The following is a 225,369-nucleotide window of genomic DNA, read 5'->3' as shown; positions in this document are numbered from 1 at the left end:
GGCGCCCAGGCCGATGGCAAGAAAGTCCTGGCGTTCTTTCCCAGCCTCGACCCTCGCAGTTGGCAAGTGCGCCACTTGTTCATCGCCCTGGCCACCCTGGCACCCGCTCCGGCAAGCCCGACGCAGACGACGTACTTTTCCGTTTCGCCCTACAAGTTCGGCACAGCCAACGCCAAATTCCGCGTCGCGCCAGACCCGCAAAGCTGCCCCGAATACACGCTGCCCAAACAGAACCAGGACCTGCCGAACTTCCTGCGCAGCGCCCTGAGCCAGCAACTGTCCACCGACCGTATGCCAGCATGTTTCGTGTTGCAGATTCAGCGGCAGAACCCGCAGAAGTTCATGCCGATCGAAGACACCAGCATTGAATGGAAGGAGAACGATGCGCCCTATGAAAGCGTGGCCAAGGTGCGGATCCCGGCACAGGACTTCGATACTCCGGAACTGAACCTGGCCTGCGACAACCAGTCGTTCAACCCGTGGTTCGGAGTGGAAGAGCACCGCCCCATCGGCGGCATCAACCGCTTGCGCAAAGCGGTCTACGAGGCGGTCAGCGACTACCGCCACAGCCGTAACGCGCCGTAACGAGTGCGTAACAACAGGCCCGACGCCGTCAGGATTACGTCGGGTCCATTGAGACGTTTTCGCGCGGCCTCTACGGCCGAATATTCTGATATGGCCACTCGAATGCACGCTGTCCTCTTGACTGACCTGCTGTTAAAAAATCTTGATAAGCAGTCATCGATCCCAATGCAAAAACAGATGTATGACACCATCCGATTTGCAGTGCTGGACCACACGCTGGTTGCGGGGCAGAAGCTTCCCTCGTCCCGCGCTTTGGCCGCTGACCTTGAGATTTCCCGGATCACCATCTCCCTGACTTACGACCGGCTGATCGCGGAGAACTATCTGGTTACCCGTGCCGGAAATGGGACATACGTGGCCCCGACCCTCACGCAGCCACTGGGTGCTGCGCCCGAAAGCGTACACACGCAGCATTCCATGCACCTTTCCAGGCGTGGTGCTCAATTGAGCTGTTTGCCGGGCGGCATGGGCACTACCACGGGAGCATTTGTGCCTGGGATTGCCGACTCACAGGCCTTCCCGTTTCACATCTGGAAGCGGCTTGTTGCCAGACATCTTTGCAAAGGCAATCTGGCGCTCTCTGGCTATGCGGACCATGGCGGATTACGTCAACTTCGGGAGGCGATAGCGGGCTATCTGAAAATTTCACGATCAGTCAATTGTGATCCCGGCCAGATCATTATCACGACCGGTACACACCAGGCCGTTGACCTCTGTGCGAGATTGCTTGCAGACGCAGGCGATACAGTGATCGTCGAAAATCCTTGCCACTGGGCCTTCCCTACCGTCTTTGCAGCGTCGGGACTGGACGTGGCAGCGGGTGAGGTCAACGAACAGGGTTTGGATCTCGCGAACAGTGACGTCCCGCCACGGACAAAGATCGTCGTCGTGAGCCCGTCGCATCAATATCCGACGGGCGTCGTGATGCCGTTGTCCAGGCGCCTGGAGTTGCTTCAAAGCGCCCGAGCACAAAATCTATGGGTCCTGGAAGACGACTACGACAGCGAGTTCAGATACGACGGCGCCCCGCTGCCTTCGCTCCAGGGTTTGGACAATGATGGGCGCGTCATCTACATAGGCACCTTCAGCAAGGCGATGTTCGCAGGGATACGCATGGGCTTTCTGGTGGTTCCACATCACCTTTCAGAAGCCTTTGCCAAAGCCAGTACCAAGCTTTTCAGACCGGGGGCTTTGCATCTCCAGGCAGCGCTGGCTGACTTCATTCATGAAGGGCATTTTGCTCAGCATATTCGCAGGATGCGTACCGAGTATTCATCCCGGCAGAACCTCTTGAGATCATCTCTTGAAAAGTCGCTGGGTGACATGGTGAGCCTTTCCAGCGCGCGCGCGGGCCTTCATGTTTTTGCCGAGTGTTCTTCACTGGTGAATTATCAGAGCATGATTAATGAATCCAGACGCGAAGGGATTTTCCTTGGAACGCCCTGTTTCGTAAAAAATGTCCCCAGCCTGGAAAACAGGTGCTTCGTTCTTGGTTTCGGCGCCGTACCACTGGAGAAAATTGAGGCCGGCGTGCAGTCGTTAACAACGGCAATGAGTCGTAGCCTCTACTGATTCACAAACGCTCCAACGCCCCCGCTGCGGCCATCAACAATTGTTGCGCGTGAGCCTCATTGAACGTCAGCATTGGGCGAATCTTCAGCACATTTCCACGTGGGCCGGTTGCGCTTATCAATACGCCACGCTGGCGCATGCCGTTCACGATCTGGTTGGCCACCCCTTTGGCGGGAGCCTTGGTCTTGCGATCGACCACAAGCTCCACGCCAATAAATAGTCCATCACCTCTGACATCGCCAATCAGCTCAAATTTTTCGGCAAGTTTCCAAAAACCAGTACGAATCAGCCCGCCAATGTGAGCCGCGTTGCCCTGCAGCTTATCGTTCTGGATCACTTGAAGCGTCGCCATCGCGGCGGCGCAGGAAACCGGGTTGCCGCCAAACGTATTGAAGTAGCGGGCTTCATCCCCAAACGCTTGAAGTACCTCAGGCCTGGCCACCAGGCCCGCGATGGGATGACCATTGCCCATGGGCTTGCCGAGCGTCACGATATCGGGGATGAGTCCATGCCGCTGAAAGCCCCACATGGCCGATCCGGTTCGCGCAAAGCCGGATTGCACCTCGTCGGCAATATAGAGGCCTCCCTCGGCGCGTATCAAATCCACCGCTTCTTTCAGAAACCCCTTTGGGTCGCAGTACACGCCGTCGCTGGAAAAAATAGAATCGACGATTAACGCGGCGGGTTTGATCCCATGTCGCTTGAGGTCAGCGATGGCCTCTCCTACCGCTTTCGCGAAGCGAGCACCAATATCTTCGTCGCTGAAGAGATACGTATCTGGAGCTTCCACCGTCCGTACGTGCTGCCCCAGTGGAACGCCGACGCCGAGCGAAGGTGAGATATCTGCGACCGAAGCCGTCACACCGTGATACGCGAGTTGAGTCACGATGACGCCGGTGCCGCCTGTAAAACGCTTGGCGATACGCAGTGCCAGATCGTTCGCCTCGCTGCCGGTGCAGGTAAACATCACCTGTGACAGCTCTGCCGGAAACGTACCGACCAACCGCTCTGCATAATCAATAACTAGCTCGTGGAGGTAGCGGGTATGGGTATTCAGAAGTGAAGCCTGGCGGGTAATCGCTTCAACCACTTCCGGGCGACTGTGGCCAATAGACGCTACGTTGTTATACGCATCAAGATAGGGTCGTCCGTCCTGATCAAACAAGTAAACGCCCTCTCCTCGGACAATATGGAGTGGTTCCTCATAAAACAGACGGTAAGCCGGACCGAGTACCTTGTTGCGCCGTTTGATCATGTCGGCTTCGCGTAAAGGCAAGTCCCCCATGCGCGTGGCGTCAAACGAATTGAGCATGCTGGAATCTTTTTTCATACGATCATCCCCGCTTCTTGGATTTTTTCTAAAATAAAGGTCTGTGCCTGGCCCGTCCCAAATGCCTCAAGGCGCCGCAGCCCAGCCCATGCAGACGGATTGTTGCGAAGTATGTATTCGCTGTTTTCAGGATGTTCTCTGGATCGCCACTCGGTAATCAGCACTGTGGCCAGCAAGCGGGCTTCGATCAAGTTGGGGAGCAGATGGAGTTCGGATTGCGTGAGCGGGCTGACAGCGTGGTAGGCCTTTATGCACTCCACGGCATGGCTCAATACGTTGTCATCCTCTGACAACTGATAGGCGCAGAGCACTGCAAGGTCCTGTACTCGTGGGGCCGAAACCATATCGCCAAGGTCCAGGATCGCAGTGAGCCTGGTCCCACTCTCATCATCGACCATGATGTTGTACGGGTTCATGTCGTTATGAATGACTTGCTTTGGCAAAAGCTTGAGTGCGGGTTCAGTTTCGGTCCCATAACGCTTCAAGCCTTCGAGAACTCGCTTACGTTTTTCATCGTCGTCGATGTAACTCGTCAGTGCGCTCAACGCTTTCAGGTGCTGGATGTCCCACAGAAGTTTGTGATTCATCTGGGGATGATTAAAACCTTTGAGCGCAATATCCAGATGCGCCATTGCCGCGCCTAGTGATTCAAGTAGCCTGGTGCTGCGCTGCACCTTGTAGAGTGGCGAGCCTGGTATGAAATCGATGACTCTGATGGCTTGGCTCTGTTCGGACCCAGGAATAGTGCGGCGATGCACATACTCACCGTCAAGCGTCGGCCTCAACCTTGGGACAGGAACATCTGGCCCCTTGTTCATGATGTGTAATTGAGCCTGGGTCTGGAAGTCGGTTACGCCGGGATCTTCAGATGGATGGGTTGCCTTCAACACAAAATCACGCCCCTGGTCGGTCGAGATCTTAAAGTTCTGATCGCGCTCACTGGTCAGTACCGACGCCTGGCCGTCAATGCCGAACACCGAACGGGCCAGGTACTGAGCTTGAATGGCAGATAAGCCTGAGAAATGTGTGCTGAACAGATCATTGGTCGTCACTTCGTCTTCACGCGCCGACCCGCTGGAGCGCTCTTGCTGTTCGTGCTGAGCGTGTGGATTGTGCATGAGATACCCCTGATATCTACCAGGGGAAAACGTAGACGGTATCGGCCCTACCTGAAATATCCAATCTGAAGAATCTCATAAGGCCACTGCGGCAGGTCCGACCCGTGTGACGTCAAGCAGTCATGCCGTCGAAGAATCGTGAGGCATTTTCATCCAGCGTGGCGATGTCATAACCGCCCTCCTGCACCACCACACAAGGAATCCCCAGGGCCTTGATCCGCTGCCCCAGTAAACGGAAGCCCTCATGGCTGACGGATACTTTGGACTGGGGATCGTTTTCGTAAATATCGAAGCCCAGCGAGAGCACCAACACATCCGGGCCGAACGTGCGCAATGCAGAAGCGGCCTGATCCATACAGTTGAAAAAATCGACCTCGCTGGCACCGTGGGCCATCGGTAAGTTCAGGTTGAAGCCCTCACCGGCCCCCGTTCCGGTTTCATCGTCAAAACCGGCGACCACCGGGTAGAAGTTGGTCGGATCACCATGGATCGACACATACATCACGTCATCCCTATCGTAGAAAATCTCCTGTATGCCCTGACCGTGGTGCATGTCGGTGTCGAGCACAGCGATTTTGGAAAACCTGCCCCTCAGTACCTGAGCGGCGATTGCAGCGTTGTTGAGAAAGCAGAAGCCGCCTGCCGCTTCGGCACGGGCGTGGTGCCCCGGTGGACGGCAAAGTGCGTAGGCGAACGGGTCACCGTCGATAACCGCGTGGGCGGCAGCCACTGCACTCTGTGCCGACCAGTAGGCGGACTGCCAGGTGTGCTCGCCGATCGGGCAGCTGCCATCAGCCAGGTAGCGGGCAGTCTTGCCCAGAATCCCGCGCAGGGGGTTGCCTTCGCGGATATAGATATTGGACATGACTTCATCGCCCCAGTCTTCCGGCACTTCGTGCCACTGCTGGTAAGCGCTGCTCAGGTAGTCCAGGTAGGCCGCGCTGTGTACGGCGGCCAACGGTGCCTGACCATAGTCGTGAGGTACCAACAGGGGGTACCCCAGTTTTTCGGCCATCGCCAGCAGCGGGTCAATACGTGCGGGCAATTCCTGTGGCTGACGCATCTGGCCGCGCGACAGGTAGGAACGGGGATGGTGAAGGCGCTGCGCCGGGTGGAAAAATGTTTTCATTGCGGACCTCTCTCAAAACACATGCGGTCAATAACCCAGTTCAGGATTGACCCGATTGTTCAGTGCAAGCCCTTGGGCCAATCGCTGCACGTTGTCGGCGACTTGCCGGGCGATACACAGGTCGGAGGCGGCAGACGCCATGTGCGGCGTCACCCAGACCTCCGGCGTGCGCCACAACAGTGAGTCGGCGGGCAAAGGCTCCTGCTCGAAGACATCCAGTAAGGCTCCGCGCAGTTGCCCGCTCGCCAGTGCCTGTTGCAGGTCATCGGCGTTCAGATGTTGGCCACGGCCGCAATTGATCAAGGCGCTGCCTTTGGCCATGCACTGGAAGACCTCATCGCACAACACGCCCTGGGTCGCGGGGGTAAGGGGCAGCAGGTTGATCAGCACATCCAAGCTATCGAGAAACTCGCGTCGCGCATCGGCACCGCTGAAGGTTGTCACGCCGTCGATCTCACGCGGCGTGCGGGCCCAGCCGCGCACGTCGTAGCCCGCCGCCGCCAGTCTGAGCGCCACCGGCGTACCAATCGCGCCCAAGCCCATCACGCCGACCCTGAAATCTTCAGCTTTTCGCTGCACCGGCCGCTGCCAGTGCTGCACAAGATTGCCGACGATCACCTGATCGAAGCCTCGGTGAAAGTGCAGTACGCCCCAGTGCACGTACTCGCTCATACCCAGGCTGTGATCAGGGTCGACCACGCGGCAGACCGGCACCGCCGTATCGCGAGAGCCGTCCTGAGCCAAATGGTCGATACCCGAGCCGATCGAATGCACGAGGCGCAGGCGTGGCAAGCGCCCCAGGCTGCCGGGCGGTGGGAACCAGCACACCGCGACCTCGGCGAACGGCGCCTGCCCATCGTCTGGCCGCAGTACATTCAGGTGCGGCGCATGCTCGGCGAAAAGCGCTGCCAGCCAATCGGTCAGCGCAGGGTCCTGACAAAGCAAAACGATACAGGTCATGGTCAGCTGCACCAGTCGGTGCGCTGCTCGTCGATCAGACTGAGCGCGGCCTGCCAGGCCAGGTCGATAATGCCGTCGATGCCGTCACGGCCAAACTGCGCCGCCGTGTGCTGGCATACGGCTTCACTGGGAATATTCAACGCGACACCGGCCGACATCGCCTGGATCTGCGCCTGGCAGGCCCGCTCCAGAAAATAGATCTCGTGGAACGCCGCCGCTACACCCGCACCGGCCGCCAGCAAACCGTGGTTACGCAAAATCATCGCCTTGTGCGACCCCAGATCGGCGACCAGACGCTGGCGCTCGTCCAGTGACAACGCGATGCCTTCATAGGTGTGATACGCCAGGTTGCCGTAGAACTTCAGCGCATGCTGGGTCAGCGGCAGCAACCCATCGCGCTGGGCCGCCACCGCCATACCGCTGGCGGTATGGGTGTGAATGATGCAATGAAGGTCCGGGCGCGCCTCGTGGATGGCCGAGTGGATGACGAACCCTGCGGCGTTGACCTTGCCAGCGTTGCAGTTGCTACCGACCACGTTGCCTTGCAGATCGATCAGGATCAGATCGCTGGCGCGCATTCTCTCGAACGCCACCCCATAGCGGTTGATCAGAAAATGCGGCGCCTGCCCCGGTACCCGCAAAGTGATGTGGGTATCGATCAGGTCGGTCATGCGGTAGTAGGCGATCAAGCGGTACAGCGCCGCCAGCTCACAGCGCGCTTGCCATTCGACCTCTGACATCGCGACAGGCTTGCTCATCATGCGACTCCTTGGGAAGTGGATAGCGTGACCGGGTTGGCGTTGGCACTGCGCAGATGCCCCAGCCCCAGTACTCCGGTCAGTGACATCAGGGCCAGCACGCTGAAGAACAGCGCCAACGGCATCCATTGCCCGGCGAACTGAGCGGCGATGAAGGTGCCGATCATGGGGGTCAGGCCTCCGGTCAAGCCACTCCCGAGTTGATAAGCGATCGAAATGCCCGAATATCGCACTCGTGCCGGGAAAGCTTCAGCCATGTAGCCGGCGATCACTGCGTAAAGTGCGGCCAGCAGGATCACCGCCAGGGCAATGCCGGCGGTCATGTAGAACAGATTGCCGGTCTGTACCAGCAGGAACATCGGATACGGCACCACGATACATAGCGACGCCACCCACTTGAGAAACCGTCCTTCACCCAGCCGCTCCGCCAGCAATGCCGAACAGGGTTGCGAAAGGAACTGCAGGATGGTGACCACAAACAGGCAATCCAGAATCGTGGTCTTGTCGATGCCCTGATACTGAGTGACGTAGGTGATCATGAACGTATTGGTGAAGAAGAAGCCGCCCGAACCGATGGTGACGGCCAGTGCAGCGAACAAAATGTTCTTCCAGCCCGTGCGCAGCACTTCCATCACCGGGTTATCAGAGGTCTGGTCGCTCTCCTTGACCTCCGCGAATTCCGGCGATTCCGGCACGCCGAAACGAATGACCAGGCCGACGATCATCAGCACCCCGCTCATCAGAAACGGAATGCGCCAGCCCCAACTCATCAGGGCGTCCTGATCCATTTCACTGATCAAACGGAAGGCGATCAGCGCCAGCAACAGGCCTGCCGGGCTGCCCCATTGAGCGAATGAAGCGAAAAACACCTTGCGGCCTTTGGGTGCGTGTTCGCTGGCCATCAGTACCGCGCCGCCCCATTCGCCGCCGACTGAGATGCCTTGCAGCAACCGCAGCACCACAAGGCCGATAGGCGCCCATATACCTGCCTGGGCGTAAGTCGGCAGCAGACCTATCGCGGTCGTCGCGACGCCCATCAGCACAATGGTCACCAGCAGCATTTTTTTGCGGCCCAGCCGATCACCTAGATGGCCAAATACCATCCCGGCGAACGGCCGAGCAATGAAGCCTACAGCGAAGCTACCAAACGCAGCCATGGTGCTGAGGGCCGGGTTTTCACTGGGAAAGAACAGCTGTCCCAACACCAGTGCCGCGGCAAATGCATAGATGTAGTAGTCATAGAATTCGATGGTGGTGCCGATAAATGCGGCGGCTGCGGCACGACGCGGCGTGGAGGTTCTGCTCGTCATCTGAGGCTCCCGGGAATCATTGTTATAGGCAGGAGATAAGGTCATGCGTGAGCATGAAAGTCGCACTCTCACGGTGCATTGATCGATGGTGCGCCAAGCCCTATGCTAGGAAAAGCTTCTAATCTAAATACTTAAGTATAAGCCTGGAAAATAATGACTATTTCAGCGTCTGGTTTTCAGAGGGACCCCGAGGCAAAGCGATTTCTCAATGACCGCCTGGACTGGAACCTGTTGCGTACCTTCCTGGTTATTGGTCAGGAGGGCAGCATCAGCAGGGCCGCCGCCCGCCTGCACTTGAGTCAACCGGCAATCAGTCAGGCGCTCAAAAGACTGGAGGAGCAACTATCAAGTGAGCTAGTCGTGCGGCGCGGGCCTCGCATTACCCTGTCCAAGGCTGGCGAGGAAGTCATGCAGATCGCCGCAGAGATTTATGGCACGGTCTCCCGTTTAGGACCTGCGCTGGATGCGCCTGCGGAGTCGGTAACGGGTAAAATCAGGCTGCTGTCCATCAGCCGTATCCAATCTCGCGGCTACGATGAGTTCCTGGCGCAATTCCACAATGAGTTCCCTCAAGTGGAATTGGAAGTTGATGTACTGCGCAGCTCGGATGTGATCAGCGCGCTGCTGCAAAAGACCGCGTCTTTCGGTTTGAGCCTGTGCCGTACACCGCAGCCCCGCCTCGAACAGCGGGTCATGCTTGAACAGCGCTATGCGTTTTTCTGTGGGAAGCGCCATCGGCTGTTTGGTCGCAAGAACCTGACCTTGTCAGACCTGCAAAGCGAAAATTTCGTGAGTTTCACCAGTGACCAGATCGGCGGCAATTTATCGCCGCTGACCGTGTTCAGGGATCAACAAGGCTTCACTGGACGCATTGTCGCGTCTTCACCCAGCCTGGATGAGATCTTGCGTTTGGTCGCGGCCGGATATGGCATTGGCTGCCTGCCCGAACACATTGTCGCCGCCGATGTGCAAGCCGATGAAATCTGGCGCCTGCCGCCCTGGGAGGGTGTCAGCGATGTGAACGTTTATTTGCTGTGGAATCGCGAACAAAAGATGACCCGCGCCGAGTCGGTCTTTCTGGAGCGCTTCCAGCAGATGCTTATGACGACGGACGTGACTGGCCGGTTTTAGGTCGACATTCAAATCGATATTGTTGGCCACCAGCACACGTGCAGCCTCTCTCCACTGCCGAGCCTCCTTGAGACTCGAACCCGTCGTGGGCACTTGCAGAGATAATCCCACAGTTAACGTATAAGGCTGGCGGGCTTGGCTTGCTTGATCGCTGTATCTGTCAGAGCCATCAGACACCTCCTTCTGCATCTAGGAGGGGGACTACAACCAAGCGGTAGACGGACCAATACGAAAATTGATGCACATGGAATCGTAAAAAGGCTGCGCCAGCGGTGTACTTAAAAATGGGTACTTGAAAACCGTGGCTGGAGATGGATCTGAATGGAATTCAGAAAACGAAAAAAGCGGCACAAGGCCGCTATTTCCGTGGCTTCCAGGCGTTCAGTGGGCCTTAATGGAAGCAAATATGGCGCAGCGGACGGGACTCGAACCCGCGACCCCCGGCGTGACAGGCCGGTATTCTAACCGACTGAACTACCGCTGCGCGTAACACTTGAAGCGAATGGTGGGTGATGACGGGATCGAACCGCCGACCCTCTGCTTGTAAGGCAGATGCTCTCCCAGCTGAGCTAATCACCCTTCGTTTCGGTGTGGGCGCATCATACACCAAAAAATCGTAATGTCTTGATTTAAATGCACTTTATCTAAAAAAAGTTTCCTGCACGTTTTTTTGCCATATTTCGGACAGAAAAAAGCCCGCTCGATGAGCGGGCTTTCTGTGGTGACCTGGCGTTCAGCGTTCCAGGTTACCGAATATGGCGCAGCGGACGGGACTCGAACCCGCGACCCCCGGCGTGACAGGCCGGTATTCTAACCGACTGAACTACCGCTGCGCGTAACACATGAAGCGAATGGTGGGTGATGACGGGATCGAACCGCCGACCCTCTGCTTGTAAGGCAGATGCTCTCCCAGCTGAGCTAATCACCCTTCGTCTCGGTGTGGCGCGCATTCTACGGAGCGACCCAGGGTCTGGCAAGCACTTTCTTAAATCTTTTTTTTGAGGCCTTCCAATGGCTTAGGCAGGGTTGGCCTGGGGCGATATCAAGAGAATAATGCCCCCCTTTGTATAAAGGAGAGACTCACCCCATGTGGTTCAAGAACCTGCTTATCTATCGCCTGACCCAAGATCTGCCTGTTGATGCCGAGGCGTTGGAAACTGCAATGGCCACCAAACTGGCGCGCCCTTGTGCAAGCCAGGAGTTGACCACCTACGGTTTCGTCGCACCTTTTGGTAAAGGTGAAGATGCTCCCCTGGTACACGTCAGCGGTGACTTCCTGCTGATCGCCGCGCGCAAGGAAGAACGCATCCTGCCGGGCAGCGTGGTGCGTGACGCACTTAAAGAGAAAGTCGAAGAGATCGAGGCCGAGCAAATGCGCAAGGTCTATAAGAAGGAACGTGACCAGATCAAGGATGAAATCATCCAGGCCTTCCTGCCGCGCGCGTTTATCCGTCGTTCGTCGACCTTCGCCGCCATCGCGCCAAAACAGGGCCTGATCCTGGTCAACTCGGCCAGCCCGAAACGCGCCGAAGACTTGCTCTCGACCCTGCGTGAAGTGATCGGCACCCTGCCGGTACGGCCACTGACCGTGAAGACCGCGCCGACGGCGATCATGACCGACTGGGTTACCACCCAAAAACCGGCCGATGACTTTTTCGTCCTCGACGAATGCGAACTGCGCGACACACACGAAGACGGCGGCATTGTGCGCTGCAAGCGCCAGGACCTGACCGGCGAAGAAATCCAACTGCACCTGACCACCGGCAAAGTCGTGACTCAACTGTCACTGGCCTGGCAGGACAAGCTGTCCTTCATGCTCGACGACAAAATGACCGTCAAGCGCCTGAAATTCGAAGACCTGCTGCAGGATCAGGCGGAACAGGATGGCGGCGACGAGGCCCTGGGCCAGTTGGACGCCAGCTTTACCCTGATGATGCTGACGTTTGGCGAGTTCCTGCCGGCGCTGGTGGAAGCACTGGGCGGTGAAGAGACGCCACAAGGCATCTGACCCGACCGACCCCAAGTGAGCACGATCAGTGTGGCAGGCCTGTTTCCACACTGATCGGATCGCCACATCCAGCACGCTAATAACAAGGACATCCCCATGCGAGCACTCGCCGCCTTGAGCCGCTTCGTCGGCAATACCTTCGCCTACTGGGTGTTGATTTTCGCCGTCCTGGCCTTCCTCGAACCCAGCTGGTTCATTGGCCTTAAAAGCGCCATTGTGCCGCTGCTGGGCCTGGTGATGTTCGGCATGGGGCTGACCCTTAAACTCGATGACTTCGCCGAAGTCGCACGCCACCCCTGGCGTGTGGCGCTCGGCGTGGTTGCGCACTTTGTGATCATGCCGGGCGTGGCCTGGCTGTTGTGCCAGGTGTTTCACCTGCCGCCGGAAATTGCCGTCGGTGTGATCCTGGTCGGTTGCTGCCCAAGCGGCACTTCGTCCAACGTGATGACCTGGCTGGCCCGGGGTGACCTGGCGCTGTCGGTGGCCATTGCGGCCGTCACCACCCTCCTCGCCCCGTTGCTCACGCCGGCGCTGATCTGGCTGCTGGCCTCGGCCTGGCTGCCGGTGTCGTTCATGGAGCTGTTCTGGTCGATCCTGCAAGTGGTGCTGCTGCCGATCGTGCTCGGCGTGGTCGCACAACGCCTGCTCGGTGAGCGGGTGCGCCATGCGGTGGAGGTGTTGCCACTGGTGTCGGTGATCAGCATCGTGATCATCGTCGCAGCCGTGGTTGCCGCCAGCCAGGCGAAGATTGCCGAATCGGGCTTGCTGATCATGGCAGTGGTGATGCTGCACAACAGCTTCGGTTACGTGCTGGGCTACTTCACCGGCCGCGTGTTCAAGTTGCCCTTGGCGCAACGCAAGTCGCTGGCGCTGGAGGTGGGTATGCAGAACTCCGGGCTGGGCGCCGCGCTGGCCAGTGCGCACTTCTCGCCACTGGCGGCGGTGCCGAGTGCGCTGTTCAGCGTCTGGCACAATATTTCCGGGGCATTGCTGTCGACCTATTTCCGCCGAATGAGCGAAAAGGAAGACCGTCGAGCGGCGCAGAACACCGCGCAAACTTGATCGCCTGGTCCGTTTTCGGCACCCTACCGGCTTCGCGGGGACGACCTCGCGGCGCCAACGTGCGTTGAATCCGGGGACGACCCCGCCTGAAAAAGCGAGGTCATCATGTCCTGGATCATTCTGTTTTTCGCGGGGTTATTTGAAGTCGGTTGGGCCGTAGGCCTTAAGTACACCGACGGTTTCAGCAAGCCACTGCCCACCGCCCTGACGATTGTCGCCATGGCCATCAGCCTCGGGCTGCTGGGGCTTGCAGTCAAAGAGCTGCCACTGGGTACCGCCTATGCCGTATGGACTGGCGTAGGCGCCGTGGGCACGGTGATTGCCGGGATTATCCTGTTTGGCGAATCCATGGCGTTGTTTCGGTTGGCCAGCGTGGCACTGATCATTTGCGGGCTCATTGGCCTCAAGATCAGCACTTAAGCCACTGCCGTTTTCGCTTGCAAGCCCGCCCTCGCACCCGGCCGCATGACAACTCGGTCAAATGTGAGCGCGGGCTTGCTTGCAAAGCGTCCCTGGTAACCGGCAAGAAACTACCTGATACCCCCTCGCAATGCCCCGACGCGCACCTGTAACTGCTCAGGCGTCGCCGCGTCTGCCACCACCGGCTCACCCGCCACCAACACCACCCGCGACCAGATTCGATGGAAGAACCCCTTGTTCGGATCGCGACTGAAGAAACTCCCCCACAGCCCCTGCAACGCCATCGGAATCACCGGCACCGGCGTCTCTTCCAGAATCCGCGTCACGCCGCCGCGAAATTCGTTCATCTCGCCATCGGCGGTCAACTTGCCTTCCGGGAAGATGCATACCAACTCGCCTTCCTTCAGATACTGCGCAATGCGTGTGAAGGCTTTTTCGTAGATCTGGATGTCTTCATTGCGCCCGGCAATCGGAATCGTCCCGGCGGTGCGGAAAATGAAATTGAGCACCGGCAGGCGGTAGATCTTGTAGTACATGACAAAGCGAATCGGCCGCCGCACTGCGCCGCCAATCAACAGTGCATCGACGAACGACACGTGGTTGCACACCAGCAACGCCGCGCCTTCATCAGGAATGGCCTGCAGGTTGCGGTGCTCCACGCGGTACATGGAATGGCTGAGCAGCCAGATCATGAAACGCATGGTGAACTCGGGGACGATTTTGAAGATGTAGGTGTTGACCGCGACGTTGAGCAGCGACACCACCAGGAACAGCTCGGGGATCGACAGTTTGGCCACGCTCAGCAACAGGATCGACACTATCGCCGACACCACCATGAACAGCGCGTTGAGGATGTTGTTGGCGGCAATCACCCGTGCGCGCTCGTTCTCGGCGGTACGCGACTGGATCAGCGCATACAGCGGCACGATATAGAAACCGCCGAACACCCCCAGACCGAGAATATCGAACAACACCCACCACGCCTGGCCGACACTGAGCACCGCCAGCCAGTCGTTGGCCTGGACGTTCTGCGGGAAGCCGCCGGAATGCCACCACAACAATAGGCCGAACACCGTCAGGCCGAATGAACCGAAGGGCACCAGGCCGATTTCCACCTTACGCCCGGAGAGTTTCTCGCAGAGCATCGAACCGAGGGCGATACCCACCGAGAACACGGTGAGGATCAACGTCACCACGGTTTCGTCGCCGTACAACCACTCTTTGGCGTACGCCGGAATCTGCGTCAGGTAGATCGCCCCGACAAACCAGAACCATGAGTTGCCGACGATCGAGCGCGACACCGCCGGCGTCTGTCCCAGGCCCATGCGCAAAGTGGCCCACGACTGGGTGAAGATGTTCCAGTCCAGGCGCAACTGCGGGGTCGACGCCGCCGCACGGGGAATGCTGCGGCTGGCCAGATACCCCAGCAGCGCCACGCCGACAATCGCCACCGACACCACGGGCGCATAGTGCACGGACGACATCATGACGCCTGCGCCGATGGTGCCGGCCAGAATTGCCAGGAAGGTGCCCATTTCCACCAGGCCATTGCCGCCCACCAACTCGTCGTCATGCAGGGCCTGGGGCATGATCGAATACTTGACCGGGCCGAACAGCGCCGAGTGCGTGCCCATGGCAAACAGCGCCAACAGCATCAACTCCAGGTGGTTAGTCAGAAAGCCGGTGGCGCCCACGGCCATGATCACGATCTCGCCGATCTTGATCGCGCGGATCAGTGCGTCCTTGTTGAATTTCTCGCCAAACTGCCCGGCCAACGCCGAGAACAGAAAGAACGGCAGGATAAACAGCAGGGCACAGAGGTTGACCCAGATAGAGCGGTCACCATCGATAGTGAGCTTGTAGAGAATGGCCAGGATCAACGATTGCTTGAAGATGTTGTCGTTGAACGCGCCCAGCAACTGGGTAATGAAGAACGGCAAAAAGCGCCGCGTGCGCAGCAAGGTGAATTGCGAGGGGTGGCTCATCGTCCGTGTTCCTGCGTGGCCTTTATTTATCAGGCCACGACTTTACCTAATCGCGCTTACTTATTCCCTAATCCTGCAATACACGGTGAAACAAAAAGCTCACCTTTGTAGGCGCCTTGCACGGTGCGCTTGGCCACCACCCACCACATCAGCGCCAAGGCGACCACCAACACACTGCCAGCTACGCTGAAGAACCCCAGGTGCAGCACGGCGGCCAGTTTCAGCGTGGCCAGGGCATACACCCCCAAGGGGAAGGTAAATCCCCACCAACCGAGGTTGAACGGAATACCGGCGCGCAAGTAACGCAGGGTAATCAGCACCGCGATCAGCATCCACCACAGGCCGAAGCCCCACAACGTGATGCCCGCGATCAGGCCAAGGCCGCTGGCGATTTCACCGACGCCGGGCAGGCCATTGGCGGCAAAGATCGCAGGAGCATCGCCCCCCAGCAACAACATGCCGAGGGCCCCCGTACCAATGGGACCCAGCGCCAGCCAACTCGACGCGGCCATATTGGCGTGGGGCAGCTTATGCAGGGCCATGCGCAGCATGAGGATGGTCAGGATGCTGAACGCCACTGGCAGGGAAAACGCCCACAGCACGTAACTGGTCACCAGCATCACCAGTTGCCCATGGGCGTCGACCAGATGCGGCGCGAGCAAGCCACCACTGGCCGCGGCGACTTCGGCGGCGACCACCGGCAACAGCCACACGGCGGTCATCTGGTCGATGCTGTGTTCCTGGCGGGTGAACATCATGAACGGGATCAGCACACCGCAGGCCAGGGCCATGGCCACGTCCAGCCACCACAGGGCTTCAGCCAGGGGAATTACATCAGCCCCCCAACGTGGCAGGCCGAACACCAGCAAGCCGTTGAGAATGGTCGCCAGTCCCATGGGGATGGTGCCGAAAAACATCGACACCGTGGAGTGACCGAAGATTCGGCGTGCTTCGTGGAAAAACATCACCCAGCGCGCGCCGTACAACACGCTGAACAGAGCGAACAGGCCGATGGTAAACAGCCACAACCCTTCAGCGACCGCCCGCACCCCCGGCAGGCTCACTGGAAACTGGTCCAAGGCCAGCGCCAGCACGCCGGTGCCCATGGTCGCGGCAAACCAGTTCGGGGTGAATTGGCGGATCACTTCCCGCGGACGGGTCAGGTGACTGAAGGGCTTGTAACTAAATGTATTGGAGCAGGTCATGATGAACATCCTCTTCCTCGCATGAGGTTGAGACCATGGTAGAACCTGATCGAATATCTATATAACGGGTAATATCTCTAACTGTTATCTGTTTTACCAATAAGCGCTAGACACTGCCCTCGCCTTCTATCACCAGAATCCGCGCCGGGCCCTGGGGATGCGCCACATGCTCGGTGCCGACGCTGGCGTAGAAAATGTCTCCCACGGCCAACTCCGCCACCTGCTCAAACCCCTTGTCGCGGTAGTGCATGTTCACCCGCCCATCCAACACCACGAACACTTCTTCACCGTCGTTGATGTGCCAGCGATAGGGCTGATCGGTCCAATGCAAACGGGTGGTGATGCCGTTCATGTTGGCGATATCCAATGCTTCCCAGGCACGGCTGCCGGTGAAGTCCTTGCTGCGGATGATCTTCATACTTGAATCTCACGGCTTTGGGTGTCGCCGATTATTACCGGATCAGCGGTTGGATGTCGCCCTGGCCCTGTAGGAATCCTGCACCAGCAGCGCGATCAAGGCGCTGAGTGCCAGCACGATCAACAACACGCCATAGGCGTCGGTGGTCACAACCAAGCCAAACCGGCGGATCAAGTTACCCGCCAACAGCGACGGCACGCAGAAGGCCAGGTAACTGAGCACATAAAACGCCGACATCAACCCCGCCCGCTCGTAGGGCAACGCCAGCGGCACCACGCTGCGTACAGCGCCCAGGAACCCGGCGCCGAAACCGCTGCCGGCAATCAACGTCGCGGCGAAAAACAACGCCACGCTCCCCGCGTGCACAGCGCTCAGGATCAGCGCCACGCCCACCGCCAGCAACCCCGCCCCCAGGCGCAGAACCCTGTCGGCCGGGCGACTGCGCAGGCGGTAAATCATCACGGCACCGCTCAATGTGAGCACCGCCACCAACCCGCCACCGATCAGGTTTGACGTCGACCCGGTCGCGGCCCGCACCAGCGACGGCGCCAGGGACAGATAAAAACCACCCATGGCCCACACCGCGACATCCACCGGCAAGGCAATCCACAACGCGCGGCGCGCCTGGGCCGGCACATGCAAGGTGGGCCACAGGGAAGCCATCGCGCCGGGCATTGGGCTGACGGTTTCCGGCAGGCGCCATACATACAGCGCTTGCAGGAGCATCAAGCTAAGCAGCACCCAATAGATCAAGGTGGTCGGCAACGGCGCGTACTCCACCAGCAGGCTGCAGCCCATCGCCCCACACGCCATCCCCAACAACGGCGCCACGCTGTTGACCAGCGGCCCCTGTTGGCGATCGGTGTCGAGCAACGCCGCCCCCAGCACCGCGGTGGCCATGCCGGTGGCAAAGCCCTGTAACGTACGGGCGGCGATCAGCCAAGCCACGCTGCTTTCATTGATAAACAGCAACATCGCCAACATGTTCAGAACCAGCGCGGCAAAAATCACCGGCCTGCGCCCCAGGTGGTCCGACAGCGAACCCACAGTCAGCAGCGCCGCCAGCAGGCTCAAGGCGTAGACGCCAAAGATCAGCGTGAGCGTGCCCGCCGAAAAATGCAGGCCTTCTTGATACAGGTGGTACAACGGCGTCGGCGCGCTGGAAGCGGCCAGAAACGTCAGCAACGTGATCGCGAGGAATACCAGGCTGGAACGGTGAGAAGTCAGGCTAGTCATGGGCACGCTCCGCTAAAGCTAATATTTTGCTTTTGTGGAGTGTGCGACTGACCAGCGCTTAAAGCAAATTCTTTGTGTTAAGGTCGCAAACATGGCGATCAAAGAAGGCCTCCGCCCGGGGGGCCGTAGTGCCCGGGTACAAGAATCCGTTCATTCGGCAGTGCGCGAACTGTTGGAGACCCATGAACGCACGAGCGTGACCGTGCCCCTGATTGCCGCACGCGCAGGCGTCACGCCGTCGACCATCTACCGGCGCTGGGGCGAGCTGTCCGCGCTGCTGGCCGATGTGGCCGTTGCGCGCATGCGCCCGGACAGCGAACCAGCCAATACCGGCAGCCTGCGCGGGGACCTGCAAGCCTGGGCCGAGCAATACCTGGATGAAATGAGTTCGGAGCTTGGGCGCAATATGATGCGCGACGTGCAGTGCAGCCTGACGCCGGGCCAGTGCGTGAGCATCTTGAGTCGGCAGTTGCAGACAATCGTCGACCGCTACCCGCAAGACACACCGCCGAGTGTCGACCGGTTGATCAATCTGATCGCGGCGCCGACAGTGTTTCGTATTTTGTTCTCAACGTCGCCGCTGGCTGTTGAAGAGTTGCACGCGCTGATTGATCTGGCGCTGAAAAACTAAAGCCTGCACTTAAACAACATGTGGGAGGGGCAATCCCCCTCCCACATTTTTTGGCCGCCGTTAAGTCAGCATTTAAGTGCGCATCCCCCGACCACTCACCAGCAACCGCGCGCAACCGATGTACAACACCACCGTGGCCACGATCATGAAAGTGATCGCCACGCTGATCTTGATATCCGACACGCCCAGGATGCCGTAGCGGAAGGCGTTGACCATGTGCAGCACCGGGTTGGCCAGCGACACCGTCTGCCAGAATGGCGGCAACAAGGTGATGGAATAGAACACTCCGCCCAGGTAAGTCAGCGGCGTCAGCACGAAAGTCGGGATGATCGAAATGTCATCGAAATTGCGTGCGAATACAGCGTTGATGAACCCCAGCAGCGAGAAGATCGTCGCCGTCAGCACCACCACCAGAATGGTCAAGCCCAGGTGATGCACCTGCAGGTGGGTAAAGAACAGCGACAGCAGTGTCACGATCACACCGACCATCAAACCGCGCAGTACGCCGCCCAGGGTGTAGCCGATCAGAATGGTGTGCGGCGACACCGGCGACACCATCAGCTCTTCGATGGAGCGCTGGAACTTGCTGCCGAAGAAACTCGACACCACGTTGCCGTAGGAGTTGGTGATCACCGACATCATGATCAAGCCCGGTACGATGTACTCCATGTAGGTAAAACCACCCATGTCGCCGATCTGCCGACCGATCAGGTTACCGAAGATCACGAAGTACAAAACCATGGTGATCGCCGGCGGCAGCAAGGTCTGCGGCCAGATCCGGGTAAAGCGCTTCACTTCGCGGTAGACGATGGTTTGCAGGGCAACAAGGTTGGGTTGCAGTTCCGAACTCATACCGCCACCTTCGTCAGATTTTTCTCCACCAGGGACACGAACAACTCCTCAAGGCGATTGGTTTTATTACGCAGGCTCAGCACCTCAATGTTCTGGGTCGCCAACTGAGTGAACAGCGCGGTGATGCCCATGGCCTTGTCCACCTGGACTTCCAGGGTGTGGCTGTCCACCAGGCGACTCGGGTAGCCGAGCAGTTGCGGCGCCACCGACAGGTTGTTCTTCAGGTCCAGCAGGAAGGTTTCCACATGCAACTGTCCCAGCAGATTACGCATGCTGGTGTTCTCGACGATGGTGCCGTGGTCGATGATGCCGATGTTGCGGCACAGTTGCTCAGCCTCCTCCAGGTAATGGGTGGTGAGGATGATGGTAATGCCCTTCTCGTTCAGTTCAGTGAGGAAGGTCCACATCGAACGACGCAGCTCGATGTCCACGCCAGCGGTGGGTTCGTCGAGGATCAGCAGACGCGGTTCATGCACCAGCGCACGGGCGATCATCAGGCGCCGCTTCATACCGCCGGAGAGCGAGCGCGACGGCACGTCGCGTTTGTCCCACAGGCCCAGTTGGGTCAGGTATTGCTCGGCGCGCTCCTTGGCGATTTTCGCCGGGATGCCGTAGTAGCCGGCCTGGGTCACGACGATGTCGAAGGTCTTTTCAAACTGGTTGAAATTGAATTCCTGGGGCACAACGCCGATGGAGCGCTTGAGCGCCGCCGGGGATTTGTCCAGGTCGTGACCGAAGATATTCACCGTGCCGCTGGTCTTGTTGACCAGGGTGGAGAGGATACCGATGGTGGTGGATTTACCGGCACCGTTGGGGCCGAGCAAGGCGAAGAAGTCACCTTCGGCAACGTCCAGATCGATACCACTCAGGGCCTGGAAACCGTTGCCGTAGGTTTTGGTTAGCTGCCGGATGGACAGAGCGGAACTCATATCGGAATACGCACCAAAGAAGGGAATAGAAAGAATAGATGAGGGCGCAGCGCAGGTAGTTCAACCCGGGATGCATGGCGGGCATGGTGCGTGCCCGCGCAGCACAAGTACAGTCACCCGTATTAATAGTGGGTATTAAGTCAACGCAGTCATCACCGCTTTGCGGTAGGCCGGGCGTTGTTGCAGGCGCGCATACCAGGCCTCTAGATGCGGCATTGCAGGGCGTTCGATGGGCATCTCGAACCAGGCGTAGATAAAGCAGCCCAGGGGGATGTCACCCATACCGAACGTATCGCCCGACAGGTAAGGGTGGTCGGCCAGTGCCTGGTCGACGGTCGCGAGAGCATCGATACATGCTTGGCGCCCGGCGTTGATGCTGTCCCAGTTCTGTTTGTCCGCCGGGGTGCGCACGATGCCCCAGAACACGGCTTTGAACGGCTCGGCCAGGGTCGAGGTGGTCCAGTCCATCCATTTTTCGGCGTTGGCCCGGGCTTGCAGATCACTCGGGTAAAACGCCGACGCGTGTTTGGCGCAGAGGTAACGCACGATGGTGTTGGATTCCCACAACACAAAATCACCATCCTGGATCACTGGCACCCGGCCATTGGGGTTCATCTCCCGGTACTGCGGGGTGTCCACCACACCAAAAGCCCCGCCTGCATCAATGGCTTCATACTCCAGACCGAGTTCCTCGGCGCACCACAGTGCTTTACGGACGTTTGATGAATTTTTACGACCCCAGATCTTCAGCATGACCGCGCCTTATCGTTGATGAACATGGCTTGATGAACGCAGCAGCATACGCCGGTTCATTCGCGGCTCAAATCGCTCTGCATGTCGCCCAGCAGGCTTGGCAGGTGTTCCTCAAACAGGTGCGGGTAGCATTTCTGAATATGGCCGAAGAACAACTCTTCAGGCACATCGGCAAATTGGCCGTGGTCCACGACGTACTCCATCGAGCGCTGGCCCTGGCGGTTGAACGCATGAAACACGCTGTCGTTGAGCCCATCGAAGGGTAACGGCGGCACATCGAACACCTCACACAGTTGCGCATTGAACGCCGGCGTGGCCTTGACCCAGGCGCCGTTCAGGTACAACTCGGTGTAGCCGTGCATGGCGAACACGTCACTCTTGAGCAGCGCGAGCAAGCGCGGCGTCGACAAGTGATTGCGCACATCCGCCAGGCCGATGCGCGCCGGGATGCCGCAGTGACGTGCGCAGGCCGCCAGCAAGGTGGCCTTGGGCACGCAGTAGCTCTCACGGGTGGCCAACGCAAAGCTGGCATTCAAGGTGCCTGGATCACGGCTGAAGGTATACGGGTTGTAGCGCACGGCCTCACGTACGGCGTAGTACAGACTGACTGCCTGGTCACGCAGATCCGCGCTGGAACCGCGATGTTTTTCGGCGAACTCCACCACCGCAGGGTGGTCACTATCGATGAAGCGGCTGGGCCTCAGGTACGTTTCCATGCGCGTTATCTCCGAAGGAAGCCTGGAGTTTAACGACAGGCCTGCCACAGAGATAACGACGATTCGGCCAAATGTCGGCGCCTGTTGATCGGTGCCTTCAGTACAACTCGTAACACCCTGACTGCCGCGCTTTCTCGGATGCCGACTAAGCTCCTTGGTGGTTTCGCCCCTGGTTTCACGGAGGATTGAATATGCTGTTGTTGTGGATACTGGTTCTGGTGGTCGGCGTTGCCTACCTGGCACACCGCCGCACCGCGCCCCTGCCCGCCCTGGGCGTGGTCGCCGTTTACCTGTTGGCGATGGGCGCCTGGAGCCATGCACCGGGTTGGCTGCTGCTGATTTTCTGGGTCTTGATCGCTGTAATCGCAGCGCCGTTGTTGCTACCGGACCTGCGCCGCCAATACTTCACCAAGCCGCTGTTCAGTTGGTTTCAGAAAGTGTTGCCGCCGATGTCCGAAACCGAACGCGACGCCATCGATGCCGGCACTGTGTGGTGGGATGGTGAGTTGTTCAGCGGTCGCCCCGACTGGGACAAGTTGCTGGCCTACCCCAAAGTCCGACTGACCGAAGAAGAACAGGCCTTCATTGATGGCCCCACGGAAGAACTCTGTGCCATGGTCAGCGACTGGGACATTGGCCAGGCCATGGACCTGCCCCCGGCCGCCTGGGCGCACATCAAGACCCATGGCTTTTTCGCCCTGATCATTCCCAAGGAATACGGCGGCAAAGGGTTCTCCGCCTATGCCCATTCCCAGGTCGCGATGAAACTCGCCACCCGCAGCGGCGACCTGGCCTCTACCGTGATGGTGCCCAACTCCCTCGGTCCAGCCGAGTTGTTGCTGCACTACGGCACCGAAGAACAACGTAACCACTACCTGCCACGTCTGGCACGCGGCGACGATATCCCGTGCTTTGCCCTAACCGGCCCGCTGGCCGGCTCCGACGCCGGCGCCATGCCCGACACCGGCGTGATCTGCAAAGGTGAATGGGAAGGCCAGGAAACCCTCGGCCTGCGCCTGAACTGGGAAAAACGCTACATCACCCTCGGCCCCGTCGCGACGCTGCTCGGGCTGGCCTTCAAGGCCTATGACCCAGACCATCTGCTGGGCGACGAGGAAGATCTGGGCATCAGCCTGGCGCTCATTCCCACCGATACCCCCGGCGTAGAGATCGGTCGCCGTCACCTGCCCCTGGGCGCCGCTTTCATGAACGGCCCCAATTCCGGCAAGGACGTATTCATCCCCCTGAGCTACCTGATCGGCGGCCAGGAAATGCTCGGCAAGGGCTGGATGATGCTGATGAACTGCCTGTCGGTGGGCCGCTCCATTTCCCTGCCGGCCGTCGGTACTGGCGCGGCCAAGTTCACCAGCCTGGTGACCGGCCAATATGCCCAAGTGCGCGAGCAGTTCAACGTGCCGCTGTCGGCCTTCGAAGGTATCCAGGAAGCCTTGGCGCGGATTGGCGGTAACGCCTGGCTGATGGACAGCGCACGCATGCTCACCGCCAATGCGGTTGACCTGGGCGAGAAACCCTCGGTGCTGTCGGCGATCCTCAAGTACCACCTCACCGAGCGCGGTCGCGAGTGCATCAGCCACGCGATGGATGTGCACGGCGGCAAGGGCATCATCATGGGCCCGAATAACTACCTGGGCCGCAGTTGGCAAGGCGCGCCCATTTTCATCACGGTGGAAGGCGCGAATATCCTCTCGCGCAACCTGATGATCTTCGGCCAGGGCGCGATCCGATGCCATCCGTTCGTGCTCAAGGAGATGGCCCTGGCCGGGCGTGAGGACCGCGACCAGGCGCTGAAGGAATTCGACGGCCTGCTGATGCAACACATCGGGTTTGCCGTGAGCAACGCCGCCAGTACCCTGGTGCTGAACCTCGGCCTCGGCCATTTCGAAAAAGCCCCCGGCAACCGCCTCAGCCAGGGTTATTTCCGCGCGCTCAATCGTCAGGCCGCCGCATTCGCCCTGCTCGCCGACCTGAGCATGATGCTGTTGGGCGGCGAATTGAAACGTCGCGAGCGCCTGTCGGCGCGTCTGGGCGATGTGCTGAGCCACATGTACCTGGCGTCGGCGGCGCTCAAGCGTTATCACGACCTGGATTCGCCGGACCATATGGAACCGCTGTTCGCCTGGGCCATGGAAGAAAGCCTCGGTGAATCGGAACGCGCACTGGATGAACTGCTGAGCAACTTCCCCAGCAAGGTGCTTGGCTGTCTGCTGCGGGTGATCGTGTTCCCGTTCGGCCGCCGCCATACCGGGCCGTCGGATGCACTGGATGCCCAGGTAGCCGCAGTGATCGGCCGTGCCAAAGGTGACCCGACCCTGGAAGAATTGCTGGCCGGCTGCTACCGCCCGCAATCGGCGGACGATCCGGTGGGCGCGCTGCAACAGGCTTACGATCTGCTCGGTGCCAGCCATCCGCTGCAGAAAAAACTCCATACCGCGCTGAAAAGCGGCCAGTTCAAACCGACTGCCGGCGAGCATGCCATCGATGCCGCCCTGAATACCGGCGTGTTGCAGCCGGCCGAAGCGCAGACCCTGCGTGACGCCGAAACAGCGCGACGCAAGGTGATCGACGTGGATGATTTCAACAAGGAAGAACTGACCCAGGCCGAAGGCAAAGTGCGCTGAGTCCAGCGGTCATATAAATACGGGCACGAGGGCTATATACTCTCGCGCCCGTTTTTGCTTTAGAGGACTTATCTCGTGTCCAACGTCGTTGCCGATCATCTCGTCTTGCTCGACCACTTGCGCAGCATCCTGGTTGCCGTCGGCGAAGCCGAACAAGTGCCCGAGGAGAGCCACACCCTGTTCCTGGAGCGCTTTGACGAACTGCGCGCCCTGTTGCCGATCGACCCGATCGAAAGCCAGTACCTGGGCCAGGACCTGATGAGCCAGGTCATCCTGCGTTACCCGCAAATTGCCCATCTGGTGCCGCGCGACCTGCTGTGGTTCTTTGGCGGCGATTGCCTGCACTTCATGCCCGACGAAGAACTGGACCTGTACCAGGCCCTGGAAGAACGTCGCCATGAAGCCGAGCTGAACGACGAACCGTTCGACTGGAACCAGGAGAAGCAGCTGCTGGCCATGCCCCAGGATCAAAGCAAACACTGACGTGGGAAGCGCCCTTCTCCGGGCGCCGACTTGCCTGCGATGGTATTGCCTCGGCCCAACTGACGGACCTTGTCGCCCACATCGCAGCCAAGCGGGCTCCCTCGCCTACCTGCGATGCAATGTCGGCTCCTTCGCCATGCACGCCACCAGGTAATCGATGAACACCCGCAACTTCGGCGGCAGGTAGCGCGTAGGCGAATGCAGCAGCCAAGCCTGACCATGGTAGGACGCAATAAACTCCCACTCCGGCAACACCTGCACCAAGTGCCCCGCCTCCAAGGCATGGCGCGCCGTAAAGTACGGCAGACTGCCAATCCCGACATCCTGCAACACCGCTTCCAGCCGAACGCCAGTATGGTTCGCTGCATAACGCCCACGCACGCCGACGGTCACGGTCTTACCGCCCTGGCGGAACTTCCAGCGTGAGTCCGCCGGGGTTTCACCCAGGTAAATGCAACTGTGCTTCAGCAAGTCATGGGGATGTCCAGGCGTGCCATGTTCAGCCAAATACTGCGGCGTCGCACAGAGCAAATGTTCGATCGGCAATAACTGGCGCCCCACCAGGCCCGGCGGGGGGCTGTCGGTGATGCGGATGCTCAAGTCGACATTGTCATCGATCAGGTCCACGTGCCGGTCCTCAAGGATCAACTGCACGTCCACCTTGGGGTAACGCCGCAGAAACGCCGGCATGTGCGGATGCACCACAAACCGCCCCACCGCCTTGGGCACACTGACCCGCACCAGGCCCTCGGCTTCGTGGGTGAACTGGCCGCTGATTTCCATCACCGAATGCGCCGCATTGACCATCTCCTGACAGCGCTTGAACACCTCTTCACCGCCCTCGCTCAGGCGCAATTTGCGCGTGGTGCGTTGCAGCAGACGGGTGGCCAGGGCCTTTTCCAGGCGTGAAATGCTGCGGCTCACCGCCGACGGCGAAACGCTCAATTGCCGCGCCGCTTCAGAAAAGCTGCCGGTCTCCACCACTTTGACGAAAATCGCCATTTCGCCCAGCAGCGGCAAAGGAAGATTAATGCTCATGAAGCACAGGTCCATTGATAATTGGGCGGATTATCACCCATATGCGCACTATTTATACTGCCCGCAGAACCCTGATGCGGATGTAGACCATGACCGAACGCCTGTTTTTTACCCACGACCACCTGACTGCTGAGCTGGAAGTGATCAGTTGCACCCCTCACGAAGGGCAGTTCGCGGTGATCCTGCAATCGACGATCTTCCACCCCCAGGGCGGCGGGCAGCCCTTCGACACTGGCCGACTCGGCGAAAGCAACGTCGTGCGCGTGACCCAAGAGGCCGATCGCGTGGTGCATTATCTGGACCGTGCCATAGCCCCAGGCCCCATCAGCGCGTGGGTCGATGCAGACCGCCGCACCCTGCATACCCGCCTGCATTCGGCCGGGCATTTGATCGGCAATGCCGGTGAAACCCTGGGCTGGATGCCAATCAAGGCGCACCACTGGCCGGGCGAAGGCAAGATCACGTTCATTCGTGGCGAGACCGCACAGACCATGGACGCAGAGGTGCTGCAACGACAGATCAACCAATGGATCGCTGCGGACTATTCGCGCCATATGGCCCTGGAAGATGGCACCCGCGAAGTGGGCTTCGGTGAACTGCCCAGCTACGCCTGCGGCGGAACTCATGTGCAAACCCTGGGCGAGTTGGGCAAGGTGACGATCCTGGCGTTGTCGGAGAAAAAAGGGGCGCTGTCGGTGCGCTATACCCTCGACTGAACACTCTCCGCTCGCCCCGGCTTCACGGCGAATAACGTCAACGCCCCTACCCTGGCCAGCCTTGACCATGGCCACCTCAGTAGTGGTAGTGTGTGGAAATATTTCTGACAGATTGATCAGAAACCTCCCACCCCACGTTGCAAAGGAATGCTTTCAACCATGCACTTTCCACTCAAGCAATGGGCGGCTGCCAGCCTGTTCGCCGCCAGCTTTTCGGCACTGAGCGCGCCTGCTTTCGCCAACATCACCCCGCAACAAAGCGCGGCGATTCTCAAGCAGTTCAACGAGACTTCCGTCACCAATTTCCGCAGTTTTCTCGGCACTCTAACGAAAGGCGGCTTGGGCAAAACCGCTGACGTCGGCGCGGCGCTAAACGCCTTTCTCGACAACAAAACCTTGAGTGCCGAGCAGCAAAACGAGATCCACCGGCTGCTGGGCATTTACACCCGCGTGAAATACGGCAAGGCCGCCTTGCAAACCCTACGCGAGCTGGTGGAAATTCCGACGTTCAATGTGGACGGTGTACCGCAGTACAAGAACCCGGAGTTTCTCAAGATTGCCGACAAAATCCAGGCCCTGGCGAAAGCCTTTAACCTGAACTTCCGTAACGTCGACAACCGCGTGTATGAGATCTCTCTGGAAGGCAGCGGCGAGGACGTGGTTGGCATACACGCCCACGCGGACGTTGTGCCGGTGACGCCGGAAAATTGGGTGCTCAAGGACGGCACCAGGCTCGACCCGTTCAAGGTCACGCTGATCGGCGACCGCATGTACGGTCGTGGTACCGAGGACGACAAAAACGGCATCGTCGTGGCGATGTATGCGATGAAGGTGATCAAGGAGGAGAAGCTGCCACTGGCGCGCAATTTCAAGTTGCTGGTGGACACCACCGAGGAAACCTCCGGCGACGCGATCCCCTACTACTTCGAGCACAACCCGACCCCGCAGTACAACCTGGCGCTGGATGGCGGCTATCCGGTGGTGATTGCCGAGAAAGGCTACGGCACGGTCATGGCCACCTTCCCGCGCCGCAAGGGCGAAGGCACAGGTGCAGAAATCATCGCGATGACCGGCGGCATGGCCACCAACCAGATTCCATCGGCCTCGGTCGCGACGTTTATCAGCGATAAGCCTGCCGAACTAGCGGCCAGCTTGCAGAAAGCCGGTACGGAATACGCTAAGCGCAATGGGGATGATTTTGAGGTCAATGCCAAAGTCGACGGCAAGCACGTCAAGCTGACCGTTACCGGTGTATCTGCCCACTCTTCCGAGCCCGAATCCGGCATCAACCCGGTGGCGCGCATGCTGGAGCTGATCCATAGCGTCGACGGTACGATCGCCCTTAAGCAAAACCACATCACCGACGCCGCGCGGTATGCGTCCGACAACTGGGGCCTGGATTACCTGGGCGGAAAATTGGGCGTGGGCTTCTCCGATGACTTCATGGGCCCGCTTACCACCTCGCTGACTTTTGTCGGCCTGGATGACAACGCGTTCAAGCTGGCGGTGAACCTGCGGGTGCCGAAGGGCAAGTCTCCAGAAACGCTCAAGGCTGAAATCGCCGAGAAGCTGAGCGCCTGGGACACGCGAACCAAGGTCAACGTGGATTTCACCTACTCCATTGCCGAACCGATGTTCCGCAACCCCGAAGGCGAGTGGGTCAAGGCTTTGCTCGCCGTGGCCAGTGAAAACCTGGGCATGAAGCACACGTTCGGCACCTCCGCCGGCGCGACCTCGGTGCATGAGCTGCCGAACGGCGTGCAGTTCGGCCTGGCGCGCCCGGAAGTGAAATACACCGGGCATACCGACAATGAGTTCAAGACGGTCGACCAGTTCTTGCTGGACCTGCAGATCGTCACAGAAATGATGGGCCGTATCGGGCAATTGCCTAAGCTCTGAGCTGCGCCAGCACAGCAAAACCACCAAGAGCCTGTGCCGCTCAAATCGCAGGCAAAAAAAAGCCACTCTATTGAGTGGCTTTTTCTTGAATATGGAGCGGGAAACGAGACTCGAACTCGCGACCCCGACCTTGGCAAGGTCGTGCTCTACCAACTGAGCTATTCCCGCAAATGGCGTCCCCTAGGGGACTCGAACCCCTGTTACCGCCGTGAAAGGGCGGTGTCCTAGGCCACTAGACGAAGGGGACACGCTACTGAAATACATGGTGCGTATTTCAGTGCCCAGAGACCGCATCCGAAGACATGGTCCTGGTTTCACTCAATGCCGCCCGAAGGCAGCACTGCTTAAAAATGGAGCGGGAAACGAGACTCGAACTCGCGACCCCGACCTTGGCAAGGTCGTGCTCTACCAACTGAGCTATTCCCGCAAATGGCGTCCCCTAGGGGACTCGAACCCCTGTTACCGCCGTGAAAGGGCGGTGTCCTAGGCCACTAGACGAAGGGGACACGCTACTGAAATACATGGTGTGTATTTCAGTGCCCAGAGGCCGCATCCGAAGACGTGGTCCTGGTTTCACTCAATGCCGCCCGAGAGCCACACTGCTTAAACTTGGAGCGGGAAACGAGACTCGAACTCGCGACCCCGACCTTGGCAAGGTCGTGCTCTACCAACTGAGCTATTCCCGCATATGGCGTCCCCTAGGGGACTCGAACCCCTGTTACCGCCGTGAAAGGGCGGTGTCCTAGGCCACTAGACGAAGGGGACACACGTACAACATTCACTACTCAAGGCGTTTCGCTGTGTGCTTTACGCTTTAAGTGGCGCGCATTCTATGGATGGATTGGGACATCGTCAACCCCCAAGGATAAATTTATTAAAATCAATGACTTCCCCCGGGTTTACTGGCCTGCCTGGGCATTCTGCACGCCCAGGCCCTGGCGCCTATATTCTGGCGCCCGACAAGACGCTATAGTTCGCCCCGGCAAATGATGGCAATGTGCATCTACGCAGGGATCGCCTACTAATATAGAAGAAACTACCTGGGCAACTGGTCGATCGGTCCTATCCGATCGCCGGTCCAGTCACTACACTCCACTGTAAACCCTACAAAGAGGTCACACCGGTGACACCACTCATGATCACCCTGCTGGTAATAGCCGGGATTGCAATACTGATCGCCATTGGCTACATGAACCACGTGGTGGAAAATAACAAGCTGGAAAAGCAGCGCACTCAGATCGAACTCCATGATCGGATGCGTCGTTGCGGTGAAATCACCGAGACCTTTCCAGGCCAGTTGATGACGCCGGCACTCAAATTGTTGCTGACCCGCCTGGAGCTCAACGTCAACCAGCGCTTATTGAACCTCAACAAAAACAGCGCGCCGCTCAAGGCACGGATCACTGAGCTCAATACGCTGGTGGCTCAGGGCGAATCCATTCCGGTGAACAACCCGCCGGCGCCGATTCAGACCGAAGCCAAGGCCAAGGACGTGCGCTTCCTGCTCGAAGCCTTGCACGGCCAGGTCACCCGCGCTGCCCAGGACGGCTTCCTGCCCTCCAACGAAGCCAAGCATTGGATCAAGGAAATTCGCCATATCCTGGTCCTGCTGCACATCGAGTTCTTCAACAACCTCGGCCAGCATGCCCTGCAAGAAGGCCAGCCGGGCCAGGCGCGCCTCGCTTTTGAACGTGGCGTACAGTACCTGCGCAAACAAACCGAGCCGGTGCTGTACAGTGCACAACTGCAGTTGCTCGAAGGCCAACTGGCCCGCGCCAACTCCACGGTTCTGGCCAACAGCAAACAGGCAGTCGAAGAGGTCAGCGAACTGACCGAGGGCATGAAGGCCGCTGACGCCGACGCCGAGTGGAAAAAGAAAGTCATCTACGACTGATCAGCACCCCTCCTCTGGCGAACGCTGTTCGCCAGATGCCATCACTTTGCACCTATCCCCCCGCCCGCGACTCGCGTAAAAAAGTGCCCTCACTCCGTGAAGTTAGAGGCTTGCCATGCCTGTCGTCATGATTGATGGACAACCGCTGCATTACGTCGACCAGGGCACCGGCCCGGCCGTCCTCCTAGGCTCCAGCTACCTGTGGAGCCGCGATATGTGGGCGCCTCAGATTGAAGCCCTGGCGCAACAGTACCGTGTGATCGTGCCCGAGTTGTGGGGCCATGGCGAATCAGGCCCGTTGCCCTCGCAAACCCGCTCCCTCGACGACCTTGCACGCCAGGCACTGGCCCTGCTGGACCAACTGGACATCGCGCAAATCAATCTGGTGGGGCTCTCGGTCGGCGGCATGTGGGGCGCACGCCTGGCGCTGCTGGCGCCTGAGCGGGTCAACAGCCTGGTGCTGATGGACACCTACCTCGGGGCCGAGCCCGACGAGACGCGCCACTACTATTTCTCACTGTTCAAGACTATCGAAGACGCCGGCGCCATCCCCGAGGCATTGCTGGACGTGATCGCGCCGATCTTCTTCCGCCCCGGCATAGACCGCGAATCGGCGCTGTATCAGGATTTTCGCCGGTCCTTGCAGGGCTTTCCCCGAGACCGCCTGCTCGACAGCATCGTGCCATTGGGCCGATTGATCTTCAGTCGCGAGGATGTACGGGAGCAACTGCCGCGCCTGGACACCGATACCACATTGGTGATGTGCGGCGAGCAGGATAAACCCCGCCCACCGGCCGAGTCGCAGGAGATGGCCAACTTGATTGGCTGCGCACTGACGCTGATCCCGGACGCGGGGCACATCTCAAGCCAGGAAAACCCGGACTTCGTCAACGAAGCCTTGCTGACGTTCCTCGCCAACCACGCCTGACCGCCCTCCCCTGTGATCGCCGCGCCTTCGCGGCCGTCACAGGCGGAAGTGCCCCACCATGCCCTTGAGCTCTGCTCCCAACTGCGCCAACTGGATGCTCGACGCGGCATTGCCCTGCATGCTCAACGCCGACTGATCGGCGCTGGCACGGATACTGGTGACGCTGCGGTTGATTTCCTCAGCCACCGAGCTTTGCTCCTCGGCAGCGGCGGCGATCTGCTGATTCATCTGCTGGATCAACGACACTGCCGCGGCGATGCTGCCCAACGCACTTTCGGTTTCCAGCGCATCACTGACCGCCAGCTTCACCAACTCGCCACTTTGTTGGATCTGCTGCACCGACGACTGCGCCGCGCTGCGCAAAGTGCTGACCAGCCGTTCGATTTCTTCGGTCGATTGTTGAGTACGCTTGGCCAGTGCCCGCACTTCATCGGCGACCACAGCAAAACCACGGCCCTGCTCACCGGCACGGGCGGCTTCGATGGCGGCGTTCAGCGCCAATAGGTTGGTCTGTTCGGCCACGCTTTTGATCACGCCCAACACGGTGCCGATGTTCTGGATCTCGGCGCTGAGGCTCTCGATGCTCGCACTGGCACTGCTGCTGGAATTGGCCAGCAACTCAATGCGCTGCAAGCTCTGGCGCACCACCTGCTGGCCGCTGTCGACCTTGTCGTCCGCCGTCTGCGCGGCCTGCGCGGCTTGTTCGGCGTTGCGCGCCACGTCGTGCACGGTGGCGGTCATCTGGTTCATCGCCGTGGCCACCTGCTCGGTTTCTTCCTTTTGGCTGCTGACCTCGACATTGGTCTGTTCGGTGACGCTGGACAGCGAATGCGCCGAGCTGGCCAGTTGCTCGATACCGGCTTGCAGCCCGCTGACCATCTGGCTCAAGCCGTTGCCCATCTGCTGCATCGCGTGCATCAACTGGCCGATTTCATCAGTGCGACTGACCTCCATGCGTCCGCTCAGGTCACCGGCGGCAATGTGCTGCGCGACCGCGATCACGCTGCGTAGCGGCGCAACGATCAGACGTGTAATCACCCAGGCCGCCATCAGCCCAACCAGGAGTGCCAAGGCCGACGACCCGATGATCAACATCGCACTTTTTTTCAGTTGCGCCTGCATCGACAGGTCTTCAGCCTCATAGGCCTGACTGACCCGACTGACCACCTGCTCCGCCCGGTCATGCAATTGCTTGTAGACCACTTTCTCTTGCGCCAACAGGCCGGTGTATTCCCCCAGTTTCTCGCCGAAGGCGGCGATATGCCCCGAGACTTCGTTGAGCACCGTCTGGTAGCCAGGATCCTTCACCGCCGTCTTCAACTGCTCGACCTGCGCCAGCGCCTGGTCGGCCTGCTCGATCTTGCCTTGCTCGGCCTCTTGCGCATCTGCCCTGCGGCTCTGGTCCAGACGCACATGGGCCTCGTTCATGGCCTGCAACATCAAGCGTGAGACCTGGCTGACCTGCCCCGCTTGCTCGATAAACTCAGCGCCTTCCTTGCCCTGGCTCTCCTTGAGGCCATAGATGCCATCATCCGCCAGCCCAGCCTGCAACACGTCGAGGTTATTGGCCACGCTGGACACCGACCAACTGGCCATTTCCAGCGCCAGGTCCTTGGTCTGGCTCAACTCCACAAACTCATCGAACGCCTTGCGGTACGCAGCCAGGGCCTGTTCGACCTCGGCCATCACCGGGCCATTCGCAGCAGACTGGACCTTGAGACTGGCTGCCTGGGCCGCCAGGGCGTCGACGCTTTCATGCAGCGCATCGACCGCCTTGGGGTCGGCATGCAACGCATAGTCCTGCTCGATCAGGCGCACCTTCATCAAGCCGCTGCTGAGAGCGGACATGGCCTTGAGGCCTTCGAAGCGCTGACCAACGGTTTGCAGGGACCACACGCCGATCGCCGCGACCAAGGCCGTCAACAGCAGCACCAAGGTGAAGCCCAAGCCCAGTTTTTTTGCCATACCGAGGTTGGCAAAACGTCGTTGCACGCCCGAAATCATTGCACTTGACCCCTCTTGCAATGGCAGATGCCATCAAGCCCGATAGACAAGACACGAGATTCGCAACGACCAGCCCCTGAGCACAAGGCGTTGACGCCACAATAATGGCAAAAAGCTACACGCTCGTCGTTTTCAGAATGGTCGAGGTCGATCTGGCGGGTCCCATGGTCCGGAACAGTTCCAAGGCCCGCTGATCAGTAGCATAGGCCACATTGATGCGCAGCCACTGGCTGGGTTCGCCGGTCGGACTGAATAACGCCCCAGGCGATAACAACACCCCCAGCCGCCGGGCACACGCTTGTAGCCGCGAAAGCTCGCCCCCAGGGGGTCGCGCCCACACCAGCATGCCGCCGGCCGGTACAGCAAAGACCTCCCACTCTTCGTCATCGAGCACCTGCAAGGTAGCAGCCATGTCCGTACGCAGCCGTTTACGCAGGCGCTGCACCCATTTGCGGTACGTGCCATTGGCCAGCAGCGTGGCGACCACCGCCTCGGCAAACCGCGAGGTACCGAAGCCGGTCAAGGTCTTGAGGCTGACCAATTGGGTGATAATCGCCGTGCTCGCGCAGAGATAGCCGACGCGCAAGGCACTGCTCAGGGTCTTGGAAAAACTCGCGATATAGATCACACGATCGTCCTGGGCCAGCGCCGACAGCCGCGTGCAACTGGCGTGCTGCAAATCACCGTAGACGTCCTCTTCAATGATCAGGAAGTTATCGCGACGCGCCAGCTCCAGCAAACGCTCAGCGACCGCGCGACACAGGCTGGTCCCGGTGGGGTTGTGATAAAGGCTGTGGATGAACAGACATTTGGGCCGATGCTGCTGCAACAGTGCCTCCAGCACCGACAGGTCCGGCCCGCCTCGGGTGCGCGGCACTGACAAGAGGTGCACGCCCTGGAACGTCAGTTGCCGATAGAGGTTGCCATAGCCCGGGGTTTCAACCACCACGCTGTCACCCGCTCTGAGTAACGTACGTATCAGCAGGTCCTGAGCATGGCTGGCACCTGCGGTGGTGAGGATGCGGTCCAGGCTGGTGGCGATGTGAATCCGGGTCAGGTGCTTGAGCAGTTGCTCGCGCAGCACCGGCAGACCCAGGGGGGTGCTGTAGTTGAACAGCCCAGCGGTGTCGGAACGGGCCACTTCACGGATGGCGTAGCGGATGTCATCGCTTTCATGCCAGGCATCCGGCAACCAGCCGCAGCCAAGTTTCAACTCTCCCAACGGGTTATCGGCAAAGGCGCCCCACTCCCGTTCCGCGCCTTCGTACCAGTGGCCCTCGGTCTGGACCGACGGTTGGGCCACCACAAACCCCGCCCCCGGCCGCGGAGCCAGCATCCCCTGGGCAACCATCCGTTCAAATGCCTCGATCACGCTGGATTGACTGAGCAGGTTATCCAGCGCCAACTGCCGGATGGACGGCAAGCGAGTGCCGGGGCTCACCCCGTCCTTGCGAATCCACTCCGCCACTGCACTGACGATTTGCTGCACCACCGGTACAAGGGCTTGTCGATCAATCCCTAAATCCATGAGCCACTCACTTCAACTGTCTGATTTCAACCCGAAGAGTTAAGCACAGAAGCCCGTGGAGACCGCTGGTGAAAACTTATTAAATTATTGATTTTATTGAGTTATTTACCTGGTGATACACATTCGATCGCAGCGTTTTGCCAGCTTTGGAAACGCCCCACAGCACGCCAATCCTTTTCGAATGGTGTGGGGCGCAAGGTCCTAGATCGCCGTCGCACCACCGTCCACCGCCAGGGCATGCCCAGTGGTAAACGCGGCCCCGTCGCTGCACAGATACAGCACGGCACTGGCGATTTCCTCGACCTTGCCGATCCGCCCAACCGGGTGCATGGCTGCGGCGAACTCGGCCTTGCGCGGGTCCGCTTCATAGGCGCGGCGGAACATATCCGTGTCGATCACCGCCGGGCAGACGGCGTTCACGCGGATCTTCTTCTTTGCGTACTCGATAGCCGCCGACTTGGTCAGGCCGATCACTGCGTGCTTGGAGGCCGCATAAATACTCATCTTCGGCGCAGCCCCCAGGCCGGCCACCGACGCCGTGTTGACGATGGCACCGCCGCCTTGGGCGAGCAGCAGCGGCAGTTGGTACTTCATGCACAACCACACCCCCTTGACGTTGACGCCCATGATCGCGTCGAACTCATCCAGGCTGCCGTCCGCCAGCTTGCCCTTCTCGATTTCTATCCCCGCGTTATTGAACGCGTAGTCCAGGCGACCGTAGGCACTGAGCGTCTGAGCCATCATTTGTTGCACATCCGCCTCCAGGGTGACGTTGCAGCGCACAAACAGCGCCTCGCCACCGGTTTGCTGGATCATTGCGACGGTGCCTTCGCCCCCCGCCACATCCAGATCAGCAACCACGACCTTCAGGCCTTCAGCGGCGAACGCCAACGCAGTGGCGCGGCCAATACCGGCAGCAGCGCCAGTCACCAGGGCGACCTGGCCGGAAAACGTCATGCTCATGGGGGATGTCCTATGGAGGAAAGTGCGGTGGATCGAGTCTAGCCAACGTCGGGACGCGCGCGTCAGCACTATCAAAAGGCCAGTTAGCGTTGTATGAATGGGAGTGATAAGGCTACCCGCCTCACTATCAACGGGGCCTATCGACCAGCATTCGCCCCTTGCACTGACCTTGCTCAGCGCTCCGTGAAGGTCTATCACTCATGACTCATTTCTAAAGAGTCGCTGCCATGACCGCCCAGACCAACCGCCAATTCCTGCTCGCCAAACGCCCGGTCGGCGCGGCCACACGGGATACCTTCACCTACCAGGAAGTGCCGGTCGGCACGCCACAGGATGGGCAGGTGCTGGTACGCAACGAATATCTGTCACTCGACCCGGCCATGCGCGGCTGGATGAATGAGGGCAAGTCCTACATCCCGCCTGTCGGCCTTGGCGACGTGATGCGTGCGCTGGGGGTAGGCCAAGTGATTGCCTCCAACAACCCGGCATTCGCGGTCGGCGACTACGTCAACGGCGCCCTCGGGGTGCAGGATTACTTCGTGGGTGAGCCGCGCGGTTTCTACAAGGTCGACCCGAAACTGGCGCCTCTGCCGCGCTACCTGTCGGCATTGGGGATGACCGGCATGACCGCCTACTTCGCGCTGCTGGAAACCGGCGCACCCAAAGCCGGCGAAACGGTGGTGATTTCCGGCGCGGCCGGAGCCGTCGGCAGCATTGCCGGGCAAATCGCCAAGCTCAAGGGCTGCCGCGTGGTCGGCATTGCCGGTGGTGCGGACAAGTGCAAGTTCCTGGTCGATGAACTGGGCTTCGACGCAGCCATCGATTACAAGAGCGAAGACGTGCCCGCCGCCCTCAAGCGCGAATGCCCTAAAGGGGTGGACGTGTATTTCGATAACGTCGGTGGCGACATTCTCGACGCCGTGCTCAGCCGTCTGGCGTTGAAGGCACGGGTGGTGATTTGCGGTGCCATCAGCCAGTACAACAACAAAGAAGCAGTGAAAGGCCCGGCCAACTATTTGTCACTGCTGGTGAACCGTGCGCGGATGGAAGGCTTCGTGGTGATGGACCACGCGGCGAACTTTGCCGCTGCCGGGCAGGAAATGGCCGGCTGGATGGCGCAAGGCAAGCTCAAGAGCAAGGAAGATATCGTGGAGGGGCTGGAGACGTTCCCGGAGACGTTGATGAAGTTGTTCAACGGCGAGAACTTTGGGAAGTTGGTGCTGAAGGTCAGCTAAACACAGCCAATGTGGGAGCGGACTCCCACATTGTGCTTGATCAGGCGATCTCGGCCACGACTGCCGCCAACGCCTTCGCCGGATCCGCTGCCTGGCTGATCGGACGGCCGATCACCAGGTAGTCCGAGCCTGCGTCCAATGCCTGGCGCGGGGTCAGAATACGGCGCTGATCATCCTGGGCGCTGCCCGCCGGACGGATCCCCGGCGTCACCAGTTGCAGCGATGGATGGGCGGTTTTCAACGCCTGCGCTTCCAACGCCGAACACACCAGGCCATCCAGGCCGGCTTTTTGCGCCAGGGCCGCCAAGCGCAGCACCTGCTCCTGGGGTTCGATGTCCAGGCCGATGGCGGCCAGGTCTTCGCGCTCCATGCTGGTCAGCACGGTCACACCAATCAGCAGGGGCTTGGGGCCGCTGCGCTGTTCCAGCACTTCGCGGCAGGCAGTCATCATGCGCAGGCCGCCGGAGCAGTGCACGTTGACCATCCACACGCCCATCTCGGCGGCCGCCTTGACCGCCATCGCGGTGGTGTTGGGGATATCGTGGAATTTGAGGTCGAGGAACACCTCGAAGCCTTTGTCACGCAGGGTGCCGACGATTTCCGCGGCACAACTGGTGAACAGTTCCTTGCCGACCTTGACCCGGCAAAGCTTGGGGTCCAACTGGTCAGCCAGCTTCAGTGCGGCGTCACGGGTGGGGTAATCCAGGGCGACGATGATAGGAGTCTGGCAGACGGACATTGGAATGGGCTCTCAGGCAAGTCGAAATCGGCGCGGATTGTAGCGCAAGCGGCGCCGTTGCGGGATCCGATGATCGGTAAATACTGACCAACCGCCATCAGGCCTGTATTTATAACAATTATTTCAAAGCCGATACATTCACGACATCCCCCCAACACGCACGAACGCTAGCCTCCCTGGCACGACCCACCGACCAGCACTTCCAGCCATGGGGCTGGGCGCCTATGCTGACCGCAACAACCAGGCAGATGATCGCACTATGCAGACCCCTCTTGTCCCAGTGAAAGACGAGCAAAAAGGCGCGGTAATCGCCGATGACAAACGCTGGAACACCCGTGCGCTGATCGTCGATGACGATGTGCCGATCCGCGAACTGCTGATCGACTACCTGGCCCGCTTCAATATTTTTGCCACGGGCGTGACCGACGGCGCCGCGATGCGCCTGGCCATGCAAGCCGACACTTTTGATGTCGTGGTACTCGACCTGATGCTGCCGGGCGAAGACGGCCTGTCGATATGCCGCTGGCTGCGCGCGGAGTCGGACATTCCAATCCTGATGCTCACCGCCCGCTGCGAGCCCACCGACCGCATCATCGGCCTGGAGCTGGGCGCCGACGACTACATGTCCAAGCCGTTCGAACCGCGCGAGCTGGTGGCACGCATCCAGACCATCCTGCGCCGCGTGCGCGATGACCGCACCGAGCAACGCGCCAACATCCGCTTCGATAATTGGCGCCTCAACAGCGTGCTGCGCCAGCTGGTGGCCGACGATGGCCTGGTGGTGCCACTGTCCAACGCCGAATTTCGCCTGTTGTGGGTGTTTATCGAGCGCCCGCGCCGGGTATTGAGCCGTGAACAATTGCTCGATGCGGCCCGTGGTCGTTCCATCGAAGCCTTTGATCGCAGCATCGACCTGCTGGTCTCGCGCCTGCGCCAAAAACTGGGGGATGACCCCAAGGCCCCGCAGTTGATCAAGACCGTGCGCGGTGAGGGCTACCTGTTCGACGCGCGGGATATCGGTTGATGCGGGCCCCCTTCAACACACTGTTCGGTCGGCTGTTTGGCGTGTTGCTGGTGGCGATTGTGCTGGCCCATGCATTGGCGTTCTTCTGGTTTCACCATTACGGGCACCCGCCTCCGCCGCCGCCCCCCGAGCGGTTTATCGAGCTGCCGGACGGAAGCATGGCGCCGATGCGCGAGAAGCATTCACGGCCCTGGTTCGGCGGGCCGGTGGTGCCCCTGACGTTTCAATTCGTCTCACTGATCATCGCAGCCTGGTACGGCGCCAAACTGCTGAGCCGGCCGATCCAACGCCTCAGCGAGGCGGCGGAGCGTTTAAGCCTCGACCTCAACAGCCCGCCCCTTGATGAGTCGGGCCCGCGGGAGGCGCGGCAGGCGGCCTCGACTTTCAACCTGATGCAAAAGCGCATTCGCGAACAGGTCAGTCAGCGCGCGCGCATGCTCGGCGCCGTGTCCCACGACCTGCGCACCCCGCTGTCACGCCTCAAGCTGCGCCTGGAACAGATCGAGGACACCAAGCTACAGGGCCAGATGCGCCAGGACCTCGACGACATGATCGGCATGCTCGATGCCACCCTGAGCTATTTGCACGAACAGCGCACCAGCGAAACCCGGCACTGGCTGGACGTGCAGGCGCTGGTGGAGTCGATGAGTGAAAATGCCCAGGACCAGGGCTCGGACGTGCAGGTGGCCGGCACCTGCGTGCCCTTGCAGGTACAACCGATGGCACTACGTTCATGTTTGAACAACCTGATCGACAACGCCCTGCGCTACGCCGGCATGGCACGGATCGAACTTACGGATAGCCGCGAAGCCCTGGTTATCCGCGTGATCGACCACGGCCCCGGGATTGCCGCCGACCAGCGCGAGGCGGTGTTCGAACCCTTCTTCCGCCTGGAAGGCTCGCGCAATCGCAATTCCGGCGGCGTCGGCCTGGGCATGACCATTGCCAAAGATGCCGTGGAACGCCTGGGCGGCCGCCTGAGTTTGGAAGAGACCCCAGGCGGCGGTCTGACGGCGGTGATGTGGCTGCCGAGGGCTTAAAGGGTTTTATCTTCCCGGCGGCCCTGGGCATGGGTGGCACTCCAATCCGTCAGCAGGCTGTAGGCCACCGCCAGTAGGGTTGGGCCAATAAACAGGCCGATAAAGCCAAAGGCGATCAAACCGCCGAACACCCCGAGCAACACGATCACCAGCGGCAGGTTGCCGCCACGGCTGATCAGGTACGGTTTAAGCACGTTGTCCACGCCGCTGATGATGAAGGTGCCCCACACCCCCAGGAACACCGCGTAGGTGTAATCGCCCTTCCACGCCAGCCAGGCCGTAGCCGGGATCCACACCAGCGGCGGCCCCATGGGGATCAGGCTGAGCAGGAAGGTCACGATCCCCAGCACCAGCGCGCCCGGCACGCCGGCGATCAGAAAGCCGATCAGCGCAAGCACGGCCTGGGCGGCGGCGGTGCCGATCACACCGTTGACCACCCGCTGTACGGTCCCGGCCACCAGTTCGATGTAGTAACCGGCGCGGTCACCGATCAGGCGCTCCAGCAGACGGTGGACGAACATCGCCAAACGCGGTCCATCGCGATAGAAAAAGAACACGAACACCAGGCTCAGGGTCAGCTCGAGGATGCCGCCACCGATCTGCGCACTGCGCGCCAGCAACCAATTGCCCACCTGGCCCAGGTACGGTTTGAGGCTGATCATCAATGCCGCGCCCTGCTGGTCGATGCTGTCCCACATGCCGACCAGGCGCTCCCCGACAAAGGGGATCGAGCCCAGCCAGGTCGGTGCCTCGGGCAGGCCGTCGACCTGAATGTCCTTGATCAACGCCACGACGTCACGCACGTGGTCCGCCAGGTTGAACCCCAGCCATACCAACGGCAACGCCACCAATAACATCCAGCCCAGGGTGAGGATGCCGGCGGCCAGGGACTCACGGCCGCCCAGCCAACGTGTCAGCAACACCATCAGCGGCCAACTGGCAAACGCCAGTACCGCGCCCCAGAACAGCGCCGACCAGAACGGCGCCATCACCCAGACGCTGGCACCAAAAAGCACCAGCAGCAGGATTTGCACCAGCAGGCGATCGTTATTGAGCATGGGGTTTCTCGAGAAGAAGGCTGTAGGAAGATAGCTTAGGCGAACGGCACGGGTCCGTTCGCCTTGCAGGGGTCAGCGTATCAGATGCAGGTGCAGACCTTTGGTTTCAGCGCTGCCGGTTTCCAGACGCGCAGCGCGCACGCCGCTGTCGACCAGGGCCTGGCGCCAGGCTTCGGCCGTCGGGCCGGTCAAGCTGATGCGAGAGGTGGTGTCGAGGTTCAAGCCACGGGAAATCAAGGTGACCCAGGTCGCATCAGGCTCGCCGCCCAACGCGGGAAAGTCCAGCTCGCCCGTGCTTTTCAACTCGCGCAATAGGGTTGCCGAGGTGGGGAGCAGGTCGCCCAGCGGCGCGCTGGCATCCAATTGCTCCACATGCAGGTAGGCACGGCGGTTGCCGCGGGTGATGCCGTACAGCGCGATCAGGGAATTGTCCTGCGGTGCGGCCAGACGCAGCAGCAGGTATTCCTGCTGACCGTCGGCACCGACCAGTTTGGCATTGCCGAAAATCTCGTTGGCCCACAGGCTGCTTTCGCCACAGTCACGGGCCTTGCACCAGAACAACAGTTGCGCACCTTTGGCCTGCAACGCTTCGCGGGTGGCGGTAAACGCCGCCTCGGAGCTGTGCTCGGAGGGCATCTCGTAGGTGATCGCCGTGGTTTGGCCGCGCGCGGTGGCTTGGCCTTCATAGCGCAGTTGGCCGCTGATCTTGCGAATCGCGCCCATGGGGTAGATGCGTTCTTTTTCTTCGGCGGGGCGGTAATCGACGATTTGTGCGTCGATCTGACGGGCCACGGAGGGCAGGTCCTGACTACCCGGTACGTCGGCAGCGAAGACCAATGGGCTGAGAAGGCTCAGCCCGAGGATACGGATACATCCATTGCGCACGCTCATAAGCTCAACGCGCCCTGGCCATTGGAGGTCACGGCAGCGTTGAGCGCGTGGTTGAGATTGTTCATGGTTGACTCCCTTTCAATCCGCCCAGCCTCGGCAGTTGACCGCCCCAAGTCAAGGCGCGCAGAAGAACCGATTGAAACAGTCTGCAACAAGCACGGCGCCGGGCTCATCATTGAGGTGTAAATGATGGCCGCCTGGCAGCGTCGCGACGGTAAAGGGTAGTTGGGAAAGCAATTCGGGATGTTTCGCCAACATGCCATCGGCCGCCACCACCAACTGCGTAGGGCACGCGACACGCCGCACGAAAGCCATGGCTTGTTCGTCGGTCAAACGCACCGGCGAAGCCAGGGTCAGACGGCTATCGGTACGCCAGGTATACCCCTCCGGCACCGGCATCAAACCGCGTTGGGCCAGCAGTTCGGCGGCTTCACGACTGACGGCCACCAAGCCTTTCATGCGTGCTTCAACCGCGCGATCCAGGGTGTTGTAGACCGGCTTATGCTTGCCTTGCAGGTTCAATTGCGCCTGCAGCGCCATGCCCAGACGCTCCGCCGCGTTCTCGCCGCTGGCCGTCGGGGGGATGACACCGTCGATCAAACCGAGGTGCGTCACCCGTTCCGGCATGGCGCCGGCCAGCACCAGGGAAACGATGGCGCCAAGGGAATGACCAAGTAATGCAAAACGTTTCCAACCCAGTTGTTCAGCCACTTGAAGCACATCAAAGACATAATCCCACAAGGCATAACCGGCTCCCGCAGGACGATGCGCCGAATGCCCGTGCCCCGCCATGTCCAATGCCACGATGCGCAGGCCCCGCAGCTTCGGCGCCAGACGCGCAAAGCTGTTGGCGTTGTCCAGCCAGCCATGCAGGGCAATCACCGGCAAACCGTCTTCGGGGCCGAACAGATGCGCGGCCAATTCGATGTGAGGCAGGCTCAGGCGGACTTCTTCTACCGGCGTGCTCATGCGCAACTGCGCTCACGGAGTTGCCAGCGGGCGAACAGGTTCTTGATCAACGCGGCGGTGTCCTGAGGGCGCTCGAGAGGGAACATGTGCCCGCCCGGCATGGTGAGCATTTCGCCCATGGGCAGGCGGTCCACGCCGCTGGCATGGTGACGCATCACCACACGGCTCTGGCGCCCGCGCACCACCGCCAGCGGCACCTTCAACTGGCGCACCTGGCCCGGGCTGGTATGGGGTACACCCCGGTAGATACTGATTTCGGTGGCCGGATCGAAGCGCAACCGCAGGCGATCGCCCGCCTGGTAAAGACCATGTTGCAGGTAGGCCTCGAAGCATTCCGGGTCGAAGCCACGGAACAGGGTCTTGCCGGCAAAATAACTGCGTGCGGCGTCAAGGTCACTGAACTCCTCACGACGGCCCAGGGTGCGTCCGGCCGGGGTGAGACGATCGATAAAACCGAAGCGTTTGGCGGCGCGGATCACCCAGCGATCGGCGCGGGTCAGCACGGGTGAATCAAGCATCACCACCCCGCGATACAACTGCGGGCAGCGCAACGCCGCATGCAGATGCAACACGCCTCCCAGGGAGTGACCCACGCCCCACACCGGTTCTGGCTGTTGCTCCAGATGGTGGATCAACTCATCCACCAGGTTCTGCCAGTTGTCGTCCACTGGAAACCTGGGGTCGTGACCGTGCTGCGGCAGGTGAGCCACTGCGTATTCCGGAGCCAGGGCGGCAAACAACTTGCCGTACGTGGCCGAAGGGAAGCCATTGGCGTGAGCAAAAAACACGTGCTGCGACATACCGGACCCATCTGCAAAAACAAAAGTGGATTGTCACCAGGCCTGGCCAACCCGGCAATGACTGTAACTGCCAGGAATGATGACACTCACGCCGCGCCTATCGCGCCGGCGGGTTCTCGCCCAGCGGCACCACCGCCATGGTCAGGCGCGACACGCAGTTGGTCTTGCCATCCTCGGTGGTCAAGCGAATGTCCCACACCTGCGTGGTACGGCCGATATGAATCGCCTTGGCCACCGCCGTCACCCGCCCGCTGCGCACACCACGCAGGTGATTGGCATTCACCTCCAGCCCCACGCAATAGAACTTGCTGGCATCAATGCACAGGTAAGCGGCCGTGGAGCCGACACTCTCGGCCAGCACCACCGAGGCGCCACCATGCAACAGGCCGTAGGGCTGATGGGTGCGGTGATCGACCACCATGCTGGCGGTCAGGGAATCGTCGTCGAAGCTTTCAAAGCGGATATCCAGCAGTTCACCGATGGTGTTTTTCTGGGCCGCGTTTAGCTGTTCGATATTCGGTTGGGTGCGCCACAGGCTCATACGATTGTCCTTGTCGGTTTTATGATGAGCCTAATCCTGCCACACAACGGTCTCGGAACGCTCGCTCCACACCGGCAATTGTGCGCCGTAAGTCGACTCGATGATGGCGCGCCTGATTTTCAGGGTCGGCGTCAGAAAGCCGTTTTCCACCGCCCAATTGTCCTTGACCACCACCAACTGGCGCAGACGTTCGTGTTTATCCAGCCCTTGGTTGACCTGTTCCAGCCAGCGTTCAAGGCTGTTGCGTAAGGCTTGTCGGTCATCGCCGCCCACCGTCGCCAGCACGCACAACGCGATGGGCGCGACAAGGCCATCGCCCACCACGCACACCTGCTCAATGTGCGCGTGCTCGGCCAGGCGGTTCTCGATCGGTGCCGGGGCGACGTATTTGCCCTTGCTGGTCTTGAAGATTTCCTTGAGGCGTCCCGTCAGGCGCAAGCGGCCGTCGGCGTCCTGCTCGCCTTTGTCGCCCGTACGCAGGAAGCCATCGGCAGTGAGTGTTTCGGCGGTTTTCTCCGGGTCCTTGAAGTAGCCAAGCATGGTCGCACCGCTGCGCACCTGCACTTCGCCCGACGCGTCGATCCGCACCTCGACGCCTGGGCACGGCATGCCGATCCAACCGATTTTCTGCTGGCCGGGCCGGCACACGTGGGAGTAGCCGCAACTCTCGGTCATCCCGTACACCTCCAGCACATCCAGGCCCAGGCGCAGGTACCAACGCAGCAGCGCTTCGGGAACCGGTGCCGCGCCCGACAGCGCAATGCGCAACGCGTCCAGCCCCAGACCGGCCAGCACCTTATGGCCCACGCGCTTGCCGATAAACGGCAAGCGCAGCAGGGTATCGAGGCGTTTCTGCGGGATCCTGGCGTACACGCCCAGCTGGAATTTGGTCCAGATGCGCGGCACGCCGAACAATGCTGTCGGCCGCGCCCTGCGCAAGTCCGTCAGAAAGGTCTCCAGGCTCTCGGCGAAAAACACGGTTTGCCCGGTATAGATCGAGGCCATCTCCACAAACATCCGCTCCGCCACGTGGCACAGCGGCAAGTACGACAGCAGCCGGTCACCCTCCCCCAGGCCAAACAGCTCAGTGCCATAGGTGGCGGCAAAACCCAGGGCGCCGAAGCTGTGCATGACACCTTTGGGCAAGCCGGTGGTGCCGGAGGTGTAGATGATGGTGGCAAGGTCGCCAGTGTCAGGTGCGGGGTTGTCGTTGATCGGCGCGCAGGCTTGCAGATCGGTCCAGCTGAAGTCGAACGCGCCTGGCGGACACAGCGGCAAGCCTATCGTAGGTAATCCGTGCGGTACGCCAGGGGCCATGGCCGGCCAGTCATCAAGTTTGCCGACGAGCACCAGCGCCGCTTCGGAATGATTGAGTACGTGAGCGACGGATTCAGCGGTGAGGTTGGGATAGAGCGGAACCGAGACATGCCCGGCCATCCAGATCGCCAGGTCAGCAATGATCCAGTGCGCGCAGTTTTTCGAGATAAGGGCAATGTGCGAGCCCTGGGGCAACGCCTGGGCGCGCAGCCAGTGCGCGGCGCAACGGGCCTGGTGCGCTGCATCCCCCCAGGAAAGCGTCTGCACTTGGCCGCCGCCAATGGGCTGCACCAGAAAAGGCTGGCGCGGATGTCGCGCCTCACGTTCGAAGAAAACCTGCAACGGCAAACGAACTGCGACAGACATGGGGCGCGCTCCTTTGTGGTCCACCATAGCCAACCAAGCACTTGCTTGGTTGACTATATAGCACACACAACGCCGCGCGCACGCCTATGGGTTCTTCACACTCACCAGGCTCATCAGCCCCGCCAGCGGGAAGTCGCCCTCCAGTTCCGCCAGGCTGGCAGTGAACATCGGTTGCGGCTGGCGCTGATGACCATGCTGCAAAAAGCTGATCAGGCTGCCGACCAAGGGTTGATGACTGACCAGCAGCACAGTGTCGTCGGTGTCGAGCTGTTGCAGCACCTGCAGCGGGTTGCCGTCGGGCGTGAGCCACGCCACCGTGCGGATCTCAGGTTCAAACCCCAGCGCCTCGCGCACCAGTTGCGCGGTCTGCTGCGCCCGCACATACGGGCTGGCAATGATGGCGCTCAGGGGTTGACCGATCAGGTGCGCGGCACTGCGCAACACCTCGCCACGGCCATGCTCGGTCAGGTTGCGCTCGGCGTCGGTACGGGCATGCCCTTCGGCCTCACCGTGGCGCAAGATCCACAGTTTCACAGTTTCGGCTCTTCATCACGCACCGGGTGCGGCGCCGGCGGTACGCTGTGGGCGGGCTCGCCCTCGGGCGCGCGCGGGGTTGGCCAGTCGGCGAACGGCCAAGGCTTTTGCTCGCTATGAAAACTGCCGAAGCGTCCGATCTGAGCAAGAAACTGGCTGAGGCTGTCGCCAACGTTCATCAGGCCCAGGTTCGGTGCCCCGTAGACCAGACGGTAGATCAACTGCACCACAACCAGTGCACCGAGCAGGAACTGCGCGACTTGCCACACCAGGGCAAACACCAGCATCCACAGAATGCGCAGCACAATGGATTCGTACTTGGGGGCTGCTTTGGGGTCGTTCATGACGCGTTCCTCAGTTGAAACCACTGGTGGAAATAAAGTCGACATCGGTTTTCGGTTCGGCGCGCATCAGCAGCTCGATGACCTGATTCAACGTGCGCCCTTCAAACAGGATCGCGTGCAGCCCGGCGACCAGCGGCATGTACACCCCCACTTCCTGGGCCTTGGCCTTGAGCACTTTGAGGGTGTTGACCCCCTCGGCCACTTCGCCCAGACGCGTCACCGCGTCTTCAAGGCTCAAGCCTTGGCCGAGTGCGAACCCCACCTGATAGTTGCGGCTTTTCGGCGACGAGCAGGTGACGATCAGGTCGCCCACGCCCGCCAGCCCCAGGAAGGTCATCGGGTTGGCACCCTGGTTCACCGCGAAACGGGTCATTTCTGCCAGCGCGCGGGTAATCAGCATACTTTTGGTGTTTTCGCCCATGCCCAGGGCCACCGCCATCCCGGCGATGATCGCGTAGACATTCTTGAGCGCCCCACCCAGCTCGACGCCGAAACGATCGCCACTGGCATAGACGCGAAACGTGCGGCCATGCAGCACGGCTTGAACGCGCTCGCACAAGGCTTCGTCTTCGCTGGCGACCACCGTGGCGGTGAGCGCATGCTCAGCCACTTCCCGCGCCAGGTTCGGCCCCGACAGCACGCCAATGCGCGCCTTGGGGGCGATTTCTTCAAGAATTTCACTCATCAGCTTGAAGGTCTGTGCCTCGATGCCCTTGGTCAGGCTGACCAGCATTTTGCCCGCCAGGCGGTCGGCGTGAGGCGCCAGCACCGAACGCAACGCACTGGACGGCAGCGCGACAAAGCACAGGTCGCTGGCAGTCAACGTGGCCTGCAGGTCGGTCACCGGCTCGACCGCCGGATGAATCTTGATGCCTTTCAGGTAACGCGGGTTCTCCCGATGCACGCGAATGGCCTCGGCCTGCTCGGGATCTCGCATCCACTGGCGCACCACATGGCCATTCTCGGCCAGCAGGTTAGCCACGGCGGTACCAAAACTTCCGCCTCCCAGGACCGCAATAGGGCGCTGTTCAGTCATATGCAATCCGTTAATCCATACCAGTGGCGATGGCGGCATTATACGGGCCGACCCGCTTGCGGCCAGCCCCCGTGTCAATTCGTGCGTCTGTCGGAAAATGCCATGCCTGTGTGAAGTAATTGCAAGGGCGGCGACTGGCAAATGGCCGCGCCTCAGTTAACATGGGCGGCTATTCGTCATTATCAAGGCCGTGTCGTGCATCTGGGCCCTCCTCCCCGTTCATCTCTGTTGCTGATGCTGCTGTGCAGTGGTGCCGTGCTGGCCGACGACCTGTTCCTCGACGCCCAGCCACTGCCGCAGGTATTGACCGCCACGCGGCTCAAGCAATCGGCGGCCGCCGTGCCCGGCAGCATGACCGTGATCGACAGCGAGCTGATCAAGGCCAGCGGCGCTCGGGACATCAGCGAACTGCTGCGCCTGGTGCCGGGCATGATGGTCGGCTACACCACCGGCAACCAGGCGGCGGTGAACTACCACGGCACCAGCGCCAGCGACGCACGACGCATGCAGGTGTTGATCGACGGTCGCTCGGTGTACCGCGCAGGCCTGGCCACCGTCGACTGGAGCGACATTCCAGTGGCCATGGAAGATATCGAGCGCATCGAAGTCTTTCGCGGCCCCAACACCGTCAGCTACGGCGCCAATGCCTTGATGGCGGTGGTGAATATTCTCACGCGTTCCCCGGCTAACAGCCACGGCTCTCGGGTAAAGGTCATTCGCGGCGAACGCGGGATCAACGACTTTTATGCCAGCCAGGGCGTGGGTTGGGACACCGGTGATTTGCGCCTGTCGCTGTCCGGGCAACAAGACGACGGTTTTGACAGCGATGCCGCCGGTGCCGACCGTCGTGACGGCCGGCGCCTCAACCGCTTCAGCCTGGCGGTGAGCCAGACACTGAACACGCAGCAGAGCATCGACGTGCAACTGGACGCCAAGGAAGGTACCAACCAGCGCCCGTATACCTACACGCCGGTTTTCGCCGGGATTACCGAAGGCGGCAACAACTCAGACGTCAGTGCCAAAGACTACGCGGGCTCGCTGCGCTGGAACTTCGACTTCAACCCCGAACACAGCCTGTATATCCAGGGTTCAGCGCAACAGTGGGACCGCCGGCAGATCTGGAAAGCCTGCGACGCCAAGGTGTCGTTCAGCCCCGAGCTGACTCAGTTGTGGCAAATCAACCCCAACTACGCCGAATTGCTCGCCCGGCATATGGACACCTACAGCCAGGGCACGGCGCCGCCGGGCAGCGCTGCCGAACAGGCGCTGGCCAACCAGGTGCTTGACCAATGGCGCAATGGCGCCAACCAGAGCGTGTGCGGCGACATCGACCAGAGCACCCGTGAAAGTCGCTACGACCTGGAAATCCAGGACACCCTCAGCCTGTCCGACAGCCTGCGCCTGGTCAGCGGCATGAACTACCGCTACGACCGCGCCGACTCGGACACCTACTTCAACGGCACCCTGGACGACACCACCTGGCGCCTGTTCGGCCAACTGGAATGGCGCGCCAGCGAGCATTGGTTGCTGCAAGGCGGCGCCATGTTCGAGGACACGCACCTGAGCGGCCCCTCGCTGACACCACGGGTGGCGGTCAACTACCTGATCAACCCGCGCCACGGCCTGCGCGCGGTGTACTCCGAGGCGATCCGTTCGCCGGACATGTTCGAGAACAATGTCAACTGGAGCTACCGCGTCACCAACCTCAGCTCCCCCGCCTACGGACAGGGCTCCGGGCAGTACTTCGTAAAGACCCGCGGCCCGGGCAACCTCGACAAAGAACTGATGCGCTCGCGGGAATTAGGCTACAACGGGTTCTTTGCCGACATCGGATTGAACATGGACGTGAAGCTGTTCTACGACGAAATCACCGACATGATCAGCTCGCCGCTGCGCAACAATCAGTACATTGCCAGCAACGCCAGCAGCGCGCGGTTCACCGGGGCCGAGTCGCAGTTCGACTGGCGCGTGAGCAACGCCGACCGCCTGCGCCTGACCTACGCTTATGTCGACGCCACCTCCAGCAACCCGCGGGACAAAGCGCAAACCGCACGCAACAGTGGCTCGGCCGGCTGGCTGCGTGAATGGGGTCAGGGCTGGTCAAGTGCGCTCTTCTACTATGGCGACGACGCGCTCAATCAATATCGCTTCGAACGGGTCGACCTGCGGGTGGCCAAGCGCATTGCCTTGGGCAAAGCCAACGTGGAGCTGGCCGGCATGTTGCAACAACGTCTGGACAATCAGCCCACCACATGGGCCGATAACAATTACGACCATCGCCATGTGCTCTACTTCAGCGCGGAGTTAGAGTTCTGACATGGACACCCCGTCACGGATGACCTTCGTCCTTATCCATACGCTCTGGCGACGCGCCGTGGTGCTCGCGTGCCTGCTGCTGGCGACACCGGCATGGAGTGCCGACATCCTGCTCACCGCCGCCGAAGACGGTGCCGGGGTGCAGGCCTTTACCCGCGCCCTGGCCGAACAACGCCCCGAAGACCGCATCGCGTTCAAGCCCCTCAGCGACTTGCCCTCCCCCAACGGATTGCCGGCCCAAACGCGCCTGATCTTGCTGGACCTGCCGGGACTCGACTGGCGACTGCGAGATCCCCTGGGCCCACCGACCCTGGTGCTGCGGATCAGCCGGCTGCAGGCCCACCAGCGCCCAGGGGCTTTGCAGCATGCGCGCATCAGCCTGTTATGGAGCGACCCTCCCCTGGCGCGCCAACTGCAACTGATCAACCGCATCCTGCCTCAGGCGCGGCGCGTCGGTGTGCTCTATGGCGCAGAAAGTGAATTCCTGCTGCCCGAGCTGCGCCAGCATGCAGCCGCGTTGCAACTGGAAATCGTGCCCCAGCGCTGGGACAACACCAATGACAGTCGTGCGCTGCAAACCCTGTTCAGGAACAGCGACGTTTTGCTCGGCCTGGACGACCCGCAACTGTACAACCCGAAAACCGCGAAAAACCTGCTGCTCAGCAGCTACGCCCAGCAATTGCCGCTGGTGGGGCCCAACGCCGGTTTTGTGAAGGCCGGCAGCCTGGCCAGCACCTACAGCGACCAGTCTGACTGGCTGGCGGTACTCGACCGTCTGCTGGACCACCCGCCGGCCACTTGGCCACGGGCGCTGTACCCCGAGCACTTCAAAGTCGTGGGCAACCCGCAAGTCGCGCGCTCACTGGGCATTGAAGAGGTCGACGAAGCCAGCGTCGCCGCCCGATTGGCCGAAGGAGAAAAACGCCCATGACCTTGCGCCGTCGCTGGGATATCAACACCCGCACGCAGCTCATTACCTTGGGCCCGGCACTGTTGCTGACGTTGCTGTTGATCAGCTTCTTTACGTTCGTGCGTATCCAGGACCTGCGCCAGGAACTGGACCATACCGGTCAGTTGATCGCCAACCAGTTGGCCCCCGCCACCGAGTATGGGGTGATTTCCGGCAACAACGACGTCCTCGAGAGCCTGCTGCGCGCCACCCTGGCCACGCCCCATGTGCGTTTCCTGGAGATTCAGGACGCCACCGAAAACATCCTGGTCTACGTCGAACAGCCATCGGAAAAACACGATAGATCGCTGTCGGTAAAAGTATTCCAGGCCCCGATTCGCTTGCAGCATATCCAGCTGGGCAATGACTTTTTCCAGGACAACCTCAACGAACCCAAGGCACCCCGCGCCGATTACCTGGGCAGGGTGATCGTCGGCATGTCCAACGACGCCTTCAGCCAGCGCCAACAGGAGATCCTGTTTAAAGCCGCGATCCTCGCGCTGTTCGCCTTGCTGTTTACCTACCTGCTCGCCCGGCGCCTGGCCGCGAGCCTGTCGCAACCGATCAGTGCCATGGGCCATGCGGTCAAGGCGATCCAGCAAGGCGACTACAAGACGCCACTGCCGATTGTGGATGACTCCGAGCTGGGCGACCTCTCCCGGCATATCAATAACCTCGCCGAAGGCCTCAACCAGGCCAGCCGTGAGCAACAGCAAGCCATGGCGCAGTTGATCCAGACCCGCGAAGAGGCCGAGCGCGCCAACAACGCCAAGTCGGACTTCCTGGCCATGATGAGCCACGAACTGCGTACGCCGATGAATGGCGTGCTGGGCATGCTGCAATTGCTGGAAACCACCGAGATGACGGAGGAGCAGACCGAATACGCGGCGCTGGCTTCTGAGTCCACCGAGCATTTGCTCAAGGTGATCAACGATATCCTCGACTTCTCACGCATCGAACGCGCCGCGCTGGAGCTGGAACATATTTCGTTCAATCTGGCCGACCTGATCAACAGCTGTGCCCAAGCCTTTCAGCACAGCGCCCAGCAGCGTGGGCTGGCACTCGATCTGACGATTGCGCCAGGCATGGACGCCTTGCGGGTGCAGGGCGACCCCACACGTATCCGCCAGATCCTGGTGAACCTGATCGGCAATGCCCTGAAGTTCACCGAACACGGCACGGTCAGTGTCGAGCCCCAATGGCAGCCCCTTGACCATGAGCTGGTGTGGTTCACCTGCGCGGTGCGCGACAGCGGCATCGGTATTTCCGCCGAGCGCCTGGAATTGATGTTCGACGCGTTTCAGCAGGCCGACAGTTCCATTTCAAGACGTTACGGCGGGACCGGCCTGGGCCTGCCCATCGCCCGCACGCTGGCCGAACGCATGGGCGGCACCCTGCGCGCCCAGAGTGAAGAAAGTCGCGGTTCAGTGTTCACCCTGGAAATTCCCCTGGCCATTGACCAGCACAGCCTGCCCGCGCTCGCCTCCAACACGGACGGCAAAGCCGGAGCCGGCAATGGCCGCCACGTACTGCTGGTGGAGGACAACCCGGTCAACCGCACAGTGGTGGAAGCCATGCTGCGCAGCCTGGGTTTCGAAGTGAGCCTGGCCGTCGACGGTGCCGAGGCAATCCGCAGCGCCGAGAGCCTGATTTTCACGGCGATCCTGATGGACTGCCGGCTGCCGCTGGTTGACGGTTACGAGGCAACTCGGCAGATTCGCCAACTACCGGGCTGCGCCGATCTGCCGATCATCGCGCTGACCGCCAATGCGTTGCAGGGCGACCGCGAAGCCTGCCTGGCAGCAGGAATGAACGATTACCTGGCCAAGCCGTTCAAACGTACGGATTTGCAGCAAATACTGCAGCGTTGGGTGCAGTAGCGCCGCGCCATCAGCCAACTGCGACTGGCGTGAAAGGCGAAAGTGCGGCAGTCTTAGGCACCCGAACGGGCCTGCAAAGAGGCCCGGTTTAACATTTCAGTGAACAAGTGTACATTCAGTGCCTTGAAGCTGTGACTTTCACTACAACGCAATAGTCTATGTGTAGGCTGCCGACATGAGGCATGAACGCTTCATTCGGTTCGGGAAGATCTACCCTACCCTGCCGCATGGGATTATTGAGGAGCTCGCATGACCAAACAAAACGCCTTTACTCGGGAAGACCTGCTGCGCTGCAGTCGCGGTGAGCTGTTCGGCCCAGGTAACGCGCAACTGCCCGCCCCGAATATGCTGATGGTGGACCGCATCACCCATATCAGCGAAGAGGGTGGCAAGTACGGCAAAGGTGAATTGGTCGCCGAGCTGGATATCACCCCGGACCTGTGGTTCTTCGCCTGCCATTTCGAAGGCGATCCCGTGATGCCAGGTTGCCTGGGCCTTGACGCCATGTGGCAGCTGGTGGGTTTCTTCCTCGGCTGGCAAGGCCTGCCGGGCCGCGGTCGCGCCCTGGGTTCGGGCGAAGTGAAGTTCTTTGGCCAGGTCCTGCCGACCGCCAAGAAAGTCACCTACAACATTCAAATCAAGCGCGTCCTCAAGGGCAAGCTGAACCTGGCCATCGCCGATGGTTCGGTGAGCGTCGACGGTCGCGAGATCTATACTGCCGAAGGCCTTCGGGTCGGCGTATTCACTTCCACTGACAACTTTTAAGGGTTATCCGCATGCGCCGCGTCGTTATCACTGGTCTGGGCATCGTTTCTTGCCTGGGCAATGACAAAGAGACCGTCACCGCTAACCTGCGTGCAAGTCGCCCTGGCATCCGCTTCAACCCGGAATATGCCGAAATGGGTCTGCGTAGCCAGGTTTCCGGCTCCATCGACCTGCCCCTCGAAGAGCTGATCGATCGCAAGATCTATCGCTTCGTCGGCCACGCCGCCGCCTATGCCTACCTGGCGATGAAAGACGCGATCGCCGATTCCGGCCTGAGCGAAGACCAGGTATCGAACGTACGCACCGGCCTGATTGCCGGCTCGGGCGGCGCATCGACCCTGAACCAGATGGAAGCGCTGGACATCCTGCGCGAAAAAGGCGTGAAACGCGTCGGCCCGTACCGTGTCACGCGGACCATGGGCAGCACCGTTTCGGCCTGCCTGGCCACGCCGTTCAAGATCAAGGGCGTCAACTACTCGATCTCCTCCGCCTGCGCCACCAGTGCTCACTGCATCGGTACCGCGGTAGAGCAGATCCAGTTGGGCAAGCAGGACATCGTATTCGCCGGCGGCGGTGAAGAAGAGCATTGGAGCCAGTCGTTCCTGTTCGACGCCATGGGCGCACTGTCCACCGAATACAACGAGACCCCGGAAAAAGCCTCCCGCGCCTACGACGCCAAGCGTGACGGTTTCGTCATCGCCGGCGGTGGCGGCATGGTGGTGGTCGAGGAGCTGGAACACGCTCTGGCCCGTGGCGCCAAGATCTACGCGGAAATCGTCGGCTACGGCGCCACTTCCGATGGCTACGACATGGTTGCGCCAAGCGGTGAAGGCGCCATCCGCTGCATGCAGATGGCGATGTCCACTGTGGATACCCCAATCGACTACCTGAACACCCACGGCACTTCGACCCCGGTCGGCGATGCCAAGGAAATGGAAGGCGTGCGTGCGGTATTCGGCGACAAGGCTCCAGCCATCAGTTCCACCAAAAGCCTGTCCGGTCACTCCCTGGGCGCCGCCGGCGTTCACGAAGCGATCTACTGCCTGCTGATGATGGAAGGCAACTTCATGGCTGGCTCGGCCAACATCGACGAGATCGACCCGGTCGTCGCCGATATGCCGATCCTGACCAAGACTGTAGAAAACGCCAAAATCGACACCGTGATGAGCAACAGCTTCGGCTTCGGTGGCACTAACGCCACCCTCGTGCTGAAACGCTGGCAGGGCAAGTAAGACCTGTAGCTTGATCTTATAGAAGGCCCCGACTGGTTCGGGGCTTTTTATTGGGTGGCTGAAAGCAAGGCCAGGATAGCCTCACACCGAACGCCGCGTCCGGCCCCCTCGACAGCCCTCGGCACTTCAGCGAGTTTACGCAGGATCAACGCGCCGCCCCATCGGGAGTGACCTTAGGCAGGATCGCCAGGAAATTATCCCGTGCCACTTTCTGCGCAACGTCTTGCGGCAGTGCGTCGAGGAAAGGCTCAAAGCGGCGCATCTCCTTACCCAGTTTATTGAACCGCCCTACCACATCCGATCCCAGCATAAAGCGCTCTGGGAAGCGCTCTACCAGCTTTACCCACTCAGGCCGGGGCTTGCCGGCTTCATCCAGCAAATACGGCGTGAGCATGCTCCACGACAGGTCGATGTACAGATTGGGATAAGCCTGCAACAGTCGGTCGAGGGTGGGCAACAAAAAGTCCATCTGCACCTGATGCCGGTGGATTTCCTTGCTGGTGCCGGCATGGGCCCAGATAAAACGGGTATGCGGGTGATTGCGCAGCGGCTCCTCGATTTCGGCCAGGTACAGCGGGTTGCGCTCGCGCTTGGAGGTGATGTTGGAATGCACCATCACCGGCAGGTCGTTTTCGGCGGCCAGATGATAAATGCGCGTCATGGCTTCGTTGTTGGCGCGCGGGGTGTCGCCGGAGGTCAGAGCGGTGAGGTCATCGTGACGGGTAAAGACTTCACCAATGCCCTGCCACAAGCCAGGATTGAGGTCGAGCATGCGCTGGATATGCGCAGCAGAGTTCTTATCGTTGGGGTTAAAGCCGGACAGGAACGGATGAAAGTGCCGACGCTGCTCAGGGGTGAGCTTATTCACGGCAGCGGCGACGATCACGTCGGTGGCGCTGTACCAATAGGCGTCGGCGTCGTCACCGGCGTAATAACGCGGGCGCTTGGGTTCGTCTTCGTGCCATTTCTTCGCGACAGGAATGCCGGAGATCATCACGTGCTCAATGTGGTTGTCGGCCATCGCCTTGAGCAACTTGTCCATGCCGGCGGTTTCCTGGAAGAAATCCACGTAATGCAGGTGAGCATCGCTGTAGGCATAGTCGCGGGCCTGTGCGGCCAGGCTGCTGGAGGCGAGCAACAGGGCAAGCGTGAGGCGAGTCCAGGGCACGGTAAAACCTCGATAAGGGCTGAGACAGGTAGACCTTGTGCGCCCTGCCGGGGTTCATCCAGCAAAAAACGCGGAACACCTAAGTGCCAGCATGCTCTATAACTTCATGACCTTCATCCTGCCATCCCGTGAGGTTTGCCATGCCTGTTACCGTGAATACGCTGAATGCTGAAAACTTCCGCCACAGCCTCAACATTGATAATCACGAACTGTTTACCGACTTACCCAAAAGCCTGGGCGGCGACGATTCGGCGCCCTCGCCCCACGATTACTTCGATGCCGCGCTGGCGTCCTGCAAGGCCTTGACCGTCAAGCTCTACGCACAAAAGAAGAATATCCCGCTTACCGGCGTCACCGTGGAAGTCACCCACGACGCGGCCGAAGAGCTAAAAGGCAAATACAAACTCAACGTCAAACTGACCCTCAAGGGCGTGCTCACCGACGAGCAACGCAATGAACTGCATCGCGTTGCGGACAAGTGCCCGGTGCACAAATTGATGACCACCGCCGAGATCAGCATTGACACCAAACTGTCGGAAGGCCCTTTCAGCCAATAGCGGCAAGCTCTCGTCAAGCGGGTTATGCTCAGCAGCATCCAACCCGCTCAGACTGGACGCACCATGACCACACCCACCGTGATCCGCCCTCGCCAGGAAGACGTTGAAGGCCAACCGATCCTGCGCCCTTTGCCGTCGCGAGAATGCCGCGCCGTCGGGCCCTTCGTGTTTTTCGACCATATGTTGAGCACCCGCTACGCGCCGGGCAGCGGCATGAATATCCGCCAACATCCGCACATCGGTCTCTCGACCCTGACGTATCTGTTCGAGGGCGCCTTGCAGCACAAGGACAGCCTGGGCTCCGATCAGGTGGTAGAGGCCGGCGATGTGAGCTGGATGACCGCTGGCGCCGCCATTGCACATGTCGAACGCACACCCGAGGCGCTCAAGGCACGCGGTTTCAACCTGCACGGTCTGCAAGTCTGGCTGGCGTCGCCCAGGGATCACGAGACGGGCCCGGGGCATTACAGCCACCACCCCGCGGCAAGCCTGCCGACCAGCGACAACCTGGGTGTGCGGATTTGTATGATTGCGGGCAGTGGCTTTTGTCTCAAGTCACCCGTGCCGGTGCTGTCGCCCACCTTATATGCCGACGTGCAGATGCAGACAGCCACTACGCTGCTGATCCCGGATGAGCATGAGGAACGGGCGGTGTATGTGCTGGACGGCAACGCACAGCTCGACGGCGAACCGCTGGAGGTGCATAGCCTGGTGGTACTGCCGAGCGGTCAGGAGATGACGTTGTTTGCCGACTCCGACTGCCATCTGGTGGTGTTTGGCGGCGCGCCGCTGGATGGACCGAGGCGGATCAATTGGAATTTTGTGGCGAGTGCTCCGTTGAAAATCGACGAGGCTCGGCGGCGTTGGGCCGCGGGGGAATGGCCGAAGGTGCCGGGTGAAACCGAGAGAATTGAGCTGCCTGTGAGATAGCTATCGCAGGCAAGCCTGCTTGCCCGCGATAACCTCGAGACAGGCGCTGAAAAAATCAGCCCTTGAACACTTCATCCAGCAGGTTATGCATCGACTGGAAGGCCCGTGCAGCGACCTTCGCGTTGTACATCATTTTGCCCGGCACATTGGCGTCGGGATCGGTGAAGGAATGCACCGCGCCGCCGTAGCTGAGCAACTGCCAATCCACACCCGCCGCGTTCATTTCATCTTCAAACGCCGGCAGTTGCTCCTTGGGCACCAGCGGGTCGGACGCGCCATGCAGCACCAGCACCGAGCCCTTGATGCGCTTGGCATCCGCAGGGTTCGGCGTGTCGAGGGTGCCGTGGAACGACACGGCGGCTTTCAACGGCGCGCCGGTACGGGCCAGTTCCAGGGCGCAGCAACCGCCGAAGCAGAAGCCGAAGGTGGCCAGCCTGGAGGTGTCGACAGCCGCTTCGGTCTGACCTTGCAACTGCTCAAAAGCAGCCTGCATACGCTTGTTCAGCATGGGGCGGTCATTCTTCAACGGCATCATCGCCGCACCGGCTTCATCGCCATTGGCGGGGCGCACGGTTTGGCCGTACAGGTCGGCGATCAGCACCACGTAGCCTTTGCCGGCAACGGTCTTGGCGATCTCTTCGGCACCCGCACTCACGCCCATCCAGTTCGGCGCCATCAGCAAGCCCGGCAAAGGCCCCTTGTGGCTCGCGTCGAACGCCAGGCGGCTCTCATAGGACTGGCCATCAATCTGATAGACCACGGAACGCACAGTGACTTGGCTCATCATTTTCTCCAGTTGAGGTGCAGTAAAACGAAAAAACCCGCCGAGGCGGGTTTTTCTACAACGGTGTTAAACCGACAGTTCAACCAACAGCTTGTTCAGTCGGCGCACATAGGCGGCCGGGTCCTTGAGGCTGTCACCGGCGGCCAGGGCCGCCTGGTCGAAAAGGATGTGCGACAAGTCGCCAAAACGCTCTTCGCTCTGCTCACCGTCGAGTTTTTCGATCAGTGGGTGAGCCGGGTTGAATTCGAAGATCGGCTTGGAATCCGGCACCTTCTGGCCGCTGGCTTCAAGGATCTGACGCATCTGCATGCCCAGGTCCTGTTCACCGATGGGCAGGATCGCCGGCGAGTCGGTCAGACGGTGGGAAACCCGCACTTCGCTGACAGCATCGCCCAAGGCAGTCTTGATCCGCTCAACCAGGCCCTCTTTGGCCTTGGCGACCTCTTCGGCTTCTTTCTTCTCTTCTTCGGAGTCCAGGTTACCCAGGTCCAGGTCACCACGGGCCACGTCGACGAAGGTCTTGCCGTCGAACTCGCTGAGGTAGCTCATCAGCCACTCATCGATACGGTCAGTCAGCAGCAGCACTTCGATGCCTTTCTTGCGGAAGACTTCCAGGTGTGGGCTGTTCTTGACCTGGGCGTAGGTTTCACCGGTCAGGTAGTAGATCTTGTCCTGACCTTCCTTGGCGCGGGCCAGGTACTCGGCCAGGGACACCACCTGCTCGCCTTCTTCGCCCTGAGTGGACGCAAAACGCAGCAGACCGGCGATTTTTTCCTTGTTGGCGAAATCTTCCGCCGGGCCTTCTTTCATGACCTGGCCAAAGTTTTTCCAGAAGCCTTTGTATTGCTCAGGCTCGTTCTTCGCCAGTTTTTCCAGCATGTCGAGTACGCGCTTGGTCAGCGCCGACTTCATGGAATCGATGATCGGATCTTTCTGCAGGATTTCCCGCGACACGTTCAGCGACAGGTCATTGGAGTCGACCACGCCCTTGATGAAACGCAGGTACAACGGCAGGAAGGATTCTGCCTGGTCCATCACGAACACGCGCTGTACGTAGAGCTTCAGGCCTTTAGGCGCTTCGCGCTGGTACAGGTCGAACGGAGCACGGGCCGGCACGTAGAGCAGCGAGCTGTATTCCAGCTTGCCTTCGACCTTGTTGTGGCTCCAGCTCAGCGGGTTTTCGTAGTCGTGACCGATATGCTTGTAGAACTCCTGGTATTCCTCGTCCTTGATCTCGGTACGCGGACGGGTCCACAGAGCGCTGGCGCGATTGACCACTTCCCACGCCTGGGCAGGTGCTTCTTCACCTTCGGCCGCGGCCTGTTCTTTAGGCAGCTCGATCGGCAGTGCAATATGGTCGGAGTACTTCTTGATGATGTTGCGCAGGCGCCAGCCATCGGCGAATTCGTCTTCGCCGTCTTTAAGGTGCAGCACGATGCGGGTACCACGGTCAGCCTTGTCGAGGGTGGCGATTTCAAACTCGCCCTCACCTTTGGACGCCCAGTGCACGCCTTCGCTGGCGTCGAGGCCGGCGCGACGGCTAAAGACTTCAACCTTGTCGGCCACGATAAAGGCCGAGTAGAAACCCACGCCGAATTGGCCGATCAGGTGCGAGTCTTTCTTCTGGTCGCCCGACAGGTTCTTCATGAAGTCGGCGGTGCCGGATTTGGCGATGGTGCCCAAGTGGGTAATCGCGTCTTCGCGGCTCATGCCAATGCCGTTGTCTTCGAGGGTGACGGTCTTGGCGTCCTTGTCGAAGCTCACGCGGATCTTCAGTTCAGCGCCGCCTTCCAGCCATTCAGGCTTGGACAGGGCTTCGAAACGTAATTTGTCGACAGCGTCAGAGGCGTTCGAGATCAATTCGCGAAGGAAAATTTCCTTGTTGGAATACAGCGAATGGATCATGAGGTGCAGCAGTTGCTTCACCTCGGTCTGGAAGCCCAGGGTTTCCTTTTGAGTTTCCACACTCATGGTCATCAAACTCCAATTGGATGGCAGTGGCCGCCCCCGAAAGGGTTGGCGGCGGGTTGTCATCAAAGTTGGGGGCTAAGACCAGGATTTCAAGGGCACACCGCTTCCTCGATTTTGAAATGCGCACGGGCGGTGGCAATCGGTTCCGCCGGGGTGCTTTGCCAGGCAGTGATCGCCACATTCGCCACCCGTCGACCCTGGCGCCATACCTGGCAGGTGGCGTAGGTGTCGCGAAACTGGCCGGCACGCAGGTAATCCAGGGAGAAGTCTATGATTTTCGGCAGGCCCGGCGTGCCGGTGAATACCAGCAGATGCAACGCCGCCGACAGCTCCATAAAGCCGGCAATCACCCCGCCATGCAGCGCCGGCAATATGGGGTTACCAATGTTGTCCTTGTTGGCAGGCAGACGAAACAGCAACTCATCGCCCACGCGGGTGCACTCGATGCCGATCAGCTTGGCGTAGGGGATCAGCTCCAGCAGCGCCCCGTAGTCGCCGCGTTCATGGGCCTGTTCGAGACGGCTCTTGAATCGATGCGTCATGCCTGCTCTCCCTTGATGACGCTGCCCAGGCCTTGGGTGCCCTTGAGGCGCTTGCCCATGCGCATAAACGTGCCGACTACATGGGCAATAGGCTGTTGCGGGTCATCCTGGTAGGCGACACCACGGGTGAAGATCACGTCGGGCGTCACTCGATAGCACTGGGCGAAGCCGTAGACCGGTTTGTGGGGTTCGGCGGCATGCATGTAGTCGACGCGCAGATCGAGCGTCGGGCAGACCTCGAACTCCGGCAGCACACACAAGGTGGCCATGCCGCAGGCAGTGTCCATCAGCGAGGTCAGCGCCCCGCCGTGGATCACGCCGGACTGGGGATCACCGACGATGGCCGGGCTGTAGGGCAACACCAGGGTCATGCCCTCCTCGCTCGCCTCATGAACACTGATACCCAGCACCTGGCAATGGCGCAGTGCCGATACAAAGCGAGTGGCACGCTCTAACAGTGGATTTTCGGTCATTGTATCCAGACTCTTTTAAGTGATGACTCGCGGAGTAGACCGTGCGAGTGAAAGTTCCTTGAAGCGCGCTGTTTATATATCTGCGTAATAAAAGGAACTAAAGCTTGGACCCCACGCTCGAAAGGCCAGTAGATATCTTCAATAAGGAGAAACACCCATGCGCAAGACTTTAGCTATTTCCATGATGCTGGCCGCTGCCCTCGGTCTGGCTGCCTGCGACAAAAAATCCGAAGACAAAGCCCAAGACGCTGCTGCACATTCCGAGCAAGCTCAGAAAGATATGGCGAAGGCTCAGGATAAAGTGAACGACGCTGCGAAAGAAAACGCCGATGCTGCCAAAGCTCAGGCTGAATCGAACGAAGCCGCCGCAAAAGAAGCAGCCCCAGCGACTCCTGCCACCGGTTCTTGATACCGGGGTTTGAAATAGCCTGGCTGCAAAAAGAAAGCCCGCTTACATAGCGGGCTTTACTTTGTCTGCTGTTTTTATTCAGCGCACTAATCCACCAAGGCGCACTAAGCGGCTTCTTTGGCGGTATCGGGCAGCGGCGTATCCGTCTGCGTATACACCATCACTTGCAGTACGTCGGAATGAAACTCGCGACGATACAGCACCAACACCACCCCCGCGCTCATCAACATGAACAACCAGGGACTCACAAACCACGCCAACATGGTCATGCCGAAGTAATAGGCGCGCAGACCGAAGTTGAACTGGTTGGCCGCCATGGAAATCACCCGTGCCGCGCGCAACGCAAACGCCTTGCGCTCCTGTTCCGACACATGCCGCTCCCCGATCATCGGCGCCGATCCCACCAGCACCGCTGCAAAGTTGTACTGACGCATGCACCAACTGAAGGTGAAGAAGGCGTAGACGAACACCAGCGCCAGGCATAGCAGCTTGATTTCCGACATGCCCTGGGAGGCCTGTTGCACCATGGGGATATCCGCCAACAACGACACGGCCCGCTCGGACGCGCCGAGTACGGTGAGAATACCGGCGAGGATGATCAGGGTACTGGAGGCGAAGAACGAGGCATTGCGCTCCAGGTTACCAATCACGCTGGCGTCGGCGATACGGTTGTCCCGCAGCAGCATGCGGCGCATCCAGTCTTCGCGGTAAAGATGCAGCACACTGGCCAGACAGGCCGTATCGCGGGCTTTCCAGGTGGCATAACGGGTGTAACCGCCCCAACACAGGACGAACCAGAGGGCGGCAAGCAGGTGGATCTGATTGGTTTCGACGAACGACATGCGGGTCCTATGACAAAAGATGGTGTGTGGCCTACGCGGTCAACATGTGCTGGCGTGCCCACAAAGGCTGGGAGTCAGTTTACCAATCTGGCACTGATACAGCGCATTTGCGAGCCTGCCCGCTCCACACCTACCGAGTTTCAACTTTAGAAGCGTGTCATCTATTAAGCATAAAAAATGCCCCGTATCGATTGATACGAGGCATTTCTGTGCAACCTTGAGCACGTGTTAAGCGATTGCTTCGCTACGCTTGCCGAGCATACGGTCAATCACCAAGGCCACCACCAGGACCATCACCGAAGGCACCAGCCACGCCAGACCTTGTTCGCTCAACGGCAGGTGCGCCAACTGCGATGGCAGCCAGTCAGCCAGGCCCGCGCCCTTGAGCGCATCGATGCAGCCGAAGATGAACGACACCAGCATCACCGGACCAACGATACGACCCTGCTCCTGCCAGAAGTCTTTGCAGAAGCTCAGGGCCACCAGCACGATGCACGGCGGGTAGATCGCAGTCAGCACCGGGATCGAGAACGCGATCAGCTTGGTCAGGCCCAGGTTGGACACGAACAGCGAGAACAGCGCCAGAATCACCACCAGGCTCTTGTAGGACAACGGCAGGATGCGGCTGAAGTACTCCGCGCAGGCACACGTCAGGCCCACGGCGGTCACCAGGCACGCCAGGGAAATCAGCACCGCCAGGAAACCGCTGCCCAGGGAACCGAAGGTGTATTGCACGTACGCGTGCAGCACCGCAGCGCCGTTGCTCGCACCGGCGGCGACGGCATGGCTGCCCGCCCCCAGCCGGAACAGACTGATATACACCAGGGCCAGGCCCACACCGGCAATCAGACCGGCGATGATGGCGTAGCGCGTGATCAGCTTAGGAGATTCGACGCCGCGGGAACGGATCGCGTTGACGATCACGATACCGAAGACCAACGCGCCGAGGGTGTCCATGGTCAGGTAGCCATTGATAAACCCCTGGGAGAACGGCGCGGCGACGTATTCAGGCGTCGCGACACCCACTTCACCGGCCGGCAGAGCGAACGCTGCAATGCCGAGGATGGCCAGGGCGATGATCTTCAGCGGTGCCAGAAAGCGACCCACTGTATCCAGCAGGCGCCCCGGGTACAGCGACACAAAAAACACCACCAGGAAATACACCGAGCTGTAGAGGAACAGCGCCAGCGGGCTTTCGCCGGTCAGCGGGGCCAGGCCCACTTCGAAGGACACGGTCGCGGTACGCGGGGTAGCGAACAGCGGCCCTACCGCCAGATACGCCGCCGCCGCCAGCAAGCCACCGGCGATCTTGCCGATGGGGCTGCTCAACGCGTCCATACCGCCACCGACCTTGGCCAGCGCGATCACTGTGACCACCGGCAAGCCCACGGCGGTGATCAGGAAGCCCAGCGCTGCCATCCAGACATGAGGCCCGGACTGCAAACCCACGATAGGCGGAAAGATAATGTTGCCGGCGCCCACGAACAGGGCAAAGGTCATAAAGCCCAACGCCAGGATGTCCTGGCTTTTCAACACTTTCATTTAAGGAAATACCACACTACTGAATCGGAATTTAGAGAGGGATTCCCTATGGATGAGGGAAATACTGCCGGCCCTTGTGGGGACCGACCGGTCTGGCGCGCAGCGGCCTTTTGGGATGCGGGCGCATAAAGAGACGGTTAGGGTACAGAATTGAGCTGACAAACGCACTGTTGCGGGGCGCACTGTCCGATAAGCGACATCTCTATGTCGCGTTTTTGTAAGAGCAGCGGCAAGCTTTAAGCGGCACGACTGGCCGCACTGTGTTGTCTTGCAGCTAAAGCTTGCCGCTTACAGCTGCCCTTAAACGCACAAAGGCCACCCGAAGGTGGCCTTTGTGTGGTGAAGCGTCAGTTAAGCGCGAGGCTTACTTGACAGCCCAACCGGTCAGTTCGGCCAGGGCCTTGCCGATGTCTGCCAGCGAACGCACGGTTTTTACACCGGCGTCTTGCAGCGCAGCGAATTTCTCGTCTGCAGTGCCTTTGCCGCCGGAGATGATTGCGCCAGCATGGCCCATGCGCTTGCCCGCAGGGGCAGTCACACCAGCGATGTAGGAAACAACCGGCTTGGTCACGTGTGCCTTGATGTAGGCAGCCGCTTCTTCTTCAGCCGAACCGCCGATCTCACCGATCATAACGATCGCTTCGGTCTTCGGGTCTTCCTGGAACAGCTTCAGGATGTCGATGAAGTTGGAGCCCGGGATCGGGTCACCGCCGATGCCGACGCAAGTCGACTGACCGAAACCGGCGTCAGTGGTCTGCTTCACAGCTTCGTAGGTCAGGGTGCCGGAACGGGAAACGATACCGACTTTGCCTGGCAAGTGAATGTGACCCGGCATGATGCCGATCTTGCATTCGCCTGGAGTGATCACGCCTGGGCAGTTAGGGCCGATCAGGGTAACACCCAGCTCGTCGCACTTAACTTTAGCGTCCAGCATGTCCAGGGTAGGAATGCCTTCGGTGATGCAAACGATCAGCTTGATGCCGCCGAATGCTGCTTCCAGGATCGAGTCCTTGCAGAAAGGAGCTGGAACGTAGATCACGCTGGCGGTAGCGCCAGTTTGAGCAACAGCATCTTTCACGGTGTTGAACACTGGCAGGCCCAGGTGCTCGGTGCCGCCTTTGCCTGGTGTTACACCACCAACCATCTTGGTGCCGTATTCGATGGCTTGCTGGGTGTGGAAACTACCTTGCGAACCGGTAATACCCTGGCAGATAACTTTGGTGTCTTTATTGATCAGGACGCTCATTATTTGCCCTCCGCAGCTTTGACAACTTGTTGAGCAGCGTCGGTCAGGCTGGTAGCCGCGATGATGTTCAAACCGCTTTCTGCCAGTACTTTAGCGCCCAGTTCAGCGTTGTTACCTTCAAGACGAACAACAACCGGGATTTTAACGCCGACTTCTTTCACTGCACCGATGATGCCTTCGGCAATCATGTCGCAACGAACGATGCCGCCGAAGATGTTGACCAGTACTGCAGCGACGTTGGAGTCGGACAGGATGATCTTGAACGCTTCGGTAACGCGTTCTTTGGTAGCACCGCCGCCCACGTCGAGGAAGTTGGCTGGCTTGCCGCCATGCAGGTTGACGATGTCCATGGTACCCATGGCCAGGCCAGCACCGTTGACCATGCAACCGATGTTACCTTCCAGTGCTACGTAGTTCAGTTCGAACTTGGCAGCATGCGCTTCGCGCGGATCGTCCTGCGACGGATCGTGGAAAGTCTTCAGCTTAGGCTGACGGTACATGGCGTTGGCGTCGATGTTGATCTTGGCGTCGAGGCAGTGCAGATCGCCGTCAGCCTTGATCACCAGCGGGTTCACTTCCAGCAGGGCCAGATCGTGATCCTGGAACAGTTTGGCCAGACCTACGAAGATCTTGGCGAACTGGGCAACTTGCTTGCCTTCCAGGCCCAGCTGGAAAGCCAGCTCGCGACCCTGGAATGGCTGAGCGCCAACCAGTGGATCGATGGTGGCTTTCAGAATTTTTTCTGGGGTTTCGTGAGCGATTTTCTCGATGTCCACGCCACCTTCGGTGGAAGCCATGAACACGATGCGACGGCTCGAACGGTCAACGACAGCGCCCAGGTACAGCTCTTTAGCGATATCAGTGCACGATTCAACCAGGATCTTGGTGACTGGCTGGCCATTGGCATCAGTCTGGTAAGTCACCAGACGCTTGCCCAGCCACTGCTGTGCGAAGGCCTTGGCGTCTTCTTTGCTGCGAACCAGCTTAACGCCGCCCGCTTTACCGCGACCACCCGCGTGGACCTGGGCTTTGACAACCCACTCGGTGCCACCGATTTTGTCGCAAGCTTCTGCTGCTGCTTCCGGGGTGTCTACTGCGTAGCCCTTGGAAACTGGCAGGCCGTATTCAGCGAACAGCTGCTTACCCTGATACTCGTGAAGATTCATGCTTTTTACCGTCTTCGTTAGGTACTGCGCATTCGGCGCTGCGCTCATTATGAGTGCCGCGCCACCTGTGACTGCTGCTTGCGCAACTTGCAGGGCTTATGGCCCATAAAGCTGCGCAAGGCTGCGTCCAGCGGATATTCCGCGGTGAGTCTTGCGCGCAAGGCTCACGACGGGCAACTCCGCCGTGGTTTCTTATTATCTCGCTTAGCGCTTCTTGCGGTTGGCGATGTGGATGGCGCCGCCATTCACTGCCAACGCTGCTTCGTGCAACGCTTCGGACAGGGTCGGATGGGAGAAGACCATCATGCCCAGGTCCTCGGCACTGGTGCCGAATTCCATACCGATTGCGCCTTGCTGAACCAGTTCTGCAGCGCTCGGGCCAATCACGTGGACGCCCAATACGCGGTCAGTCTTGGCATCAGCGATGACTTTGACAAAACCACCAGTGTCGTTGGCTGCCATGGCACGGCCAGAAGCGGCAAACGGGAAGGTGCCGACGTTAACTTCAACGCCTTCAGCTTTCAACTGCTGTTCGTTCTTGCCGACCCATGCAATTTCCGGGTGGGTGTAGATGACCGATGGGACCAGGTCGTAGTTCATCTGGGTTTTGTGGCCCTTGATGCGCTCGACAACCATGATGCCTTCTTCGGACGCCTTGTGCGCCAGCATCATGCCGCGAACCACGTCACCGATGGCGTAGACGCCAGGCACTGTGGTCGCGCAGTGATCATCAACGTGGATGAAACCACGCTCGTCGATGTTCACGCCGCTGTCAGCTGCCAGCAGATCGGTGGTCACTGGACGGCGACCAACGGCTACGATCAGCTTGTCGAAGGTGATGGTCTGTTCGCCATCCTTGTCGGTGTAGGTCACGACCACTTCTTCGCCGTTAACCTTCGAACCCGTCACGCGAGCGCCCAGCTTGATGTCCAGACCTTGTTTGGTCAGGGTCTTATAGGCTTCTTTGGAAACGGCAGTGTCGGCAGCCAGCAGGAAGGTGTCCAGGGCTTCGAGCACGGTGACTTCCGAACCCAGGCGGGACCATACCGAACCCAGTTCCAGGCCGATCACGCCAGCGCCGATCACGCCCAGACGCTTAGGCACTGCCTGGAATTCCAGGGCGCCGGTCGAATCGACGATCACGTTCTGGTCAACAGGAGCTGGTGGAATGTCGATTGGGCGCGAACCTGGCGCCAGGATCACGTTCTCGGCTTCGATAACTTCGACCGAACCGTCTGGCTTGGTGATTTCGACTTTCTTGCCGGCCAGCAGTTTGCCGTGGCCTTGCAGGGAAGTTACGCCATTGGCCTTGAACAAGGTCGCAACGCCGGAGGTCAGGCCTTTAACGATGTTGGCTTTACGGCCAACCATTGCTGGCACGTCCATGGTCACGCCGGCGTGGTTGATGCCGTGGATGGCAAAGCCGTCCTGCGCTTCGTGGAATTTCCAGGAGCTGTCCAGCAGCGCCTTGGAAGGAATGCAACCAACGTTCAGGCAAGTACCGCCCAGTGCCAGTTTGCCTTCCTTGTCGGTGTATTTTTCGATGCAAGCAGTCGAGAGGCCCAGTTGTGCGGCCTTGATCGCGGCAACATAGCCGCCAGGGCCCGCACCAATCACTACAACGTCAAATTTCTGTGTCATAAAAAGGTTCCCTTTTTAGCTGCAAGCTAGAAGCTGCAAGCGACAAGTTGAAGCACCGATCGCTCGTTTTGAGCTTGGAGCTTGCAGCTTGATACTTGCAGCTGCTTTTTAGATATCCAGAAGGAGACGAGCCGGGTCTTCCAGCAGGTTCTTGATGGTTACCAGGAAAGTCACGGCTTCTTTACCGTCGATCAGGCGGTGATCGTAAGACAGTGCCAGGTACATCATTGGGCGGATCACGACTTGGCCATTGATGGCCATCGGACGCTGGATGATGTTGTGCATGCCCAGGATCGCGGCCTGTGGTGGGTTGACGATCGGGGTCGACATCATCGAACCGAAGGTACCACCGTTAGTGATGGTGAAGGTACCACCGGTCATCTCGTCGATAGTCAGCTTGCCGTCACGGGCTTTCTTACCGAAACCGGCAATGCCGCCTTCGATTTCAGCCAGGCTCATCAGCTCGGCGTTACGCAGAACCGGAACCACCAGGCCACGGTCGCTGGACACGGCAACACCGATGTCGGCGTAGCCATGGTAAACGATGTCGCCGCCGTCGATGGAAGCGTTGACTGCCGGGAAGCGTTTCAGCGCTTCGGTAGCGGCTTTGACGAAGAAGGACATGAAGCCCAGGCGCACGCCGTTATGGGACTTCTCGAACAGATCCTTGTACTTCGAACGCAGCGCCATGACTTCGGTCATGTCGACTTCGTTGAACGTGGTCAGCATCGCCATGTTCGACTGTGCTTCTACCAGGCGCTTGGCCACGGTGGCACGTACACGGGTCATCGGCACGCGCTTCTCGGTACGGTCGCCGGCGGCGAACACTGGCGCAGCGGCCGCTGGAGCGGCAGCCTTGGCAGGGGCTGCAGCAGGAGCGTTTTTCTTGGCTTCAACAGCGGCAACCACGTCTTCCTTGGTCACGCGGCCGTCTTTGCCAGTGCCTTTGATGGAAGCCAGGTTGATGCCGTTTTCTTCAGCCAACTGACGAGCAGCCGGTGCGGCGATTGGGTCTTCGCCGCCCGCAGCCGGAGCAGCGGCTGGAGCCGAAGCGGCGGCAGGTGCAGCCGCGGCAGGCGCTGCTGCAGCGCTGCCCTCTTCAATCGAACCCAATACCTGGTTCGACAGGACGGTAGCGCCTTCTTCGGCGACGATTGCGCCCAGCACGCCGTCAGCTTCAGCCAACACTTCCAGAACGACTTTGTCGGTCTCGATGTCGACGATCAGGTCGTCACGCTTGACGGCCTCACCTGGTTTCTTGTGCCAGGTGGCAACGGTGCCATCGGCAACCGATTCCGGGAATGACGGGGCTTTGATTTCGATAGCCATTATCTGTGGGTCCTTAAAATTCGGTTTCAGTCAGCGCGAAGGCGTTAAACAGTGAAAGCATCTTGCAGCAGTTTTTCCTGCTGCTCGGCGTGCATCGACGCATAACCACAAGCAGGTGCAGCAGAAGCATCACGACCGGCGTACTCCAGGCCCAGGGCCTTGTTGTGGTTGCCGATGCTGCGACGCAGGTGATGCTGGCTGCTGTACCACGCGCCCTGGTTCATCGGTTCTTCCTGACACCACACTACGTTAGTGAGGTTGGTGTAAGGCGCGATGATCTCCATGAGGTCATCTTCCGGGAACGGATAAAGCTGCTCGATACGCACGATGGCGATGTCGTCGCGGCCTTCGGCACGGCGTTTTTCCAGCAGATCGTAGTAGACCTTGCCGCTGCACAGGATCAGGCGAGTGACCTTGGCTGCGTCCAGTGTGTCGATTTCTGGAATAACGGTCTGGAACGAACCTTCGGCCAGATCTTCCAGGGTCGAGATGGCCAATTTGTGACGCAACAGCGATTTCGGGGTCAGCACTACCAGCGGCTTGCGCAGCGGGCGGATCACCTGGCGACGCAGCAAGTGGTAGATCTGGGCCGGGGTCGTCGGCACGCACACCTGGATATTGTGCTCGGCGCACAGTTGCAGGTAACGCTCCAGACGGGCCGAGGAGTGCTCAGGACCCTGACCTTCATAACCGTGTGGCAGCAACATGGTCAGACCGCACAGACGGCCCCACTTGTGCTCGCCGCTGGTGATGAACTGGTCGATAACCACTTGGGCACCGTTGGCGAAGTCGCCGAACTGGGCTTCCCAGATCACCAGCGCGTTAGGCGTGGTGGTGGAATAACCGTATTCGAACGCCAGTACGGCTTCTTCGGACAGGAACGAATCGTACAGATCGAAACGTGGCTGGCCTTCGTACAGGTTCTGCAACGGGATGTAGGTGCCCGCATCTTTCTGGTTGTGCAGCACGGCATGACGGTGCGAGAACGTACCACGGCCGATGTCCTGGCCGGTCATGCGGATCGGGTGACCTTCGAACGCCAGGGTCGCGTACGCCATGGTTTCGGCGTAACCCCAGTTGATCGGCAGGCCACCGGCTTGCATCTTCTGACGGTCTTCGTAGATCTTCGCAACCTGGCGCTGTACCACGAAGCCTTCCGGAATTTCCAGCAGCTTGGCGGACAGTTCCTGCAGGGTCTTGAGGTCGAACGAGGTGTCGTGACGCGCGGTCCAGGTATGACCCAGGTACGGGCGCCAGTCCACGAACAGCTCTTTGTTCGGCTCTTTGACCAGGCTTTTTACTACGTGCAGGCCATTGTCCAGCGCGTTGCGGTATTCATCGATTTTCGCCTGAACACGCGCGTCATCCAGGATACCGGCCTTGGTCAGGCTCTCGGCATACAGCTCACGGGTGGTGCGCTGCTTGGTGATCTGCTGGTACATCAACGGCTGGGTGCCACTTGGTTCGTCAGCTTCGTTGTGACCGCGACGGCGGTAGCAAACCAGGTCGATCACCACGTCACGCTTGAACTGCATGCGGTAGTCGACAGCCAGTTGGGTCACGAACAACACAGCTTCCGGATCATCGCCATTCACATGGAGGATCGGCGCCTGGATCATCTTGGCAACGTCGGTGGCGTACTCGGTGGAGCGCGCATCCAGCGGGTTGCTGATGGTGAAGCCAACCTGGTTGTTGATGACGATGTGAACGGTACCGCCGGTCTTGAAGCCGCGGGTCTGCGACATCTGGAACGTTTCCAGGACCACGCCTTGACCGGCGAATGCGGCGTCACCGTGGATGGAAATCGGCAGAACTTTTTCACCGGAGGTGTCATTACGACGATCCTGGCGAGCACGGACCGAACCCTCGACCACTGGAGAAACGATTTCCAGGTGGGATGGGTTGAAGGCCATGGCCAGGTGAACTTCACCGCCTGTGGTCATGACGTTGGACGAGAAGCCCTGGTGATATTTAACGTCACCGGAACCCAGCTCGACCTTCTTCTTGCCTTCGAACTCGTCGAACAGCTCACGCGGGTTCTTGCCGAAGGTGTTGACCAACACGTTCAAGCGACCACGGTGAGCCATGCCGATCACGATTTCCTTGGTGCCGTAGGAACCGGAACGCTGGATCAGCTCGTCGAGCATCGGGATCAGGCTTTCGCCGCCTTCCAAACCGAAACGCTTGGTGCCCGGGTATTTGGTACCCAGGTATTTTTCCAGGCCCTCGGCTGCGGTGACGCGCTCAAGCAGATGGCTGCGTACGTCGGCGGACAGCACCGGACGGCCACGCACACCTTCCAGACGATGCTGGAACCAGTGGCGTTGCTCGGAATCGGTGATGTGCGTGAATTCAGCGCCGATGGTGCGGCAATATGTCTGCTGCAACGCTTCGTGAATTTCGCGTAGGCTCGCTTCCTCTTTGCCGATGAACAGGTCGCCGGCACGGAAGGTCGTATCAAGATCGGCATTGGTCAAGCCGTAATGATTGATCGACAGGTCAGCCGGTGCAGGACGCTTCCAGAGCCCCAGCGGGTCAAGCTGGGCCGCCTGGTGGCCACGCATACGGTAAGCCTGGATCAGTCGCAGTACTTCAACTTGCTTCTTCTCGTGCTCACTGCTCACGCTGCCGGCGGAAACCGGTTGGGCGCGGCGCTGGTTCTTTGCCAGCAGCACAAACTGATCGCGAATTGTTGCATGCGATACATCGGTGGCAGCGTTGCCGTCTGAAGACAACGTCTGAAATTTGGTGCGCCATTCTTCTGGCACAGCGTTAGGGTCGTGCAGGTAGAGCTCATAAAGCTCTTCCACATAGGCAGCGTTACCACCTGAAAGATAGCCGCTGTTCCACATGCGCTGCATCACGCTTTCTTGCATGCTTGGTCACCCTCGATTTGGGGACACCACCGGCGAAAACACCGAGTTTGCTTGCAAAAGGCCAAGTGCAGCGACCAAAACAAGCCACTTAGGATCACGCTGATAGTTCGGGTACCAACCCGAATGCCCCTGCTTGTCTCATTTCTTCAAAATAAGAGCCGCGGCTTTGTAAGTCGCTGCTCAAGTTAAAACTACGGCGCCGGTTGAAGCCTGCGCCGCAGCATTTACGGGCACAACGGTCCTGCTTTTACTGCAACGTCAGTTACACGCCGCTTTGCAGCAACATGTTACGGATGTGACCAATGGCCTTAGTCGGGTTCAGGCCTTTGGGACAAACGTTGACGCAGTTCATGATCCCGCGGCAGCGGAATACGCTGAACGGGTCATCCAGCGAAGCCAGACGCTCGGACGTCTTGGTGTCGCGGCTGTCTGCCAGGAAGCGGTACGCTTGCAGCAGTGCAGCTGGACCCAGGAATTTGTCCGGGTTCCACCAGAAGGACGGGCACGAGGTCGAGCAGCAAGCGCACAGGATGCACTCGTACAGACCGTCGAGCTTCTCGCGCTCTTCCGGGGACTGCAGACGCTCGATGGCCGGAGCCGGCGTGTCGTTCTGCAGGAACGGCTTAACTTTCTCGTATTGCTTGTAGAAGATGCTCATATCGACGACCAGGTCACGGATAACCGGCAAACCTGGCAGAGGACGAACGATCAGCTTGTTGCCTTTAACCACGGCCGACAGCGGCGTGATGCACGCCAGGCCGTTTTTACCGTTGATGTTCATGCCGTCGGAACCGCACACACCTTCACGGCAAGAGCGACGATAGGAGAAACCTTCGTCCTGCTCTTTGATCAGTGCCAATACATCGAGCACCATCAGGTCTTTACCGCCGGTATCAACCTGGAATTCCTGCATGAACGGCGCAGCGTCCTGATCAGGGTTGTAGCGATAAACACTGACTTTCAACATGGCAGTCACCCTTAGTAAGTCCGAATTTTCGGTTCAAACGTCGGAACCGTCTTCGGCGAGAAGTTCACAGCACGCTTGGTTACGCGCTTGTCACCCGGGAAGTACAGGGTGTGGCACAACCAGTTTTCGTCATCGCGATCTTCAAAGTCTTCACGGGCGTGGGCACCACGGGATTCTTTACGAACCTCGGCAGCGATCGCAGTCGCTTCAGCCACTTCCAGCAGGTTTTGCAGTTCAAGGGCTTCGATACGAGCGGTGTTGAACGCCTGGCTCTTATCGTTGATCTTGACGTTGGCGATGCGCGTGCGCAGGTCAGCCAGTTGGGCGATGCCCTTCTGCATGTACTCACCGGTACGGAACACACCAAAGTAGTTCTGCATGCAGCTTTGCAGCTCGCGACGCAGAGTAGCCACGTCTTCGCCATCGGTTCGCTCGTTCAGAGCGTTCAGACGCGCCAGGGCAGCTTCAATGTTGGCGTCGGTAGCGTCGTCGTATTCGATGCCGTCGGTCAGCGCCTTTTCCAGGTGCAGGCCGGCCGCACGACCGAATACCACCAGGTCGAGCAGCGAGTTGCCGCCCAGGCGGTTCGCGCCGTGTACCGATACGCAAGCCACTTCGCCTACCGCGAACAGGCCATGGATGATCTCGTCCACGCCTTCGGCATTCTGGGTGATCGCCTGGCCATGAATGTTGGTCGGCACGCCGCCCATCATATAGTGGCAGGTCGGAACAACCGGAACCGGAGCCAGTACCGGGTCAACGTGAGCAAAGGTCTTGGACAGTTCACAGATACCTGGCAGGCGGCTGTGCAGCACTTCCTCGCCCAAGTGATCGAGCTTGAGCATCACGTGGTCACCGTTCGGGCCACAGCCGTTGCCGGCGATAATCTCTTTAACCATGGAACGGGCAACAACGTCGCGACCGGCCAAGTCTTTGGCGTTCGGCGCATAACGTTCCATGAAACGCTCGCCGTGCTTGTTGATCAGGTAACCACCTTCACCACGGCAACCTTCGGTCACCAGTACACCGGCGCCGGCGATGCCGGTTGGGTGGAACTGCCACATTTCGATGTCTTGCACCGGTACGCCGGCACGCAGTGCCATGCCGACGCCGTCACCGGTGTTGATCAGGGCATTGGTGGTCGATGCGTAGATACGGCCTGCACCGCCCGTCGCCAGCACGGTAGCCTTGGCGCGGATGTAGGTGGTTTCACCGGTTTCGATGCAGATGGCAATCACACCGACGAATGCGCCGTCAGCGTTCTTCACCAGGTCCACCGCGTAGTACTCGTTCAGAAACGTGGTACCGGCTTTCAGGTTGCCCTGATAAAGGGTGTGCAGCAGCGCGTGACCGGTACGGTCGGACGCAGCGCAGGTACGGGCAGCCTGGCCACCTTTGCCGTAATCCTTGGACTGACCGCCAAATGGACGCTGGTAGATACGACCTTGTTCGGTACGGGAGAACGGCAGACCCATGTGGTCCAGCTCGAACACCGCCGCCGGGCCTTCCTGACACATGTATTCGATAGCGTCCTGGTCACCGATGTAGTCGGAACCCTTGACGGTATCGTACATGTGCCAGCGCCAGTCATCGTTCGGGTCGGCGGACGCGATGGCGCAGGTGATGCCACCCTGGGCCGACACGGTGTGGGAACGCGTCGGGAACACCTTGGTGATCACGGCAGTCTTGTGACCGCCCTGGGCCAGTTGCAGCGCAGCGCGCATGCCGGCACCGCCGCCACCAATAATAATGGCGTCGAAGGAAATAGTTGGAATGTTAGCCATGGATCAGATACCCCAAAGAATCTGCACACCCCAGACGAAGTAAGCGAACATCGCGACGCCGCATACTGCCTGGAAGAGAAAACGCACTGCGGTCGCGGACTTGCCCAGCGCCATTGGCGTGAGGTAGTCGGTCGCGATGGTCCACATGCCGACCCAGGCGTGAGCGCCCAGGGCTACAAGGGCCAGCAGACTGAAGATGCGCATGGCATTGTGGGAAAACAGGGCATGCCATTGCTCATAGCCGATGCCCGGATTGGCCACGAGGTATCCGATCAGGAAAATGAAATAAGCCGCGAGAACGACCGCAGACACACGCTGTGCCATCCAGTCATAGAGGCCCGAACGCGACAGATTCGTTACGCTGGTTACCATATCCAAACTCCTGCCAGAACGATCAGCACCACGGAAATGGCGATGATGATTTTCGAGCCCAGGCGGCCGCCTTCCAGCGTCTCGCCAATGCCCATGTCCATGATCAAGTGGCGCACGCCGGCTACCAGGTGATACAGCAGAGCGGACAAGAGACCCCATGCTACGAACTTGGCCAGCGGACTGGTCAAGCATGCCTTCACCTCGGCGTAACCTTCCTCGGAACCCAGGGATTTGCTCAATGCATAAAGCATGATGCCCAAGCCCAGGAACAGGATGATGCCGGAAACACGGTGCAGGAACGACGTAACGCCGGTGATGGGGAGTTTGATGGTCCTTAGGTCTAGGTTTACAGGTCGTTGGCTATTCACGGCTTTTTTTCACACTGAAGAGCCCCTAACAATCAGGGCAAAGTTGTTGGGGAGTGCGACTGGTCAGGTAAGCACCACCCAGGGAGTGCGACCCCCAATGAAAGCAAGCCCAAAAGCCCTTGGCGGTCGGTGGCCGAGTATAGACAGTTAGGTTACTAATGACAACGCGCGCACCTCACCCTAATAGCGGATTGCGCTGGCGGGATAAAAGGCGTAAATGGCAGGCAATTTCGAGGAAAAAGTACGGTTAAAGCCTTCTGGGGCAAGACTTTAGGCAAATTGACATCTGAATTTATCTCACTATAGTGGTGCGGGCCCTGCGTGGGGGGTCTGTCTGATGATTTGAAGCATAAATAGGAGGCCACATGGCTGACAAAAAAGCGCAGTTGATCATCGAGGGCGCAGCCCCCGTCGAGCTGCCCATTTTAACCGGCACCGTTGGTCCCGATGTTATCGACGTACGGGGCCTGACGGCCACGGGCCGTTTCACTTTCGACCCAGGCTTCATGTCGACCGCCTCTTGCGAGTCGAAGATCACCTATATCGACGGCGACAATGGCATCCTGCTGCATCGGGGCTACCCGATCGAGCAACTGGCTGAAAAGTCGGACTATCTGGAAACCTGCTACCTGCTGCTAAATGGCGAACTGCCAACAGCCGAGCAAAAAGCCCAGTTCGTCAGCACTGTGAAGAACCACACTATGGTTCACGAGCAGTTGAAGACGTTCTTCAACGGCTTCCGTCGCGACGCCCACCCGATGGCCGTCATGTGCGGCGTGGTCGGCGCCCTGTCGGCCTTCTATCACGACTCCCTCGACATCAATAACCCGCAGCATCGCGAAATTTCCGCGATCCGCCTGGTTGCCAAGATGCCGACCCTGGCCGCAATGGTTTACAAGTACTCGATGGGCCAGCCCATGATGTACCCGCGCAACGACTTGACGTACGCGGAAAACTTCCTGCACATGATGTTCAACACCCCGTGTGAGATCAAACCGATCAGCCCGGTGCTCGCCAAGGCCATGGACCGGATCTTCATCCTCCACGCCGACCACGAACAGAACGCCTCGACCTCCACCGTGCGCCTGGCAGGCTCTTCGGGTGCCAACCCGTTCGCCTGTATCGCCGCCGGCATCGCTGCACTGTGGGGCCCTGCCCACGGCGGTGCGAACGAAGCCGTATTGACCATGCTCGATGAAATCGGCGATGTCTCGAACATCGACACCTTCATCGCCAAGGCCAAGGACAAGAACGATCCGTTCAAGTTGATGGGCTTCGGTCACCGGGTCTACAAGAACCGCGACCCACGCGCCACCGTCATGAAACAGACCTGCGACGAAGTGTTGAAGGAACTGGGCATCAAAAACGATCCGCAACTCGAACTGGCCATGCGCCTGGAAGAGATCGCCCTGACCGACCCGTACTTCATCGAACGCTCGCTGTACCCGAACGTCGACTTCTACTCGGGGATCATCCTCAAGGCGATCGGCATTCCAACCAGCATGTTCACCGTGATCTTCGCCCTGGCGCGGACCGTGGGCTGGATCTCCCACTGGAAAGAAATGCTCTCCAGCCCGTACAAGATTGGCCGCCCGCGCCAGCTGTACACTGGCTACGAGTCGCGTGACATTACCAAGCTGGAAGATCGGCACTAAAACGCAGCCAAATAAAACGGCCTCTTGATGAGGCCGTTTTTTTGGGCTGCGTTTTAGTGAACTGAAAGCGCCAAGCCACAAGCCGCAAGCAAAAAAATATCCCTGCATCTCTACAGGGATATCTCTCTACACAACACCACTTCTAACTTGCAGCTTGTAGCCAGTCGCTTGCAACTGCCTCAATCAATGACTCACCGCCCCACTCGCCCCCAGGCCAGTCTGCGAACGCACAAACTGCGGGAAGTACAGCGCACGCTCTTTCTCTGCCGCCGCCGACTTGTCGGTGATGGAGAAGAACCAGATGCCGACGAATGCAATGATCATCGAGAACAGCGCCGGGTACTCGTACGGGAAGATGGCTTTTTCGTGGTGCAGGATCGACACCCAGATGGTCGGGCCCAGCACCATCAAGCCCACGGCACTGATCAGACCCAGCCAGCCGCCGATCATGGCGCCACGGGTGGTGAGGTTTTTCCAGTACATGGAAAGCAGCAACACCGGGAAGTTACAGCTGGCGGCAATGGAGAACGCCAGGCCCACCATGAACGCGATGTTCTGGCTCTCGAACAGGATGCCAAGACCAATCGCCAGTACTGCCAAGGCGATGGTGGTGATCTTCGACACGCGAATCTCGTCCTTATCGTTGGCCTTGCCTTTCTTGATCACACTGGCATAGAGGTCATGGGACACCGCCGACGCGCCAGCCAGGGTCAAACCGGCAACCACCGCCAGGATGGTGGCAAACGCCACGGCCGAGATGAAGCCCAGGAAGATACTGCCACCCACCGCGTTGGCCAGGTGCACCGCTGCCATGTTGTTACCGCCCAGCAAAGCGCCTGCAGCATCCTTGAAGGCCGGATTGGTGCTGACCAGCAGGATCGCGCCGAAGCCGATGATAAAGGTCAGGATATAGAAGTAGCCGATGAAGCCAGTTGCATACAGCACGCTCTTACGCGCTTCCTTGGCGTCGCTTACAGTGAAGAAGCGCATCAGGATGTGCGGCAGGCCCGCGGTACCGAACATCAGTGCCAGGCCCAGGGAGAACGCGGAGACGGGGTCTTTCACCAGGCCGCCGGGGCTCATGATCGCTTCACCTTTAGGGTGAACCTTGATCGCCTCGGAGAACAGCATGTTGAAGTCGAAGTTGACGTGTTTCATGACCATCAGGGCCATGAACGACGCGCCGGACAACAGCAGCACCGCCTTGATGATCTGCACCCAGGTGGTCGCCAGCATGCCGCCGAACAACACGTACATGCACATCAAGATGCCGACCAGGATCACCGCTACGTGGTAGTCCAGACCGAACAGCAGTTGGATCAGCTTACCGGCGCCGACCATCTGCGCGATCAGGTAGAACGCCACCACCACCAGGGAGCCACAGGCCGACAGGCTGCGGATCTGGGTTTGCCCGAGGCGGTAGGACGCCACGTCGGCAAAGGTGTATTTACCCAGGTTACGCAGGCGCTCAGCGATCAGGAACAGAATGATCGGCCAGCCCACCAGAAAGCCGATCGAGTAGATCAGACCATCATAGCCAGAGGTGTACACCAGCGCGGAAATCCCCAGGAAGGACGCCGCCGACATGTAGTCACCGGCAATGGCCAGACCGTTCTGGAAACCGGTGATCTTGCCGCCGGCCGCGTAGTAATCGGCCGCCGACTTGTTACGCTTGGAAGCCCAGTAAGTGATGCACAGGGTGGCACCGACGAATGCGATAAACATCAGGATGGCCGAGATGTTCAGCGGTTGCTTATGCACTTCACCGGTCAATGCGTCCGCCGCCCAAACGGCAGGAGCAAAAAGCGAAGCGCCGAATACTGCCAGTAGACGACGGATCATTGCGCAGCCTCCTTGAGAATCGCATTGTTCAAATCGTCAAACTCGCCATTGGCCCGACGCACGTAAATGCCGGTCAGAATAAAAGCGGACACAATCAACCCGACGCCCAAGGGAATGCCCCAGGTAATCGACGAACCGGGGCTGATCTTGGCCCCCAGTACTTGTGGCCCGTAGGCGATCAACAGGATGAAAGCGGAGTAAAGCCCTAGCATGATTGCCGAGAGAATCCAGGCGAATCGTTCCCTTTTTCTCACCAGCTCCTTGAAACGCGGGCTGTTTTGAATCGAGAGGTAAATGCTGTCGTTCATTGTTTTTATCCTCGCAGCACAGCTTTTTTATTATTGGAACATAGCCACTGTATGCGGCTGCGGAACTGGTTCCAGACGACCTTAGTAGTAGAACCACATGACGGTTGCCGCCAACATTGAACTGATTAAATTGACGGCCCCTTGCCCTGAAACGACAAAACCCGCCTGGCGCGAACGCCAGACGGGCTTGTAAGGTGCTGTTTAGAGCGCTGTACGTTATTTAGCGGTCCACTCAGCAACACGCTCAGGGTGCTTGGCAACCCAGTCCTTGGCCGCCGCGTCAGGCTTGGCGCCCTCCTGGATAGCGAGCATGACTTCGCCGATTTCGTCCTTGGAGGCCCACTGGAACTTCTTCAGGAAGGCCGCGACTTCCGGCGCTTTCTTCTCCAGGCCCTTGCTGCCGATGCTGTTGACGGTTTCAGCAGCGCCGTAAATCCCTTTTGGGTCTTCCAGGAAACGCAGTTTCCACTTGGCGAACATCCAGTGCGGCACCCAACCGGTGACGGCGATGGATTCCTGCTTGTCTTCTGCGCGGGTCAGCTCGGCGATCATTGCGGCGCCCGAACTGGCTTGCAGCTTGTAATCGAGGCCGTACTGCTTGATGGCTTCGTCGGTCTTGAGCATCACGCCTGAACCGGCGTCGATGCCGACGATTTTATTCTTGAAGGTGGTGTCGGTTTTGAGGTCTTCGATGGACTTGGCCTTGACGTACTCCGGCACGATCAAGCCGATCTTGGCATCCTTGAAGTTGGGGCCGTAGTCGACCACCTTGTCCTTGTTCTTGGTCCAGTACTCGCCGTGGGTCACGGGCAGCCAGGCCGAGAGCATGGCATCGAGCTTGCCGGTGGCCACGCCCTGCCACATGATCCCGGTGGCGACCGCTTGCAGTTTCACGTCATAACCGAGCTTTTGCTTGATCACTTCCGCCGCCACGTGAGTGGTGGCAACGCTGTCCGACCAGCCATCCACGTAGCCGATGCTCAGGGTTTTGCTGTCGGCACTGGCCAGTGTGGAGCTCATCGCAACTACCAGAGTGGCAGCTGCGCCCAAGAGTCGTCGCATCTTCATCGTACTTCCCCGAAAGTGCTGCGCCCGACGAATGTCGAGCGACGTCAACCTGTTGTTCTGTGGTGCACCGCGCCCCCTCACGCGCATCGATCCGGTGGCTGCGACATCAGTGGAATGCTGACACTTCGATCATCAACCTCACGAGGCCAACGTCCTGCTCTGGCAGCGACCTTATACAAGCAAGAAACGACATCACATCGCCAGCAGCGCATTTCTGCGAACATGGCGTCAAAATTCCGCCCGAACTTTGCATGTCAAAATCATGCAGCCCCACTGGCAAGGGGCAAATCCGGGTAAGATGCGCGCCTTTGCTCCCCAGATAAGCCGACCATGCCCGCGAATGCCCGCTTCCCTGCCCTGCCCTATTTCTTCGCCCTGATCCTCGGCCTGCTGGCCCTTGTCGGCTACTGGTATGGCCTCGGCCGGCCGGTGGTGCTGCCGGACGTCGCCAGCGCCAGCCACAAGCTGCAATGTGCCTCCTACACCCCGTTCGACAAGGACCAATCCCCCTTCGACCAACCGTTCACCCTGCGCCCCGCACGCATGGACGCTGACCTGGCCCTGCTGGCCACCCGCTTTGAATGCATTCGCACGTACTCCATGACCGGCCTGGAAGCCCTGCCGGCGCTGGCGCGCAAGCACGGGTTGAAATTGATGATCGGTGCCTGGGTCAGCAGCGACCCGGTCGCAACGGAAAAAGAGGTCGACCTGCTGATCACTTCGGCCAACGCCAACCCCGATGTGGTCACTTCGGTGATCGTCGGCAACGAGGCCCTGCTGCGCAAAGAAGTCACCGCCTCGCAATTGGTGCGGCTGATCCAAAAAGTCAAAAGCCAGATCAAGCAGCCGGTGACCTATGCCGATGTGTGGGAGTTCTGGCTGCAACACCCCGAAATCGCCCCGGCGGTGGATTTCCTGACCATTCACCTGCTGCCGTACTGGGAGGATGACCCGTCCGGCATCGACCAGGCCCTCAAGCATGTGGGCGATGTGCGCCAGACCTTCGGTAACAAATTCGCGCCCAAGGATGTGCTGATCGGAGAGACCGGCTGGCCGAGCGAAGGCCGTCAGCGGGAAACCGCGGTGCCGAGCCGGGTCAACGAAGCCAAGTTCATGCGCGGCTTCGTGGCCATGGCCGAGGCCAATGGCTGGCACTACAACCTGATCGAAGCCTTCGACCAGCCATGGAAACGCGCCAGTGAAGGCGCGGTCGGCGGTTACTGGGGGCTGTTCGATGCCGATCGCCAGGATAAGGGCATCCTCGCCGGGCCGGTGACCAACGTGCCGTACTGGCCGCTGTGGCTGGGCGTCGGGGGCATCATTGTGTTGGCTACGTTGACGCTGGGGGGGCGCGTGCGCAGTGCGCGCAACGCTATTGCGCTACCCCTGCTCGGTGCCGTCGCCGCCTGTTCCATCGGTACCTGGGCGGAACTCACCCGCGTCACCGCCCGCTTTAATGACGAATGGGCGTGGGCTGGCGTGCTGGTGGCGTTGAATCTGCTGGTGCTGGCTCATGCCGCGTTGGCATTGAGCGCCCGGGAAGGTTGGCGCGAGCGGGCCTTCAACTGGCTGGAGCAACGTGCGGGTTGGCTGGTGGCGATCGCCGGTTTTGCCGGTGCGGTGATGATGCTGGCGTTGGTGTTCGACCCACGATATCGCAGCTTCCCAAGTGCGGCGCTGGTGCTGCCAGGCTTGGTATATCTGCTTCGCCCTGTGAGCGGGCCGCGACGGGAGATCGCGCTGCTGACCTTCATCATTGGCGCCGGCATTGCGCCGCAGCTGTATCGCGAAGGGTTGTTGAACCAGCAGGCTTGGGCTTGGGCGCTGGTCAGTGTGTTGATGGTCGCAGCCTTGTGGCGGTGCTTGCGGATGCACAAGGCTTAAGACCCCATCAGCGCAAGCCCCCTCCCACATTGGCAACGCGTTCTCATGTGGCGGGGGGCTTGCGCACCAACCGTAACCCCGCAATCACCACCGCAAACACCGCAAACGTGGTGTTGTACAACGCCAGCGCGGGCAAACCAAAGACCATCGCCAACACCGCCAGCCCCCATCCCGCCCGCCCCGGCACGAAAAACCCGAGCACCGCGGTGATCAACGCCGCCCAGCCCAGCACCTTGAAGTGAATCATCAACCCAAGGTTCCCACGCAGTTGGCATTCCCAGCGGCTGGCCTCGTCCACGCAAATGCCCACCCAGCGGCCATCCTCCATAAAGCCGTAGCGCGCGCCATAACTGGCGGCGAGCCATAACGGCAAGGCAATAAGCAGCAAAATCAGCGGCAAACGACGGGACATGGAGGTACTCCGATAGGCAAAAACGGCGCCCAGCTTAATGCTCCGACGGCCGTTAGCAAGGGACATACACACAATTAGTGTTCATAGATGCGTGGCAAAGTGTATCGTCTGGCTACTATTACCCCGATTCCGACGTTATTTTCCGACTTTTCGTGCCGTGTACTGGCACTTCGGACGTTACGCGGTGGTCATAGCCTGCGAACTTCATCAAGCACGTTTCCTCTTAGGGATTAAGTCATGCTCCGTTCCTTGCGCTGTGCTGCCTTACTGGGCAGCCTTTTTTTGAGTGCGTCAGCACTGGCGGTCGACATCGACCAAGCCAGCTATGGCTACCCTTTGACCAACCCGTTCGAAGCGACCATCGCGACCACCCCGCCTGACCTTCGGCCAAAATTGCCAACCGACGACGAGATCAACCAGTCCGACTACACCCTCAACATGCGCCCCGAGCGCGAGTTCAGCCTGCCGGACAACTTCTGGGCGGTGAAAAAGCTCACCTACCGCATCGCCAAGCAGGATCGCGCCGCGCCGCTGATCTTTCTGATCGCGGGCACCGGTGCGCGGTTTGACAGCAGCATCAACGAATACCTGAAAAAACTGTACTACCAGGCCGGCTACCACGTGGTGCAACTGTCGTCGCCCACCAGCTTTGACTTCATCGCCTCCGCATCGCGCTTCGCCACCCCCGGCATCAGCCAGGAAGACGCCGAAGACATGTACCGCGTGATGCAAGCGGTGCGCGCGCAGAACGCTTCGCTGCCGGTGACCGACTTCTACCTCACCGGCTACAGCCTGGGTGCGCTGGATGCGGCCTTCGTCAGCAAACTGGACGAGACCCGTCGCAGCTTCAACTTCAAGAAAGTGCTGCTGCTCAACCCGCCGGTCAACCTCTACACCTCGATCAGCAACCTCGACAAACTGGTCCAAACCGAGGTCAAGGGCATCAACAACACCACCACCTTCTATGAACTGGTGCTGAACAAGCTGACCCGCTACTTCCAGCAAAAGGGCTACATCGACCTCAATGACGCCCTGCTCTACGACTTCCAGCAATCCAAGCAGCACCTGACCAACGAACAGATGGCCATGCTGATCGGCACCTCGTTCCGCTTCTCGGCAGCCGACATCGCCTTTACCTCGGACTTGATCAACCGCCGCGGCCTGATCATTCCGCCCAAGTATCCGATCACCGAAGGCACCAGCCTCACGCCGTTCCTCAAGCGTGCGCTGCAATGCGACTTCGACTGCTACCTCACCGAGCAAGTGATCCCGATGTGGCGCGCGCGCTCCGACGGTGGCAGCCTGCTGCAGCTGGTCGATCAGGTCAGCCTGTACGCCCTCAAGGACTACCTGCACGCCAGCCCGAAAATCGCCGTCATGCACAACGCCGACGACGTGATCCTGGGCCCGGGCGATCTCGGCTTTTTGCGTAAAACCTTCGGCGATCGCCTGACCGTCTACCCGCTGGGCGGCCACTGCGGCAACCTTAATTACCGCGTCAACGCCGACGCCATGCTGGAGTTCTTCCGTGGCTAAATATCTTTTGCTGCTCGCCGCGCTGATGTGCGCAGGCGTCGCCAATGCCGACAACAGCAAGGCTCACGAACCGGTCACGGTCGGCGCCGATGGCTTCAAGGAGCCGCTGACCAAGCTCAAGTTCAACCCAGGCCTGGACCAGCGTGAATTCGAGCGTTCGACACTCACCGCGCTTAACGTGTATGACCCGCTGGAAGCGTGGAACCGTCGTGTGTACCACTTCAACTACCGCTTCGACCAATGGGTGTTCCTGCCCGTGGTCAACGGCTACACCTACGTTACGCCAAGTTTCCTGCGGACCGGCGTGAGCAACTTCTTCAACAACCTGGGCGATGTGCCCAACCTGTTGAACAGCCTGCTGCAACTCAAGGGCCACCGTTCACTGGAAACCACCGGGCGCCTGCTGCTCAACACCACCGTCGGCATCGCCGGCCTGTGGGACCCGGCCACCGCCATGGGCCTGCCACGCCAGAGCGAAGACTTCGGCCAGACCCTGGGCTTCTATGGCGTACCCGGCGGCGCGTACCTGGTGCTGCCGATCTTCGGCCCATCAAACCTGCGCGACACCGGCGGCCTGCTGGTGGACTACACCGCCGAATCCCAGATCAACTTCCTGAACGTCTCCGAAGTCAGCTCCAACCACCCGGAAATCTGGGCCCTGCGCGCGGTGGACAAGCGCTACCAGACCAGCTTCCGCTACGGCCAGATGAACTCGCCGTTCGAGTATGAAAAGGTGCGGTATATCTACACCGAATCGCGCAAATTGCAGATTGCCGAGTAAACAACGCGCACAAAAAAGGCCATTCGAATGAATGGCCTTTTTTATACCTGCCATTTAAGCCCTGAGGGTCTTCCAAACCTTGCCGAGGCCACTGACCACCGCCAGCACCACCGCTCCGGCAATGATCCCCGCCACAGCATTGAGCACCGTCGGCATCAACCACGCCACCGCACCCGCACTCTGGCTCACCGTCTCGATCCAGTGATGCACCACCGGCACGCCGTGGGTGAGGATGCCGCCGCCGACCATGAACATCGCCGCCGTGCCGATCACCGACAGGCTCTTCATCATGTACGGCGCCGCGCGCAGGATGCCGCCGCCGATGCTGCGCGCCACCTGGCCGGGCTTCTGCGTGAGCCACAGGCCCAGGTCATCGAGCTTGACGATGCCGGCCACCAGCCCGTAAACGCCGGCCGTCATCACGATGGCGATCCCCGACAGCACGATCACCTGCTGCATCAGGGGCGCATCGGCCACAATACCGAGGGTGATGGCGATGATTTCGGCCGAGAGGATGAAATCGGTGCGGATCGCGCCTTTGATCTTGTCCTTTTCGAAGGCCACCAGATCGACCGCTGGGTCGGCCACCGCTTCGACCAAGTGCGCATGTTCGGCCTGGTCTTCGGACTTGCTGTGGAGAAATTTATGCGCGAGCTTTTCGAAACCTTCGAAACACAGGTAGGCGCCGCCGAGCATCAACAGCGGCGTTACCGCCCAAGGGGCAAATGCGCTGATCAACAGGGCCGTCGGCACCAGAATCAGTTTATTGACGAACGAGCCCTTGGCCACCGCCCACACCACAGGGATTTCCCGATCGGCGCGTACGCCTGACACCTGCTGGGCATTAAGCGCCAGGTCATCGCCCAGCACGCCGGACGTTTTCTTCGCGGCCACTTTTGTCATCAGGGCGACGTCATCGAGTACTGCGGCGATATCGTCAATCAACACCAACAAGCTGCTTCCTGCCATGAATCGGGCATCCGTATAAAGAAAGATGGCGCGAGCATAACGCGGCGCAAAGCTTTGCGGGCACATTGTTGAGGCTCGCGGATAGCCGGTGCTACCATGCGCAACCGCCGGTCTTGGCAAGGAAGTTCCTGGTTTATGAGCAGCATTCGCGAGCGCAACAAAGAAAAAATCCTGCGGGCGGCCAGCGAGGAGTTTGCCGACAAGGGCTTCGCCGCGACCAAAACCAGCGACATTGCCGCCAAGGCCGGGCTGCCCAAGCCCAACGTTTACTACTACTTCAAGTCCAAGGACAACCTCTACCGCGAGGTGCTCGAAAGCATCATCGAGCCGATCCTGGCCGCGTCCACGCCCTTCAACCCCGAGGGCGAGCCCAATGAAGTGCTGAGCAACTACATCCGCTCGAAAATCCGCATCTCCCGTGACCTGCCGTTCGCCTCCAAGGTCTTCGCCAGCGAAATCATGCACGGCGCCCCGCACCTGAGCGCCGATCAGATCGAACAGCTCAACGTCCAGGCCAAGCACAATATCCAATGCATCCAGAGCTGGGTGGACCGCGGCCTGATCGCAACGATCGACCCCAATCACCTGATGTTCAGCATCTGGGCCGCGACCCAGACATACGCCGATTTCGACTGGCAGATTTCGGCCGTGACCGGCAAGGCCAAGCTGGACGAAGCGGATTACGAAGCGGCCGCGCAGACGATCATTCGCTTGGTGTTAAAGGGGTGTGCGCCGGACTGATAGTCGGCGCGGTCAACACGGTGGGCGGGCGCTTGCCGCCGATGCCGCCCTCACCGTCACCCAATGCTCAAGCCGACACCCCGGCATCCGCCAACAACCCCACCCCCTCGATCGCCGTAATCGCGCACTGCTCGTCAATGTCCGAGGTATCGCCGCTGATTCCGATCGCCCCCAACACCACGCCGTCCTGATTGCGGATCAACACGCCACCCGGTGCGGGCACCACGCTGCCCTGCCCCAGGCTGTTCAACGCGGCGATAAATGCCGGGCGCTGATGGGCGTCCAGCGCCAGCAAACGTGAGCCTTTACCCAACGCAATCGCACCCCAGGCCTTGCCGATGGCGATTTGCGGGCGCAGCAGGCTGGCGCCGTCTTCCCGTTGCAGGGCGATCAAGTGACCGCCGCCGTCCAGCACCGCGATGGTCAGCGGCGCGGCAGCCATGGTGCGCCCTGCGGCGAGGGCCTGGTTGGCCAGTTGGGTGGCGAGTTTCAAGGTTAACGCGCTCATGGTGCCGTCCTTCTTTTGTTATTGGGAATGCGATGGAGGTCTGTCTGATCAGATGCCCGATCAAACAAATAGAACACAATGAAACTATATTTTGTATACAATATTTTCGCACAAATGCTCAATACGTCCAAAAAGCCTGGCAAAAATGCCCTCCGACGAACGTCAAGGCCCAAGAATAAAATCCATTGACCTGCGACGCTCGGCGTGAATACACTTTGCCATGACACCACTTGTATACAATTACAAAACGCAAGAGGCACCAAAAACATGAGCAAAATGAGAGCAATCGAAGCCGCCGTCCTGGTTATGCGCCGTGAAGGCGTGGACACCGCCTTCGGCATCCCAGGCGCCGCGATCAACCCGCTGTACTCGGCCTTGCAGAAGGTGGGTGGCATCGATCACGTCCTTGCTCGCCACGTTGAAGGCGCCTCGCACATGGCCGAGGGTTACACCCGCACCAAGGCCGGCAACATCGGCGTGTGCATCGGCACCTCGGGTCCGGCGGGCACCGACATGGTCACCGGCCTGTACAGCGCGTCGGCCGACTCGATCCCCATCCTGTGCATCACCGGGCAAGCCCCCCGTGCGCGCATGCACAAGGAAGACTTCCAGGCCGTGGACATCACCAGCATCGTCAAGCCGGTGACCAAGTGGGCGACCACCGTGCTCGAACCCGGCCAGGTGCCCTACGCCTTCCAGAAAGCCTTTTATGAAATGCGCTCCGGCCGCCCCGGCCCGGTACTGATCGACTTGCCGTTCGACGTGCAGATGGCCGAGATCGAATTCGACATCGACGCCTACCAGCCACTGCCCCTGGCCAAACCGCTGGCAACCCGCATCCAGGTGGAAAAAGCCCTGGCCCTGCTTGACGCCGCCGAGCGCCCGCTGCTGGTCAGCGGCGGCGGCGTGATCAACGCCGACGCCAGCGAACTGCTGGTTGAATTCGCTGAACTGACCGGTATCCCCGTGATTCCGACCCTGATGGGCTGGGGCACCATCCCCGACGATCACCCGCTGATGGTGGGCATGGTCGGCCTGCAAACCTCCCACCGTTATGGCAACGCGACGCTGCTCAAGTCGGACGTGGTGCTGGGGATCGGCAACCGTTGGGCCAACCGCCACACCGGTTCGGTGGAGGTCTACACCGAGGGGCGTACCTTCATTCACGTCGACATCGAACCCACGCAGATCGGCCGCGTGTTCACCCCGGACCTGGGTATCGTGTCCGATGCCGGGGCCGCGCTGACGATGTTCATTGAAGTGGCCCGCGAGTGGAAAGCCGCCGGCAGGCTCAAGGATCGCAGCGCCTGGCTGCACGACTGCCAGCAGCGTAAAGCCACCCTGCACCGCAAGACGCACTTCGACAACGTCCCGGTCAAACCCCAGCGTGTGTACGAAGAGATGAACCAGGTGTTCGGCAAAGACACCTGCTACGTGAGCACCATCGGCCTGTCGCAGATTGCCGGCGCGCAATTCCTGCACGTGTATAAGCCGCGTCACTGGATCAACTGCGGCCAGGCGGGCCCCTTGGGTTGGACCATCCCCGCCGCGCTCGGCGTGGTCAAGGCCGACCCGAGCCGCAAAGTGGTGGCGCTGTCCGGCGACTATGACTTCCAGTTCATGATCGAAGAACTGGCCGTGGGCGCGCAGTTCAAGCTGCCCTACATCCACGTGGTGGTGAACAACTCCTACCTGGGCCTGATCCGCCAGGCCCAGCGCGGTTTCGAAATGGACTACTGCGTGCAGCTGTCTTTCGACAACCTCAATGCCCCGGAACTCAACGGGTATGGCGTTGACCATGTTGCCGTCGCCGAAGGCCTGGGTTGCAAGGCCCTGCGCGTGTTCGAGCCAGGCCAGATCCAGCCGGCGTTGCGCAAAGCCCAGGCCATGATCGAAGAATTCAAGGTGCCGGTGATCGTTGAGATTATTCTGGAGCGCGTGACCAATATTTCCATGGGCACCGAGATCAACGCCGTCAACGAATTCGAAGATCTGGCCCTGGTCGGCAACGATGCGCCGACCGCCATTTCCCTGCTCGATTAAGGAGAACCCTATGCCGCGCTTTGCCGCCAACCTGTCCATGCTGTTTACCGAACAGGACTTCCTTGCCCGCTTCAAAGCGGCCGCCGATGCGGGTTTCCAAGGGGTCGAGTACCTGTTCCCCTACGAATTCAGCTCCGCCGAAATCAAGGCACAACTGGATGCCAACGGTCTGACTCAGGTGCTGTTCAACCTGCCGGCCGGGGACTGGGCCAAGGGCGAGCGCGGTCTGGCGTGTCACCCGGATCGGGTCGAGGAGTTCCGCGCCGGGGTCAAGCTGGCCATCGCCTACGCCCAGGTACTGGGCAACACCCAGATCAACTGCCTGGCGGGGATTCGACCGGCCGGGGTGGACGACGCCACCCTGGAAAAGACCTTTGTCGCCAACCTCAAATACGCCGCCGACAAGCTGCAAGCGGTGGGCATCAAGCTGGTGATGGAAGCGATCAACACCCGCGACATTCCGGGCTTTTACCTGAACAACACCGCACAAGCCCTGTCGATTCGCGAGCAAGTGGGCAGTGACAACCTGTTCCTGCAATACGACATCTATCACATGCAAATCATGGAGGGCGACCTGGCCCGCACCATGGCCGCGCACCTGGGTGAGATCAACCACATCCAACTGGCGGACAACCCGGGGCGCAATGAGCCAGGCACCGGTGAGATCAACTACCGCTTCCTGTTCAAGCATCTGGACCGTATCGGCTATGCGGGTTGGGTCGGCTGCGAGTACAAGCCGTTGACCACTACCGAGGCCGGACTTGGATGGCTCAAGACCCACAACGCCATCTGACAAACACCACACAAAACCACCCGGTGGGAAGCGGCTTGCCGTGGTGAGGGGCTTGTCCCCCGACGGGTTCACCGCCGACCTGATGGTGCTGCCCCGCAGCCCTGCGCAGGCGGTGCGACAAGCCCGCCCACCGCAGCAAGCCCAGCGCTCACAGAGAATAAAAAGAGGATTTTCATCATGGCTAAAATCGGCTTTATCGGCACCGGCATCATGGGCCAACCCATGGCCGCGAACCTGCAGAAAGCAGGTCACCAACTGTTCCTCTCCGAACATCACGGCAAGGCCCCGGCTGAATTGATCAGCGCCGGCGCCGTGGCCCTGGCCAGCCCGCAGCAGGTGGCCCAGGAAGCCGAGTTCATCATCGTCATGGTGCCCGACACCCCGCAGGTCGACGACGTGCTGTTTCGCACCGACGGGGTGGCCGCCGGCCTGTCGCCGAACAAGGTGGTGATCGACATGAGCTCGATCTCCCCCACCGCCACCAAAGCGTTTGCAGCCAAGATCAACGAGCGCGGCGCGCACTACCTCGATGCACCGGTGTCCGGCGGTGAAGTCGGCGCCAAGGCCGGCACCTTGAGCATCATGGTCGGTGGCGAAGCGCAGACCTTCGAGCGCGCCCTGCCGCTGTTCCAGAGCATGGGCAAGAACATCACCCTGGTCGGCGGTAATGGCGATGGCCAGACCGCCAAGGTCGCCAACCAGATCATCGTCGCGCTGAACATCCAGGCGGTGGCCGAAGCCCTGCTGTTCGCCGCCAAGAACGGCGCCGACCCGGCCAAGGTGCGTGAAGCGCTGATGGGTGGTTTTGCTTCGTCGAAGATTCTGGAAGTGCATGGCGAACGCATGATCAAGGGCACCTTCGATCCGGGCTTTCGCATCAACCTGCACCAGAAAGACCTCAACCTGGCCCTGGCCGGCGCCAAGGAGCTGGGGATCAACCTGCCGAACACCGCGGGCACCCAGCAAGTGTTCAGCACCTGCACTGCCATTGGCGGTGGTAACTGGGACCACTCGGCGCTGATCAAGGGCCTGGAGCATATGTCGAACTTCTCGATTCGCGATAAATAACCCCCTGATGTGACACGCGGCGCCTGTGGGAGGGACGTGCCCCCTGCCACAGGCTGGTCGCCTTTCACTGCCAAACGTGATGCACCTCTAATAACAAAAATTCACGGGAGCCCGCTTATGTCGGTCGATCCGCAGCACCTGCTTCGCGAGCTGTTTGCCACCGCCATCGATGCCGCCCACCCCCGGCAAGTCCTTGAACCTTTTCTGCCCGCCGACCGCAGCGGCCGCGTCATCGTGATCGGTGCCGGCAAAGCTGCAGCAGCCATGGCGCTCGTGGTCGAAAACGCCTGGCAGGGCGAGGTTTCGGGGCTGGTGGTCACCCGCTACGGCCACGGCGCGCCGTGCAAAAAAATTGAAGTGGTCGAAGCCGCGCACCCGGTGCCCGATGCCGCCGGCCTGGCCGTGGCCACCCGCGTATTGGCGTTGATCAGTAACCTCAGCGAAAACGACCGCGTGATTTTCCTGCTTTCCGGCGGCGGTTCGGCCTTACTGGCCCTGCCGGCCGAAGGCATCACCCTGGCCGACAAACAGACCGTCAACAAAGCCCTGCTCAAATCCGGTGCAACCATCGGCGAGATGAACTGCGTGCGCAAGCACCTCTCGGCAATCAAAGGCGGCCGGCTGGCCAAAGCGGCCTGGCCGGCGACGGTATACACCTATGCGATCTCCGATGTTCCAGGCGACCAGGCCTCGGTGATCGCCTCCGGTCCGACCGTTGGCGACCCGAGCACCTCACAACAGGCGCTGGCGATCCTCAAGCGCTACGGCATCGACGCCCCCGCATCCGTGCGCAGCTGGCTGCAAAACCCTGCCTCGGAAACGGTCAAACCGGGCGACCCGGTGCTCGCGCGCAGCCACTTCCAGTTGATCGCCCGCCCCCAGCAATCCCTGGAGGCAGTGGCCGTCAAAGTGCGCCAGGCCGGGTTCAGCCCGCTGATCCTCGGCGACCTGGAAGGCGAAGCGCGGGACGTGGCCAAAGTGCACGCCGGGATCGCCCGACAAATCGTGCAGCACGGCCAGCCGTTGGCGGCGCCGTGCGTGATCCTCTCCGGCGGTGAAACCACCGTCACCGTGCGCGGCAATGGGCGTGGCGGGCGCAACGCCGAGTTCCTGCTGAGCCTCACCGACAGCCTCAAGGGCCTGCCCGGCGTCTATGCCCTGGCCGCTGACACCGATGGCATCGACGGCTCGGAAGACAACGCCGGCGCGATCATGACCCCGTGCAGCTACACGCGTGCCGAAGCCCTGGGCCTGAACGCCAGCGATGAGCTGGACAACAACAACGGCTACGGCTATTTCGCCGCGCTCGACGGTTTGATCGTCACCGAACCGACGCGCACCAACGTCAACGATTTCCGCGCCATCCTGATCCTTGAGACTGCCAACCATGACGCCTGACAAGAAGGTCAAAATCCTCGCCACCCTGGGCCCGGCCACCGACGGTATCGATGACATTCTCGATCTGGTGCAAGCCGGGGTGAATATCTTCCGCCTCAACTTCAGCCACGGCGAGCACGCCGATCACGCCCAGCGTTATCACTGGATCCGTCAGGTGGAGCGCCAGCTCAATTACCCGCTGGGCATTCTGATGGACCTGCAAGGGCCGAAACTGCGAGTCGGGCGTTTCGCCGGGGGCAAGGTGCAACTGGTACGCGGTCAGGCGTTGCGCCTGGACCTGGACGACACCCCCGGCGACCCGCGCCGGGTCAACCTGCCCCACCCGGAGATCATCGCCGCCCTGGAGCCGGGCATGGACCTGCTGCTTGACGATGGCAAATTGCGCCTACGGGTGGTCACCAAGCACGCCGATGCCATCGACACCACGGTGCTCAACGGCGGCGAATTGTCTGATCGCAAAGGCGTGAACGTCCCACAAGCGTTGTTGAAAATGAGCCCACTGACTGCCAAGGACCGACGAGACCTGAGCTTCGGCCTGGACTTGGGTGTGGATTGGGTGGCGCTGTCGTTCGTGCAACGCCCCGAGGATATCCGCGAAGCCCGCGAGTTGATCGGCGACAAAGCGTTTCTGATGGCCAAGATCGAAAAACCTTCGGCCGTGCAGCACCTGCGGGAAATCGCCGAATTGAGCGACGCGATCATGGTGGCCAGAGGCGACCTGGGCGTGGAAGTACCGGCCGAGAGCGTGCCGCAGATCCAGAAAGACATCATCCGCACCTGCCGCCAATTGGGTAAGCCGGTGGTGGTAGCCACGCAGATGCTCGAATCCATGCGCTTCTCGCCCGCGCCGACCCGTGCCGAGGTGACTGATGTGGCCAACGCGGTGGCCGAAGGTGCGGATGCTGTGATGCTCTCGGCCGAAACCGCCTCGGGCGAGTACCCGCTGGAAGCCGTGCAGATGATGAGCAAGATCATCCGCCAGGTGGAGCGTGGGCCGGATTACCAGGCGCAGTTGGATGTCAGTCGGCCCAAAGCGGACGCCACCGTGTCGGACGCCATCAGCTGTGCGATCCGCCGCATCAGCAGCATCCTACCGGTGGCGGTGCTGGTGAATTACAGCGAATCCGGCAGCTCCAGCCTGCGTGCCGCGCGGGAACGGCCGGTGGCGCCGATCCTCAACCTCACGCCGAACCTGTCCACGGCACGGCGCTTAAGCGTGGCGTGGGGCGTGCATTCGGTGGTCAATGATCGGCTGCGCCAGGTGGACGAGGTGTGTTCCACCGCACTGGAAATCGCCCAGGCCCAGGGCATGGCACAGCGCGGGGATACGTTGGTGATTACCGCCGGAGTGCCGTTCGGGCAGCCGGGGTCGACCAATTCGCTGCGTATCGAGACGTTGATTTAGCGCCTGTAGAGCCCCCACGGGGGCCAACTCGGCCTCACTGAATAGCCACCATGCACAACCCGACCTGCCCCGACTGGGCCGAAGCGCTGCTCAACGGCTTCAGCCAGATTTTCCTCCAGCGCCACCCGCTGTGCGGCCTGCTGTGCCTGCTGGCCATTCTGATCAGCGCCCCGGCCTTGCTTGGCGGGGCGCTGCTGGGCGGTATGGCGGGCTTGCTCACGGCCCAACGTCGGGGCTACCCCAAAGGCGAGCGCCAGGCCGGTTTATATAGCTACAACGGTGTGTTGCTGGGTTTATTGATTGGCCAGCACTTTGCTTGGTCGGCCTTGTTACCGCCGCTGATCCTGGCGTGCGGCGGCTTGAGTGCGATCCTGACGCGGCACTGGCTCAAACACGCGGCACAGCCCGATGACCTGCCCGCCTACACCGCGCCATTTGTCGGCCTGGGCTGGTTGCTGCTGAGCAATGCCGCGCCCCAGACCTTGGCGCCCAGCGCGCCCGACACCCTGGCGTGGTTCGGCGTGCCCTTTGCTGGCCTGGCGCAAATCATCCTGCTGGACCAGCCCCTGGCGGGCGCGCTGATCGCCCTGGGCCTGTGGCTGGCCAACCGTCGCGCCGCCGTGTGGGCCCTGATCGGCGCCGCCTGCGGCGTGCTGCCCGGCCTGTGGCTGGATGACAGCAACGGCGCGCTGCTTGGCCTGCACAGCTACAACCCGGCCCTTGCGGCCGTGGCCCTGAGCCAGACGCGTCGCCAACCCTGGCTGCCGCTGCTGGGCATTCTGCTGGCCATCGGGCTTACACCAGGTTTTGCCGCCCTGCACCTGCCGGCGCTGACCGCGCCGTTTGTCCTCGCCTGCTGGCTGGTGCGCGCCGGCCGCCGAGTGCTTCAGAAACCGCGCATGGACAGCCCCTTCGAATCCCCCTAGGCTTGCTCGATCTTCGATTCGAGCGGGCTTTATGGACAGCAACAACGACTGGCGTCAGCGACTCTACGTCATGGTTTTTCAGAGCGACACCGTCGCCGGGCGACGCTTTGACGGCATCCTGCTGTTGATCATCCTCGCCAGCCTGGTGATCGTGATGCTCGACAGCATCGACCAGATCCACCAGAACTACGCCGATGTGCTGGCCTACATTGAATGGGGCTTTACGCTGATCTTCCTGATCGAGTACGGGCTGCGCCTGTATTGCTCGCCCAAGCCGCTGCGCTACGCCTTCAGTTTCTACGGGCTGGTGGATTTACTGGCCATCGTGCCCGGTATCCTTGCCCTGTATTACAGCGACGCGCAGTACCTGTTGATCATCCGGATCATCCGCATGCTGCGCATCTTTCGCGTGCTCAAACTCAGCCCGTACCTCAAGCAAGCCAACTACCTGATGGCGGCGCTGCGCGGCAGCAAGCAGAAGATCGTGGTGTTCCTGGTGAGCGTATGCACCCTGGTAACCGTGTTCGGCACCTTGATGTACGTGATCGAAGGCCCGCAGCACGGGTTTACCAGCATTCCCAAGGGCATCTACTGGGCGATCGTGACGCTCACTACCGTGGGCTTTGGCGATATCGTGCCGAAGACGCCGCTGGGCCAGGTTATTTCGTCACTGGTGATGATCACCGGTTACTCGATCATCGCCGTGCCCACCGGAATTTTCACCGCCGAACTGGCCAGCGCCATGCGCGGTGAGCAGCTGCAAGTCGACTGCCCGGTGTGCAAGAAAAACAGCCATGAACCCAGCGCGGCATTCTGTTCGCGCTGTGGCAGCAACCTTTTTAAGAAAGTGGAATAAGCAAAGTTCTTTTTAATCTTTAAGCGACTATGGCACCCCGGCTATAGTCGCTGGCAAAAGGCCTTACCCTTCTCTGAAACAACAAGGAATGAGCAGTGAAAAAACTCGTTAGCGCCACTCTCCTGGCCGCCGGCCTTGCCCTGGCGGGCGCCGCGCACGCCGCACCGGTCACCCTGCTCAATGTCTCCTACGACGTGATGCGCGATTTCTACAAAGACTACAACGCCGCCTTCCAGAAGCACTGGCAAGCCGAGCACCCGAACGACAAGCTGACCTTGCAGATGTCGTTCGGCGGTTCCAGCAAACAAGCGCGTTCGGTGATCGACGGCCTGCCGGCCGACGTGATCACCATGAACATGGCCACCGACATCAATGCCCTGGCCGACAACGGCAAACTGGTTCCGGACGACTGGGTCACCCGCCTGCCGAACAACAGTGCACCGTTTACCTCCGCCACCGTGTTTATCGTGCGCAAAGGCAACCCAAAGGCACTGAAAGACTGGCCCGACCTGCTCAAGGATGGCGTGCAGGTGATCGTGCCCAACCCGAAAACCTCGGGTAACGGCCGCTACACCTACCTGTCGGCCTGGGGCTATGTGCTCAAGAACGGTGGTGACGAAGAGAAGGCCAAGACCTTTGTCGGCAAACTGTTCAAACAGGCACCGGTGCTCGACACGGGCGGTCGTGCGGCCACCACCACGTTCATGACCAACCAGATCGGCGACGTGCTGGTGACCTTCGAGAACGAGGCCGAAATGATCGCCCGTGAATTCGGCCGTGACCAATTCGAAGTGATCTACCCAAGCGTCTCCGCCGAAGCCGAGCCGCCCGTGGCGGTGGTCGACAAAGTGGTCGACAAAAAAGGCACCCGCGTAGCTGCTGAAGACTACCTGAAGTACCTGTGGTCGCCAGAGGGCCAGGAAATCGCCGCCAGCAACTATCTGCGCCCACGTGACCCGAACGTGCTGGCCAAGTACACCGACCGCTTCCCGAAAGTCGACTTCCTGTCGGTGGAGAAAACCTTTGGTGACTGGCGCACCGTGCAGAAGACCCACTTCAATGACGGCGGCGTGTTCGACCAGATCTACTCCGGCCAATAACCGAACCAGCCCGCTCACTGGCGTGAGCGGGCCCATTTGCCCCAGGCTTTCCCTCCCACCTGTTACTCCGGTGGCGCCCCTCCCCCTTTCCCGGCAGAAAAACAGCCCGAGCCATAATCCGCGGGTTTGCTGTCTCAGTAGTTGTATCTGAATGTATCATCACCCGGCATAAGTGATATCACCACAAACGGCCTACTCGCCGCCGGGCCTTGTCTTTACTCTCGCCGCATCTTCCTTCGCTTTATGAGAACACCATGAACGCCACTTCCCACGCCACAACCACCATGACTCGAGGCATGGTGATGCTGTTTGCGTTTTGCTGCGGCGCGATCGTCGCCAATATCTACTACGCCCAGCCGATCATCGAGCTGATCGCCCCGGACATCGGCCTCACACCGGCGATGGCCAGCCTGATCGTGTCGTTGACGCAGATCGGCTATGCCTTGGGCCTGTTCTTCCTGGTGCCACTGGGTGACCTGCTGGAAAACCGCAAGCTGATGATCCTCACCACCGTCGTGGCGATTGCAAGCCTGTTGGGCGCGGCATTTACCGCGCAGCCGAACCTGTTTTTGCTGGTGTCGCTGCTGATCGGCTTCAGCTCGGTGTCGGTACAGATCCTGATCCCGCTGGCCGCGCACCTGGCGCCCGCCGAAACGCGCGGCCGGGTGGTGGGCAGCATCATGGGTGGGCTGCTGCTCGGTATTTTGCTGGCACGGCCGGTGTCCAGCGTGGTGGCGGATCACTTCGGCTGGCGTGCAATGTTCATGGCCGCCGCTGCATTGATGGCGTTTATCAGCGTGGTGCTGATGCTCACCATACCCAAGCGCCAACCGGATCACAGCGCCAGCTATGGCCAATTGCTGCGCTCCCTGGGCACCCTGCTGCGTGAACAACCACTGCTGCGCCAACGCGCGTTTTACCAGGGCTGCCTGTTCGCCACCTTCAGCCTGTTCTGGACCGCCGCCCCGCTGGAGTTGGTGCGCAACCACGGCCTGAGCCAGACCCAGATCGCCCTCTTCGCCCTGGTGGGTGCCATTGGCGCCATCGCCGCGCCCATCGCCGGGCGCCTGGCCGACGCGGGCCATACCCATCGCGCCTCGCTTTTGGCGATGCTGTTCGCGGCGCTGAGCTTCCTGCCGGCCTTCATACACCCGCTGTACAGCGTGATCGGCCTGGCGGTGACCGGCGTGGTCCTGGACTTCTGCGTGCAGATGAACATGGTGCTTGGCCAACGCGCCATCTACGCCCTCGACGCCAACAGCCGCAGCCGCCTCAACGCGCTGTACATGACCAGCATTTTCATCGGTGGCGCCTTCGGCTCGGCGATTGCCAGCAGTGTGTATGAACACGGCGGCTGGCTGGGGGTGATGGTAGTGGGCAGTGCGTTGCCGCTGGTGGCATTGCTGCGGTTCCTCAGTGTGTCGCGGCGCACCGCGGCGGCAGTGGCCTGACTCACCGCCCCAGAGCGCTCCTCACGAACGAACCAACTTCTCCAAAGCCGCGTCCGCCAGAAATGACGAGCGGCTTTTGACCTTGTGCTCCCGCACGTATCGGTCGATGCGCTGAATGACATAACCGGGCAAGGTCACGTTGACCTTCTCGGTCCTGCCCAGATAGGGCGAAATGTCCAACTCCAGCATGCCCCAGCCCATCCCGGCGTAGTCTTCGTGCGCATGATGCCTGGCGACCGAGGTTGGCATCGGAATCAACCCGCCCTCTGCGGCGATCTCTTGCAGCAGGATGTGCGCAATTTCCACGGCGGCGTTGTACGCCTCTTCAAAACTGTCCCCGGCCGTGGCTGCGCCCGGGGATGGGTCAACCCGCCGTGTCCAAGAGCATCGCGCACTTGGAGACGCGCCTGGCGGTACGGTTAGTCATGCGTTCCACGCGGGGCCTGACCCCGACCGAAGCGGGCCTGGCATTTTTCGACAAAGCCAGGGGCGCCATCGATCAAGCCAACGAGGCCGATGAGGCTGCACGCGGTGCCGGTGGTGGGTTGTCGGTGTGACGATCATCCATCGTCTGTTCACGCGCAGGCCGAGTGCCCCTGGTCCAGACAGCACAGCAAACGCTCGACCGTGTGTTGCAGCGGCCCGGAGTTATCCAGCACGAACAACCCGCCGCCATTGGCCGCGATCAGTTGCTCGGTGAACCGCGCATTGCGCGCCAGGCGTTCCTCGATATCTGCCAGCGACTCACGCCCGCGTGCGATCAGGCGCTGGCGTAACACGACTTGATCCACCGTCAGCAACAGCACCAGACACGTTGGGTAACGCTCGCGGGTTTGCGCCAGGTGCCCACGGGAACCGTTGACCAGCACGTCTTCCCCGGCGGCGAGCCAGTCGTCAACCGCCTTGGGAATGCCGTAGCACAGTCCGTTGGCCTGCCAGCTCAGGGCAAATGCACCCTCGGCCTCCATCACGGCAAACTGCGCCGGGCTCACGCCCTGGGCGGCTTCACCTACCGCCTCGGCCGAACGGGTAATCACCCGGCGCACAATGCGACAGCCGCGCTCGGCCAAACGCGGGCGCGCGGCGTCCAACAGGCAGTCCTTGCCCGAACCCGAGGGCCCGATGAGATAGATCAACCTGCCTGACATCAACACACTCTCTTTGCTTGTTTGCACACGTTTTCGCCCACTATGCCGGTTTGCTCGACACCGCTGAGTATATCCGGCAACCCCTCTGCAGCCAGACTGGCGGTGGCCACCTTACCGGGAACGCGTGAGCCATGACAGCTGTGGGCTGTTAGGACCTGCCCTACACAGCTTTCGGCTTGCGTCCGATCAAGCTCACCGCTAACCTTCGCGGGTCGCTGCAAAATCAGCGAACGGGTGTGGTAGCCCGGTTCCTTCATAGATCCCCAAAACGCTCGAGGGCGTTTTTTTGTGCGGGCTGCTTTGTGGCGGCTGTGCATGGGAGGCTTCGGCCTGCCGGGTTTCTATGACCGGTCTACCACCCCGTGTGCAGTCGCCTCCTTATATCGTGTGGTAGCGAGATGGAGGTGCTCATTCATAGGAGCTTCGCCATGAAAAAAGTTACTCCAAACCCCCCACCATCCGCCTCGGATGACACCCCACTAACCCCACCCGACGTTATCTTTACCCTCCGCCCCGGTCTCAGCACCGAATCTGCCCTGAGCAATGCCAGCGAAATGCTGGAATCGGCCACTGCCTGTGCGTACGACTGTGCCGAGCACTTGGAAGGCGTAAGCCGCAAACGGGTGCTGGCGGTGGTGCAGATGGTGGAAATTGCACAGTTGTTGGTGGATGAGGCGCTGGAGCGAGCGTGTCCGGTAGCCTGATACCCTGGTGAACCCGGTGGGAAGCCGGCTTGCTGGCAAAGACCGTCGGTCTCTGCACAATTCCCGGTGAACGAAAACCCCATGGGCAACCGACCTGTTGTGGTGAGCGGGCTTGCCCCGCGCTGGGCTGCGAAGCAGCCCTGAAAACCATGCCCCCGGTTAGAAATATAAACATTAAAAAGGCGACCCTCAGGTCGCCTTTTGTCATTGCGCGTACTGCTTGCTCAACCCCGGCGGTACGCCCTGCACGTCGGTGTCTTCCCATGGGCCATTCGGGCTGATGGAGCGGCTCCAGCCGTTGCTCCAGCGGTAATAGGTGCGCTGGCGGTAGAAGGTGTCCGGCTGGTCGTCGAGCACGTAGACCTGCATCTTGCCATCCCAATGGCTGGCGGCGCCGGGCGGTGGGGCGAAGGTCGGCGATTTGGTCGGTAGCGGTTTAGGCGGCGGCGTGACCGGGCCGGAAGGTTGTTTGCTCGGCTGGGTCGACGGGCCCGACGGCGGGATGGTCGGACCGGTAGGGCCAGGCGGTGGCCGATGGACCGCACAGGCACTCAGGCCTAATACGAGGCTGAGCAGGGTGATACGTGCGAATGCGGTCATGGGCGTTTCCTCGAATTACGGGTCCGGACTGTCGATGGTCAGTTGCTGCTGCGCGGTGGTGCTGCTGGCCAGGGGTTGGCTGCGGCCGATCCATTCGCCCTTGGTCGGCTGACCGGCCCGGGAGATGCGCGCAACGAGTTGGACTTCGGGGAAGTTGGACAGTTTCAACTGCGGCATCATTGCGTCGGCATCGCCCAATTCGACGGTGATCGGCAGCTCGGCAACGGTGACACGTTTGACCGCCAACGGAGCCGGCGGGCCGCTGACGGCGCGGGCGAAGATGAACACGCTGTCGCTCGGCAGGGCTTTGGCCTTCACGTCGGCGGCCAGGTCCACGCGAACCTTCATCACCGCTTTGGGTGCGACAGTGCCACCGCTCTCTTTGAGCTTTTGCGTCGCGCGGTCGATGCCGCCCTGCAGGGCGGCGCGGGAGTTGTCTTGCGGCGGCAACTGCGCCAGCAGACGGCCCCAGTAATCAATCGCGTCCTGATAGCGCTGGCCTTCAAACGCGGCAATCCCCAGCAACCCCAAGCTGGTGACTTCGTTCGGGTCGAGCTTCAAGGCTTCATCGGTCAGCGCCTGGACTTTTGGCGACCACTGTTTGTTGTCGGCAAAGTACTGCGCCTGGGCCCATTGGCCGAGCAGTTCCGGCTGGCGACCCGCCAGGGCGACGGCGCGTTCGAAAACCTTGGCCGCATCAGCCGAGCGGTCCTGGGCCATGTAGGCGCGGCCGAGGAAGTACAGGCCTTCGGCCGAGTCCGGCTGGGCCGCAGCGGCGCGCTCCAGACGCTGGGTCATGTCTTGCAGGGACACCGGTGGCTGGGAGAATTCGCGGGTCAGTTCGACCTTGTCGCTGGCGCCGAAGTGCAGGTACATACCGAGGCCGAGCACCGGCACCAACACGGCGGCGAGCAATGGCAGCGGCTTGCCCAGGCGTGATTCGCGGGGTTTTTCCAGCCCTTCGGTATCGGCGAGCAATTCGCGGGCGGCTTCGGCGCGACCGGTGTCCAGTTGCGCGGCATTCAGGACGCCTTCGTCCTGCTGCACTTGCAGTTCGGCGACACGTTCTTGATACAGCGCCACGTTCAGCGCGGTGCGATCCTCTTCACGCTGGGCACGACGGCCGCGCAACACAGGGATCAACAGGAAACTCAGGGCAATCAGAAGCAGCAAGCCGGCTGCGAGCCAGAAATCAATCATCAGTCTTGGTGTCCAGCAAATGGTCGAGGCGTTTACGCTCTTCAGGGGACAGCGCGTCGCTGCCGTCGGCCGGCGCGGCGCGACGGCGGCGCACGATCACCGCCATCACCCCCACACCGGCCAGCAGCAGTCCGGCGGGGCCGAACCAGAGCAGCGCGGTCTTGCCGGTGAGCGCCGGTTTGTAGCGCACGAAATCACCGTAGCGATCGACCATGAAGTCGATGATCTGCTGGTTGTCCTTGCCCTCCCCCAGCATGCGAAAGATCTCTTTGCGCAGGTCGGCGGCGATGGGTGCGTTGGAGTCGGCAATGTCCTGGTTCTGGCACTTGGGGCAGCGCAGCTCCTTGGTCAACTCGCGAAAGCGCTCGCGCTCGGCGTCATTGGCAAACTCGTAGGTGTCGATGGCCGCCTGGGCGACGCCGGCCAACCCCACTGCCAGCACGGCAGCCACTAACAAACGCTTCATGGCTTGGCCTCATCGACCAGCGCCTGGTACTTGGCCGCCAGTTGTTCACGCCAGACCACCTCGTCGATCACGCCGACGTACTTGTCGCGGATCACGCCCTTGGCATCGATAAAGAAGGTTTCCGGGGCGCCATACACGCCCAGGTTCAAGCCCAGGTTGCCGTCTTCGTCGCGGATGTCCAACTGGTACGGGTTGTGAAACTCCGCCAGCCACTTCAAGGCCGCGGCGTTGTCGTCCTTGTAGTTGATGCCGTAGATCACCACGCCTTTTTCGGCCAGCTTGTTCAGCACCGGGTGCTCGACACGGCAGGAGATGCACCAGGTGCCCCACACGTTGACCAGTGCCGGTTTACCCAGCAGGTCGGCGCGGGTCAGGCGCTTGTCGCCCTGCACGTTGGGCAACGCAAACTCGGGGAATGGCTTGCCGATCATGGCCGAGGGCAGCTCGGCCGGGTCCAGGTACAGGCCGCGATACAGAAACACCGCGACCACCAGGAACAGGGCCAGCGGCAAGACCATCAACCAACGTTTCATACCGATGCTCCTTGCAAACCGAGGGCTTCACGCACCCGGCTCTTGACCTTGACCCGATAACGCCGATCCAACGCGGCCAGCAGCCCGCCGAAGCCGGTGAGCAAGCCGCCGAACCAGATCCAGCGCACAAACGGTTTGACATGCACGCGCACCGCCCAGGCGCCCTCGCCCAACGGTTCACCCAAGGCCACGTAGAGGTCGCGGGTGAAGCCGGCGTCGATGCCGGCTTCGGTCATCATTGAGCTCTGCACGGTGTACAGGCGTTTTTCCGGGTGCAGCACGGCGATTTCCTGACCGTTGCGCACTACGCGCACGGTGCCTTTGTCTGAGGTGAAGTTCGGCCCTTCATAGTGCTTGGCGCCTTCGAAGATGAACTGGTAACCGGCCAGGTCCATGGACTCGCCCGGTGCCAGGCGCAGGTCGCGCTCGGCGCTGTTCTGGCTCGACAGCACCACGCCCAGGGCGCACACGGCGATGCCGATGTGGGCGATCTGCATGCCCCAGTAGCTGCGGGTCAGGGTCGGCAGGCCTTTGATCAGGCCTTTGTGGCGGGTTTTGTCAGCGATATCGCGCACACCGGCCAGCAGCACCCAGGCGGCGAGCAGGAAGGTGGCGAGCACCGCCCAGTTGAAATCGCCATAGGCCACGCCGGCGATCACCGCCAGGGCCACGCTGCCCAGCAGCACCGGCATCAACATGCCGGCCAGCCATTTCACCGGGGTGTCTTTCCAGCGCACCAGCACGCCGACCGCCATCACCCCCATCAACAGGCCCATCAACGGGATAAACAACGCGTTGAAGTACGGCGGGCCGACGGACAGTTTGGCGCCGCTCAAGGCATCCAGCACCAGCGGGTACAGCGTGCCGAGCAGGATCATCGAAGCCGCCACCACCAGCACCAGGTTATTGCCCAGCAACAGGGTTTCCCGCGACCACAGGTTGAAGCCCACCTGACTCTTGACCACCGGCGCGCGCAGGGCGAACAGGGTCAGCGAACCGCCCACCACAAACAGCAGGAAGATCAGGATGAACACGCCGCGCTCAGGGTCGGAGGCAAACGCGTGAACCGAGGTCAGCACGCCCGAACGCACGAGGAAGGTGCCGAGCAGGCTGAGGGAAAACGCCGCGATGGCGAGCAACACGGTCCAGCTTTTGAACACGCCGCGTTTTTCGGTGACGGCCAGCGAGTGAATCAGCGCCGTGCCCACCAGCCACGGCATGAACGAGGCGTTTTCCACCGGGTCCCAGAACCACCAGCCCCCCCAGCCGAGTTCGTAGTAGGCCCACCACGAGCCGAGTGTGATGCCGATGCCGAGGAAGGCCCACGCCACGATGGTCCACGGCCGCGACCAGCGCGCCCATGCTGCGTCAAGACGCCCGCCCAGCAAGGCGGCGATGGCGAAAGCGAACGCCACGGAGAAACCGACATAGCCCATGTACAGCATCGGCGGGTGCACGATCAGGCCGATGTCTTGCAGCAAGGGGTTGAGGTCATGCCCGTTTGCCGGGATCTGCGGCAGGATGCGGGTGAACGGGTTGGAGGTCATGATCAGGAACAGCAGGAAGCCGATGCTGATCATGCCCATCACCGCCAGCACCCGCGCCAGCATCACTTGCGGCAGCTGACGCGAGAACACCGACACGGCAAAGGTCCAGCCGCCGAGAATCAGCGCCCAGAGCAGCAACGAGCCTTCGTGGGCGCCCCACACGGCGCTGAACTTGTAGTACCACGGCAGCGCGCTGTTGGAGTTATTGGCGACGTAGGCGACAGAAAAGTCGTCGGTCATAAAGGCGTAGGTCAGGCAGCCAAACGCGAACAGCAGGAACGCGAACTGGCCCCAGGCGGCCGGCTGCGCCAGGCTCATCCACAGGCGGTCACCGCGCCAGGCGCCGAGCAGCGGCACCACGGCCTGCACAATGGCAAAGCACAGGGCGAGGATCATCGCCAACTGGCCCAGTTCGGGAATGAACAATGCGGACATCATCACTTAGCCCTCCTTCGCGGGGGTTGGCGCGGATTGACCGCTGTCTTTGAGGGCCTTGGTGACTTCCGGCGGCATGTATTTCTCATCGTGCTTGGCCAGTACTTCATCGGCCACCACCACGCCGTCGGCGTTGAGCTTGCCCAGGGCGACGATGCCCTGGCCTTCGCGGAACAGGTCCGGCAGGATGCCGCGGTACGTAATGGTCACCGCCTTGTTGAAGTCGGTGACTACGAAGGTCACGTCCAGGGAGTCGCCGGAGCGCTTGAGCGAGCCCTTCTCCACCATGCCGCCGGCGCGGATGCGCGTGTCCAGCGGGGCTTCGCCGTTGGCGATCTGGGTCGGGGTGTAGAACAGGTTGATGTTCTGCTGCAAGGCGCTCAAGGCCAGGGCCATGGCAATGCCGACGCCGGCCATGATGGCGAGGATGATCAACAGACGCTTTCTACGCAGCGGATTCACTTTTCGGTCTCCCGGCGCAGACGACGCGCCTCTTGTTGCAGGTAACGCTTGCGGGCCAGGATCGGCGCGGCGACGTTGAGGGCCAGCACCGCCAGGCAGATGCCATAGGCCGTCCAGACATACAGACCATGGTGGCCCATGGCGAGAAAATCGCTGAAAGAAGAGAAGCTCATCCACGCGCTCCCAGGCAGGTTTGCACTTCGGCCTTGACCCAACTGGCGCGCGCTTCACGCTTGAGCACTTCAAGGCGCATGCGCATCAGCAATACCGCCCCGAAGAAGCAGTAGAACCCCAGCACCATCAACAGCAGCGGCGCCCACATTTCCACGGGCATCGCCGGTTTTTCGGTGAGGGTGAAGGTGGCGCCCTGGTGCAGGGTGTTCCACCACTCCACCGAGTATTTGATGATCGGGATGTTGATCACGCCGACAATCGCCAGCACCGCGCAGGCCTTGGCGGCGCTGTCACGATTGCTGATCGCGTTGCCCAGGGCAATCAGACCGAAGTACAGAAACAGCAGAATCAACATGGACGTTAGTCGTGCATCCCACACCCACCACGACCCCCAGGTGGGTTTGCCCCAGATCGCACCGGTGACCAGCGCCACGGCGGTCATCCAAGCGCCGATGGGCGCCGCGCATTGCAGGGCCACGTCGGCCAGTTTCATCTTCCACACCAGGCCGACGATGCCGCACACCGCCAGCATCACGTAGCAGGACTGGGCCAGCATCGCGGCAGGCACGTGGATATAGATGATGCGAAAGCTGTTGCCTTGTTGATAATCCGGCGGCGCGAAGGCCAGGCCCCAGACCACGCCGATGCCGATCAGCAGCACGGCGAAGAGGCTCAGCCACGGCAGCAGTCTGCCACTGATGCCGTAAAACCATTTGGGTGAGCCGAGCTTGTGAAACCAGGTCCAGTTCATTGCTGTTTCTCACGGTTGCTTCTCGTCATTGCGAGAAGCGTAGGGTCTTTACTGACAAAACGTATAACGCTCGGTCAGACCTCATTATTCGCCGACGCTGATCTTCAGGCCGGCCGCTATAGCAAAGGGTGTCAGGGTTACCGCCAGGGCGGTCAGGCTGCCAAGCCACAGGAGGTAACCGGTCGCCGGCATACCCATGAGCGCGGCCTGCAAGGCGCCGCTGCCCAGGATCAATACCGGGATGTACAACGGCAGAATCAGCAGGGCCAGCAACAGGCCCCCGCGCTTCAACCCCACGGTCAACGCTGCGCCCACCGCCCCCAACAGGCTGAGCACTGGCGTGCCGAGTAACAGACTCAGCAGCAGGATCGGCAGGCATTCAACGGGCAGGCCCAGCATCATCGCCAACAGTGGCGAGAGCAACACCAGCGCCAGGCCGGAAAACGCCCAGTGTGCCAGCACCTTGGCCAGCACCAGAAGTGGCAGGGGGTGCGACGAAAGGACCCACTGTTCCAGGGAGCCGTCTTCGAAATCACTGCGAAACAGCCCGTCCAGCGAGAGCAGAACCGCTAAAAGCGCCGCCACCCACACCAGTCCCGGGGACAAGGTTTGCAACAGTTTAGTCTCGGGGCCGACCGCCAGCGGGAACAGCGCAATCACGATAGCGAAGAACACCAGCGGGTTGGCCAGTTCAGCCGGGCGACGGCACAACAGCCGCGCTTCGCGGGCGAGCAACAGGGCGAACACACTCATGCCGCCCACCGCCCCAGGTCCAGCTCACGGTAACCGGCAGGCAGGCGAACCAGGGTGTGGTGGGTGGTGAGCAGGACCGTGCCGCCCTGCTCGCAGTGCCGTGCCAGGTGCTCTTCCAACTGCGCAACGCCCTGTTTGTCCAGGGCGGTGAACGGTTCGTCGAGGATCCACAGCGACGGCCCCGGCAAGTACAGGCGCGCCAGGGCCACGCGGCGCTGTTGGCCGGCGGACAGGGTGTGACAGGGGACGTCTTCAAACCCCTTGAGGCCCACGGCGGCCAGCGCCTGCCAGATGGCGTCGCGCGGGGCGGGGTGATGCAGGGCGCTGAGCCAGCTGAGGTTTTCTTCGGCGGTGAGCACGTCTTTGATGCCAGCGGCGTGGCCGATCCAGATCAGGTTGCGCGCAAGCTCAGTGCGTTGTTCGGTGAGCGGTTTGCCGTTGAGGCGCACCACGCCGGCCGTGGGTTGCATCAACCCGGCCAGCAAGCGCAGCAGACTGGTCTTGCCGCTGCCATTGGGCCCGCTGACCTGCACCATGTCGCCGCCCGCCAGCCGCAGTTCGAGGTGTTCGAACAGCAGGCGCAGGTCGCGTTCACAGGAAAGCGCTACGGCTTCAAGAAGAGGGCTGGTCAAGAGATCGCGGGCCTTTACGGTTCAAGTCGGCGGTGCAGCGGCCGTTAAAGAAAGATGCACAATAACGGCTTTGGCGACCGATTTTAGAGAGCTGGATCAAATAGTTGTGAGGTTTTTACCGCTCTCTTTGCAGACGGGCGGCATTATACATGCGATGCCCTACGCTAAAGAGGGCAATTTCCCAGAGACGATGCGCACGATGACCGGCGAGATCAACCTTCCCACACTTGCTCCCACACCGACGGCCGGGCAAAGCCCTGCGCCTGCCACGGGAGCCTTGCTGAAACTGCTGGAGCCGCAGATCGGGCTGATCGAGCCGGGGAAAACCGCGAACGCCGAAGTCATCGCCCTCAAACAAGGCGGTGAAGCTTTTCAGTTACTGCTCAAGTTGACCCTCGACGGCGGCCGCCAGACCCTGGTGCAGGCCAGCAGTGCCCAGCCATTGCCGCTGGGGAGCAATGTGGCGGTGAGCCAGACCCCGGCGGGTAACCTGACCCTCAGCTTGCAGCAGGCCCTGAGTGCCAATGTGGCGGCCCTGACCCGTATCGACACAGAACGGATGCCGGTGGGCACGTTGTTGCAGGCCAAGGTGCTGACCACCCAGATGCTGCCCCAGGGCACCACGCAACCGGCGATCTACCGCTCGCTGGTGACCGTGCTCAACAATGCGCAGGCGGGGGCGACGCTGACCGTGGAAAGCCCCCAGCCGTTGCGCGTGGGCAGCCTGCTCAGTGCTGTGGTGCAAAACGCGCAAACCCTGAGCTTTGTGCCGTTGAGCGGGCTTAAGGATCAATTGGCCGTCACGCAACAACTGGCCACCCAGCAAAGCCGCCAAGGCTCGCTGGATGCGGTCTTCACGGCGTTGCAGAACCTGCCCCGCGGCGACAGCACCTCGGCCGACCTGCGCGCCGCAGCGGATCGCTTGCTCGCCGCCCTGCCCGACCTGGACCAAGTGAGCAACCCCAAGGTGCTGGCCCAAGTGATCCAGAACAGCGGTGCGTTTCTGGAAGCCAAATTACTTGCCGGACAAAACCCGCAGGTACCACCGTTGGACATGAAAGGCGCGCTGCTGCGCCTGGTCGCTGATTTGCTGCCGGCCCTGCCCACCACCACCAACCTGAATGCGATCCTGGCCGCCAATACCCTGGCCCAGGTCATGCCGAACTTCGTGCGCAGCCCGCTCAATACCCTCGGCCAGGTCAGCGCACGGCAAGCGCCGGTGAGCTTCCCGCTGCCCGAGCGGCTGATGGCGAAACTGGAAGGCGAAGGCGATCTGGAAAACCTGCTGCGCCTGGCCGCCGGGGCGATTTCGCGCTTGCAGAGCCACCAACTGTCGAGCCTGGAGCAGACCGGCACCACCGCCGATGGTCGCCTGCAAAGCACCTGGCAATTGGAAATCCCCCTGCGTACCCTGCAGGACATCGTGCCGCTGCAGGTCAAGTTCCAGCGCGAAGAACCGGCGCAGGACAAGGACCAGCCTGAACGCAAAACCAACAAAGACCCCAAGCACATGCTCTGGCGCGTCGAACTCGCGTTCGATATGGAGCCGCTGGGGCCATTACAGGTCCAGGCGCAACTGACCCAGGGCAAACTGTCCAGCCAGTTGTGGGCGACGCGTCCCTTCACTGCCAGCTTGATCGAAAGCCACCTGGGCAACCTGCGCGAGCGCCTGGTCACATCGGGCCTCAACGTCGGCGACCTGGACTGCCACCTGGGCACCCCGCCACGCGGGCCGAAAACCGGACTGGAGCAACGTTGGGTGGATGAGACCGCATGAAAAACACCGAATCGTCACGCCAGGCCATTGCCCTCAAATACGACGGACAACAGGCCCCGACCCTGACCGCCAAGGGCGACGATGCCCTGGCCGAAGCGATCCTCAAGCTGGCACGGGAAAACGAAGTGCCGATCTATGAAAACGCCGAGCTGGTAAAGCTGCTGGCGCGCATGGAACTGGGGGACAGCATCCCGGAGGAGTTGTACCGCACCATCGCCGAGATCATTGCGTTTGCCTGGACGTTAAAGGGCAAGTTCCCGGTGGGCTATGACCCGGATGCCGCGCCGGTGGAACGCGATGTGACCGAGCGCGGCGACGACTACTGACTGTCTGTCATCAGTTCAAGACTTCGCTGAGGGGAATGAAGTTGACGCGATCACCGACCGTGAGCGTGGTCCCTTCCACCACCTCCACCAACCCCTCGGCCCAGGCCGCGCTGCGCAGCACGCCAGAGCTCTGGTTGCGGTAGATGATCGCCTGGCCCCGCTCGATGCGCCCACGCAAGTACTCGCGGCGGTTGCCCGGTTTGGGCCAGTCGAAGCCCACCGGCACCTCGAAACGCAGCGGCTCGACCTCTGCCACGCCCTGACGGCGCAGGATGTACGGCCGCGCCAACAGCGCAAAAGTGACCAGGGTCGAGGCTGGATTGCCTGGCAGGCCGATCACCGGCACGCCGCGAAAATGGCCGACGGTCAGCGGTTTGCCGGGTTTGATGGCGAGCTTCCACAGGGCCAGTTCGCCCTCTTCGCGCAGGGCGATACCGAGAAAATCCGCTTCGCCCACCGACACACCGCCCGTGGACAGGATCAGGTCCACGCTGCCCAGGCTCGCTAGGCGCGCGCGGGTCTGCTCCAGGTCGTCCGGGAGAATCCCGGCATCGATCACTTCACATCCCAGACGCGCGAGCCATGAGCACAGCAGGCGGCGGTTGCTGTTGTAGATCTGGCCCGGCCCCAGGGGCAAGCCAGGCTCAACCAGCTCATCGCCGGTGGACAACACCGCCACGCGCACGCGGCGCACCACGTCCAACTTGTCGCGGCCCAGGGAGGCGGCAAGGCCGAGTTCGATCGGGCCCAGGCGCGTGCAGGCCGACAGCACACATTCACCGACGGTGGTTTCCTGGCCCTGGGGGCGGATGTTCTGGTGGGCGTGCAACGGCTGGGTAAAGCTCACACGCTCATCGGCGTGAACCGCCGCGTTTTCCTGCATCTCTACGCAATCGGCGCCCTCCGGCACCGGCGCGCCGGTGAAGATACGCGCACAGGTCCCCGCCGCCAGAGGCTGGGGGGCGTTACCGGCGAATATGCGCTGGCTCACCACCAGCGGCTCGCCGGTCCAGTCCGCCAGACGCAGGGCGTAACCGTCCATGGCACTGTTGGGCCAGGGCGGCAGGTCGAGGGTGGAGACCAGGTCCTGCGCCAAGACCCGGCCGTCACACTCGGCCAGGGGCAAGGCGTGCCGCTCTTGGATCGGCGCGGTTTCGGCCATCGCCAGCAGCTGCTGCAGCGCTTGTTCTACCGGCATCAGGGCGCCGGTCTTGCCGGGCTTACCCACGGGATTCACACGGTGCGGCCTGTTTCAGGTGCGGTACGAAATTGCACGGGCGGTGACGGTTGTCCAACTGCTCGGCCAGGATGCCGTCCCAGCCGGTGCGCACGGCATTGGTGGAGCCCGGCAGGCAGCAGACCAGGGTGCCGTTGGCCAGGCCGGCCAGGGCGCGCGATTGCACAGTGGAGGTGCCGATATCGGCCACGGAGATCTGGCGGAACAGCTCGCCAAAACCGTCGACCTGCTTGTCCAGCAGGCAACTGACCGCTTCAGGGGTGCTGTCACGGCCGGTGAAGCCGGTACCACCGGTGATCAGCACCACCTGCACCACGTCTTCGGCGATCCAGTGGGCCACTTGGGCGCGGATTTTGTAGAGGTCGTCCTTGAGCAGCACGCGCTCGGCCAGGGTGTGGCCGGCGGCGATCAGGCGGTCGACGAAGACCTGGCCCGAGGTGTCGGTGTCCAGGGTGCGGGTGTCGCTGACGGTCAATACAGCGATGTTCAGGGGTACGAAGGGCGCATCTGCCTTGGCTTTCATGGCACGGTCCGGTTGTCGAAGGATCAGCCCGGTGTTATATCACAGGCCCCTATTTACCTGCCGCAGCGGAACCGCCATGTCTCTGGATTCTTCGTCCTTTCCCTGCTCGATCTTGCTCTTGGCCGGTGGGCGCGGCCAGCGCATGGGCGGCCAGGACAAAGGCCTGCTCGCGTGGCGCGGCCAGCCGCTGATTGCCCATCTGCAGCGGCTGGTGCGACCGCTGACGGACGACCTGATCATCTCGTGCAATCGCAACCAGGCGCTGTATGCGCCCTATGCCGACCAACTGGTGGGCGACGACAACCCCGACTTCCCCGGCCCGCTTGCCGGCATCCGCGCCGGATTGGCCGCTGCGCGCCATGACCATCTGCTGATACTGCCGTGCGATGTGCCGTATATCGACGCTCAACTCTTGGCCGACCTGCGCGAAATCGCGCAGCGCCATCCACGGCTGCCAGTGATGGTGCGCCATGGTGAGTTCTGGGAACCCTTGATCTGCATCATCCCCACCCTACTGCGAAACGCGGTAGAACAGGCGTGGCACGCCGGCGAACGCAGCCCGCGCAAGATCTTCCTGCAACTGGGCGGCATGGGCCTGGAGTGCCCGGCCGATGATCCGCGCCTGGCCAACCTTAATACGCCTGAGCTGTTGCACCCAAAGTCTGACGTGTCAGAATGAACCTTCGCACAAGGAACTTTGGCGACGTCTTACACGTCTCAAGGTCAGCACTCAAAAGTATTCTCTCGGAGACAACACCCATGACTCAACGGACCATCGCCGCTCTCATGCTTGCACTGGGCCTCGCCACCCTCGCCGGTTGCGCCTCGCCGACAGTGATCACCCTGAATGACGGTCGCGAAATCCAGGCTGTCGACACCCCGAAATACAATGAAGATTCGGGTTTCTACGAATTCGAACAACTTGACGGCAAGCGCACCCGCATCAACAAAGATCAGGTTCGCACCGTTAAAGACCTGTAAGTCTTAGCGTTTACCCTCAAGGCCCGCCTCGCGCGGGCCTTGTCGTTTGTGGGGTTTACCAATCGAGGGTGATTGCGCTGCGAAAGCTGCGTTGCTGCCCGGTGACCGGGTCGATAAACCGCACGCCCTGGGCCAGCAGCTTGAGGGGGTTGGCGTAATCGTCCACCGCGTCCTTGATCACATCCGGGTAGAACGGGTCATTGCAGATGCTCGCGCCGAGGGCGGTCATGTGCACACGCAGTTGGTGCTTTTTGCCGGTCACGGGGGACAGGCCGTAGCGCCACAGCTCGCCGTTTTTTTCGCGCACCTGCACCGCCGTTTCGGTGTTGGTCACGCCCTCGCCTTCGCGCATGCGGAAAAAGGGTTCGCCCTCCACCAGACGGCTTTTGTGCACCAGGGGGAACGTCAACCCTGGCAGGGCCGGGGCGATGGCTTCGTAGAATTTGTCGATGCGGCGTGTGGGAAACAACTGCTGATACGCGGCGCGGCTGGCCGGGTTGGCCGAGAACAGCACGAGCCCGGCAGTGTGCCGGTCGATGCGGTGCAACGGCACCAGTGAAGGGTTGTCCAGGCGGCGAATCAGGCGACGCAGCAGGGTTTGCTCGACGTACTCGCCAGCCGGGGTCACGGGCAGGAAGTGCGGTTTATCCGCCACCACCAAGTGGTCATCGGCGTACAGGATGGTCTCCTTCACCGGGATCACTTTTTCGTTCGGCACTTCGCGAAAGTAATAGATGCACAGGCCTTCTTTGTAAGCCAGGTCCTGGCGGATCGGCTGGCCGTTGATATCCAGCACCCGGCCACGGGCGATGCGGTCCAGCCAGTGTTCGCGACTGATTGCCGGGAAGTGTTCGCACAGGCAATCAAGTACTGTCGCCCAAAGACCGGGGGGCAGGTACAGGGTGCTGGCCTGATGCTGTGACGCAGAAAAACCGGAAGTGGACATGCCGATGCTCGAAGCCTTGAAAAACCGGCGGGCATTATCCCGCATGAAGCGGGATTCGGCCTAGGGCGGATATCAGGCCTTGGCCAGTTCCGCCCGCAGGATTGGCGAAGCACTCGCGGCCTCGGTGAATTCCTTGAGCCAGCGCAACACGTCCACCGCTTCCCAGCGGCCCGGATCGTACAAGGCGTAGAGCAAGCCCTGGTAACCCACCACATCCAGTTGCTTGTGGTAACCGGCGCGCTGGAACAGCGCTTCGATCTCGGCAAAGCAGGTATTGAAGTGCACTTTGTTAAATGGCGTCTTGCCTTCCGTGACCAGACCATCGAGGCGCAGCTCGTTCACCGCGTCGCGCACGACGTCGGCGGACATGCGATTGACGCTGCTTTTCAGTTGTTCAACATTCACCACGGGCGTTCCCTCTATTCAATCGCTGTACAAACATACAGTAACGTAATATTTGGAAACCCGCCATCGCCTAAACCTCAGAGAAGGAAGGCGACAACCTGCTCCGTGTCGAACGGCCAATCCAGTTCGGCACCGGTGTCTACCCGGCGCAGCACCGGAATCCTTAGGCCGTAGGCTTCAAACAAGGCTTGGGAATCTGCGATATCCACCAACTCCACCAGCAACCCGTGTTCGACGAGCGGCATGATTTCAGCTTCTGCAAGCTCACACAGATGGCAGCCCAAGGTGGTGAACAACTGGCATTCTGGAGGCATGGCGAAACACCTGGTCAGGAATAGGCGTCCATTTTAGGCCGACTCATTATCCCTGGCGAGCCGATAAACCCTGATCCAGGTCAGCATGGCCTATAACTGATTCAGCGATTCTCGCGGCTTTTTGCCTGCCGCCTGCAACGGAGATGCGTGTGTTTGCCAACCTGCTGATCATTCTGGCCTCATCCCTGGTGGTGATTGCGCTGTTTCGCCGGCTGCAACTGCCCCCCGTGCTGGGCTACCTGTGTGTGGGCCTGGCTGTGGGGCCCACCGCGCTGGATTGGGTGAATGACAGCGAAGCGTTACCCGACCTCGCTGAACTGGGTGTGGTGTTCCTGCTGTTCTCCCTGGGCCTGGAGTTCTCCCTGACCAAGATGCTGGCCCTGCGCCGCGTGGTCTTTGGCCTGGGCAGTTTGCAAGTGCTGGGGTGTGCGGCGCTGCTGGGGGGCTTGTTGATGGCCCTGGGGGTGGCACCGGGCATAGCGTTGCTGCTCGGTGCGGGGTTGGCGCTGTCGTCCACGGCGATCGTCAGCAAGGAGCTGACCAGCCTCGGGGAAATTTTCAGCAGCCATGGGCAGAATGCGATTGGCGTACTGCTGTTTCAGGACGTAGTCGCCGTGTTGCTGCTGACATTGGTCCCGGTGTTTGCCGGCCACAGCGACCAGGTCTGGTACCTGGCCTTGCCGCTGACCCTGGGCAAAACCGTGGTGCTGTTCGTTGGCCTGCTGCTGGCCAGTCGCTGGTTATTGCCGCGTCTGTTTAAGGAAGTGGCCGCGTCCCGTTCCGCAGAGCTGTTTGTGCTGTTGGCACTGGTGATCGTATTGCTCACCGCCTGGTTGACTCACCTGCTCGGCCTGTCGCCGGCCCTTGGCGCGTTTCTGGCCGGCATGCTGCTGGGGGAAAGCCATTATCGCCACCAGATCGAAGCGGACATCCGACCCTTTCGCGACATTCTGCTGGGCCTGTTTTTTGTCAGCATCGGTATGCTCATCGACCTGCAGCTATTCCTCAGCCACGGCCTGTTGATTCTCGGCCTGACCCTCACGCTGATGCTGGTCAAGGGTGGCGTGGTCGCCCTACTGGTCAAGCTGCGCGGCAGCGACAGTGAAACCGCCTGGCGCAGCGGCCTGGCCCTGGCCCAGGGCGGTGAGTTCTGTTTTGCGCTGATGGCGCAGATGCAGCAAAGCCGGCTGATCCCGGACCAGTTCAATGGCTTGCTGCTGGCCGCCACCTTCTGCTCGATGTTGCTGACCCCGCTGCTGTTGCGCGCCGCGCCGGCCATCGCCCTGCGCCTGCACCGCAAACCCAACCAGCAAGTGCAATTGGAGCAAATCACTGCGCTCAACGCTCAGCTACACGGCCATGCGGTGATCTGTGGCTACGGCCGTGTCGGCCAATCTATCGGGCGTTTTCTGCGCCACGAGGGGCAAGCGTTCATCGCCCTGGATGACGACCCCGAACGTGTACAGGAGGCCGCGACCGAGGACAGCAGCGTGCATTACGGCGACTGTCGTCGAGGCGCCCTGCTCAGCGCGGTGGGCCTGGAACGCGCGCGCCTGGTGGTGATTGCGGTGGACAACAGCGATGTGGCCCTGGTGGTGCTCAAGGAAGCGCGCCGCATCAACGCCCAGGTACCGATCCTGGTGCGCACGCGCGACGACAGCCAGTTGGCCGAACTGAAAGCCGCGGGCGCCAGCGAAGTGGTGCCCGAGTTGCTGGAGTCGAGCCTGATGCTTGCCTCCCACGCCTTGATTCTGCTGGGCATGCCGGACCAGCAGGTGCAGGCGCGGGTCGATCAAGTGCGGCACTCGCGCTATCGCCTGCTGCACGGCTTCTACACACACACGGATCCCGATGAAGAAACGCCGATCAATCCTGACTGACCGCGCCGATCTTATGGATCGACAGATCCGCGCCGTAATACTCCTGCTCCTGGCTCAGGCGTAGCCCGTGCACGCGCTTGATCACGCCGTACACCAGCAGTCCACCGCCAAACGCCACCGCCACGCCCAGGCCGGTGCCAATCAACTGGCTGATCAGGCTCACACCGCCCAAGCCGCCGAGCGCCGTCTGGCCAAAGATGCCGCAGGCAATCCCGCCCCACACGCCGCACAGGCCATGCAGTGGCCATACCCCCAGCACATCGTCGATCTTCCAGCGATCCTGGGCCGCGATGAAACACCACACGAACAGCCCGCCGGCGACCACACCGGTGACCAGCGCGCCCACCGGGTGCATCAGATCGGAACCGGCGCATATCGCCACCAGCCCGGCCAGGGGGCCGTTGTGCAGGAAGCCGGGGTCATTGCGCCCGATCACCAGCGCGGCGACGGTGCCACCGACCATGGCCATCAGCGAATTGACCGCCACCAGGCCGCTGACACCACTCAGGGTCTGCGCACTCATCACGTTAAAACCGAACCAGCCGACGATGAGGATCCACGACCCAAGCGCCAGGAACGGAATACTCGACGGCGCAAAGGCCACCAGCCGCCCTTCGCGGTAGCGCCCGTTGCGCGGGCCCAGCAGCAACACCGCCGCCAGCGCCAGCCAGCCACCCATGGCGTGCACCACCACCGAACCGGCGAAGTCATGGAAACTGGCGCCGAAGGTGGCAAGCAGCCAGGCTTGCACGCCGAAATTGCCGTTCCACACCATGCCTTCGAAAAACGGGTAGATAAACGCCACGATCAACGCCGTGGCGCACAACTGCGGAGCGAACTTTGCACGCTCGGCGATACCCCCGGAAATAATCGCCGGGATCGCTGCGGCAAACGTCAGCAAGAAGAAGAATTTCACCAGGCCATAACCGTGGTCGGCACTGATCACGGCCGCCGGTTGCATGAAGCTCACGCCGTAAGAGATCCAGTAGCCTATAAAGAAATAAGCCAGCGTGGAGATGGCGAAGTCGCTGAGGATCTTGGACAGGGCATTGACCTGGTTTTTCTGGCGCACGGTGCCGACTTCAAGAAACGCGAAACCGGCATGCATGGCCAGCACCATGACCGCACCGATCAGAATAAACAGGGTGTTGGAGCTATGGACGAGGGTGTCCACCGCACTTTGCAAATTTTCCATGGAGGTTGGCAGGCCTGCATTAAAGGCAAAAAGCACCAAAGCGGTTCAAGCCAGGGTTGCGCGCACTAAATTGGCACTTGCGGCACCATCCCTCTTTAGAGGATGTGAACCGCTTTAGGGCAGCGATCAACACAACAGGCCATGGCCGACAGGGTTTTTCCGCGAGTTTGAGTTATTTAAGGTAAGGTTTTTGAGGGCTTGTGGCCTTACCGCCCGGATTCAGCGCAGACCTCGGGGCCTGCGCACCAAGGCAAAGCAAAAGCTGTACCAGACAATTGCACTGAACCTTCACCGATGCCGGTGACTCGAAACCACACGTACAGATCAGCTCATCACGGAGATAACCATGGCCAGAAAAACAGCACAGACCGCCCAAGAAATACTGATGGCGGATTTTCAAACCCTGGTCAGTGACACCGAAAAGTTGCTCGATGACACCGCGATTCTGGCCGGTGACCAGGCCGACGAGCTGCGCAGCAAGATTCATGAGAGCCTGCTCAAGGCCCGTGAAACCCTGCAACTGACCGAAGACTCGCTGCGCGAACGCAGCCAGGCAGCGATCACTGCCACTGAAGATTATGTGCAGGCCAACCCTTGGCAGTCGGTGGGTATTGCCGCCGGCGTGGGCTTTCTGATCGGCCTGCTGGCCACAAGGCGCTAACACTATGGCTATCGGCGAAAACGGCTCGTCCACGGGCACAAGCTCCACTTCACGACGCCTGGGCGCAGCCGTTCTTGGCTTGCTGCACAGCCACGTCGAACTGTTCGGCATCGAATTGCAGGAGCAGAAGGCACGCACTGTGAGCCTGCTGTTGTTCGCAGGCCTGGCACTGGTATTCGCCCTGCTGTTGCTGGTGGGGTTGTCGACGCTGGTGATGATCCTGGTATGGGACACCGGCTACCGCCTGACCGGGATCATCTGCCTGTGCGTGTTCTACAGCCTGGCCGCCGCGTTTTGCGGGGTGCGGCTCAAGGCCGCGGTGTTCGATGAATCCACGCCTTTCCATGCCACCCTCGAAGAGCTGGCCAATGACCGGGAGCGCCTGCTGCCATGAGCCTGACTGAGATCCCGCAAAACACTTCGCGGCGAGAAATGCGCAAGGCCTTGATCCGCCTGCGCATGGAAATGCACCGCCAGGAAATCCGCCACGAGTCCCAGCAGTTGATGGCGCCGCTGCACAAAGTGCGCGACATGCGCCACAACTGGCAGGACAGCCTGGGCATCAAGCACGCGCCGCTGTGGGGCGTGGCGGCGGTGACGCTGATGGGCTTCTTTACCGGCAAGGGCGCCAAGGGCGGCAGTATCAGCAGCCTGACGCGTCTGGTGCGCCTGGGCGCGGGTTTGATCCCACTGATCAAACTGGCGATGGCCGGCAGTTCGCGCAAAGGTTAAGCACTGCTGGCTGCATTCTTGCAGACAGAATCGGCCCGGCCCTCGTCAGCGAGGGCCGGGCCTTTTTTCGCCATGTCTCTTAAGGAGGTTCCGTGATCGACGGGCAACCGCTCGCCTGTTTCCAGCCGTTCATCGATACCGCCACCGGCCGTATTGCCGGCGTTGAGGCCCTGGGCCGGCTGCGCCAGGCTGACGGCCGTTTGCAGTCCGTGGGCCCGCTGTTCGCCGACCCGCGTACACCGGGCGTGGCCTTGCGCCGCCTTGACCGGCAGATCCGCGACAATGCCTTGAGCCGCCTGCATGAAGCGCCCGAAGACTGGTTCCTGAGCCTGAACATTTCGCCGCGCTGGATCACCCGTCTGCGCCCGGGCCAGGCACTGCCGAGCTTGCAGCAGGTGCAGGCCCACGGTGTCGACCCGCAACGCATCGTGTTCGAGATCACTGAACTGGGCGGCGACATCCAGCGCCTGGCCGAGGTGGTAGCGCGCTATCGCGAGGCCGGTGCGCGCATCGCCATCGACGACTTCGGTGCCGGTTACTCCCAGCTTGACCGGGTGCTCGCGTTGCAACCGGACATTCTCAAACTGGATATGCGCCTGTTCCAGGCCGCCGCCCGAGGCGGGCCAAGCAGCGACGTGGTGCGGGCGCTGGCGCAGATGGCGGAAAAGACCGGTTGCTGGATCATTGCCGAAGGCGTGGAAACCGAAGCGCAACTGAGCTTTGCCCTGGAATGCGGTTCACGCTATGTGCAGGGCTATTTATTTGCCCAGGCGCAACTGGACCTGTTCGCCACCGATACGTTCGTAGCGCAGTTCGCCCACCTGCGCACGATGTACGTCCAACAGAAGCTGGCCGAACGCGGACGCATCATGCACCTGCGCGAGCAACTGACCGAACTGATGAAAATCCTGCAGACCTGGGCCCAGGGCCATGCGCCACTCTCCTTGTTGCCGCAACTGCCGGATTTCCCCTGGCTGCTGCGCTTTTACCAGTGCGACCGGCATGGCACGCAACTGACGCCCAACTTCGAATGGCGCCAGGACGCCTGGCAAACCGACAGCCGCTACCTGGGCCATAACTGGTCGTGGCGCCCGTACTTCTACCACCTGCTGGCCGAAGGCTGGGACGAGCGGCGCCTGACCCTGTCCTCCACGTATCGCGATGCCACCACCAACCAGTACTGCCTCACCGCCGGACAATTCTTCGATAACGGTCAGCGCTTGCTGTTAATCGATATCGACGCGGCTGGTCTGTAGATTTTTGCTTGCCCCGCCCAGTCTTAACCGGGAAGCTGGGAGGGTCATTCACCGCACGGAGAGTACCCGCCTTGGATTGGCCCACCCTGCTGAACCGCGAACGTCTTGGAAAACCCCTGCATAGCCCGGAAGAATTGGGCCGCAGCCCGTTTCACAAAGACCACGACCGCATTATTTTCTCCGGCGCGTTCCGCCGCCTGGGCCGCAAGACCCAAGTGCATCCGGTGTCGAGTAACGACCACATCCACACACGCTTGACCCACTCCCTGGAAGTCAGTTGCGTGGGCCGCTCCCTCGGCATGCGTGTGGGCGAAACCCTGCGCAGCGCCCTGCCCGACTGGTGCGACCCCAGCGATTTGGGCATGGTGGTGCAATCGGCCTGCCTGGCCCATGACATCGGCAACCCACCTTTCGGCCACTCTGGCGAAGACGCTATCCGGCACTGGTTCCAACAGGCGGCCGGGCGTGGCTGGCTGGATGATATGAGCAGCGCCGAGCGCAATGACTTCCTCAATTTCGAAGGCAATGCACAAGGTTTTCGGGTGCTGACCCAGCTGGAATACCACCAGTTCGACGGCGGTACGCGGCTGACTTACGCCACGTTGGGCACCTACCTGAAATATCCCTGGAGCGCCCGCCACGCCGACTCCCTGGGCTACAAAAAACACAAGTTCGGTTGCTACCAGAGCGAACTGCCGATCCTCGAACAGATCGCCCACAAACTGGGCCTGCCGCAACTCGAGGAGCAACGCTGGGCCCGTCACCCCCTGGTCTATCTGATGGAGGCCGCCGACGACATCTGTTATGCCCTGATCGATCTGGAAGATGGCCTGGAGATGGACCTGCTGGAATACGCAGAGGTCGAGTCTCTGCTGCTTGACCTGGTGGGCGACGACCTGCCACAGACCTATCGGCAGCTGGGGGCGTCGGACTCGCGCCGGCGCAAGCTGGCGATCCTGCGCGGCAAAGCCATCGAGCACCTGACCAACGCCGCGGCACGCGCGTTTGTCGAGCAGCAGGACGCCTTGCTGGCGGGCACACTGCCCGGCGATCTGGTGGAGCACATGCACGGTCCAGCCAAACGCTGCGTGCTGGATGCAAAAGACATGGCGCGTAAGAAAATCTTCCAGGACAAACGCAAGACCCTGCATGAGATCGGGGCCTACACCACGCTGGAGATTCTGCTGAACGCCTTCTGTGGTGCGGCACTGGAACAGCATGGCGGGCGCACGCCGTCGTTCAAGAACCGGCGCATTCTCGACCTGCTTGGGAACAATGCGCCCAACCCCGAATGGCCATTGCACACATCGTTCCTACGCATGATCGACTTTATCGCAGGCATGACCGACAGCTATGCCACCGAGATGGCGCGGGAAATGACCGGGCGTTCAAGCCCTCAATAACGGTCCTGATCAAGCCCTCTGCGCCCTGAAGCGAATAGCCCTACAAAGGGAACAGAGCGGCCTGATCGAATTCGCACAGATCCCCGGAGAATAATCGCGCACGCTCCGGGCCCCCTGGCGAACCGCTTCACGCCCTCTCCATCGACGCTTGACTCACCGTGTGCTTTCTATGCCCAACTATCCCCTTCGTATCCTGTTGGTGGAGGACCATCCCTTCCAATTGCTGGCCACCCAGTGCCTGCTTAGAAGCTTTGGCTTCGAGCGGCTGACCCCTGCGGAAAACGCCGAACAAGCGATCCATTTGATGACGCTGGCAGACACCCCCTTTGACGTCCTTCTATGCGACCAATGCCTGCCCGACCTGCCCGGGCTTGAGCTGATAGAGATCGCCAGCCGCCGAGGTTTTATCACCACCGCGATCCTGCTCAGCGGGCTGCCCTCGGCAGAACTTTCAAACTTACTGACTCAGGCATTGACGCGCGACCTGCCGCTGCTGGGTTACTTGCCAAAACCTTTGAACAAAGATGAGCTTTTATATTTGATTCGCCCACTAAGTTCGTTATCGACGTAGGACTTTAAACCTACTAGCCCGTCGAAAAACTCCCGCCCTTCCCACATATAGTCTTTAGCACCGAAATTTAGCTATCCCTGCGCACATCACGCACACATCGCCTCAGAAAGCCTTATAGACGGGTAAGCCGTTACCTTTTTTTTCGTAGGACCTTTCCTGTTTTATATCTGCCCCCCTCGTACTCATGCTCCACTACCCGCTTCTGAGCTAATGTGCCCGCTTTATTTGCACCTGCATGGAATGTGACTATGAACACCGTTTTTATTATCGACGATCACCCGGTTATAAGGCTTGCCATCCGCATGCTGTTGGAACATGAAGGTTACAAAGTAGTCGGAGAGACAGATAACGGATGCGACGCCATTCAAATGGTGCGCGAGTGCCTGCCGGACTTGATTATTCTGGATATCAGCATTCCGAAACTGGATGGGCTCGAAGTGCTCTGCCGATTCAACGCAATGAACACCTCAATGAAAACCCTGGTGCTGACAGCTCAGTCCCCCACGCTATTCGCCACGCGCTGCATGCGCTCCGGCGCCGACGGTTATGTGTGCAAGGAAGGCGACCTGAGCGAGCTGCTGAGCGCAATCCGCGCCGTACTATCCGGTTATAACTATTTCCCGAGCCAGGCGTTGACTACCGCCGGTGTCGATTGCCGGGAACTCGAACTGTTCAAGGCGGTTAACGACCGCGAACTGATGGTATTGCAACTTTTTGCCCAAGGCCGCACCAATAAGGAAATTGCCAAAGGCATGTTTCTGAGCAATAAAACAGTCAGCACTTATAAAAAGAGGCTCATGCAAAAACTTCAAGCCAAGTCCTTGGTAGAACTTATCGAGCTGGCAAAACGAAACGCGCTAGTGTGAGAAAGCGGATGCCCAGGTGTATAAAGGACTATCTGATTATATTGAGCACCGGCTTGTGCTTCAGTGCCGCTGTGCCCGCGCAATTGCAATCGGACGCGGAGCATTTCAACTTACTGAGTCGTGCAGGCTCGGTGCAACTGGAAACCCACCTGAACAAGGCCCAGCGCCAGTGGCTGCAAAACAAGCGCGAACTGGTATTAGGCACGGCGTCACCCGACTACCCTCCTTTTGACTTCACCTCCAGCAGGCGCGACTACGAAGGGCTCACCGCCGACTATGCTGGCCTGTTGACCAAGGCGTTGGCCGTGCCGGTAACGGTAGTGCGCTATCCCTCTCGAGAGGCTGCGATCCGCGCCCTTGAAAACGGCGATATCGATTTGCTCGGCTCCTCCAATGGCTTCGAGGCGGCCAACCCCAACCTGGCATTGTCGGAGCCGTATGCTGTAGACCAGCCGGTGTTGGTCACCCGTGAAGGCGAAACCCGCAGCCTCAGTGATGGCCTGGCCGGTATGCGCCTGGCGCTGGTCTATCACTACCTGCCGTTGGACGAGGTGGAAAAGCTCTACCCCGACGCGACCATCCGCGCCTACCCCTCTTATCAAAACGCCCTGAATGCGGTGGCATTCGACCAGGCCGACGTGTTTCTGGGCGATACCATTTCCACCCATTACATGATCAACAAGGGCTACCTGAAAAACGTTCGCATGGCCACCTTCGGCAAGCATGAGGCCTATGGATTCAGTTTTGCCATATCCCAGCGTCAGCGCACGTTGTTGAGTATCGTCAATACCGTATTGATGGCCGTGCCCATCAATGAACGGGAAGCGATCGCCAAACGCTGGAGCGCCGGCAGCGCTATCTTGCTGACCGACCAGAAGCTGCAACTGACCCCACGCGAAGAGCGCTGGCTCAAAGACAATCCGGTGCTCAAGGTGACCGTCAACGAAACCTATGCACCGCTGACGTTCTTCGATGCCGATGGCAATTTTCGCGGCATCACCGCTGACCTGCTGGAGCTGATTCGCCTGCGTACCGGGTTGCGCTTCGACGTCCAGCGCGGCCGCGACGTGGAGACCATGATCGAGCAAATCGAGGCGGGCAAGACCGATATCATTGGCGCGATCGTCCCCAGCGTCGAACGGGAAGCGCAACTGAACTTCAGTCGACCCTATCTGGAAAATTCCTACGTGATGTTGACGCGCAAGGAAAACCAGGCGCCCACCGGCCTGGAAGAGATGGAAGGCAAGCGCCTGGCGATCACCCAAGGCAGCCCGTTGAAAAAGTTCCTGCGTGACAATTTCCCAAAAATTGAACTGGTGGAAACCGGCGATACCTTCAAGTCGACCGAGCTACTGGTAAAAGGCGATGTGGACGGCGCCGTCAACACCCTGGTGGTCGCCAACTACTTCCTCTCGGCGCAGATGTTCCAGGACAAGCTTCAAATCAGCTTCAGCATCGGTACGATGCCGGCCACCTTTGCCCTGGCCACATCACGCAGCGCGACCGAGCTCAGCTCGATACTCGACAAGGCCCTGCTCAGCATCGCGCCGGACGAACTGGGGGTCATCAACAGTCGCTGGCGGGGCTACCGCGCCGACTCCGAGAGCTATTGGCGCGACTACCACCAACTGATCGCCCGCATCATCATGGGCACCGGGCTGCTGCTGCTGATTTCCCTGACCTGGAATGCCTACATGCGCCGTCAGATCAAGCACCGGAAGATGGCCGAACGCGCCCTCAACGACCAGTTCGAATTCATGCGCGCCCTGGTCAATGAAACCCCGCACCCGATTTACGTACGAGACCGCAACGGCCTGCTGCAGACCTGCAACGACAGCTACCTGCAGGTGTTCGGGGTCAGGCGGGAGGACGTGATCGGCAAAACCGCGATGCAAGTCAGCACCGCCCTTGCCGAAGAAGCGGCGCAATACCATACCGACTATCAACGCGTAGTGGCCGAAGGCGCCCCGCTGATCCTGGACCGAACCCTGCATATTCGCGAAAAAAAACTCACGATCTACCACTGGATCCTGCCGTACCGCGACTCCGACGGCGAGGTACAAGGCATTATCGGGGGCTGGATCGACATCAGCGAGCGCCGCCAACTGTTCGACGAACTGCGCGCCGCCAAGGAGCGTGCCGACGAGGCAAATCGGGCCAAGAGTACCTTTCTGGCCACCATGAGCCACGAAATACGCACACCAATGAACGCCGTGATCGGCATGCTGGAGCTGACGCTCAAGCGCGCGGACCAGGGTCACCTCGACCGTACGGCCATCGAAGTGGCCTACAACTCAGCCAGGGACCTGCTGGAACTGATCGGCGATATCCTCGATATCGCGCGTATTGAATCCGGCCGCCTGAGCCTGGCGCCGGAACGCGTGAACCTGCGGGAGGTGATCGAGTCCGTGGTGCGGGTGTTCGACGGCCTTGCACGCCAGAAAACCCTGAGCCTGCTGCTGGAATTCAAGCCCGAGCTGGATAACACCGAGGTACTGATAGACCCGCTGCGTTTCAAGCAAGTGCTGTCAAACCTGGTCAGCAACGCCATCAAGTTCACCGAACGCGGCCAGGTGAAAATCAAGGTAGCGGTGTTACCCACCCAAACGCCGCAACAGGTCGAAATGAAACTGGTGGTGGAGGACACCGGCATCGGTATCAGTCGCAATGACCAGGTACGCCTGTTCGAACCCTTTGCCCAGGCCGACAATGCCGGACAGTTGGCCAGGAGTGGCGCGGGCCTGGGGCTGGTGATCTGCCGCAGCCTGTGCAGCATGATGGGCGGACAACTGAGCCTGAGCAGCGTGCCGATGGTGGGCACGCAAGTGCATGTCAGCCTGAAGATGACTCGTCTGCAACCGTTGCTCGTCACCGATGAAATCAAGCCCGAGACAGCCGCGACCACCCCTGCGCTCAATGTGCTGGTCGTGGACGATCACCCGGCAAACCGCCTGCTGATGTGCCAGCAGCTCGGTTACCTCGGTCACCAGTTTACGGCCGCGCAAAACGGCGCGGCAGGCTTCCAGGCCTGGCGCCAGGCGCACTTCGATCTGGTGATCGCCGACTGCAACATGCCAATCATGAACGGCTACGAATTGAGCCGTTCGATACGCGAATACGAGCAGCGCGAACACCTTACGCCATGTGTGGTGCTGGGCTTTACCGCCAATGCCCAGCCCGAAGAGAAGCAGCGCTGCGCCCAGGCAGGTATGGACGACTGCCTGTTCAAGCCGATCAGCCTGACGGCGCTGGAACGGCAATTGGCGCAAATCAGCCCTCAAGCGGCTGGCCCGATGCTTGACCTCGGCAAGTTCGAGGCCATGACCGGTGGCGATCCCCAGATGAACCGGCGCCTGCTGGAGGAGCTGCTGAGCAGCAGCCGACACGACCGGCAGGAACTCCTCGCGCTGATGGCGACGCAGGCGACGCCCGAAGCGATTATCGAGCAAGCCCACAAGATCAAGGGCGCCGCCCGCATCGTCAGAGCCCACTCAGTGGCTTCGCAATGCGAAGCCGTTGAACAGGTATGTGCCCGCGGCGATGCCCCTGCCTTGATCGAAGCCGCTGTGAGGTCTCTGGAAAAACTGATGCTGGAACTGGAACGGGTGCTGCACCAGCAACTGCGGGAAATGGACGCCAGATAGGGGCGGACGCAGCGCCGCCCCTGTTTGGATCAGCAGTCGGTCAAGCGCAGAAAAATCGCCGCCAGTTGTTCGATGCCCGCCTGGTCCTGCGCAGTAAAGCGGGCCAGCGAAGGGCTATCGAGGTCAAGGACGCCAATCAGTTGGCCATTCTTGACCAGCGGCACGACCAGCTCACTGTTGGATGCGCTGTCACAGGCGATATGCCCGGGAAATTCATGCACATCTTCCACCCGCTGGGTTTGTCGCGAGGCCGCAGCCGCACCGCACACGCCTCGCCCAAACGGGATACGCACACAGGCGATCTGGCCCTGGAACGGGCCGAGCACCAGCTCTTCATTGCGATTGAGGTAAAAACCTGCCCAGTTCAAGTCGTCCAATTGGTTGAACAGGAAGGCGGAAAACTGTGCACTGTTGGCGATGAAATCTCGCTCATCGGCCAACAGCGACTCCAGTTGCGCACAGAGCATGGCGTAGCCATCCAGGCCGGCGCCTGTTTGTTGTAAATCGATCACGGTTGACGCTCCAGCAGTTTGAGGCCCACCCAGTAACGGGCGAATTGATACGCGCAGCGGCCATTGCGGTTGCCGCGCCCGGTGGCCCAGCGCACGGCGAGAATATCGAGCGCTTCATCACGCTGCCATTGCAGACCGGCCTTGGCGGCCAACTCGCCGATCCAATGCGCCATCACCTCCAGGAAGTGCTCCTGGGTAAACGGGTAGAACGACAACCACAAACCAAAGCGGTCCGACAGGGCAATTTTGTCTTCCACCGCCTCGCTTGGGTGCAATTCGCCGTCCACGCGCTTCCAGTTGTCGTTGTCGCTCTGGTTTTCCGGAACCAGATGGCGGCGGTTGGACGTGGCATACAGCAGCACGTTTTCCGGTGCCTGTTCCAGGGAGCCGTCCAGCACACTCTTGAGCACGCGGTAGTCGCCTTCACCGGCCTCGAACGACAGGTCGTCACAGAACAAAATGAAACGCTGCGGCAGCTTGAGCAGTTGCTCGACCACACGCGGCAGATCGGCCAGGTGGTCACGCTCGATTTCGATCAGACGCAAACCCGCCTGGGCATGCTGGGCCAGCAAGGCACGGACCATGGAGGATTTACCGGTGCCACGCGAGCCCCACAGCAACGCATGGTTGGCGGGCAGTCCATCGAGAAATTGCTGGGTATTGCGTGCCAGTGTTTCACGTTGCTTGTCCACGCCGATCAGGTCGGACAGGCGCATATCCAGGCTGACGTCCAGCGGCAACAGGAAACCGCTGCGGCCCTCACGTTGCCAGCGGGCGGCCAGGCACTGATGCCAGTCGATGGCCTGGCGTGGCGCCGGCAGCAAGGGCTCCAGGCGAGCGAGCACTGCATCAGCGCGCTCCAGAAAGGCATTCAATCGAGAATCCACACTTATTCCTCTGGCAAGTTCCTGCAAAAGATGGCGTATTGGCAACCCTGCGACAGGCCGCATGGGCCGCGTAAACAACGATTCATGCCGGGCAAGCGAGAGCGTGCGGATGTTCAGCTATGCTTGCCGGGCGAAGGGAAACGTAAAGTGGTTCAACACTCGATGGATATCAAGTTCGCCCACCGCTTGTCTTATAAACAAGCCAGATTGACTGTGCTGGTCGGTTTCGTCTTGGGAACCCTGCTCAGCCTGATCCAAATCGGCATTGATTATGCCAGCGAAGACGCATCCATCAACCGTGAAATTCGCTCGCTGATCGAAATCAGCCATAACCCCGCGTCACGTATCGCCTACAACATCGACGCCGAACTGGCCCAGGAACTGACCCTCGGGCTGTTGTCCTCCCCCGCCATCACCCATGCACAGTTGATCGATAACAACGGCGTGGTACTGGCCGACGTAGACAGACCGCGCAAAGAAAGCCCCTATCGGCCGATCAGCGACTTCTTGTTCGGCGCCACCCGCGAGTTTGAAGACCCGTTGTTTCTGAGCCACATGCCCAATGAGTCCCTTGGGGTGCTGCGTCTTGACGTCGACACCTACGCCTTTGGTAGTCGCTTCCTGCGCCGCGCCGAGATCACGCTGCTCAACGGCTTTGTGCGCAGCCTGTTGCTGACCGGCATCTTGCTTGGCCTGTTTTACGTAATGCTGACCCAACCGCTGGTGCGCATTATCGGCGAGCTGAGCACACGCAGGCAGACGCGCCTGGACTGCCCACCGGGACATGAACACGATGAAATCGGGGTGTTGGTCAACGTCGCCAACCAGCAATTCGACACCCTGGAGACGGAAATCCAGCAGCGTCGCCACGCCGAAGACCGACTTACGGAATACCTCGGGCAATTGGAAAATATCGTCTCCGCGCGCACCCTGGAGCTTAAGGCCAGCAACCAACGCTTGAGCCAGTCCAACGATGAACTGGAAGCCGCCAGAATGAATGCGCTGGGCATGGCCCAGGCCCGGGCGGCGTTCCTGGCCAACATGAGTCACGAAATTCGCACCCCGCTCAACGGGCTGCTGGGCATGATCGCACTGTCGCTGGACAGCCCATTGAACGCCGAGCAGCGCCAGCAACTGTCCATCGCCCATGACTCGGGCAAAGTGCTGGTGGAGTTGCTCAACGATATCCTCGACCTGTCCAAATTCGACGCCGGCCAGCTGGAGCTGGAGCACATCCCGTTCGACCTGGGCGCGCTGGTGGAAGACACCGCCAACCTGTTGTCGCAGAACGCCGCGCCCAGCGTCGAGCTGACGTGCCTGATCGACCCGCAGTTCCCGGCGCAAGTGCTGGGTGACCCGACCCGCGTGCGGCAGATCGTCAGCAACTTGCTGTCCAACGCGCTGAAGTTCACGCGCTTTGGCCGGGTGGATGTGCGCCTGCGTACCCACGGCGGCGGGGTGCGCATTGAGGTCTGCGATACCGGGATCGGCATTGCTCAGGACGCCCAGGTAAAAATCTTCCAACCGTTCACCCAGGCCGGCGCCGGTATCACTCGCCAGTTTGGCGGCACCGGCCTGGGCCTGGCGCTCACGCATAACCTGTGTGAAGCGATGAAGGGGCGCTTGAGCATCAGCTCGGAGGTGGGGTTTGGCAGCCAGTTCTGCGCGGACCTGCCATTGCCGACCCATTCGCCTGCGGTTGCGCCCCCACCGCTCACCGGTACGGTCATGATCATCGCCAATGCCGGCGGCGGCCTGACGGAGCTGCTCACGGCCCTGTTGCCCAGTTGGGGGCTGACGCCGCATTGCTTCACCATGGATGACGACCTGAGCGGGCAAACACCTGACCTGTTGATGACCGATTGTCCGGAATGCCTGTTCCGCATTCGGCCGGGCATTACCGCGCCCATCTTGTTGGTGACGGCCTACGGCAATTTCATGCCCAGCGAAGAAGTGGCGGCCCTGGCGCCGCTGCAGCAACAAGCGCGCCCTTTGAGCCGCAATGCGCTGTACCAGATCCTGCAGCGCCATTTGCGCACCGAGGCGCACCCGGTGCTTGACCCGATCCAGCTGGACGCCGCGCCGCTTGCGCATCGGGCGCGCATCCTGCTGGTGGAGGACAACCCGGTCAACCAATTGGTGGCCAAGGGCATGCTCAGCAAGCTGGGCTGCGAAGTGATCGTGGCCGCCCACGGTGGCGAAGCACTCAAGCTCCTCGAAGAACAACGCTTCGACATGGTCTTGATGGACTGCAACATGCCGGTGATGGACGGCTACGAGGCCAGCCGGCAGATTCGCCGCAGCGGGCGCTGGCCGGACCTGCCGATTGTCGCGGTGACGGCCAACGCCTTGTCCGAAGAGCGCGAGCGTTGCCGGGCGGCGGGGATGAACGATTACCTGGCCAAACCGTTTCGCCGGGAAGAACTCAACGCGCTGCTGGACCTGTGGGTGCCGACGACGACAGCGCTCTGACCTGTGCCAGCAATTGATCCAGGCCGTCGCGCAGAACATCGGCCTGGTTCAGGTCGACGCCGCTGTCGCACAGCAGGCGGGTCTTCAGGGCGTAGGCCTGATCGCGCAATTGCACGCCGGTTTTACTCAACCCAAGGTGCACTTCGCGCTCATCCTGGGTGCTGCGTCGGCGCGCCACCCAGCCCATCTGCTCCAGCCGCTTGAGCAATGGGGTCAACGTGCCCGAGTCAAGCATCAAGCGCTCACCCAAGGCCTTGACCGTCGGCTGCGCCGGCGGCAGGTGGTGCCATTCCCACAGCACCAGCATCACCAGGTATTGCGGATACGTGAGGCCCAATTGATCAAGCATCGGCTTGTAGGCGCGGGTCACCGCGCGTGACGCCGCGTAGAGCTTGAAGCACAGCTGATTGTCCAGGGCCAGGTCGGTCATTTGAGCAGGGCTTCAATCTCTTGGGTCAGGTCCTGAGGCTTGGTGGTCGGACCAAACCGCTTGACCACCTGACCATCGCGGCCGACGAGGAACTTGGTGAAGTTCCATTTGATGCCCTGGGTGCCCAGCACGCCCGGTGCTTGTTTTTTCAGCTGCACAAACAGCGGGTGCGCCCCACTGCCGTTGACGTCGATCTTCTTGAACAGCGGGAAAGTGACACCGAAGTTCAGCTCGCAGAACTCAGAAATAGCCCCTTCGTCACCGGGTTCCTGCTTGCCGAATTGGTTGCAGGGAAAGCCCAGCACCACCAGGCCCTGATCCTTGTATTGCTGCCAGAGTTGCTCAAGGCCCTTGTATTGCGGGGTGAAGCCACACTTGCTGGCGGTGTTGACGACCAGCACGGCCTTGCCGGCAAAATCGGCCAAGGTCTTTTGCTCACCCTTGATGGTGGTGCAGGGGATGCTCAGCAGGTTGTCGCTCATGGCGGTGCCTCAATGAAGGGGAAGGAGCAAAACCATAGCGGGCAATTCAATTGTGTGCAATTTAATTACCTGGAGTGATACCCCGCTATAGATCACCCCCGCACGGTTGCACAGGGGCAGCCCTGGGCTAGCGCGGCACCAGGTCCAGGCACACCGAGTTGATGCAATAACGCAGGCCGGTCGGCGGTGGGCCGTCGGGGAACACATGGCCCAGGTGCGCATCGCATTTGGCGCAGGTGACTTCGGTGCGGATCATGCCGTGGCTGACGTCACGGATCTCGATCATCGCGCTGTCGGCAATCGGCTCGTAGAAGCTCGGCCAGCCACAGCCCGAGTCAAATTTCGCCTTGGAATCGAACAGCGGCTCGTTACAGCAAATACAGTGGTACACGCCATCGGTCTTGGTACCGTTGTACTTGCCGCTGAACGGCCGCTCGGTGCCTTTGAGGCGGCACACGTTGTACTGCTCCGGATCGAGCATGGCCTTCCACTCATCAACGGTTTTCTGCAACTTGTCCATCGCTACACCTCGGCAACTTAAAAAGCCTGATCTGTGTCTTTTCCATGGATCAGGCGGCACGTATGATTGCGCCTCTTCAAAACGCCAGTCTGGCACCCGCGCTATCGGCATTCAAACGTATTTATGGGTGCGGGCCTCGCAGGACTCACAGTACGGTAGTGTCCACGCCGTCTGGATCGTTCATTTTCAGGATCACATCGCCATGCAGGTCAGCAAATCGAACAAGCTCGCCAACGTCTGCTACGACATTCGCGGCCCAGTGCTCAAGCACGCCAAGCGCCTGGAAGAGGAAGGTCACCGCATCCTCAAGCTGAACATTGGCAACCCGGCGCCCTTTGGTTTCGAAGCGCCGGACGAAATCCTCCAGGATGTGATCCGCAATCTGCCCACCGCCCAGGGCTACAGCGACTCCAAAGGCCTGTTCAGTGCGCGCAAGGCGGTGATGCAGTACTACCAGCAGAAACAGGTGGAAGGTGTCGGCATCGAAGACATCTACCTGGGCAATGGCGTGTCCGAGCTGATCGTGATGTCCATGCAGGCCCTGCTCAACAACGGCGACGAAGTCCTGGTGCCGGCACCGGACTACCCGCTGTGGACCGCAGCCGTGACCCTGGCCGGCGGCCACCCGGTGCATTACCTGTGTGACGAAGGCGCCGACTGGTTCCCGGACCTGGCCGATATCAAGGCCAAGATCACCCCGAACACCAAGGCCCTGGTGATCATCAACCCGAACAACCCGACCGGCGCGGTGTATTCCAAAGAAGTGCTGCTGGGCATGCTCGAACTGGCACGCCAGCACAACCTGGTGGTGTTCTCCGACGAGATCTACGACAAGATCCTCTACGATGACGCCGTGCACATCTGCACCGGCTCCCTGGCGCCGGACCTGCTGTGCCTGACCTTCAACGGGCTGTCCAAATCGTACCGCGTGGCGGGTTTCCGCTCCGGCTGGATCGCCATTTCCGGTCCCAAGCACAATGCGCAAAGCTACATCGAAGGTATCGACATGCTGGCCAATATGCGCCTGTGTGCCAACGTACCGAGCCAGCACGCGATCCAGACGGCCCTGGGCGGCTACCAGAGCATCAACGACCTGATCCTGCCCCAAGGCCGCCTGCTGGAACAGCGTAACCGTACCTGGGAACTGCTCAACGCGATTCCGGGCGTCAGCTGCGTAAAACCCATGGGCGCGCTGTACGCCTTTCCACGGATCGACCCAAAAGTCTGCCCGATCCTCAACGACGAAAAGTTCGTGCTGGACTTGTTGCTGTCGGAAAAACTGCTGGTGGTCCAAGGCACGGCGTTCAACTGGCCGTGGCCGGATCACTTCCGCGTGGTGACTTTGCCGCGCGTGGATGACCTGGACATGGCCATTGGTCGTATCGGCAATTTCCTCAAGTCCTATCGCCAGTAGTGGAAATCGCGCTGTACGACCGAGATTCGGTCGTACAGCGATTATCTGGCAACACTTCTCTGCTCATCGCCCACCGCCGCAGCCCGCTTACCCTCAATTGCCTGCGCGCCCCAGTAGTTACGGGGCCTAAAGGCAACTGGAGGTTGATCACGGGCGGCATTGCGTGTAAGAAAATCCCTTCAAGACTGTACATTAAGGCTGTAGGACACAGTTTGAAATAGTCGCCCGGTTGAATCACCCAAGGCCGCACCTTATATACCCCGCAGTAAGCGACATATTAAGCATGAGGAGATCTCTACAACCATGATGCGCATTCTGCTGTTCTTGGCCACTAACCTGGCAGTCGTGCTGATTGCCAGCGTCACCCTGAGCCTTTTCGGTTTCGACGGGTTCATGGCGGCCAATGGGGTTGATCTGAACCTCAATCAGCTGCTGATTTTCTGTGCGGTCTTTGGTTTTGCCGGCTCGCTGTTCTCGCTGTTCATCTCCAAGTGGATGGCGAAAATGAGCACCAGTACCCAGATCATCACTCAACCGCGCACCCGCCACGAACAATGGCTGATGCAAACCGTGGAGCAGTTGTCCCAGGAAGCAGGCATCAAAATGCCCGAAGTGGGGATTTTCCCTGCCTATGAGGCAAACGCCTTCGCCACGGGCTGGAACAAGAACGACGCCCTGGTGGCCGTGAGCCAAGGCCTTCTGGAGCGTTTTTCGCCCGACGAAGTAAAAGCGGTACTGGCGCACGAAATCGGCCACGTCGCCAATGGCGACATGGTCACCCTGGCACTGGTGCAGGGCGTGGTGAACACCTTCGTGATGTTCTTTGCGCGGATCATCGGCAACTTTGTCGACAAGGTGATCTTCAAGAACGAAGACGGCCGTGGTATCGCCTACTTCGTGGCGACCATCTTCGCCGAAGTGGTGCTGGGCTTCCTGGCCAGTGCGATCGTGATGTGGTTCTCGCGCAAACGTGAGTTCCGCGCAGACGAAGCCGGTGCACGCCTGGCAGGCACCAACGCAATGATCGGCGCGCTGCAACGCCTGCGCTCCGAACAAGGCCTGCCGGTGCATATGCCCGACAGCCTGACCGCCTTCGGTATCAACGGCGGCATCAAACAGGGCCTGGCTCGCATGTTCATGAGCCACCCGCCGCTGGAAGAGCGTATCGACGCATTGCGTCGTCGCGGCTGATAGCGCTTGCAACCAGAGAAGGGGCGACTGAGTCGCCCCTTTTTTTGCGCATAAAAAACACCGCTGTTGTGGCGAGCGGCTTGCCCGCGCCGGGCTACGTAGCAGCCCCAATACCAAAGACCGCCGCAGCATCAGGCGTCAGGCAACGATCGGCCGATCCTTTGACAGTCGATAAGCACGCTCATCCAGACGCGTGACGCCATCCTGCACGAACTTCCAGCTCTGGCCCAAGATATCCTGCTCATCGATCACCTGCAGGCTCCAGTGCGCCCCCAGCAGCAGTTTCACTTCCTCATCCGACACGGCAAACGGCGGGCCGGCCTTTTGCGTCTGGTCGTAGTCGAGGGTAATGAGCAACCCCTGGCAGCCAGGCCGCAGGAGGTTGTTCAAATGCTCGGTGTACTGCGCGCGCATCAGTGGCGGCAAGGCAATCAAGGCGGCGCGGTCATAGAGCGCCGTGCAATCGGCCAACGCCTGCGCATCCAGCGCAAAGAAATCACCGCACCACAGCTCAATGGAATCCGCCTGGTACACCTGGAACGGTCCGCACCGGGTAATTCGCGGCGTCAGGTTTTGTTCATCGAAGAATGCCACCACCGCCTGCTCCGACAACTCGACACCGAGCACACTGTGCCCCTGGCTGGCCAGCCACATCAAGTCCAGGCTTTTGCCACACAGCGGCACCAGCACCTTGGCGTCTTCGGCCAGCGCCAGCGATGGCCAGTGCCGTGGCAGGTACGGGTTGACCTCGGGCAGGTGAAAGCCGATTTGATTGCGCGCCCAGCGCTCCTGCCAAAATTTGGGCTCCATGGAACCACCTCCGAAAATTCGATCAAATAGCGCTAAAACTTATATTAGATTTTGATCAATGAACTGAATGAAGATGGGGCCATGTTAACGTTCAGGACCCCACTTATGCTCCCCAGCCTGTTTATCTCTCACGGCTCGCCGATGCTCGCCCTGCAACCCGGCGCCAGCGGGCCGGCGCTGCAACGTTTGGCGGCGCAACTGCCCCGGCCGAAGGCGATTGTAGTGGTGTCGGCTCATTGGGAAAGCAGGGAACTGCTGGTCAGCGGCAGCGCCGCACCCGAAACCTGGCACGACTTCGGCGGTTTCCCTCGCGAGCTGTTTGCCGTGCAGTACCCGGCACCGGGCGACCCGCACTTGGCGGCCGAGATTGTCGAGCGGTTGCACGCCGATGGCCTGGCAGCGCGAGTCGATAACACGCGCCCGTTCGACCATGGCACCTGGGTGCCCCTGTCGCTGATGTACCCGGCGGCCGATATCCCGGTGGTCCAGGTTTCCTTGCCCAGCCGTATGGGCCCGACCCTGCAAACCCGAATCGGGCACGTTTTGGCCGGCCTGCGCGAACACGGCGTGCTGCTGATCGGCTCCGGCAGCATCACCCATAACCTGGGGGAATTGGACTGGCACGCAGGGCCTGAAAGCATTGAGCCCTGGGCACGGGAGTTTCGCGACTGGGTGGTGGAAAAACTGGCGGCCGACGATGAAGCCGCGTTGCATGATTATCGTCGTCAGGCGCCTTATGCCGTGCGCAGTCACCCGAGCGACGAGCACCTGTTGCCGCTTTACTTTGCGCGTGGCGCCGGCGGTAAGTTCAGTGTGGCGCACCAGGGATTCACCCTGGGTGCGCTGGGCATGGACATCTACCGCTTCGGCTGAATCCGACGCAAAAAAAATCCCCGAACCAGTCGGGGATTTTTTATGTGCGATCAATCAGCCCAAGGGCGGATCAATCTTCGCGGTAGCGACGCAGCTTGAGCTGCTTACCGGCAACGCGAGTGTCTTTGAGCTTGGCCAGCAGTTTTTCCAGACCGTCTTCCGGCAGCTCCACCAGGGAGAAGCTGTCACGGACCTGGATGCGACCGATCGCTTCACGTGCCAGGCCACCCTCGTTGAGGATTGCGCCCAGCAGGTTCTTGGCAGCGATACCATCACGCGCACCCAGCGCGGTACGGCAACGAGCACGGCCTTCGGCCAATGGAACCGGAGCACGACGCTCACGATCGCCACGGTCCGGACGGTCGCCGGTACGCTCTGGACGATCACTGCGTGGCGCGCTGTTCGGAACCAGTGGACGCTCTTTCTCGATGGCTGCCAGGGTCAGGGCCTGACCATTGGTGGCTTTGCGCAGCAAAGCGGCAGCCAGGGCACGCGGGGTGCAACCGATATCGGCAGTCAGGCGGTCCAGCAGGTCGCCGTGGGTCGATTCAGCGTCAGCCACCAGAGGGGCCAGGCTGTTAGTCAGTTTCTTGATGCGTGCATCGAGAACAGCCTGGGCATCCGGCAGGCGCACTTCAGCGACTTTCTGACCGGTTACACGCTCAATCACTTGCAGCATGCGGCGCTCACGTGGCGTCACCAGCAGCAATGCACGACCTTCGCGACCCGCACGGCCGGTACGGCCGATACGGTGAACGTAAGACTCTGGATCGTAAGGCATGTCAACGTTGAACACGTGGGTGATACGCGGAACGTCGAGGCCACGAGCAGCAACGTCGGTCGCGACAACGATGTCCAGACGGCCATCCTTGAGGGAATCGATCACGCGCTCACGCTGGTTCTGGGCGATGTCACCGTTCAGCGCAGCGGCTTTGTAGCCTTTGGCTTCCAGGGCACTGGCCAGGTCCAGGGTCGCTTGCTTGGTGCGCACGAACATGATCAGGGCGTCGAAGTCTTCAACTTCCAGCAGGCTCAATACAGCCGAGGTCTTCTGGTCAGCGTGAACCAACAGGTGAGCCTGTTCGATCGCGGTAACGGTCTGAGTCTTGGTCTGGATTTTTACGTGCTCCGGATCGCGCAGGTGGCGTTCGGCAATGGCACGGATCGACTGTGGCAGAGTGGCCGAGAACAGCACGGTCTGACGGGTCGGTGGCAGCGACTTGAAGATGACTTCCAGGTCATCCATAAAGCCCAGCTTCAACATTTCGTCAGCTTCGTCGAGCACCAGGTGGTTAACGGTCGACAGGACTTTTTCGTCACGACGCAGGTGGTCGCACAGACGGCCCGGGGTGGCGACAACGATCTGTGCGCCATTACGGATGGCTTTCAGTTGTGGGCCCATAGGCGCGCCGCCGTAAACGGCCACAACGGTCACGCCTGGCATTTGCTTGGCGTAGGTTTCGAAAGCGGTTGCTACTTGCAGCGCCAACTCACGGGTTGGCGCCAGGATCAGGGCTTGCGGTTCGCGCTTGGCAGGATCGATGCAGTGCAGGATAGGCAGGGCGAACGCGGCGGTTTTACCGGTACCGGTTTGCGCCTGGCCAATCATGTCCTTGCCGGCCATGATGATCGGGATCGATTGCTGCTGAATCGCCGAAGGTTCTTCGTAGCCGGTCGCGATGACGGCAGCAAGAATGTTCGGGTTAAGATTAAAAGCGGCGAAGCCGCCGGTTTCCTGGGTCATGGGTCTGCCTCTAAGTGCATCCGCAAAGACCCATGCTCCAAAGCTGCGCATGCCGTGTTGAGACTCAAGAGTCGCCCTGGCTGCTTTGTCGGCGGGGATTTGCGAAAACGAATGAATGAAAAAGATTCGTCAAGGAAGAGTCCGCTGTGCGGACGTGCAGCCGAAGCTGACTTCGGGGAATTGCGCTACCTAAACGCGGCCCGGTTAAAGGCCGGCGCGCACTATACCGGAAATACCTGAAAAAGGGAGCTTTTTTTATCGCAAAGCGCCGATAAACCGCGCTGCGTCACAGTCTTTGCAGATAACACCGCCAGCGTCTATTTTTCAAAGGCCCGGCCCTGCGGGCCATAACGCTTAAACGTTTCACTCAACGTTCAAGACCTTTGGTCTGAAACCCTTCCCTGCGCCCGAGGGCACACCCGATGAATCAAGCCAGCAGCAGCCGCGTCAGCCGTGAACTCCAGGGCCATGTCCTGCTGTTGGGCCTGGACCGGGTGGCCAAGCGTAATGCCTTCGATCTGGATTTGCTCAATGACCTGAGCCTGGCGTATGGCGAATTTGATCGAAATGACCAGGCGCGGGTGGCCGTGGTCTTTGCCCATGGCGACCACTTCACCGCCGGGCTCGACCTGGCCAATGTCAGCGCGGTGATGGCTGACGGCTGGCGACCCCCTCTGGGCGGCTGCGATCCGTGGGGCGTGTTTGCCGGGCCCCGCGTGAGCAAACCGGTGATCGTTGCGGCGCAGGGTTACTGCCTGACCATTGGGATCGAACTGATGCTGGCGGCGGATATCAACCTGTGTGCGAGCAACACGCGCTTTGCGCAGATGGAAGTACAGCGCGGGATCTTTCCGTTTGGTGGCGCGACCTTGCGCTTTCATCAGATCGCCGGCTGGGGCAATGCGATGCGCTGGTTGCTCACCGGCGACGAGTTCGACGCCCATGAAGCCCTGCGACTCGGGCTGGTACAGGAAGTGATGGCCAGCGAAGACCTGCTGCCACGCGCCATTGAACTGGCCAGCCGGATCGCGCGCCAGGCACCGCTGGGGGTGCAGGCTACGTTGATGTCGGCGCGTTTGGCGCGCATGGAAGGCGAGACGGTGGCGGCCGCGGCACTGCCGCCACTGGTCGATAAACTGTTCAACAGCGAAGATGCCAGGGAAGGCGTACGGGCTATGATCGAAAAGCGGCCGGGCGTGTTCAAGGGTATCTGAGTGGGTATCGACGCCTCCGCGAGCTTGCTCGCGAAGGCGTCAGAACAGACCACTAAGTTGCTGGGCGAATCACCTTGATCAACGACTGCAACGAGTATCCAAGGCGCGGCGCCAGGGCTTCTGCGCGAGCAGAAAGCGCGTCCTGGTCCAACAGTTGATCCAGCTCCGACGGCACCAGCAGAATCACATTGCCCTCCTTGACCGGCAGTTCCCAGTAATGGCGATGGTACAACCCGCGCAGCAGGGCCGCCCCCAAGGGTTTGCCGTCGTCGGTGGCCCACTGGTTGATCACCAGCCAGCCGCCGGGGTTGAGCTTTTTCTGGCAGTTTTCCAGGAAGGTCCAGGCCAGGTGGCCGACACCGGGGCCAACATCGGTATAGAGGTCGACGAAAATCAAATCAGCCGGCTCAGCGGTTTCCAGCAACGCCAGGGCATCGCCAATACGGATGTACAGTCGCGGATCATCATCCAGCCCCATGAACTCGATGGCCAGACGCGGCACATCGGGGCGCAGTTCGATCGCTTCGACGTCTTCGAGCGACAGAAACTTGAGGCAGGCCTGGGTCAGCGTACCGGCGCCCAACCCGAGGAACAATGCGCTCTCGGGCTGTTCATGGCACAACGCGCCAATCAGCATCGCGCGGGTGTAGTCGTACTCCAGCCAGCTCGGGTCGGCGGTGAACACGCAGCTTTGCTCGATGGCATCGCCGAACTCGAGAAAACGGTAATCCGCCACTTCGAGCACACGGATCATGCCAAAGTCATCATGGACCTCGGCCAGCACGCGCTCGACACGCTCCTCTGTCATCACTGCTCCTAATGAGTTGCCGCACGGCAAAGGCGCGATTGTCGGCCAACCGGCAGCAGCAGGTCACGCACTAATTGCTGATAACATTGGCGCCCGACCGTCAATCAGCCAATCGAGTTCATGATGAGCCAACCCTGGAGCCCCGACAGCTGGCGCGCCCTGCCGATCCAGCAACAACCCCAGTACCCGGACTCCGCACACCTGTCCCAGGTGGAGCAGAGCCTGGCCAGTTATCCGCCGCTGGTGTTTGCCGGGGAAGCCCGCGAGTTGCGCCGTCAGTTTGCCGAAGTGACCCAGGGTCGCGCCTTCCTGTTACAAGGCGGCGACTGCGCCGAGAGCTTTGCCGAGTTCTCCGCCGCGAAAATCCGCGACACGTTCAAAGTGCTGCTGCAAATGGCGATCGTGATGACCTTCGCCGCGGGCTGCCCGGTGGTGAAAGTCGGGCGCATGGCCGGTCAGTTCGCCAAGCCTCGCTCGGCCAACGACGAAACCATCGACGGTGTCACCCTGCCCGCCTACCGTGGCGATATCGTCAACGGTATCGGCTTCGACGAAAAAAGCCGTGTGCCGGACCCGGAACGTCTGCTGCAGTCCTACCACCAGTCCACCGCCACCCTCAACCTGCTGCGCGCCTTCGCCCAGGGCGGTTTCGCCGACCTGCACCAGGTGCACAAGTGGAACCTGGACTTTATCGCCAACTCCGCCCTGGCCGAAAAATACAGCCAACTGGCCGACCGCATCGATGAAACCCTGGCATTCATGCGCGCCTGTGGCATGGACAGTTCGCCGCAACTGCGCGAAACCAGCTTTTTCACCGCCCACGAAGCGCTGCTGCTCAACTACGAGCAAGCGTTCGTGCGCCGCGACAGCCTGACCAACGACTACTACGATTGCTCGGCCCACATGTTGTGGATCGGCGACCGCACCCGTCAGTTGGACGGGGCCCATGTCGAGTTCCTGCGCGGGGTGAACAACCCGATCGGGGTCAAGGTCGGCCCGAGCATGAACCCCGACGACCTGATCCGCCTGATCGACATCCTCAACCCGGACAACGACCCCGGCCGCCTCAACCTGATCGCGCGCATGGGCGCCGGCAAGGTCGGCGACCACCTGCCGAACCTGCTTCGCGCGGTGCAGCGCGAAGGCAAGCAAGTGCTGTGGAGCTCGGACCCGATGCATGGCAACACCATCAAGGCCAGCAGCGGCTACAAGACCCGCGACTTTGCGCAGATCCTTGGAGAAGTGAAAGAGTTCTTCCAGGTGCACCAGGCCGAAGGCACCTATGCTGGCGGGATTCATATCGAGATGACCGGGCAGAACGTCACCGAATGCATCGGCGGCGCTCGGCCGATCACCGAAGATGGCTTGTCGGACCGCTACCACACCCACTGCGACCCCCGGATGAACGCGGATCAGTCGCTGGAACTGGCGTTCCTGATTGCCGAGACGTTGAAGCAGGTCAAACGCTGAGAACCCCTGAGGCTTGATGAGTGCGTGTTGTGGCGATGCGCAACCGCGCGGCACTTGGCCGCTGGCAATTGAGCTGGACCTGCTCGAGGCCCAGCCAATCGGCCATTTGCCGCAGGTTCAGCGCCAGCGCCAACATGCCCTCGTCATCCAACCCCGGCTCCTCTTCGTGCACCGCGTGCACCGCCAGGCGCCCTTTGGCACGCTCGGCACGCACGTCGACCCGTGCGGCGATGCGCTCGTTATGCAAAAACGGCAGCACGTAGTAGCCGTACACCCGCTTCTGTTGCGGGGTGTAGATCTCCAGCCGATAGCGGAAATCGAACAGACGCTCGGTGCGACTGCGCTCCCAAATCAGTGAATCGAACGGCGACAGCAACGCACTGGTCGCTACCTTGCGCGGCACTTTAGGCGCGGGCAGGCAATACGCCGGCTGCTTCCAACCCTGCACCCGGCATGTCATTAATTGGCCGTCTTCGACCAACTCGGCCAAGCGACTGCGACTGTCGGCGGGGTCAAGGCGGAAGTAATCACGCAGGTCTTTTTCGCTGCCCACGCCCAGGGCGGTGGCGCTGTGCAGCAGCAGGCCGCGCTGGGCCTCAGCCTCCGTCAGAGGGGCGTGTTGAAGGATGTCGCCAGGAATAACCCGCTCGGGCAAATCGTAGAGACGTTCAAACCCGCGCCGCCCCGCGACGGTAACCAGGCCGGCGGCAAACAGCCATTCCAGCGCGTGTTTCTCATCACTCCAATCCCACCACGGGCCCGCGCGTTCTTCGCGGGTCGACAAACTGCCCGCGCCCAGTGCGCCCTGCTGTTCAACGGTCTTCAGTACCCGCTGGATAATCCCCTGCTGCTCGCGACCGAACCGCGCCATCTGCGCATAGATCCCCTGCCCCTGCCGGGCCCGCGCCATACGCCAACGCATCAGCGGGTACAACGCCATGGGCAGCAACGACGCCTCATGCCCCCAATATTCGAACAACGACCTTCGCCGGCCCTGGCTCCAGGCCGCCTGCTCAAGGAGCAACGGGGAGTAATTGCCCAACCGGGAAAACACCGGCAGGTAATGGGAACGCACCACGGCATTGACCGAATCGATCTGCAGCACGCCCAGGCGCTCGATCATGCGGTTCAGCTGCGCGGCCTTGATCAGCGCAGGCGCCTGGCGCCCGGAAAAACCCTGGGCCGCCAGCGCCATGCGTCGCGCTTGCTTAAGGGAAAAACACAGGTCGACGGGCATGGGCATCTCCTTGATTGCTCGCGGCCTACCCTACTGCATCCTCGGTCATTTGCGCAGCGGATCTTCCCAGAAATGCCGATGAGTCTCGTGCGCCACATCGGCACGGTTGAGACCGATGTCCTTGAGCGCATCGTCGCTCATGCTCGCCAGCAGTTGGCGTTCGCGGTGCACGATCTGCCACCGGGCAATCGTTTGAAACAGCCCGAGCAGCGGCCGCTTAGCCATCAACACAAAACCTTTTTGACCTTTCATCTTCTCGCCCTCCCGTGGGGATGACGAAAGTGTGTGCCCCGCACTATGATCAATCCAACGAATGTTTCTTATGAAATACATCTCGGAGATTGATCAATTGCCAGGCTACCCGAGTATCGACACCGACGTGCTGCGCACCTTCGTCGCCATTGCCGACCAAGGCGGTTTTACCCGCGCGGGCGAGCAGGTCAACCGCACGCAATCGGCGGTGAGCATGCAAATGAAACGCCTGGAAGAAGACGTGCTGCAGCGCAAGTTGTTCGAGCGCGATGGTCGTCAGGTGCGGCTGACGCCCGAGGGCCAGGTGTTGCTGGGCTATGCGCGGCGCATCCTGAAACTGCACAGTGAAGTGTTCAACACCTTGCGCGAGCCGCACATGGTCGGCCTGGTGCGCATTGGTACGCCGGATGACTACGTGATGCGCTTTCTGCCGGGGATACTCAAGCAGTTCTCCAAGGCCTATCCGCTGATCCAGATCGAGCTGCATTGCGAATCGTCCGGCGTATTGATGCAACGACGCGACCTGGCGCTGACCGTGATCAGTCGCGAGCCCGGCAAGGAAATCGGCGAACTGTTGCGCACCGAGCGCATCGTTTGGGCAGCGGCGCCGTGCTTCTGCATGGACGAGCACGATGCCCTGCCCTTGGCGATGTCCGGTGCCGACTGCGTCTACACCCAGTGGGCCTGCACCGCGCTGAAGACCGCGGGGCGGGACTATCGCATGGCCTATCACAGCACCAACGTGGCGGCGATTCAGGCGGTGGTCAGTGCGGGCCTGGCGGTGATGATCAGTATGGAAAGCCTGGTGACGCAAGACTTGCGCGTGCTGGGCAGCAACGAGGGTTTCCCGCCGCTGCCCTCGATGAACCTGCACTTGCTGCGCAACCCGGCGATGACCTCGCCCATCACCGACTGCCTGGCCGAGTACATCCTTGAAGGCTTCAGACTTTGAATGTCAGCATCACCGCACACACCACCAGAAAGCCGCAGAACAGCCCGCGCAACAGGCGTTCAGGCAAGGCGTGGGCCACTTTTACACCCCAACTGATACTCAGCAGGCCGCCGACGGCCAAGGGTATGCCGATCATCCAGTCGACCTCTTGGTGCCAGGCGTAAGTGATCAGGGTCACCCCGGTGCTGGGCAGCGCCAACGCCAAGGACAGCCCTTGGGCGACCACTTGGGTGGTGCCGAACACGCTGGTGAGTACCGGTGTGGCAACCACCGCACCGCCGACGCCGAACAGCCCGCCCATGGAGCCCGACACCGCGCCCAACACGCCCAACCACGGCCAGGCGTAGCGCATCTGCGCAGTCGGCGGCGCATTGCGGGTGAACATGCGCAAAAGGTTGTAGGCCGACAGCGCCACCAGAAACGCGATAAAGCCAATGCGCATAACACCGGCATCCAGGCCCACGGCCCAGATTGAACCCAGCCAGGCAAAACTGAAGCCCATCACCCCCAACGGCAGTGCGTGGCGCAGTTCAATGCGGTTGCGCTGGTGATAACGCCACAGCGCGAGCATCACATTCGGCACCACCATCACCAGCGCGGTGCCCTGGGCGATTTGCTGGTCAAGGCCGAACAGTACGCCGAGCACCGGGATGGCGATCAACCCGCCACCAATGCCAAACAGCCCGCCCACCGTGCCCAAGGCAGCCCCCAACACCAGATACATCACTAAGTCCCACACCGCTCGTTACTCCGTATTACCAATGGGCCTCATGCTACGCAGTCGGCTCTAGCGCGGAAACGCACAGCAACGCACAATGGCTGTGCCAATCTCGCATAAGCGCAGCCCCGATGAACCCCAATACTCTCACCGATCAGTTGAGCCTGTTTCTCGATGTGCTGGAAACCGGCAGCTTTTCCGCCGCCGCACGCAGGCATCCGCTGACGCCTTCCGCCGTGGCGCGGCGCATCGACAGCCTGGAAAGCTCGGTGGGCAGTCGCTTATTCCAGCGCAGTACCCACGCGGTGGTTGCCACACCCGCCGGCCTGGCGTTCGCCGAACGCGCGCGGCGGATTGTCAGCGAGTTGCAACTGGCACGGGCCGAAGCAGTGTCCCTGAGCCATGCGCCGGAGGGTTTGATTCGCGTGGACGCACCGGCGGCGTTTGGCCGACGGCACTTGGCGCCGGTGATCGCGGACTTTCTGAATGTGTACCCCGGCCTGGATGTGCACCTGCACCTGATCGACAGCTTCGTGGACATGCAGGGCGCGCACCTGGGCAAAGTCGACCTGGTGCTGCGCGCCGGGCATATCGTCGACACCCGGCTGATCGCCACGCCCCTGGCCAGTATCGTGCGCATCGCCTGCGCCAGCCCGGCCTACCTGAAAAGCCGCGGCACGCCGACGCATCCGCGTGACTTGAGCGAACACGACGGCCTGGACTGGGATGGCCTGGCACCGATGTTCGCCTGGCGCTTCGAACTGGACGGGCGCCGCGCCACGTACCGCCCGCAGCGCATCCGCATGAGCGCCAATAATGCCGAAGCCCTGCTCTCCGGTGCGTTGGCCGGGTTGGGCATCGCCCACCTGCCCACCTGGCTGGCCAGTGAATACCTGGTGCGCGGCGAACTGCTGCCGCTGTTTTGCGAAGGCGGTCTGCCCAGCCCGGAAACCACCGGGATCTATGCACTGCGCCTGGAGCAGCAGCCCAATGCACGCAGTCGCTTGTTGCTTGAATACCTCAAATCCCGTTTCAGCCCGGTTCCGCCGTGGGATCTGGCGCTGCAGAGCGGGTTGATTTGAGCGTCCGCCCAAGATTATCTGGCGCATTAAACATTTGCCCGCTAGATTCCAGCCCATAGACGCTTTTTTGAGGCACTGCCATGAGCAAAAATCCTGACCCGTGCGAATCGCTGATGCTGAACAATCAGCTGTGTTTCGCTCTGCACTCCACCTCGCTGCTGATGACCAAGGTCTACAAACCGCTGCTGCAAGCCCTCGGCCTGACCTATCCGCAGTACTTGGCCATGATGGTGCTGTGGGAAGAGGACGGCTTGACTGTCGGTGAAATCAGCAGCCGCCTGCTGACCGATCCCGGTTCGCTCACGCCGTTGCTCAAACGCCTGGAAGCTGAGGGCCTGCTCAGTCGTACCCGCAGCCGCGAAGACGAGCGCGTGGTAGTGGTGGAACTGACTGGCGCAGGTCGCGCCGTGCAGGAAAAGGCCATGGGTATTCCCCAGTGCATCCTGGGTGCCAGCGGCATGGAGCTGGAGCAGTTGCGTAAGCTGCAAGCCGATTTGATTGCCCTGCGCAGCAATCTGCAAGGCGCCGTTTAGCCCTCGCACAAGAGCAGGAAGAACCTCACAAGCGAATATTTTTTAAATTTATCTTGCGCGCTAAACATTAGCGCTATACATTCGCCTCACCAACTACTTAGCGCGCAAACAGTTAGCGCTAAATACAAAGAGGAAAATGCCATGCAAACGCTCTATACCGCAGTAGCCACCGCCACCGGCGGCCGTGATGGTCGCGCTGTTTCCAGCGACAACATCCTCGACGTCAAACTGTCCACGCCAAAAGAATTGGGCGGCGCCGGTGGCCAGGCCACCAACCCGGAACAACTGTTCGCCGCCGGTTACTCGGCCTGTTTTATCGGCGCGCTGAAATTCGTCGCCAGCCAGACCAAACGCAAAATCCCGGATGACGCCTCGATCACCGCTCACGTCGGCATCGGCCAGATCCCCGGCGGTTTCGGTCTGGATATCGACCTGCACATCAGCCTGCCCGGCCTGGCCCAGGATGACGCACAAAGCCTGGTCGACGCGGCTCACCAAGTCTGCCCGTACTCCAATGCCACCCGCGGCAATGTCGATGTACGCCTGCATGTGACGGTCTGATTTACAGGCCAAAAAAATCCGGAATCTGATGAGGATTCCGGATTTTTCATACCTGCGATATGCCCTGCCGTCGTTGCCAAAACGCTTGATCCGGCCAGCGGCGCTCCTCTTCATACCAGCCGCGCAAATGGGCCGAATAAGCCGCCTCAATGCGGTCCAGCTCAGCCTGGTAACGCCCAGCGGCGGCACCATCGCCCGCTAACTGAGCATGAATCGCCTCGGCACCGGCCAGCCCGGTGTAGAGCGCATTGAACAAACCCTGCGCAGACAAAGGATCAAACGACAACGCCGCGTCGCCTACCGCCAGCCACCCTGTGCCTGTGGCCTGTTCCAACGCTGCCCCATGCGCCGCACAAAACCCAACGGACCCAGTGGCGCTGAACCCGTATGCCGCCAATGTGCGACTCAGTTCCGGCACATGCTGTACACGCGTGAGCAGCCTCTCGGGGTGATGCGCAGAAGCGGCAGCGTCCAAATCGGCGTCGGTGTAAAAGGACAGCAAGCGACGGCCATTCGGCAAGGGCGACGTGTACCACCAGCCCTGCGCTTCGGCGTGCAATTCACTGATACCGCCCGCGCAACCGTCCCTCCCGAATAACCAGCCACACACCAGCTTGTCCCTGGCCTTGCGCTTGTATCCCAGTTGCCTGGCAAACGCGCTGCTGCGCCCACTGGCATCAACCACAAAACGTGCACTCAGCGTCAGCCGCTGATCGCCGCGTTGCAGTTCGAGGTGCCACGGCATCTCACCGGCAAGACTGCGCACAGACACCAGCCGTGTGTGCGTCAACGCCCCTGCCCCGCGCGACTGGGCGACCTGGCGCAACCACGCGTCAAACAGCCTGCGGTCGAGGTGCCAACCATGGCCGTCCAAATTGCCCATGGCGTGCTGCTCCCACATCCGGGCGCCGCCCCACGCGCCACGGCTGGCGTGACACGGGGCATGGTTCTGCTGCAAAAACGCTTCCAGCAAGCCCATGTCCCGAAACAACCGCCCCGCCGCAGCGGGCAGCGACTCACCCACACTCGCGCCCTCCCCGTCGCCCTTGTCCACCATCAAGACATGACAAAACGGCGCCAGGTTCAGCGCCAGCGAACACGCTGCGGGACCACTGCCCAGCACTACCACATCGGCATGCACGCCGGCCGCCAATGCCATCAGCCGGGCAGGCCCCGTGGAAAACGCTGGGCCTTCTCGATGGTCATGATGTCCACCGATTCTGCACGCGGCCCCGCCAGGGCACCGACCTGCAAACGCAGCGCCTCATGACTGGCCGAATGCGGGCTGGCGGTCGGGTTGGGCATATCCTTGATCGGCACGTGTTGGTCCTCCACCTCAATGTGGGCCGGGAAATGCTCGCGGTCGCTGGGCCCGGCGTGCACCTCTACGACCCCCAGGTGATCGAAGTGGTGAATCATATTGTTGATCTGGTCGGTGTAGCTGGTGGCCCCCAAAGGCTCGATCCAGGAGGCCCGGTTGGCGAAGGCAGCCAGGCGCTCGCCGAGGGGCTTTTTTTCGTCCATGACAACGTCGTAGTTCTGCCGGGTCAATACCTGATTAGGCACCCGCGCCGGCCAGAACGAGGGCACGTAGGGGTCATAGTTTTTGTCATAGCCCGAACGGCAGCTGGCCGAGTCGGTTTGCCATGGCACCGCCATCCAGCGGGTCAGACCACCGGCCTGCTGACCACAGAGCGGGCCGTTGGTCAGGCTGATCGCGGCGTACGTGATGACCTCGCCCAAGGCCGGGGCAATCCAGCCGTCCAGGGCATGGGCAAAGCGAAACGGCGCCATGTACATCGTGGCGGTGCGCACGGGCCAGGTCATTTCACAACCGGGGTGGAAAGCGTCGGCCAGGCAAAAGTCCAGCGCCGCCTTGGTCAGCGTATCGCCTTGCAGGGCCAGCGGCACCTCATCGAGGCTGCGCGGCGCGACGCGATCGGCAGCATAGTCCTCCACGAAATTGCCCCGTGCCCACTCCGCCAACATGGCCAACTGCGTGTCACTGAGCGAGGCGTTTTGTCGAGGTGTCTTGGCTGCCGGCACATCCATGGCGTCACCGTACAGCCATGGCCAGGGCTTGGGCGACCAACTGTCCACGGCATCATTACGGAACTGGTTGGCAATGGTGCGCCGCAGTTCGACATACACCGGGCTGGCACTCGACAAGCGCGCCAACGCTTGCGCGCTGGTCAGATCATTTACGCCCTTCCAGCCAAACCCGGATGCGAAGCCGGCATTCACCCATTGCAGGCCGGCCAGCCGTTCGAAAATCGGCAATATGTCGAACGTGAAGCTGGGACGCATCGGCATCGGCAACGTACCAGCCTTGATGGCGACATCGCGCATCAAGTCCCACATGGTGCGCACCGACTTGCGTTGTGGCCCATAGTTAGGCGGGCCGACGATAACCCACGCGGGGTCAACCAACAGGGGCTGCCCGTCGTAGATCACCTCGGCATTGACCGGCCCGTCCGACGTATCGTCGTACCAACCCTCGTTGTTCGCGAACGTGATCGCGCGGCTATCGTCGCAAGCGCCTGCGGCACCATGGCCCCCCAGCACGATCAGGCGGCCCTGTTCATCGGTAAATGTTTCGCCCAGGTACACCGGCTTGCCCATGAAACGGCCATCGTCGAACTTCTTGGGCTTGGCATTCTTGCCACTGACCACCTTCGCCTTGGGAGTAATGGCTAACTGTGTGCGGTCGGCAATGCCGGCATTGCGCAGTGTCGTTGGTGGCGCCGATGCAGCCTCCGGAATATCCAACGCAAGCTGGAAGCCATACCAGGCTGACTTGGTGTTGGCCAATTGCACCTGCCAGCGGATCTTTGCGTTATCCGGGGTGAGTTCACGCACAATGTCGCCCAGCACGTTTACGCCATACACCCGAAAGCGCGCGGCCTGGCGCTTGAGTTGTTTCTTTGAATCGCGATAAAAACCGGCGGCGTGATGCGGCGGATCACACACTTCAGGGCCCACAAACCACTCCGACTCGCTTGAACCGACGCGCGCCACGCCGATTGAGGGGTAGATCACCGCTTTGACGATGCATTGATCCTTGGCGCCCACCTCGCCCAAGCCGCTGATCGAGGATTGGGTGGCGGAGTAAGGGCACGCCGCCGGACGGGCTTGAGGTGGATCCTGCAAACCCTGGCCATTGGCTTCATGCCGCGCGCGCGCGCCTGCGGCGTAGACGACTTTGCGGGCTTCGGCGATCGAGCCCACCGGTGCCTGCTCCGGGGGCAGGCGCCAAATGTTAAAGGCCAGCCCTTGCCCGTATTCCGCCTGGCCACGCTGGGCCACATCCTGTTGCGACAGGGTCAGTGTGGCGACATGCACAAACGGGCTTTCGCTTTCCGGCCACTCAACGGTTGCCTCATCAAGCGGCATGCTCTGCGCATCGGTGCGCAACTGCACCATGAAACGGAATTTATATTCGCGCTGCGCAAGGCGACGGCATAGATCGACGCCCAGGTAATCGGTTTCGTTGTTGGGGACGTTTTCCGGCGGGGTTTCGGGGTCGAGGCGAAATTTGACGTAGCGTTTGCTTCCCGAATGAAACGGCAGAATGGCCCATTACTGAGTGGTCAGTACGCTGCCTTCGACCTTGTCGCCCATGCGGTTAAGGATGTCGTGGGTCTTGGGGTGTTTTTTCAGGTAGCCGGGGTAGTCCTTGAGCACGGTACCGGCGTAGGTGAACTCGACCATTTCCTTGGCGTTGTCGACAAAGAAGATCGGAAAATTCTGCATGATGAAATCGGCGGTATCGCCCTCGTCACCCAGGGCCTTGGGGCCAGGGACGCCAAACAACTTGATGCCGATCCCGACAGTGCTGCCCAGGTCCGGTGAGGTGGGTGTGGTATCGCTGGAAAAACGGACCCAGGCGTCAAGGCTGTCGTGGGCGAATACCCCCACTTTCAGCTTGGCCGGGATGTTCTTTTCCATCACCAGACGGGCACTGGCCACGCCATGCAGCTTGCGAAACACCGCGCGCTCGGCCGGGCACTGGCCGAGTTGGATACGTTTCTCCTGGCCTCCTACAAACATTTCGGTGAGCCGTTCGGGGGCTTGATCGGCTTTATCGAAGGCGTGCGGCGTCGGATCAGCTTCAATGCTCATCATTATTCTTCCTTATGGCTAACTCACCGGCACGGACCGGAGCGAGCGGGGGCCTGCCCTTCACTGCTGCGAGTGAAGGCAGTTCGCCACTAACCATAGTCGAGTATTGAAAAGATGCACTGAGGCCGACGAGAGGGCCAAAAAAACGGCGAAAAAAATCCGGCGTCTTTTCAGACGCCGGACTCTTGTGCAGCCCGAGGCGCGGGAACCACGCCTTCAGGGCAGCGGCCAGAATTACTTCTTGGCGCGACCTTTGTACGAACCACCTTCGCGGGTGTCGATTTCGATCAGGTCGTCGATTTCGATGAAATCGGCCACTTGCAGTTCGGTACCGTTAGCCAGCTTGGCAGGCTTCATCACTTTGCCCGACGTGTCACCGCGAGCGGAACCTTCGGTGTAGGCAACCTTACGCACGATAGTGGTCGGCAGCTCTACGGAAACCAGACGCTCTTCGAAGAAGATGGCTTCGCAGACGTCGTCCATGCCTTCTTCCACGAATGGCAGAACGGCTTCGATGTCTTCAGCGTTCAGCTCGTACATGGTGTAGTCGGTGGTGTCCATGAACGTGTAGGTGTCGCCGCTGATGAACGACAGGGTCGCTTCTTTGCGGTCGAGGATCACGTCGTCCAGTTTGTCATCGGCGCTGTAGACGATCTCGGTCTTGTAACCGGTCAGCAGGTTCTTCAGCTTGGTCTTCATGATTGCGCTGTTACGACCAGACTTGGTGAACTCAGCTTTCTGAACCAGCCAAGGGTCGTTTTCGAGACGGATCACTGTACCGGGTTTCAGTTCTTTACCAGTTTTCATTGCATATATCCGAAATTTGGATGGGATTTACAAAAATCAAGGTGGCGTATCATATCCAACTTTCATAAAACTGTACCAGCGCCGTCGCAAGATCGGCCTGCAAGGCCTGTTCCAGACACCACCTTTGGGCGTGCTGACTCACCTCCGGCCAGTGCTCCAGCAGCAATTTCCACGGCTGCGCCACCTCGCCCTCGGTGTTCCAGGCTTGCCACAGCGTCACCAATGCAGCGCTGGCGGCGGGCGACAAGTCTTTGGTGTACAGCGCCAGGAAAGCATCGAGCTTGTCCAGGTGGATGTCTTCATCCTGTCGGTAGATGTGCCACAGCAACGGCCGCCCGGCCCACTGGGCGCGGACAAATGAGTCTTCGCCGCGCACGGCGTTGAAATCGCAGCACCACAGCAAGTGGTCATAGTGCGCCTGACGCACGAACGGCAGCACTTGCACGGTCAGGGCATCGCGTTGATGCACGTCGCCCGCGGCCAACGCCGTCACACCGAGCCAGCGCTGCACATCCCCGAGGATGCGCCCCTCGGGCACCAATAGATGAGTGGCACGCCCGTCCGTCGACAAGGCGTCCAGCCAACCGGCAAGGCCGGCATTTTCGTAGGCAAACAGTGAAAACAACCGCGCACCGGCTGCCGGAAATACACCCAACCCCTGCAGGAATTGTCGCTGCGCTGCGGCGTCCGCCTGAAACGCCTGACGCTGCTCAATCAACCCGGCCTCACGTAACAGACCACCGGTACCGGCGCGGAAACCAGGGAAAAAGAAGTACTTCTGCACCCCCTTGAACTTCACCGACGGCAGGCGATGGCAGCCCACCACCCAGTCTTCGGCACTCAGGTAGTCGAGGTTCATCCACAACGGCGTGCGCTCACGCGCGGCCATGGCTTCCATATAGTCAGGGGGCAGCTGGCAGGCGAAGGCGGCGATCACCACATCGGCGGCCGGCGTAGCCGACCACTCGGCCGGCCAGTGGCGCACCTCGACACCGTCCTGCCATTGTTGGGTCGCCTGCACGTCAACCTCGGGGCACATGCGCTCGAACGCGCGCAGGTCATCGACCCACAAGCGCACCTCACAGCGGTGCTCGACCACCAATTGCCGGGCCAGGCGCCAGGTCACGCCGATGTCGCCGTAGTTATCGACGACGCTGCAAAAAATATCCCAGCGGGCTTTCATTCCGGGCTCCAACGCTCAAAGGCTCGATTGTCCGCATAAATGCACGGATGCAGAAGGCTCTATCGCGATTATTCTGCACAGTGGCTGTGCGACAATCGCCGCCACGCCATCAATGCCTGCCAGGAGGCCATCATGTCCGGACGTCCGTTGTCGTTGTTCAAGCTCAGTGCAGCCGTGGCTTTTGGCCTGTGGCTGGGGTTTATCGCCATTGTGCTGACCGCCTGGCTGGCATCGCGTTACCTGTTCCCGCAGAGCCTCGCGCCCGTGGCTCAGGCGGTCCAGCAGTTGGGCAAGCCGGCCGTCGCGGCGCCCGAGCCGCCCAACCGTATGTTCGAGCAGTACCAGCAGAACCTGCAAAAACAGGAACAGCAACAAACCCTCGATCAGGCGCGCGACAACGCACGCAACCTGTCGAACCCCAAATGCCAGTTCTGGCTGCAACAGGACAGGAACGCGCCGAATGAAAAGAGTCGGGCCAATGTCCTGCAATTCTGCGATTGATGATCAAGCACAGCCATGAATAAACATGCCGTCCTCCAGTTGATCCTGGAAAAACTCACCGTCGACCTCGACATCGCCCAACGCGCCGCGCAAACGGCCTACGAAACCGCGACCCACGAAGAAAACATCGCCGAGAACAAATACGACACGCTGGGGCTGGAGGCTTCCTATCTGGCGGCCGGGCAAGCCAAGCGGGTCGAAGAGATCAAGCAATCGCTGGTGCTGTGCCAGAACCTGCAACTGCGGCCCTACGAGGACAGACGCGGTATAGAGGTGGGCACACTCGTGGGCCTGGAAGACGAGAACGCGCGCCAGCAGTGGCTGTTTCTCGCGCCGGATGCGGCGGGGTTGAAAGTGGACGTGGTCGGGCAACCGGTGACCGTCATCACCCCGCGCTCGCCCTTGGGCAAAGGCCTGCTGGGCAAGTGCGTCGATGACGAGGTGGAGATTCTGGTGGCGGGCGCCCGGCAATACTTCACCGTGACCGAGGCCCGCTGAGCGTCTTAGTGAACGGGCAGTTCCACGCCGTCGAACAGCTCTTCCAGTTCCTGCTTGTTGTGGCACTGGATCGCCTTGGCCATGACTTCGCGGGTCAGGTGCGGCGCGAACTTTTCGATGAAATCGCACATGAAGCCACGCAGGAACGTACCGCGACGGAAACCGATCTTGGTCACGCTGGACTCGAACAGTTCGCTGGCATCAAGTACCACCAGGTCTTTGTCGAGCTGGGTGTCGACCGCCATTTTGGCGACGATTCCCACGCCCAGGCCCAGGCGTACGTACGTCTTGATCACGTCGGCGTCGGCGGCGGTGAACACCACTTTCGGCGTGAGGCCACGGTGGCTGAAGGCTTCGTCGAGTTTGGAGCGGCCGGTAAAACCGAACACGTAGGTGACAATCGGATATTCCGCCAGGGCTTCGAGGGTCAGTTTCGGCAACTTGGCCAGCGGGTGACCCTGGGGCACCACCACGCAGCGGTTCCAGCGGTAGCACGGCATCATCACCAGGTCGCCGAACAGCTCCAGGGCTTCGGTGGCAATGGCGAAATCGACGGTGCCATCGGCGGCCATTTCGGCGATCTGCATCGGCGAACCCTGGTGCATGTGCAGGGCCACGTCCGGGTATTGCTTGATGAAATCGCGGATCACCGGCGGCAAGGCATACCGCGCCTGGGTATGGGTGGTGGCGATCGACAGGGTGCCTTTTTTCTCGTTGGAGAATTCCTGGGCGATCTGCTTGATGCTCTCGACTTTACGCAGGATTTCGCCGGCGGTGGTGATGATGCGTTCACCGGCGGGCGTGACGCGAGTCAGGTGCTTGCCGCTGCGCGCGAACACTTCGACGCCCAACTCATCTTCGAGCAGGCGGATCTGCTTGCTGATACCGGGTTGCGAGGTGTAAAGGCTTTGAGCGGTAGCGGAAACGTTGAGGTCGTGGTGCGCCACTTCCCAGATGTAGCGCAGTTGTTGAAGCTTCATATGTAGCCCTCAAAGCAGATAGACGCCACGGGTATCAGCGACGGCATATAACTATATTAAAGGTCGGACGGATAAATCTAGAACTTTTTTATCGCGATCAGCCTTCACATGTCGTCACTGCGTCGACGTTGTAAAGACGGCACCAGGTAAACCGGCACAGTAGACAGCTGCAACACCCGAGCAGCGGTGCGACCAAGGGGGGTGGCCGCCGCCGTTGCGTCGCTGTGACTTCCTACGATCAACAAGTCGGCCGAAAGTTTGCGCAGTTGGTCGAGAATCACTTCGCAGGGGTCGCCCTGGATCACGCGTACCGAACGGATCAACTGCAGGTCCTGCTCTCCTTCTTCCAACTCCTCGCGAAAACTGTCGAGTACCCGTTGCTCAATGGTGGCCATCACGGTGTTCATCCCCCGGCTTTGCCATTCGCTCAAGGCTTTTTCATCAAGGTAGCTCTGCAACACCGACTCAGCGAACAGCCCCATTGGCTCGACCACATGAATCACATACAGGTCCGCCTTGAACGTCCGCGCCAACGCCAGCGCATGCTGCATCACATACGGCGCGTAGAGACCGAGGTCCGTGGCATAGAGCATCGAACGAATCATAAAACCTCCTGGACTGCCAGGCTGGAGGAGATTGAATGAGCTTAGCAGCGCCCTTAAGGCTCGGCCTGAATCCTCACTTCGTTACTGATGCCATGGGGCACATGCCCGGTGGCGACCACTTCCCTGGCCTTCTCACAATGACCGGCCTGGTCATCGAAAAACACATCGGCGGCGAACGCTTCCAGGAACGCGGATTTCTCCAGGCCACCGAGAAACAAGGACTCATCCAAGCGAATATCCCACTCGCGCAACGTACGAATCACCCGCTCATGGGAAGGTGCCGAACGCGCCGTAACCAGCGCGGTACGGATCGGGCAGGCCTCGTCCGGGAACTCGCGCTGCAACAGGTTAAGCGCCGCCAGGAAACCTTTGAACGGGCCACCATGCAACGGCTGACGCGCCGACTCGCGCTCGCTGGCCTGGAACGCCGCCAACCCACCGGCCTGATACACACGCTCGGACTCATCGGAAAACAGCACCGCGTCGCCGTCGAAGGCGATCCGCAGCTCTTCGCTGGATGCCCTGCGCGCACCGCCCGATAGAATCGTTGCAGCCGCAAAGCCTGCATCCAGGGCGCTGCGCACGTCCTCAGCATGGGTCGAGAGAAACAGGTGGCAACCAAACGCGGCCAAATAAGGATAGGGACTACGCCCGCCCACGAAGGCCGCGCGGGAAATGTCCAACCCGTAATGCTGGATCGAATTGAACACGCGCAAGCCGGTGTCGGCACTGTTGCGCGACACCAGCACCACTTCGACCCGAGCCCGACCGAGGCTGGCATTCAGGCTCAGGAGTTTCTTCACCAGCGGGAACGCGTCGCCGGGCTCAAGGATTTCCTCCTCGTGTTCGATCTGATATTTGCGGTAGGCCTCCACCCCTTGGGCCAGGTAGACCTTGTGGCTGTCACTCAGGTCGAACAAGGCCCGCGACGAAATCGCCAGTACCAGTTTGTCGCCCAGTCCCTTTGCCATGCTGTCTCCCCCGCTTCAGCGATTACGCCGATCAATAAAACTCAAGGCCTGGTACAGCGCCTGCATTCGCGGCAATTCACAGCCAGCAGCCTTGGCGGCGGCTAACGGGCGAGCATAAATAGCCGCCAATTCCAGCGGGCGTTTGTGCACGTGGTCGTGGTACATGCTCGGCAGGTAGTCGTCCATGGTCTCGGTCATGGCGAACATTTGCTCGGCGTAGCTCTTGGGGATTTCATGACCGCAGGCATGGGCGCCCTGCACCACTTCGGCCATCAGCGCCTGGATCAACTCACGGCTGGATTGGTCCGCCATCATCGCGGTGGTGCCCGCATTCAGCACTACCGAGAGGCCGTTATACGGCACGTTCCACACCAGCTTGTGCCAGCGCGCCTGATGCACATTGGCCATGGCCTGGGACTCGATGCCGGCCTGATGAAACAACGCCGCACCGGCTTCGACAATCGCCTGTTGGCGGCTCTCATCGTTGGCCGCGCTGCCACTGTGATAACCCAGGTTGACCCGCCCCAGCGCCTGGTGCTCCACCACCCCGGGCCCGGAGCGATGCACGCCGATGTAACACAAGCCGCCAAGCAAATGCAGCGACGGCGGCAGGTGTTCACGCAGACTGTCTTCCACATCCAGACCGTTTTGCAGCAACACCACTTTGGCGTCAGGGGCCGCGACTTGGGCGAGAGTCGGTGCCAGGTCGATGTTGCCGGTGGACTTGGTGCCCACCAGCAACCAGTCGCACGGCGGCATATCGGCAGCACGGGCATACGCCTGCACAGGGTGCAGGTGGAGCTTGCCGTGCAACGTGCTGTTGAGGTGCAAGCCGTGCTCGCGGACCACCGCGTATTCGCTGCGCAGCAGGAAGTGCACATCAAACCCGGCGCGCGCCAGCATCACACCGTAGAAACCACCGATGGCACCGGTACCGATAATGCCGATGCGCGGGGATTGAGTGGTCATGGCAAGTCCTCTGGAGTGCGGGTAAGCGCTTGATTGATCGCGTCGGTAAGGTCGGCAGACGTAAGGCGGGTCTGTAACTGTCCGAGGAATTGACCCTCGCACACCACGAACAACGCAGGCAAATGAAAGATCTGGTAACGCTCGACCGCGCCGCCGTTGTCCCCGGCGTCCACCCAGCACAGCCGGTCCACCGGCAGTTGCCAGCCGGGCAATTGCTGGCGCGCCCAGCGGCAACTGGAACAGCCGACACTGGTGAACACCAGCAGCGAAATGCCTGGCAATCCCAGCAATTGCTGGTCAATATCCAAGTCGGTCAATTCCTGTTCCTTCACTATACTGCTGCTGCCTCCGTCAATTGGACGGTGCTCGGAGTCCGTGTACATGGGTCGTTTTTTACCTCACCCTGATGATGTCGCCGCGCTGTTGATCCAACGTCCTTCCCCCGCCATTCCCCGCCAACGCCTGCACACTATCGGCCTGGGCGGCATCGCCTGCAATTGCCCCCGCGCCTGGCGCCAGGGCACCGCCGTAGACCTGCATATCCCATCCCTGGGCGCCAACGCGCGCTATCCGGGCTACGTGGCATGGTGTCGCAAGGTGGAAAACGGCTACCGCGTCGCGGTCTCGTTTACCGATGAACATGCGTTGTTCGGAGCCCGAATGGGTGAGCAAGCATGCCGGATGGAGCGCTACTGCCGCCAGCATGAAGATGCCGAACCTACACCTGCCCAAGTCGAAGCACTGGCCCGCGAGTGGGTGTCACGCCACGCCAGCGAGTTCTCCCATGAGGCGTTTGTGCGACCAACACTCGATTAAAGCGGGCTTTGCCCATTGTCGCGGGCCCGTGTTACGCGCTAAGGTTCCTCCCCCCTGCATCCAAATCATGCTGTGCTCCGCCGCACGGGGATGGCTGGCGGCCGGCACCCGTGACCCTGACGAGTAACACGATGGCTGATTTACCGATCAATGACCTAAACGTCGAATCCAACGAGACGCTGATCACACCTGACCAGCTCAAGCGCGAAATCCCCCTGAGCGACGCTGCCCTGCAGACCGTCACCAAGGGTCGCGAAGTCATCCGTGACATTCTCGACGGCACCGACCACCGCCTGTTCGTTGTGATCGGCCCGTGCTCGATCCACGACCTCAAGGCTGCCCACGAATACGCCGAGCGCCTCAAGGTGCTGGCAGCGGAAGTGTCCGACACCTTGTACCTGGTGATGCGCGTCTATTTCGAGAAGCCACGCACCACGGTCGGCTGGAAAGGCTTGATCAACGACCCGTACCTGGACGACTCGTTCAAGATCCAGGACGGTTTGCACATCGGTCGTCAGTTGTTGCTGGACCTGGCCGAAATGGGCCTGCCCACCGCCACCGAAGCACTGGACCCGATCTCCCCGCAGTACCTGCAGGACCTGATCAGTTGGTCGGCCATCGGCGCGCGTACCACCGAATCCCAGACCCACCGCGAAATGGCGTCCGGCCTGTCCTCGGCCGTCGGCTTCAAGAACGGCACCGACGGCGGCTTGACCGTGGCGATCAACGCGCTGCAATCGGTTTCCAGCCCTCACCGTTTCCTGGGCATCAACCAGGAAGGCGGCGTCTCGATCGTCACCACCAAAGGCAACGCCTACGGTCACGTAGTGCTGCGCGGCGGCAACGGCAAGCCCAACTACGATTCGGTCAGCGTCGCCCTGTGTGAACAAGCGCTGAACAAGGCCAAGATCAAGCCAAACATCATGGTCGACTGCAGCCACGCCAACTCCAACAAGGACCCGGCCCTGCAGCCGCTGGTGATGGAGAACGTCGCCAACCAGATCCTCGAAGGCAACCAGTCGATCATCGGCCTGATGGTCGAGAGCCACCTGAACTGGGGTTGCCAGGCCATTCCAAAAGACCTGGCCGACTTGCAGTACGGCGTGTCGATTACCGATGCCTGCATCGATTGGGCCGCCACCGAGAACACCCTGCGCAGCATGCACGCCAAGCTCAAGGACGTCTTGCCGACCCGCAAGCGCACCTGAGCCCGTACCTGTATCTGAATCGCGCACACAAAAACGCCGGGCTGAACCCGGCGTTTTTGTGTGTGTTGTTTAAGCTTTACAGCTTCGCGGCATGGCGCTGGTGGCGTTCCATGTAGCGTTCGACATAGGAGCAGGACGGAATCACCGCATAGCCGGCCTCATCGGCAAACTTCAGGGCTTCCTCGGTCAATGCCGCCGCAATACCTCGGCCTCGCAGTGCGTTGGGCACGAAGGTCCGATAGATATCCAGGGTCTGCTTCCCGAGGTCCATATAGGTCAGATAGGCACGATGACCGTCCACATTGGTCTCGAACTGATGACCAGCCTGGTCATGGTGGATGGACAACGCCTCGCTCATCACTACTCCTCGCGGGTCTTGGTGTGTGACCCCTACCTTACCGATGTTTTTCCGGCGAAGGAACATCTACGCCACCCCGTGCCGGATTCGACAACGAGAAATCCTTGAGCGCTCACAACCAGCACGTAGGGAATAGTAGGCGCCAATCCTGCAATTGCTCAAGGCACACTCGTCATCCCCTGCCGCTGGTGGATATAGAAAGGGCTTCGATCAACGGGTGACCGAAAGCCTGAACATTGCCGGCAGTTGAACCTTGAGACGAACAGGCGCTCTTAAAGTCACCTTTACATGCGTAAAAGATGCATGGTGAAGCGATCGTGAACGTGACGCAAGTGTCGCCCTGAATATATAAATTTTCATCTACACACCGGGTGTGATGCATGCGGGGCGGACGTTTCAGCCTGAGTGCGGTGTGCGTCCGGCGGAAAAAAATTGGCCGCTTTTTATACAAACCTCCACAAGGTTGGTCAAAATAGATTCCGCGCGAGAATTTTTTTTGCTTCTTGCGCTACGTCAGTTTACTTACTACAAGTAATGGGTAGTATGTACGCCGGCTATTAGCTCACTCTGAGAAAGTAGCCATTTAATAGAAAGTCCTTGAAGGGGAACACGATGAACAACGTTCTGAAATTCTCTGCTCTGGCTCTGGCCGCAGTTCTGGCTACCGGTTGCAGCAGCGTCTCCAAAGAAACCGAAGCTCGTCTGACTGCAACTGAAGACGCAGCAGCTCGCTCCCAGGCCCGTGCAGACGAAGCCTACCGTAAAGCTGATGAAGCTCTGGCTGCTGCTCAAAAAGCACAACAGACTGCTGACGAAGCTAACGAGCGCGCTCTGCGTATGCTTGAAAAAGCTAGCCGCAAGTAATAGTCCCTCGGGGTTGTTACCAAGCCGATCCATTTATGGATCGGCTTTTTTATTGTCCGTCGTTCGTGCCTGAACGCCAGACAATAAAAACCCGCCGCAGCGCAAGGCTTTGGCGGGTTCCTGATCCAACAGGCTTACTGCTGCAGATCGATTGGCGTGCTGGAGGCTATCGGAGCCGCGCCTGGTATGCCGATTTCAGTCGGTAAACCATCTTCCGCCGCGACCACATCGCGCACCTGGTCCCAGTTGACGCGCAGGTTATTGGCCAGGTCTTCACGCTTGAGCAACGCGTTGATCACCGCCGTGTGCTTGTCGACCACCGACGGCGTGCCGTCATCGTTTAACGGCGTATGGGCTTCCAGGTAGACCTTGCCGCCGCTGCTGCCGAACTTGTAGGCGTCGTTGATGATCCGCACCGAGGTGCCAACCGGCACCATGCCGGCCATTTCCAGCACGTTGTTGTTGAACATGCGGAAGCAGCCATGGCTGGTACGCGTACCGATGCCGAACTTCATGTTCGAACCGTGGATCAGGTAACCCGGCGTGCCCAGGGTGAACTTGAACGGGCCCAGGGGGTTGTCCGGGCCGGCCGGTACGACGTTGGGCAGCGGATCACCGTTGGCGGCGTGTTCGGCCTTGATCGACGCGGGTGGGGTCCAGGTCGGGTTAGGCGTCTTGGCGATGATGCTGGTGTGGGCGATCGGTGAACCCCAGCCTTCGCGACCAATCCCGAGCGGAAAGGTGTAGACCACGTTCTGCCCCTTGGGGAAGTAATAGAGCCGGTACTCCGCCAGATTGATCACGATACCTTCGCGCGGCCCCGGCGGCAGAATGAAGCGCGTCGGCAATACGATGTCGGTCCCCGCCCCCGGCAACCAGGCATCAACACCGGGGTTGGCCGCGACCATCTCCGAATAGCCCAGGTCGTAGGTGGTGCCCAGGTCAGCGAACGTGTCTTCGTACTTCGCCTTGATCACCTGGACCTGCCCGACAATGTCTTCACCCGGTGGAGGCAAAGGCAACTGCAAAGCGGATGCAGAACCGGCCGCACAGAGGGCAGCGAGAGACAGGCAGCAAGTGACGACGGAAAGGCGCGACAACATCCGGAAAATCCTTCGCAGAACGACGGGGAGGTAAAAATCGATTGTATACGTGAAGCGAGCTTCCAACTGCAAGCTTGTCGAGGCCCTACAGCTCGAAACGCAGCTCCGGCCAGATCGGCGGCGTGCCACGCTTCTGGGACTCAAGGATCGCACGGCACAGGGGGCACAGGCGCTGGTCCTGGAATATCGACCGATCGACCCTCGACCAGCGCGGCTGCGCCGGCAATAGCGTGCCGCACAGCGTGCGATCGATGGAGCCCCCCAACTCCAATTGTCGCGTCACCAGATGCACCCGTACTTCCTGGCAGGCGAACAGATCCAGCTGCTCGTCAGGCTCGATCAGTTGATAGTTGAACAGGGACCAGGCAGGACGCGACATCAGGGGCTCCAGATCGGGGGGGCGCCACCTTAGCCGAAAGCCTGCCGGTAGAAAAGCGTCATAGCAGCGGTTTTAGCGTCGGCCAGACATTTTCCAGTAACTTGCCCTGGGCGCCGACCGCAGGATGCAAGCCATCAGCTTGCATCATCTCGGGATGACCACCGATACCCTCAAGGAAAAACGGCACCAACGGCACCTTTTTCTGCTCCGCTACGTCACCGAATACCTTGGCGAAGGCGTCGACATATCGCTTGCCGTAATTGGGCGGAATCTGCATGCCCAGCAACAGCACCTTCGCACCGCTGTCCTGGGACTTCTGGATCATCGAGGCAAGATTTTGTTGCAATTGCGCAGGCGGTTGTCCGCGCAGGCCATCATTGCCGCCCAACTCGATAATCACCACCTGCGGCTTATGCTCCGCAAGCGCCGCAGGCAGCCGCGCGAGGCCGCCGGCACTGGTGTCGCCACTGATGGAGGCGTTGACCACTTTATCGTCGAAACCTTCCTGCTTGAGCCGTTGCTCCAGCAAGGCGACCCACCCTTTGCGGGTATCCAGGCCGAAACCGGCACTGATACTATCGCCAACGATCAGGACTGTACCCGCCGCTGCGTTCTGGGCCATGCACATCAAGGCCAGGCCAGCACTCAAAAACCACATTCGCATCGGATTCTCCATGGGCGCAAGCATTCTCACCGCGCGGAACCTTAGCAAAGTGGTTCCCAGCGCGGAAGGTGAACTGACTATCCTGCACGAACTGAGCCTGGAACTGAACAAAGGCGACAGCCTGGCCATCGTCGGCAGTTCCGGTTCCGGCAAATCCACCCTTCTCGGCCTGCTGGCTGGCCTCGACCTGCCCAGCAGCGGCGAAGTCACCCTCGCAGGCCAGGCCCTGAGCCGCCTCGATGAAGACCAGCGCGCGCGCATCCGTGCCGAGCACGTGGGCTTCGTCTTCCAGTCATTCCAACTGCTCGACAGCCTCAATGCACTGGAAAACGTCATGCTGCCCCTGGAACTGGACGGCCGCAAAGACGCCCGCGAGCGCGCCAGGCATTTGCTGGAGCGCGTGGGCCTGGGCAAACGCCTGACCCATTCACCGCGCCAACTCTCCGGCGGTGAGCAGCAACGGGTGGCAATTGCCCGCGCCTTTGCCGCCGAACCGGACGTGCTGTTTGCCGATGAACCCACCGGCAACCTCGACAGCCACACCGGCGAGCGCATCAGCGACTTGTTATTCGAACTCAATAAAGAGAACGGCACGACCCTGGTGCTGGTCACCCATGACGAGCGCCTGGCCCAACGCTGCCGACGCCTGATCCGCCTTGAAGCCGGCCTGATGGTCGCGCCCCTGGAGCCTTGATGGCACGTTTGCCGCTGTTGCGCCTGTTCAGTCTTGCCATGCGCCAATTACTGCGCGATGCCCGCGCCGGTGAATTGCGCGTGTTGTTTTTTGCCCTGCTGGTGGCCGTCGCCGCCAGCACCGCGATCGGTTATTTCGGTGCGCGCCTCAATGGCGCCATGCTGCTGCGTGCCACCGAGTTCCTCGGCGCCGACCTGGTGCTCGAAGGCAGCTCGCCGGCGCGGCCCGAGCAGATCAAGTCCGGAACCGAACTGGGCCTGGATCACGCTCGTGTGGTGGAGTTTTCCAGTGTCATTGCCGCCGACAACGGCATCCAGCTCTCCAGCATCAAGGCAGTTGATGAACGCTATCCGCTGCGTGGCGAACTTAAAAGCGCGGCGGCGCCCTTTGGTGAAGAAACCGCGGGCGGCGGCCCGAAACCCGGCGAAGCCTGGGTGGAGGCACGCTTACTGACGGCGCTGGCGCTCAAGGTGGGTGACAGTATCGACGTGGGCATGAAGACCTTGCGCCTGGCCCGCGTGCTGACCTATGAACCCGATCGCGCCGGCAATTTCTACAGCCTCACCCCCCGCGTGATGATCAACCTGTCAGACCTGGACGCCACAGGCGTGGTCCAGCCCGGCAGCCGCGTCAGTTACCGCGAGCTGTGGCGCGGGCCGCAGGGCAGCACAGCGCTGCAAACCTATCGTGACCTGGTCAAGCCCGGCCTGGCCGCCAACCAGCGCCTACAGGACTCACGGGACGGTAACCAGCAGATCGGCGGCGCCCTCGGCAAAGCCGAACGCTACCTGAACATGGCCAGCCTGGTGGCCGTGCTGCTGGCCGGTGTGGCGGTCGCCCTTTCCGCCAACCGCTTCGCAACCCGACGTTTCGATGCCAGCGCACTGCTGCGCTGCCTGGGCTTGTCCCGACGTGAAGCCCTGTTGCTGTTCAGCCTGCAATTGACGGTACTGGGCCTGTTGGCGAGCCTGGCCGGCGCCCTGCTCGGCTGGCTGGCGCAGTTTGGCCTGTTCTACTTCCTGCACGACTTGCTGCCTGCCGATGTGCCTCCAGGCGGGCTTTTACCGGCCCTGGCCGGGATCGGCACGGGGCTGGTCGCGCTCGCCGGTTTTGCCCTGCCGCCACTGGCCGCACTGGGTCGCGTGCCGCCGCTGCGGGTGTTGCGGCGCGATCTGCTGCCCATCCCGTCCAGCACCTGGATGGTTTACGGTGCCGCGTTGTTCGCCCTGGGTTTGATCATGTGGCGCCTGAGCCTTGATCTGGTGCTGACCTTCGCCCTGCTCGGCGGTGGCGTGGTGGCGGCACTGGTACTGGGAGGCTTGCTGCTCCTGCTCTTGCAAAGTCTGCGGCGCCTGTTGGCTCGTGCCTCCCTGCCATGGCGTCTGGGCCTGGGCCAGTTGCTGCGTCACCCATTGGCAGCAGCCGGGCAATCGCTGGCGTTTGGCTTGATCCTGTTGTCCATGGGCTTGATCGCCCTGCTGCGCGGCGAGTTGCTCGACACCTGGCAAAACCAGTTGCCCAAGGACGCGCCCAACTATTTCGCGCTGAATATCCTGCCGGCCGACAAGGACACCTTTGGCGCCCGCCTGCTGGAGCTGCAGGCGCAATCGGCACCGTTGTACCCGGTGGTGCCGGGGCGGCTGATCAGTATCAACGGCGAGCCGGTGCAAGAGATTGTGAGCAAGGACTCCAGCGGTGACCGCGCCGTACAACGCGACCTGAGCCTGACCTGGGCCGCCGACCTGCCGCCGGGCAATGCGCTGACTGAGGGCGTGTGGTGGTCAGCACAACCAGCCGATGATATCCCCGGCGTTTCGGTGGAGGCCAAGGTCGCGCAAAGCCTCAAGCTCAAACTCAACGACCACCTGGTGTTTACGGTGGCCGGAGAAAATCGCGAAGCGCGGGTCACCAGCCTGCGAACCATCAACTGGGATAACTTCCAACCCAACTTCTTCATGATCTTCCAGCCGGGAACCTTGAAGGATCTGCCGACCACCTACCTGACCAGCTTCTATCTGGCACCGGGCCATGACCAGCAGATCGTCGACCTGTCGCGGGCCTTCCCGGCAGTGACCATCCTGCAAGTCGAAGCTCTGCTGGAGCAACTGCGCAGCATCCTCGCTCAGGTCACCCTGGCGGTGGAGTACGTGCTGTTGTTTGTACTGGCAGCAGGGATGGCGGTGTTGTTCTCCGGCTTGCAGGCCACCCTGGATGAGCGCATCCGCCAAGGCGCGCTGCTACGGGCGCTGGGTGCGGAACGCGCATTACTGGTCAAGGCCCGGCGCATCGAGTTCGGCTTGTTGGGCGCGGTAAGTGGCTTGTTGGCGGCACTGGGCACCGAGCTGGTGACGTGGGTGCTTTATCGCTACGCCTTCGACTTGCCGTGGCAACCCCACCCATGGCTGCTGCTGTTGCCAGTGATCGGCGCCGTGCTGATCGGCGGCGCCGGGGTATTCGGCACCCGCCGTGCGCTGAACGCCAGCCCTCTGACCGTATTGCGCGAAGGCTGAAACGTCGCTGGCCCGCACCCTTGACTAAAAGGGTGCGGGCCAGCATCGCTTACTTCACGTATTCAATCCCGGTAATCCACCAACACACATCGCCACTTGGAGTCTGCACAATGGCTTCATCGTCGACTTGCTTGCGCAACAGCGCGCGCGCCATCGGCGAGTCGATGGAAATGTAGTCCATGCGCTCATAAATCTCGTCATAACCGACAATACGAAAGCGCTTGGTTTCGCCGTGTTCGTTTTCGATATCGACCCACGCGCCGAAAAACACCTTCCCTTCCTGCTCGGGCATGTACTCGACCACGCGCATGTCTTCCAGGCGTTTGCGCAAATAGCGCACGCGGCGGTCGATCTCGCGCAGCAGCTTCTTGTTGTACTGGTAGTCGGCATTCTCGCTGCGATCCCCCAGAGAAGCGGCCCACGTCACCTTGCGCGTGGTGTCCGGGCGCTTCTCCCGCCACAGATAATCCAGCTCTCTCTTCAGTGCTTCATGACCTTCTTTGGTAATCAGCTTGGTACTCAAACCCTTGCATCCCCAGGCAATATCCGTTGATGTCGATACGCCAGGGCTCAAGCTCTGGCGGCGACTGGCTGACGTCGATGATAAATGAACCGGGGAAAGTAGCCAGGCCAGTTCTAACGCTCCAACGCTTGATCCAGTTCGTGCAGCATCCCCTGCAGATTCTGGCGCAAATCCAATAGCTGCGTCTTTATCACACTGAGGGCATCGGTTTTCTGGCTGAGCACCCGCGTCTGCTCGTGCAGCTCAAGGGTACGCTGCTCCAGTGCCTGCGCGGCGTCGTCCACTTGAGCCTGTTCCTGCCGCAGCCGTACCTTCCACTGCTCCAACGCACTCTCCTGCTCGAGCACAGCACGTTTCTGCTGGGTTAACTCCTGCGCGACGCGGGCAAGGTTGGTGAGTGTGCTGTCCATCTGGAACAACGCACTGTCATCGGCTGGCGGCGCAAGCGTTGGCTGCGTCGCTATGTCGGGTTCGCTCGACGCAACCGGTACGTCGTGCACAACGACTGCGGGTGTCTCGACGAGCACGTTTGGAGGTGCCTCCGCCGTGGCCTCCTGCAAAGCTAGACGATCAGGCTCCGCTCGGCTCGAAGCCCTGGGCGCGGAGATCATTTGCGATGAAAAGCGAATAGACGGCACGATCAACGTAGCGCTTTCAATAGCCGGCAACGTGGGCGCGGAGATACCCAAGGTGATCACTTTCATCACCAATGCCTTCTTGATGATCAATGAATGATGATCCTCCGGCCTGGCAGGCGGCAATTTACAGCCCTTCAGATCTAAAAAATGGTAAGCCAACTGGGTCTCAGTGGAACCGCCTGCCTTTGTTCCCGAACCGGCTGCCAGTACCAGAATCTGCTTGAACACCTGCATAGCGGCCTGCAAATCCTCTTGGGACTCGATGCCGCCCAAAAAGAACCGTTCGGCCTTTTTTTTCAAGGTTGCGATATACACCCTCGAACTACCCGGCTCGACTTCTTCATCCAAGCTGTAAACAAGAAAATTAGAGGCTATCTGACCGATGGCAAACCCGCAAAGCAATGCGCCGTTGACGGGTGAATCCTGGCCGTTGCGCTCAAGAACAAGAGTACGTAGAAGCATCATGGTAATCAGGCCTCATCAGGCATTCAAAAACACACATCAATTGTTTCAGTCTCGTGCCTGATGCGCACGTAGGAATTTCCTTATAAGTACTAACCGACATTCCCAAACGTGACTATTCACCGTAGTCTTTTTTAGCACTCCGCCCCTATGCCCTACCAAACTTATTTGGTAAACACATGATCGAAATAAGCAACCTGACCAAACATCTGAACGGCAAGCGCCTACTTCACGACTTTTCACTCAAGGTTAATCAACGGCAATGTTTAGGACTTTTTGGACACGACCATGGGGCGAAGACCACACTTCTAAACTTGATATCTGGATCATTAACTCCCGACAGCGGTCGCATTAACATTAAAAGTTTTGATACCCAGACCCACACACGCGACGTTAAAAACATTATTGGCTATCAACTGTTAAAACACCTCAGCCACCCGACGATGTCGGTAAAAGAATTTCTTCACTATATCGCTGCAGCACGTGGTCTGCGAGGCACTGAGAAACGCAACCGTGTAGAGCTGGCCGCTACGCGCCTGGATTTACTATCGGTACTTAATGCCCCCCTTGATGCCCTGTCTTTCGGCTTGAAGCGCAAAGTCGGTATTGCCCAAGCGATTGTGCACGCGCCGGCTGTACTGCTAATGGATGAGCCCACCGAGGGGCTCGCTGTCGATCAGCGACATGCCGTCAAGGAGCTCATTCAATCCTTGGCACAGGAGATGACGATCGTTGTCGCTTCGCGCAACAGTGATGAGCTGAGCGAGTACTGCACGCGCGCGCTGGTTATCGCCGATGGTTGCCTGGTAGCGGATGCCCCCTTGCAAAACCTGCAACGCGAGTCCCGTCATTTCCAGGCAGTTACTCTCACTGCAGACGCGCCCCTGGATTTGCTGGCGCTGGCCGTATTGCCTGGCGTCGCAGGCATTGAAGAACATCGGCATGCGCCCGGCACCGTCACTGTTCTAGCCATGCCTGGACACTCCATCTACCCCCACATTCACACGCTCATTGCCAGCCGCGGCTGGAAAATAAATACATTGAACCTGGAGCCAGGTCGCTTGAACGATGTGGTTCAGTATATGAGCCAGGAGAGGCCTCTTTGAGACTGTTGCCCGTTATATTCAAATACCAACTCATCAGTTACGCCTCAACGCCTGCAACTTACCTGAGCGTTGCGCTATTTCTACTCATGTCCGTGACGCTGGGGCTGTATACAAACCGCTGGTTAGAGCAGGACACGCTCGACTTACAGGTTTTTTTTCAACTGCACCCCTGGCTTTATTTATTGCTGATGCCTGCCCTGGCAACGCAACTATGGTCAGAGGAATCCAATACGGGTTTTCTCGACGTGATCAACACACTGCCCGTTACGGCAACCGAACTCGCTATCGGTAAATTCCTGGCCGCCTGGGCAGTTGCAGCGGTGGCCTTGGTATTGACGTTCCCTCTCGTCATTGCGACAAACTATATGGGCACGGCAGATAACGGAGTTATCGCCTCGCAATTCATCGCCAGCTGGTTATTAGCGGCCAGCTACTTATCGGCCGGCGGTTTTATTTGTACGCTTGCGCGGCAGCGCGTGATTGTTTTCACACTGACGCTATGTTTGCTGCTGGCCGCCAGCGGATTGTCTTCGGTCATAGATGCCCTTGAACACCAGGCACCTATTTGGATAATCGATAGTTTGATCGCTCTGAATCCGATTTCACGATTCAGCTCAATCGACAACGGCAAGCTGACACTTCATGACACCGCTTACTACATCAGCATGACCCTCGCTTTTCTAGCGGCGACGATTGTCACGCTCAACCATAAAAACCGCTGAGCAGGACAGCTCACCATGCGATCCACCTTGCGTACTGGCATGACACTCACCGTCATAGCGTTACTGTTCCTGGCTTTTAATCTGGCTTGGATAGTCAAATTTCCGAATATACGGTGGGACTTTTCACAACAGAAAATCCATAGCCTATCCTCTCCCGCACGACAGCTCCTGGCATCCGTGAGCAGCCCGTTAGACCTGTATTACTTCAACGCGCACAACACCCCAAAACGGAGTTATGCGCTGCAGCGCTATGCCAAGCGCATCGAAGACCTGCTTCGCGAATACGAAAAAGCTGCAGATGGCATGATCAACCTGCATCTTATTGACCCCAAGCCATTTTCAGAAGACGCCTACAAAGCCGGCTTGTTCGGCCTTGATGACGAGATGGGCTTCCTGGGCCTGATTGGCACGCAGGCGGGCCACGGCGCACAACGCATTGAGTCATTTCGTCTGGATCGGGAGCCACTGCTTGAATATGAAATCAGCCATTTGATTTTCAAGTTGCAGCACCCTGAACCGCCGGTGATCGGGCTACTGTCCGGGCTGGCGCTGCAAGACACTTCAAGCCAATTGCTGAAGGAAATGCAACAGCACTTCGATGTGGCCAACCTGGAAACGACCACTGGTAACGTACCCGAACATATCCAAACGCTGATGGTTGTGCACCCGAAAGCGCTGCCCGAGCGCGCGTTATATGCCATTGAACAATTTGTACTTAGGGGCGGCAGACTGATGATGTTTATCGACCCGTTAAGCGAGCAGGAACTGCCTGTCTCAGCAACCAATTCCAGGCTGGATGCGCTGCTCGCCGCTTGGGGCATAGAGATGCCAGCGGACAAGTTAATCATCGACAATCTCTACGCGATACCGCAGACACCCGATGCCGCAAACGCCGGCGTACAACATCCGGCCAGATTGAAGCTGCCCCGAAAAGCCATGAACGCACACGATATCAGCACCTGGAAACTGGATACCGCAGTGGTGTCGAGCAGCGGTGCCCTTTCACGCCGCCAAAAAGTACGCACTAGTTTCACGCCCCTCCTGCAAAGTTCCAGTCAATCCGCGCTACTGGAAACCGACCGGTTTACCTCAGCGACCACGTTACGCCCGTTGCTTGACGAGGCCTTCGGTCCAGGACAATCCCATGTGATTGCTGCCCGTATCGAAGGTCCGGCTTATTCAGCCTTTGCCGATGGACTGGCAGGACAGCCGGCCGGCCTGCAAAAAGCGACGCAGATCCACGTGGTAGTGGTTGCCGACACTGACTTGCTCACGGATCAAGTCGGCCGCTTGGCCTCAAACAACAACACGCTGTTTGTGCTCAACACGCTGGATAATTTGTCGGCCGCCGATACGCTCGCCAGCATCCGCCCCCGTGCAGCGCGAGACAGCTCAATAAGTATGCTGGGACAAATGCGTGCCGCTGCCGCCCGAGCTTATGATGAGCAGGCGACGCAATTGCACAAACGTCTACAGCGAACGGAACGGGAATGGCAACGGATGAATCCACAAGAACTTGCCCTCGGGACCGAGGCGGTGGATACCGGCTCAACGTTACAAGCGCTCAACAAGGAGCGCTTGCGCTTGCCCATGGAATTACAGGCATTGAAAGTAAAGACGTACGCTCACGTGCATCGCGTAGAACAGGCGATCAAGCTGGTGCTGACGCTGGCAATGCCATTGACGTTGTGCGTGGTTGCCTGGCTGATGCTACTGCGCCAGCGACGCCGTTTGCGACACGGGCCAGTGTTTTACTGAGCCGCTATCAGCGACGAGCAATCAACCCTTGCCGGGCGATTCTGGTCAACTGCCGGATCACTTCATCCGCATCGGCTGCGCTCGGCGCTTGGATAACCGCCAGGTCAAAGCTGTCAGTGGCAAAGCGCGCGAGGGAATCGCCGTCTTCAACGAACTGAATCAGAAACGCCGACGGCCGGCCGGTGCGACGTGGCCAGCCGTCCAGGTAACGCAACAGCGTGGGCTGGTGCTTGCCGCCCAGGAGGATTTTTGGATTGCGCTGAGTGAGGTCCGCGGTGATCGGGGCCAAGCGTATCAGGGGGCGTAATGCATTCATCGTGTCGTGTCTCTGCCTCAAAAGTCTGCGGGCAGGTGAGAGGCAACACCGAACCAGCGCTTTAGCGGTATTTCGAAGCCGTCTCTGCAAAGGAAGACGGACTTCTGTCGGGCTGCATCGAACCCAGTGGCGCCCCGCAATTAGCTGTTTAAATCGGCGCATGAACGGCATCCTAGAGAAGCGGATGGGGCGGTGTCAAGAATCCCGAGCAACGAAGAGGCCCGCACATGGCGGGCCTCTCCAGGGTGTTGCAGCGCGATCAGCCAGCGATGGCGCGGTCGGCAGACAGTTTACCGGCACCTTCCAGCAGTACCGCGAGGGAGCCGCCGAGCAGGGCCAGCGCGAACTCATAACCGTTGTTGGCCATGAACAGACCGTTATGGATATGCACCGAGAAGATCGCCACCACCGAAAGGATGGTCAGGCCCAATGCCGCCGGGCGTGCCAACAAGCCAATGATCAACGCCAGGCCCGCAAAGAACTCGGTACCGCCCGACAGCAGCGCCATCAGGGTACCGGGTGCAAGGCCAATGCTTTCCATCCACTGAGCGGTGCCCGCCAGGCCGTAACCGCCAAACCAGCCAAAGAGTTTCTGCGAACCGTGGGCGGCGAAGATGATGCCGACAACAATGCGCAAAAGGGTCAGGCCGTAGCCGGCGCGAGTGGACAGGACGCTTTTAATCAATGGGCTCATGGTGATAATCCTTGTTTAGAGTAGGGGTTGGTTGGCCGCTATATTAATCAGTTTAAACAATGATAAAAGCCGAAAAAATGCCCTATAAATATCTATAAAACCGATCACTTACGCGAGGCGACTTTTGTCGCTGATGGCTCCAGGGACTCTCGCTCCCGATCGAACGCCAGATAGTACTTGTTCACGCTATTCACATAGCTGACGCCTCCCATCCCCACCTGCTCCATGGCAATGCGCTCAACCTGGAAGAACCACTGGTTAGGATTGAGCCCCCGGCGCTTGGCCTCGGTGCGCATGCCCTGCACACGCTCCGGCCCCATGTTGTAGGCCGCCAGCACAAACGCCATGCGCTCACGCTCGTTGAGCTTGGGGCTGGCAAAGAACTTACGACGGATCAACGCCAGGTACCGCGCGCCGGCCTGCACATTACTGTCCAGGCTTTCGATATTATTGACGCCCACCCGTTGCGCCGCCGAAGGGGTGATCTGCATCAGCCCCGTGGGGCCGCCACTGTTACGTGCGCCGGGGTCAAGGGCGGACTCTTTGAAGGCCAGCGCCGCGAGATTCAGCCAGTCCATGCCCTGCTCGCGGGCGTGCTTCTGCAAGACCGGGCGCAGTTTTTCCAGACGCTGCCGGTCGACACGCGCCAGGGGATTACGGACTTGATAGAGACGACGGTAAATGCGCTGAAAGGCCACATCCTGATCGGCCGGCGTTCGATAGGTCTTGAGAAATCGATCGATACTGGCCCGCAGCATCGAGGCGTCCTGACGCACGAACCAGTACTCGTCGCCCGGCTCACTGATGACCACCTGTTTATCAAAGCGCAGCTTGGGCAGGATTTTCGCCCAGCGTTCGGCAATCGGCTTCTCGACAATGGTCAGGTGGAAGATCCCAGCCTGGACCATCTCCAGCACATCCTCCACCGCCAGGGTCGGGTCGACCCACTCCACTTTGATTGGCGGCTGCTTGTGCAGCGCCAACTTCTGGTTGATCTGGTTAATGGCGTCCGCCGCCGCACTGCCGGTCGTCAAGGCCAGCGTGCGCCCGGACAACTGCTCCAGTTTGGTAAATCGCCGCTCGCCTTTGACGCCCACCAGCCACAACGGGATGTCACTGGCGATCGGGTCGCTGGTACTGATCTTGTGGGCGGCCGTGGCATCCAGTAACTCACCGGGGGCCACCAGATCGCCCTCGCCACGGGCCAGCGCGCCGAGCAACTGGTCCTTGGCCTTGGGAATGATCTTGAGGTTGATTTCCTGGCCGTCACGGGCGTGACCATTGAGGTATTGCTCGAAGGCACGCAGGCGATGGTATTCGACGCCGATGGCCTGGCCCTGCACTTCACCGGAGCTGTTACGGCTCTGGTTGACCAGCACACGCAAGGTACGGCTGGCACGAATTTGCGCGAGGTCGCGCACCTTGGCGGATTTGGTCACCTCCAGCGGCCCGTCCAAACGCGCAACCGCCGCCATGGGCAGCAGTAACGTCAGGCACAACATAAGCAACGCCGAGGGTCGGATCATCCGCTCTCCGGAAAGAATACTGGCCAACGCCCTCGCGAAAAACGCGGCGTTGGGGGTCAGAAACAGAGCGCTTTAAGCGCAGGCTTTGCGCACGACGGTGCCACAGTGCAAGGCTTACACCCAAACACGATGTCACTTGCGACGTTCAAAGACAGCTATAACTCTTTGTAGTTCTTAGATTTTCTTATAAATCTACAGCTCTGATATGCTTTCCGGCCGCAGGCGGAGATAGCACCATGCAACTCATTGATATCGGCGTCAACCTGACCAACCCCAGTTTCGACGACAAGCATCAGGCCGTTCTCGACCGTGCCTACGCCGCCGGCGTGCAACAATTGGTGCTCACCGGCACCAGCGTCGAGGGTAGCGAACAGGCTCTGGAGCTGTGCGTCAAACTCGATGAAAGCGGCCAGCGCCTGTTCAGCACCGCCGGCATTCACCCCCACTCTGCCAGCGACTGGAACGGCGACAGCGCCCAACGTCTGCGCAGCCTGCTGGTTGAGCCGCGCGTACGCGCAGTGGGCGAATGCGGTCTGGATTTCAACCGCGATTTTTCACCGCGCCCACAGCAGGAAAAAGTTCTCGAAGAACACCTGGCCCTTGCCGTCGAGCTGAAATTACCCGTGTTTCTCCATGAGCGTGACGCCAATCAACGCCTGCTGGAAATCCTCAGAGACTACCGCGACTACCTGAGCGCCGCCGTGGTGCATTGCTTCACCGGCGGACAGCAGGCGCTGTTCAGCTACCTCGACCTCGACCTGCACATCGGCATCACCGGCTGGATCTGCGACGAACGCCGTGGGACACATCTGCATCCGCTGGTCAGGGAAATTCCCCGCGGCCGTCTGATGCTGGAAAGCGATGCGCCCTACCTGCTGCCGCGCACCCTGCGGCCCAAGCCAAAGAACGGCCGCAACGAACCGGCCTACCTGACCGAGGTGCTGCGCGAAGTCGCCCTGCACCGCAACGAAAGTCTGGAAGACCTGGCTCAGCACAGCACCGCCTGTTCCCGTGCGTTTTTTGGGCTGCCAAGCGTGGATTGATGCGGCGCATTGACCCATGTCAAAAGGCTTTTTTCGAGTAGCGGCACAATAATGGCACCTTGCCAATGCTGTTTCGCTATCAGAGAAAACCTTCCATGGGTGCCTGGCTTAGCAATATCTCGCTGAAGTACAAATTCTGGGCCGTCAACGCGGTCGCCTTCATCACCACCCTCCTGTTGGTGCTGTACGCCGTACAGCTCGAACAGCAGGCGCGCAGCACAGCGTCCCAAGCCTCGGCGCAGGCCCAAGGGCAATTGCTGGGCGCCTGGCCGGCCGACAAACCGTTGCCCAAGGGCGAGCGGTGGCTGACCTTTGCACGCGGCCAGGTCCCACGCCTGGGCGATCTGGATCTGTCAGTCTTGAGCACCACAACCGGCTGGGTCGAACTCAACCACATGCCGCTGCTGGGCGAAAACCCATTGATGGGCGCTGAAGTGATCGCCCGCCCTGATGGGCAATACGTAGCAGTGCTCGCCTACGCGCCCAGCTTGAGCCAGGTGTTCAGCGACCGTTTCGCCAACTACGCCGTGGCAGTCCTGATCCTGATGCTCGCGATGCTCGGTGCTTCGCAGTTACTGATCCGCTTCCTGCTCAGCCAGCTCAACACCCTCAAGGATGTGATGCTGCACGTCGAGAAAACCGGCGACCTGTCGGCACGTGTGCCCTTGGCGTGCAAGGACGAAGTCGGCCAGATGGCCAGCGCGTTCAACGCCATGCAGGCCGGCTACCAGCGCGTGGTCAGCACCGTGGCACGCACTGCGCGGCAATTGGACGAGGGCGCCGCGCGCCTGGCCAGCAGCATGAACGAGGTGCAACACGGCATGCTTGGCCAGCAAAGCGAAACAGACCAGGCGGCGACCGCCATCAACGAGATGACCGCCACCGTCCACCATATCGCCCAGCACGCCGGTGCCACCCGGGATTTGTCCCAGACCGCCGATACCCTGGCCGGCAGTGGCCAGGAGGTGGTGACCCGGGTACGACACTCGATTGCCGGGCTGTCCAGCGGCGTGCAACAGACCGCCGAAATGATCCAGAAACTCGCCGAAGACAGCCAGAAAATCAACGGCGTCGTCAGCGTGATCCACAGCATCGCCGAACAGACCAACCTGCTCGCCCTCAACGCCGCCATCGAAGCCGCCCGCGCCGGGGAAATGGGGCGTGGCTTCGCAGTGGTCGCCGACGAAGTCCGCAACCTGGCCAAGCGCGTGCAAAGCTCCACCGACGAAATCACCCGTATGGTCTCGGCACTTCAAGCCGGCACGCGCGATGCCGTGGACTTTATGCAGGAAAGCTCGTTCAAGGCCGACGACTGCGTGCAACAAGCCCAGGAGGCCGGTGCCGCCCTCGCCGAAATTACCGGTGCCGTGGCACAGATGCGTGAGAGCAACACCCAAATCGCCGTCGCCGCCGAACAGCAAAGCCACGTAGCCGAAGAGATGAACCGCGCCGTGGTGAGCATCCGTGATGTGACCGAAAATACGGTGCAACAAACTGTCGATTCGGCGACGACCAGTAATGAGCTGGCAACCCTGGCCGGCGAGTTGAGCAAGGCGATCGGCCAGTTGAAGCTGTAGGACTGCTTAACCTGTAATCCAGCTCCTACGACGGCCCCCGCATTTACCCGAAGTTTTGGCGAAACCTCCTAGCCGTCCTGGCGAACAGCGCCGACTTCTTTACCTGATAAACCTCTCCAAAGTCTCTCGCCTGATCATTCAGTGCGAGGGACCGCCATGTACCTAATCGATCAACACGCACGGGGACGTGCCCAGTCCAACGGGATGGGTAGATCCGTCAGGCCTTAGCAAATGCCTATTCAGAAAAAGAATTCAGGAAATTAACTAAATGATCTCGTTAGGCTTCATACAAGGCAACATCACTCATGATGAGCTTTCTTTGCAGAAACACTCTGCAATGGAAGATCAAATACAGCATTTGAAGGAGGATATGCTTCAGGCGGAGTATCCAGACCGGTTCCTACTTGATGCAGGTTGGTTTCCTTCATTCGAGGTCGAGGGACACTTTCAAATAAAAACTATCAAAGACCCTAATTGGGACTCCCCTTCCTCAATCCTTACCGCGCAATCAATTGATACTCTAGTTGAACTACTCCTGCAGGCGCAATCTCAATTAATACAGCGCCAAGAAAAAGCCAAACCTGACGTTACCAACTGGACCGCCTCGGCATGCAACAGGAGCTGACCGCCACCGACGGCAAAATCGTTTGTTACGCCCGCTACCGCGCCAACCGCAAAATCAGACCCCTCGACATCGAAAAATCGACAACCCGATATTTCTCGAAAAGGTTACCTTCCCGGCGCAAAGAAACATTATCCTTTCAGGAAATAAAAATGAAACACTGGAATGAATTGGACGGCAGTGTATTTTTCAACAAGATATTCAGCACGCCTATCGAAATTGGAAAAATAGCTCTTTTTTCTTTAAGGATAGAAAATGATCAACCTTGTATTGGTATGGGGTTCGATATACCCGAATTTCCAGACAACCTACCAGAAAAATGGAAAAACAAAGGATTCAACACATGCAGAATAGGCATAACATGCAATGAAATTAAAGATCTACAAATTCGAAACATTCCTATGCACGAAATATTCAGTGTAAAAATAAAAAAAGACAACAACCATTTTACATTCGAAGCCATAAGCAACAGTGCCTCTATAATCTTCAAGGCCAATTTGATTTCACTCAGCGGGCCGAGCGTGTACATAAACGGCCCGGACGACTACTACTTCAAACAATAAATATTAGATATATCCGCGACTCACAACTATATACCGGAAAGACACCAAATTAACGAATCGTCTTAAAACAGAAAACCCATTCAAAACGCTATAGATAAACTTCAAAATCTTAATCAAACGAGATCAAAAGTCGGTGCGTTTAGAAATAAAACCGATTTGCCAAAAACTGCTGTCTATAGCCCCCATAGCCAACCCCAATTCGCCACCCCGCCGGCGCTCACCTAAGCTCTCTGCATGTTGTTTCAACGGACAGAGGATTCACCATCATGGGCAAACGTCATCCCAATCTCCCCGCCTGGCAATGGCGTAACTACCCGCAGAACCATCAGCACCCGACCAATCTGGCGCTGCATATGATTGCCGTGCCGCTGTTCATCATTGGTTTTCTGTTGATCGTGTCGGGTGTGTTCAGCCTGAGCCTGGCCAGTTTCGCGGTAGGCATCGTCGGTCTCCTCGCGGGCCTGGCGCTGCAGCGTCACGGCCATAGCCTGGAAGCCGAGGCGAGTGAGCCGTTCAGTGATCGTAAAGATGCGGTGCAGCGCCTGGTGGTCGAGCAGTTTGTGACGTTCCCGCGGTTTGTGTTGAGCGGTGGTTGGTGGCGCGCCTGGCGGCAGCGCCATCGCCACTGAGGCTCAGGCGAAGACCACCACGGTCTGACGGCTGATGGCGATCAACTCGCCGGTGGGGCTCCATAGCGCGGCGGCGGCGTGGCCGTAACCGTCGCGGGCGTGTTCGATCGTGACGTGGTATTGGCACCAATCGAGGGTCGTCAAGTTTTGTAAGGGCTGGATGAACTCGATGGTCCAGGTCAGGGTGCTGCCCGGCGCCGGTTTTTTCAGGTGCGGGAGCAAGGCCGGGGGCCAGGCATCGACCAGGGCGAGGATATGCGCTTCGGTCAGGGGTTCTTCTTTTACGTCACCACGCAAGCGTACCCAGCCGCCCATGTCGCGGGATTTATTGCCGGTAAATGGCAGCCCGCCGACACTCCAACGCATTGCCATATGCCGCATGAATTCAGGGGTTACGCCCTTGATATAGGGCAGTTCCTGGCACTCGTCCCAATGTTTGAACACTGGCGGCGCTTCACTGGCCACATCAATTTCTGACTCACGGGACGCACCGAAGCTGGCCTGCACCAGCGTCGCCGTTTCACCGTTCTGCACCACGCGCCCGAGCAGTTGGCTGACCGCTTTGCCCTCGCGCAACACCTCGACGTGGTAACTGGCGGGCACGTCAGGCGCCACCGGGCCGACGAAGGTCACCGCCAGCGAGCGCAATGGACGATCGGCAGGCACCTGGACGCGCAATGCTTCATATTGCAAAGCGGCGACCAGACCACCAAAGGTCGCGCGGCCCTGGGCCCATTCGGCGGGAATGGTGACATCCAGCGGGTGGCTACGGGCAGCGTCAAGCAAATCACTGAAGCGCATGGTGACCTCACGTCAAAGAGAACAGAGGAGGATCTTATCCATCGCGCTGGCAGGGTGCAGCGCCCATTCCGGCCAAAAGCCGGACCGGCTCAGAAACAATCAGCGCTGAGTTTGTCCAGCACGCGGTCGGCCTGCCCTTCAGCCTTGGCCATGGTTTGATGCCACACCGCCACACAGGGCTGCAGGTCCACTTGATGTTCGGCTTGGGCCAACCACTGCCAGCAGTCGTGCCAATCTCCCAGAGCTGCCTGGGCTTGCTTCAACCGCGGCACCGCCTTGGCCGGTAATTTGTCGAGTTCGGGATAGGCTTCAGCGGCGTAGCGCACACGCTTGATCAACAAACGCAGACGGTGGCGATCATGCTCGGGGTCCTTCAAGGCCGCCTCAAGTGCGCGCCATTGCTTGGCCAGGCGTTTTTCAATGCGCGAGCGCAGGCCCTTGAGGAGTTTTTGATGCTGGGAAGCACGGATAAATCGCGGGAAGGCATCCAGGATCAGCAGCAACTGTGAGACTTCAGCGCTGTGCGCAACGTGACGATAGGCATCGGGTTGCAGACGCAAGCGGCGATCCGCTGCAGCGTGGTGACCATGCTGATGCAGATAGGCCGCCAGCACTTCACGATCGCGCAGCGGCGTGGTCAATTGGCCGACGGCGCTGGCGGCCACTTCCAACTGCTCGACGCCTGGCAGCCCACGCAAGGGGCGCAATAGACTGCGCAGGCGTCGCACAGTAGTGCGCAAATCATGTAACGCTTCATCATCAGTGACGGCAGCAAGGCGCGCCTGGCAACTCAGCAACCCCACTTCCAGGCCAATAACCTGAGCGACTAACTGATCGACCAACGCTGACATCCTGCCCTCACTTTTCGATGAAAATGCCGACTGGCTAAGACGCCTCAACGCCCGGCGCGGGACTCACGAATATAGAAACGTGCCTTCTCGGCCTTGTTGGAGCAACCTTCAAACGCCTCAAACTGCTGCTGAGTCTTGGCACCGGTCAACAACGACAGCGCCTTGGAGTAGCTTACGGTACCGGCAAAGCCTTCGGCCTTGGCCAGGTCCAGTTCTTTCCAGGCGGCGTCCAGTTGCGCGCCGCAGCTGTCGCGGTAGGCGGTTTTTCCGGCACAACCGGCCAGGGCCAACAGAATCACAGGCACACACATCCAGGCTTTCATCGATGACACCTCAAAATAAAGAAAAACAGTCGTACGGTGTAGACGTTGCCTACCACAAAAAGTGCCTTGTCCTTAGCCTGAAATCGATCGTACCTATTGCCAGAGCATACCCGAGCCCGGTCCCTATTCTGCAAAAATATTGCACAGTGCGCGAAGATTGAAGCCGTCCCCTCAATAGGTGCATTGTGGGCACCTGCCGATAAAGGACATGAACCATGAAGAAACGTGTTGCCTTGGTGCTGGGCTCCGGTGGTGCCCGGGGCTACGCCCATATCGGAGTGATCGAAGAGATCGAACGGCGCGGCTACGATATCGCCTGCATCGCTGGCTGTTCCATGGGCGCCGTGGTGGGTGGCATCTACGCCGCCGGCAAGCTCGATGAGTATCGCAACTGGATTGAAAGCCTGGATTACCTTGACGTGCTGCGCCTGGTGGACGTGAGTTTTCGCCTGGGCGCGATCCGTGGAGAGAAAGTCTTCGGACAGATCCGCAAGATCGTCGGCGATATCAATATCGAAGAGCTGCGCATCCCTTACACCGCCGTGGCCACCGACCTCACTAACCAGCAGGAAATCTGGTTCCAGGAAGGCTGCCTGCACCAGGCCATGCGTGCCTCGGCGGCGATCCCCAGCCTGTTCACCCCGGTGATGCAAGGCAACCGCATGCTGGTGGACGGCGGCCTGCTCAACCCGTTGCCGATTGTGCCGGTGGTGTCGAGCCATTGCGACCTGATCATCGCGGTCAATCTCAACGCAACCAACCAGAAGCACTACCACTTGCCGGTGATCCAACGCCCGCCTGCGTTCAAGAGCCGCTTCAACAGCCTGGCGAAGTCATTGGGTTCGCACCTGCCGTTTCGGCGCAAGCAGGCCGAACAGTTGATGAAGCTTGAGCAGGAAGCCTTGCAGGCCCAGGCGGCCGAGATCAACCCCTGGCTGGAGTCAGCTGAACCCGAGTCCCAACAACCTGCCGCCGCACCGGAAAAGCCCGGCGCGCCGAAATCGGCCACCGGGTCGTTCATCATCGATAACGTAGGGCCGGCGTCGCTGCTGGACCTGATCAACCAGAGCTTCGAGGTGATGCAAACGTCGCTGGCCCAGTACAAGATCGCGGGCTACCCGCCGGATGTGTTGATCAACGTACCGAAGCGGGTGTGCCGTTTTTTCGAGTTCTACAAAGCGCCCGAGCTGATCGCCCTGGGGCGGGAAATTGCCAGTGATACGTTGGATCGATATGAGAGTGAGCAGCCCTGAGCGTTTGCGCGCCTGAACCGACGTCGGCGCGGGGCAAGCCCGTTCACCATAGGGATCGTGGTGATCCGGCTTGTTGTGGTGAGCGGGCTTGCCCGCGCTGGGGTGCGAAGCGCCCCCAATAACAGACGAATGCGCTGCACCAGACACGCCTCAGTGCCCGGCTTTTAGGGCAGCTTCGCAGCCCAGCGCAAGCAAGCCCCCTCGCCACAGGTGCGATTTTTCGTCCTGGGTCGCATCGCCTCAAACGCCCGGCAGCTATGCCTCCAACAACCGATACCCCACCCCCGCCTCCGTCACGATAAACCGTGGCTGAGTCGGATCATCCGCCAGTTTCTGGCGCAGATGGCCCACCACAATGCGCAAGTAATGGCTGTCTTCGGTATGGGTCGGCCCCCAGATATCCTTGAGCAATTGCTGCTGGGTGATCACCCGCCCCGAATGCCGCGCCAATTGCGCCAGCACCGCGTATTCCTTGCGGGTCAACGCGACTTCAGCGCCATCGAGCAACACGCGGCGATAGGCCAGGTCCACCGTTAACGGGCCGAAACTCAACGCCGCTTCCTGGGCCTCACCGGCGGGCGCCTGACGCAGCAGCGCGCGCACCCGAGCCAGGAACTCCTGAATGCCAAAAGGCTTGGTCACGTAGTCATTGGCGCCAGCGTCGAGGGCTTCGACCTTCTGCCCTTCGCTGGCACGCACCGACAGCACCAGCACCGGCACCGTCGACCATTCACGAAACTCACGCAGCACCTGTTGGCCGTCCATGTCCGGCAGGCCGAGGTCGAGCACCAGCAAGTCCGGTTTGCTCAACGCGGCCTGGGCCAGGCCTTCGTTACCGGTGCCGGCCTCGATCACTTTGTAGCCCTGGGAGGCCAGGCTGATGCGCAAGAATTTGCGGATCTGCGGTTCGTCGTCAATGACCAAAATCGTTGCGGTCTGGCTCATGGTGTCCAATCAAAATCCGTGGAGAACAGAGGGTAGCTCACGACTCGCGCTCCAGGCCAGGTTGTGTCGGCAACGGCAGGAACAAGGTGATACAGGTGCCACGCCCGTCAATGCCTTCAGCCACGGCGATATGCCCGCCGTGCGCCCCGACCATGCCCTGGCAAATCGCCAGCCCCAGCCCCGTGCCCTGCCCGCCTCGATCACCGCGCGCAGCGGTGTAGAACATATCGAAAATCTTCGCGCGCTCGTCTTCGGGAATCCCTGGCCCCTCATCGGCCACGGCAAAAAACAGTTGGTTATCCGACACCCCGGCGCTCAGTTGCAAGCGACCCTGGGGCGGCGAAAAGCGCGCGGCGTTTTCCAGCACATTCACCAACGCCTGCTCGATCAACGCCGCATGCACATACAGCAACGGCAGTTCAGGCGGCACATCGGTGCTCACCTGCAGCGGCGCCAGCACCGCGCGCAGGCGGCCAAGGGCGCTGCCGACGATATCGCCGGGGGACACCCAATCACGCGCCAGCTTCAGGGCGCCGTGGCCCAGGCGTGTCATGTCCAACAGGTTCTGGATATAGCGGTCGAGGCGTTCGGCTTCATCGCGTGTGCCTTCAAGCAACTCGCGACGGTCCTCCAGGGGAATGGCCTCACCCAGCGCCAGCAGGCTGTCGATGCTGCCGCGCATGGAGGTCAACGGCGTGCGCAAATCGTGGGACACCGAGGCGAGCAAGGCGCTGCGCAGTTGCTCGGTTTCGCCGTGCAGACGCGCGGATTCCAGCTCCTGCGCCAGCTGCGCACGGGCCAGGGCCTGGGCCAGCGGTTGGCTCAACGCGGTGAGTAACCGCCGGCGTTGGCCGCTCAACTCCAGGCCCGGTTTGGCGCTGACACCGAGCAAGCCCAACGGGCCTTCTTCACCCGACAGCGGCCACCACCACCAGCGTCCAAACGGCAAGGTGCCGGTGCCCATGCCGGCGGGTTGGTCATGCTGCCACGCCCAGTCGGCGGCGGCGCGTTCGGCCTCGTTGAGGGTCAGCGGCCCGCCGGTTTCGATCGTCCAACCGCCCTGACCATCGCGATTGATCAGGCACAGGTCCAGGTCGTTCCAGCCTTCCAGATGATGGGCGGCCGCACTGACAACAGCTTGGCGGTCGGTGGCGGCGGTGAGTTTGCGTGACAGGTCGAGCAGTTCGCTGGTTTCTTCCTGGGTATCGCGCAGGGCTTGCAATTGTCGGCGCTGGCGGGCGGCAAGGTTGCCGGTGAGCGCTGCCATCAACAGAAAGAACAGCAGGGTCAGCACATCTTCTTCGCGCTGGATGGAGAAAGAAAAATTCGGCGGAATAAACAGGAAGTCGTACGTCAGAAATGACAACGCCGCACACGCCAGGGCCGGTCCCAAACTGCTGCGTACCGCCACCAGCAACACGGCGGCCAGAAACACCAGCGAGATATTCGGCAGCGGCAGCGCACTGGAAACCCCCCAGGCCACGGCGGCCGCAACCACCGTCGCCAGTACCGCGAGCAGGTAATCGAACCACACCAGCCCACGTACCTGCGGCATGCGTGGCGTTGCCGGGATGTCGTCGCTGTCGAGCACGTTGATTTCCAGGCCGCGTGCCTGGCGCAACAGCCGCGCGGCCAGGCCGCCACCAAACAGGCGACGACGCCAACGCATGCGCGACTGCCCCACCAGCACCAGGCTGGCGCGACGTTCGGCGGCGTGCTGGATCAGGGTCTTGGCGACCTCCCCCGCCCGCAGTAGCACCACTTCGCCGCCCAGTCGTTCGGCCAGCTGCTGAGCATTTTGCAAGCGCAGGCGCGACTGCTCATCCCGCGCGCGGCCATTGTCGATGTGCACCAGACTCCAAGGCAGATGGCGACGCTGCGCCACGCGGCTGGCATGGCGCACCAGCCGTTCGGCCTGCGCGTCGCCATCCACCCCCACCAGCAACCGACCTCGCACCGCCGGGGCCGCCTGGCCGAGCTGGCGATAGCCCTGGGCCAGGTCATCGTCGACGTGGGCGGCAGCCGTCTGCATGGCCAGCTCGCGCAGGGCCATCAGGTTGGTCTGGGTGAAGAACGCGTCGATGGCCGCGCGGGCCTGCTCCGGTACATACACCTTGCCGTCGCGCAAACGCTCCAACAGTTCGCGGGATGGCAGGTCGATCAGCAGCAGTTCGTCGGCCTCTTGCAGCACCCAGTCGGGCAGGGTTTCGCGCACCTGCACCCCGGTGATACCGCGCACTTGATCATTGAGGCTTTCCAAGTGCTGGACGTTGACCGTGGTGAAGACGTTGATGCCGGCGGCAAGCAGTTCCTGAATGTCTTGCCAGCGTTTTTCATGGCGGCTGCCGGGGGCGTTGCTGTGGGCCAGTTCGTCCACCAGCACCAGCTTGGGCTTGGCGGCGAGCAAGCCATCGAGGTCCATTTCTTCGAGCATCACGCCACGGTATTCGCTGCGCAATAACGGTTGTTGCGGCAGGCCGCTGAGCAGGGCTTCGGTCTCGGCGCGGCCGTGGGTTTCGACCACCCCGGCGATCAACTTCACACCCTGGCGCAGTTGGGTGTGAGCCGCCTGGAGCATGGCGTAGGTTTTGCCCACCCCTGGCGCTGCGCCCAGGAAAACCTTGAGCCGGCCACGGCCGTTGCGGGGTAAGTCGGCTAACAAGGCATCGGCGCGGCCGGAATCGCTCATGCGTTGGGGTTCCTTCAGGTGGTTAGGGTGTTTCGATCTGGCCGCGATATCAGTATCAAGCGTTACAGCTTTTCCAGCGCCATGTTCAGCGCCAGGACATTCACCACCGGTGGCCCTACCAGCGGGCTTTCGATGTGTGCATCCAGCAACTGTTGCAAGGTCGACACCGGTACATTTCGCGCCGCCGCCACCCGCGCCAGTTGATAGGCAATCGCCTCGGGTGGCAAGTGTGGATCAAGACCGCTGCCGGAGGTAGTCAGTGACGCCAACGGCACCGGTCCCTGGCTGGGCACCAGTTGCTTGCCGGCGTCGTCGAACACCCGAGTGGCCAGCGCCGGGTTGCTCGGGCCGAGGTTACTGGCGCTGCTGGAAACCGTCGCAAAAGCGCCGGCCGAAGGACGCGGGTGGAACCAGCTGTCACCGGTGAAATCCTGGGCGATCAGGCTGGAGCCGCGCACCTTGCCACTGGCATCGCGCACCAGGCTGCCGTTGGCCTGGTCCGGGAAGGCGACTTGAGCGACGCCGGTCACCACCAACGGGTACGCCACGCCGGTGATCAGGGTCATGAGCACCAGCAGGCTCAGGGCCGGGCGGATGATGTTGGACATATTCAAATCCTCAATTGAGTCGAGAAACCCTGTGGCGAGCGAGTGTGCTCCCTCGCCACAAAAGCATCGTTCGGGTTACACCAGGTGCAACGCGGTCAACAGCATGTCGATGGCCTTGATACCCACGAACGGCACCAGCAGTCCGCCCAGGCCGTAGATCAACAGGTTGCGCCGCAGCAACGCTGCCGCACTCGCCGCCTGCACCCGCACGCCACGCAGCGCCAGGGGAATCAGTACCACGATGATCAGCGCGTTGAACACGATGGCCGAGAGGATCGCGCTTTGCGGACTCTGCAGATGCATCACGTTGAGCACGCCCAACTGCGGGTAGATCGCGGCAAACAGCGCCGGCAGGATCGCGAAGTATTTGGCCACGTCGTTAGCGATGGAAAACGTGGTCAGCGCGCCACGGGTCACCAGCAACTCTTTGCCGATCTGCACCACATCCAAGAGCTTGGTGGGATCGCTGTCGAGGTCAACCATGTTGGCGGCTTCGCGGGCGGCCTGGGTGCCATCGTTCATCGCCATGCCCACGTCGGCCTGGGCCAGCGCCGGCGCGTCGTTGGCGCCGTCACCGCACATGGCGACCAGGCGACCGTCGTTCTGCTCATGGCGGATACGTGCGAGTTTTTTCTCTGGGGTGGCTTCGGCCAGTACGTCATCCACGCCTGCTTCTGCGGCAATCGCGGCGGCGGTCAAGGGGTTGTCGCCGGTCACCATCACGGTGCGGATGCCCAGCTTGCGCAGCTCAGCAAACCGCTCGCGGATGCCGGGCTTGACCACGTCCTTCAGGTGGATCGCACCGAGCAGTTTGCCATCGGCGCAGACCAGCAACGGCGTGCCGCCGCTTTGGGCGATCTTGTCGATTTCCCGCGACAGCGCCGGTTGCAGCTCACTGCGCTGCTGGCCTATGAATGCCAGCAGCGAATCCACCGCGCCCTTACGGAACACACGGCCCTGGTAATCGACACCGGACAACCGGGTTTCAGCGCTGAACGGCACGGCCGTCAGTTCATCGGCGGATGGCTCAGCCTGGGGATGCAAGGCGCGCAGGTACTCGACGATGGATTTACCTTCCGCCGTGTCGTCCGCCAGGGACGCAAAGAGCGCGCCTTCGGCCACTTCGCGAGCGCTGACGCCAGGCGCCGCCACCACCGCCGCACAGCGACGGTTACCAAAGGTGATAGTGCCGGTCTTGTCCAACAGCAACACATGCACGTCGCCGGCAGCTTCCACGGCGCGGCCGGATTTGGCGATCACATTGAGGCGCACCAGGCGGTCCATACCGGCGATGCCGATGGCCGACAACAAGCCGCCGATGGTGGTAGGAATCAGCGTCACCAGCAGTGCGACCAGAAACACCAGCGGCAAACTGCCATTGGCGAAGTGGGCGAACGGCTGCAGGGTCACCACCACCAACAGGAAGATCAGCGTCAGGCCGATCAGCAGGATATCCAGCGCCACTTCGTTGGGGGTTTTCTGGCGTTTGGCGCCTTCGACCAACGCGATCATGCGGTCCAGGGTCGACTCGCCGGGGTTGGCGGTGATGCGGATCAGCAGCCAGTCCGAGACCAGCCGCGTGTTACCGGTGACTGCCGAGCGGTCGCCGCCGGACTCGCGGATCACCGGAGCGGATTCGCCAGTGATCGCCGCTTCGTTGACCGCTGCGATGCCTTCGACAACCTCGCCATCGCCGGGGATCATCTCCCCGGCGGCAACGCGCACCACATCGCCTTTGCGCAGGCTGGTGGCGGGCACGACCTTGAAGCTGCCATCGGCTTCCTTGCGCCGTGCGCTGAGGCCTTCGCTGCCGGCCTTGAGGCTGTCGGCGCGCGCCTTGCCGCGCCCTTCGGCCAAGGCTTCGGCGAAGTTGGCAAACAGCACGGTGAACCACAGCCACACGGCGATCTGCACGGCAACGAAAGTCGGCACGGTGGTGTCAGGCACGAAGCACAGCACCGTGGTGAGGATCGCAGTCAATTCGACCACCAGCATCACCGGCGAGCGCTTCAGCTGGCGCGGGTCAAGCTTGACGAACGCCTGGACCAGCGCCGGGCGCCACAGAGCAGAGATGGCGGTTTTGGCAGGCTCCTGGGGTTTGACCGGGGCCGCGTTTTTTGCAGGCATATTCATGTTCATATCCCTTCTCAGAAGCCCATGCTCAAGTGTTCGGCGATAGGACCCAGCGCCAGCGTCGGCAGGAAAGTCAGGCCCCCTACCAGCAAAATGGTCACGGTCAACAGGGTCACGAACAGCGGGCCGTGGGTGGGGAAGCTGTTCTGGCCAATCGGTGCGCTCTTTTTCATCGCCAGGCTGCCGGCCAGGGCCAGTACCGGGAGGATGTAACCGAAGCGGCCGATCAACATGCCCAGGCCCAGCATCAGGTTGTGGAACGCGGTGTTAGCGCTGAAACCGCCAAACGCCGAGCCGTTGTTGGCGCTCGCCGAGGTGTAGGCGTAGAGCAACTGACTGAAACCGTGCGGGCCGGGGTTGCTGATGGCACCGGCTGGGCCTGGCAGGCTGGCAGCAATGGCACCGAGCACGAGCACGCCAACCGGCATCACCAACAAGGTCACGACAAGCAGTTGCACTTCCTTGGCCTGTAGCTTCTTGCCGAGGTATTCCGGGGTGCGACCGATCATCAGGCCGGCGAGGAACACCGCGATCAACACGTTGAGCAACATGCCGTACATACCGGCGCCGACGCCGCCGAAGATCACTTCGCCGACCATCATGTTGACCAGCGCCACCATTCCGCTGAGCGGGCTGAGGCTGTCTTGCATGCCGTTGACCGAACCGTTGGACGCCGCCGTGGTGGTCACCGACCAGAGCACCGTACCCGTGGTGCCGAAGCGCGCTTCCTTACCTTCCAGCGGCGCGGTCTGCTCCACGGCCGGGTTGTTCAGGGTTGGGTTGGGCTGGTACTCGGACCACAGCGACGTCGCGCCGCCGATCAGGAACAGCGCCAGCATGCAGCCAAGAATCGCGCGGCTCTGACGCAGGTCTTTGACGTAATGGCCAAAGGTAAACACCAGCGCCACCGGGATCAGGATGATCGAGGCCACTTCGAACAGGTTGGCCCACGCAGTCGGGTCTTCAAACGGATGCGCCGAGTTGACGCCAAAGAAGCCGCCGCCGTTGGTGCCCAATTGCTTGATCGCGATCTGACTGGCGGCCGGGCCGAGGGGGATCACCTGATCCACGCCTTGCAGGGTCACGGCATCCACGTAGTGGGCGAAGGTCTGCGGGACGCCCTGCCACACCAGGAACAGCGCAAACACCAGGCACAACGGCAACAGCCCGTAGAGGGTGGCGCGGGTCATATCGACCCAGAAGTTACCCAAGGTCTGCGCCGATTTGCGACCGATCCCACGGCATAACGCGACCAGGACTGCCAGACCGGTGGCCGCGCTGACGAAGTTCTGCACGGTCAGGCCGGCCATCTGGCTGAGGTAGCTCAGAGATGCCTCACCGCTGTAGGACTGCCAGTTGGTGTTGGTGACGAAACTGACCGCGGTGTTGAAGGCCAGTGTCCATTCCATGCCCGGCAATTTCTGCGGGTTCAGCGGCAGATAGTCCTGGAACAGCAGGATCGCGAACAACAATAAGAAACCCGCCAGGTTGAACGCGAGCAAGGCCAGCATGTATTTCTGCCAGCTCTGCTCCTGCTGCGCGTCCACGCCCGACAGGCGATAGCAGGCCCTCTCGACAGGCCCCAGCACCGGGCTGAGCCACGTGCGCTGGCCTTCCATCACCTTGTAGTAGAACCGCCCCAGGAACGGCGCCGGCACCAGTACCAAGGCAAAGAAGGCGATGATCAGCCAATAGTCATAACTGTGCATAGCCTGCTCCTAGTTCCGATCCGCGCGTAACAGCGCAACCAGCAGATAAATGAACAGCGCCACGGCCAATAGCAGTGACACCCCGTCCAGAACGCTCATGGAAGTCTCTCCGTTTAGCGGCGAGTGCCGCGTGTGGGGCAATTGTCCGCAGGAGTGGCGTAAAGGAACGAGAGCGAGGGCGTGGGCGGGGCGTAAAGACGGCGTAAAGAGTGGCTTTATGCGCGGTTTACAGGGGGATTTTTACTGGATGGGGCTTGCCCGCGATGACGGCAGTTGCAACACCACTGCACCCAACTGGTGCGAGGCTGGAAAGATTCAAACGCCAAACCGTTCCCCAGGCGACAGTTGCGCCGCTTTACGACAATGATTCTCAGGCTGGCATGCCCGCTGCAACACCTTGAATCATTCCAAACCGTTCAGGGAGCGCAGCACGATGAACACACAACTCAAACCCACCTTGGGCACCCTGCATTTATGGGGGATCGCCGTCGGGCTGGTGATTTCCGGGGAATACTTCGGCTGGAGCTATGGCTGGGGCGTGGCAGGGACCTTGGGCTTTCTGGTGACCTCGTTGATGGTCGCCGCAATGTACACCTGCTTTATCTTCAGTTTCACCGAGCTGACTACCGCGATTCCCCATGCCGGCGGGCCATTTGCCTACAGCCGCCGCGCCTTCGGTGAGAAAGGAGGCTTGATCGCCGGCCTCGCCACACTGATCGAATTTGTCTTCGCGCCACCGGCCATCGCCTTGGCCATCGGCGCGTATCTGAATGTGCAGTTTCCGGCACTGGACCCCAAACATGCGGCCGTCGGCGCCTATATCGTGTTTATGGGCCTGAATATCCTCGGTGTGAAACTCGCCGCCACATTCGAACTGGTGGTGTGCGTGCTCGCCGTCGCCGAGTTGCTGGTGTTCATGGGCGTCGTCGCCCCGGCCTTCAGCTTCAGCAACTTCGCCCTCAATGGCTGGGCCGGCTCCGACACCTTTGGCGCACCGGCGATTGCCGGCATGTTTGCGGCCATTCCGTTCGCCATCTGGTTCTTCCTCGCCATCGAAGGCGCGGCCATGGCCGCTGAAGAAGCGAAAGATCCCAAGCGCACCATTCCAAAGGCCTACATCAGCGGCATCCTGACCCTGGTGATCCTGGCCATGGGCGTGATGTTCTTCGCCGGCGGCGTGGGTGACTGGCGCACCCTGTCGAACATCAACGACCCGCTGCCACAGGCGATGAAAACCGTGGTCGGCGACAGCTCCGGCTGGCTGCACATGCTGGTGTGGATCGGCCTGTTCGGTCTGGTGGCAAGCTTCCACGGGATTATCCTCGGCTACTCTCGCCAGTTCTTTGCCCTGGCTCGCGCCGGTTACCTGCCGTCTTTCCTCGCCAAGCTGTCGCGTTTTCAGACACCGCACCGCGCCATCATCGCCGGTGGTGTCGTCGGTATCGCAGCGATCTACAGCGACGGCCTGATCAACCTGGGCGGCATGACCCTGACCGCGGCGATGATCACCATGGCCGTCTTCGGCGCCATCGTGATGTACATCATGAGCATGCTCAGCCTGTTCAAACTGCGTAAGACCGAACCGCTGCTGGAACGCACCTTCCGCGCACCGGGTTACCCAATCGTGCCCGGCATTGCGCTGGTACTGGCGGTGGTGTGCCTGGTGGCCATGGCGTGGTTCAACACGCTGATCGGCCTGATCTTCCTGGGCTTTATGGCGGTGGGTTTTATCTATTTCCAACTGACCGCGCAGGACCGTGCCGATGCACCGGTGGACGCAATGTTGACCGGGCTCTAAGGTTTCGAGGCAGAACGGGCCTACACTGAACTACTCAGAAAGCCCGTAACTCAAAGCAGTTATTACCGTGGGAAAATTCTCCCACGGCAAGCTGCCTCAAGGAGAGCCTTATGCCGTGGTATGCGTGGTTGATTATGGTGGTTGCGATCGGGTCGATCGTCGGTGGGCTGATGATGCTGCGTGACAGCGCCAACAAGGTGGAACTCACCGACGAACAACGCAAACGCGTGGCCGAGCGCAACGCCCAGGCGGATGCCAAGGACGCGCAGGATCGCTGAACCTTGGGTTACTCCCAAGCAGCCTTGGCAATATGCAAACCGTGCTGCCCGTTGTAGGCAGCACGTTCAGGCTGGCTCCAGCCGTTCAGCAGTTCATCCTCAAGCTTATAAATCTCAACTCCCAGCGGACGGCACACCGTCAGCGGATCCTGTGCGTCCGGCCCCCACATCGGCAGCGACAAGTCACCGCCTGGGCACGTCGACAACGCACACAGCAAATCAATCTCGGCAAAGAACTCCAGATAGTCGCCCTTCTGCGCCGGGCAGGCTTTCATGAAATACATGTCGTCGTGATTGAGGCCCGTGCACTGGAAAATATTCAGCACGTCATGCACGTCGAATTCCGTCAGACCGTGGGGTAGCACCGCGCGGGTCAGGTTGGAGTGGCAATGGTGATGGAAATCCTCTCCGGTGAGCATGCGGTTCACATAGGGGTCGCAGCGGGTGCCGAGCAGATCGTGCAGGCGACCGCCGTGCTCATCGATGCCGTAACCGGCCAGGCTGTCATCGGTGATCGTCACCAACGGCCGCAGAAAGGGCAGGTTCGACCACAAGCGGTCATGGGTGCTCACATGCGCGCCCTGCAACTGCCGGGTACGCGCAGCCCAAAGACGTTCGCGCGGGTCATTGGCGTTCCACACATTGAAGTCACCCACCTGCGGCCCCACTGGCGTGGTCACACGAAACACATGCCCGGCCGGCACCTTCCACGCCCTGCCCGTGCGGATGGGCACCTCGAATTGTTCGATCAGGCGGCGTTGATCCGTTCGGTCACGAATGCGCTCGTAAAACGCCGCGTCGACCTGCAACGCCGAACCTTTGCTGACCTGATAAGCGGCCGGATAGTCTTTGTACATGGTGCAGATCCTCGATCAGGGGTGGAGAAACAGGGCCAGCGACAGACGTTCCGAATCGTCCAGGTACAGGCTCATCGCCTCCCCTGCCGCCGGTTTATCCTGTTGAAGCAGCAAGTGGTAAATCTCGCGATCACGCTCGAGCCAGGGCGACTGAAAGCGCTGCTCATCGGGCGCGGCGCAAAACACCAGCCGCAGCTGGGCGATGACTTGAGCAAAAAACTCATCGAACAACGGGCTGCGCATCAACCCGACAATGTGTTGATGGAACACCAGACTGTGGGTGGCCACGGCGCGCCAGTCCTCACGCTCACGGGCCAGGGTGGTGGCGTCGATGGCATTTTGCATGCGCTCGGCTTGCTCGTCGGTGAGCGCAGGGCTGTGGGCGATGGCCTGCAACTCCAGAGTGCGACGGACCACAAACAAGTCACGCACCTGCGCGCGTTCCAGTCGCCGGACCATCACACCCTTGTTACGCACGTAACGCGTCAGACCTTCGTGCCCGAGCCGATGCAGCGCCTCGCGAATGGTATTGCGCGACGCGTTGTAAGCCCTGACCAGATCCGCCTCCACCAACGGCATCCCCGGCAACAGCCGCCCGCCGATGATGTCGGCGCGCAGTTCCAGTGCAATTTGGTCGGCTAAAGACAAACCGGACGTCATGACCACCTCTGGATTGTTGAACAATCTGTTATGTAGACGTAATCACGTTCCATGCCAACGCCAATGCGCGTGTAAAAAAGTCCAAGTTGGTTAAGATACGAGCCTGTAACCGAGGCCTTCCTATGCGTTATTCCCAAGACCACAAAGCCCAGACCCACCAACGCATCATCAAGGAAGCCTCCATACGCTTTCGCCGCGACGGCATCGGCGCCACCGGCCTGCAGCCATTGATGAAAGCACTGGACCTCACGCATGGCGGGTTTTACGCACACTTCAAGTCCAAGGGCGAACTGGTAGAAAAGGCGCTGCAAGCCTCTGCGACGGAGCTGGATGCCCACTGCGAGACGCTGTTCAGCCAGGAACACCCGCTGCACGCGTTCATCGACAGCTACCAGTCGGAATTGCACGTCATCAGCCCACACCAGGGCTGCCCGTTACCGAGCATGTGCTCCGAACTGGGCCAGCGCGGCGAACCCAGTGCCACCAACACGGTCATCGAAGCACGCTTGAAACAAGTGGAAAAAGCCCTGGGCGAACGCCTTGACACCCAACACCAGATCATCGTCATGCTAGCCACCCTGATGGGGGGACTGGTACTGTCGCGCAGCGCCGAAGAAGAGGCACTGGCACTGGCATAGAAAATACCGGATGTAAGGCGAGCGCATTTGAAGGACCGGGTCGAAGTCTAGGCCTCATGCAAGGGCCATAACCCGGCCCTTGCATGCTCCTGCTGCTGGTTAATTGACGGTGAGCTTGTCGCGGTTTTTATGCAGCAACGACTTGCCGATACCCTTCACCTCCAGCAGCTCATCAACCGAGGTAAAGGGGCCATTGGCCTCACGGTAAGCGACAATGGCCTGGGCCTTGGCTTCGCCGATACCGGTGAGTTGGGTGGTTAGGGTTGGGGCGTCGGCCGTGTTTAGATTAAGCTTGGTTGATGTGTCTGAGCTAGTCACTGCGCCCTCGGACTTGGAGGGTTGAACCTCAGCGGCTGCTACAGAAAGGCCGCTCGCGCCCAACGCACAAAACATCGCAAATGGCAGAATGAAACGTTGAATCATGGCAAAACTCCTTGGTGTACAGAAATGAAGCAGCTGCTCCTGAGCTGCTTTTTAACAGTAGATGATCAGATCAATGTGTCAAAATCAGTTAAGTTACAAGGTATTTTAATGCTCCCAACACTGACTAGAGAACCATACTCAGCTCAACGTCAATACTCAAAAGCACGCTATAGCTGATCGCAAGCCTTTTAACAATTAAAACGCAGTCGACTTAAGATTTTCAATCTGAAAAATATGCACTAAATTCAAAGCAGGGCATAAAGACAAAAGGCCCTAGAGGACAAAGGAGTTTACAATGTCAAAAATATTGATAGCAGGTGCTGGCGGGGCCCCCTCTGAAGGTGTGATCAAATCACTGCAACTGGACGATAAAAAAGAAACAATTATCGGAATGGGATCAGAACCCTCAGATCTCGTGTTATCCAACGCCAGTAGAAAACTATATATCCCATACGCCAATACACCTGAGTACAAAAATGCGCTGCTTAACATTTTAAACCAAGAAAAACCCGACTTGGTACATTTCCAGAATGACTTGGAAATCTATCATGCATCCCTGATGAGAGATGAAATTCTGGCCACAGGCACACGCTTGTTTATGCCGGACCACGAGGTTATTGATACCTGCGTCCATAAATACAAGTCTTATCTTGCGTTCAAAGCCGCAGGAGTTCCTGTACCAAGCAACAAGATGATTAATAACGTCTCTGACTTAGAGGAAGCATTCAGCACACTGGCTGGAGACGACGGAAAAATATGGTTACGCGCCTCATCCATAGGCGGTGGCGGAAAAGGCGCAATTCCAACAAATGACTTCATGCTCGCCAAATCGTGGATAGACCACTATAGCGGCTGGGGCGATTTCGTTGCTGCACAAATGCTAACACCCAGCACAATCACTTGGCTGTCCATCTGGCACGAAGGAGAGCTTGTAGTAGCTCAGTCACGTGAGCGCAGAGCCTGGACGCACGGAAACAGAAGCATCTCCGGGGTAACTGGCGTAACAAAAGTCGGTGTGACGTGTGAAAATAAAGAAGCCACAGAAATCGCTATACAGTCAGTTAAAGCCGTTTCGAAAAAGCCCCATGGAATATTTGGCGTAGATATGGCCTACGACAAATCGGGCACGCCAAACCCTACGGAAATAAATATTTCCAGATTTTTTACGACAGTGCAGTTTTTCACAGAAGCCGGACTGAACATGCCGAAAATATTCAAGGACATTGCACTATATAACGAATTCCCGACACTCAATAAAACCATCAACCCCCTGCCAAATGAATTGATGTGGTTGAGAGGCATGGATACGCCGCCAAAATTAACAACCGCCAGTGAAATTGACAATGGGATTATATTCCCATGAAACTGCTGATTACGGGAGCGTCGGGGTTCATCGGCAAGAACCTAATGAAAGCAGCTATAAAAAAATGGGGCATCGGCAACGTTATTGCGCTGACTGCGACACACAATCTCAATGAGACAAGCATAACATTTAAACGTCACCGGCAGGACCTTGGACTAACCAACGCAGAAATTGAGCGTATCCAAGACGTTGACGTCATCATTCACGCAGGCGCCTACACGCCCAAGTCCACAGCGACTGCAAATGCTATTAATGAATGCAACAGCAACGTAGCGTTTACCAACAACCTGCTATCGATTGATTTCAAAAAACTGAGCAAAATAATTTTTACCAGCACACTGGATGTATACAAAAATACGACGCCAATATCAGAAAGCTCGGCAACCGGCCCGAGCACGCTTTATGGTTGGTCAAAACTTTATTGCGAACAGATCATAGCAAACTATGTCCAGCAAAAATCCATAAACAGTCACACACTCAGAATCGGTCATGTGTATGGCCCCGGAGAAGACCAGTATCAAAAATTCTTGCCCAAGACTATTGGCAGAATCTTAGCTGGCGAAGAAGTAGAACTCTATGGCGACGGATCAGAGCTACGAAGCTTCATCTACATAGATGATGTTGTATCAGCAATACTAGCCAGCGTCGAGCTCACCGAGCGCATTGATATAATAAACATTGTGGGGGGGCATACCGTCTCAATAAAAGACCTGCTAGATCAACTTATATCGATCAGCGGCCGAGACGTGCAAGTGACGCAAAAATCATCCAGCGCCACCCCAAGAGATTTTATTTTCGATACGACGCTCATAAAAAAATACCTACTGGAAACAGAAACAGATTTTGAGCTAGGATTAAAGTCAGAAATCGAGTACTTCGAGGCGATCAAATGAACATTTTTTTTGATCTTGACGGGACCCTAATAGACTCAAAATGCCGGCTCTACAATCTATTCCAAACGCTAGCCAGTTCATCCCAGCTAACCTTTGATGAGTACTGGAGTTTGAAGCACGCACGTTTTAGCAACCAAGACATCCTTGCAAAAAAGCTGATGTATACACATAAAAATATAGATATTTTTACAGAAAAATGGATGAACCTTATAGAGACTCCAGATTATCTTGCACTAGACAAACCATTCCCCAACATAGAACGCACACTAAAAACACTTTCAACGCAAGCAGACTTGTATATCTGTACTGCACGTCAATTTGAGGGAGAAGCATTGATTCAACTGGAGGAGCTGAAGCTGCTGCAGTATTTTAGAAAAGCCATAGTCACGGGGCAGTATGACTCGAAAGAATCTCTGATCAGCAAACAAGTATCAAATATAGCAGTATCCGACTGGATGGTTGGCGACACCGGAAACGATGTAAATACAGGACACTCGATCGGCATCAATACCTGCGCAGTTCTGAGTGGCTTTATGTCCAGACAAGCACTAGAGCAATATTCACCCACAACGATTCTGAATTTCGCGTCGGAGTTTACAATTCCTAATCCCTAGTTGCACCACCGAGAGGCTGATACTAAGTTCAAGTGGCCAGCCAGCGTCCAATTCAACCTAAAATATTCTAATATTGATGTTTGACAAAGCCCCACGACTAAGGGGCTTTTTTGGGGAGAGCACAAGAGAGAGTCAGGTACCAGAGCAGATCCGAGAGCACTGACCTACCCGATATGGATAACTACGATCGTCTGGAAAAATGCCTATTTTTTGACGGGTAGCGGCTTCGGAGTGCACAAGAGACATAGGCACAAGATATGACACTCCATACTCCCGTAGTGATCATCATAACAAATTGGTAAGTCGCCTCGTCGCCAGCACCATTACACCATTATTTTTCGCAAAAAAATGGTAAAGGATCAAGCATCTTAACTGACATCGCGCAGCCGCACCATGTCGTGCTTGAGGGATGAGATGGTGGCGATGTATATACTTTTGAACTGACAATCTGACGTCAAGGGTTTTACCAAAAAAAGAAAGGCTTAAACATCGACCTTGACTCACAGACACTCAATTTCAGGATGAGAAGAACTTTAAACATCGACCTGGCAGTTAGGAACTTATAAGACATACCAGACCCACTCTCTGCTAACTTTCGATCAAATTCCGCGACCCTTAGCATGTGTACCTTGGTCAAACAATAACTGATTACAGACACACCATATTAAAGCTCGATAAATAAAAAAAACAACCACAAAACGTCATCATTGACTTCCGCAAACAAAGACCAAAAAGATAAATAGACATACATTGAACCGTAGGAACATACCAGCGAATTTTCTGGTCCATGCTTGGAGCATCAATCGCCGCTCAATACTCCAACTCCCACCGACTGTATCTGGCGAACGCGAAAATCCCCAATAAATTGAATATAGGTCAGTCCACTTACTTGGGTCCCGATGCCTGCAGATAGAGCCAATCAACAATATCACTTTCCGGAACGTAGCCTGTAACGGTATGTCGCAGCAATTGACGAACGAGCGAGTAATCTCCACGTTCAACGGCAGTCAACAGTTCGTCAAGTCTGCCTTTTAGAACGTCCCAAGACAGATGATCCTCGCTGGCACACATGATCATTGGGTGCTGAGTGGAAATGACACTATCGCCGATCAATAACTCTTCATAAAGCTTTTCACCGGGGCGCAGCCCCGTGCATTCAATATATATGTCGCCGCTCGGGTTCTTCTCGGAGCGAACAGAGAAACCCGACAGATTAATCATTTTTTCTGCAAGCTCTATTATCCTGACAGGTTCCCCCATATCCAAAACAAAGACATCTCCGCCCTGCCCCATTGACCCCGCCTGAATAACCAACTGCGCTGCTTCAGGAATCGTCATAAAATAGCGCGTGATATTTGGATGGGTGACCGTTAATGGCCCACCCATCTTGATCTGTTTGTGAAAAAGAGGAATGACAGAGCCCGAAGAGCCCAAGACATTTCCAAAACGAACCATAGTGAACCGAGTTTTATTGAGACAGGACGCCTGCCCGCCAAACAGGAGAGGTTCAGCTTCACGGCTAAGCGCCTGTAAAATGAGCTCCGCCAATCGCTTGGTGCTGCCCATCACATTGGTAGGTCGTACCGCTTTATCCGTTGATATGAGAACAAAATTCTCTACCTGGGCTTGCAGTGCGGCCTGGGCAGTGTGCAATGTCCCAACCACGTTATTCAAGATGCCTTCGGCGATATTATGCTCTACCATCGGCACGTGTTTGTAAGCGGCAGCGTGATAGACCGTGCTAACCTTCCAAGCCAACATGATCTCATGCAGCTTTGCCTGATTCCTAACCGACCCCAATATAGGCACCAGCTTGACAGCCAATGCTTCTCTGGAAACGCGGCCTTCCAACTCGGTTAAAATACTGTAGAGGTTGAACTCACTGTGATCAAACAAAATGATCGAAACGGGGCCGAGAGAAAGTATCTGCCTGCACAGTTCAGAACCTATCGAGCCACCAGCACCGCTGACCAATACGGTCTTGCCGGTGATACAACGAGCCAGTAAATCTGGATTCTCCGGCACCGCGTCACGACCGAGTAGATCAGCAATATCGACATCTTGAATGTCGTCAACCTTGACGCGGCCACTGGCGAGGTCCATGAATCCAGGAACACTTCGTACATGAAGTGGGAATGACTCGAGAAAACCCAAAATCTGCTTTCGTCGTGCGCGAGTAGAAGAGGGAATGGCCAAGAGTATTTCTTCAGCACCAGTAGCGTCGAGCATCCTCTGAATATGATCAGGTTTATACACCTGCAAACCTGAAATAACGCGATCGCAAATACCACGATCATCGTCAATAAACGCCACTGGACGCATAGCCTTGCCAATACGCAAGGCCGCCACTAGTTGGTTACCTGCAGCACCCGCGCCATAGATGGCCACCTTGGTCATCCGTGAGTCAGCACCGGAAAGCGTATTACCTTGGGATGACGAGAACCAATCGCCCATAAAATACTGGCGCATGGCAAAGCGCAACCCACCGATGGCAACCAGGCTCAACCACCAATAGTTGAAAACAATTGATCTGGGAACAACTTTTTGCTGACTGCCAAATAAATAAATAACAACGGTTAGTGATAATGAAGAGAGGGTGACAGCCTTGAAAATAGCAATAAGGGCATCGTTACCAAAGTACCGCATGACAGCGCGATACATGCCGAACTTTACAAAAAATGGAATGGACACAACCGGAGCGATCACGAACAACCAGCCGTGAGATACCAGAGGGTAAGCAAAATAATCCATACCTAAACGAACGACGAAGGACATCCACAACGCCAGCCAGACAATCAAAATGTCAGCAGAAACCTGAATCGCCCGCTTTTGACGGCGAGAGAGACTCAGCAATTGAAGGCGCAGTCTATCCATTAAGCCCTGAAACACTAAACACCGCTCCTGAAACCAAACCTATAATTATTGAATACCAGCCAGCTTTACGCCAGTTCCCTATGACCTGCCAGAGCCATCACCTCTGTCAATACTTGACAGGTCTTGGCCACTTCGGATTCTTTGAGCGTTGGATGGACCAAAAACATCAAACTCGTTTCACCTAACTCCTTAGCCACTGACAAACGCTGTTGCGGGCGAAATGAAGTTCTTTCAAAGGCCTTCTCAAGGTAGACTTCGGAGCACGAACCTGAGAAACATGGAACGCCGAGCGCATTGATTTCTTGAATGATACGATCGCGACTCCAACCATCCGCCAAGGCCGCAGGCTCAACAAACACGTAACATTTATAAGCGGCGTGAGTAATTTCTGTTGGTAGCGCAGGCACACGTAAAGCTTTTACATCTCGAGCACAAGACCAAATTTTCTCTGCGGAAGCCAGACGCTGGCGCTGCCATTCAGGCATACGCTTGAGCTGGATCCTTCCGATAGCACCCTGAGCTTCAAGCATGCGCCAATTGGTACCAAAGCTCTCGTGAACCCAGCGGAAGCCGGAAGCGTGGGAATTTTCATAAACAGCCCTCCAACTTTTACCATGATCCTTGAAAGACCACATCAACGACCATAAATGCTGGTCGTTTGTCGTTACCATGCCACCTTCACCGCCCGTAGTCATGATCTTGTCTTGGCAGAAGGACCAAGCTCCGACATGACCGATCGAACCAACCGGGCGCCCTTTATAGGTAGCACCATGAGCTTGGGCACAATCCTCAACGATCTTGAGTTTATACGCTTGTGCCAACTGCATAATGGGATCCATGTCGCAGGGCCAACCTGCAAGGTGCACACAGATAACTGCACGTGTACGCGCCGTAAGAACCGCCTGTATTGTCTGCGCAGTAATATTTTGCGAGTCAGGATCTATATCAGCAAATATGGGCGTGGCACCGGCATTAATAATGCTGGAGACAGAGGCAAGAAAAGTCCGGGAAGTAACCACGACTTCATCACCAGGGCCGATCTCTAGTGCGCGCAGTGCGATGTCCAGTGCAACAGTACCATTGGCAAGTGCGACCGCATATGACGTGCCTGCCCACGCAGCGAACTCTTTTTCAAACTCTCGACATTCCTGACCAGTCCAATAATTGACTTTGTTTGACAAAATCACTTCTTTAACGGCATTGGCTTCTTCCTCCGAAAAGGATGGCCAAGGAGAAAATGGAGAATTTAGCACTGTCAAGACCCTGTTGATAACATAGCGATTATGAAATATAGCTCATTGAGGATACAAACGTTAGAGCTTAAATTTTGTTACTTGAGCCGTCGGGCTGGCACGCCTACAACGGTGACATCATCCTCTACGTTAGCAACTACTGCTGCTCCAGCACCAATCACAACCGCCGAACCGACATTTATACACTGCCGGATAGAAGCCCCGATTCCAACCCAGCAGAGGTCGCCCAGTACCACTGCTCCTGCAAGGCTCGCACCCGGACTGACATGGCACCCCTGTCCCAATCGACAGTCATGGTCCACGTTGCACCCCGTATTGAGTATCGCGGCTTGCCCAACGACCGCACCGGCGTTGACCGAAACACCGGCAAATATCACGCTGCCAGCAGCAATTTCTGCGTAGCGGCTAATGTTCGCCCGCGGGTGTACAATAGTCGCAATTTTTGCACCGGACGCTTGTAGCTCCAGTGTAATTCTCAACCTGGTTTTGTTGTCGCCAATAGCCACCACAACACCTTCGAACTGAGAAAGTGTGTTGCGCAGACATGCGGAGTCACCCAGTACAGGCCAGACACCGCAACGGGTCAACTGCGGCAATGAGTCGTCGAAAAACACTACTTCCTTCCAGCCGCAAGCCTCAGCAGTGTCCGCAACCACTTTGCCATGACCACCGGCACCGAGGATGGCAAGGCGCATCTGCTGATCCCCCTTGAATTTGGACATTGTCACTTCACCCTCTGCACTTACACCATCTCGCTTTATAACCTTCTTCACAGTCAGGAACAAAATTTTCAGATCAAGCCAGAAATTTTTATTTTCAACATACCAAACATCCAGTTCAAACTTTTCCTTCCATCCGAGGGAGTTCCTGCCATTTACTTGCGCCCAGCCAGTGATACCGGGGCGAACTTCATGTCGCCGAAACTCATTAGCGGAATACAGCGGGAGGTATTCCATCAACAAAGGTCTTGGCCCCACCAGGCTCATCTCACCTTTAAGTACGTTCCACAACTCCGGCAACTCATCCAGACTTGAAGAACGCAAAAGTCGACCAAAGGGGCCAAGCCGCTCAGCGTCGGACAAAGGGGCACCGGACTCATCGGCCGAGTCTTTCATGGTGCGGAATTTGATCATTTCGAAGGGTTTACCAGCCAACCCTGGGCGTACTTGCCGGAAGATGATCGGCGAACCGAGCTTCCTGCGTATGAGCAAGGCCACAACCAGGATAATAGGTGACAGCAAGACAATTGCCAGTCCAGCACTGATAACATCAAATATTCGCTTTAACATGATCGCACTCTAACATCCTGTACTTTAATCAACCGAATGAACAATGGGTCGTAACCATGAAAATCACAGGCCAATCACCTCGAGCATAACGTTATTTACTTCATTAACGTCATACTTGTCTTCGGCAAGTTTTCTCGAGGCTGCGCCCATACTGGCAATCCGTTGTGGGCATTGAACAAATTTAGACATTGCGTTCACCAGTTCATCAACCGACTGGACCGGGACCATAAAACCGTTGAGGCCCTCGATTACTGTTTCACGACAACCAGGAGCATCTGTTGTAATGACAGCTCGCCCCATGGACATGGCCTCAAGCACGGTACGCGGCGTTCCCTCTCGGTAGGAAGGCAGAACGTAAACACTACTAGCTGCAATAACAGGCCTGACATCGCTTAACTTGCCGTGATACTCCAGCGTTCCTTCAGCAATCCAGCCTTGAAGCTCCTGCTCACTGATGGCATCAGGGTTATCGTCGATCCAACCCACCAGATCAAAAGCTACGTCTGGGTGAAGCATGCGTATTCTCCGCGCCGCCATCGCGTACTCCCGAACCCCCTTGTCACCTAACAACCTGGCGATCAACAGGAACCGTGTCTGATCAGGAAAAGGAGCAACCGTAAAATCATCCAGACAAACGCCAGAACCGTTGACTACCGTAGATCTCGATTCTGCACTGAGAATACCCATGTTCAGGAACAATGCCTGGTCGTCCGGGTTCTGGAAAAAAACAGCGTGTGCGCCAGACAAAGAATACCTATAGAGACGCTGCACAAGCGTTTTGACCATCAGGCTCAAGCGCCCGCCGTTGTGCTGTTTCTGGAACGCATAACCCAGACCGGTAATAAGCGCTATTCGTATTATTTTTTTACTGGCGAAACGGGCTGCAATCAAACCGTAGACAACGGGTTTAACGGTATAGGCCAATACGTAATCCGGACGTAAGACCCTGAGCAACTTCCACAATTGAATTAAAGTTAAAAAATCAGAGGCCGGGTTCATCCCGGTACGATTCAATGAGATTGAATGAACGGTGATACCTTTGCGTTCCAGTAAGGAACGCACGGGATGACTTGAAGTCAGGTCGGGTGCAGCAACATGCACAGCCAACCCCTTGGCAAGCAAAGCGTCCAATAATGGCCCACGAAAATTGACAAGTGAGTCAGGGTAGCTGGCGATGACCAGAATACTCATGCTCGCTGCTCCTCCAGCCAAGCCTGAAACATCAGGATAGTCCATAGCTGATGCTGCCAATTACGCACGCCCAGTAAATGCTCCTCCCACATTTTTCGAATCGGCTCAGATCTGAAATACCCTTCCGACTCAAGTCTGGACGAGTCGAGCAAGGAAGCAGCCCACTCTCTAAGCGGTCCTCGTAGCCAGCTATCAAGGGGAATACCAAAGCCCTGCTTTGGGCGATCGATCATGTTTTTAGGCACATGACGATATAGAACCTGCTTGAGCAGCCACTTACCTTCGCCCGCACGAATCTTGTAGTGCAATGGCATGTTCCAAGCCAGCTCCACCACACGATGGTCGAGCAATGGGGAACGCGTTTCAAGACTGGCGGCCATTGCCGCGCGATCCACCTTGACCAAAATATCGTCAGCCATATACGTCTGGGCATCCATAGCCATCATCCAATGCTCAAAACTATCAGTAACAGGCCAGTCAGATGATCGCGTAAAAAGGGTCTCTGGCTCGGATGCCCCCAACACTATGCCTGCAGGATTGTCCCAGTGACTGGCCAAGCGATAGAAAAACTCCTCCCCGGTACTCAACCCCAGAACATCAGCCAGCTTATGCGCTTTGTCGCCGGGGGTCGTGATGTGCAGCCGCTTGGGTATCAGTGGTTTGCCTAACTTGAACAGCTTGTCCCAAGTGACGGGCGGCACTGCTTTTAACATCGACGAAGCCGCTGCCCGCACAGGCCGGGGCAAACGCTGCATGGTTCCCCATACCTTTCGCGCACTCAAATAGCGGTTATAGCCACCAAACAGCTCATCACCGCCATCACCGCTAAGAGCGACCTTCACATGTTCACGTGCCATTTTGCTGAGCAAATAAGTGGGAATCTGTGAACTGTCACTGAATGGTTCACAGTATATGGATGGCAGCTGAGGGATAACAGCTAACGCATCTTCCGGACGCACATAGAGTTCTGTGTGCTCCGTGCCAAGGTGACGAGCAATGTCTTTGGCATGCACGGCCTCGTCATACCCGCCCTCTTCAAAACCTATGGTAAACGTGCGTATGGGCCTGGCGGATTGTGCCTGCATCAGAGAAACGATAGTACTGCTGTCGACTCCCCCACTGAGAAAGGCCCCTAACGGAACATCAGACAGCATTTGTCCTTCAAGGCTCTGCAAAAGCCGAGATTCTAGCAAATCAACCGCTTGGCTATCAGTACCGATAAAGGGTGCCGACAAGCCTTGCGCAACTACAGTGTTGAAGCTCCAGTAACTATGGATCCCTAAGCTCTCGGCTCTCCCCTGAAGATCAACCCGAAGCTGCATGTAAGTGCCCGGCATCAGTTTGAACATGCCCTCATAAATACAATGGGGCGCGGGCACACAATTATGCCTCAACAACAGCACCAAGGCGTTTCGATCGACATCCGCGCAAAAAGCAGGGTGTGCCTTGAGGGCTTTCAATTCGGAGCCGAAAAGAAAAATACCTCCTTGCCAGCCGTAATAGAGTGGCTTTTCACCACTGCGATCTCTGACCAGGGTGAGCAGTTTTTCCTGCCTGTCCCACAAAGCGATTGCAAACATACCTACAGCTGCCTGAAGCGTCTTTTCCACCCCCCATAGACTAAAACCGATGAGCAACGTCTCGGTATCCGCATGCCCTCTCCACTGCAGGCCTGGATCAGTCGACTGCAGCGTGGCTCTAAGATCAAGATGGTTATAAATCTCGCCATTGAAAGCGATAACGTAGCGACCACAAGGAGACACCATAGGTTGGCTGCCCGCGGGAGACAGATCCAGAATTGAAAGCCTTCTATGCCCCAAGGCAACACCGTCTTCGTAATCTGTCCAGTAGCCGGCGGCGTCCGGACCGCGGTGGGTCAGGGTTGATGTCATTCGTTGCAACACTACCTCATCCAATGGGACGCTGCTCTGTGCCAGATAACCTACTAAGCCACACATGAAGAATACCTACAATTCCGTTTGAGCTGGGGAAGTCGTGAGAGCGGATGTACTTAGCTTAATTGGCGCACGAACAAACTGCGACGCGATCATAAGACCGAGCAAAAACCAAAATACTCGCTGATACATAACCTCATGAAAAAGGCTCATTAAAGCAAAACCTAACAGCAACAAAATAATTGCATTATCTCTGACACTGCGCTTCTTTTTAAAGAATGCACTGAAACACAGATAAATAAACATCAACGCAAAACAACTCAATCCAGCAACGCCAAACTCAGTGAGCACCCACAATGCAGTGTTGTGAATAATTACAGGAAAACCGACAAGCCGGCTGCTCTTGTCAAAAAAGTAGCCCAAGCCGTTACCCCACCAGGGAGACTGTAGCCATGCAGTAATTGCGGCACTATTTATAGAGGCTCTACCTGCGTCACTCTCAGACATTGAAAATGCGGGTTGAGTTTGTATATGCGGGAATGAAAAACTATCACCAAGCTCGAAAGAGAGCGGATCATCAAAAAAACCAAGCACAATCGGAAAGTAAATTATGACAGCATAGAAGACAAAGGAAACAATAAGCGATGCCAGTAAATGAGAGCGCTTCATCATATTGAAGATTCCAGCGAACAACAGCAGCACCAGAATAGTAACAATACCTGAACGCGAAGATGTGTAGAAAGTTCCGGCTATCATTATCGCCAGCGCCACAACGGCAAAAACACTGCACTTAATGGACGGAAACGCCCGCAAGCATCCCCCCTGATAAAGCGGAGACAAGCTAATAAACGCCGCAGCAACACAGATGATCTGAAATGCCAGTGCATTCCTATTACCGACATAACCGTCAATTGAGTAGGTAAAGCCAGACCAATGAATTATTCCGTAGAGATGCAGAATCCTAAGTGCAATCTGCAAGATGATGATTACACAGGTAACTGCAACCATGGTTTCGACTACTCGCCTTGCCCCAGGCAAACCAAAGTATGCGGCAGCGAGGTAACCAGCGGATGCAAAACCCAGCAAAACAAACCAGCCGAACATCTTACCCAGTGCCCAACCGTTAGCTCCAATACTATAGAAGCCATGGGCATAACCTAGGAACATAACAAGCGTGACAAGTAACAACAAGGAATTTACCCGAAGAAATCGCCAGCGTGGCGCTGAACGACTAAAGACTGCATTCAAGAGAACAACCGACAGCGCAAGTATCGCAAATGGGTCAGCCAGGTTCACGCTGATAGCACTTTCACCGTATTTGATTATAATTTGGAAAAAAATAAACAATGATACACAGAAACAAAGCACCCATGCCGCAGAGCGCTCAAGGTAAGACCCCCCAAGCTTACGCTGAGCTGAAGGGGTACCCAACTCGCCCCCTTCCACTGACTGGGCCATCGTATGCTTACCTTTACGCAAGGCGAATGGCGCCAAGCTAATCACCGAAAGTACAGATAAGAGACCGCACAGTATAGAAGCTGCAAGGGCCTGTTCGGCACTCACAGCGAATGTCCCCAAGACAGAAACCGAAACGACTTCGCGCAGCCCCCAGCCACCAAAACTAACGGGTAACCCTGCGGCAAACGATACAATGGCAGCAGCAGAAAACAGCTGCAACATGCTGACATTTGGAGCCACCACAGAAAAAAGACAAACAAAACAAGTTAGCATCAAAAGATTACTTGTGGATGATATTAACGCAACCTCCAACAGTCGCTTCGCATTTCTTTTTGCTAGTAAACTACTGCCAATTTTAATTTCAAACCTACCGATGCCCAGCACCAAGCTTAAAACCAACGCGAACAGCAGTACCGAGAAAATTTCGACAACCGGTAATTCATCTAGGTACTTGCTAACAACCCCTTCGAGTAAATATAGAGCGCCAAGCATGGCAAAAGCAGCGCTGATTACCGCGACGACTGTCCGCTCATAGGCTGCAATGACTGCATTTTCAACCGCCGATACACCCGCAGATTGTAAAACTGTCTGACGGCCGGCCATTTGTCCAAATAAAGGAATCACCAATAAAGAGGCAATATTGGCAGCCGCACTGGCTTTAAACACTAATAGCCAGGACAGCGGGTGATCAAAATGAGATAAAATTCGCCAGAATCTAAAGGTCACTACCACCACGTTCCCAACCATAAGAGCAAACACCAAGACCAGCAAGGCAGGAGGAAACTGTTGTGCGTGGGACAGAATATCCGCAGGACTCAAGTAAAACATGAGCCCTGCCAGTAAAAATAACGAAACGACGGCACCAACTATCTTCTTAGCTTTTTTGACGTCCATCTATGCCCCCGACCGGTTATATTACCAGCATCAATTACAAAATAAATCAACAACAAACATCTCAACTACTAACTATCGAAACAACCTCAATATACGCCTAATCCTGATACGCAAAAAAAACAGGGGCGCAAGACTGTTCGTAAACATTGCCTTTTTGAACAACGACAATCCTCGCCAATACTCACCAGCAATAAAAAACTTCATAGAGAATGCTATGTTTCGCTCGGAAACAGATTTACTAGCGACCGCCTTGAGCAAGGGATACTTCCCAGAAACGATATCCAGCGTCTGCATAACTTCTGCATACTGCTGCTGCAAATGACTACTACCTGTGATGTTATTGGCGTGCCTGCGATAACGCGCATAAACACCCTCGAGATATTTAATCTCGCCACCAGAGAGCATCAAAATTTCAATATACCAAAGCCAGTCTGACGCAAATTTTATGCGTTCATCGCAAGCTGGCAAACTTTTATTTCGGATCGCTACCGAACAACCACAACCAAATGCCCCACGTCGAACCAGCTGTGCCGCTCCACCTTCGTGCTTACCATGCATTTGATTATAGAGATACATGACTCGATTTGAGTCAGAGTCAAACACCTCAACATCATGATACGAAATTGTGACATTTGGATTGTCTTCAAGATGCTTCACTTGCGCTGCGATCTTTCCAAGGCAGAAAACATCATCTCCACCCAGCACAAAAATCACATCTCCCTGACAACGTTCCAGGCAAGCATTAAAATTCTTGGTAATACCAACATTTGCATCGAAATAAACTTTATCAATATTCATTCCGGATTGTTGTTCGAACTGATCAATCACATCACACGTTCGATCGCTTGACGCATCATCACCGATAACCAGTTGAACGCCAGGATATTCCTGGAGTGCAACCGACTGCAACGCCTCCAAAATAAATGACTCGTGGTTATAGGTGAGAATAATAATAGAAACTGATAGCGCACTCATCCTACGAGCCTCCTACTCACCGACCGAACCAGTTTTTTCAAAGGAAAACCAAAGCAAAGGCCGGCAAGCAAAAAGCGTAAACCAGCCAAATACTTACGCCCTCTAAACAGGCTTGCGGAGTGCGAAAAAAATATATTAGATATCGACTTATTCCGCAAACCTGACTCTTTTGACGAAAAAAATACACAGGGAACTTCAAGTCTCATTGGAAGAGTTTTCCAACAGTCCGAATGGGTATTGCCAGGGTGAAGTCGATATTGAAACGTTGCCAAGTTCTGAAATCCGACTTTATAGCCTTTTAAAAAATACAGCAGCACAACCCAGTCATCTGATTTAAATTTACTTCTCAACCCCGACACCTCTCGCATCAAATCCGCTTTCATCATCGCAGACTGTAACAAAGGTGCAGAGGTGTCATCGACGGCACAAAATGTGTAGCCTTGACCGGAATTTAAAGCACGCTCGAACTCAGACAGGTTCTGCCTGTTAAAAACATTACCTTGTTCGTTGATTATTTCTCCCAATGAATAAACACAATCAACATCATTTGCAAGCAAAAAGCTCACTTGATCAGATACTTTATTAGGCAGCAAAACGTCGTCTGAACCAATCAGCGATACATATGCACCACTGCACACTTCCAAGGCGCGTTCGATAGCACCATTCACACCAGTATTTACTTCACTCTCAATAAATACAAAATCATATTTCTCTTGAAGACACCTAATTTTCTGGACACTGTCATCCGAAGAACAATCATCAACCACTATCAATTCATAGCTGCTGCGCGCTGCCGTTTGATTCATTATCGACTCAATTGTCGCACAGACGAAACTCGAGTGATTGTACGAGGGCACTATAATACTTACGTTCAACATTCCTTATGTCCATCGCCAGCTTCAAGAATTTTATGCTTCCGAAACCACAAAAAGAAAAACAGGGCTAGCGCTATCAAATACAACAAATAGTTAACCGCGTAAGCTATGACCACTCCATCGCTGCCGTAGTGGGCCGAAAAAAACTTTGTCGCAAAGAAAAAACCAAATGAAAATACAACTTCAGTAACGATAAAAGGAATGACCAATGCTCTCGCCCACAACAAAAAACCCAGCACCCAACTGGTTATTTTCAAAGTATCGCCAACTACCTGCCAAGCGACCATACTTTCAATCGGTAGAAAGTCACTGGAAAATAGCAGTTTTATCAACCACTCCCTTAATAGATAAACACTGGCACTTCCCAACAGCGCAACGGGTACGATCATGCACAGCGCTTTTATAACTTCAACCCTAAGTTCCGTGACGGATTTTATCTCCGAATATCTAGGGAGGAAATACAAACTTAAGGTAGTCGTGACCAGCATCAGGTAGGCCCCGCTAAGTCTGGTCAACGCTTCCCAATAACCGGCAAAATCAATCCCGTAGGCGCCTATCAAATAATCACGGACCAGCATACTCGACAAGGGTACACACGCAGCAGATACTCCGACCATAAGCGAAAACTTCAACAGTTTAAATAACGCTTGTTGATCAATTACACCGACCAGTAATCGAAAGCTGAACCAGGATTTACGCGAGCAGATATAGGCCGTTGCGACACAGGCGATAGACTGGTAGACCGAGAGTGACACCAACGCACCGTACATCCCAAAATAAACGGATAAAACAACGACAATTACAAAGCTCAGTAGACTGCCAATAATATTGGCAGTTACGTAGGCCGCCACTTCTTTCTTACCATTCAGTATCGCCAACAACAATGAGTTTAGAACAAAAAAAATCAAACCACATGAAAGCCAATAAAACACCGTGTAATGGGTTTCAGCGCTCAAGAAGTAACGCGCCAGAGGTCTGGAAAATAGAGCAATCAGCAAGGCTGCAATGCACGCTCCAATTAAAGAGACAATGCCTGCTGTGGCCCATATTCGGTGCTGCCGACCGCTATCTCCTGCGTATTCTGCTGTGTACTTTGTCACGCCCGTATTCATTGAACCACCGGCAAAGGTAGTGATCATCTGAACCAAATTTTGAAACTGCCCTAACGCCGCATACCCTGCAGGACCGACATACACGGCTAATATTTTATTTATCCCTAGCAAGGTAAGCATTTTAATTACAACCGCAACAGCATTGAGCAGACTTGTTCTTACAAAAGTCATTATGCGCTGACGCCGTTGAAACTGTTACACGCCTCGACAACTTGCGTTGCGTCCGCGATGCTAAGAGTCGGCCCGATCGGCAGGCTCAGGACTGTTCTATGGATATTTTCTGTTATCTCCAAGGATAGTCCATTTAGGCTCTGATAGGCTGCTTGCTTATGCGGTGGAATAGGATAGTGAATCAACGACTGTATGTCGTGCTTCAGTAAATGTGACTGGAGTGCCTCTCGCTGTTCACTGCGCACTACAAATAGGTGCCAGACATGAGACTTCATAGTCCGCACGTCCACACTTGGTCGCAAAGGCAACACAATAGTCGGATTCTCGATATGGTCCAGGTAGAACTGGGCAATTTCCCGTCGGTGCGCGGTTTGCACATCCAAATACTTGAGTTTGACACTCAGCATGGCCGCTTGAATTTCGTCAAGCCGACTATTAACGCCTTGGTACATGTTATGGTAGCGCTGATGCGAGCCATAATTTCTAAGTGCTTGAAGCGCATTCGCTAACTCATCACTGCTAGTCACAACAGCGCCTGCATCGCCCAATGCGCCCAAATTTTTGCCAGGGTAGAAGCTGAACCCCGCTGCATCGCCCCAGCTACCAGCTTTCTTCCCATTTGAGCTAGCGCCGTGTGCTTGCGCTGCGTCCTCCAGTACAAGCAATTTGTTGGATTTGGCGATGTCCATCAACTCCGGCATGCACGCAAGCTGCCCGTACAAATGGACGGCAAGGATAACTCGGGTTCGAGAAGTCAAAGCAGCACGTGTGCGTGTATGCGATAGATTGAACGTCTGCTCATCGGGTTCAACCAGTACAGGCACTAGGTTGTTTTCTGTAATTGCGAGAATACTGGCAATATAGGTATTTGCTGGCACAATGACTTCATCGCCATCCTGCAGTTTACCCATCAACTTCCACGCACGCAGTATCAAAACTAGCGCATCAAGACCATTGGCCACTCCAACACAATGCTTTGCGCCACAGTATTTGGCGAACGAAGCCTCAAATTGGTTCAGCTCTTGACCCGCTACGTACCAACCAGAGTCTACAACCCTTGTGCACGCGCCAATCAGCTCGTCACGCATCGATACGTTGGCAGATTTAAGATTCAAAAACTCAACCATGATAAAGTCACTCGCATTCGCTTGATACTTATGAAAAATCTTATTTACTAAATTGACTCAGGTATTTACATCAGGCCGGTGGCTGGCTATCCGCTACGACGGCCAAAAATTCGGCATAATCCCTTATGTAATCACCCTCGTCATAATGCTCACTGGCCAAGACCAGCAATACACAATCTTCGCTGAAGTTATGCATTTCTCGCCAAACCAAATCCCCAATAACCAACCCTTTGGTCGGCGAGTCCAACCTAGCCATACTCCGGACGGAGCCGTTGTCCAGTATCATTTCACAATGACCTATCACGCACACCGCTACTTGCTTCAGATTGCGATGCGCATGAAAACCTCTAGCCACACTCTCTTGTGTACCGAAGATGTAATAGACCCTTTTAATCTCAAAGGGAACGGTCTTCTCCGCCTCTATCGCAACCAGAGACCCCCGTTCATCGCCCAGGGGTGGAAAGCTGACCCACTCTAAGCTATTCATTTCACACCTTGCGCCAAGGCGTTAACGTACCAAGGCATTGCCACCGCAATACCTTGCTCCACACTATACTCGGGGGCATATCCCAACAGTGCCTTGACTTTCCCTATGTCAGCTTGCGAGTGCTTGACATCGCCCGCCCTGAAGTCTCGATATTCCGGACTACGCTGGCAAACAACAGCATTCTTGGAAAGTTCTGCAGCCAGCAACGCAAACAATTGGTTCAATGTCGTACGGTCACCCACAGCGACATTATAGACTTGGTTTAAGGATTCAGCGCTTGTACTGGTCGCCGCGAGCAAGTTGGCCTGGACAGTATTCTCGATGAAACAGAAATCCCGACTGGTTTCACCATCACCGTTAACATAGATATCCTCACCGGATATCATCGAGGAAATCCACTTCGGGATAACCGCTGCATAAGCACCATTGGGATCTTGGCGCTTACCGAAAACGTTAAAATAGCGCAGGCCTACAGTGTTGAAACCGTAGCAGCGGGAAAATACATCAGCATAGAGTTCGTTTACATACTTTGTCACAGCGTAGGGAGAAATAGGCTTGCCAATGATAGCCTCAACCTTAGGCAACCCAGGGTGATCGCCGTAAGTGGAGCTACTGGCTGCATAAGTGAAGCTTTTCACCCCCGCACCTTTGGCAGCAACCAACATGTTGAGAAAACCATCAATATTGGTACTATTGGTGTTAATCGGGTCATCAATGGAGCGCGGAACAGATCCTAAGGCCGCTTGATGCAAGATGTAGTCAACCCCCTGACAGACTGAGTTGCAATCCTCCAGTGACCTTATATCACCTTCGACAAAGGTAAAGCGCGCCCATTGTTCGGCGCTGACAATACCTTGCACTTCTTCAAGATTTTTCTTGTGCCCCGTAGAAAAATTGTCTATTCCTACCACCCACTGCTCGGCCAACAGCAGTGTTTCCAGAAGATTCGATCCAATAAAACCGGCAACACCAGTCACCAACCATTTTTTTGGTGACGTCGAAATTTCCAAAAGAAGCTTCTTATATCCATTCATGCTTCACCTCCCCTACCAATTATCTCAACCGAGCGTTCTATAGACGCAAATCAGACTCTTCGGCCTTCAACAGATACTTGAGGTCATAAAGTACGTGCTTTGTCTTGCCGTAACTGCGTATTTTTGCTACGCCCGCCTGGCGGAATTCTTCATGTGCTACTGCCAATATCACACCATCGTACGCAGACTCGTCGGGAGCCGCTATAGTACGAATGCCATACTCTTTCTCAGCCTCTTCCTTGCTCACCCAAGGATCATAAACGTCGACAGCGATGTTGTATTCAGCCAGCTCGCTAACGATATCGACTATGCGGGTATTTCTTAGATCAGGGCAATTTTCCTTGAACGCGAGACCCATCAAAAGAATACGCGCACCGTCTACCTGAATCTGCTTCTTGAGCATGGCCTTGACCATTTGCGAGACAACGTACGCCCCCATTCCGTCATTCAACCTGCGTCCGGCCAATATAATTTCCGGGTGATATCCGATCGATTGCGCCTTGTGCGTCAGATAGTAAGGGTCGACACCAATGCAGTGCCCGCCAACCAACCCTGGCCTGAATGGCAGAAAGTTCCACTTCGTTCCCGCCGCCTCTAAGACCGCTTCGGTATCAATCCCCATCTTATTGAATATAATTGCCAACTCGTTTATCAAAGCAATATTCAAGTCACGCTGAGTATTTTCAATCACCTTGGCAGCTTCGGCCACTTTGATACTGGAAGCCTTGTGCGTGCCCGCGATCACAACTTGATTATAAAGCCTATCCACCAACTCGGCTACATCTGCAGTCGAACCGGCAGTCACCTTCTTGATAGTTGTCAATCGGTGAACTTTATCACCTGGATTAATTCGCTCCGGACTATAGCCAGCATAAAAATCACTGTTAAACTTCAAGCCTGAAGCTTTTTCCAGCACAGGAACACAGACTTCTTCGGTGGCACCGGGATAAACCGTAGACTCATAGATAACAATATTGCCTTTCTTTAACACTCTACCTAGCATTTCCGAAGCCTTGATCAGGGGCGTCAGGTCCGGTTGCTTGTAAGTATCGATCGGCGTCGGCACTGTGACGATGTAGATATTACAAGCCACTAGGTCTTTTTGATCCGAACTGAACGACAAAAAACCAGCCTCTTTCAGCTCCGCAGCACAGACTTCCAACGTGGCGTCGTGCCCAGCCTTCAGCGCATCAATCCTTGCTTGGTTGATGTCAAATCCGATCACTGGGCGCTGCTTGCCAAACTCAACAGCCAGTGGCAAACCCACGTAACCAAGGCCTATTACAGCCAGTTTGATGTCGTCCAGTTTTAGCATGTGTATTTCCATTAATCCGTTGTCGTAAAAATCGCCTCTGCGATTTTTATAAAGCCATTTTACCTTTATGCTTTCACCCCGCAGATGCAGAACAAAGGATGAAAACCATTCTCACTAAAAACAAAAAAACTTAACAGGCCATCATCACAGAAAAATAAAATAGTCCAGCCGCAAAAATAACGACGCTTTATTATACTAGTATTGAAATTTTATTTTTAGCGATCTGGCACTCGAAAGCATGGAAGATGGAAATTGCATGCTTAAGCACCTTAAATTTACCGACCAGATGGCGCTCGTGGCTTCAGATCACCGCTGCATGAAAGCTTCGTGAGCGAGCGCGTAAAAGACTCCAAATTCGGTAACTTGCTGACATGATAGGCGCCATTTCGTAGGAGACGCACCAAGAAGGTAGCAATAAAGTCATCACCCCTAACGAAGGGCTATCAACACCTCAATCAGATGATTAATTTGACAAGAAAGATTGATTAGTGTTTTGGATGAGTGCTTTTACGGTTTAATAGCCACCCTAGCGCCGGCCCGATAATCATACCAGCAATGAATGTCAGCACCAGAATCACAGAAACAGGAACCCCAGCAGTAGACCAGCCAAAAAACGACAGCGCTAAAACCTGCTGATTTTCCAAGACAAACGCCAAAATCACAAGCGTCAATAATAAAATTACTACCCCCGACAAAAAGCGCTTAGCTTTATGCATAATTTTCTCCTGTTTCTGAAGCTACTCAGACGCCTGAGTCCTCATCCTCATTAACCCGATCCCGCAACTCCTTCCCCGGCTTGAAATGAGGCACAAATTTCCCATCCAGACTCACCGACTGCCCAGTCTTGGGATTCCGCCCTACCCTTGGCGCGCGGTAGTGCAGCGAAAAGCTCCCAAACCCACGAATCTCAATCCGATCCCCAGTCGCCAGGCACTGAGACATTTGTTCAAGCATGGTCTTGATAGCCAGCTCCACATCCTTGGATGAGAGCAGCCCTTGATGGGTGACAATTCGTTCGATCAACTCCGACTTCGTCATATTTTTCCCTTCTTTTTCAAGCAGCTAGGAAAAGCGCTTCGAAGGTTTTAGCATGACTTGATGAATTTGAACAGCCCATACATAAACTTATCTGCGGGTTAAATAAACACCCACAGAGCACATGCATCGCTCTCAATTGCAGATCACCAGCATGGTGCGGGCGACTGCGCCAGCAGGGTTCCAGCCGAACAGATAGTCGCCCTCTTCGTCCTTGGCATCGCTGGACCTGGTGATAATCTTGTAGCCCTGCATCTTGCATTCTCGGGCGGCGCGCTTCTCGCACTTCTCCCAGCTATTACCCAGGCCAGAGCAATCTACCTGGATGCCGCTGACGCCACGCCTCGCGTGGGTCTTGGCACTGGTAACAGAGCAGCCTGCAAGCATTACCACTACGAGCACTACGATAAGCTTGTTCATTGAAATCCTTATTGAAGCCATGACACGGGAGCGCTTTTATCAAGACTATAGCCAGTTCTGACAGCGGGCTATGAGTAATGGTTCTCCTGTGTTGATTCAACGAATTTCAGGTACAAAAAAGGGCGACCGAAGTCGCCCTTTTTACAGCTTTACAGAACTTAGTTCTGTTTAGCCATTGCTTCGCGCAGCAGGGAGGCCATGGTGGTCTCGCCTTGTGCAGCTTCCGGAGCGGATTTCAGGCTCTGGATGGCTTCTTTCTCTTCCACTTCGTCTTTAGACTTGATGGAGAGTTGGATTACGCGGCTCTTGCGGTCAACGCTGATGATCTTGGCTTCTACTTCCTGGCCTTCTTTCAGAACGTTGCGCGCGTCTTCAACGCGGTCACGGCTGATTTCGGAGGCTTTCAGAGTCGCTTCGATATCGTCGGCCAGAACGATGATGGCGCCTTTGGCGTCAACTTCTTTCACAGTGCCTTTAACGATGGCGCCTTTGTCGTTCTCTTGAACGTACTCGGAGAACGGATCGCTTTCCAGTTGCTTGATACCCAGGGAGATGCGCTCGCGCTCTGGGTCAACCGACAGGATAACGGTGTCCAGCTCGTCGCCCTTCTTGAAACGACGAACAGCTTCTTCGCCCACTTCGTTCCAGGAGATGTCGGACAGGTGAACCAGGCCGTCGATGCCGCCGTCCAGACCAATGAAGATACCGAAATCGGTGATCGACTTGATGGTGCCGGAGATTTTATCGCCCTTGTTGAACTGGCCAGAGAAATCTTCCCATGGGTTAGATTTGCACTGCTTGATGCCCAGGGAGATACGACGACGCTCTTCGTCGATGTCCAGAACCATAACTTCCACTTCGTCGCCGACTTGTACGACTTTCGAAGGGTGGATGTTTTTGTTGGTCCAGTCCATTTCGGAAACGTGTACCAGGCCTTCCACGCCTTCTTCCAGCTCTGCGAAGCAGCCGTAGTCGGTCAGGTTGGTAACACGCGCGGTAACACGGGTGCTTTCTGGGTAACGGGCTTTGATAGCAACCCATGGGTCTTCACCCAGTTGCTTCAGGCCCAGGGAAACACGGTTGCGTTCGCGATCGTATTTCAGAACCTTGACATCAATCTCGTCGCCAACGTTGACGATTTCGGAAGGATGCTTGATACGCTTCCAAGCCATGTCGGTAATATGCAGCAGGCCATCGACGCCACCCAGATCGACGAATGCGCCGTAATCGGTGAGGTTTTTGACGATACCTTTGACTTGTTGGCCTTCCTGCAGGGATTCCAGCAGAGCTTCACGCTCGGCGGAGTTCTCTGCTTCCAGGACGCTGCGACGGGAAACGACAACGTTGTTGCGCTTCTGGTCGAGTTTGATGACCTTGAATTCGAGTTCTTTGCCTTCCAGATGCGTGGTGTCGCGCACAGGACGAACGTCGACCAAAGAACCTGGCAGGAACGCACGGATGCCGTTAACGTCGACAGTGAAGCCGCCTTTAACCTTACCGTTGATAACGCCCTTGACCACTTCTTCAGCTGCGAAGGCTGCTTCGAGAACAATCCAGCATTCAGCGCGCTTGGCTTTTTCACGGGACAGCTTGGTTTCACCGAAACCGTCTTCAACCGAGTCCAGAGCAACGTGAACTTCGTCACCGACATTGATTGTCAGATCGCCAGCATCGTTGTAGAACTGTTCCAGCGGGATCAGAGCTTCAGACTTCAGACCAGCGTGAACGGTTACCCAGCGAGCTTGGTAATCGATATCAACGATAACACCGGTGATGATGGAGCCTGCCTGAAGGTTCAGGGTTTTTAGGCTTTCTTCAAAGAGTTCCGCAAAGCTTTCGCTCATTTTAATTCCTGTTGATAAGGGCGAAGAATACGCCCATCTCCACACCCCAGACGGTGTGGGTCAGTTTCAGTTAAAAGAAGCCACCGCAGGACTATGACTGGTCCCCTGCGGCCTTCTTGATCACCCGGCGATATCGCGAATGGCGATTTCACTCAAGATGCGTTCCAGCACCTGCTCGATGGACAACTCCGTGGAATCCAGCTGTATGGCATCAGCCGCCGGCTTGAGCGGGGCTACTGCACGCTGGGTATCACGCTCATCGCGTGCACGGATCTCATCTAGCAGACTCGACAGACTAACACCATCGACTTTGCCCTTCAACTGCAAGTAGCGGCGGCGAGCGCGCTCCTCGGCGCTGGCCGTCAGGAAAATCTTCAAGGGCGCCTCGGGAAACACTACCGTGCCCATGTCGCGACCATCGGCGACCAACCCCGGCAACTCCTGGAAAGCGCGCTGGCGCTGCAGCAACGCCTCACGCACGGCCGGCAGCGCGGCGACCTGGGAGGCCCAGGAACCGACTTGCTCGTTACGCAGATCGTCCGTTACATCATCGCCTTCGAGGATGATGCGTTGCGGATGACCTTCCGTCGCGCCGACGAACTGGACATCCAGGTGCGCCGCCAGCAGCTTCAGGGACTCTTCGTTGGTCAGGTCGACGCCGTGGTTACGCGCCGCAAACGCCAGCAGACGGTACAGCGCGCCGGAATCCAGCAAGCACCAGCCCAGACGCTTGGCCAGGATGCCGGCGATCGTGCCTTTGCCCGAGCCGCTTGGCCCGTCGATGGTAATCACCGGTGGTTTGATATTCACAATTGAGCCTCTTGGGCAACACGGATGCCGACATCGGCACACAGTGTCAGAAAGTTCGGAAAAGACGTAGCAACATTGGCACAGTCATGGATACGAATAGGCGCCGCGGCCCTCAGGGATGCCACGCTGAACGCCATGGCAATGCGATGATCACCCTGGGCATGCACATCGCCGCCGCCGATCAGGCCACCCTCAATGATAATCCCATCCGGGGTCGGTTCACACTTGACCCCCAGCGCCAGCAGACCGTCGGCCATCGCCTGGATGCGGTCAGACTCCTTCACGCGCAGCTCTGCGGCGCCGCGCAAAACGGTGCGCCCCTGCGCACAGGCCGCCGCGACAAACAGCACCGGGAACTCATCAATCGCCAATGGCACCAGGGCTTCAGGAATCTCGATGCCTTTGAGTGGCGCTGCGCGTACACGCAGGTCGGCGACCGGTTCGCCACCCACTTCACGCAGGTTTTCCAGGCGGATATCGGCCCCCATCAAGCGCAGGATATCGATCACCCCGGTACGCGTAGGATTGACGCCCACATGCTCCAGCAGCAGCTCAGAACCCTCGGCGATCGACGCCGCCACCAGGAAGAACGCCGACGAGGAAATGTCCCCCGGCACTTCAATATGGGCCGCCTTAAGCACATGGCCCGATTCGACCGACGCGGTCGCCCACTCCACCGCCACCGGATAACCAAACCCGCGCAGCATGCGCTCGGTATGGTCTCGGGTGGGCGCAGGCTCGGTGACCGCGGTTTGGCCTTCGGCGTACAACCCGGCCAGCAACAGGCAGGATTTAACCTGGGCGCTGGCCATCGGCAGCGCATAGCGCATGCCCTTGAGCGTTTGGCCGCCACGAATGGTCAGCGGCGGACGCCCTTGCGGGCCGGTTTCGATCACCGCGCCCATTGCCCGCAACGGCTCTGCCACGCGGCTCATCGGGCGCTTGGACAACGACGCGTCGCCCGTCAATACGCTGTCGAAGCGCTGCGCCGCCAGCAACCCGGACAGCAAGCGCATGGACGTACCGGAGTTGCCCAGATAGATCGGCCCCGGCGGCGCTTTCAAGCCATGCAAACCCACGCCATGAATGGTCACGCGCCCATGGTGCGGGCCTTCAATGACCACGCCCATGTCGCGGAACGCCTGCAAGGTGGCCAGGGCATCTTCGCCTTCCAGGAACCCTTCGATCTCGGTCACACCTTCGGCCAACGAACCCAGCATGATCGACCGGTGGGAGATCGACTTGTCACCCGGCACCCGAATACGCCCGCTCAAGCGGCCCCCCGGGTTGGCGACGAAGATCAGGTCATCGGCGTTCACAGCGGTTTCCATATAGGCCCGGCGTGCCAGGATCTTGCTGAAATGCTCACGCGCCACCCGCGCACGGGTGAACACACCCAATAATTGATGACCATCCCCTGCATCGACCGCATCGCGCAAGGCGTCGAGGTCGCTGCGGAAGGTGTCCAGGGTGCGCAACACCGCTTCGCGATTGGCGAGAAAGATATCGTGCCACATCACAGGATCGCTGCCGGCGATGCGCGTGAAATCGCGAAAGCCACCGGCGGCGTAACGGAAAATCTCGAGGTTCTCGTTGCGTTTGGCCAGCGAATCCACCAGACCGAACGCCAGCAAATGCGGAAGATGGCTGGTCGCCGCCAACACTTCGTCGTGACGCTCGACCTGCATGTGCTCCACATCCGCACCCAGCTCGCGCCAGAGCCGATCCACCACCGCCAACGCGGCCGGATCGGTTTGCTCGAGCGGTGTGAGAATGACTTTATGCCGGCGGAACAGCTGCGCATTGGAGGCCTCGACCCCACTCTGCTCGGAGCCGGCAATCGGATGCCCCGGCACGAAACGCGCAGGCATGCCGCCAAACGCCAGTTGCGCCGCGTGCACCACATTGCCTTTGGCACTGCCGACATCGGTAAGGATCGCCTGCCCCAGGTCCATGCCGGCCAACAACGCCAGCAACTTTTCCATGGCCAGGATCGGCACGGCGAGCTGGATCACATCGGCGCCGCGGCACGCGAGCGCCAGGTCAGCCTCGCAGCGATCCACTACGCCCAGTTCAACCGCCAACTTGCGCGATTGCGGATCCAGGTCCACACCGACCACCTCGCCACACAGCCCGCTTTCACGCAGGCCTTTGGCGAAGGAGCCGCCGATCAACCCCAGACCGACCACTACCAGGCGACCGATCATAGGCACAGCAGGTTGCAATGCAGTGACATCAACCACGAGCCAGAACCTTGGCCAGCGCCTCCAGGAAACGGCTGTTTTCAGCCGGCAAGCCGATGGTGATGCGCAGGTGGTTCGGCATGCCGTAGTTGGCCACCGGACGCACGATCACGCCTTCGCCCAGCAACCCCTGGAATACCGGGGCGGCGACTTGACCGAGGTCGACGCAGATGAAGTTGCCCTTGGACGGAATCCAGCTCAGGTCCAGCGCACGGAAGCCTTCCTGCAACTGCAGCATGCCGCTTTCGTTGATGCGTCGACCTTCTTCCAGGTACTCGGCATCCTGCAGCGCCGCACAGGCCGCCGCGAGGGCAAGGCTGTTGACGTTAAACGGCTGGCGCACGCGGTTCAGCACGTCGGCGACCACCGCCGAGGACAGGCCATAGCCAACCCGCAGAGACGCCAGGCCATAAGCCTTGGAAAAGGTGCGCGACACCAGCAGGTTCGGATACGCCGCCAGGAAGTCCAGGCCGTCCGGCAGGTCGCTGCCCTCGGCGTACTCGATGTAGGCCTCGTCCAGTACCACCAGAACGTGCTCCGGCACGTCCTGCAGGAAGTCGTTCAGCGCCTCGGCGTCGAACCAGGTCCCGGTCGGGTTGTTCGGGTTGGCGATAAACACGACGCGGGTGTGCGCGTCGATGGCCGCCAGCATCGCCGGCAGGTCATGCCCCCAGTCTTTGGCGGGAATGACGCGGGCGTCGGCGCCCACCGCCTGGGTCACTATCGGGTAGACGGCAAACGCGTGCTCGCTGAACACCGCATTCAAACCCGGCGCCAGGTAGGCACGACCGACCAGTTCAAGAATGTCGTTGGAACCGTTACCCAGGGTCACCTGGTTCAGCTCGACGCGGCACTTTTGCGCCAACAGCGACTTGAGGGCGAAACCATTACCGTCCGGGTAGCGCGTCAGCTCCGCGAGGTCTTCACGGATCGCCGCCAACACCTTGGGACTCGGACCCAGCGGGTTCTCGTTACTGGCCAGCTTGACGATCTTGGCCGGGTCCAGGTTCAACTCACGCGCCAGCTCGTCCACAGGCTTGCCCGGAACGTAAGGCGACAGTTGTTGCACGCCCGGCTGAGCCAGGGCGAGGAAGTTGCCACTCATGTTAACGCCTCACAAAACCGCTTTCGGGTAAGAGCCCAGCACTTTGAGCGCCACGGCTTCCTGACTGATTTTCTCCAGCACACCTTTGACCAGCGGGTCGCGGTGATGGCCGATGAAGTCGATAAAGAACACGTAGGTCCATTTACCGCTGCGCGAAGGCCGGGTCTCGATGCGTGTCAGGTCAATCCCGTTGTCGTGGAACGGCACCAGCAGCTCATGCAGCGCGCCGGGCTTGTTGCTCATGGAGACGATGATCGAGGTCTTGTCGTCGCCGGTCGGCGGTACTTCCTGACTGCCGATCATCAAAAAGCGCGTGGAGTTGTCCGGGCGGTCTTCGATCTTTTCGGCCAGGCGCGTCAAGCCATACAGGCCAGCGGCCATGTCACCGGCAATCGCCGCCGAGTTCCACTCACCCTTGACCCGTTTGGCCGCTTCGGCGTTGCTGGACACCGCCACGCGCTCGACATTCGGGTAATGCGCGTCCAGCCATTTGCGGCACTGGGCCAGGGACTGGGCGTGGGAATAGATGCGGCTGATGCTATCGGTCTTGGTGTTCTCGCCCACCAGCAGGTGGTGGTGGATGCGCAGCTCGACTTCGCCGCAGATCACCATGTCGTGCTCAAGGAAGCTGTCCAGCGTGTGGTTGACCGCGCCTTCGGTGGAGTTTTCCACCGGCACCACGCCAAAGTTCACCGCACCGGCCGCCACTTCGCGAAACACTTCGTCGATGGCCGCCATCGGCTTGCTGATCACCGCGTGGCCGAAGTGTTTCATGGCCGCCGCCTGGGTGAACGTGCCCTCGGGGCCGAGGTACGCGACTTTCAGCGGCTGTTCCAGGGCCAGGCACGAAGACATGATTTCGCGGAACAAGCGCGCCATCTCTTCGTTGCCCAACGGCCCCTTGTTGCGCTCCATCACGCGCTTGAGCACCTGGGCCTCGCGCTCGGGACGGTAGAACACCGGTACCTCGCCTTCCGCCAGGGATGCCATTTTGACCCGTGCCACTTCCTGGGCGCAGCGTGCACGCTCACTGATCAACTCCAGGACTTTCTCGTCCAGGCTGTCAATGCGTACCCGCAGGGCCTTGAGTTCTTGCTCAGACATTAGCCGTGTTCCTTTTCGAACTCTGCCATGTAGGCAACCAGCGCGTTGATCGCGTGGATGTCCACGGCGTTGTAGATGGAGGCGCGCATGCCGCCTACCGAACGGTGGCCCTTGAGGTTCAACAGGCCGCGCGCGTCGGCGCCGGCCAGGAATGGCTTGTCCAGACGGTCATCAGCCAGGCGGAACGGCACGTTCATCCACGAGCGGTCCGTCAGGTTGATCGGGTTGCTGTACAGGCCGCTGGCGTCGATGAAGTCGTAAAGGGTGCGCTTCTTCACTTCGTTGAGCTTGCCCATGGCCGCCACACCGCCCTGCTCCTTGAGCCATTCGAAGACCAGGCCGGAGAGGTACCAGGCGAATGCCGGCGGGGTGTTGTACATCGAGCCGTTATCGGCCGCGACCTTGAAGTTGAGCATGGTCGGGCACAGGGAGCGGGCGCGACCCAGCAGGTCTTCGCGCACAATGTTGACCACAATGCCGCTCGGGCCGATGTTCTTCTGCGCGCCGGCGTAGATCATGCCGTATTTGGACACGTCGATCGGGCGCGACAGAATGTCCGAGGACATGTCGCACACCAGCGGCACGTCACCGACTTCCGGCACCCAGTCGAACTCCAGGCCACCGATGGTTTCGTTCGCAACGTAGTGAACGTAGGCCGCGTCTTTCGAGAGCTTCCACTCGTTCTGACCGGGAATGGCGAAGTAGTCGTAGGGCTTGGCGGTGCCTGCCACGTTGACGTGACCGTAGCGCGAGGCCTCTTCAATGGCCTTCTGGCCCCAGATACCGGTGTCGATGTAGTCGGCCGTGCCGTCTTCCGGCAGCAGGTTCAACGGGATCTGGGCGAACTGCTGGCTGGCGCCACCTTGCAGGAACAGCACTTTGTAGTCGGATGGGATGTCCAGCAAGTCGCGCAGATCCTGCTCGGCCTTGGTGGCAATGGACACGAACTCATCGCTGCGATGGCTCATTTCCATCACGGAGAGGCCTTTTCCATGCCAGTCGAGGAGTTCACCCTGCGCACGCTGCAGGACTGCTTCAGGAAGCGCCGCGGGACCGGCACAGAAGTTATAGGCTCTCTTGCTCACATCCAATCTCACTCTGATCTGGTGGGGTGGTGCAATAAACGGGTATTTCAATACTTTCAGACGGGACAAACAACAAGGGGGCGAATCTTCATCCGCCCCCTGTGTGTCCGCTTATTCCTGCGGTTCTTCTTCGTCTGCGGCAGCGTCGAGGGTTGGCTCGTCGACGTTGTCATCGCCGGCTGCGATCACTTCGCCGTCAAACTCCTCGCCTTCCAACTCTTCGCCTTCGACTTCCGATGGCTCCTGAACACGCTCCAGGCCGACCAGCTTCTCGTCCTTGGCCAGCTTGATCAGG

The 225,369-nt window shown here is 59.2% G+C and carries 215 protein-coding genes, 10 tRNA genes and 5 pseudogenes (2 of these 230 cut by a window edge); 85 read left to right on the top strand and 145 right to left on the bottom strand.

Features of this window, described 5'->3' with window-relative positions:
- On the top strand, window positions 1-585 hold the 3' portion of the coding sequence (locus PSH59_RS09295) for a catalase family protein (protein ID WP_305394865.1). Its footprint begins 582 nt before the window's first position; 585 of the gene's 1,167 nt are visible here — the last part of the coding sequence; its start codon lies beyond the left edge, outside the window; its stop codon occupies window positions 583-585.
- Window positions 586-702: 117 nt separating this feature from the next.
- A complete protein-coding gene (locus tag PSH59_RS09290; RefSeq protein ID WP_305394864.1) occupies window positions 703-2,157 on the top strand; it encodes a PLP-dependent aminotransferase family protein in 1,455 nt (484 codons plus the stop codon).
- A gap of 1 nt (window position 2,158) precedes the next feature.
- On the opposite strand, the gene PSH59_RS09285 is transcribed toward PSH59_RS09290, so the two are convergent.
- The 6 genes from PSH59_RS09285 to PSH59_RS09260 form a co-directional block, all read right to left on the bottom strand.
- Entirely contained in the window at window positions 2,159-3,487 is a 1,329-nt protein-coding gene (locus PSH59_RS09285; protein ID WP_370694398.1) for an aspartate aminotransferase family protein, read from the bottom strand.
- Window positions 3,484-4,605 (bottom strand): phosphotransferase, encoded by a 1,122-nt coding sequence (locus tag PSH59_RS09280; protein ID WP_305394863.1) that lies wholly within the window; start codon window positions 4,603-4,605, stop codon window positions 3,484-3,486. The genes PSH59_RS09285 and PSH59_RS09280 overlap by 4 nt, the downstream gene beginning before the upstream one ends.
- A gap of 112 nt (window positions 4,606-4,717) precedes the next feature.
- Window positions 4,718-5,734, bottom strand: a complete 1,017-nt coding sequence (locus tag PSH59_RS09275; protein WP_305394862.1) for a histone deacetylase family protein — start codon at window positions 5,732-5,734, stop codon at window positions 4,718-4,720.
- 27 nt (window positions 5,735-5,761) lie between these two features.
- Window positions 5,762-6,694: a glyoxylate/hydroxypyruvate reductase A gene (locus tag PSH59_RS09270; protein WP_248083877.1), complete on the bottom strand. Its 933-nt coding sequence runs from the start codon at window positions 6,692-6,694 to the stop codon at window positions 5,762-5,764.
- Window positions 6,695-6,696: 2 nt separating this feature from the next.
- Window positions 6,697-7,452 carry a class II aldolase/adducin family protein gene (locus tag PSH59_RS09265; protein WP_305394861.1) on the bottom strand — a complete coding sequence of 252 codons (756 nt, stop codon included), beginning with the start codon at window positions 7,450-7,452 and terminating at the stop codon, window positions 6,697-6,699.
- Window positions 7,452-8,762, bottom strand: coding sequence for an MFS transporter (locus PSH59_RS09260; RefSeq protein WP_305394860.1), 1,311 nt, complete (start codon window positions 8,760-8,762; stop codon window positions 7,452-7,454). The genes PSH59_RS09265 and PSH59_RS09260 overlap by 1 nt, the downstream gene beginning before the upstream one ends.
- A 153-nt stretch (window positions 8,763-8,915) precedes the next feature.
- On the opposite strand from PSH59_RS09260, the gene PSH59_RS09255 reads away from it, so the two are divergent.
- Window positions 8,916-9,893: a LysR family transcriptional regulator gene (locus PSH59_RS09255; protein ID WP_305394859.1), complete on the top strand. Its 978-nt coding sequence runs from the start codon at window positions 8,916-8,918 to the stop codon at window positions 9,891-9,893.
- Window positions 9,894-10,300: 407 nt separating this feature from the next.
- Here the strand turns inward: PSH59_RS09255 and PSH59_RS09250 are convergent.
- From PSH59_RS09250 to PSH59_RS09235, 4 genes are all read right to left on the bottom strand, one after another.
- Window positions 10,301-10,377, bottom strand: a tRNA-Asp gene (locus tag PSH59_RS09250).
- A gap of 19 nt (window positions 10,378-10,396) precedes the next feature.
- A tRNA-Val gene (locus PSH59_RS09245) sits at window positions 10,397-10,472 on the bottom strand.
- A 177-nt stretch (window positions 10,473-10,649) separates the two neighbouring features.
- A tRNA-Asp gene (locus tag PSH59_RS09240) sits at window positions 10,650-10,726 on the bottom strand.
- Between the two features lie 19 nt (window positions 10,727-10,745).
- Window positions 10,746-10,821: transfer RNA gene (locus tag PSH59_RS09235), tRNA-Val, on the bottom strand.
- A 159-nt stretch (window positions 10,822-10,980) separates the two neighbouring features.
- Between PSH59_RS09235 and rdgC the strand changes: the two genes are divergently transcribed.
- The 3 genes from rdgC (at window position 10,981) to sugE (ending at window position 13,383) form a co-directional block, all read left to right on the top strand.
- On the top strand, window positions 10,981-11,901 hold the full coding sequence (gene rdgC / locus PSH59_RS09230) for a recombination-associated protein RdgC (protein WP_150675788.1): 921 nt from the start codon (window positions 10,981-10,983) through the stop codon (window positions 11,899-11,901).
- Window positions 11,902-11,997: 96 nt separating this feature from the next.
- The gene (locus tag PSH59_RS09225) at window positions 11,998-12,963 is read left to right on the top strand and encodes a bile acid:sodium symporter family protein (RefSeq protein ID WP_248083881.1); all 966 of its coding nucleotides are present in this window, start codon (window positions 11,998-12,000) and stop codon (window positions 12,961-12,963) included.
- A 105-nt stretch (window positions 12,964-13,068) separates the two neighbouring features.
- Window positions 13,069-13,383, top strand: a complete 315-nt coding sequence (gene sugE, locus PSH59_RS09220; RefSeq protein WP_105524638.1) for a quaternary ammonium compound efflux SMR transporter SugE — start codon at window positions 13,069-13,071, stop codon at window positions 13,381-13,383.
- Between the two features lie 110 nt (window positions 13,384-13,493).
- Here the strand turns inward: sugE and PSH59_RS09215 are convergent, their stop codons facing one another.
- The 4 genes from PSH59_RS09215 to PSH59_RS09200 form a co-directional block, all read right to left on the bottom strand.
- Window positions 13,494-15,368, bottom strand: a complete 1,875-nt coding sequence (locus PSH59_RS09215; protein ID WP_248083882.1) for an MFS transporter — start codon at window positions 15,366-15,368, stop codon at window positions 13,494-13,496.
- Between the two features lie 56 nt (window positions 15,369-15,424).
- Window positions 15,425-16,573, bottom strand: a complete 1,149-nt coding sequence (locus tag PSH59_RS09210; RefSeq protein ID WP_305394858.1) for a TDT family transporter — start codon at window positions 16,571-16,573, stop codon at window positions 15,425-15,427.
- A gap of 106 nt (window positions 16,574-16,679) precedes the next feature.
- Window positions 16,680-16,991, bottom strand: a complete 312-nt coding sequence (locus PSH59_RS09205; protein WP_248083884.1) for a cupin domain-containing protein — start codon at window positions 16,989-16,991, stop codon at window positions 16,680-16,682.
- Between the two features lie 42 nt (window positions 16,992-17,033).
- The gene (locus tag PSH59_RS09200; protein ID WP_305394857.1) at window positions 17,034-18,227 is read right to left on the bottom strand and encodes an MFS transporter; all 1,194 of its coding nucleotides are present in this window, start codon (window positions 18,225-18,227) and stop codon (window positions 17,034-17,036) included.
- A 91-nt stretch (window positions 18,228-18,318) separates the two neighbouring features.
- On the opposite strand from PSH59_RS09200, the gene PSH59_RS09195 reads away from it, so the two are divergent.
- The gene (locus PSH59_RS09195; RefSeq protein ID WP_305394856.1) at window positions 18,319-18,858 is read left to right on the top strand and encodes a TetR/AcrR family transcriptional regulator; all 540 of its coding nucleotides are present in this window, start codon (window positions 18,319-18,321) and stop codon (window positions 18,856-18,858) included.
- A 72-nt stretch (window positions 18,859-18,930) separates the two neighbouring features.
- Here PSH59_RS09195 and PSH59_RS09190 read toward each other — a convergent pair whose 3' ends face one another.
- The 4 genes from PSH59_RS09190 to PSH59_RS09175 form a co-directional block, all read right to left on the bottom strand.
- On the bottom strand, window positions 18,931-19,710 hold the full coding sequence (locus PSH59_RS09190; protein WP_003172877.1) for an ABC transporter permease: 780 nt from the start codon (window positions 19,708-19,710) through the stop codon (window positions 18,931-18,933).
- Entirely contained in the window at window positions 19,707-20,639 is a 933-nt protein-coding gene (locus PSH59_RS09185; protein WP_090399856.1) for an ABC transporter ATP-binding protein, read from the bottom strand. The genes PSH59_RS09190 and PSH59_RS09185 overlap by 4 nt, the downstream gene beginning before the upstream one ends.
- A gap of 135 nt (window positions 20,640-20,774) precedes the next feature.
- The gene (locus PSH59_RS09180) at window positions 20,775-21,392 is read right to left on the bottom strand and encodes a glutathione S-transferase family protein (protein ID WP_305394855.1); all 618 of its coding nucleotides are present in this window, start codon (window positions 21,390-21,392) and stop codon (window positions 20,775-20,777) included.
- Between the two features lie 56 nt (window positions 21,393-21,448).
- Window positions 21,449-22,108 carry a transglutaminase family protein gene (locus PSH59_RS09175; protein WP_305394854.1) on the bottom strand — a complete coding sequence of 220 codons (660 nt, stop codon included), beginning with the start codon at window positions 22,106-22,108 and terminating at the stop codon, window positions 21,449-21,451.
- Between the two features lie 191 nt (window positions 22,109-22,299).
- On the opposite strand from PSH59_RS09175, the gene PSH59_RS09170 reads away from it, so the two are divergent.
- Both PSH59_RS09170 and PSH59_RS09165 read left to right on the top strand, forming a co-directional pair.
- Window positions 22,300-24,747, top strand: coding sequence for an acyl-CoA dehydrogenase (locus tag PSH59_RS09170; protein WP_305394853.1), 2,448 nt, complete (start codon window positions 22,300-22,302; stop codon window positions 24,745-24,747).
- A 75-nt stretch (window positions 24,748-24,822) separates the two neighbouring features.
- Window positions 24,823-25,230, top strand: a complete 408-nt coding sequence (locus PSH59_RS09165) for a PA2817 family protein (RefSeq protein WP_003172871.1) — start codon at window positions 24,823-24,825, stop codon at window positions 25,228-25,230.
- Between the two features lie 105 nt (window positions 25,231-25,335).
- Here PSH59_RS09165 and PSH59_RS09160 read toward each other — a convergent pair whose 3' ends face one another.
- The gene (locus PSH59_RS09160) at window positions 25,336-26,268 is read right to left on the bottom strand and encodes a LysR family transcriptional regulator (protein ID WP_305394852.1); all 933 of its coding nucleotides are present in this window, start codon (window positions 26,266-26,268) and stop codon (window positions 25,336-25,338) included.
- Window positions 26,269-26,357: 89 nt separating this feature from the next.
- On the opposite strand from PSH59_RS09160, the gene PSH59_RS09155 reads away from it, so the two are divergent.
- A complete protein-coding gene (locus PSH59_RS09155; protein ID WP_305394851.1) occupies window positions 26,358-26,984 on the top strand; it encodes an alanyl-tRNA editing protein in 627 nt (208 codons plus the stop codon).
- Window positions 26,985-27,143: 159 nt separating this feature from the next.
- A complete protein-coding gene (locus PSH59_RS09150) occupies window positions 27,144-28,883 on the top strand; it encodes a dipeptidase (protein ID WP_305394850.1) in 1,740 nt (579 codons plus the stop codon).
- Window positions 28,884-28,975: 92 nt separating this feature from the next.
- Here PSH59_RS09150 and PSH59_RS09145 read toward each other — a convergent pair.
- The 6 genes from PSH59_RS09145 to PSH59_RS09120 form a co-directional block, all read right to left on the bottom strand.
- Window positions 28,976-29,051 (bottom strand) — tRNA-Gly (locus PSH59_RS09145).
- 3 nt (window positions 29,052-29,054) lie between these two features.
- A tRNA-Glu gene (locus PSH59_RS09140) sits at window positions 29,055-29,130 on the bottom strand.
- 104 nt (window positions 29,131-29,234) lie between these two features.
- Window positions 29,235-29,310, bottom strand: a tRNA-Gly gene (locus PSH59_RS09135).
- Between the two features lie 3 nt (window positions 29,311-29,313).
- A tRNA-Glu gene (locus PSH59_RS09130) sits at window positions 29,314-29,389 on the bottom strand.
- A 104-nt stretch (window positions 29,390-29,493) separates the two neighbouring features.
- Window positions 29,494-29,569 (bottom strand) — tRNA-Gly (locus tag PSH59_RS09125).
- Window positions 29,570-29,572: 3 nt separating this feature from the next.
- Window positions 29,573-29,648 (bottom strand) — tRNA-Glu (locus PSH59_RS09120).
- Window positions 29,649-30,006: 358 nt separating this feature from the next.
- Here PSH59_RS09120 and PSH59_RS09115 point away from each other — a divergent pair.
- Window positions 30,007-30,777: a hypothetical protein gene (locus PSH59_RS09115; RefSeq protein ID WP_305394849.1), complete on the top strand. Its 771-nt coding sequence runs from the start codon at window positions 30,007-30,009 to the stop codon at window positions 30,775-30,777.
- Between the two features lie 115 nt (window positions 30,778-30,892).
- Window positions 30,893-31,705 (top strand): alpha/beta fold hydrolase, encoded by an 813-nt coding sequence (locus tag PSH59_RS09110; protein ID WP_248076054.1) that lies wholly within the window; start codon window positions 30,893-30,895, stop codon window positions 31,703-31,705.
- 36 nt (window positions 31,706-31,741) lie between these two features.
- Here PSH59_RS09110 and PSH59_RS26260 read toward each other — a convergent pair whose 3' ends face one another.
- The 4 genes and pseudogenes from PSH59_RS26260 to PSH59_RS09095 all read right to left on the bottom strand — a co-directional run bounded on the left by PSH59_RS26260 (window position 31,742) and on the right by PSH59_RS09095 (window position 36,200).
- On the bottom strand, window positions 31,742-32,446 hold the full coding sequence (locus tag PSH59_RS26260) for a methyl-accepting chemotaxis protein (protein WP_370694415.1): 705 nt from the start codon (window positions 32,444-32,446) through the stop codon (window positions 31,742-31,744).
- Window positions 32,447-32,647: 201 nt separating this feature from the next.
- A pseudogene (locus tag PSH59_RS26255) lies at window positions 32,648-32,755 on the bottom strand (HAMP domain-containing protein); the annotation flags it as partial.
- A gap of 1,069 nt (window positions 32,756-33,824) precedes the next feature.
- Window positions 33,825-35,237: a PLP-dependent aminotransferase family protein gene (locus PSH59_RS09100; protein WP_305394847.1), complete on the bottom strand. Its 1,413-nt coding sequence runs from the start codon at window positions 35,235-35,237 to the stop codon at window positions 33,825-33,827.
- A gap of 201 nt (window positions 35,238-35,438) precedes the next feature.
- Complete coding sequence (locus PSH59_RS09095) at window positions 35,439-36,200, bottom strand: SDR family oxidoreductase (protein ID WP_248076070.1); 762 nt, start codon at window positions 36,198-36,200, stop codon at window positions 35,439-35,441.
- A 227-nt stretch (window positions 36,201-36,427) separates the two neighbouring features.
- Here PSH59_RS09095 and PSH59_RS09090 point away from each other — a divergent pair, with 227 nt between their 5' ends.
- The gene (locus PSH59_RS09090) at window positions 36,428-37,435 is read left to right on the top strand and encodes an NADP-dependent oxidoreductase (protein ID WP_305394846.1); all 1,008 of its coding nucleotides are present in this window, start codon (window positions 36,428-36,430) and stop codon (window positions 37,433-37,435) included.
- Between the two features lie 40 nt (window positions 37,436-37,475).
- Here PSH59_RS09090 and pyrF read toward each other — a convergent pair whose 3' ends face one another.
- Complete coding sequence (gene pyrF, locus PSH59_RS09085; protein WP_248076075.1) at window positions 37,476-38,174, bottom strand: orotidine-5'-phosphate decarboxylase; 699 nt, start codon at window positions 38,172-38,174, stop codon at window positions 37,476-37,478.
- 208 nt (window positions 38,175-38,382) lie between these two features.
- Here pyrF and PSH59_RS09080 point away from each other — a divergent pair, with 208 nt between their 5' ends.
- Together PSH59_RS09080 and PSH59_RS09075 are read left to right on the top strand one after the other, a co-directional pair.
- The gene (locus tag PSH59_RS09080) at window positions 38,383-39,198 is read left to right on the top strand and encodes a response regulator (protein WP_370694397.1); all 816 of its coding nucleotides are present in this window, start codon (window positions 38,383-38,385) and stop codon (window positions 39,196-39,198) included.
- Complete coding sequence (locus PSH59_RS09075; protein ID WP_305394845.1) at window positions 39,198-40,238, top strand: HAMP domain-containing sensor histidine kinase; 1,041 nt, start codon at window positions 39,198-39,200, stop codon at window positions 40,236-40,238. Before PSH59_RS09080 ends, PSH59_RS09075 begins: the two co-directional genes overlap by 1 nt.
- Here PSH59_RS09075 and PSH59_RS09070 read toward each other — a convergent pair.
- The 9 genes from PSH59_RS09070 to PSH59_RS09030 all read right to left on the bottom strand — a co-directional run bounded on the left by PSH59_RS09070 (window position 40,235) and on the right by PSH59_RS09030 (window position 48,094).
- On the bottom strand, window positions 40,235-41,296 hold the full coding sequence (locus tag PSH59_RS09070) for an AI-2E family transporter (protein ID WP_305394844.1): 1,062 nt from the start codon (window positions 41,294-41,296) through the stop codon (window positions 40,235-40,237). The genes PSH59_RS09075 and PSH59_RS09070 overlap by 4 nt on opposite strands.
- Window positions 41,297-41,368: 72 nt before the next feature.
- Window positions 41,369-42,187, bottom strand: coding sequence for a DUF4892 domain-containing protein (locus PSH59_RS09065; RefSeq protein ID WP_305394843.1), 819 nt, complete (start codon window positions 42,185-42,187; stop codon window positions 41,369-41,371).
- A gap of 114 nt (window positions 42,188-42,301) precedes the next feature.
- On the bottom strand, window positions 42,302-43,156 hold the full coding sequence (locus PSH59_RS09060; RefSeq protein ID WP_305394842.1) for an alpha/beta hydrolase: 855 nt from the start codon (window positions 43,154-43,156) through the stop codon (window positions 42,302-42,304).
- Window positions 43,153-43,956 carry an alpha/beta fold hydrolase gene (locus tag PSH59_RS09055; RefSeq protein WP_248076115.1) on the bottom strand — a complete coding sequence of 268 codons (804 nt, stop codon included), beginning with the start codon at window positions 43,954-43,956 and terminating at the stop codon, window positions 43,153-43,155. The genes PSH59_RS09060 and PSH59_RS09055 overlap by 4 nt, the downstream gene beginning before the upstream one ends.
- Window positions 43,957-44,053: 97 nt before the next feature.
- Entirely contained in the window at window positions 44,054-44,497 is a 444-nt protein-coding gene (locus PSH59_RS09050) for a hotdog fold thioesterase (protein ID WP_305394841.1), read from the bottom strand.
- Between the two features lie 30 nt (window positions 44,498-44,527).
- The gene (locus PSH59_RS09045) at window positions 44,528-46,180 is read right to left on the bottom strand and encodes an AMP-binding protein (protein ID WP_305394840.1); all 1,653 of its coding nucleotides are present in this window, start codon (window positions 46,178-46,180) and stop codon (window positions 44,528-44,530) included.
- An 84-nt stretch (window positions 46,181-46,264) separates the two neighbouring features.
- Complete coding sequence (sixA, locus tag PSH59_RS09040) at window positions 46,265-46,714, bottom strand: phosphohistidine phosphatase SixA (protein ID WP_248076145.1); 450 nt, start codon at window positions 46,712-46,714, stop codon at window positions 46,265-46,267.
- On the bottom strand, window positions 46,711-47,058 hold the full coding sequence (locus PSH59_RS09035) for a DUF4389 domain-containing protein (protein ID WP_248076147.1): 348 nt from the start codon (window positions 47,056-47,058) through the stop codon (window positions 46,711-46,713). The genes sixA and PSH59_RS09035 overlap by 4 nt, the downstream gene beginning before the upstream one ends.
- 10 nt (window positions 47,059-47,068) lie before the next feature.
- Window positions 47,069-48,094, bottom strand: coding sequence for an NAD(P)H-dependent glycerol-3-phosphate dehydrogenase (locus PSH59_RS09030; protein ID WP_248076155.1), 1,026 nt, complete (start codon window positions 48,092-48,094; stop codon window positions 47,069-47,071).
- Between the two features lie 195 nt (window positions 48,095-48,289).
- Here PSH59_RS09030 and PSH59_RS09025 point away from each other — a divergent pair, with 195 nt between their 5' ends.
- The 5 genes from PSH59_RS09025 to fabB all read left to right on the top strand — a co-directional run bounded on the left by PSH59_RS09025 (window position 48,290) and on the right by fabB (window position 55,236).
- Window positions 48,290-50,410, top strand: a complete 2,121-nt coding sequence (locus PSH59_RS09025; RefSeq protein WP_370694396.1) for a TonB-dependent receptor plug domain-containing protein — start codon at window positions 48,290-48,292, stop codon at window positions 50,408-50,410.
- 1 nt (window position 50,411) lies between these two features.
- A complete protein-coding gene (locus PSH59_RS09020; protein WP_305394839.1) occupies window positions 50,412-51,341 on the top strand; it encodes an ABC transporter substrate-binding protein in 930 nt (309 codons plus the stop codon).
- Window positions 51,338-53,239 (top strand): ATP-binding protein, encoded by a 1,902-nt coding sequence (locus tag PSH59_RS09015; protein ID WP_248076163.1) that lies wholly within the window; start codon window positions 51,338-51,340, stop codon window positions 53,237-53,239. Before PSH59_RS09020 ends, PSH59_RS09015 begins: the two co-directional genes overlap by 4 nt.
- Window positions 53,240-53,488: 249 nt before the next feature.
- Entirely contained in the window at window positions 53,489-54,004 is a 516-nt protein-coding gene (gene fabA, locus PSH59_RS09010; RefSeq protein ID WP_010211704.1) for a 3-hydroxyacyl-[acyl-carrier-protein] dehydratase FabA, read from the top strand.
- Window positions 54,005-54,015: 11 nt separating this feature from the next.
- Complete coding sequence (gene fabB, locus PSH59_RS09005; RefSeq protein ID WP_248076179.1) at window positions 54,016-55,236, top strand: beta-ketoacyl-ACP synthase I; 1,221 nt, start codon at window positions 54,016-54,018, stop codon at window positions 55,234-55,236.
- 145 nt (window positions 55,237-55,381) lie between these two features.
- Here fabB and PSH59_RS09000 read toward each other — a convergent pair whose 3' ends face one another.
- Window positions 55,382-56,404 carry an amidohydrolase family protein gene (locus PSH59_RS09000; RefSeq protein ID WP_305394838.1) on the bottom strand — a complete coding sequence of 341 codons (1,023 nt, stop codon included), beginning with the start codon at window positions 56,402-56,404 and terminating at the stop codon, window positions 55,382-55,384.
- Window positions 56,405-56,544: 140 nt separating this feature from the next.
- Between PSH59_RS09000 and PSH59_RS08995 the strand changes: the two genes are divergently transcribed.
- Together PSH59_RS08995 and PSH59_RS08990 are read left to right on the top strand one after the other, a co-directional pair.
- Complete coding sequence (locus PSH59_RS08995) at window positions 56,545-56,961, top strand: OsmC family protein (RefSeq protein WP_248076193.1); 417 nt, start codon at window positions 56,545-56,547, stop codon at window positions 56,959-56,961.
- 63 nt (window positions 56,962-57,024) lie between these two features.
- Window positions 57,025-57,891: a pirin family protein gene (locus PSH59_RS08990; RefSeq protein ID WP_305394837.1), complete on the top strand. Its 867-nt coding sequence runs from the start codon at window positions 57,025-57,027 to the stop codon at window positions 57,889-57,891.
- 55 nt (window positions 57,892-57,946) lie between these two features.
- Here PSH59_RS08990 and PSH59_RS08985 read toward each other — a convergent pair whose 3' ends face one another.
- The 4 genes from PSH59_RS08985 to PSH59_RS08970 all read right to left on the bottom strand — a co-directional run bounded on the left by PSH59_RS08985 (window position 57,947) and on the right by PSH59_RS08970 (window position 61,661).
- Window positions 57,947-58,675, bottom strand: coding sequence for a dienelactone hydrolase family protein (locus PSH59_RS08985; protein WP_305394836.1), 729 nt, complete (start codon window positions 58,673-58,675; stop codon window positions 57,947-57,949).
- 66 nt (window positions 58,676-58,741) lie between these two features.
- On the bottom strand, window positions 58,742-60,646 hold the full coding sequence (htpG, locus tag PSH59_RS08980; RefSeq protein ID WP_305394835.1) for a molecular chaperone HtpG: 1,905 nt from the start codon (window positions 60,644-60,646) through the stop codon (window positions 58,742-58,744).
- An 89-nt stretch (window positions 60,647-60,735) separates the two neighbouring features.
- Entirely contained in the window at window positions 60,736-61,188 is a 453-nt protein-coding gene (locus PSH59_RS08975; protein ID WP_305394834.1) for a PaaI family thioesterase, read from the bottom strand.
- Window positions 61,185-61,661, bottom strand: a complete 477-nt coding sequence (locus tag PSH59_RS08970) for a PaaI family thioesterase (RefSeq protein ID WP_305394833.1) — start codon at window positions 61,659-61,661, stop codon at window positions 61,185-61,187. The genes PSH59_RS08975 and PSH59_RS08970 overlap by 4 nt, the downstream gene beginning before the upstream one ends.
- A 157-nt stretch (window positions 61,662-61,818) precedes the next feature.
- Here PSH59_RS08970 and PSH59_RS08965 point away from each other — a divergent pair, with 157 nt between their 5' ends.
- Window positions 61,819-62,070, top strand: coding sequence for a hypothetical protein (locus tag PSH59_RS08965; RefSeq protein ID WP_010211724.1), 252 nt, complete (start codon window positions 61,819-61,821; stop codon window positions 62,068-62,070).
- A gap of 104 nt (window positions 62,071-62,174) precedes the next feature.
- Here the strand turns inward: PSH59_RS08965 and PSH59_RS08960 are convergent, their stop codons facing one another.
- From PSH59_RS08960 to sdhC, 11 genes are all read right to left on the bottom strand, one after another.
- Window positions 62,175-62,912, bottom strand: a complete 738-nt coding sequence (locus tag PSH59_RS08960; RefSeq protein WP_248076217.1) for a DUF599 domain-containing protein — start codon at window positions 62,910-62,912, stop codon at window positions 62,175-62,177.
- A gap of 228 nt (window positions 62,913-63,140) precedes the next feature.
- Window positions 63,141-64,454 (bottom strand): branched-chain amino acid transport system II carrier protein, encoded by a 1,314-nt coding sequence (gene brnQ / locus PSH59_RS08955; protein WP_248076219.1) that lies wholly within the window; start codon window positions 64,452-64,454, stop codon window positions 63,141-63,143.
- 364 nt (window positions 64,455-64,818) lie between these two features.
- The gene (gene sucD, locus PSH59_RS08950) at window positions 64,819-65,700 is read right to left on the bottom strand and encodes a succinate--CoA ligase subunit alpha (RefSeq protein ID WP_084381139.1); all 882 of its coding nucleotides are present in this window, start codon (window positions 65,698-65,700) and stop codon (window positions 64,819-64,821) included.
- Window positions 65,700-66,866, bottom strand: a complete 1,167-nt coding sequence (gene sucC / locus PSH59_RS08945; protein ID WP_003233235.1) for an ADP-forming succinate--CoA ligase subunit beta — start codon at window positions 66,864-66,866, stop codon at window positions 65,700-65,702. The genes sucD and sucC overlap by 1 nt, the downstream gene beginning before the upstream one ends.
- 204 nt (window positions 66,867-67,070) lie before the next feature.
- Window positions 67,071-68,507, bottom strand: a complete 1,437-nt coding sequence (gene lpdA / locus PSH59_RS08940; RefSeq protein ID WP_248076221.1) for a dihydrolipoyl dehydrogenase — start codon at window positions 68,505-68,507, stop codon at window positions 67,071-67,073.
- A gap of 108 nt (window positions 68,508-68,615) precedes the next feature.
- On the bottom strand, window positions 68,616-69,836 hold the full coding sequence (odhB, locus tag PSH59_RS08935; protein WP_248076223.1) for a 2-oxoglutarate dehydrogenase complex dihydrolipoyllysine-residue succinyltransferase: 1,221 nt from the start codon (window positions 69,834-69,836) through the stop codon (window positions 68,616-68,618).
- A 44-nt stretch (window positions 69,837-69,880) separates the two neighbouring features.
- The gene (locus PSH59_RS08930) at window positions 69,881-72,712 is read right to left on the bottom strand and encodes a 2-oxoglutarate dehydrogenase E1 component (RefSeq protein WP_248076225.1); all 2,832 of its coding nucleotides are present in this window, start codon (window positions 72,710-72,712) and stop codon (window positions 69,881-69,883) included.
- Window positions 72,713-72,974: 262 nt separating this feature from the next.
- The gene (locus tag PSH59_RS08925) at window positions 72,975-73,679 is read right to left on the bottom strand and encodes a succinate dehydrogenase iron-sulfur subunit (protein WP_003172807.1); all 705 of its coding nucleotides are present in this window, start codon (window positions 73,677-73,679) and stop codon (window positions 72,975-72,977) included.
- A gap of 11 nt (window positions 73,680-73,690) precedes the next feature.
- Window positions 73,691-75,463 carry a succinate dehydrogenase flavoprotein subunit gene (gene sdhA / locus PSH59_RS08920; RefSeq protein WP_248076227.1) on the bottom strand — a complete coding sequence of 591 codons (1,773 nt, stop codon included), beginning with the start codon at window positions 75,461-75,463 and terminating at the stop codon, window positions 73,691-73,693.
- Between the two features lie 3 nt (window positions 75,464-75,466).
- Window positions 75,467-75,835 (bottom strand): succinate dehydrogenase, hydrophobic membrane anchor protein, encoded by a 369-nt coding sequence (gene sdhD / locus PSH59_RS08915; protein ID WP_044273013.1) that lies wholly within the window; start codon window positions 75,833-75,835, stop codon window positions 75,467-75,469.
- Window positions 75,829-76,203 (bottom strand): succinate dehydrogenase, cytochrome b556 subunit, encoded by a 375-nt coding sequence (gene sdhC / locus PSH59_RS08910; RefSeq protein ID WP_003172804.1) that lies wholly within the window; start codon window positions 76,201-76,203, stop codon window positions 75,829-75,831. Before sdhC ends, sdhD begins: the two co-directional genes overlap by 7 nt.
- Window positions 76,204-76,568: 365 nt before the next feature.
- Between sdhC and gltA the strand changes: the two genes are divergently transcribed.
- Window positions 76,569-77,858, top strand: coding sequence for a citrate synthase (gene gltA, locus PSH59_RS08905; RefSeq protein WP_034137560.1), 1,290 nt, complete (start codon window positions 76,569-76,571; stop codon window positions 77,856-77,858).
- 183 nt (window positions 77,859-78,041) lie between these two features.
- Here gltA and PSH59_RS08900 read toward each other — a convergent pair whose 3' ends face one another.
- The 3 genes from PSH59_RS08900 to PSH59_RS08890 form a co-directional block, all read right to left on the bottom strand.
- Window positions 78,042-79,700, bottom strand: a complete 1,659-nt coding sequence (locus PSH59_RS08900) for a cation acetate symporter (protein WP_248076229.1) — start codon at window positions 79,698-79,700, stop codon at window positions 78,042-78,044.
- On the bottom strand, window positions 79,697-80,008 hold the full coding sequence (locus PSH59_RS08895; RefSeq protein WP_003190001.1) for a DUF485 domain-containing protein: 312 nt from the start codon (window positions 80,006-80,008) through the stop codon (window positions 79,697-79,699). The genes PSH59_RS08900 and PSH59_RS08895 overlap by 4 nt, the downstream gene beginning before the upstream one ends.
- Before the next feature lie 216 nt (window positions 80,009-80,224).
- The gene (locus PSH59_RS08890; protein WP_248076230.1) at window positions 80,225-81,076 is read right to left on the bottom strand and encodes a glycine betaine ABC transporter substrate-binding protein; all 852 of its coding nucleotides are present in this window, start codon (window positions 81,074-81,076) and stop codon (window positions 80,225-80,227) included.
- 330 nt (window positions 81,077-81,406) lie between these two features.
- Here PSH59_RS08890 and PSH59_RS08885 point away from each other — a divergent pair, with 330 nt between their 5' ends.
- Entirely contained in the window at window positions 81,407-82,960 is a 1,554-nt protein-coding gene (locus PSH59_RS08885; RefSeq protein WP_248076232.1) for a glycosyl hydrolase family 17 protein, read from the top strand.
- A gap of 43 nt (window positions 82,961-83,003) precedes the next feature.
- Here the strand turns inward: PSH59_RS08885 and PSH59_RS08880 are convergent, their stop codons facing one another.
- Window positions 83,004-83,372 carry a hypothetical protein gene (locus PSH59_RS08880; RefSeq protein ID WP_248076234.1) on the bottom strand — a complete coding sequence of 123 codons (369 nt, stop codon included), beginning with the start codon at window positions 83,370-83,372 and terminating at the stop codon, window positions 83,004-83,006.
- Between the two features lie 237 nt (window positions 83,373-83,609).
- Here PSH59_RS08880 and PSH59_RS08875 point away from each other — a divergent pair, with 237 nt between their 5' ends.
- Both PSH59_RS08875 and PSH59_RS08870 read left to right on the top strand, forming a co-directional pair.
- Window positions 83,610-84,908 (top strand): serine/threonine protein kinase, encoded by a 1,299-nt coding sequence (locus tag PSH59_RS08875; RefSeq protein ID WP_248076237.1) that lies wholly within the window; start codon window positions 83,610-83,612, stop codon window positions 84,906-84,908.
- A complete protein-coding gene (locus PSH59_RS08870; RefSeq protein ID WP_248076240.1) occupies window positions 84,901-85,689 on the top strand; it encodes a VacJ family lipoprotein in 789 nt (262 codons plus the stop codon). The genes PSH59_RS08875 and PSH59_RS08870 overlap by 8 nt, the downstream gene beginning before the upstream one ends.
- Before the next feature lie 54 nt (window positions 85,690-85,743).
- On the opposite strand, the gene PSH59_RS08865 is transcribed toward PSH59_RS08870, so the two are convergent.
- The gene (locus PSH59_RS08865; protein ID WP_248076243.1) at window positions 85,744-86,658 is read right to left on the bottom strand and encodes a DUF808 domain-containing protein; all 915 of its coding nucleotides are present in this window, start codon (window positions 86,656-86,658) and stop codon (window positions 85,744-85,746) included.
- A gap of 135 nt (window positions 86,659-86,793) precedes the next feature.
- Between PSH59_RS08865 and PSH59_RS08860 the strand changes: the two genes are divergently transcribed.
- Complete coding sequence (locus tag PSH59_RS08860; protein ID WP_305394832.1) at window positions 86,794-87,399, top strand: TetR/AcrR family transcriptional regulator; 606 nt, start codon at window positions 86,794-86,796, stop codon at window positions 87,397-87,399.
- Window positions 87,400-87,466: 67 nt separating this feature from the next.
- On the opposite strand, the gene PSH59_RS08855 is transcribed toward PSH59_RS08860, so the two are convergent.
- Window positions 87,467-87,907: a heme-binding protein gene (locus tag PSH59_RS08855; protein WP_248076247.1), complete on the bottom strand. Its 441-nt coding sequence runs from the start codon at window positions 87,905-87,907 to the stop codon at window positions 87,467-87,469.
- A 267-nt stretch (window positions 87,908-88,174) separates the two neighbouring features.
- Here PSH59_RS08855 and gcl point away from each other — a divergent pair, with 267 nt between their 5' ends.
- The 9 genes from gcl (at window position 88,175) to PSH59_RS08810 (ending at window position 98,947) form a co-directional block, all read left to right on the top strand.
- Window positions 88,175-89,950 carry a glyoxylate carboligase gene (gene gcl / locus PSH59_RS08850; RefSeq protein WP_248076249.1) on the top strand — a complete coding sequence of 592 codons (1,776 nt, stop codon included), beginning with the start codon at window positions 88,175-88,177 and terminating at the stop codon, window positions 89,948-89,950.
- Between the two features lie 10 nt (window positions 89,951-89,960).
- On the top strand, window positions 89,961-90,743 hold the full coding sequence (hyi, locus tag PSH59_RS08845; RefSeq protein WP_305394831.1) for a hydroxypyruvate isomerase: 783 nt from the start codon (window positions 89,961-89,963) through the stop codon (window positions 90,741-90,743).
- 177 nt (window positions 90,744-90,920) lie between these two features.
- Window positions 90,921-91,811 carry a 2-hydroxy-3-oxopropionate reductase gene (locus tag PSH59_RS08840; RefSeq protein WP_305394830.1) on the top strand — a complete coding sequence of 297 codons (891 nt, stop codon included), beginning with the start codon at window positions 90,921-90,923 and terminating at the stop codon, window positions 91,809-91,811.
- Between the two features lie 117 nt (window positions 91,812-91,928).
- Window positions 91,929-93,209, top strand: coding sequence for a glycerate kinase (locus PSH59_RS08835; protein WP_305394829.1), 1,281 nt, complete (start codon window positions 91,929-91,931; stop codon window positions 93,207-93,209).
- A complete protein-coding gene (pyk, locus tag PSH59_RS08830) occupies window positions 93,199-94,614 on the top strand; it encodes a pyruvate kinase (RefSeq protein ID WP_248076256.1) in 1,416 nt (471 codons plus the stop codon). Before PSH59_RS08835 ends, pyk begins: the two co-directional genes overlap by 11 nt.
- Window positions 94,615-94,664: 50 nt before the next feature.
- A complete protein-coding gene (locus tag PSH59_RS08825; protein WP_305394828.1) occupies window positions 94,665-95,540 on the top strand; it encodes an urea transporter in 876 nt (291 codons plus the stop codon).
- A gap of 31 nt (window positions 95,541-95,571) precedes the next feature.
- On the top strand, window positions 95,572-96,396 hold the full coding sequence (locus PSH59_RS08820) for an ion transporter (protein ID WP_248076260.1): 825 nt from the start codon (window positions 95,572-95,574) through the stop codon (window positions 96,394-96,396).
- Window positions 96,397-96,491: 95 nt separating this feature from the next.
- Entirely contained in the window at window positions 96,492-97,496 is a 1,005-nt protein-coding gene (locus tag PSH59_RS08815; RefSeq protein WP_248076262.1) for a sulfate ABC transporter substrate-binding protein, read from the top strand.
- A gap of 254 nt (window positions 97,497-97,750) precedes the next feature.
- The gene (locus tag PSH59_RS08810) at window positions 97,751-98,947 is read left to right on the top strand and encodes an MFS transporter (protein ID WP_305394827.1); all 1,197 of its coding nucleotides are present in this window, start codon (window positions 97,751-97,753) and stop codon (window positions 98,945-98,947) included.
- 21 nt (window positions 98,948-98,968) lie between these two features.
- On the opposite strand, the pseudogene PSH59_RS08805 reads toward PSH59_RS08810, so the two are convergent.
- Window positions 98,969-99,304: pseudogene (locus PSH59_RS08805) on the bottom strand (type II toxin-antitoxin system HicB family antitoxin); the annotation flags it as partial.
- Here PSH59_RS08805 and PSH59_RS08800 point away from each other — a divergent pair.
- Window positions 99,298-99,498, top strand: a pseudogene (locus PSH59_RS08800) (LysR family transcriptional regulator); the annotation flags it as partial. The pseudogenes PSH59_RS08805 and PSH59_RS08800 sit on opposite strands and share 7 nt — an antisense overlap.
- 24 nt (window positions 99,499-99,522) lie before the next feature.
- Here PSH59_RS08800 and phnN read toward each other — a convergent pair.
- Window positions 99,523-100,095, bottom strand: a complete 573-nt coding sequence (phnN, locus tag PSH59_RS08795; protein WP_305394826.1) for a phosphonate metabolism protein/1,5-bisphosphokinase (PRPP-forming) PhnN — start codon at window positions 100,093-100,095, stop codon at window positions 99,523-99,525.
- Window positions 100,096-100,523: 428 nt separating this feature from the next.
- On the opposite strand from phnN, the gene PSH59_RS08790 reads away from it, so the two are divergent.
- The gene (locus PSH59_RS08790; RefSeq protein WP_305394825.1) at window positions 100,524-100,799 is read left to right on the top strand and encodes a DUF6124 family protein; all 276 of its coding nucleotides are present in this window, start codon (window positions 100,524-100,526) and stop codon (window positions 100,797-100,799) included.
- A 204-nt stretch (window positions 100,800-101,003) separates the two neighbouring features.
- Here the strand turns inward: PSH59_RS08790 and PSH59_RS08785 are convergent, their stop codons facing one another.
- The 10 genes from PSH59_RS08785 to ccmA all read right to left on the bottom strand — a co-directional run bounded on the left by PSH59_RS08785 (window position 101,004) and on the right by ccmA (window position 108,352).
- Complete coding sequence (locus PSH59_RS08785; RefSeq protein ID WP_305394824.1) at window positions 101,004-101,399, bottom strand: hypothetical protein; 396 nt, start codon at window positions 101,397-101,399, stop codon at window positions 101,004-101,006.
- Between the two features lie 15 nt (window positions 101,400-101,414).
- Window positions 101,415-102,599: a c-type cytochrome biogenesis protein CcmI gene (gene ccmI, locus PSH59_RS08780; protein ID WP_248076267.1), complete on the bottom strand. Its 1,185-nt coding sequence runs from the start codon at window positions 102,597-102,599 to the stop codon at window positions 101,415-101,417.
- Window positions 102,592-103,065, bottom strand: coding sequence for a cytochrome c-type biogenesis protein (locus PSH59_RS08775; RefSeq protein ID WP_248076268.1), 474 nt, complete (start codon window positions 103,063-103,065; stop codon window positions 102,592-102,594). The genes ccmI and PSH59_RS08775 overlap by 8 nt, the downstream gene beginning before the upstream one ends.
- Window positions 103,062-103,598 (bottom strand): DsbE family thiol:disulfide interchange protein, encoded by a 537-nt coding sequence (locus tag PSH59_RS08770; protein ID WP_248076269.1) that lies wholly within the window; start codon window positions 103,596-103,598, stop codon window positions 103,062-103,064. The genes PSH59_RS08775 and PSH59_RS08770 overlap by 4 nt, the downstream gene beginning before the upstream one ends.
- Window positions 103,595-105,583, bottom strand: a complete 1,989-nt coding sequence (locus tag PSH59_RS08765; RefSeq protein WP_305394823.1) for a heme lyase CcmF/NrfE family subunit — start codon at window positions 105,581-105,583, stop codon at window positions 103,595-103,597. Before PSH59_RS08765 ends, PSH59_RS08770 begins: the two co-directional genes overlap by 4 nt.
- Before the next feature lie 3 nt (window positions 105,584-105,586).
- A complete protein-coding gene (ccmE, locus tag PSH59_RS08760; protein WP_305394822.1) occupies window positions 105,587-106,042 on the bottom strand; it encodes a cytochrome c maturation protein CcmE in 456 nt (151 codons plus the stop codon).
- Window positions 106,039-106,215: a heme exporter protein CcmD gene (ccmD, locus tag PSH59_RS08755; RefSeq protein ID WP_248076275.1), complete on the bottom strand. Its 177-nt coding sequence runs from the start codon at window positions 106,213-106,215 to the stop codon at window positions 106,039-106,041. Before ccmD ends, ccmE begins: the two co-directional genes overlap by 4 nt.
- Window positions 106,212-106,967, bottom strand: coding sequence for a heme ABC transporter permease (locus PSH59_RS08750; RefSeq protein WP_305394821.1), 756 nt, complete (start codon window positions 106,965-106,967; stop codon window positions 106,212-106,214). The genes ccmD and PSH59_RS08750 overlap by 4 nt, the downstream gene beginning before the upstream one ends.
- Before the next feature lie 84 nt (window positions 106,968-107,051).
- Complete coding sequence (gene ccmB / locus PSH59_RS08745) at window positions 107,052-107,720, bottom strand: heme exporter protein CcmB (protein ID WP_305394820.1); 669 nt, start codon at window positions 107,718-107,720, stop codon at window positions 107,052-107,054.
- Window positions 107,717-108,352 (bottom strand): cytochrome c biogenesis heme-transporting ATPase CcmA, encoded by a 636-nt coding sequence (gene ccmA / locus PSH59_RS08740; RefSeq protein WP_305394819.1) that lies wholly within the window; start codon window positions 108,350-108,352, stop codon window positions 107,717-107,719. Before ccmA ends, ccmB begins: the two co-directional genes overlap by 4 nt.
- A 199-nt stretch (window positions 108,353-108,551) precedes the next feature.
- Here ccmA and PSH59_RS08735 point away from each other — a divergent pair, with 199 nt between their 5' ends.
- Together PSH59_RS08735 and PSH59_RS08730 are read left to right on the top strand one after the other, a co-directional pair.
- Complete coding sequence (locus tag PSH59_RS08735) at window positions 108,552-110,129, top strand: flagellar hook-length control protein FliK (RefSeq protein ID WP_248076287.1); 1,578 nt, start codon at window positions 108,552-108,554, stop codon at window positions 110,127-110,129.
- A complete protein-coding gene (locus PSH59_RS08730) occupies window positions 110,126-110,455 on the top strand; it encodes an EscU/YscU/HrcU family type III secretion system export apparatus switch protein (RefSeq protein ID WP_248076289.1) in 330 nt (109 codons plus the stop codon). The genes PSH59_RS08735 and PSH59_RS08730 overlap by 4 nt, the downstream gene beginning before the upstream one ends.
- 10 nt (window positions 110,456-110,465) lie before the next feature.
- On the opposite strand, the gene glp is transcribed toward PSH59_RS08730, so the two are convergent.
- Together glp and moaB are read right to left on the bottom strand one after the other, a co-directional pair.
- Complete coding sequence (gene glp / locus PSH59_RS08725; protein ID WP_305394818.1) at window positions 110,466-111,692, bottom strand: gephyrin-like molybdotransferase Glp; 1,227 nt, start codon at window positions 111,690-111,692, stop codon at window positions 110,466-110,468.
- The gene (gene moaB, locus PSH59_RS08720; protein WP_305394817.1) at window positions 111,676-112,215 is read right to left on the bottom strand and encodes a molybdenum cofactor biosynthesis protein B; all 540 of its coding nucleotides are present in this window, start codon (window positions 112,213-112,215) and stop codon (window positions 111,676-111,678) included. The genes glp and moaB overlap by 17 nt, the downstream gene beginning before the upstream one ends.
- A gap of 76 nt (window positions 112,216-112,291) precedes the next feature.
- Between moaB and mobA the strand changes: the two genes are divergently transcribed.
- Window positions 112,292-112,894, top strand: a complete 603-nt coding sequence (gene mobA / locus PSH59_RS08715) for a molybdenum cofactor guanylyltransferase MobA (protein ID WP_305394816.1) — start codon at window positions 112,292-112,294, stop codon at window positions 112,892-112,894.
- Between the two features lie 80 nt (window positions 112,895-112,974).
- Window positions 112,975-113,196 carry a YgdI/YgdR family lipoprotein gene (locus PSH59_RS08710; RefSeq protein WP_010211805.1) on the top strand — a complete coding sequence of 74 codons (222 nt, stop codon included), beginning with the start codon at window positions 112,975-112,977 and terminating at the stop codon, window positions 113,194-113,196.
- A gap of 55 nt (window positions 113,197-113,251) precedes the next feature.
- Here the strand turns inward: PSH59_RS08710 and PSH59_RS08705 are convergent, their stop codons facing one another.
- The 3 genes from PSH59_RS08705 to PSH59_RS08695 all read right to left on the bottom strand — a co-directional run bounded on the left by PSH59_RS08705 (window position 113,252) and on the right by PSH59_RS08695 (window position 114,861).
- Window positions 113,252-114,142: a pseudouridine synthase gene (locus PSH59_RS08705; protein ID WP_305395281.1), complete on the bottom strand. Its 891-nt coding sequence runs from the start codon at window positions 114,140-114,142 to the stop codon at window positions 113,252-113,254.
- A gap of 72 nt (window positions 114,143-114,214) precedes the next feature.
- A complete protein-coding gene (locus PSH59_RS08700; RefSeq protein ID WP_010565034.1) occupies window positions 114,215-114,550 on the bottom strand; it encodes a hypothetical protein in 336 nt (111 codons plus the stop codon).
- A 74-nt stretch (window positions 114,551-114,624) separates the two neighbouring features.
- Window positions 114,625-114,861 (bottom strand): glutaredoxin family protein, encoded by a 237-nt coding sequence (locus tag PSH59_RS08695; protein ID WP_248076299.1) that lies wholly within the window; start codon window positions 114,859-114,861, stop codon window positions 114,625-114,627.
- A 143-nt stretch (window positions 114,862-115,004) separates the two neighbouring features.
- Here PSH59_RS08695 and PSH59_RS08690 point away from each other — a divergent pair, with 143 nt between their 5' ends.
- Window positions 115,005-116,741: a monovalent cation:proton antiporter-2 (CPA2) family protein gene (locus tag PSH59_RS08690; protein ID WP_305394815.1), complete on the top strand. Its 1,737-nt coding sequence runs from the start codon at window positions 115,005-115,007 to the stop codon at window positions 116,739-116,741.
- Here PSH59_RS08690 and PSH59_RS08685 read toward each other — a convergent pair.
- Window positions 116,728-117,936, bottom strand: coding sequence for an ammonium transporter (locus tag PSH59_RS08685; RefSeq protein WP_248076303.1), 1,209 nt, complete (start codon window positions 117,934-117,936; stop codon window positions 116,728-116,730). The two genes, PSH59_RS08690 and PSH59_RS08685, sit on opposite strands and share 14 nt — an antisense overlap.
- Before the next feature lie 346 nt (window positions 117,937-118,282).
- Here PSH59_RS08685 and PSH59_RS08680 point away from each other — a divergent pair, with 346 nt between their 5' ends.
- The 8 genes from PSH59_RS08680 to PSH59_RS08645 all read left to right on the top strand — a co-directional run bounded on the left by PSH59_RS08680 (window position 118,283) and on the right by PSH59_RS08645 (window position 127,069).
- Window positions 118,283-118,597, top strand: coding sequence for a YqjD family protein (locus PSH59_RS08680; protein WP_248076305.1), 315 nt, complete (start codon window positions 118,283-118,285; stop codon window positions 118,595-118,597).
- A gap of 4 nt (window positions 118,598-118,601) precedes the next feature.
- A complete protein-coding gene (locus tag PSH59_RS08675; RefSeq protein ID WP_248076308.1) occupies window positions 118,602-118,991 on the top strand; it encodes a phage holin family protein in 390 nt (129 codons plus the stop codon).
- Entirely contained in the window at window positions 118,988-119,329 is a 342-nt protein-coding gene (locus PSH59_RS08670) for a hypothetical protein (RefSeq protein ID WP_248076310.1), read from the top strand. The genes PSH59_RS08675 and PSH59_RS08670 overlap by 4 nt, the downstream gene beginning before the upstream one ends.
- A 92-nt stretch (window positions 119,330-119,421) precedes the next feature.
- Window positions 119,422-120,585 (top strand): EAL domain-containing protein, encoded by a 1,164-nt coding sequence (locus PSH59_RS08665; RefSeq protein ID WP_305394814.1) that lies wholly within the window; start codon window positions 119,422-119,424, stop codon window positions 120,583-120,585.
- 71 nt (window positions 120,586-120,656) lie between these two features.
- Complete coding sequence (locus PSH59_RS08660) at window positions 120,657-121,988, top strand: deoxyguanosinetriphosphate triphosphohydrolase (protein WP_248076314.1); 1,332 nt, start codon at window positions 120,657-120,659, stop codon at window positions 121,986-121,988.
- 169 nt (window positions 121,989-122,157) lie between these two features.
- Window positions 122,158-122,559, top strand: a complete 402-nt coding sequence (locus tag PSH59_RS08655) for a response regulator (RefSeq protein ID WP_248076316.1) — start codon at window positions 122,158-122,160, stop codon at window positions 122,557-122,559.
- A gap of 248 nt (window positions 122,560-122,807) precedes the next feature.
- Entirely contained in the window at window positions 122,808-123,425 is a 618-nt protein-coding gene (locus PSH59_RS08650; protein WP_248076318.1) for a response regulator transcription factor, read from the top strand.
- Between the two features lie 8 nt (window positions 123,426-123,433).
- Window positions 123,434-127,069, top strand: coding sequence for a transporter substrate-binding domain-containing protein (locus PSH59_RS08645; RefSeq protein WP_305394813.1), 3,636 nt, complete (start codon window positions 123,434-123,436; stop codon window positions 127,067-127,069).
- 29 nt (window positions 127,070-127,098) lie between these two features.
- Here the strand turns inward: PSH59_RS08645 and PSH59_RS08640 are convergent, their stop codons facing one another.
- Together PSH59_RS08640 and PSH59_RS08635 are read right to left on the bottom strand one after the other, a co-directional pair.
- Window positions 127,099-127,581, bottom strand: coding sequence for a GAF domain-containing protein (locus PSH59_RS08640; protein ID WP_248076322.1), 483 nt, complete (start codon window positions 127,579-127,581; stop codon window positions 127,099-127,101).
- Complete coding sequence (locus PSH59_RS08635) at window positions 127,578-128,468, bottom strand: ATP-binding protein (protein ID WP_305394812.1); 891 nt, start codon at window positions 128,466-128,468, stop codon at window positions 127,578-127,580. Before PSH59_RS08635 ends, PSH59_RS08640 begins: the two co-directional genes overlap by 4 nt.
- A 162-nt stretch (window positions 128,469-128,630) precedes the next feature.
- Between PSH59_RS08635 and PSH59_RS08630 the strand changes: the two genes are divergently transcribed.
- A complete protein-coding gene (locus PSH59_RS08630) occupies window positions 128,631-130,940 on the top strand; it encodes a response regulator (protein ID WP_305394811.1) in 2,310 nt (769 codons plus the stop codon).
- On the opposite strand, the gene PSH59_RS08625 is transcribed toward PSH59_RS08630, so the two are convergent.
- The 3 genes from PSH59_RS08625 to msrB form a co-directional block, all read right to left on the bottom strand.
- Window positions 130,894-131,370, bottom strand: coding sequence for a MarR family winged helix-turn-helix transcriptional regulator (locus PSH59_RS08625; RefSeq protein WP_305394810.1), 477 nt, complete (start codon window positions 131,368-131,370; stop codon window positions 130,894-130,896). The two genes, PSH59_RS08630 and PSH59_RS08625, sit on opposite strands and share 47 nt — an antisense overlap.
- Entirely contained in the window at window positions 131,367-131,852 is a 486-nt protein-coding gene (locus tag PSH59_RS08620) for a glutathione peroxidase (RefSeq protein WP_248076333.1), read from the bottom strand. Before PSH59_RS08620 ends, PSH59_RS08625 begins: the two co-directional genes overlap by 4 nt.
- A 127-nt stretch (window positions 131,853-131,979) precedes the next feature.
- Complete coding sequence (gene msrB / locus PSH59_RS08615; protein ID WP_248076335.1) at window positions 131,980-132,372, bottom strand: peptide-methionine (R)-S-oxide reductase MsrB; 393 nt, start codon at window positions 132,370-132,372, stop codon at window positions 131,980-131,982.
- A 202-nt stretch (window positions 132,373-132,574) separates the two neighbouring features.
- Here msrB and PSH59_RS08610 point away from each other — a divergent pair, with 202 nt between their 5' ends.
- The gene (locus PSH59_RS08610; RefSeq protein ID WP_012723006.1) at window positions 132,575-133,786 is read left to right on the top strand and encodes a pyridoxal phosphate-dependent aminotransferase; all 1,212 of its coding nucleotides are present in this window, start codon (window positions 132,575-132,577) and stop codon (window positions 133,784-133,786) included.
- Between the two features lie 303 nt (window positions 133,787-134,089).
- Window positions 134,090-134,977: a protease HtpX gene (gene htpX, locus PSH59_RS08605; RefSeq protein WP_248076337.1), complete on the top strand. Its 888-nt coding sequence runs from the start codon at window positions 134,090-134,092 to the stop codon at window positions 134,975-134,977.
- A 138-nt stretch (window positions 134,978-135,115) separates the two neighbouring features.
- On the opposite strand, the gene PSH59_RS08600 is transcribed toward htpX, so the two are convergent.
- Window positions 135,116-135,787: a thiopurine S-methyltransferase gene (locus tag PSH59_RS08600; RefSeq protein ID WP_305394809.1), complete on the bottom strand. Its 672-nt coding sequence runs from the start codon at window positions 135,785-135,787 to the stop codon at window positions 135,116-135,118.
- A gap of 105 nt (window positions 135,788-135,892) precedes the next feature.
- Here PSH59_RS08600 and PSH59_RS08595 point away from each other — a divergent pair, with 105 nt between their 5' ends.
- Window positions 135,893-136,660, top strand: a complete 768-nt coding sequence (locus PSH59_RS08595) for a class III extradiol ring-cleavage dioxygenase (RefSeq protein WP_305394808.1) — start codon at window positions 135,893-135,895, stop codon at window positions 136,658-136,660.
- A 70-nt stretch (window positions 136,661-136,730) separates the two neighbouring features.
- On the opposite strand, the gene PSH59_RS08590 is transcribed toward PSH59_RS08595, so the two are convergent.
- Window positions 136,731-138,404, bottom strand: a complete 1,674-nt coding sequence (locus PSH59_RS08590; protein WP_248076343.1) for a DEAD/DEAH box helicase — start codon at window positions 138,402-138,404, stop codon at window positions 136,731-136,733.
- Between the two features lie 422 nt (window positions 138,405-138,826).
- Here PSH59_RS08590 and PSH59_RS08585 point away from each other — a divergent pair, with 422 nt between their 5' ends.
- Window positions 138,827-139,618: a crotonase/enoyl-CoA hydratase family protein gene (locus tag PSH59_RS08585; RefSeq protein WP_305394807.1), complete on the top strand. Its 792-nt coding sequence runs from the start codon at window positions 138,827-138,829 to the stop codon at window positions 139,616-139,618.
- Between the two features lie 52 nt (window positions 139,619-139,670).
- On the opposite strand, the gene PSH59_RS08580 is transcribed toward PSH59_RS08585, so the two are convergent.
- Window positions 139,671-140,426 (bottom strand): spermidine synthase, encoded by a 756-nt coding sequence (locus tag PSH59_RS08580; RefSeq protein ID WP_305394806.1) that lies wholly within the window; start codon window positions 140,424-140,426, stop codon window positions 139,671-139,673.
- Window positions 140,427-140,549: 123 nt separating this feature from the next.
- Between PSH59_RS08580 and PSH59_RS08575 the strand changes: the two genes are divergently transcribed.
- On the top strand, window positions 140,550-141,896 hold the full coding sequence (locus PSH59_RS08575; protein WP_305394805.1) for a class II 3-deoxy-7-phosphoheptulonate synthase: 1,347 nt from the start codon (window positions 140,550-140,552) through the stop codon (window positions 141,894-141,896).
- Here PSH59_RS08575 and PSH59_RS08570 read toward each other — a convergent pair.
- Both PSH59_RS08570 and PSH59_RS08565 read right to left on the bottom strand, forming a co-directional pair.
- Window positions 141,886-143,133: a winged helix-turn-helix domain-containing protein gene (locus PSH59_RS08570; protein ID WP_305394804.1), complete on the bottom strand. Its 1,248-nt coding sequence runs from the start codon at window positions 143,131-143,133 to the stop codon at window positions 141,886-141,888. The two genes, PSH59_RS08575 and PSH59_RS08570, sit on opposite strands and share 11 nt — an antisense overlap.
- 45 nt (window positions 143,134-143,178) lie before the next feature.
- Window positions 143,179-143,385 carry a DUF1127 domain-containing protein gene (locus tag PSH59_RS08565; RefSeq protein ID WP_248076355.1) on the bottom strand — a complete coding sequence of 69 codons (207 nt, stop codon included), beginning with the start codon at window positions 143,383-143,385 and terminating at the stop codon, window positions 143,179-143,181.
- Between the two features lie 70 nt (window positions 143,386-143,455).
- Between PSH59_RS08565 and PSH59_RS08560 the strand changes: the two genes are divergently transcribed.
- Window positions 143,456-144,337 carry a LysR family transcriptional regulator gene (locus PSH59_RS08560; RefSeq protein WP_305394803.1) on the top strand — a complete coding sequence of 294 codons (882 nt, stop codon included), beginning with the start codon at window positions 143,456-143,458 and terminating at the stop codon, window positions 144,335-144,337.
- Here PSH59_RS08560 and PSH59_RS08555 read toward each other — a convergent pair.
- Window positions 144,327-145,076, bottom strand: a complete 750-nt coding sequence (locus PSH59_RS08555) for a sulfite exporter TauE/SafE family protein (RefSeq protein WP_248076360.1) — start codon at window positions 145,074-145,076, stop codon at window positions 144,327-144,329. The two genes, PSH59_RS08560 and PSH59_RS08555, sit on opposite strands and share 11 nt — an antisense overlap.
- 110 nt (window positions 145,077-145,186) lie before the next feature.
- Here PSH59_RS08555 and PSH59_RS08550 point away from each other — a divergent pair, with 110 nt between their 5' ends.
- The 3 genes from PSH59_RS08550 to PSH59_RS08540 all read left to right on the top strand — a co-directional run bounded on the left by PSH59_RS08550 (window position 145,187) and on the right by PSH59_RS08540 (window position 147,231).
- Window positions 145,187-146,137 carry a LysR family transcriptional regulator gene (locus PSH59_RS08550; RefSeq protein WP_305394802.1) on the top strand — a complete coding sequence of 317 codons (951 nt, stop codon included), beginning with the start codon at window positions 145,187-145,189 and terminating at the stop codon, window positions 146,135-146,137.
- Window positions 146,138-146,217: 80 nt separating this feature from the next.
- Window positions 146,218-146,670 (top strand): MarR family winged helix-turn-helix transcriptional regulator, encoded by a 453-nt coding sequence (locus tag PSH59_RS08545; RefSeq protein WP_305394801.1) that lies wholly within the window; start codon window positions 146,218-146,220, stop codon window positions 146,668-146,670.
- A gap of 141 nt (window positions 146,671-146,811) precedes the next feature.
- Window positions 146,812-147,231: an organic hydroperoxide resistance protein gene (locus PSH59_RS08540; RefSeq protein WP_010176159.1), complete on the top strand. Its 420-nt coding sequence runs from the start codon at window positions 146,812-146,814 to the stop codon at window positions 147,229-147,231.
- Window positions 147,232-147,277: 46 nt separating this feature from the next.
- On the opposite strand, the gene PSH59_RS08535 is transcribed toward PSH59_RS08540, so the two are convergent.
- The 5 genes from PSH59_RS08535 to earP form a co-directional block, all read right to left on the bottom strand.
- The gene (locus PSH59_RS08535) at window positions 147,278-148,390 is read right to left on the bottom strand and encodes a tryptophan 7-halogenase (protein WP_305394800.1); all 1,113 of its coding nucleotides are present in this window, start codon (window positions 148,388-148,390) and stop codon (window positions 147,278-147,280) included.
- Entirely contained in the window at window positions 148,390-150,654 is a 2,265-nt protein-coding gene (locus PSH59_RS08530) for a LodA/GoxA family CTQ-dependent oxidase (protein ID WP_305394799.1), read from the bottom strand. The genes PSH59_RS08535 and PSH59_RS08530 overlap by 1 nt, the downstream gene beginning before the upstream one ends.
- A 156-nt stretch (window positions 150,655-150,810) precedes the next feature.
- Window positions 150,811-151,353, bottom strand: coding sequence for a hypothetical protein (locus PSH59_RS08525; RefSeq protein WP_305394798.1), 543 nt, complete (start codon window positions 151,351-151,353; stop codon window positions 150,811-150,813).
- 234 nt (window positions 151,354-151,587) lie between these two features.
- Window positions 151,588-152,160, bottom strand: a complete 573-nt coding sequence (locus tag PSH59_RS08520) for an elongation factor P (RefSeq protein ID WP_003233368.1) — start codon at window positions 152,158-152,160, stop codon at window positions 151,588-151,590.
- A gap of 49 nt (window positions 152,161-152,209) precedes the next feature.
- A complete protein-coding gene (gene earP, locus PSH59_RS08515; RefSeq protein ID WP_305394797.1) occupies window positions 152,210-153,343 on the bottom strand; it encodes an elongation factor P maturation arginine rhamnosyltransferase EarP in 1,134 nt (377 codons plus the stop codon).
- 132 nt (window positions 153,344-153,475) lie between these two features.
- Between earP and PSH59_RS08510 the strand changes: the two genes are divergently transcribed.
- Together PSH59_RS08510 and PSH59_RS08505 are read left to right on the top strand one after the other, a co-directional pair.
- Window positions 153,476-153,844 carry a hypothetical protein gene (locus tag PSH59_RS08510; protein WP_248076372.1) on the top strand — a complete coding sequence of 123 codons (369 nt, stop codon included), beginning with the start codon at window positions 153,476-153,478 and terminating at the stop codon, window positions 153,842-153,844.
- A gap of 15 nt (window positions 153,845-153,859) precedes the next feature.
- Window positions 153,860-154,342 (top strand): GreA/GreB family elongation factor, encoded by a 483-nt coding sequence (locus tag PSH59_RS08505; protein ID WP_248076375.1) that lies wholly within the window; start codon window positions 153,860-153,862, stop codon window positions 154,340-154,342.
- 5 nt (window positions 154,343-154,347) lie between these two features.
- Here PSH59_RS08505 and cysB read toward each other — a convergent pair whose 3' ends face one another.
- From cysB to PSH59_RS08480, 5 genes are all read right to left on the bottom strand, one after another.
- Entirely contained in the window at window positions 154,348-155,322 is a 975-nt protein-coding gene (gene cysB, locus PSH59_RS08500) for an HTH-type transcriptional regulator CysB (RefSeq protein ID WP_017849520.1), read from the bottom strand.
- 104 nt (window positions 155,323-155,426) lie between these two features.
- Complete coding sequence (locus PSH59_RS08495) at window positions 155,427-155,927, bottom strand: universal stress protein (RefSeq protein WP_248076378.1); 501 nt, start codon at window positions 155,925-155,927, stop codon at window positions 155,427-155,429.
- 53 nt (window positions 155,928-155,980) lie between these two features.
- A complete protein-coding gene (locus PSH59_RS08490; protein ID WP_248076381.1) occupies window positions 155,981-156,898 on the bottom strand; it encodes a 5'-nucleotidase in 918 nt (305 codons plus the stop codon).
- A gap of 15 nt (window positions 156,899-156,913) precedes the next feature.
- Entirely contained in the window at window positions 156,914-157,867 is a 954-nt protein-coding gene (locus PSH59_RS08485; protein ID WP_248076383.1) for a putative 2-dehydropantoate 2-reductase, read from the bottom strand.
- Window positions 157,864-158,250, bottom strand: coding sequence for a thioredoxin (locus PSH59_RS08480; RefSeq protein WP_305394796.1), 387 nt, complete (start codon window positions 158,248-158,250; stop codon window positions 157,864-157,866). Before PSH59_RS08480 ends, PSH59_RS08485 begins: the two co-directional genes overlap by 4 nt.
- Here PSH59_RS08480 and PSH59_RS08475 point away from each other — a divergent pair.
- Both PSH59_RS08475 and PSH59_RS08470 read left to right on the top strand, forming a co-directional pair.
- The gene (locus PSH59_RS08475) at window positions 158,249-158,683 is read left to right on the top strand and encodes a PilZ domain-containing protein (RefSeq protein WP_305394795.1); all 435 of its coding nucleotides are present in this window, start codon (window positions 158,249-158,251) and stop codon (window positions 158,681-158,683) included. The genes PSH59_RS08480 and PSH59_RS08475 overlap by 2 nt on opposite strands.
- 131 nt (window positions 158,684-158,814) lie before the next feature.
- A complete protein-coding gene (locus PSH59_RS08470; protein ID WP_248076391.1) occupies window positions 158,815-159,891 on the top strand; it encodes a 3-deoxy-7-phosphoheptulonate synthase in 1,077 nt (358 codons plus the stop codon).
- 76 nt (window positions 159,892-159,967) lie between these two features.
- Here PSH59_RS08470 and PSH59_RS08465 read toward each other — a convergent pair whose 3' ends face one another.
- Window positions 159,968-160,249 (bottom strand): GNAT family N-acetyltransferase, encoded by a 282-nt coding sequence (locus PSH59_RS08465; RefSeq protein WP_248076393.1) that lies wholly within the window; start codon window positions 160,247-160,249, stop codon window positions 159,968-159,970.
- A 612-nt stretch (window positions 160,250-160,861) separates the two neighbouring features.
- Between PSH59_RS08465 and oprI the strand changes: the two genes are divergently transcribed.
- Window positions 160,862-161,113: an outer membrane lipoprotei OprI gene (gene oprI, locus PSH59_RS08460; RefSeq protein ID WP_003172710.1), complete on the top strand. Its 252-nt coding sequence runs from the start codon at window positions 160,862-160,864 to the stop codon at window positions 161,111-161,113.
- Window positions 161,114-161,247: 134 nt separating this feature from the next.
- On the opposite strand, the gene PSH59_RS08455 is transcribed toward oprI, so the two are convergent.
- The 3 genes from PSH59_RS08455 to PSH59_RS08445 form a co-directional block, all read right to left on the bottom strand.
- Window positions 161,248-162,216, bottom strand: a complete 969-nt coding sequence (locus tag PSH59_RS08455) for a L,D-transpeptidase family protein (protein WP_305394794.1) — start codon at window positions 162,214-162,216, stop codon at window positions 161,248-161,250.
- 85 nt (window positions 162,217-162,301) lie between these two features.
- Window positions 162,302-162,595: a hypothetical protein gene (locus tag PSH59_RS08450; RefSeq protein ID WP_025859175.1), complete on the bottom strand. Its 294-nt coding sequence runs from the start codon at window positions 162,593-162,595 to the stop codon at window positions 162,302-162,304.
- 58 nt (window positions 162,596-162,653) lie between these two features.
- Window positions 162,654-163,259, bottom strand: coding sequence for an arylesterase (locus PSH59_RS08445; protein WP_248076396.1), 606 nt, complete (start codon window positions 163,257-163,259; stop codon window positions 162,654-162,656).
- A gap of 10 nt (window positions 163,260-163,269) precedes the next feature.
- On the opposite strand from PSH59_RS08445, the gene PSH59_RS08440 reads away from it, so the two are divergent.
- Both PSH59_RS08440 and PSH59_RS08435 read left to right on the top strand, forming a co-directional pair.
- On the top strand, window positions 163,270-163,953 hold the full coding sequence (locus PSH59_RS08440) for an ABC transporter ATP-binding protein (RefSeq protein WP_305394793.1): 684 nt from the start codon (window positions 163,270-163,272) through the stop codon (window positions 163,951-163,953).
- Window positions 163,953-166,463 (top strand): ABC transporter permease, encoded by a 2,511-nt coding sequence (locus tag PSH59_RS08435; RefSeq protein WP_305394792.1) that lies wholly within the window; start codon window positions 163,953-163,955, stop codon window positions 166,461-166,463. Before PSH59_RS08440 ends, PSH59_RS08435 begins: the two co-directional genes overlap by 1 nt.
- 49 nt (window positions 166,464-166,512) lie before the next feature.
- Here PSH59_RS08435 and greB read toward each other — a convergent pair whose 3' ends face one another.
- Together greB and PSH59_RS08425 are read right to left on the bottom strand one after the other, a co-directional pair.
- Complete coding sequence (gene greB / locus PSH59_RS08430; protein ID WP_305394791.1) at window positions 166,513-166,986, bottom strand: transcription elongation factor GreB; 474 nt, start codon at window positions 166,984-166,986, stop codon at window positions 166,513-166,515.
- 113 nt (window positions 166,987-167,099) lie between these two features.
- Complete coding sequence (locus PSH59_RS08425) at window positions 167,100-168,089, bottom strand: hypothetical protein (protein WP_305394790.1); 990 nt, start codon at window positions 168,087-168,089, stop codon at window positions 167,100-167,102.
- A gap of 176 nt (window positions 168,090-168,265) precedes the next feature.
- Here PSH59_RS08425 and PSH59_RS08420 point away from each other — a divergent pair, with 176 nt between their 5' ends.
- Genes PSH59_RS08420 through PSH59_RS08410 form a run of 3 tightly spaced genes read left to right on the top strand, consistent with a single transcriptional unit; the run spans window position 168,266 to window position 171,672 of the window.
- Entirely contained in the window at window positions 168,266-169,192 is a 927-nt protein-coding gene (locus PSH59_RS08420; RefSeq protein WP_305394789.1) for an ABC transporter ATP-binding protein, read from the top strand.
- Window positions 169,189-169,914, top strand: coding sequence for an ABC transporter permease (locus PSH59_RS08415; RefSeq protein ID WP_248076408.1), 726 nt, complete (start codon window positions 169,189-169,191; stop codon window positions 169,912-169,914). The genes PSH59_RS08420 and PSH59_RS08415 overlap by 4 nt, the downstream gene beginning before the upstream one ends.
- A 15-nt stretch (window positions 169,915-169,929) precedes the next feature.
- On the top strand, window positions 169,930-171,672 hold the full coding sequence (locus PSH59_RS08410; protein WP_305394788.1) for a Gldg family protein: 1,743 nt from the start codon (window positions 169,930-169,932) through the stop codon (window positions 171,670-171,672).
- 7 nt (window positions 171,673-171,679) lie between these two features.
- On the opposite strand, the gene PSH59_RS08405 is transcribed toward PSH59_RS08410, so the two are convergent.
- The 3 genes from PSH59_RS08405 to PSH59_RS08395 form a co-directional block, all read right to left on the bottom strand.
- Window positions 171,680-171,988: a class I SAM-dependent methyltransferase gene (locus PSH59_RS08405; protein WP_248076412.1), complete on the bottom strand. Its 309-nt coding sequence runs from the start codon at window positions 171,986-171,988 to the stop codon at window positions 171,680-171,682.
- A gap of 259 nt (window positions 171,989-172,247) precedes the next feature.
- The gene (locus tag PSH59_RS08400) at window positions 172,248-172,682 is read right to left on the bottom strand and encodes a DoxX family protein (protein ID WP_248076413.1); all 435 of its coding nucleotides are present in this window, start codon (window positions 172,680-172,682) and stop codon (window positions 172,248-172,250) included.
- A gap of 104 nt (window positions 172,683-172,786) precedes the next feature.
- A complete protein-coding gene (locus tag PSH59_RS08395; protein ID WP_305394787.1) occupies window positions 172,787-174,208 on the bottom strand; it encodes a transglycosylase SLT domain-containing protein in 1,422 nt (473 codons plus the stop codon).
- 236 nt (window positions 174,209-174,444) lie between these two features.
- On the opposite strand from PSH59_RS08395, the gene PSH59_RS08390 reads away from it, so the two are divergent.
- The 5 genes from PSH59_RS08390 to PSH59_RS08370 all read left to right on the top strand — a co-directional run bounded on the left by PSH59_RS08390 (window position 174,445) and on the right by PSH59_RS08370 (window position 178,642).
- Window positions 174,445-175,251, top strand: coding sequence for a TatD family hydrolase (locus PSH59_RS08390; RefSeq protein ID WP_305394786.1), 807 nt, complete (start codon window positions 174,445-174,447; stop codon window positions 175,249-175,251).
- A gap of 95 nt (window positions 175,252-175,346) precedes the next feature.
- Window positions 175,347-176,828, top strand: coding sequence for a methyl-accepting chemotaxis protein (locus tag PSH59_RS08385; RefSeq protein WP_248076420.1), 1,482 nt, complete (start codon window positions 175,347-175,349; stop codon window positions 176,826-176,828).
- 268 nt (window positions 176,829-177,096) lie between these two features.
- Window positions 177,097-177,453, top strand: coding sequence for a hypothetical protein (locus PSH59_RS08380; RefSeq protein ID WP_305394785.1), 357 nt, complete (start codon window positions 177,097-177,099; stop codon window positions 177,451-177,453).
- Window positions 177,438-178,013, top strand: coding sequence for an Imm50 family immunity protein (locus PSH59_RS08375; protein ID WP_370694395.1), 576 nt, complete (start codon window positions 177,438-177,440; stop codon window positions 178,011-178,013). Before PSH59_RS08380 ends, PSH59_RS08375 begins: the two co-directional genes overlap by 16 nt.
- Window positions 178,014-178,279: 266 nt before the next feature.
- Window positions 178,280-178,642: an Mpo1-like protein gene (locus PSH59_RS08370; protein WP_065876991.1), complete on the top strand. Its 363-nt coding sequence runs from the start codon at window positions 178,280-178,282 to the stop codon at window positions 178,640-178,642.
- Window positions 178,643-178,645: 3 nt separating this feature from the next.
- Here PSH59_RS08370 and PSH59_RS08365 read toward each other — a convergent pair whose 3' ends face one another.
- The 3 genes from PSH59_RS08365 to PSH59_RS08355 all read right to left on the bottom strand — a co-directional run bounded on the left by PSH59_RS08365 (window position 178,646) and on the right by PSH59_RS08355 (window position 180,617).
- Window positions 178,646-179,443, bottom strand: a complete 798-nt coding sequence (locus tag PSH59_RS08365; RefSeq protein WP_305394784.1) for an acyl-CoA thioesterase II — start codon at window positions 179,441-179,443, stop codon at window positions 178,646-178,648.
- An 89-nt stretch (window positions 179,444-179,532) separates the two neighbouring features.
- Window positions 179,533-180,294 (bottom strand): CHAD domain-containing protein, encoded by a 762-nt coding sequence (locus PSH59_RS08360; protein ID WP_305394783.1) that lies wholly within the window; start codon window positions 180,292-180,294, stop codon window positions 179,533-179,535.
- A 44-nt stretch (window positions 180,295-180,338) separates the two neighbouring features.
- Complete coding sequence (locus PSH59_RS08355; RefSeq protein WP_032888964.1) at window positions 180,339-180,617, bottom strand: hypothetical protein; 279 nt, start codon at window positions 180,615-180,617, stop codon at window positions 180,339-180,341.
- Window positions 180,618-180,832: 215 nt separating this feature from the next.
- Here PSH59_RS08355 and PSH59_RS08350 point away from each other — a divergent pair, with 215 nt between their 5' ends.
- Entirely contained in the window at window positions 180,833-181,870 is a 1,038-nt protein-coding gene (locus PSH59_RS08350) for a patatin-like phospholipase family protein (RefSeq protein WP_248076437.1), read from the top strand.
- A 255-nt stretch (window positions 181,871-182,125) separates the two neighbouring features.
- Here the strand turns inward: PSH59_RS08350 and PSH59_RS08345 are convergent, their stop codons facing one another.
- From PSH59_RS08345 to kdpF, 6 genes are all read right to left on the bottom strand, one after another.
- Window positions 182,126-182,815: a response regulator gene (locus PSH59_RS08345; protein ID WP_248076440.1), complete on the bottom strand. Its 690-nt coding sequence runs from the start codon at window positions 182,813-182,815 to the stop codon at window positions 182,126-182,128.
- Between the two features lie 37 nt (window positions 182,816-182,852).
- Entirely contained in the window at window positions 182,853-185,504 is a 2,652-nt protein-coding gene (locus tag PSH59_RS08340; RefSeq protein WP_248076443.1) for a sensor histidine kinase KdpD, read from the bottom strand.
- Window positions 185,505-185,566: 62 nt separating this feature from the next.
- Window positions 185,567-186,112 carry a potassium-transporting ATPase subunit KdpC gene (gene kdpC, locus PSH59_RS08335; protein ID WP_248076447.1) on the bottom strand — a complete coding sequence of 182 codons (546 nt, stop codon included), beginning with the start codon at window positions 186,110-186,112 and terminating at the stop codon, window positions 185,567-185,569.
- 75 nt (window positions 186,113-186,187) lie between these two features.
- Window positions 186,188-188,245: a potassium-transporting ATPase subunit KdpB gene (gene kdpB, locus PSH59_RS08330; protein ID WP_305394782.1), complete on the bottom strand. Its 2,058-nt coding sequence runs from the start codon at window positions 188,243-188,245 to the stop codon at window positions 186,188-186,190.
- Between the two features lie 14 nt (window positions 188,246-188,259).
- Window positions 188,260-189,954, bottom strand: coding sequence for a potassium-transporting ATPase subunit KdpA (gene kdpA / locus PSH59_RS08325; RefSeq protein WP_305394781.1), 1,695 nt, complete (start codon window positions 189,952-189,954; stop codon window positions 188,260-188,262).
- Between the two features lie 9 nt (window positions 189,955-189,963).
- The gene (gene kdpF / locus PSH59_RS08320; protein WP_003218754.1) at window positions 189,964-190,053 is read right to left on the bottom strand and encodes a K(+)-transporting ATPase subunit F; all 90 of its coding nucleotides are present in this window, start codon (window positions 190,051-190,053) and stop codon (window positions 189,964-189,966) included.
- Between the two features lie 334 nt (window positions 190,054-190,387).
- On the opposite strand from kdpF, the gene eat reads away from it, so the two are divergent.
- Both eat and PSH59_RS08310 read left to right on the top strand, forming a co-directional pair.
- Window positions 190,388-191,752 (top strand): ethanolamine permease, encoded by a 1,365-nt coding sequence (eat, locus tag PSH59_RS08315; RefSeq protein ID WP_017526581.1) that lies wholly within the window; start codon window positions 190,388-190,390, stop codon window positions 191,750-191,752.
- Window positions 191,753-191,862: 110 nt separating this feature from the next.
- The gene (locus tag PSH59_RS08310; protein WP_003172675.1) at window positions 191,863-192,030 is read left to right on the top strand and encodes a DUF2897 family protein; all 168 of its coding nucleotides are present in this window, start codon (window positions 191,863-191,865) and stop codon (window positions 192,028-192,030) included.
- Between the two features lie 8 nt (window positions 192,031-192,038).
- On the opposite strand, the gene PSH59_RS08305 is transcribed toward PSH59_RS08310, so the two are convergent.
- Both PSH59_RS08305 and PSH59_RS08300 read right to left on the bottom strand, forming a co-directional pair.
- Complete coding sequence (locus PSH59_RS08305; RefSeq protein WP_305394780.1) at window positions 192,039-192,887, bottom strand: DUF1989 domain-containing protein; 849 nt, start codon at window positions 192,885-192,887, stop codon at window positions 192,039-192,041.
- A gap of 15 nt (window positions 192,888-192,902) precedes the next feature.
- Window positions 192,903-193,547, bottom strand: coding sequence for a GntR family transcriptional regulator (locus PSH59_RS08300; protein ID WP_305394779.1), 645 nt, complete (start codon window positions 193,545-193,547; stop codon window positions 192,903-192,905).
- A 122-nt stretch (window positions 193,548-193,669) separates the two neighbouring features.
- On the opposite strand from PSH59_RS08300, the gene PSH59_RS08295 reads away from it, so the two are divergent.
- Entirely contained in the window at window positions 193,670-194,185 is a 516-nt protein-coding gene (locus PSH59_RS08295) for a TetR/AcrR family transcriptional regulator (protein ID WP_305394778.1), read from the top strand.
- Between the two features lie 99 nt (window positions 194,186-194,284).
- On the opposite strand, the gene PSH59_RS08290 is transcribed toward PSH59_RS08295, so the two are convergent.
- The gene (locus PSH59_RS08290) at window positions 194,285-194,608 is read right to left on the bottom strand and encodes a ComEA family DNA-binding protein (RefSeq protein ID WP_305394777.1); all 324 of its coding nucleotides are present in this window, start codon (window positions 194,606-194,608) and stop codon (window positions 194,285-194,287) included.
- Between the two features lie 295 nt (window positions 194,609-194,903).
- Between PSH59_RS08290 and PSH59_RS08285 the strand changes: the two genes are divergently transcribed.
- The 3 genes from PSH59_RS08285 to PSH59_RS08275 are packed head-to-tail and all read left to right on the top strand — an operon-like array spanning window position 194,904 to window position 197,478.
- Window positions 194,904-195,971 carry a hypothetical protein gene (locus PSH59_RS08285; RefSeq protein WP_305394776.1) on the top strand — a complete coding sequence of 356 codons (1,068 nt, stop codon included), beginning with the start codon at window positions 194,904-194,906 and terminating at the stop codon, window positions 195,969-195,971.
- Window positions 195,968-196,864, top strand: coding sequence for an NAD(P)-dependent oxidoreductase (locus PSH59_RS08280; protein ID WP_305394775.1), 897 nt, complete (start codon window positions 195,968-195,970; stop codon window positions 196,862-196,864). Before PSH59_RS08285 ends, PSH59_RS08280 begins: the two co-directional genes overlap by 4 nt.
- Complete coding sequence (locus PSH59_RS08275; protein WP_305394774.1) at window positions 196,861-197,478, top strand: HAD family hydrolase; 618 nt, start codon at window positions 196,861-196,863, stop codon at window positions 197,476-197,478. The genes PSH59_RS08280 and PSH59_RS08275 overlap by 4 nt, the downstream gene beginning before the upstream one ends.
- An 885-nt stretch (window positions 197,479-198,363) precedes the next feature.
- Here the strand turns inward: PSH59_RS08275 and PSH59_RS08270 are convergent.
- From PSH59_RS08270 to gyrA, 24 genes and pseudogenes are all read right to left on the bottom strand, one after another.
- Window positions 198,364-200,352 (bottom strand): nucleoside-diphosphate sugar epimerase/dehydratase, encoded by a 1,989-nt coding sequence (locus PSH59_RS08270; RefSeq protein WP_305395279.1) that lies wholly within the window; start codon window positions 200,350-200,352, stop codon window positions 198,364-198,366.
- Window positions 200,353-200,417: 65 nt separating this feature from the next.
- Window positions 200,418-201,605, bottom strand: a complete 1,188-nt coding sequence (locus tag PSH59_RS08265; protein WP_305394773.1) for a DegT/DnrJ/EryC1/StrS aminotransferase family protein — start codon at window positions 201,603-201,605, stop codon at window positions 200,418-200,420.
- A 77-nt stretch (window positions 201,606-201,682) separates the two neighbouring features.
- Window positions 201,683-202,237: pseudogene (locus PSH59_RS08260) on the bottom strand (acetyltransferase); the annotation flags it as partial.
- 63 nt (window positions 202,238-202,300) lie between these two features.
- Window positions 202,301-202,894, bottom strand: a pseudogene (locus PSH59_RS08255) (sugar transferase); the annotation flags it as partial.
- Window positions 202,895-202,957: 63 nt separating this feature from the next.
- Window positions 202,958-204,085 (bottom strand): glycosyltransferase family 4 protein, encoded by a 1,128-nt coding sequence (locus PSH59_RS08250; protein WP_305394772.1) that lies wholly within the window; start codon window positions 204,083-204,085, stop codon window positions 202,958-202,960.
- Entirely contained in the window at window positions 204,082-206,043 is a 1,962-nt protein-coding gene (asnB, locus tag PSH59_RS08245) for an asparagine synthase (glutamine-hydrolyzing) (RefSeq protein ID WP_305394771.1), read from the bottom strand. The genes PSH59_RS08250 and asnB overlap by 4 nt, the downstream gene beginning before the upstream one ends.
- Window positions 206,044-206,052: 9 nt before the next feature.
- The gene (locus PSH59_RS08240; protein ID WP_305394770.1) at window positions 206,053-208,332 is read right to left on the bottom strand and encodes a lysylphosphatidylglycerol synthase domain-containing protein; all 2,280 of its coding nucleotides are present in this window, start codon (window positions 208,330-208,332) and stop codon (window positions 206,053-206,055) included.
- A gap of 72 nt (window positions 208,333-208,404) precedes the next feature.
- Entirely contained in the window at window positions 208,405-209,307 is a 903-nt protein-coding gene (locus PSH59_RS08235; protein ID WP_305394769.1) for a glycosyltransferase, read from the bottom strand.
- Complete coding sequence (locus tag PSH59_RS08230; RefSeq protein WP_305394768.1) at window positions 209,304-210,185, bottom strand: glycosyltransferase; 882 nt, start codon at window positions 210,183-210,185, stop codon at window positions 209,304-209,306. The genes PSH59_RS08235 and PSH59_RS08230 overlap by 4 nt, the downstream gene beginning before the upstream one ends.
- The gene (locus tag PSH59_RS08225) at window positions 210,179-211,465 is read right to left on the bottom strand and encodes an O-antigen translocase (protein ID WP_305394767.1); all 1,287 of its coding nucleotides are present in this window, start codon (window positions 211,463-211,465) and stop codon (window positions 210,179-210,181) included. Before PSH59_RS08225 ends, PSH59_RS08230 begins: the two co-directional genes overlap by 7 nt.
- Entirely contained in the window at window positions 211,465-212,592 is a 1,128-nt protein-coding gene (locus PSH59_RS08220; protein WP_305394766.1) for a DegT/DnrJ/EryC1/StrS aminotransferase family protein, read from the bottom strand. Before PSH59_RS08220 ends, PSH59_RS08225 begins: the two co-directional genes overlap by 1 nt.
- A gap of 70 nt (window positions 212,593-212,662) precedes the next feature.
- Window positions 212,663-213,079, bottom strand: coding sequence for an FdtA/QdtA family cupin domain-containing protein (locus PSH59_RS08215; RefSeq protein WP_305394765.1), 417 nt, complete (start codon window positions 213,077-213,079; stop codon window positions 212,663-212,665).
- Window positions 213,076-214,113, bottom strand: a complete 1,038-nt coding sequence (locus PSH59_RS08210; RefSeq protein WP_305394764.1) for an NAD-dependent epimerase/dehydratase family protein — start codon at window positions 214,111-214,113, stop codon at window positions 213,076-213,078. The genes PSH59_RS08215 and PSH59_RS08210 overlap by 4 nt, the downstream gene beginning before the upstream one ends.
- A 37-nt stretch (window positions 214,114-214,150) precedes the next feature.
- Window positions 214,151-215,428, bottom strand: a complete 1,278-nt coding sequence (tviB, locus tag PSH59_RS08205; RefSeq protein ID WP_305394763.1) for a Vi polysaccharide biosynthesis UDP-N-acetylglucosamine C-6 dehydrogenase TviB — start codon at window positions 215,426-215,428, stop codon at window positions 214,151-214,153.
- 485 nt (window positions 215,429-215,913) lie between these two features.
- On the bottom strand, window positions 215,914-216,144 hold the full coding sequence (locus PSH59_RS08200; RefSeq protein ID WP_305394762.1) for a DUF1049 domain-containing protein: 231 nt from the start codon (window positions 216,142-216,144) through the stop codon (window positions 215,914-215,916).
- Window positions 216,145-216,169: 25 nt separating this feature from the next.
- Window positions 216,170-216,466: an integration host factor subunit beta gene (gene ihfB, locus PSH59_RS08195; RefSeq protein WP_305394761.1), complete on the bottom strand. Its 297-nt coding sequence runs from the start codon at window positions 216,464-216,466 to the stop codon at window positions 216,170-216,172.
- A 132-nt stretch (window positions 216,467-216,598) separates the two neighbouring features.
- Window positions 216,599-216,883 (bottom strand): hypothetical protein, encoded by a 285-nt coding sequence (locus PSH59_RS08190; RefSeq protein ID WP_305394760.1) that lies wholly within the window; start codon window positions 216,881-216,883, stop codon window positions 216,599-216,601.
- A 158-nt stretch (window positions 216,884-217,041) separates the two neighbouring features.
- On the bottom strand, window positions 217,042-218,727 hold the full coding sequence (gene rpsA, locus PSH59_RS08185; RefSeq protein ID WP_016975322.1) for a 30S ribosomal protein S1: 1,686 nt from the start codon (window positions 218,725-218,727) through the stop codon (window positions 217,042-217,044).
- Between the two features lie 120 nt (window positions 218,728-218,847).
- A complete protein-coding gene (cmk, locus tag PSH59_RS08180) occupies window positions 218,848-219,537 on the bottom strand; it encodes a (d)CMP kinase (RefSeq protein WP_248076484.1) in 690 nt (229 codons plus the stop codon).
- Window positions 219,534-221,744, bottom strand: a complete 2,211-nt coding sequence (locus PSH59_RS08175; RefSeq protein ID WP_305395277.1) for a bifunctional prephenate dehydrogenase/3-phosphoshikimate 1-carboxyvinyltransferase — start codon at window positions 221,742-221,744, stop codon at window positions 219,534-219,536. Before PSH59_RS08175 ends, cmk begins: the two co-directional genes overlap by 4 nt.
- 28 nt (window positions 221,745-221,772) lie before the next feature.
- Window positions 221,773-222,885, bottom strand: coding sequence for a histidinol-phosphate transaminase (gene hisC / locus PSH59_RS08170; protein ID WP_305394759.1), 1,113 nt, complete (start codon window positions 222,883-222,885; stop codon window positions 221,773-221,775).
- Window positions 222,886-222,894: 9 nt separating this feature from the next.
- Window positions 222,895-223,989, bottom strand: a complete 1,095-nt coding sequence (pheA, locus tag PSH59_RS08165) for a prephenate dehydratase (protein WP_003172650.1) — start codon at window positions 223,987-223,989, stop codon at window positions 222,895-222,897.
- Window positions 223,989-225,074: a 3-phosphoserine/phosphohydroxythreonine transaminase gene (gene serC / locus PSH59_RS08160; protein WP_248076488.1), complete on the bottom strand. Its 1,086-nt coding sequence runs from the start codon at window positions 225,072-225,074 to the stop codon at window positions 223,989-223,991. The genes pheA and serC overlap by 1 nt, the downstream gene beginning before the upstream one ends.
- Window positions 225,075-225,185: 111 nt before the next feature.
- A protein-coding gene (gene gyrA / locus PSH59_RS08155; RefSeq protein ID WP_248076491.1) for a DNA gyrase subunit A crosses the window boundary here: on the bottom strand, window positions 225,186-225,369 show its end. The gene runs 2,471 nt beyond the window's last position; 184 of the gene's 2,655 nt are visible here — the last part of the coding sequence; the start codon falls outside the window, past its right edge; it ends in the stop codon at window positions 225,186-225,188.

The organism is Pseudomonas sp. FP2309, from assembly GCF_030687575.1.
Lineage (GTDB): Bacteria > Pseudomonadota > Gammaproteobacteria > Pseudomonadales > Pseudomonadaceae > Aquipseudomonas.
Note: the sequence above shows the minus strand (reverse complement) of the source record. Positions and strands in the feature narration are given on the sequence as shown.

What these genes read in the sequence shown, in the direction of transcription:
- pyk (WP_248076256.1), top strand. Translation starts at nt 93,199, where the DNA reads ATGACGCCTGACAAGAAGGTCAAAATCCTCGCCACCCTGGGCCCGGCC.
- PSH59_RS08540 (WP_010176159.1), top strand. Translation starts at nt 146,812, where the DNA reads ATGCAAACGCTCTATACCGCAGTAGCCACCGCCACCGGCGGCCGTGAT.
- PSH59_RS08450 (WP_025859175.1), bottom strand. Translation starts at nt 162,595, where the DNA reads ATGTCGCGTCCTGCCTGGTCCCTGTTCAACTATCAACTGATCGAGCCT.
- PSH59_RS08560 (WP_305394803.1), top strand. Translation starts at nt 143,456, where the DNA reads ATGAAATACATCTCGGAGATTGATCAATTGCCAGGCTACCCGAGTATC.
- PSH59_RS08825 (WP_305394828.1), top strand. Translation starts at nt 94,665, where the DNA reads ATGCACAACCCGACCTGCCCCGACTGGGCCGAAGCGCTGCTCAACGGC.
- PSH59_RS08630 (WP_305394811.1), top strand. Translation starts at nt 128,631, where the DNA reads ATGGATATCAAGTTCGCCCACCGCTTGTCTTATAAACAAGCCAGATTG.
- PSH59_RS09265 (WP_305394861.1), bottom strand. Translation starts at nt 7,452, where the DNA reads ATGAGCAAGCCTGTCGCGATGTCAGAGGTCGAATGGCAAGCGCGCTGT.
- PSH59_RS08670 (WP_248076310.1), top strand. Translation starts at nt 118,988, where the DNA reads ATGAGCCTGACTGAGATCCCGCAAAACACTTCGCGGCGAGAAATGCGC.
- PSH59_RS08445 (WP_248076396.1), bottom strand. Translation starts at nt 163,259, where the DNA reads ATGCGAATGTGGTTTTTGAGTGCTGGCCTGGCCTTGATGTGCATGGCC.
- PSH59_RS08350 (WP_248076437.1), top strand. Translation starts at nt 180,833, where the DNA reads ATGAAGAAACGTGTTGCCTTGGTGCTGGGCTCCGGTGGTGCCCGGGGC.
- PSH59_RS08225 (WP_305394767.1), bottom strand. Translation starts at nt 211,465, where the DNA reads ATGACTTTTGTAAGAACAAGTCTGCTCAATGCTGTTGCGGTTGTAATT.
- PSH59_RS08695 (WP_248076299.1), bottom strand. Translation starts at nt 114,861, where the DNA reads ATGCCTCCAGAATGCCAGTTGTTCACCACCTTGGGCTGCCATCTGTGT.
- PSH59_RS08930 (WP_248076225.1), bottom strand. Translation starts at nt 72,712, where the DNA reads ATGCAAGAAAGCGTGATGCAGCGCATGTGGAACAGCGGCTATCTTTCA.
- PSH59_RS08580 (WP_305394806.1), bottom strand. Translation starts at nt 140,426, where the DNA reads ATGACAGAGGAGCGTGTCGAGCGCGTGCTGGCCGAGGTCCATGATGAC.
- sugE (WP_105524638.1), top strand. Translation starts at nt 13,069, where the DNA reads ATGTCCTGGATCATTCTGTTTTTCGCGGGGTTATTTGAAGTCGGTTGG.
- sucC (WP_003233235.1), bottom strand. Translation starts at nt 66,866, where the DNA reads ATGAATCTTCACGAGTATCAGGGTAAGCAGCTGTTCGCTGAATACGGC.
- PSH59_RS08410 (WP_305394788.1), top strand. Translation starts at nt 169,930, where the DNA reads ATGCGATCCACCTTGCGTACTGGCATGACACTCACCGTCATAGCGTTA.
- PSH59_RS08885 (WP_248076232.1), top strand. Translation starts at nt 81,407, where the DNA reads ATGCCCGCGAATGCCCGCTTCCCTGCCCTGCCCTATTTCTTCGCCCTG.
- PSH59_RS08190 (WP_305394760.1), bottom strand. Translation starts at nt 216,883, where the DNA reads ATGAACAAGCTTATCGTAGTGCTCGTAGTGGTAATGCTTGCAGGCTGC.
- PSH59_RS08505 (WP_248076375.1), top strand. Translation starts at nt 153,860, where the DNA reads ATGAATAAACATGCCGTCCTCCAGTTGATCCTGGAAAAACTCACCGTC.
- asnB (WP_305394771.1), bottom strand. Translation starts at nt 206,043, where the DNA reads ATGTGTGGCTTAGTAGGTTATCTGGCACAGAGCAGCGTCCCATTGGAT.
- fabB (WP_248076179.1), top strand. Translation starts at nt 54,016, where the DNA reads ATGCGCCGCGTCGTTATCACTGGTCTGGGCATCGTTTCTTGCCTGGGC.
- PSH59_RS09180 (WP_305394855.1), bottom strand. Translation starts at nt 21,392, where the DNA reads ATGCTGAAGATCTGGGGTCGTAAAAATTCATCAAACGTCCGTAAAGCA.
- PSH59_RS08305 (WP_305394780.1), bottom strand. Translation starts at nt 192,887, where the DNA reads ATGTACAAAGACTATCCGGCCGCTTATCAGGTCAGCAAAGGTTCGGCG.
- PSH59_RS08685 (WP_248076303.1), bottom strand. Translation starts at nt 117,936, where the DNA reads ATGGAAAATTTGCAAAGTGCGGTGGACACCCTCGTCCATAGCTCCAAC.
- odhB (WP_248076223.1), bottom strand. Translation starts at nt 69,836, where the DNA reads ATGGCTATCGAAATCAAAGCCCCGTCATTCCCGGAATCGGTTGCCGAT.
- PSH59_RS09080 (WP_370694397.1), top strand. Translation starts at nt 38,383, where the DNA reads ATGGGGCTGGGCGCCTATGCTGACCGCAACAACCAGGCAGATGATCGC.
- brnQ (WP_248076219.1), bottom strand. Translation starts at nt 64,454, where the DNA reads ATGAAAGTGTTGAAAAGCCAGGACATCCTGGCGTTGGGCTTTATGACC.
- kdpF (WP_003218754.1), bottom strand. Translation starts at nt 190,053, where the DNA reads ATGAGCGTTCTGGACGGGGTGTCACTGCTATTGGCCGTGGCGCTGTTC.
- PSH59_RS08890 (WP_248076230.1), bottom strand. Translation starts at nt 81,076, where the DNA reads ATGAAGATGCGACGACTCTTGGGCGCAGCTGCCACTCTGGTAGTTGCG.
- gltA (WP_034137560.1), top strand. Translation starts at nt 76,569, where the DNA reads ATGGCTGACAAAAAAGCGCAGTTGATCATCGAGGGCGCAGCCCCCGTC.
- PSH59_RS08300 (WP_305394779.1), bottom strand. Translation starts at nt 193,547, where the DNA reads ATGACGTCCGGTTTGTCTTTAGCCGACCAAATTGCACTGGAACTGCGC.
- PSH59_RS08530 (WP_305394799.1), bottom strand. Translation starts at nt 150,654, where the DNA reads ATGGTGCAGTTGCGCACCGATGCGCAGAGCATGCCGCTTGATGAGGCA.
- PSH59_RS09185 (WP_090399856.1), bottom strand. Translation starts at nt 20,639, where the DNA reads ATGAGTTCCGCTCTGTCCATCCGGCAGCTAACCAAAACCTACGGCAAC.
- PSH59_RS08690 (WP_305394815.1), top strand. Translation starts at nt 115,005, where the DNA reads ATGCGTGTGTTTGCCAACCTGCTGATCATTCTGGCCTCATCCCTGGTG.
- PSH59_RS08570 (WP_305394804.1), bottom strand. Translation starts at nt 143,133, where the DNA reads ATGCCCGTCGACCTGTGTTTTTCCCTTAAGCAAGCGCGACGCATGGCG.
- PSH59_RS08610 (WP_012723006.1), top strand. Translation starts at nt 132,575, where the DNA reads ATGCAGGTCAGCAAATCGAACAAGCTCGCCAACGTCTGCTACGACATT.
- PSH59_RS08385 (WP_248076420.1), top strand. Translation starts at nt 175,347, where the DNA reads ATGGGTGCCTGGCTTAGCAATATCTCGCTGAAGTACAAATTCTGGGCC.
- PSH59_RS08345 (WP_248076440.1), bottom strand. Translation starts at nt 182,815, where the DNA reads ATGAGCCAGACCGCAACGATTTTGGTCATTGACGACGAACCGCAGATC.
- PSH59_RS08680 (WP_248076305.1), top strand. Translation starts at nt 118,283, where the DNA reads ATGGCCAGAAAAACAGCACAGACCGCCCAAGAAATACTGATGGCGGAT.
- PSH59_RS08360 (WP_305394783.1), bottom strand. Translation starts at nt 180,294, where the DNA reads ATGTCAGCGTTGGTCGATCAGTTAGTCGCTCAGGTTATTGGCCTGGAA.
- mobA (WP_305394816.1), top strand. Translation starts at nt 112,292, where the DNA reads ATGTCTCTGGATTCTTCGTCCTTTCCCTGCTCGATCTTGCTCTTGGCC.
- PSH59_RS09095 (WP_248076070.1), bottom strand. Translation starts at nt 36,200, where the DNA reads ATGAGCATGACGTTTTCCGGCCAGGTCGCCCTGGTGACTGGCGCTGCT.
- PSH59_RS08375 (WP_370694395.1), top strand. Translation starts at nt 177,438, where the DNA reads ATGCAACAGGAGCTGACCGCCACCGACGGCAAAATCGTTTGTTACGCC.
- PSH59_RS08485 (WP_248076383.1), bottom strand. Translation starts at nt 157,867, where the DNA reads ATGACCACTCAATCCCCGCGCATCGGCATTATCGGTACCGGTGCCATC.
- PSH59_RS09190 (WP_003172877.1), bottom strand. Translation starts at nt 19,710, where the DNA reads ATGAGTTCGGAACTGCAACCCAACCTTGTTGCCCTGCAAACCATCGTC.
- PSH59_RS08705 (WP_305395281.1), bottom strand. Translation starts at nt 114,142, where the DNA reads ATGTCCACTTCCGGTTTTTCTGCGTCACAGCATCAGGCCAGCACCCTG.
- PSH59_RS08435 (WP_305394792.1), top strand. Translation starts at nt 163,953, where the DNA reads ATGGCACGTTTGCCGCTGTTGCGCCTGTTCAGTCTTGCCATGCGCCAA.
- PSH59_RS08475 (WP_305394795.1), top strand. Translation starts at nt 158,249, where the DNA reads ATGGGTCGTTTTTTACCTCACCCTGATGATGTCGCCGCGCTGTTGATC.
- PSH59_RS09225 (WP_248083881.1), top strand. Translation starts at nt 11,998, where the DNA reads ATGCGAGCACTCGCCGCCTTGAGCCGCTTCGTCGGCAATACCTTCGCC.
- sdhD (WP_044273013.1), bottom strand. Translation starts at nt 75,835, where the DNA reads ATGGTAACCAGCGTAACGAATCTGTCGCGTTCGGGCCTCTATGACTGG.
- PSH59_RS08395 (WP_305394787.1), bottom strand. Translation starts at nt 174,208, where the DNA reads ATGATCCGACCCTCGGCGTTGCTTATGTTGTGCCTGACGTTACTGCTG.
- PSH59_RS08925 (WP_003172807.1), bottom strand. Translation starts at nt 73,679, where the DNA reads ATGTTGAAAGTCAGTGTTTATCGCTACAACCCTGATCAGGACGCTGCG.
- PSH59_RS09090 (WP_305394846.1), top strand. Translation starts at nt 36,428, where the DNA reads ATGACCGCCCAGACCAACCGCCAATTCCTGCTCGCCAAACGCCCGGTC.
- PSH59_RS08520 (WP_003233368.1), bottom strand. Translation starts at nt 152,160, where the DNA reads ATGAAAACTGGTAAAGAACTGAAACCCGGTACAGTGATCCGTCTCGAA.
- rpsA (WP_016975322.1), bottom strand. Translation starts at nt 218,727, where the DNA reads ATGAGCGAAAGCTTTGCGGAACTCTTTGAAGAAAGCCTAAAAACCCTG.
- PSH59_RS08280 (WP_305394775.1), top strand. Translation starts at nt 195,968, where the DNA reads ATGAAACTGCTGATTACGGGAGCGTCGGGGTTCATCGGCAAGAACCTA.
- PSH59_RS09100 (WP_305394847.1), bottom strand. Translation starts at nt 35,237, where the DNA reads ATGGATTTAGGGATTGATCGACAAGCCCTTGTACCGGTGGTGCAGCAA.
- PSH59_RS08835 (WP_305394829.1), top strand. Translation starts at nt 91,929, where the DNA reads ATGTCGGTCGATCCGCAGCACCTGCTTCGCGAGCTGTTTGCCACCGCC.
- PSH59_RS09155 (WP_305394851.1), top strand. Translation starts at nt 26,358, where the DNA reads ATGACCGAACGCCTGTTTTTTACCCACGACCACCTGACTGCTGAGCTG.
- ihfB (WP_305394761.1), bottom strand. Translation starts at nt 216,466, where the DNA reads ATGACGAAGTCGGAGTTGATCGAACGAATTGTCACCCATCAAGGGCTG.
- PSH59_RS08625 (WP_305394810.1), bottom strand. Translation starts at nt 131,370, where the DNA reads ATGACCGACCTGGCCCTGGACAATCAGCTGTGCTTCAAGCTCTACGCG.
- sucD (WP_084381139.1), bottom strand. Translation starts at nt 65,700, where the DNA reads ATGAGCGTCCTGATCAATAAAGACACCAAAGTTATCTGCCAGGGTATT.
- PSH59_RS08215 (WP_305394765.1), bottom strand. Translation starts at nt 213,079, where the DNA reads ATGAATAGCTTAGAGTGGGTCAGCTTTCCACCCCTGGGCGATGAACGG.
- PSH59_RS08465 (WP_248076393.1), bottom strand. Translation starts at nt 160,249, where the DNA reads ATGAGCGAGGCGTTGTCCATCCACCATGACCAGGCTGGTCATCAGTTC.
- PSH59_RS08370 (WP_065876991.1), top strand. Translation starts at nt 178,280, where the DNA reads ATGGGCAAACGTCATCCCAATCTCCCCGCCTGGCAATGGCGTAACTAC.
- PSH59_RS08855 (WP_248076247.1), bottom strand. Translation starts at nt 87,907, where the DNA reads ATGAGCGCGTTAACCTTGAAACTCGCCACCCAACTGGCCAACCAGGCC.
- PSH59_RS08970 (WP_305394833.1), bottom strand. Translation starts at nt 61,661, where the DNA reads ATGACCGAAAATCCACTGTTAGAGCGTGCCACTCGCTTTGTATCGGCA.
- PSH59_RS08390 (WP_305394786.1), top strand. Translation starts at nt 174,445, where the DNA reads ATGCAACTCATTGATATCGGCGTCAACCTGACCAACCCCAGTTTCGAC.
- hisC (WP_305394759.1), bottom strand. Translation starts at nt 222,885, where the DNA reads ATGAGTGGCAACTTCCTCGCCCTGGCTCAGCCGGGCGTGCAACAACTG.
- PSH59_RS09060 (WP_305394842.1), bottom strand. Translation starts at nt 43,156, where the DNA reads ATGAGCACGCCGGTAGAAGAAGTCCGCCTGAGCCTGCCTCACATCGAA.
- PSH59_RS08990 (WP_305394837.1), top strand. Translation starts at nt 57,025, where the DNA reads ATGACCACACCCACCGTGATCCGCCCTCGCCAGGAAGACGTTGAAGGC.
- PSH59_RS08355 (WP_032888964.1), bottom strand. Translation starts at nt 180,617, where the DNA reads ATGAAAGCCTGGATGTGTGTGCCTGTGATTCTGTTGGCCCTGGCCGGT.
- PSH59_RS08200 (WP_305394762.1), bottom strand. Translation starts at nt 216,144, where the DNA reads ATGCATAAAGCTAAGCGCTTTTTGTCGGGGGTAGTAATTTTATTATTG.
- PSH59_RS08650 (WP_248076318.1), top strand. Translation starts at nt 122,808, where the DNA reads ATGAACACCGTTTTTATTATCGACGATCACCCGGTTATAAGGCTTGCC.
- PSH59_RS08235 (WP_305394769.1), bottom strand. Translation starts at nt 209,307, where the DNA reads ATGAGTGCGCTATCAGTTTCTATTATTATTCTCACCTATAACCACGAG.
- PSH59_RS09270 (WP_248083877.1), bottom strand. Translation starts at nt 6,694, where the DNA reads ATGACCTGTATCGTTTTGCTTTGTCAGGACCCTGCGCTGACCGATTGG.
- tviB (WP_305394763.1), bottom strand. Translation starts at nt 215,428, where the DNA reads ATGCTAAAACTGGACGACATCAAACTGGCTGTAATAGGCCTTGGTTAC.
- PSH59_RS08220 (WP_305394766.1), bottom strand. Translation starts at nt 212,592, where the DNA reads ATGGTTGAGTTTTTGAATCTTAAATCTGCCAACGTATCGATGCGTGAC.
- PSH59_RS08290 (WP_305394777.1), bottom strand. Translation starts at nt 194,608, where the DNA reads ATGATTCAACGTTTCATTCTGCCATTTGCGATGTTTTGTGCGTTGGGC.
- PSH59_RS08645 (WP_305394813.1), top strand. Translation starts at nt 123,434, where the DNA reads ATGCCCAGGTGTATAAAGGACTATCTGATTATATTGAGCACCGGCTTG.
- PSH59_RS08420 (WP_305394789.1), top strand. Translation starts at nt 168,266, where the DNA reads ATGATCGAAATAAGCAACCTGACCAAACATCTGAACGGCAAGCGCCTA.
- kdpC (WP_248076447.1), bottom strand. Translation starts at nt 186,112, where the DNA reads ATGTCCAACATCATCCGCCCGGCCCTGAGCCTGCTGGTGCTCATGACC.
- PSH59_RS08750 (WP_305394821.1), bottom strand. Translation starts at nt 106,967, where the DNA reads ATGAACTGGACCTGGTTTCACAAGCTCGGCTCACCCAAATGGTTTTAC.
- PSH59_RS08895 (WP_003190001.1), bottom strand. Translation starts at nt 80,008, where the DNA reads ATGAACGACAGCATTTACCTCTCGATTCAAAACAGCCCGCGTTTCAAG.
- msrB (WP_248076335.1), bottom strand. Translation starts at nt 132,372, where the DNA reads ATGGACAAGTTGCAGAAAACCGTTGATGAGTGGAAGGCCATGCTCGAT.
- PSH59_RS08765 (WP_305394823.1), bottom strand. Translation starts at nt 105,583, where the DNA reads ATGATGTCCGCATTGTTCATTCCCGAACTGGGCCAGTTGGCGATGATC.
- hyi (WP_305394831.1), top strand. Translation starts at nt 89,961, where the DNA reads ATGCCGCGCTTTGCCGCCAACCTGTCCATGCTGTTTACCGAACAGGAC.
- PSH59_RS08785 (WP_305394824.1), bottom strand. Translation starts at nt 101,399, where the DNA reads ATGACCGCATTCGCACGTATCACCCTGCTCAGCCTCGTATTAGGCCTG.
- PSH59_RS08535 (WP_305394800.1), bottom strand. Translation starts at nt 148,390, where the DNA reads ATGGCATTGGCGGCCGGCGTGCATGCCGATGTGGTAGTGCTGGGCAGT.
- PSH59_RS09255 (WP_305394859.1), top strand. Translation starts at nt 8,916, where the DNA reads ATGACTATTTCAGCGTCTGGTTTTCAGAGGGACCCCGAGGCAAAGCGA.
- PSH59_RS08490 (WP_248076381.1), bottom strand. Translation starts at nt 156,898, where the DNA reads ATGGCAAAGGGACTGGGCGACAAACTGGTACTGGCGATTTCGTCGCGG.
- rdgC (WP_150675788.1), top strand. Translation starts at nt 10,981, where the DNA reads ATGTGGTTCAAGAACCTGCTTATCTATCGCCTGACCCAAGATCTGCCT.
- PSH59_RS08575 (WP_305394805.1), top strand. Translation starts at nt 140,550, where the DNA reads ATGAGCCAACCCTGGAGCCCCGACAGCTGGCGCGCCCTGCCGATCCAG.
- kdpA (WP_305394781.1), bottom strand. Translation starts at nt 189,954, where the DNA reads ATGCACAGTTATGACTATTGGCTGATCATCGCCTTCTTTGCCTTGGTA.
- earP (WP_305394797.1), bottom strand. Translation starts at nt 153,343, where the DNA reads ATGAAAGCCCGCTGGGATATTTTTTGCAGCGTCGTCGATAACTACGGC.
- oprI (WP_003172710.1), top strand. Translation starts at nt 160,862, where the DNA reads ATGAACAACGTTCTGAAATTCTCTGCTCTGGCTCTGGCCGCAGTTCTG.
- PSH59_RS08470 (WP_248076391.1), top strand. Translation starts at nt 158,815, where the DNA reads ATGGCTGATTTACCGATCAATGACCTAAACGTCGAATCCAACGAGACG.
- PSH59_RS09020 (WP_305394839.1), top strand. Translation starts at nt 50,412, where the DNA reads ATGGACACCCCGTCACGGATGACCTTCGTCCTTATCCATACGCTCTGG.
- moaB (WP_305394817.1), bottom strand. Translation starts at nt 112,215, where the DNA reads ATGAAAGCCAAGGCAGATGCGCCCTTCGTACCCCTGAACATCGCTGTA.
- PSH59_RS08455 (WP_305394794.1), bottom strand. Translation starts at nt 162,216, where the DNA reads ATGTTGTCGCGCCTTTCCGTCGTCACTTGCTGCCTGTCTCTCGCTGCC.
- PSH59_RS09065 (WP_305394843.1), bottom strand. Translation starts at nt 42,187, where the DNA reads ATGAGCGTGCGCAATGGATGTATCCGTATCCTCGGGCTGAGCCTTCTC.
- fabA (WP_010211704.1), top strand. Translation starts at nt 53,489, where the DNA reads ATGACCAAACAAAACGCCTTTACTCGGGAAGACCTGCTGCGCTGCAGT.
- PSH59_RS08440 (WP_305394793.1), top strand. Translation starts at nt 163,270, where the DNA reads ATGGGCGCAAGCATTCTCACCGCGCGGAACCTTAGCAAAGTGGTTCCC.
- PSH59_RS09050 (WP_305394841.1), bottom strand. Translation starts at nt 44,497, where the DNA reads ATGAGCCTGTGGCGCACCCAACCGAATATCGAACAGCTAAACGCGGCC.
- PSH59_RS08675 (WP_248076308.1), top strand. Translation starts at nt 118,602, where the DNA reads ATGGCTATCGGCGAAAACGGCTCGTCCACGGGCACAAGCTCCACTTCA.
- PSH59_RS08405 (WP_248076412.1), bottom strand. Translation starts at nt 171,988, where the DNA reads ATGAATGCATTACGCCCCCTGATACGCTTGGCCCCGATCACCGCGGAC.
- PSH59_RS08400 (WP_248076413.1), bottom strand. Translation starts at nt 172,682, where the DNA reads ATGAGCCCATTGATTAAAAGCGTCCTGTCCACTCGCGCCGGCTACGGC.
- PSH59_RS09030 (WP_248076155.1), bottom strand. Translation starts at nt 48,094, where the DNA reads ATGACTGAACAGCGCCCTATTGCGGTCCTGGGAGGCGGAAGTTTTGGT.
- PSH59_RS08340 (WP_248076443.1), bottom strand. Translation starts at nt 185,504, where the DNA reads ATGAGCGATTCCGGCCGCGCCGATGCCTTGTTAGCCGACTTACCCCGC.
- PSH59_RS08620 (WP_248076333.1), bottom strand. Translation starts at nt 131,852, where the DNA reads ATGAGCGACAACCTGCTGAGCATCCCCTGCACCACCATCAAGGGTGAG.
- PSH59_RS08230 (WP_305394768.1), bottom strand. Translation starts at nt 210,185, where the DNA reads ATGTTGAACGTAAGTATTATAGTGCCCTCGTACAATCACTCGAGTTTC.
- PSH59_RS08710 (WP_010211805.1), top strand. Translation starts at nt 112,975, where the DNA reads ATGACTCAACGGACCATCGCCGCTCTCATGCTTGCACTGGGCCTCGCC.
- PSH59_RS08975 (WP_305394834.1), bottom strand. Translation starts at nt 61,188, where the DNA reads ATGACGCATCGATTCAAGAGCCGTCTCGAACAGGCCCATGAACGCGGC.
- PSH59_RS08880 (WP_248076234.1), bottom strand. Translation starts at nt 83,372, where the DNA reads ATGTCCCGTCGTTTGCCGCTGATTTTGCTGCTTATTGCCTTGCCGTTA.
- PSH59_RS09200 (WP_305394857.1), bottom strand. Translation starts at nt 18,227, where the DNA reads ATGACTAGCCTGACTTCTCACCGTTCCAGCCTGGTATTCCTCGCGATC.
- PSH59_RS09150 (WP_305394850.1), top strand. Translation starts at nt 27,144, where the DNA reads ATGCACTTTCCACTCAAGCAATGGGCGGCTGCCAGCCTGTTCGCCGCC.
- ccmI (WP_248076267.1), bottom strand. Translation starts at nt 102,599, where the DNA reads ATGATTGATTTCTGGCTCGCAGCCGGCTTGCTGCTTCTGATTGCCCTG.
- PSH59_RS08790 (WP_305394825.1), top strand. Translation starts at nt 100,524, where the DNA reads ATGAAAAAAGTTACTCCAAACCCCCCACCATCCGCCTCGGATGACACC.
- PSH59_RS08510 (WP_248076372.1), top strand. Translation starts at nt 153,476, where the DNA reads ATGTCCGGACGTCCGTTGTCGTTGTTCAAGCTCAGTGCAGCCGTGGCT.
- PSH59_RS08240 (WP_305394770.1), bottom strand. Translation starts at nt 208,332, where the DNA reads ATGGACGTCAAAAAAGCTAAGAAGATAGTTGGTGCCGTCGTTTCGTTA.
- PSH59_RS08735 (WP_248076287.1), top strand. Translation starts at nt 108,552, where the DNA reads ATGACCGGCGAGATCAACCTTCCCACACTTGCTCCCACACCGACGGCC.
- PSH59_RS08525 (WP_305394798.1), bottom strand. Translation starts at nt 151,353, where the DNA reads ATGAGCATTGAAGCTGATCCGACGCCGCACGCCTTCGATAAAGCCGAT.
- PSH59_RS09275 (WP_305394862.1), bottom strand. Translation starts at nt 5,734, where the DNA reads ATGAAAACATTTTTCCACCCGGCGCAGCGCCTTCACCATCCCCGTTCC.
- ccmB (WP_305394820.1), bottom strand. Translation starts at nt 107,720, where the DNA reads ATGAGTGTGTTCGCCCTGTTGCTCGCCCGCGAAGCGCGGCTGTTGTGC.
- sdhA (WP_248076227.1), bottom strand. Translation starts at nt 75,463, where the DNA reads ATGGCTAACATTCCAACTATTTCCTTCGACGCCATTATTATTGGTGGC.
- PSH59_RS09075 (WP_305394845.1), top strand. Translation starts at nt 39,198, where the DNA reads ATGCGGGCCCCCTTCAACACACTGTTCGGTCGGCTGTTTGGCGTGTTG.
- PSH59_RS08545 (WP_305394801.1), top strand. Translation starts at nt 146,218, where the DNA reads ATGAGCAAAAATCCTGACCCGTGCGAATCGCTGATGCTGAACAATCAG.
- PSH59_RS08995 (WP_248076193.1), top strand. Translation starts at nt 56,545, where the DNA reads ATGCCTGTTACCGTGAATACGCTGAATGCTGAAAACTTCCGCCACAGC.
- PSH59_RS08285 (WP_305394776.1), top strand. Translation starts at nt 194,904, where the DNA reads ATGTCAAAAATATTGATAGCAGGTGCTGGCGGGGCCCCCTCTGAAGGT.
- kdpB (WP_305394782.1), bottom strand. Translation starts at nt 188,245, where the DNA reads ATGAATATGCCTGCAAAAAACGCGGCCCCGGTCAAACCCCAGGAGCCT.
- PSH59_RS08840 (WP_305394830.1), top strand. Translation starts at nt 90,921, where the DNA reads ATGGCTAAAATCGGCTTTATCGGCACCGGCATCATGGGCCAACCCATG.
- PSH59_RS08365 (WP_305394784.1), bottom strand. Translation starts at nt 179,443, where the DNA reads ATGCGCTTCAGTGATTTGCTTGACGCTGCCCGTAGCCACCCGCTGGAT.
- PSH59_RS09160 (WP_305394852.1), bottom strand. Translation starts at nt 26,268, where the DNA reads ATGAGCATTAATCTTCCTTTGCCGCTGCTGGGCGAAATGGCGATTTTC.
- PSH59_RS09210 (WP_305394858.1), bottom strand. Translation starts at nt 16,573, where the DNA reads ATGACCTGCTCCAATACATTTAGTTACAAGCCCTTCAGTCACCTGACC.
- PSH59_RS08550 (WP_305394802.1), top strand. Translation starts at nt 145,187, where the DNA reads ATGAACCCCAATACTCTCACCGATCAGTTGAGCCTGTTTCTCGATGTG.
- PSH59_RS09260 (WP_305394860.1), bottom strand. Translation starts at nt 8,762, where the DNA reads ATGACGAGCAGAACCTCCACGCCGCGTCGTGCCGCAGCCGCCGCATTT.
- PSH59_RS08900 (WP_248076229.1), bottom strand. Translation starts at nt 79,700, where the DNA reads ATGATCCGTCGTCTACTGGCAGTATTCGGCGCTTCGCTTTTTGCTCCT.
- PSH59_RS08425 (WP_305394790.1), bottom strand. Translation starts at nt 168,089, where the DNA reads ATGATGCTTCTACGTACTCTTGTTCTTGAGCGCAACGGCCAGGATTCA.
- ccmD (WP_248076275.1), bottom strand. Translation starts at nt 106,215, where the DNA reads ATGAGCTTCTCTTCTTTCAGCGATTTTCTCGCCATGGGCCACCATGGT.
- PSH59_RS08810 (WP_305394827.1), top strand. Translation starts at nt 97,751, where the DNA reads ATGAACGCCACTTCCCACGCCACAACCACCATGACTCGAGGCATGGTG.
- PSH59_RS09175 (WP_305394854.1), bottom strand. Translation starts at nt 22,108, where the DNA reads ATGGAAACGTACCTGAGGCCCAGCCGCTTCATCGATAGTGACCACCCT.
- PSH59_RS09035 (WP_248076147.1), bottom strand. Translation starts at nt 47,058, where the DNA reads ATGAACGACCCCAAAGCAGCCCCCAAGTACGAATCCATTGTGCTGCGC.
- htpG (WP_305394835.1), bottom strand. Translation starts at nt 60,646, where the DNA reads ATGAGTGTGGAAACTCAAAAGGAAACCCTGGGCTTCCAGACCGAGGTG.
- PSH59_RS08175 (WP_305395277.1), bottom strand. Translation starts at nt 221,744, where the DNA reads ATGATCGGTCGCCTGGTAGTGGTCGGTCTGGGGTTGATCGGCGGCTCC.
- PSH59_RS08775 (WP_248076268.1), bottom strand. Translation starts at nt 103,065, where the DNA reads ATGAAGCGTTTGTTAGTGGCTGCCGTGCTGGCAGTGGGGTTGGCCGGC.
- gcl (WP_248076249.1), top strand. Translation starts at nt 88,175, where the DNA reads ATGAGCAAAATGAGAGCAATCGAAGCCGCCGTCCTGGTTATGCGCCGT.
- PSH59_RS08565 (WP_248076355.1), bottom strand. Translation starts at nt 143,385, where the DNA reads ATGAAAGGTCAAAAAGGTTTTGTGTTGATGGCTAAGCGGCCGCTGCTC.
- PSH59_RS09045 (WP_305394840.1), bottom strand. Translation starts at nt 46,180, where the DNA reads ATGTCTGTCGCAGTTCGTTTGCCGTTGCAGGTTTTCTTCGAACGTGAG.
- PSH59_RS08965 (WP_010211724.1), top strand. Translation starts at nt 61,819, where the DNA reads ATGCGCAAGACTTTAGCTATTTCCATGATGCTGGCCGCTGCCCTCGGT.
- PSH59_RS09280 (WP_305394863.1), bottom strand. Translation starts at nt 4,605, where the DNA reads ATGCACAATCCACACGCTCAGCACGAACAGCAAGAGCGCTCCAGCGGG.
- PSH59_RS08820 (WP_248076260.1), top strand. Translation starts at nt 95,572, where the DNA reads ATGGACAGCAACAACGACTGGCGTCAGCGACTCTACGTCATGGTTTTT.
- PSH59_RS08960 (WP_248076217.1), bottom strand. Translation starts at nt 62,912, where the DNA reads ATGTCGTTCGTCGAAACCAATCAGATCCACCTGCTTGCCGCCCTCTGG.
- PSH59_RS08595 (WP_305394808.1), top strand. Translation starts at nt 135,893, where the DNA reads ATGCTCCCCAGCCTGTTTATCTCTCACGGCTCGCCGATGCTCGCCCTG.
- PSH59_RS08295 (WP_305394778.1), top strand. Translation starts at nt 193,670, where the DNA reads ATGCGTTATTCCCAAGACCACAAAGCCCAGACCCACCAACGCATCATC.
- PSH59_RS09015 (WP_248076163.1), top strand. Translation starts at nt 51,338, where the DNA reads ATGACCTTGCGCCGTCGCTGGGATATCAACACCCGCACGCAGCTCATT.
- PSH59_RS08380 (WP_305394785.1), top strand. Translation starts at nt 177,097, where the DNA reads ATGATCTCGTTAGGCTTCATACAAGGCAACATCACTCATGATGAGCTT.
- PSH59_RS09285 (WP_370694398.1), bottom strand. Translation starts at nt 3,487, where the DNA reads ATGAAAAAAGATTCCAGCATGCTCAATTCGTTTGACGCCACGCGCATG.
- PSH59_RS08250 (WP_305394772.1), bottom strand. Translation starts at nt 204,085, where the DNA reads ATGAGTATTCTGGTCATCGCCAGCTACCCTGACTCACTTGTCAATTTT.
- PSH59_RS08865 (WP_248076243.1), bottom strand. Translation starts at nt 86,658, where the DNA reads ATGGCAGGAAGCAGCTTGTTGGTGTTGATTGACGATATCGCCGCAGTA.
- PSH59_RS08585 (WP_305394807.1), top strand. Translation starts at nt 138,827, where the DNA reads ATGAATCAAGCCAGCAGCAGCCGCGTCAGCCGTGAACTCCAGGGCCAT.
- PSH59_RS08590 (WP_248076343.1), bottom strand. Translation starts at nt 138,404, where the DNA reads ATGACCCAGGAAACCGGCGGCTTCGCCGCTTTTAATCTTAACCCGAAC.
- PSH59_RS08770 (WP_248076269.1), bottom strand. Translation starts at nt 103,598, where the DNA reads ATGAAACGTTGGTTGATGGTCTTGCCGCTGGCCCTGTTCCTGGTGGTC.
- PSH59_RS08655 (WP_248076316.1), top strand. Translation starts at nt 122,158, where the DNA reads ATGCCCAACTATCCCCTTCGTATCCTGTTGGTGGAGGACCATCCCTTC.
- PSH59_RS08985 (WP_305394836.1), bottom strand. Translation starts at nt 58,675, where the DNA reads ATGAGCCAAGTCACTGTGCGTTCCGTGGTCTATCAGATTGATGGCCAG.
- PSH59_RS08495 (WP_248076378.1), bottom strand. Translation starts at nt 155,927, where the DNA reads ATGATTCGTTCGATGCTCTATGCCACGGACCTCGGTCTCTACGCGCCG.
- PSH59_RS08310 (WP_003172675.1), top strand. Translation starts at nt 191,863, where the DNA reads ATGCCGTGGTATGCGTGGTTGATTATGGTGGTTGCGATCGGGTCGATC.
- PSH59_RS08860 (WP_305394832.1), top strand. Translation starts at nt 86,794, where the DNA reads ATGAGCAGCATTCGCGAGCGCAACAAAGAAAAAATCCTGCGGGCGGCC.
- phnN (WP_305394826.1), bottom strand. Translation starts at nt 100,095, where the DNA reads ATGTCAGGCAGGTTGATCTATCTCATCGGGCCCTCGGGTTCGGGCAAG.
- PSH59_RS26260 (WP_370694415.1), bottom strand. Translation starts at nt 32,446, where the DNA reads ATGACCGCCACCGTGCACGACGTGGCGCGCAACGCCGAACAAGCCGCG.
- PSH59_RS08730 (WP_248076289.1), top strand. Translation starts at nt 110,126, where the DNA reads ATGAAAAACACCGAATCGTCACGCCAGGCCATTGCCCTCAAATACGAC.
- PSH59_RS09110 (WP_248076054.1), top strand. Translation starts at nt 30,893, where the DNA reads ATGCCTGTCGTCATGATTGATGGACAACCGCTGCATTACGTCGACCAG.
- PSH59_RS08480 (WP_305394796.1), bottom strand. Translation starts at nt 158,250, where the DNA reads ATGTACACGGACTCCGAGCACCGTCCAATTGACGGAGGCAGCAGCAGT.
- PSH59_RS09055 (WP_248076115.1), bottom strand. Translation starts at nt 43,956, where the DNA reads ATGTCGCAGCACGTGTTTTTTGCTCACGCCAATGGCTTCCCTTCGGCC.
- PSH59_RS08275 (WP_305394774.1), top strand. Translation starts at nt 196,861, where the DNA reads ATGAACATTTTTTTTGATCTTGACGGGACCCTAATAGACTCAAAATGC.
- pheA (WP_003172650.1), bottom strand. Translation starts at nt 223,989, where the DNA reads ATGTCTGAGCAAGAACTCAAGGCCCTGCGGGTACGCATTGACAGCCTG.
- PSH59_RS08270 (WP_305395279.1), bottom strand. Translation starts at nt 200,352, where the DNA reads ATGGATAGACTGCGCCTTCAATTGCTGAGTCTCTCTCGCCGTCAAAAG.
- pyrF (WP_248076075.1), bottom strand. Translation starts at nt 38,174, where the DNA reads ATGTCCGTCTGCCAGACTCCTATCATCGTCGCCCTGGATTACCCCACC.
- PSH59_RS09205 (WP_248083884.1), bottom strand. Translation starts at nt 16,991, where the DNA reads ATGAAGATCATCCGCAGCAAGGACTTCACCGGCAGCCGTGCCTGGGAA.
- lpdA (WP_248076221.1), bottom strand. Translation starts at nt 68,507, where the DNA reads ATGACACAGAAATTTGACGTTGTAGTGATTGGTGCGGGCCCTGGCGGC.
- PSH59_RS09195 (WP_305394856.1), top strand. Translation starts at nt 18,319, where the DNA reads ATGGCGATCAAAGAAGGCCTCCGCCCGGGGGGCCGTAGTGCCCGGGTA.
- PSH59_RS09070 (WP_305394844.1), bottom strand. Translation starts at nt 41,296, where the DNA reads ATGCTCAATAACGATCGCCTGCTGGTGCAAATCCTGCTGCTGGTGCTT.
- PSH59_RS09215 (WP_248083882.1), bottom strand. Translation starts at nt 15,368, where the DNA reads ATGAGCCACCCCTCGCAATTCACCTTGCTGCGCACGCGGCGCTTTTTG.
- PSH59_RS08210 (WP_305394764.1), bottom strand. Translation starts at nt 214,113, where the DNA reads ATGAATGGATATAAGAAGCTTCTTTTGGAAATTTCGACGTCACCAAAA.
- PSH59_RS08600 (WP_305394809.1), bottom strand. Translation starts at nt 135,787, where the DNA reads ATGGAGCCCAAATTTTGGCAGGAGCGCTGGGCGCGCAATCAAATCGGC.
- PSH59_RS09170 (WP_305394853.1), top strand. Translation starts at nt 22,300, where the DNA reads ATGCTGTTGTTGTGGATACTGGTTCTGGTGGTCGGCGTTGCCTACCTG.
- eat (WP_017526581.1), top strand. Translation starts at nt 190,388, where the DNA reads ATGAACACACAACTCAAACCCACCTTGGGCACCCTGCATTTATGGGGG.
- cysB (WP_017849520.1), bottom strand. Translation starts at nt 155,322, where the DNA reads ATGAAGCTTCAACAACTGCGCTACATCTGGGAAGTGGCGCACCACGAC.
- htpX (WP_248076337.1), top strand. Translation starts at nt 134,090, where the DNA reads ATGATGCGCATTCTGCTGTTCTTGGCCACTAACCTGGCAGTCGTGCTG.
- PSH59_RS08875 (WP_248076237.1), top strand. Translation starts at nt 83,610, where the DNA reads ATGCTCCGTTCCTTGCGCTGTGCTGCCTTACTGGGCAGCCTTTTTTTG.